This is a genomic window from Arthrobacter sp. FW306-06-A, from assembly GCF_021870055.1.
In the GTDB taxonomy this organism is placed as follows: Bacteria; Actinomycetota; Actinomycetes; order Actinomycetales; family Micrococcaceae; genus Arthrobacter.
Genome location: NZ_CP084552.1, coordinates 1,707,319 through 1,938,004, shown reverse-complemented (window position 1 = coordinate 1,938,004; position 230,686 = coordinate 1,707,319). Strand labels below are relative to the sequence as shown.

At 66.3% G+C, this 230,686-nt stretch carries 199 protein-coding genes, 1 tRNA gene, 3 rRNA genes and 2 pseudogenes (2 of these 205 running past the window's edge); 56 read left to right on the top strand and 149 right to left on the bottom strand.

Going from position 1 to position 230,686, the window contains the following annotated elements; genetic code table 11:
- The 4 genes in view from LFT49_RS08830 to LFT49_RS08815 are tightly spaced (at most 41 nt apart) and all read right to left on the bottom strand, a layout consistent with a single transcriptional unit that may run on beyond the window.
- Nucleotides 1-267, bottom strand: partial view of a thymidine kinase gene (locus LFT49_RS08830; protein WP_236802071.1) — the start only. Its footprint begins 462 nt before the window's first position; only the first 267 of its 729 coding nucleotides appear in the window; it begins with the start codon at nt 265-267; its stop codon lies beyond the left edge, outside the window.
- A complete protein-coding gene (locus LFT49_RS08825) occupies nt 260-1,474 on the bottom strand; it encodes an alkaline phosphatase family protein (protein ID WP_236802070.1) in 1,215 nt (404 codons plus the stop codon). The genes LFT49_RS08830 and LFT49_RS08825 overlap by 8 nt, the downstream gene beginning before the upstream one ends.
- A gap of 1 nt (nt 1,475) precedes the next feature.
- Nucleotides 1,476-2,219, bottom strand: a complete 744-nt coding sequence (locus tag LFT49_RS08820; RefSeq protein WP_236802069.1) for a DUF5998 family protein — start codon at nt 2,217-2,219, stop codon at nt 1,476-1,478.
- Nucleotides 2,220-2,260: 41 nt separating this feature from the next.
- Nucleotides 2,261-4,945 (bottom strand): bifunctional acetate--CoA ligase family protein/GNAT family N-acetyltransferase, encoded by a 2,685-nt coding sequence (locus LFT49_RS08815; protein ID WP_236802068.1) that lies wholly within the window; start codon nt 4,943-4,945, stop codon nt 2,261-2,263.
- 77 nt (nt 4,946-5,022) lie between these two features.
- Here LFT49_RS08815 and LFT49_RS08810 point away from each other — a divergent pair, with 77 nt between their 5' ends.
- A complete protein-coding gene (locus LFT49_RS08810) occupies nt 5,023-7,539 on the top strand; it encodes a DNA gyrase/topoisomerase IV subunit A (RefSeq protein WP_236821812.1) in 2,517 nt (838 codons plus the stop codon).
- A 46-nt stretch (nt 7,540-7,585) separates the two neighbouring features.
- On the opposite strand, the gene LFT49_RS08805 is transcribed toward LFT49_RS08810, so the two are convergent.
- A complete protein-coding gene (locus tag LFT49_RS08805; RefSeq protein WP_237430264.1) occupies nt 7,586-8,386 on the bottom strand; it encodes an ABC transporter permease subunit in 801 nt (266 codons plus the stop codon).
- A complete protein-coding gene (locus LFT49_RS08800) occupies nt 8,376-9,374 on the bottom strand; it encodes an ABC transporter ATP-binding protein (RefSeq protein WP_237430263.1) in 999 nt (332 codons plus the stop codon). The genes LFT49_RS08805 and LFT49_RS08800 overlap by 11 nt, the downstream gene beginning before the upstream one ends.
- Before the next feature lie 69 nt (nt 9,375-9,443).
- Here LFT49_RS08800 and LFT49_RS08795 point away from each other — a divergent pair, with 69 nt between their 5' ends.
- Entirely contained in the window at nt 9,444-9,962 is a 519-nt protein-coding gene (locus LFT49_RS08795) for a DinB family protein (RefSeq protein ID WP_236802064.1), read from the top strand.
- 45 nt (nt 9,963-10,007) lie between these two features.
- Here the strand turns inward: LFT49_RS08795 and cydD are convergent, their stop codons facing one another.
- Genes cydD through LFT49_RS08780 form a run of 3 tightly spaced genes read right to left on the bottom strand, consistent with a single transcriptional unit; the run spans nt 10,008 to nt 16,137 of the window.
- The gene (gene cydD / locus LFT49_RS08790) at nt 10,008-13,466 is read right to left on the bottom strand and encodes a thiol reductant ABC exporter subunit CydD (RefSeq protein WP_236802063.1); all 3,459 of its coding nucleotides are present in this window, start codon (nt 13,464-13,466) and stop codon (nt 10,008-10,010) included.
- Nucleotide 13,467: 1 nt separating this feature from the next.
- Nucleotides 13,468-14,517 carry a cytochrome d ubiquinol oxidase subunit II gene (gene cydB / locus LFT49_RS08785; protein WP_236802062.1) on the bottom strand — a complete coding sequence of 350 codons (1,050 nt, stop codon included), beginning with the start codon at nt 14,515-14,517 and terminating at the stop codon, nt 13,468-13,470.
- Between the two features lie 15 nt (nt 14,518-14,532).
- Nucleotides 14,533-16,137, bottom strand: coding sequence for a cytochrome ubiquinol oxidase subunit I (locus LFT49_RS08780; RefSeq protein ID WP_236821807.1), 1,605 nt, complete (start codon nt 16,135-16,137; stop codon nt 14,533-14,535).
- A gap of 260 nt (nt 16,138-16,397) precedes the next feature.
- Here LFT49_RS08780 and LFT49_RS08775 point away from each other — a divergent pair, with 260 nt between their 5' ends.
- A complete protein-coding gene (locus LFT49_RS08775) occupies nt 16,398-16,781 on the top strand; it encodes a BlaI/MecI/CopY family transcriptional regulator (RefSeq protein ID WP_142134261.1) in 384 nt (127 codons plus the stop codon).
- Nucleotides 16,782-16,787: 6 nt separating this feature from the next.
- Entirely contained in the window at nt 16,788-17,777 is a 990-nt protein-coding gene (locus LFT49_RS08770) for a M56 family metallopeptidase (protein ID WP_237430262.1), read from the top strand.
- A 103-nt stretch (nt 17,778-17,880) separates the two neighbouring features.
- Here LFT49_RS08770 and LFT49_RS08765 read toward each other — a convergent pair whose 3' ends face one another.
- A complete protein-coding gene (locus tag LFT49_RS08765) occupies nt 17,881-19,989 on the bottom strand; it encodes a DNA gyrase/topoisomerase IV subunit B (protein ID WP_236802059.1) in 2,109 nt (702 codons plus the stop codon).
- A gap of 256 nt (nt 19,990-20,245) precedes the next feature.
- Here LFT49_RS08765 and LFT49_RS08760 point away from each other — a divergent pair, with 256 nt between their 5' ends.
- Nucleotides 20,246-20,467 carry a DUF7455 domain-containing protein gene (locus tag LFT49_RS08760; protein WP_013600696.1) on the top strand — a complete coding sequence of 74 codons (222 nt, stop codon included), beginning with the start codon at nt 20,246-20,248 and terminating at the stop codon, nt 20,465-20,467.
- Nucleotides 20,468-20,656: 189 nt separating this feature from the next.
- Here LFT49_RS08760 and LFT49_RS08755 read toward each other — a convergent pair whose 3' ends face one another.
- From LFT49_RS08755 to LFT49_RS08740, 4 genes are all read right to left on the bottom strand, one after another.
- Nucleotides 20,657-21,964, bottom strand: coding sequence for an RNA polymerase sigma factor (locus LFT49_RS08755; RefSeq protein ID WP_142134267.1), 1,308 nt, complete (start codon nt 21,962-21,964; stop codon nt 20,657-20,659).
- 329 nt (nt 21,965-22,293) lie between these two features.
- Complete coding sequence (locus tag LFT49_RS08750; protein ID WP_237430261.1) at nt 22,294-23,646, bottom strand: DUF4192 family protein; 1,353 nt, start codon at nt 23,644-23,646, stop codon at nt 22,294-22,296.
- A 106-nt stretch (nt 23,647-23,752) separates the two neighbouring features.
- On the bottom strand, nt 23,753-25,099 hold the full coding sequence (locus LFT49_RS08745; protein WP_236802057.1) for an MFS transporter: 1,347 nt from the start codon (nt 25,097-25,099) through the stop codon (nt 23,753-23,755).
- Between the two features lie 51 nt (nt 25,100-25,150).
- On the bottom strand, nt 25,151-26,089 hold the full coding sequence (locus LFT49_RS08740) for a proteasome assembly chaperone family protein (protein WP_237430260.1): 939 nt from the start codon (nt 26,087-26,089) through the stop codon (nt 25,151-25,153).
- Nucleotides 26,090-26,345: 256 nt separating this feature from the next.
- Here LFT49_RS08740 and LFT49_RS08735 point away from each other — a divergent pair, with 256 nt between their 5' ends.
- The 5 genes from LFT49_RS08735 (at nt 26,346) to LFT49_RS08715 (ending at nt 32,481) form a co-directional block, all read left to right on the top strand.
- A complete protein-coding gene (locus tag LFT49_RS08735) occupies nt 26,346-27,869 on the top strand; it encodes a leucyl aminopeptidase (protein WP_237430259.1) in 1,524 nt (507 codons plus the stop codon).
- Nucleotides 27,870-28,129: 260 nt separating this feature from the next.
- Nucleotides 28,130-29,515 carry a dihydrolipoyl dehydrogenase gene (gene lpdA, locus LFT49_RS08730; RefSeq protein WP_236802054.1) on the top strand — a complete coding sequence of 462 codons (1,386 nt, stop codon included), beginning with the start codon at nt 28,130-28,132 and terminating at the stop codon, nt 29,513-29,515.
- 114 nt (nt 29,516-29,629) lie between these two features.
- Nucleotides 29,630-31,402, top strand: a complete 1,773-nt coding sequence (gene sucB, locus LFT49_RS08725; protein ID WP_236821800.1) for a 2-oxoglutarate dehydrogenase, E2 component, dihydrolipoamide succinyltransferase — start codon at nt 29,630-29,632, stop codon at nt 31,400-31,402.
- Nucleotides 31,403-31,562: 160 nt separating this feature from the next.
- A complete protein-coding gene (locus tag LFT49_RS08720) occupies nt 31,563-31,916 on the top strand; it encodes a hypothetical protein (protein ID WP_236802052.1) in 354 nt (117 codons plus the stop codon).
- Nucleotides 31,917-32,052: 136 nt separating this feature from the next.
- Nucleotides 32,053-32,481 (top strand): OsmC family protein, encoded by a 429-nt coding sequence (locus tag LFT49_RS08715; RefSeq protein ID WP_236802051.1) that lies wholly within the window; start codon nt 32,053-32,055, stop codon nt 32,479-32,481.
- 82 nt (nt 32,482-32,563) lie between these two features.
- On the opposite strand, the gene LFT49_RS08710 is transcribed toward LFT49_RS08715, so the two are convergent.
- The gene (locus LFT49_RS08710) at nt 32,564-36,085 is read right to left on the bottom strand and encodes a S41 family peptidase (protein ID WP_237430258.1); all 3,522 of its coding nucleotides are present in this window, start codon (nt 36,083-36,085) and stop codon (nt 32,564-32,566) included.
- A 73-nt stretch (nt 36,086-36,158) separates the two neighbouring features.
- Between LFT49_RS08710 and LFT49_RS08705 the strand changes: the two genes are divergently transcribed.
- A complete protein-coding gene (locus LFT49_RS08705; protein WP_236802049.1) occupies nt 36,159-37,061 on the top strand; it encodes a TIGR01777 family oxidoreductase in 903 nt (300 codons plus the stop codon).
- A 79-nt stretch (nt 37,062-37,140) separates the two neighbouring features.
- On the opposite strand, the gene LFT49_RS08700 is transcribed toward LFT49_RS08705, so the two are convergent.
- Nucleotides 37,141-38,868: a serine/threonine-protein kinase gene (locus LFT49_RS08700; protein ID WP_236802048.1), complete on the bottom strand. Its 1,728-nt coding sequence runs from the start codon at nt 38,866-38,868 to the stop codon at nt 37,141-37,143.
- A gap of 135 nt (nt 38,869-39,003) precedes the next feature.
- On the opposite strand from LFT49_RS08700, the gene lipB reads away from it, so the two are divergent.
- From lipB to LFT49_RS08675, 5 genes are all read left to right on the top strand, one after another.
- Nucleotides 39,004-39,672 carry a lipoyl(octanoyl) transferase LipB gene (lipB, locus tag LFT49_RS08695; protein WP_236802047.1) on the top strand — a complete coding sequence of 223 codons (669 nt, stop codon included), beginning with the start codon at nt 39,004-39,006 and terminating at the stop codon, nt 39,670-39,672.
- Nucleotides 39,669-40,688 (top strand): lipoyl synthase, encoded by a 1,020-nt coding sequence (lipA, locus tag LFT49_RS08690; RefSeq protein ID WP_236821796.1) that lies wholly within the window; start codon nt 39,669-39,671, stop codon nt 40,686-40,688. The genes lipB and lipA overlap by 4 nt, the downstream gene beginning before the upstream one ends.
- 88 nt (nt 40,689-40,776) lie before the next feature.
- The gene (locus tag LFT49_RS08685) at nt 40,777-41,529 is read left to right on the top strand and encodes a DUF4191 domain-containing protein (protein ID WP_236802045.1); all 753 of its coding nucleotides are present in this window, start codon (nt 40,777-40,779) and stop codon (nt 41,527-41,529) included.
- A gap of 97 nt (nt 41,530-41,626) precedes the next feature.
- Nucleotides 41,627-41,980, top strand: a complete 354-nt coding sequence (locus LFT49_RS08680; protein WP_236802044.1) for a DUF3817 domain-containing protein — start codon at nt 41,627-41,629, stop codon at nt 41,978-41,980.
- Nucleotides 41,981-41,999: 19 nt separating this feature from the next.
- Nucleotides 42,000-42,956 (top strand): DMT family transporter, encoded by a 957-nt coding sequence (locus LFT49_RS08675; protein WP_237430257.1) that lies wholly within the window; start codon nt 42,000-42,002, stop codon nt 42,954-42,956.
- Between the two features lie 10 nt (nt 42,957-42,966).
- Here LFT49_RS08675 and LFT49_RS08670 read toward each other — a convergent pair whose 3' ends face one another.
- Nucleotides 42,967-43,404: an RDD family protein gene (locus LFT49_RS08670; RefSeq protein ID WP_236802042.1), complete on the bottom strand. Its 438-nt coding sequence runs from the start codon at nt 43,402-43,404 to the stop codon at nt 42,967-42,969.
- A gap of 285 nt (nt 43,405-43,689) precedes the next feature.
- On the opposite strand from LFT49_RS08670, the gene glnA (LFT49_RS08665) reads away from it, so the two are divergent.
- The gene (gene glnA / locus LFT49_RS08665) at nt 43,690-45,114 is read left to right on the top strand and encodes a type I glutamate--ammonia ligase (RefSeq protein WP_142134301.1); all 1,425 of its coding nucleotides are present in this window, start codon (nt 43,690-43,692) and stop codon (nt 45,112-45,114) included.
- A gap of 286 nt (nt 45,115-45,400) precedes the next feature.
- Here glnA (LFT49_RS08665) and LFT49_RS08660 read toward each other — a convergent pair whose 3' ends face one another.
- Genes LFT49_RS08660 through glnA (LFT49_RS08650) form a run of 3 tightly spaced genes read right to left on the bottom strand, consistent with a single transcriptional unit; the run spans nt 45,401 to nt 50,288 of the window.
- Nucleotides 45,401-45,937 carry a GNAT family N-acetyltransferase gene (locus tag LFT49_RS08660; protein ID WP_236802041.1) on the bottom strand — a complete coding sequence of 179 codons (537 nt, stop codon included), beginning with the start codon at nt 45,935-45,937 and terminating at the stop codon, nt 45,401-45,403.
- The gene (locus tag LFT49_RS08655; protein WP_236802040.1) at nt 45,927-48,938 is read right to left on the bottom strand and encodes a bifunctional [glutamine synthetase] adenylyltransferase/[glutamine synthetase]-adenylyl-L-tyrosine phosphorylase; all 3,012 of its coding nucleotides are present in this window, start codon (nt 48,936-48,938) and stop codon (nt 45,927-45,929) included. The genes LFT49_RS08660 and LFT49_RS08655 overlap by 11 nt, the downstream gene beginning before the upstream one ends.
- A 9-nt stretch (nt 48,939-48,947) precedes the next feature.
- On the bottom strand, nt 48,948-50,288 hold the full coding sequence (gene glnA / locus LFT49_RS08650) for a type I glutamate--ammonia ligase (protein ID WP_141160830.1): 1,341 nt from the start codon (nt 50,286-50,288) through the stop codon (nt 48,948-48,950).
- A gap of 284 nt (nt 50,289-50,572) precedes the next feature.
- Here glnA (LFT49_RS08650) and panB point away from each other — a divergent pair, with 284 nt between their 5' ends.
- Nucleotides 50,573-51,460 (top strand): 3-methyl-2-oxobutanoate hydroxymethyltransferase, encoded by an 888-nt coding sequence (gene panB / locus LFT49_RS08645; protein WP_237430256.1) that lies wholly within the window; start codon nt 50,573-50,575, stop codon nt 51,458-51,460.
- A gap of 16 nt (nt 51,461-51,476) precedes the next feature.
- On the opposite strand, the gene LFT49_RS08640 is transcribed toward panB, so the two are convergent.
- Nucleotides 51,477-51,641 carry an SPOR domain-containing protein gene (locus LFT49_RS08640; protein WP_110544584.1) on the bottom strand — a complete coding sequence of 55 codons (165 nt, stop codon included), beginning with the start codon at nt 51,639-51,641 and terminating at the stop codon, nt 51,477-51,479.
- Between the two features lie 121 nt (nt 51,642-51,762).
- Here LFT49_RS08640 and map point away from each other — a divergent pair, with 121 nt between their 5' ends.
- Both map and ppgK read left to right on the top strand, forming a co-directional pair.
- Nucleotides 51,763-52,641, top strand: coding sequence for a type I methionyl aminopeptidase (gene map / locus LFT49_RS08635; RefSeq protein WP_236821790.1), 879 nt, complete (start codon nt 51,763-51,765; stop codon nt 52,639-52,641).
- A gap of 103 nt (nt 52,642-52,744) precedes the next feature.
- On the top strand, nt 52,745-53,548 hold the full coding sequence (gene ppgK / locus LFT49_RS08630) for a polyphosphate--glucose phosphotransferase (RefSeq protein WP_236802037.1): 804 nt from the start codon (nt 52,745-52,747) through the stop codon (nt 53,546-53,548).
- 51 nt (nt 53,549-53,599) lie between these two features.
- Here the strand turns inward: ppgK and nrdR are convergent, their stop codons facing one another.
- From nrdR to LFT49_RS08615, 3 genes are all read right to left on the bottom strand, one after another.
- The gene (nrdR, locus tag LFT49_RS08625; protein WP_236802036.1) at nt 53,600-54,100 is read right to left on the bottom strand and encodes a transcriptional regulator NrdR; all 501 of its coding nucleotides are present in this window, start codon (nt 54,098-54,100) and stop codon (nt 53,600-53,602) included.
- Between the two features lie 138 nt (nt 54,101-54,238).
- Nucleotides 54,239-55,612, bottom strand: coding sequence for a histidinol dehydrogenase (gene hisD, locus LFT49_RS08620; RefSeq protein ID WP_237430255.1), 1,374 nt, complete (start codon nt 55,610-55,612; stop codon nt 54,239-54,241).
- Between the two features lie 4 nt (nt 55,613-55,616).
- A complete protein-coding gene (locus LFT49_RS08615) occupies nt 55,617-56,150 on the bottom strand; it encodes a hypothetical protein (protein WP_237430254.1) in 534 nt (177 codons plus the stop codon).
- A 127-nt stretch (nt 56,151-56,277) separates the two neighbouring features.
- Between LFT49_RS08615 and LFT49_RS08610 the strand changes: the two genes are divergently transcribed.
- Nucleotides 56,278-56,778 (top strand): flavin reductase family protein, encoded by a 501-nt coding sequence (locus tag LFT49_RS08610; RefSeq protein ID WP_237430253.1) that lies wholly within the window; start codon nt 56,278-56,280, stop codon nt 56,776-56,778.
- A gap of 108 nt (nt 56,779-56,886) precedes the next feature.
- Here the strand turns inward: LFT49_RS08610 and dnaE are convergent, their stop codons facing one another.
- The 23 genes from dnaE to dinB form a co-directional block, all read right to left on the bottom strand.
- Nucleotides 56,887-60,444 (bottom strand): DNA polymerase III subunit alpha, encoded by a 3,558-nt coding sequence (gene dnaE / locus LFT49_RS08605; protein WP_237430252.1) that lies wholly within the window; start codon nt 60,442-60,444, stop codon nt 56,887-56,889.
- A gap of 50 nt (nt 60,445-60,494) precedes the next feature.
- Nucleotides 60,495-61,421 carry an RluA family pseudouridine synthase gene (locus LFT49_RS08600; RefSeq protein ID WP_237430251.1) on the bottom strand — a complete coding sequence of 309 codons (927 nt, stop codon included), beginning with the start codon at nt 61,419-61,421 and terminating at the stop codon, nt 60,495-60,497.
- A complete protein-coding gene (lspA, locus tag LFT49_RS08595) occupies nt 61,414-61,986 on the bottom strand; it encodes a signal peptidase II (RefSeq protein WP_236821784.1) in 573 nt (190 codons plus the stop codon). The genes LFT49_RS08600 and lspA overlap by 8 nt, the downstream gene beginning before the upstream one ends.
- 97 nt (nt 61,987-62,083) lie before the next feature.
- Nucleotides 62,084-62,767 carry a DivIVA domain-containing protein gene (locus LFT49_RS08590; protein WP_236821783.1) on the bottom strand — a complete coding sequence of 228 codons (684 nt, stop codon included), beginning with the start codon at nt 62,765-62,767 and terminating at the stop codon, nt 62,084-62,086.
- A gap of 174 nt (nt 62,768-62,941) precedes the next feature.
- Nucleotides 62,942-63,229, bottom strand: a complete 288-nt coding sequence (locus tag LFT49_RS08585; protein WP_142134322.1) for a YggT family protein — start codon at nt 63,227-63,229, stop codon at nt 62,942-62,944.
- Between the two features lie 132 nt (nt 63,230-63,361).
- Complete coding sequence (locus LFT49_RS08580) at nt 63,362-63,892, bottom strand: cell division protein SepF (protein WP_141160844.1); 531 nt, start codon at nt 63,890-63,892, stop codon at nt 63,362-63,364.
- 90 nt (nt 63,893-63,982) lie between these two features.
- The gene (locus tag LFT49_RS08575; RefSeq protein WP_236821782.1) at nt 63,983-64,744 is read right to left on the bottom strand and encodes a YggS family pyridoxal phosphate-dependent enzyme; all 762 of its coding nucleotides are present in this window, start codon (nt 64,742-64,744) and stop codon (nt 63,983-63,985) included.
- Complete coding sequence (locus LFT49_RS08570; RefSeq protein WP_236821781.1) at nt 64,737-65,426, bottom strand: polyphenol oxidase family protein; 690 nt, start codon at nt 65,424-65,426, stop codon at nt 64,737-64,739. Before LFT49_RS08570 ends, LFT49_RS08575 begins: the two co-directional genes overlap by 8 nt.
- Before the next feature lie 8 nt (nt 65,427-65,434).
- Nucleotides 65,435-66,688: a cell division protein FtsZ gene (gene ftsZ / locus LFT49_RS08565; protein ID WP_236821780.1), complete on the bottom strand. Its 1,254-nt coding sequence runs from the start codon at nt 66,686-66,688 to the stop codon at nt 65,435-65,437.
- Nucleotides 66,689-66,872: 184 nt separating this feature from the next.
- A complete protein-coding gene (locus LFT49_RS08560) occupies nt 66,873-67,802 on the bottom strand; it encodes a cell division protein FtsQ/DivIB (protein WP_237430250.1) in 930 nt (309 codons plus the stop codon).
- Entirely contained in the window at nt 67,795-69,171 is a 1,377-nt protein-coding gene (gene murC / locus LFT49_RS08555; RefSeq protein ID WP_237430249.1) for a UDP-N-acetylmuramate--L-alanine ligase, read from the bottom strand. The genes LFT49_RS08560 and murC overlap by 8 nt, the downstream gene beginning before the upstream one ends.
- Nucleotides 69,168-70,268, bottom strand: coding sequence for an undecaprenyldiphospho-muramoylpentapeptide beta-N-acetylglucosaminyltransferase (gene murG / locus LFT49_RS08550; RefSeq protein ID WP_237430248.1), 1,101 nt, complete (start codon nt 70,266-70,268; stop codon nt 69,168-69,170). The genes murC and murG overlap by 4 nt, the downstream gene beginning before the upstream one ends.
- A gap of 6 nt (nt 70,269-70,274) precedes the next feature.
- A complete protein-coding gene (ftsW, locus tag LFT49_RS08545; RefSeq protein WP_237430247.1) occupies nt 70,275-71,600 on the bottom strand; it encodes a putative lipid II flippase FtsW in 1,326 nt (441 codons plus the stop codon).
- Between the two features lie 2 nt (nt 71,601-71,602).
- On the bottom strand, nt 71,603-73,180 hold the full coding sequence (murD, locus tag LFT49_RS08540; RefSeq protein WP_237430246.1) for a UDP-N-acetylmuramoyl-L-alanine--D-glutamate ligase: 1,578 nt from the start codon (nt 73,178-73,180) through the stop codon (nt 71,603-71,605).
- Complete coding sequence (gene mraY / locus LFT49_RS08535) at nt 73,162-74,271, bottom strand: phospho-N-acetylmuramoyl-pentapeptide-transferase (protein ID WP_236802020.1); 1,110 nt, start codon at nt 74,269-74,271, stop codon at nt 73,162-73,164. Before mraY ends, murD begins: the two co-directional genes overlap by 19 nt.
- Nucleotides 74,268-75,731 (bottom strand): UDP-N-acetylmuramoyl-tripeptide--D-alanyl-D-alanine ligase, encoded by a 1,464-nt coding sequence (locus LFT49_RS08530; RefSeq protein ID WP_237430245.1) that lies wholly within the window; start codon nt 75,729-75,731, stop codon nt 74,268-74,270. The genes mraY and LFT49_RS08530 overlap by 4 nt, the downstream gene beginning before the upstream one ends.
- A gap of 6 nt (nt 75,732-75,737) precedes the next feature.
- Nucleotides 75,738-77,381 (bottom strand): UDP-N-acetylmuramoyl-L-alanyl-D-glutamate--2,6-diaminopimelate ligase, encoded by a 1,644-nt coding sequence (locus LFT49_RS08525; RefSeq protein ID WP_236802018.1) that lies wholly within the window; start codon nt 77,379-77,381, stop codon nt 75,738-75,740.
- Between the two features lie 96 nt (nt 77,382-77,477).
- Nucleotides 77,478-79,280 (bottom strand): peptidoglycan D,D-transpeptidase FtsI family protein, encoded by a 1,803-nt coding sequence (locus LFT49_RS08520; RefSeq protein WP_236802017.1) that lies wholly within the window; start codon nt 79,278-79,280, stop codon nt 77,478-77,480.
- Between the two features lie 48 nt (nt 79,281-79,328).
- Nucleotides 79,329-80,033, bottom strand: a complete 705-nt coding sequence (locus LFT49_RS08515; protein ID WP_236802016.1) for a hypothetical protein — start codon at nt 80,031-80,033, stop codon at nt 79,329-79,331.
- Nucleotides 80,030-81,022, bottom strand: coding sequence for a 16S rRNA (cytosine(1402)-N(4))-methyltransferase RsmH (gene rsmH, locus LFT49_RS08510; RefSeq protein WP_237430244.1), 993 nt, complete (start codon nt 81,020-81,022; stop codon nt 80,030-80,032). The genes LFT49_RS08515 and rsmH overlap by 4 nt, the downstream gene beginning before the upstream one ends.
- 166 nt (nt 81,023-81,188) lie before the next feature.
- Nucleotides 81,189-81,617 carry a division/cell wall cluster transcriptional repressor MraZ gene (gene mraZ / locus LFT49_RS08505; protein ID WP_018763545.1) on the bottom strand — a complete coding sequence of 143 codons (429 nt, stop codon included), beginning with the start codon at nt 81,615-81,617 and terminating at the stop codon, nt 81,189-81,191.
- A 354-nt stretch (nt 81,618-81,971) separates the two neighbouring features.
- Nucleotides 81,972-82,343 (bottom strand): DUF3040 domain-containing protein, encoded by a 372-nt coding sequence (locus tag LFT49_RS08500; protein WP_236802015.1) that lies wholly within the window; start codon nt 82,341-82,343, stop codon nt 81,972-81,974.
- Nucleotides 82,344-82,595: 252 nt separating this feature from the next.
- Complete coding sequence (gene dinB, locus LFT49_RS08495) at nt 82,596-83,777, bottom strand: DNA polymerase IV (RefSeq protein ID WP_237430243.1); 1,182 nt, start codon at nt 83,775-83,777, stop codon at nt 82,596-82,598.
- Between the two features lie 173 nt (nt 83,778-83,950).
- On the opposite strand from dinB, the gene LFT49_RS08490 reads away from it, so the two are divergent.
- Nucleotides 83,951-84,475, top strand: coding sequence for a hypothetical protein (locus LFT49_RS08490; RefSeq protein WP_236802013.1), 525 nt, complete (start codon nt 83,951-83,953; stop codon nt 84,473-84,475).
- Complete coding sequence (locus tag LFT49_RS08485; RefSeq protein WP_236802012.1) at nt 84,472-85,566, top strand: polyprenyl synthetase family protein; 1,095 nt, start codon at nt 84,472-84,474, stop codon at nt 85,564-85,566. Before LFT49_RS08490 ends, LFT49_RS08485 begins: the two co-directional genes overlap by 4 nt.
- Before the next feature lie 9 nt (nt 85,567-85,575).
- Here the strand turns inward: LFT49_RS08485 and LFT49_RS08480 are convergent, their stop codons facing one another.
- Nucleotides 85,576-85,929, bottom strand: coding sequence for an Rv2175c family DNA-binding protein (locus LFT49_RS08480; RefSeq protein ID WP_236802011.1), 354 nt, complete (start codon nt 85,927-85,929; stop codon nt 85,576-85,578).
- Between the two features lie 33 nt (nt 85,930-85,962).
- Entirely contained in the window at nt 85,963-86,931 is a 969-nt protein-coding gene (locus LFT49_RS08475; protein WP_237430242.1) for an IS481 family transposase, read from the bottom strand.
- 325 nt (nt 86,932-87,256) lie between these two features.
- On the opposite strand from LFT49_RS08475, the gene LFT49_RS08470 reads away from it, so the two are divergent.
- Together LFT49_RS08470 and pknB are read left to right on the top strand one after the other, a co-directional pair.
- Complete coding sequence (locus LFT49_RS08470; protein WP_236802010.1) at nt 87,257-88,636, top strand: lytic transglycosylase domain-containing protein; 1,380 nt, start codon at nt 87,257-87,259, stop codon at nt 88,634-88,636.
- A 95-nt stretch (nt 88,637-88,731) separates the two neighbouring features.
- Nucleotides 88,732-90,828: a Stk1 family PASTA domain-containing Ser/Thr kinase gene (gene pknB / locus LFT49_RS08465; RefSeq protein ID WP_236802009.1), complete on the top strand. Its 2,097-nt coding sequence runs from the start codon at nt 88,732-88,734 to the stop codon at nt 90,826-90,828.
- Between the two features lie 79 nt (nt 90,829-90,907).
- Here pknB and LFT49_RS08460 read toward each other — a convergent pair whose 3' ends face one another.
- A complete protein-coding gene (locus LFT49_RS08460; protein WP_236802008.1) occupies nt 90,908-92,299 on the bottom strand; it encodes a class II 3-deoxy-7-phosphoheptulonate synthase in 1,392 nt (463 codons plus the stop codon).
- Nucleotides 92,300-92,396: 97 nt separating this feature from the next.
- A complete protein-coding gene (locus LFT49_RS08455; RefSeq protein WP_236802007.1) occupies nt 92,397-93,221 on the bottom strand; it encodes a lysophospholipid acyltransferase family protein in 825 nt (274 codons plus the stop codon).
- Nucleotides 93,222-93,332: 111 nt separating this feature from the next.
- Between LFT49_RS08455 and LFT49_RS08450 the strand changes: the two genes are divergently transcribed.
- Genes LFT49_RS08450 through LFT49_RS08440 form a run of 3 tightly spaced genes read left to right on the top strand, consistent with a single transcriptional unit; the run spans nt 93,333 to nt 95,477 of the window.
- Complete coding sequence (locus tag LFT49_RS08450) at nt 93,333-94,121, top strand: alpha/beta hydrolase (RefSeq protein ID WP_237430241.1); 789 nt, start codon at nt 93,333-93,335, stop codon at nt 94,119-94,121.
- Entirely contained in the window at nt 94,118-94,924 is an 807-nt protein-coding gene (locus LFT49_RS08445; protein ID WP_236802006.1) for an alpha/beta hydrolase, read from the top strand. The genes LFT49_RS08450 and LFT49_RS08445 overlap by 4 nt, the downstream gene beginning before the upstream one ends.
- Nucleotides 94,911-95,477, top strand: coding sequence for a hypothetical protein (locus LFT49_RS08440; RefSeq protein ID WP_236802005.1), 567 nt, complete (start codon nt 94,911-94,913; stop codon nt 95,475-95,477). Before LFT49_RS08445 ends, LFT49_RS08440 begins: the two co-directional genes overlap by 14 nt.
- A gap of 76 nt (nt 95,478-95,553) precedes the next feature.
- Here the strand turns inward: LFT49_RS08440 and LFT49_RS08435 are convergent, their stop codons facing one another.
- Complete coding sequence (locus tag LFT49_RS08435) at nt 95,554-96,642, bottom strand: ROK family glucokinase (protein ID WP_236821769.1); 1,089 nt, start codon at nt 96,640-96,642, stop codon at nt 95,554-95,556.
- Between the two features lie 170 nt (nt 96,643-96,812).
- Between LFT49_RS08435 and LFT49_RS08430 the strand changes: the two genes are divergently transcribed.
- Nucleotides 96,813-98,621, top strand: coding sequence for an AMP-dependent synthetase/ligase (locus LFT49_RS08430; RefSeq protein ID WP_236802003.1), 1,809 nt, complete (start codon nt 96,813-96,815; stop codon nt 98,619-98,621).
- Between the two features lie 60 nt (nt 98,622-98,681).
- Here the strand turns inward: LFT49_RS08430 and LFT49_RS08425 are convergent, their stop codons facing one another.
- Nucleotides 98,682-102,080, bottom strand: a complete 3,399-nt coding sequence (locus tag LFT49_RS08425) for a pyruvate carboxylase (protein ID WP_237430240.1) — start codon at nt 102,078-102,080, stop codon at nt 98,682-98,684.
- A gap of 302 nt (nt 102,081-102,382) precedes the next feature.
- Here LFT49_RS08425 and LFT49_RS08420 point away from each other — a divergent pair, with 302 nt between their 5' ends.
- A complete protein-coding gene (locus tag LFT49_RS08420) occupies nt 102,383-103,201 on the top strand; it encodes a ParA family protein (RefSeq protein WP_236802001.1) in 819 nt (272 codons plus the stop codon).
- A 97-nt stretch (nt 103,202-103,298) separates the two neighbouring features.
- Here LFT49_RS08420 and LFT49_RS08415 read toward each other — a convergent pair whose 3' ends face one another.
- From LFT49_RS08415 to gcvH, 5 genes are all read right to left on the bottom strand, one after another.
- Nucleotides 103,299-103,892 carry a MerR family transcriptional regulator gene (locus tag LFT49_RS08415; RefSeq protein ID WP_142134380.1) on the bottom strand — a complete coding sequence of 198 codons (594 nt, stop codon included), beginning with the start codon at nt 103,890-103,892 and terminating at the stop codon, nt 103,299-103,301.
- A gap of 233 nt (nt 103,893-104,125) precedes the next feature.
- A complete protein-coding gene (locus LFT49_RS08410) occupies nt 104,126-104,629 on the bottom strand; it encodes a bifunctional nuclease family protein (protein ID WP_056331728.1) in 504 nt (167 codons plus the stop codon).
- Entirely contained in the window at nt 104,629-105,345 is a 717-nt protein-coding gene (gene ftsR, locus LFT49_RS08405; protein WP_018763526.1) for a transcriptional regulator FtsR, read from the bottom strand. The genes LFT49_RS08410 and ftsR overlap by 1 nt, the downstream gene beginning before the upstream one ends.
- 23 nt (nt 105,346-105,368) lie before the next feature.
- Entirely contained in the window at nt 105,369-105,845 is a 477-nt protein-coding gene (locus LFT49_RS08400; protein WP_236802000.1) for an FHA domain-containing protein, read from the bottom strand.
- A 156-nt stretch (nt 105,846-106,001) separates the two neighbouring features.
- Nucleotides 106,002-106,388 (bottom strand): glycine cleavage system protein GcvH, encoded by a 387-nt coding sequence (gene gcvH / locus LFT49_RS08395; RefSeq protein ID WP_018763524.1) that lies wholly within the window; start codon nt 106,386-106,388, stop codon nt 106,002-106,004.
- 167 nt (nt 106,389-106,555) lie between these two features.
- Here gcvH and LFT49_RS08390 point away from each other — a divergent pair, with 167 nt between their 5' ends.
- The gene (locus tag LFT49_RS08390; RefSeq protein WP_237430239.1) at nt 106,556-107,425 is read left to right on the top strand and encodes an Fpg/Nei family DNA glycosylase; all 870 of its coding nucleotides are present in this window, start codon (nt 106,556-106,558) and stop codon (nt 107,423-107,425) included.
- 115 nt (nt 107,426-107,540) lie between these two features.
- Nucleotides 107,541-109,322, top strand: coding sequence for a polysaccharide deacetylase family protein (locus tag LFT49_RS08385; protein WP_237430238.1), 1,782 nt, complete (start codon nt 107,541-107,543; stop codon nt 109,320-109,322).
- Nucleotides 109,323-109,527: 205 nt separating this feature from the next.
- Here the strand turns inward: LFT49_RS08385 and LFT49_RS08380 are convergent.
- From LFT49_RS08380 to LFT49_RS08335, 10 genes and pseudogenes are all read right to left on the bottom strand, one after another.
- Nucleotides 109,528-109,601: transfer RNA gene (locus tag LFT49_RS08380), tRNA-Pro, on the bottom strand.
- A gap of 136 nt (nt 109,602-109,737) precedes the next feature.
- A complete protein-coding gene (gene der, locus LFT49_RS08375; protein WP_236801997.1) occupies nt 109,738-111,285 on the bottom strand; it encodes a ribosome biogenesis GTPase Der in 1,548 nt (515 codons plus the stop codon).
- A gap of 12 nt (nt 111,286-111,297) precedes the next feature.
- Nucleotides 111,298-111,973: pseudogene (locus LFT49_RS08370) on the bottom strand (lysophospholipid acyltransferase family protein); the annotation flags it as partial.
- Nucleotides 111,974-112,004: 31 nt separating this feature from the next.
- Nucleotides 112,005-112,718 carry a (d)CMP kinase gene (gene cmk, locus LFT49_RS08365; RefSeq protein WP_236801996.1) on the bottom strand — a complete coding sequence of 238 codons (714 nt, stop codon included), beginning with the start codon at nt 112,716-112,718 and terminating at the stop codon, nt 112,005-112,007.
- Nucleotides 112,718-113,827 (bottom strand): prephenate dehydrogenase, encoded by a 1,110-nt coding sequence (locus tag LFT49_RS08360; protein WP_236801995.1) that lies wholly within the window; start codon nt 113,825-113,827, stop codon nt 112,718-112,720. Before LFT49_RS08360 ends, cmk begins: the two co-directional genes overlap by 1 nt.
- Before the next feature lie 3 nt (nt 113,828-113,830).
- Nucleotides 113,831-115,039 (bottom strand): pseudouridine synthase, encoded by a 1,209-nt coding sequence (locus tag LFT49_RS08355; RefSeq protein ID WP_236801994.1) that lies wholly within the window; start codon nt 115,037-115,039, stop codon nt 113,831-113,833.
- A 123-nt stretch (nt 115,040-115,162) separates the two neighbouring features.
- A complete protein-coding gene (gene scpB / locus LFT49_RS08350) occupies nt 115,163-115,816 on the bottom strand; it encodes an SMC-Scp complex subunit ScpB (RefSeq protein WP_237430492.1) in 654 nt (217 codons plus the stop codon).
- A gap of 32 nt (nt 115,817-115,848) precedes the next feature.
- Complete coding sequence (locus LFT49_RS08345) at nt 115,849-116,664, bottom strand: segregation and condensation protein A (RefSeq protein WP_237430237.1); 816 nt, start codon at nt 116,662-116,664, stop codon at nt 115,849-115,851.
- Nucleotides 116,665-116,671: 7 nt separating this feature from the next.
- A complete protein-coding gene (locus LFT49_RS08340) occupies nt 116,672-117,571 on the bottom strand; it encodes a ParA family protein (protein WP_026266195.1) in 900 nt (299 codons plus the stop codon).
- A 231-nt stretch (nt 117,572-117,802) separates the two neighbouring features.
- Complete coding sequence (locus LFT49_RS08335; RefSeq protein ID WP_236801992.1) at nt 117,803-119,146, bottom strand: cation:dicarboxylate symporter family transporter; 1,344 nt, start codon at nt 119,144-119,146, stop codon at nt 117,803-117,805.
- A 157-nt stretch (nt 119,147-119,303) separates the two neighbouring features.
- Here LFT49_RS08335 and LFT49_RS08330 point away from each other — a divergent pair, with 157 nt between their 5' ends.
- Together LFT49_RS08330 and LFT49_RS08325 are read left to right on the top strand one after the other, a co-directional pair.
- The gene (locus LFT49_RS08330) at nt 119,304-120,938 is read left to right on the top strand and encodes a sensor histidine kinase (protein ID WP_237430236.1); all 1,635 of its coding nucleotides are present in this window, start codon (nt 119,304-119,306) and stop codon (nt 120,936-120,938) included.
- Nucleotides 120,935-121,648 carry a response regulator gene (locus LFT49_RS08325; RefSeq protein WP_236801990.1) on the top strand — a complete coding sequence of 238 codons (714 nt, stop codon included), beginning with the start codon at nt 120,935-120,937 and terminating at the stop codon, nt 121,646-121,648. Before LFT49_RS08330 ends, LFT49_RS08325 begins: the two co-directional genes overlap by 4 nt.
- Nucleotides 121,649-121,681: 33 nt before the next feature.
- On the opposite strand, the gene LFT49_RS08320 is transcribed toward LFT49_RS08325, so the two are convergent.
- Complete coding sequence (locus tag LFT49_RS08320; protein WP_236821764.1) at nt 121,682-123,586, bottom strand: propionyl-CoA synthetase; 1,905 nt, start codon at nt 123,584-123,586, stop codon at nt 121,682-121,684.
- Between the two features lie 172 nt (nt 123,587-123,758).
- On the opposite strand from LFT49_RS08320, the gene LFT49_RS08315 reads away from it, so the two are divergent.
- The 4 genes from LFT49_RS08315 to LFT49_RS08300 all read left to right on the top strand — a co-directional run bounded on the left by LFT49_RS08315 (nt 123,759) and on the right by LFT49_RS08300 (nt 128,054).
- On the top strand, nt 123,759-124,415 hold the full coding sequence (locus LFT49_RS08315; protein WP_236801988.1) for a GntR family transcriptional regulator: 657 nt from the start codon (nt 123,759-123,761) through the stop codon (nt 124,413-124,415).
- The gene (locus LFT49_RS08310; protein ID WP_237430235.1) at nt 124,408-125,928 is read left to right on the top strand and encodes an MmgE/PrpD family protein; all 1,521 of its coding nucleotides are present in this window, start codon (nt 124,408-124,410) and stop codon (nt 125,926-125,928) included. The genes LFT49_RS08315 and LFT49_RS08310 overlap by 8 nt, the downstream gene beginning before the upstream one ends.
- A complete protein-coding gene (gene prpB / locus LFT49_RS08305) occupies nt 125,928-126,830 on the top strand; it encodes a methylisocitrate lyase (protein WP_237430234.1) in 903 nt (300 codons plus the stop codon). Before LFT49_RS08310 ends, prpB begins: the two co-directional genes overlap by 1 nt.
- 84 nt (nt 126,831-126,914) lie before the next feature.
- The gene (locus LFT49_RS08300) at nt 126,915-128,054 is read left to right on the top strand and encodes a bifunctional 2-methylcitrate synthase/citrate synthase (protein ID WP_237430233.1); all 1,140 of its coding nucleotides are present in this window, start codon (nt 126,915-126,917) and stop codon (nt 128,052-128,054) included.
- 85 nt (nt 128,055-128,139) lie between these two features.
- Here LFT49_RS08300 and LFT49_RS08295 read toward each other — a convergent pair whose 3' ends face one another.
- The 18 genes from LFT49_RS08295 to LFT49_RS08210 form a co-directional block, all read right to left on the bottom strand.
- Nucleotides 128,140-128,622: an 8-oxo-dGTP diphosphatase gene (locus LFT49_RS08295; protein ID WP_237430232.1), complete on the bottom strand. Its 483-nt coding sequence runs from the start codon at nt 128,620-128,622 to the stop codon at nt 128,140-128,142.
- Between the two features lie 35 nt (nt 128,623-128,657).
- A complete protein-coding gene (locus LFT49_RS08290) occupies nt 128,658-129,449 on the bottom strand; it encodes a hypothetical protein (RefSeq protein ID WP_237430231.1) in 792 nt (263 codons plus the stop codon).
- A 2-nt stretch (nt 129,450-129,451) separates the two neighbouring features.
- Nucleotides 129,452-129,955, bottom strand: a complete 504-nt coding sequence (locus LFT49_RS08285; protein WP_237430230.1) for an RNA polymerase sigma factor — start codon at nt 129,953-129,955, stop codon at nt 129,452-129,454.
- Between the two features lie 123 nt (nt 129,956-130,078).
- Entirely contained in the window at nt 130,079-131,101 is a 1,023-nt protein-coding gene (gene xerD, locus LFT49_RS08280) for a site-specific tyrosine recombinase XerD (protein WP_236801981.1), read from the bottom strand.
- Nucleotides 131,101-131,760 (bottom strand): NUDIX domain-containing protein, encoded by a 660-nt coding sequence (locus LFT49_RS08275; protein ID WP_237430229.1) that lies wholly within the window; start codon nt 131,758-131,760, stop codon nt 131,101-131,103. The genes xerD and LFT49_RS08275 overlap by 1 nt, the downstream gene beginning before the upstream one ends.
- Before the next feature lie 25 nt (nt 131,761-131,785).
- On the bottom strand, nt 131,786-133,573 hold the full coding sequence (locus LFT49_RS08270; protein WP_237430491.1) for a CTP synthase: 1,788 nt from the start codon (nt 133,571-133,573) through the stop codon (nt 131,786-131,788).
- A 38-nt stretch (nt 133,574-133,611) separates the two neighbouring features.
- Complete coding sequence (recN, locus tag LFT49_RS08265) at nt 133,612-135,351, bottom strand: DNA repair protein RecN (protein WP_237430228.1); 1,740 nt, start codon at nt 135,349-135,351, stop codon at nt 133,612-133,614.
- 4 nt (nt 135,352-135,355) lie between these two features.
- Nucleotides 135,356-136,381: an NAD kinase gene (locus tag LFT49_RS08260; RefSeq protein WP_236801978.1), complete on the bottom strand. Its 1,026-nt coding sequence runs from the start codon at nt 136,379-136,381 to the stop codon at nt 135,356-135,358.
- A 13-nt stretch (nt 136,382-136,394) separates the two neighbouring features.
- Complete coding sequence (locus LFT49_RS08255; RefSeq protein WP_237430227.1) at nt 136,395-137,210, bottom strand: TlyA family RNA methyltransferase; 816 nt, start codon at nt 137,208-137,210, stop codon at nt 136,395-136,397.
- Complete coding sequence (locus LFT49_RS08250; RefSeq protein WP_237430226.1) at nt 137,210-137,473, bottom strand: hypothetical protein; 264 nt, start codon at nt 137,471-137,473, stop codon at nt 137,210-137,212. Before LFT49_RS08250 ends, LFT49_RS08255 begins: the two co-directional genes overlap by 1 nt.
- A 9-nt stretch (nt 137,474-137,482) precedes the next feature.
- On the bottom strand, nt 137,483-138,472 hold the full coding sequence (locus tag LFT49_RS08245; protein WP_237430225.1) for an HAD-IIA family hydrolase: 990 nt from the start codon (nt 138,470-138,472) through the stop codon (nt 137,483-137,485).
- Nucleotides 138,473-138,478: 6 nt separating this feature from the next.
- Nucleotides 138,479-140,335, bottom strand: a complete 1,857-nt coding sequence (locus LFT49_RS08240) for a tetratricopeptide repeat protein (protein WP_237430224.1) — start codon at nt 140,333-140,335, stop codon at nt 138,479-138,481.
- A 546-nt stretch (nt 140,336-140,881) separates the two neighbouring features.
- Nucleotides 140,882-140,998: ribosomal RNA gene (gene rrf, locus LFT49_RS08235) — 5S ribosomal RNA — on the bottom strand.
- A gap of 170 nt (nt 140,999-141,168) precedes the next feature.
- Nucleotides 141,169-144,298 (bottom strand): 23S ribosomal RNA (locus tag LFT49_RS08230).
- Nucleotides 144,299-144,795: 497 nt separating this feature from the next.
- Nucleotides 144,796-146,318, bottom strand: a 16S ribosomal RNA gene (locus LFT49_RS08225).
- The 16S, 23S and 5S rRNA genes sit together here, the layout of an rRNA operon.
- A gap of 489 nt (nt 146,319-146,807) precedes the next feature.
- A complete protein-coding gene (gene tyrS / locus LFT49_RS08220) occupies nt 146,808-148,121 on the bottom strand; it encodes a tyrosine--tRNA ligase (protein WP_236801973.1) in 1,314 nt (437 codons plus the stop codon).
- Between the two features lie 34 nt (nt 148,122-148,155).
- On the bottom strand, nt 148,156-150,384 hold the full coding sequence (locus LFT49_RS08215; RefSeq protein WP_236801972.1) for a HelD family protein: 2,229 nt from the start codon (nt 150,382-150,384) through the stop codon (nt 148,156-148,158).
- A gap of 51 nt (nt 150,385-150,435) precedes the next feature.
- Nucleotides 150,436-151,125, bottom strand: a complete 690-nt coding sequence (locus LFT49_RS08210) for a DNA-3-methyladenine glycosylase (protein ID WP_236821759.1) — start codon at nt 151,123-151,125, stop codon at nt 150,436-150,438.
- A gap of 128 nt (nt 151,126-151,253) precedes the next feature.
- Between LFT49_RS08210 and LFT49_RS08205 the strand changes: the two genes are divergently transcribed.
- Nucleotides 151,254-152,762, top strand: a complete 1,509-nt coding sequence (locus LFT49_RS08205; protein ID WP_236801970.1) for an AlkA N-terminal domain-containing protein — start codon at nt 151,254-151,256, stop codon at nt 152,760-152,762.
- Nucleotides 152,759-153,253: a methylated-DNA--[protein]-cysteine S-methyltransferase gene (locus LFT49_RS08200; protein WP_237430223.1), complete on the top strand. Its 495-nt coding sequence runs from the start codon at nt 152,759-152,761 to the stop codon at nt 153,251-153,253. Before LFT49_RS08205 ends, LFT49_RS08200 begins: the two co-directional genes overlap by 4 nt.
- Before the next feature lie 101 nt (nt 153,254-153,354).
- Here the strand turns inward: LFT49_RS08200 and LFT49_RS08195 are convergent, their stop codons facing one another.
- The 11 genes from LFT49_RS08195 to argC form a co-directional block, all read right to left on the bottom strand.
- Complete coding sequence (locus LFT49_RS08195; protein ID WP_236801968.1) at nt 153,355-154,092, bottom strand: maleylpyruvate isomerase family mycothiol-dependent enzyme; 738 nt, start codon at nt 154,090-154,092, stop codon at nt 153,355-153,357.
- A gap of 21 nt (nt 154,093-154,113) precedes the next feature.
- On the bottom strand, nt 154,114-154,692 hold the full coding sequence (locus LFT49_RS08190) for a pyridoxine/pyridoxamine 5'-phosphate oxidase (RefSeq protein WP_237430222.1): 579 nt from the start codon (nt 154,690-154,692) through the stop codon (nt 154,114-154,116).
- The gene (locus LFT49_RS08185; RefSeq protein WP_237428630.1) at nt 154,689-155,978 is read right to left on the bottom strand and encodes an ISL3 family transposase; all 1,290 of its coding nucleotides are present in this window, start codon (nt 155,976-155,978) and stop codon (nt 154,689-154,691) included. The genes LFT49_RS08190 and LFT49_RS08185 overlap by 4 nt, the downstream gene beginning before the upstream one ends.
- Before the next feature lie 225 nt (nt 155,979-156,203).
- Nucleotides 156,204-157,631, bottom strand: coding sequence for an argininosuccinate lyase (argH, locus tag LFT49_RS08180; RefSeq protein ID WP_236801966.1), 1,428 nt, complete (start codon nt 157,629-157,631; stop codon nt 156,204-156,206).
- A 5-nt stretch (nt 157,632-157,636) separates the two neighbouring features.
- Nucleotides 157,637-158,842, bottom strand: coding sequence for an argininosuccinate synthase (locus LFT49_RS08175; protein WP_236801965.1), 1,206 nt, complete (start codon nt 158,840-158,842; stop codon nt 157,637-157,639).
- A 46-nt stretch (nt 158,843-158,888) separates the two neighbouring features.
- Nucleotides 158,889-159,419, bottom strand: a complete 531-nt coding sequence (locus LFT49_RS08170; protein WP_236801964.1) for an arginine repressor — start codon at nt 159,417-159,419, stop codon at nt 158,889-158,891.
- Nucleotides 159,419-160,420, bottom strand: coding sequence for an ornithine carbamoyltransferase (gene argF / locus LFT49_RS08165; protein WP_236801963.1), 1,002 nt, complete (start codon nt 160,418-160,420; stop codon nt 159,419-159,421). Before argF ends, LFT49_RS08170 begins: the two co-directional genes overlap by 1 nt.
- Nucleotides 160,417-161,670, bottom strand: coding sequence for an acetylornithine transaminase (locus tag LFT49_RS08160; protein ID WP_236801962.1), 1,254 nt, complete (start codon nt 161,668-161,670; stop codon nt 160,417-160,419). The genes argF and LFT49_RS08160 overlap by 4 nt, the downstream gene beginning before the upstream one ends.
- On the bottom strand, nt 161,667-162,626 hold the full coding sequence (argB, locus tag LFT49_RS08155) for an acetylglutamate kinase (protein ID WP_236801961.1): 960 nt from the start codon (nt 162,624-162,626) through the stop codon (nt 161,667-161,669). Before argB ends, LFT49_RS08160 begins: the two co-directional genes overlap by 4 nt.
- 54 nt (nt 162,627-162,680) lie before the next feature.
- The gene (gene argJ, locus LFT49_RS08150) at nt 162,681-163,847 is read right to left on the bottom strand and encodes a bifunctional glutamate N-acetyltransferase/amino-acid acetyltransferase ArgJ (protein WP_236801960.1); all 1,167 of its coding nucleotides are present in this window, start codon (nt 163,845-163,847) and stop codon (nt 162,681-162,683) included.
- Nucleotides 163,844-164,875: an N-acetyl-gamma-glutamyl-phosphate reductase gene (gene argC / locus LFT49_RS08145; protein ID WP_237430221.1), complete on the bottom strand. Its 1,032-nt coding sequence runs from the start codon at nt 164,873-164,875 to the stop codon at nt 163,844-163,846. The genes argJ and argC overlap by 4 nt, the downstream gene beginning before the upstream one ends.
- Nucleotides 164,876-165,030: 155 nt before the next feature.
- Between argC and LFT49_RS08140 the strand changes: the two genes are divergently transcribed.
- Nucleotides 165,031-165,996: a quinone oxidoreductase family protein gene (locus LFT49_RS08140; RefSeq protein WP_236801958.1), complete on the top strand. Its 966-nt coding sequence runs from the start codon at nt 165,031-165,033 to the stop codon at nt 165,994-165,996.
- An 89-nt stretch (nt 165,997-166,085) separates the two neighbouring features.
- On the opposite strand, the gene pheT is transcribed toward LFT49_RS08140, so the two are convergent.
- Complete coding sequence (gene pheT / locus LFT49_RS08135) at nt 166,086-168,629, bottom strand: phenylalanine--tRNA ligase subunit beta (protein WP_237430220.1); 2,544 nt, start codon at nt 168,627-168,629, stop codon at nt 166,086-166,088.
- 2 nt (nt 168,630-168,631) lie between these two features.
- Nucleotides 168,632-169,693, bottom strand: coding sequence for a phenylalanine--tRNA ligase subunit alpha (gene pheS, locus LFT49_RS08130; RefSeq protein ID WP_236801956.1), 1,062 nt, complete (start codon nt 169,691-169,693; stop codon nt 168,632-168,634).
- Nucleotides 169,694-169,893: 200 nt separating this feature from the next.
- On the opposite strand from pheS, the gene LFT49_RS08125 reads away from it, so the two are divergent.
- The 3 genes from LFT49_RS08125 (at nt 169,894) to LFT49_RS08115 (ending at nt 172,196) form a co-directional block, all read left to right on the top strand.
- Complete coding sequence (locus LFT49_RS08125) at nt 169,894-170,343, top strand: hypothetical protein (RefSeq protein ID WP_236801955.1); 450 nt, start codon at nt 169,894-169,896, stop codon at nt 170,341-170,343.
- On the top strand, nt 170,343-170,999 hold the full coding sequence (locus tag LFT49_RS08120) for an SIMPL domain-containing protein (protein ID WP_236801954.1): 657 nt from the start codon (nt 170,343-170,345) through the stop codon (nt 170,997-170,999). The genes LFT49_RS08125 and LFT49_RS08120 overlap by 1 nt, the downstream gene beginning before the upstream one ends.
- 78 nt (nt 171,000-171,077) lie before the next feature.
- Nucleotides 171,078-172,196: an Rv2578c family radical SAM protein gene (locus LFT49_RS08115; RefSeq protein WP_236821757.1), complete on the top strand. Its 1,119-nt coding sequence runs from the start codon at nt 171,078-171,080 to the stop codon at nt 172,194-172,196.
- 64 nt (nt 172,197-172,260) lie between these two features.
- On the opposite strand, the gene LFT49_RS08110 is transcribed toward LFT49_RS08115, so the two are convergent.
- Nucleotides 172,261-172,716, bottom strand: coding sequence for a (deoxy)nucleoside triphosphate pyrophosphohydrolase (locus LFT49_RS08110; protein ID WP_272910882.1), 456 nt, complete (start codon nt 172,714-172,716; stop codon nt 172,261-172,263).
- 168 nt (nt 172,717-172,884) lie between these two features.
- Here LFT49_RS08110 and LFT49_RS08105 point away from each other — a divergent pair, with 168 nt between their 5' ends.
- Both LFT49_RS08105 and LFT49_RS08100 read left to right on the top strand, forming a co-directional pair.
- Nucleotides 172,885-174,093, top strand: coding sequence for an MFS transporter (locus LFT49_RS08105; protein ID WP_237430219.1), 1,209 nt, complete (start codon nt 172,885-172,887; stop codon nt 174,091-174,093).
- Between the two features lie 151 nt (nt 174,094-174,244).
- Complete coding sequence (locus LFT49_RS08100) at nt 174,245-174,520, top strand: GlsB/YeaQ/YmgE family stress response membrane protein (protein ID WP_159632311.1); 276 nt, start codon at nt 174,245-174,247, stop codon at nt 174,518-174,520.
- A 125-nt stretch (nt 174,521-174,645) separates the two neighbouring features.
- Here LFT49_RS08100 and LFT49_RS08095 read toward each other — a convergent pair whose 3' ends face one another.
- The 4 genes from LFT49_RS08095 to infC form a co-directional block, all read right to left on the bottom strand.
- Nucleotides 174,646-175,572: a TrmH family RNA methyltransferase gene (locus LFT49_RS08095; RefSeq protein WP_237430218.1), complete on the bottom strand. Its 927-nt coding sequence runs from the start codon at nt 175,570-175,572 to the stop codon at nt 174,646-174,648.
- 69 nt (nt 175,573-175,641) lie between these two features.
- Nucleotides 175,642-176,031 (bottom strand): 50S ribosomal protein L20, encoded by a 390-nt coding sequence (rplT, locus tag LFT49_RS08090; RefSeq protein WP_018763610.1) that lies wholly within the window; start codon nt 176,029-176,031, stop codon nt 175,642-175,644.
- 122 nt (nt 176,032-176,153) lie between these two features.
- A complete protein-coding gene (rpmI, locus tag LFT49_RS08085; RefSeq protein ID WP_009358635.1) occupies nt 176,154-176,348 on the bottom strand; it encodes a 50S ribosomal protein L35 in 195 nt (64 codons plus the stop codon).
- A gap of 119 nt (nt 176,349-176,467) precedes the next feature.
- A complete protein-coding gene (gene infC, locus LFT49_RS08080; protein ID WP_237430217.1) occupies nt 176,468-177,478 on the bottom strand; it encodes a translation initiation factor IF-3 in 1,011 nt (336 codons plus the stop codon).
- A 401-nt stretch (nt 177,479-177,879) separates the two neighbouring features.
- Here infC and LFT49_RS08075 point away from each other — a divergent pair, with 401 nt between their 5' ends.
- Nucleotides 177,880-178,266 (top strand): DUF1844 domain-containing protein, encoded by a 387-nt coding sequence (locus LFT49_RS08075; protein WP_236801948.1) that lies wholly within the window; start codon nt 177,880-177,882, stop codon nt 178,264-178,266.
- A 148-nt stretch (nt 178,267-178,414) separates the two neighbouring features.
- Here LFT49_RS08075 and LFT49_RS08070 read toward each other — a convergent pair whose 3' ends face one another.
- From LFT49_RS08070 to LFT49_RS08035, 8 genes are all read right to left on the bottom strand, one after another.
- Nucleotides 178,415-179,710, bottom strand: coding sequence for an MFS transporter (locus LFT49_RS08070; protein ID WP_236821754.1), 1,296 nt, complete (start codon nt 179,708-179,710; stop codon nt 178,415-178,417).
- Nucleotides 179,711-179,769: 59 nt separating this feature from the next.
- A complete protein-coding gene (locus LFT49_RS08065; RefSeq protein WP_236801946.1) occupies nt 179,770-180,654 on the bottom strand; it encodes an SseB family protein in 885 nt (294 codons plus the stop codon).
- Nucleotides 180,655-180,674: 20 nt separating this feature from the next.
- A complete protein-coding gene (gene priA / locus LFT49_RS08060; RefSeq protein WP_236801945.1) occupies nt 180,675-181,421 on the bottom strand; it encodes a bifunctional 1-(5-phosphoribosyl)-5-((5-phosphoribosylamino)methylideneamino)imidazole-4-carboxamide isomerase/phosphoribosylanthranilate isomerase PriA in 747 nt (248 codons plus the stop codon).
- Between the two features lie 122 nt (nt 181,422-181,543).
- Nucleotides 181,544-181,702, bottom strand: coding sequence for a hypothetical protein (locus LFT49_RS08055; protein ID WP_167562184.1), 159 nt, complete (start codon nt 181,700-181,702; stop codon nt 181,544-181,546).
- Nucleotides 181,703-182,470 (bottom strand): imidazole glycerol phosphate synthase subunit HisH, encoded by a 768-nt coding sequence (gene hisH, locus LFT49_RS08050; protein WP_236801944.1) that lies wholly within the window; start codon nt 182,468-182,470, stop codon nt 181,703-181,705.
- Nucleotides 182,467-183,093, bottom strand: coding sequence for an imidazoleglycerol-phosphate dehydratase HisB (gene hisB / locus LFT49_RS08045; protein ID WP_236801943.1), 627 nt, complete (start codon nt 183,091-183,093; stop codon nt 182,467-182,469). The genes hisH and hisB overlap by 4 nt, the downstream gene beginning before the upstream one ends.
- A 60-nt stretch (nt 183,094-183,153) precedes the next feature.
- Nucleotides 183,154-184,272: a histidinol-phosphate transaminase gene (locus tag LFT49_RS08040; RefSeq protein WP_236821753.1), complete on the bottom strand. Its 1,119-nt coding sequence runs from the start codon at nt 184,270-184,272 to the stop codon at nt 183,154-183,156.
- 111 nt (nt 184,273-184,383) lie between these two features.
- Nucleotides 184,384-184,734, bottom strand: a complete 351-nt coding sequence (locus LFT49_RS08035) for a LysM peptidoglycan-binding domain-containing protein (RefSeq protein WP_237430216.1) — start codon at nt 184,732-184,734, stop codon at nt 184,384-184,386.
- A gap of 359 nt (nt 184,735-185,093) precedes the next feature.
- On the opposite strand from LFT49_RS08035, the gene lexA reads away from it, so the two are divergent.
- Nucleotides 185,094-185,831, top strand: a complete 738-nt coding sequence (lexA, locus tag LFT49_RS08030; protein ID WP_236801940.1) for a transcriptional repressor LexA — start codon at nt 185,094-185,096, stop codon at nt 185,829-185,831.
- 125 nt (nt 185,832-185,956) lie between these two features.
- Here the strand turns inward: lexA and LFT49_RS08025 are convergent, their stop codons facing one another.
- Both LFT49_RS08025 and hflX read right to left on the bottom strand, forming a co-directional pair.
- On the bottom strand, nt 185,957-188,017 hold the full coding sequence (locus tag LFT49_RS08025; protein WP_237430215.1) for an ATP-dependent DNA helicase: 2,061 nt from the start codon (nt 188,015-188,017) through the stop codon (nt 185,957-185,959).
- Nucleotides 188,010-189,590: a GTPase HflX gene (gene hflX / locus LFT49_RS08020; protein WP_236821751.1), complete on the bottom strand. Its 1,581-nt coding sequence runs from the start codon at nt 189,588-189,590 to the stop codon at nt 188,010-188,012. The genes LFT49_RS08025 and hflX overlap by 8 nt, the downstream gene beginning before the upstream one ends.
- Nucleotides 189,591-190,017: 427 nt before the next feature.
- On the opposite strand from hflX, the gene LFT49_RS08015 reads away from it, so the two are divergent.
- Nucleotides 190,018-190,641, top strand: coding sequence for a class I SAM-dependent methyltransferase (locus LFT49_RS08015; protein WP_236821750.1), 624 nt, complete (start codon nt 190,018-190,020; stop codon nt 190,639-190,641).
- Here LFT49_RS08015 and dapF read toward each other — a convergent pair.
- The 6 genes from dapF to LFT49_RS07985 all read right to left on the bottom strand — a co-directional run bounded on the left by dapF (nt 190,613) and on the right by LFT49_RS07985 (nt 196,232).
- Complete coding sequence (dapF, locus tag LFT49_RS08010; RefSeq protein WP_236821749.1) at nt 190,613-191,557, bottom strand: diaminopimelate epimerase; 945 nt, start codon at nt 191,555-191,557, stop codon at nt 190,613-190,615. The two genes, LFT49_RS08015 and dapF, sit on opposite strands and share 29 nt — an antisense overlap.
- Before the next feature lie 114 nt (nt 191,558-191,671).
- Nucleotides 191,672-192,568: a tRNA (adenosine(37)-N6)-dimethylallyltransferase MiaA gene (miaA, locus tag LFT49_RS08005; protein WP_236821748.1), complete on the bottom strand. Its 897-nt coding sequence runs from the start codon at nt 192,566-192,568 to the stop codon at nt 191,672-191,674.
- Nucleotides 192,569-192,571: 3 nt separating this feature from the next.
- Nucleotides 192,572-194,131: a tRNA (N6-isopentenyl adenosine(37)-C2)-methylthiotransferase MiaB gene (miaB, locus tag LFT49_RS08000; RefSeq protein ID WP_442863730.1), complete on the bottom strand. Its 1,560-nt coding sequence runs from the start codon at nt 194,129-194,131 to the stop codon at nt 192,572-192,574.
- 3 nt (nt 194,132-194,134) lie between these two features.
- Nucleotides 194,135-194,662 carry a regulatory protein RecX gene (locus LFT49_RS07995; protein ID WP_237430489.1) on the bottom strand — a complete coding sequence of 176 codons (528 nt, stop codon included), beginning with the start codon at nt 194,660-194,662 and terminating at the stop codon, nt 194,135-194,137.
- 93 nt (nt 194,663-194,755) lie between these two features.
- Complete coding sequence (gene recA / locus LFT49_RS07990; RefSeq protein WP_236802823.1) at nt 194,756-195,811, bottom strand: recombinase RecA; 1,056 nt, start codon at nt 195,809-195,811, stop codon at nt 194,756-194,758.
- A gap of 196 nt (nt 195,812-196,007) precedes the next feature.
- Complete coding sequence (locus tag LFT49_RS07985; RefSeq protein ID WP_141940786.1) at nt 196,008-196,232, bottom strand: DUF3046 domain-containing protein; 225 nt, start codon at nt 196,230-196,232, stop codon at nt 196,008-196,010.
- 41 nt (nt 196,233-196,273) lie between these two features.
- Between LFT49_RS07985 and LFT49_RS07980 the strand changes: the two genes are divergently transcribed.
- Nucleotides 196,274-196,804, top strand: a complete 531-nt coding sequence (locus LFT49_RS07980; RefSeq protein ID WP_236821747.1) for a MarR family winged helix-turn-helix transcriptional regulator — start codon at nt 196,274-196,276, stop codon at nt 196,802-196,804.
- Between the two features lie 93 nt (nt 196,805-196,897).
- On the opposite strand, the gene LFT49_RS07975 is transcribed toward LFT49_RS07980, so the two are convergent.
- The 7 genes from LFT49_RS07975 to LFT49_RS07945 all read right to left on the bottom strand — a co-directional run bounded on the left by LFT49_RS07975 (nt 196,898) and on the right by LFT49_RS07945 (nt 204,863).
- The gene (locus LFT49_RS07975) at nt 196,898-197,350 is read right to left on the bottom strand and encodes a helix-turn-helix domain-containing protein (protein WP_237430214.1); all 453 of its coding nucleotides are present in this window, start codon (nt 197,348-197,350) and stop codon (nt 196,898-196,900) included.
- 167 nt (nt 197,351-197,517) lie between these two features.
- Nucleotides 197,518-197,997: a CinA family protein gene (locus LFT49_RS07970; RefSeq protein WP_237430213.1), complete on the bottom strand. Its 480-nt coding sequence runs from the start codon at nt 197,995-197,997 to the stop codon at nt 197,518-197,520.
- Nucleotides 197,994-198,638 carry a CDP-diacylglycerol--glycerol-3-phosphate 3-phosphatidyltransferase gene (pgsA, locus tag LFT49_RS07965; RefSeq protein ID WP_236801931.1) on the bottom strand — a complete coding sequence of 215 codons (645 nt, stop codon included), beginning with the start codon at nt 198,636-198,638 and terminating at the stop codon, nt 197,994-197,996. The genes LFT49_RS07970 and pgsA overlap by 4 nt, the downstream gene beginning before the upstream one ends.
- A 17-nt stretch (nt 198,639-198,655) precedes the next feature.
- Nucleotides 198,656-201,556, bottom strand: coding sequence for an FtsK/SpoIIIE family DNA translocase (locus LFT49_RS07960; RefSeq protein ID WP_237430212.1), 2,901 nt, complete (start codon nt 201,554-201,556; stop codon nt 198,656-198,658).
- Between the two features lie 140 nt (nt 201,557-201,696).
- Nucleotides 201,697-203,388, bottom strand: coding sequence for a ribonuclease J (locus tag LFT49_RS07955; protein ID WP_236801929.1), 1,692 nt, complete (start codon nt 203,386-203,388; stop codon nt 201,697-201,699).
- Between the two features lie 40 nt (nt 203,389-203,428).
- On the bottom strand, nt 203,429-204,337 hold the full coding sequence (dapA, locus tag LFT49_RS07950; protein WP_237430211.1) for a 4-hydroxy-tetrahydrodipicolinate synthase: 909 nt from the start codon (nt 204,335-204,337) through the stop codon (nt 203,429-203,431).
- 58 nt (nt 204,338-204,395) lie between these two features.
- Nucleotides 204,396-204,863: a hypothetical protein gene (locus tag LFT49_RS07945; protein WP_236801927.1), complete on the bottom strand. Its 468-nt coding sequence runs from the start codon at nt 204,861-204,863 to the stop codon at nt 204,396-204,398.
- Between the two features lie 121 nt (nt 204,864-204,984).
- Here LFT49_RS07945 and LFT49_RS07940 point away from each other — a divergent pair, with 121 nt between their 5' ends.
- A complete protein-coding gene (locus LFT49_RS07940; RefSeq protein WP_237430210.1) occupies nt 204,985-206,220 on the top strand; it encodes a heparan-alpha-glucosaminide N-acetyltransferase domain-containing protein in 1,236 nt (411 codons plus the stop codon).
- Between the two features lie 126 nt (nt 206,221-206,346).
- On the opposite strand, the gene LFT49_RS07935 is transcribed toward LFT49_RS07940, so the two are convergent.
- The 8 genes and pseudogenes from LFT49_RS07935 to LFT49_RS07900 all read right to left on the bottom strand — a co-directional run bounded on the left by LFT49_RS07935 (nt 206,347) and on the right by LFT49_RS07900 (nt 213,219).
- A complete protein-coding gene (locus LFT49_RS07935) occupies nt 206,347-207,312 on the bottom strand; it encodes a TM2 domain-containing protein (protein WP_236801925.1) in 966 nt (321 codons plus the stop codon).
- A 333-nt stretch (nt 207,313-207,645) separates the two neighbouring features.
- Nucleotides 207,646-208,119, bottom strand: a complete 474-nt coding sequence (locus tag LFT49_RS07930) for a hypothetical protein (RefSeq protein ID WP_236801924.1) — start codon at nt 208,117-208,119, stop codon at nt 207,646-207,648.
- A 3-nt stretch (nt 208,120-208,122) separates the two neighbouring features.
- A complete protein-coding gene (gene dapB, locus LFT49_RS07925; protein ID WP_236801923.1) occupies nt 208,123-208,893 on the bottom strand; it encodes a 4-hydroxy-tetrahydrodipicolinate reductase in 771 nt (256 codons plus the stop codon).
- Between the two features lie 67 nt (nt 208,894-208,960).
- Entirely contained in the window at nt 208,961-209,425 is a 465-nt protein-coding gene (locus LFT49_RS07920) for a molybdenum cofactor biosynthesis protein MoaE (RefSeq protein WP_236801922.1), read from the bottom strand.
- Nucleotides 209,415-209,939 carry a MogA/MoaB family molybdenum cofactor biosynthesis protein gene (locus tag LFT49_RS07915; RefSeq protein ID WP_236801921.1) on the bottom strand — a complete coding sequence of 175 codons (525 nt, stop codon included), beginning with the start codon at nt 209,937-209,939 and terminating at the stop codon, nt 209,415-209,417. The genes LFT49_RS07920 and LFT49_RS07915 overlap by 11 nt, the downstream gene beginning before the upstream one ends.
- Nucleotides 209,936-210,427 (bottom strand): cyclic pyranopterin monophosphate synthase MoaC, encoded by a 492-nt coding sequence (gene moaC, locus LFT49_RS07910; RefSeq protein WP_236821739.1) that lies wholly within the window; start codon nt 210,425-210,427, stop codon nt 209,936-209,938. Before moaC ends, LFT49_RS07915 begins: the two co-directional genes overlap by 4 nt.
- Nucleotides 210,415-211,674, bottom strand: coding sequence for a molybdopterin molybdotransferase MoeA (locus tag LFT49_RS07905; RefSeq protein ID WP_237430209.1), 1,260 nt, complete (start codon nt 211,672-211,674; stop codon nt 210,415-210,417). Before LFT49_RS07905 ends, moaC begins: the two co-directional genes overlap by 13 nt.
- Before the next feature lie 23 nt (nt 211,675-211,697).
- Nucleotides 211,698-213,219 (bottom strand): annotated as a pseudogene (locus LFT49_RS07900) (molybdopterin-dependent oxidoreductase).
- Nucleotides 213,220-213,446: 227 nt separating this feature from the next.
- Here LFT49_RS07900 and moaA point away from each other — a divergent pair.
- The 3 genes from moaA to LFT49_RS07885 all read left to right on the top strand — a co-directional run bounded on the left by moaA (nt 213,447) and on the right by LFT49_RS07885 (nt 216,611).
- A complete protein-coding gene (gene moaA, locus LFT49_RS07895; RefSeq protein ID WP_237430208.1) occupies nt 213,447-214,574 on the top strand; it encodes a GTP 3',8-cyclase MoaA in 1,128 nt (375 codons plus the stop codon).
- 5 nt (nt 214,575-214,579) lie between these two features.
- Nucleotides 214,580-214,846 carry a MoaD/ThiS family protein gene (locus tag LFT49_RS07890; RefSeq protein ID WP_236801917.1) on the top strand — a complete coding sequence of 89 codons (267 nt, stop codon included), beginning with the start codon at nt 214,580-214,582 and terminating at the stop codon, nt 214,844-214,846.
- A gap of 91 nt (nt 214,847-214,937) precedes the next feature.
- Nucleotides 214,938-216,611 (top strand): HNH endonuclease signature motif containing protein, encoded by a 1,674-nt coding sequence (locus tag LFT49_RS07885; RefSeq protein WP_237430207.1) that lies wholly within the window; start codon nt 214,938-214,940, stop codon nt 216,609-216,611.
- A 42-nt stretch (nt 216,612-216,653) separates the two neighbouring features.
- Here the strand turns inward: LFT49_RS07885 and LFT49_RS07880 are convergent, their stop codons facing one another.
- The 10 genes from LFT49_RS07880 to truB all read right to left on the bottom strand — a co-directional run bounded on the left by LFT49_RS07880 (nt 216,654) and on the right by truB (nt 226,826).
- Entirely contained in the window at nt 216,654-217,214 is a 561-nt protein-coding gene (locus LFT49_RS07880; protein ID WP_336886859.1) for a DUF1579 domain-containing protein, read from the bottom strand.
- A 122-nt stretch (nt 217,215-217,336) separates the two neighbouring features.
- Nucleotides 217,337-218,680 carry a M16 family metallopeptidase gene (locus LFT49_RS07875; protein WP_236801915.1) on the bottom strand — a complete coding sequence of 448 codons (1,344 nt, stop codon included), beginning with the start codon at nt 218,678-218,680 and terminating at the stop codon, nt 217,337-217,339.
- Between the two features lie 112 nt (nt 218,681-218,792).
- Nucleotides 218,793-221,051: a polyribonucleotide nucleotidyltransferase gene (locus tag LFT49_RS07870; protein WP_236802821.1), complete on the bottom strand. Its 2,259-nt coding sequence runs from the start codon at nt 221,049-221,051 to the stop codon at nt 218,793-218,795.
- A gap of 243 nt (nt 221,052-221,294) precedes the next feature.
- Complete coding sequence (gene rpsO, locus LFT49_RS07865; RefSeq protein WP_236801914.1) at nt 221,295-221,564, bottom strand: 30S ribosomal protein S15; 270 nt, start codon at nt 221,562-221,564, stop codon at nt 221,295-221,297.
- A 227-nt stretch (nt 221,565-221,791) separates the two neighbouring features.
- Nucleotides 221,792-223,051: a kynureninase gene (locus LFT49_RS07860; RefSeq protein WP_236821733.1), complete on the bottom strand. Its 1,260-nt coding sequence runs from the start codon at nt 223,049-223,051 to the stop codon at nt 221,792-221,794.
- Nucleotides 223,048-223,902 carry a tryptophan 2,3-dioxygenase gene (gene kynA / locus LFT49_RS07855; RefSeq protein WP_236801912.1) on the bottom strand — a complete coding sequence of 285 codons (855 nt, stop codon included), beginning with the start codon at nt 223,900-223,902 and terminating at the stop codon, nt 223,048-223,050. The genes LFT49_RS07860 and kynA overlap by 4 nt, the downstream gene beginning before the upstream one ends.
- Before the next feature lie 44 nt (nt 223,903-223,946).
- The gene (locus LFT49_RS07850) at nt 223,947-224,930 is read right to left on the bottom strand and encodes a bifunctional riboflavin kinase/FAD synthetase (RefSeq protein WP_236821732.1); all 984 of its coding nucleotides are present in this window, start codon (nt 224,928-224,930) and stop codon (nt 223,947-223,949) included.
- Nucleotides 224,931-225,029: 99 nt separating this feature from the next.
- A complete protein-coding gene (locus tag LFT49_RS07845; RefSeq protein WP_236801910.1) occupies nt 225,030-225,497 on the bottom strand; it encodes a hypothetical protein in 468 nt (155 codons plus the stop codon).
- Between the two features lie 19 nt (nt 225,498-225,516).
- On the bottom strand, nt 225,517-225,870 hold the full coding sequence (locus LFT49_RS07840; RefSeq protein ID WP_237430206.1) for a hypothetical protein: 354 nt from the start codon (nt 225,868-225,870) through the stop codon (nt 225,517-225,519).
- 2 nt (nt 225,871-225,872) lie between these two features.
- Nucleotides 225,873-226,826 carry a tRNA pseudouridine(55) synthase TruB gene (truB, locus tag LFT49_RS07835; RefSeq protein WP_236821731.1) on the bottom strand — a complete coding sequence of 318 codons (954 nt, stop codon included), beginning with the start codon at nt 226,824-226,826 and terminating at the stop codon, nt 225,873-225,875.
- A gap of 67 nt (nt 226,827-226,893) precedes the next feature.
- On the opposite strand from truB, the gene LFT49_RS07830 reads away from it, so the two are divergent.
- Nucleotides 226,894-228,051, top strand: coding sequence for a pyridoxal phosphate-dependent aminotransferase (locus tag LFT49_RS07830; protein ID WP_236821730.1), 1,158 nt, complete (start codon nt 226,894-226,896; stop codon nt 228,049-228,051).
- A 46-nt stretch (nt 228,052-228,097) separates the two neighbouring features.
- Here the strand turns inward: LFT49_RS07830 and trxA are convergent, their stop codons facing one another.
- Nucleotides 228,098-228,535 (bottom strand): thioredoxin, encoded by a 438-nt coding sequence (trxA, locus tag LFT49_RS07825; RefSeq protein WP_236821729.1) that lies wholly within the window; start codon nt 228,533-228,535, stop codon nt 228,098-228,100.
- A 2-nt stretch (nt 228,536-228,537) separates the two neighbouring features.
- Nucleotides 228,538-229,077 (bottom strand): nucleoside deaminase, encoded by a 540-nt coding sequence (locus LFT49_RS07820; protein ID WP_236821728.1) that lies wholly within the window; start codon nt 229,075-229,077, stop codon nt 228,538-228,540.
- Nucleotides 229,078-229,253: 176 nt separating this feature from the next.
- Here LFT49_RS07820 and LFT49_RS07815 point away from each other — a divergent pair, with 176 nt between their 5' ends.
- Nucleotides 229,254-230,381, top strand: a complete 1,128-nt coding sequence (locus tag LFT49_RS07815) for a ScyD/ScyE family protein (protein ID WP_236821727.1) — start codon at nt 229,254-229,256, stop codon at nt 230,379-230,381.
- Between the two features lie 88 nt (nt 230,382-230,469).
- Here LFT49_RS07815 and rbfA read toward each other — a convergent pair whose 3' ends face one another.
- Nucleotides 230,470-230,686 carry the 3' end of a 30S ribosome-binding factor RbfA gene (gene rbfA / locus LFT49_RS07810; RefSeq protein ID WP_236801905.1) on the bottom strand. It continues 293 nt past the right edge of the window, so 217 of the gene's 510 nt are visible here — the last part of the coding sequence; its start codon lies off the right edge, out of view — the gene reads right to left on this strand; the stop codon is at nt 230,470-230,472.

The following is a 230,686-nucleotide window of genomic DNA, read 5'->3' as shown; positions in this document are numbered from 1 at the left end:
CTGGGCTTCGTCGCAGATCAGGTAGTCAACCCGCTGGCCTTGCGTGCGCCGGACCATGACTTCCTCCCAGAAGTCCGTGCTGTCCAGCACCTCCACGGCATCCGTCTCCAGGCCGAGGCGGCTTGAGATCCGGGACTCGCCGGCGCGGTCGTTGCGGCTGAACCGTACGCCGCCGCGCCCGCGGGCCCGGTGGTTGTAGTCCATCTGCAGGGCCAGGGTGGATTTGCCGCAATCCATGGTGCCGGAGAAGAAGATCAGCTCAGCCACGACGGTTCCTTCCCTGGGCGGTAAAGCAGAGCAGCGGAACCTCCCGCTCGGCCTTCGTCAGCGAGCCGTGCTGGCCCACCACTTCCATAGCCGTGGGTCGCATGCGCCGGCCGTCGTAAAGCGCGACGGCGTCACGCGCCGCGATCATGACGTCACCGATCCTGCCTTCAACAGCAGGCCGCACGTCGCCAAAGAGCCCACCGGCAACGGCCTCCTCCTTGGTGAAGGCCCACACCCGGTCACCGAACCGGGCTTTCCACGCGGCCAGGAGCCGGTCGCGGGCACCGGCGGCGGACTCCACGTACCCCTCGTCGAGGTACAGGTGCACCATGCGCGGTTCACCGGCCGTGTGGCGGACTCCGTCCACCAAATCCGGATCCTTGGAGAAATCAATACGCTGCGACTCGGGGACGTCCAGCATCCCGTGGTCCGCAGTCAGCAGGATGGTGGTGCCGGCTGGCAGGGAGGAGCTAAGCCGCTTGACGGTGGCGTCGAGCTCTTCCAGCTGGTGTTCCCACTGTTCGGACTTGCAGCCGTAGCGGTGCCCTGCCTTGTCGAGTTCATTGACGTAGAAATACATCAGGGACCGGCCGGAGCCGGCCATGGCCTCTGCCGCTGCGGCGGTACGCGCGTGGGAGGTTGTCCCGGAGATGAACCTGCCGCCCCGAAGCGCTGCCCGTGTCATGGGCGAACTGTCGAACTGGGCAAGGCTGACCGTGCTGACATCCACCTCTTCGGCGATCCGTTCAAAGACCGTGGGGAAAGGCTGCCACGTCGACGGATCGACACCCGGATCCCAGTTTCCCAGCAGGTTGACCACCTTGTCCTGGTCCGGGTCCAGCACGTCATAGCCCACCATGCCGTGCTGGCCGGCCGGAAGACCGGTCCCAAAGCTCGACAATGCCGCGGCGGTGGTGGAGGGAAAGGCGGAGTCCAGCCACACCGGAACCTCGCCCTGTCCCGCCTGCACCACCGAGCGCAGGAAGGGTGTGTGCGCGGCCTTTTGCTTCAGGAGGTTCCGGCCCAGGCCATCCGCGAGCACAACGCAGATTTTGGCGGCGGAGGGGAGGCCGAGGGTGTTGGCGAAGCTGTCCACGCCAAGGCTGGCTGCCGCGCTGGTGAGCACTTCGGCGATGGAGCGGTGCCCATAGGCGGGAGCGGGCGGAAGGTCGGGGGCTTGTACTGAGTGGTTGGGGTCTTCCGGCATCTCAGCGCTGCTGGTGCCCGCGGCTGAGCCGGTTGCCAAACACTCCGGAGCGCGTCCGGGGGCCCATGGACTGCACATGCGGGACCGGCGCGGCGGAGCCGGTATTGACTGCCCGCAGGGCCCGGGCAAACAGCTTGGCGTCCTGCACGGCCTGAAGGCCATCCGCCTCGGCGCTGATGCGGAGCACGATGTCTTCCTGCGCGATGGTTCCTGTGTAGCCGTGGTCCGCTTCGCACTGCGGATCGCCGCAGCTGGCCGGCCCCATGTCCAGCCGTTGGCCGCCGGACCACGCGATGGACAGGGTCAGTTCGCGGACGGGGTCCGACGGCTTGTAGTTCTGCGGCTGGGCGTACATGTAGCTCAGGACCACGGACCGGATTTGGGCCACGGGAACGGACTCGGTGGAGATCTGGGCGACGATCTGCTCCCCCGCCTCGTCCAGTTGCTGGTCGTCCACGTGGGTGATCACCAGCATGTCCGCAGTGAGGACCAGCACGGTGATGTGGCGGCGGACCTCGGCCCGGTCGAAGTGGGTCTCCAGGTGCACCAGGTGGGCCACGCAGTCCCGGCCGTCCAGTGCGTCGTCGACGACGTCCGAGACAAGGCGCGGGTAGAACCCTGCCTTCTGCAGTGCGTCTTCCAGGCTCTGGCCCTGCACTCCGTGGTTGTGTGAGCTGTGGTGGCGGACGGCCTGGTTTTCATTGCCGGGCGTTTCGGGCGCCGACGCGGGAGGCTGGAAGCTCATGCCCCCATTTTCACAGATCGCCCGGTCACTTGCTAACCGCGTCAGCCCAGCATGGCCCGTCGCGCGCTGTCCGTGCGCTGCGCGGCGTTGCCGATCCGCACGTCGGCGGCGAGAATGGTCACCCCGGTGGTGCCGCACAAAACCGGGTTAAACTCCACCAGCGCGATCTCCGGATGGTTGTCCTTCATCCAGGCCAGCCGCCCGGCAAGGTCCTCCAGGGCAGCGACATCAACGGGCGGCAGGCCCTGGTAGCCGAAGAGCTTTCGGGACGCCCGGGGGGAACGGATGAAGTCGTGCACGTCGGCGGCGGAGAGCGGCGGGACGCGGTGCGCCCAGTCGTCGAGCAGGTTGACGGCGTCACCGGCAAGGCCGAACGAGATGACGGGGCCCAGCAGCGGATCCTCGATGGCACGGAAGGTGCACGCCTGCCCCACCGGCGCCATCGCCTGCACTTCGAGCGCAGGGTCTCCGTAGGCTGCGAGCGCCCGCCGCATCTGCACCACGTTTTGGCGCAGCGACTGTTCATCCTCGATGCCCAGGCGCACCCCGCCAAGATCCAGGCGGTGGCGGAGGGCCGGGGCGGTGGTCTTCAGCACCACCGGCCAGCCCAGTGCGTCAGCGGCCGCCACGGCCTCATCAGGGGTGCTGAAGGGCAGGGAGGGCAGGACCGAGATGCCGTAGTGCCCCAGCAGGGAAGCAGTCGCCGCCGGTTCCAGCTGCTTGAGCTGGTCACCGGTGACGTCCCGCAGCAGTTCGTCGAGCTCAGCCTCGGCCTGCCGCGGGTCGCAGCCTGCGGGTTCCACAAACTGCCCCTGGTCGCGGGCGGCCCACTCCGCGTACCGCACCACGGCGGCGAGCGCGGCGACGGCGGCTCCGGGGTTGGAATAGCAGGGGACGGTGCAGCCGTCCGCCCCCAACAGGCCTTCCACATTGATGGCCGGGTCCAGGATGCCGGTGAAAGCGGCCACCACCGGTTTGCGGGCGCTGGCCGAACATTCGGCCAGGACCTGCGCCACGGCATCGGGTGTCAGTCCGCGGGCCGGCAGCAGGGCAGCGACGGCGGCATGCACGGCATCGGAGGCCAGGGCATCGAGGAGGGCCTTCCGCAGTGCGGGAAGTGCCACCGACTGGCCGGCGTCGAGGTCCAGTCCGGAGACCACCTGCGCCACCCCCAGCCCGTGGGCCACAGCACTGTCCGCCACCACATTGCCCAGCGCCTGGGAGTTGCTGAAGATGGCAACATCCGGTCCCGCGGGAAGCGGCCGGCCGGAGACCACCTGCGCCACGTCCACCAGCTGCTCCACGGTTTCCACCCGGATCACGCCCGATTGCCGGAGCATGGCATCCAGCGCCCCGGCCGGTGCCTGGGTGGTCCGGACGGCATGGCCGGGCGGCAGCCGCAGGCCCATGGTGTCCGACTTCGCCACGATCACGGGCTTGGTGCGGGCCAGCCGGCGGGCGATGCGGGAGAACTTGCGGGGGTTGCCGATCGACTCAAGGTACAGGCCCACGGCGGAGGTATCGGCGTCGTCCTCCCAGTACTGCATCATGTCATTGCCCGAAACGTCCGCCCGGTTGCCTGCCGAGAGCAGGCTGGACACTCCCACCCGGCGCCGGCTGGAGGCGGCGTAAAGCGAGACGCCGATGGCCGCGGACTGGCTGAACAGGCCCAGGCCGCCGCGCAGCGGCATGGTGGGGGCCATGGAGGCGTTCAACGCCACGTCGGGGTGGGTGTTGGCGATGCCGAGCGACGCCGGCCCGATCACCCGCATGCCGTTCGCCCTGGCCTGGCGCACCAGGGCGCGCTGCCGCAGCAGGCCGCGTTCGCCGTCGTCCGCGAAGCCTGCCGAGGCGATCACGACGCCCTTAACGCCCGCAGCGGCGCACTCCGCCACAACCCCGGCCACCTCCTCGTAGGGGACGGCGATGATGGCCAGCTGGACGGGTTCGGGGACCTCTGAGAGCTTGCCGTAGGACATCATGCCCGCGAGCTCCAGCGCTTCCGGGTTGATGGCGTAGACGGAGCCGTGGAAGCCGCCCTCGATGATGTGTTCCAGCAGCTGGTACCCCACGGTCCCCCACCTGCGGCTGGCACCGATTACAGCAACGGACGACGGCGCCAGCAGCTCCCGGACGCTTCTCGCCTCTGCGCGGTGCTCGCGGGATTCCATGACGGCCCGCGATTTTTCGGTGGGGTCGATGTTGAACTCGAGGCTCACGACGCCGTCGTCGAAGTGGCGCTTGACGTCGTAGCCGGCGTCGGAGAAGACCATCAGCATCTTCCGGTTTTCCGGCAGCACCTCTGCGGTGAACTTCCGGATCCCGTTTTCGTGCGCAGCTGCGGCCAGGTGTTCGAGCAGGATGGAGCCGATGCCCCTTCCCTGGTGGGCGTCGGCGATGTTGAAGGCGACCTCGGCCTCAGTGGGGTTGGGGAGGCGGTCGTAGCGTCCGATGCCGATGATTTCCCCGTGGATGGTGATGACGAACGCCACGCGGTCCTTGTAGTCCACCTCGGTGAAGCGCTTGAGCTCCTTGGCGGACAGCCTGGCCTTGAAGGCGAAGAAGCGCATGTAGATTGAATTCTGCGACTGCCCGGTATGGAAGGCCTGGACAGCATCCTCGTCCGACGGGTGGATGGGCCGCAAATGCGCTGTTCCGCCGTCCCGCAGGACGACATCGGCTTCCCAATGTTCCGGATATTCGCCGTCCCCGGGCTGATCCACCATAGGCTTAGCCTAGCCAAAAACTCCCGCAGCACACCCCAACGGCTGCGCAGTAACCCCAGAAGGATTCACCACACCCCATGGCCCGCCGCCAAAGTCCAGCCCCGATCGCAGACGAGAACTACACGGAAAACATCGTCGATATCGATGTCACCTCCGAGATGCAGGGCTCGTTCCTGGAGTACGCGTACTCAGTGATCTACTCGCGCGCGCTCCCGGACGCCCGTGACGGGCTCAAGCCAGTGCAGCGGCGGATCCTCTACATGATGAGCGACATGGGCCTGCGCCCCGACCGCGGCCACGTCAAGAGCGCCCGGGTGGTGGGCGAGGTCATGGGAAAGCTGCACCCGCACGGCGACGCCGCCATTTACGACGCCATGGTGCGCATGGCGCAGGACTTCTCGCTGCGCCTCCCCCTGATTGACGGGCACGGCAACTTCGGCTCGCTCGACGACGGCCCCGCAGCACCGCGGTACACGGAAGCGAGGCTGGCGGCGGCCGCCCTCACGCTCACCAACCACCTCGACGAAGACGTGGTGGACTTCGTCCCGAACTACGACAACCAGCTCACCCAGCCGGACGTCCTGCCTGCCGCTTTCCCCAACCTGCTGGTCAACGGCGCCACCGGCATCGCCGTCGGCATGGCCACCAACATGGCCCCGCACAACCTGGTGGAAGTCATCTCCGCCGCCCGGCACCTGATCGCCAACCCGGACGCCACCCTGGATGACCTCATGCGGTTCGTTCCGGGCCCGGACCTGCCCAGCGGCGGCCGGATCGTCGGCCTGGACGGCATCCGCGACGCCTACGCCACCGGCCGTGGATCCTTCAAGACCCGCGCCAAGGTGGAGATCGAACAACTTTCCGCGCGCCGCACCGGCCTGGTGGTCACGGAACTGCCGTACATGGTGGGCCCGGAAAAGGTGATCGAAAAGATCAAGGACGCGGTCAACGCCAAGAAGCTGACCGGCATCAGCGACATCGTGGACCTGACCGACCGCAAGCACGGGCTCCGGCTGGTCATCGAGCTCAAGAACGGCTTCAACCCCAACGCCGTGCTGCAGCAGCTTTACCGGTACACGCCGATGGAGGACTCCTTCGGCATCAACAACGTCACCCTGGTGGACGGCCAGCCGCAGACTCTGGGCTTGGTGGACCTCTTGTCCGTCTACGTCAACCACCGCATCAACGTGGTCCGCCGCCGGACCGTGTTCCGCCTGGGGAAGAAGAAGGACCGGCTGCACCTGGTGGAGGGCCTCCTCATCGCCATCGTGGACATCGACGAGGTCATCCAGATCATCCGGTCCTCGGACGAGGCTGCTGCGGCCCGTGAACGGCTGATGTCCATCTACGACCTCACCGAGGTCCAGGCCAACTACATCCTGGAACTGCGCCTGCGCCAGCTCACCAAGTACTCCCGGATCGAGCTGGAAAAGGAACAGGACGAACTGCGCCGCGAGATCGCCGAGCTGCAGGCAATCCTGGACTCCGAGGAACTGCTGCGCACGGTGGTCTCCGACGAACTCGGCGCCATCGCCGAGGAGCACGGTACGCCCCGCAGGACCGTCCTGCTGGAATCCGAGGCCGTCTCCCCCACCGTGGCCGCCGAACTTGCCGGGGCCAACGGGAAGAAGGGCAAGCCCACTCCACTGTCCCTGGAGATTGCGGACGACCCCTGCTGGGCCATCCTCACAGCCTCCGGGCAGGTGGCCCGCACCAGCAACCAGGAACCGCTGGCCGAGGCCGGTCCCCGCAGCAAGCACGACGTCTACACCTCGGTGGTGAAGACGTCGGCCCGGGGCGAGATTGCGGCCGTCACCTCGCTGGGCCGCATGCTCCGGCTGCAGGTCATGGACATGCCCGTGCTCGCGCCCATGGCCGGGCTGCCCAACCTCGCCGGCGGCGTTCCGGCCAAGGAGTTCCTCACCCTGGTGAAGGGCGAGTCCCTGGTGGCGTTCGTGCGCCTGGACGAGGTCCTGGCCATCGGCACCGCCCAGGGCGTGGTGAAACGCGTCCAGCCGGACTATCCGCTGAACCGCGAGGACTGGGAAGTCATCACCCTCAAGGACAAGGACTTCGTGGTGGGCGTGGCTCCGGCCAGCGCAGACGACGTCGACCTGGTGTTCCTCACCCGGGAGGCCCAGCTGCTGAAGTTCCCCGCATCCGCCGTCCGTCCCCAGGGGCGTACCGCCGGCGGCGTGGCGGGAATCAAACTGGCCGCGGGTGACCAGGTGATCTTCTTCGGTGCCGTGCAGCCCAAGGACGAGGCCGCCGTCGTGGTAACCATCGCCGGGACCAACGGCGCCCTCCCTGGCACGGCTCCAGGCACGGCGAAGGTCACCGCCTTCTCCGAATACCCGGCCAAGGGACGCGCCACCGCCGGGGTTCGGTCACACCGTTTCCTGAAAGGCGAGGACATGCTGCTGCTCGCCTGGGCAGGACACGGCCCGGCGAAGGCGTCATCCGCCGCCGGCGTGGCAAGGTCCCTGCCCCAGGAGCACGGCCGCCGTGACGGATCGGGCGTCCCGCTCTCCCAGGCCGTGGAAGCGGTGGGCCCGGCCATGGCCTGGCCGGACGGAGCATCCGAGGACGACTAGTGCGGGCGGGACTGAGGCGCGGCCGCCTCCAACAGTGCAGCTGCGCTCAACCCGCCACGTCCCTGCGCCGAAAGCCCGCGACGGCGAGCGCCAACAGCACCGCAATGGTGAGGGCGGACACCAGCACGCTGTCCCACGCGGGCCCCTGCCGCAACGGGTCCTGGCCAACGTACTGGTAGAACGGTGAGGCCTTTTGGATCCGGCGGAAGGCTTCCACCAGCGGTGCAAGCGCGTTGACGATGTAGGCAAGAACCGCCAGCACCGCGGGGATTCCGCGGCTGAGGCCGGTCCGCCCTGTGGACGCCGACAAGGCGAGGGCCAGGGATCCGAAAACCACGCCCAGCAGTGCCAGGTGCAGCATGGCGGCAGCCACCTTGTCCGGCGGCAGGACAAGGTCCGCCATGTTGCCCTCAATCACCAGCGACAGCCCCATGACGGCGGCCAGCAGGAAGGTGCCCAGCACCATGGCGAAGAACTTGTCCACCACCACCCTGCCCCGGCCCACCGGGTTGGCAAGCAGCAGGTCCATGGTGTCCCGGTCCTCTTCCCCGCCAATCGACCCGGCCCCGGCGCTGATGGCGTAGATCAGCACGGCGATCGGCCCCATGAAGGACAGCAGCTCCACCTGGATATAGCCCGTGGGAGTGGACATGTCGGCGCTGGATGTGGCGAACAGCGACCGGAACGCCTCCGGCATTTGGTCGATGAAGTCACTCATGGACGGCTGCGACTTCACGGACGGCCAGATGGCTGCGTACGTGGCCACAATCAGCGCCAGGGAGACGGCCCATGCCAGCAGCACCCTCCCCTGGTCCCGGAGCGTCTTCAGCAGGACGTTAACCAGCATGGCCCACCGCCGTTCCGGACACGCTTTCCGTCTCGGCGGCGGACGTATGGCCGGGTTGCTGGTCAATCCCGTAGTAGCTCAGGAACATCTCCTCCAGCGGGGCTTCGGAACATTCGAAGTCCTCCACTTCCCTGGCGCTGACCAGCTTGAGCAGTGCATCCAGGGCAGCCTGCGGGGCGTTGCAGCTCAACGTGCGGCCGTCAACCTGCAGATCCCGCACCCCGGGAACACCGGCAAACTCCGCCGCAGAGACCCCGTCGGTGAAACGGGCCCTCACCCGGTGCAGGGAGCGGGCGGCAAGGTCCTGCAACCGTTCCACCGCCACCAGTTTTCCACCGCGCACCACTCCGATTCGGTCCGCCACACGCTCCGCCTCGCCCAGGACGTGGGAGGAGAACAAGGCTGAACCGCCGTCGGCAGTGTGCTCACGCAGGATGGAATGGAAAACCTGCTGCACCAGCGGATCGATTCCGCTCGTTGGTTCGTCCAGCACCAGCAGCCGTGGCCGCGACATCACGGCCAGGACCACGGCGAGCTTCTGGCGGTTCCCGCGCGACAACGTGCGGGCCGGCCGGTCCAGGTCCAGGTCCAGCCGGACCGCGACCTCCGCTGCCCGTTTCCGGTCATCGCGGTGCCGCAGGTGGGAGCAGTAGGCGACGTGCTGGTTGCCGGTGAGGCGGTCGTACAGCGCCGGCTCGCCGGGCACGTAGCCCACCAGGCGGTGGACGTCCCGCGACTGCCGCCAGGCATCCAGTCCCAGTACGGCCGCTGTTCCCGCAGAAGGCCGCAGCATCCCCACCAGGAGCCGGATGGTGGTGGTTTTGCCTGCCCCGTTCGGGCCCAGGTAGCCAAACACCTCGCCTGGCCCGATGGTGAGGCTGACGTCGTCGAGCGCTGCGTTCCGGCCAAACCGCTTGGTCAGGCCGGCCAGCCGCACCATGCTTTCCCCGTCCGTGCTTTGCGCGCCCATGCTCGTTTCCGGGCTCATGCTGCGACGCTAGCCGGGCCGCTGCGTCCATCCCAGAGTCTTTTGGCCCGCACCGCTTAGACTGCTCCCATGCCTATCGTTCCCGATGCCAAGGACTGGACCTGGGTCCTGTCCCGCCCCTGCCCGGAATGCTCCTTCAACGCCTCCTCAGCCACACCGGCAACGGTCCCGGGCAGCATCGAAAGCATGATTCCGCGATGGCTGGCCGTCCTGCGCCGGCCGGACGCGACCCAGCGCCCCAACGACGACACCTGGTCCGCGGTTGAGTACGCCTGCCACGTGCGGGACGTCTTCACCCTGTTCGTCCAGCGGCTGAACCTGATGCTCACGGCGGATGATGCCCGCTTCGCGGACTGGGACCAGGACCGGACAGCGGTCGAAAAGGACTACGCCAACGCCGACCCGTCGGAAGTGGGCCCGGAACTGGCGGCAGAAGGACACGAGGCGGCCGAGTCGTTCGCCGGCGTCCCCGAAGAGGACTGGGGACGCAAGGGGCTGCGCAGCAACGGCTCGGAGTTCACCGTCCTGACGCTCTCCCAATACTTCCTGCACGACGTCTTCCATCACCTGCACGACGTCAACGGCTAGGGATACAGGCTTCCCGGCCCCTTTCCGGCTTTAACGGGAGGGGCGTCAGCGCAAACGCGCCAGCGGTGCCCGCGCCTGTCCCGAGAATTCCGACAGGTCAAGGCGCCCGTCACCGGCCTGGATGTCCGCCGGGTTGTGGGTGACCAGCACCACCGTGCGGTCCCGCAGCCCGGAACGCAGGTCCGCGAGCATGGCGGCGGCGGACTCCGCGTCCAGGTGGGCGGTGGGCTCATCCAGCAGGATCACCTCCGCACCGGTCAGCAGGGTCCGGGCCACAGCCAGGCGCTGGCGCTCGCCGCCGCTCAGGAAAGCACCCCCCGGGCCGATCCGCGTGTCCAGCCCCGCCGGCAGCCGGCCAACCAGCCCGGCCAGTCCGACGGCGGCCAGGACGGCGTCCAGCTCTTCGTCACGTCCCGCAGAGGCGCCGCCGGTGGACGGCCTGCCCAGCAGCAGGTTGCCGCGGATGGTGGAGTCGAACAGGTGTGCATCCTGCGGGCACCACGCCGCCCGGCCGGTCACCCTCACCTGGCCGGAAGCGGGCGGCAGGAAACCCAGCAGCACCGAGAGCAGCGTGGATTTGCCGGAGCCTGAGGGTCCGGTGACCGCCAGCCAGCGCCCGGGTGCTGCCTCCGCATCCACGCCCGAGAAGACCGGGGAGCCACCCGGCCAGGCCGCAGCCAGGTCCACCAGTTCGATGCCTGGCGCACCGCCGGCCCTGGCGGGAACGGGCTGCAACCCGTCGGACGCGTCGCCGCCTTCTTCAAGCGCCCCCGACTCCCCCACCCGGCGCATGACGGCACGGAGCGCCGGGAACTGGCGCACCGCCGTCGTCATTGCTGCGAAGGGTTCCACCAGCGCCAGCAGCAGGAGGACCACCACGGCCGCGATGGCCGGGGCAACCCTGGCTGCAAGGACTTCGGGCCCGGCCAGCCAGGCTGCAGCCAACGCGGCAGCACCGCAGGCGGCCGTGGCGACGGCGTGTCCCAGCCCGTCGGCCCAGGCGGACCGTTGGGAGGCGCGGGTGGCGTCCCGGTCCTCGGCCAGCAATGCGTCAAGGACGCGGGGCGCCACACCGTTGGCGTGCAGTTCGGCCCGTGCGTCCAGGGCTGCCGTGACGCGGCGCAGGACGCCGGAGCGCAGGGCCTGCTCGGCACTGGCGGACTTCCGGTCACCCCACAGGGCGGCTGCGGGCGCCAGCAGCAGGCCACTGACCGCTGCCCCAACCACTGCGGGAAGGGCGGCCGGCACCAAGGTTCCGGTGGCGGCCACGGCAAGGACGGACACCGCAAGCGCCGTGACCGGCGGCAGGACCACGCGCGGCAGGAGGTCGCGGACGGTGTCGACGTCGTCGATCACCGTACCCAGCACGTTGCCGCCCTGCAGGAGCCGGCGCAGCGACAGCGCCCTGCGGCTCAGGGACTCCCACAGCCGTCCGCGCAGGCGGGTCAGGGCGGCGAACACGGCATCGTGCAGCAGCAGCCGCTCCCAATAGCGGAACACGGCGCGGCCGATGCCAAAGAACCGGACGCCGACAATGGCCGTCAGGAGGTAGAGGATGGGCGGCTGCTCGCTGGCGCGGATGATGAGCCAGCCAGACAGGCCGGAAAGCGCGACGGCGAAGACGGCCGCCAGGGTGCCGACGAAGGCCGCCGCCGCGAACTTGCCCCGGACCGGTGCCAGGAGTGCGGCCAGGAGGCGCGCGGCCCGGGGATCGGCGCCAGGAGCGGCACTGCGGGCGGGGCGGACGGGCCTGGCGCGCCTGGCGTCCGTTCCGCCGTCGGCACCGGTGTCTGTGGCGGGCGTGCCATTCGACCTTGTGCTGCCGGCGGTGCCGGCGTCATCTGCCAGGAGCGCGGAAATGCCGGCACGCGGTACCTCCGGTGTCGTGCCGGCAGGGCCGACCGGCACCAGGACGTCTGCCAACTGCCGGGTGCGCTGGTTGTGGGCCACCAGGATCACGGTGACCTCGCCGCGGAGCCGCCGGATGGCGTTCTCGACGATGACGGCCGAGGCGTCGTCCAGGTGCGCCGTGGGCTCGTCCAGCAGCAGGAGGGTGGCACCCGCGTCGATCCGGGCCAGGCCTCGGGCCAGTGCCACGCGCCGCAGCTCACCCGGGCTCAGCTCCGCCTGGTGCTTCCCGGCGAGGTGGCCGGCTCCTGCGCGTTCCAGGCAGCCGCGGGCGGCGCTTTCGGCCGTGAACCGGTCCGGGCCGTGGCCGGCGTCCGGTGAGAGGTACAGCAGCACCTCGTCCAGGACCTTTCCGGCGACCATGACCGGATGCTGCGGCACCCAGGCCACGGCGCCACGGTCCAGGCCGTTGATGTACCCGGTAATGCTGGTTCCTGCCGCATCCGGTTCGCCGCCGTTGCCGATGGTGCCGGCCAGTACACCCAGGACGGTGCTCTTGCCGGCGCCGCTGGGGCCGTCCAGGGCGGTGATCCTGTCCTGGGGTGCGGTGAAGGAGAGGGGTCCTACGGCGGCTCCGGACCGCCCGGGATAGGTCACCGTGAGGGCGGTGACCTCCAGCGGGGCGCCCGGCCTGCCGGCCTTGGCGGCCGGCAACGGCGCCGGTTCAGGCGCATCCGTCACGGCGGCTGTTTCCGCGAGCGCCACCCGGCCGTCGTCGCTGGCGTGGTGGGCGGTGCCCAGTTCCCGCAGCGGAAGGTAGCAGTCCGGGGCCAGGAGGAGTGCCAGCAGGCCCGCCTCCAGCGGCATGCCGCCGTGGACCAGCCGGACGCCAATGAAGACCGCCACCACGGCCACCGAGATGGTGGCGATGAGTTCCAGGGCCAGGGCGGACAGGAACGCGGTCCGGAGGGTGCCCATGGTGCGCGAGCGGTATTCCTCGGAGATCTCCTCCAGGGCCTTGCGCTGCGCGGTGGCCCTGCCCAGTCCCACCAGGACCGGCAGGCCCTTGGCGAGCTCCAGCATGTGGCCGGACAGCCGCGCCAGCGAGGCCTGGGCCTGCCGCACGTTGTCTTCGGTGTAGCGGCCGATCAGCACCATGAACACCGGGATCAACGGGACCGTCAGCACGATGACCAGCGCGCTGACCCAGTCTGCGAAGAGGATCCGGGCCCCGAGCAACAGCGGAACGGCGGCGCAGTTGACCAGCGCCGGGAGGAACTGGGTGTAGTAGCTGTCCAGCGCATCCAGGCCGCGGGTGGCCAGGACGGCCAGGCCGCCGTCGCCGGGACCGGTTCCCCGCACCCCGCTTCGCAAGGCCCGCTCCAACAGTTCGGCGCGAAGCTCCTCCTTGACCCCCAGGGCTGCGCGGCGGGCGGCGACGGCCTGCCCCCAGACGGTCAGGGAGCGGAGGACGACGCCGACGGCACCTGGAGTGAGCTGCTGTGCCCAGGCCTCGTTCCCCTCGGCGAGGCCGGCCAGGACGGAGGCCACCGCCTGGCCGATGAGGATCAGGGACAGGGCCTTGAGCGCGGCCAGCAGTCCCAGCCAGTAGATGGCGGACCGGGTGGCCGGGCCTGTGGGGAAGGTTGGCCGCACGTCAGCCCTTGGTGGTGAAGGCTTTGGCGGCGATGGCAGGGAGGAAGCTGTGGGCTTCGGGAATGTGCGCAGCGCTGACGCGGCGGCGGAACACCCAGTAGGTCCAGGCCTGGTAGGCGATCACCAGGGGAAGCCCAAAGGCCGCCACAATGCTCATCAGCCCCAGGGTGTAGTCCGAGGATGAAGCGTTGGAGATGGTGAGGTCAAAGGCGCTGTCCAGCGTGGAGGGCAGCACCACCGGGAACACGGCCCCGAAGATGGATGCGGTGCCCAGGATCAGGAAGGCGCCAAGGGCCAGGAAGGCCCTGCCTTCGGAGCCGTTCCGGGCCAGCAGCCAGGCGGTGGCGGCAGCGCCAACGGCCAGCACGACGGCGGCCCAGGTCCACGGCTTGCCGTCCAGGAACTGGATGGCCGAGGCCCATGCGGCGATGGGCAGGAGCAGGACCGGCAGCAGCCGCACGAACCACTGGCGGGCACGGTGGCGGACGTCGCCGTCGGTCTTGAGGGCCAGGAAGGCCAGGGCGTGGAGGAGTGAGAAGCCCACGACGGCAAGGCCGCCCAGCAGGGCGTAGCCGCTGAACCAGGCCATGGGGCCGCCTTCCCGGTCGCCGTTGGCATTCAGCGGAAGCCCGGTGGTGGTGAGGGCCAGGGCGGCGCCCACGCCGAACGCCGCGAAGAAGGAGCCCAGCGCGATGGCCCAGTCCCAGCGGTTCCGCCAGCTGTCCGTGTCCACTTTGCCCCGGTATTCGAATGCGACCGCCCGGAAGATCAGGGCCAGCAGGACCACCAGGAGGGGGAGGTAGAGCGCGGAGAACAGCGAGGCGTACCAGAGGGGAAAGGCGGCGAAGGTGGCGCCGCCGGCGGTCAGCAGCCACACCTCGTTGCCGTCCCACACAGGCCCGATGGTGTTCAGCAGTACCCGGCGCTCGGTGTTGTTGCGGGCGAAGAGCTTCATCAGCATCCCGACCCCCAGGTCGAAGCCTTCCAGGAAGAGGTAGCCGGTCCACAGCACCGCGATGGCGATGAACCATATGGTGGGAAGCAGTTCCATTGTTTGTTTCCTCTGCTAGTAGGCGAAGGCCAGGACGTCGTCGGCAGGTTTGGGCCCGGTGTTGCCGCCGGAACCGGGTGTTTCGTCCTCGTTCTCGTCCGCCGGTGCGTGGCCGAGTTCCGGCATCGCGGACACCACACCCCCGCGGATGTACTTGACCAGCAGCTTGACTTCCACCACCAGCAGGACGGCGTACACGGCGGTCAGTGCCACCAGCGAGGCAATGAGTTCCCCTGCGGAGACACCCGGGGATACGGCGGCGGCGGTGAACATGAACACCTGGTCGATTCCGCTGGGGTCCGGGTTGGGCGCCACGACGAAGGGCTGGCGGCCCATCTCGGTGAAGATCCAGCCGGCGGCATTGGCGCCGAAGGGGGCCAGGATGCCGAAGACTGCCAGACGCATGAGCCACCGGGATTCCGGCACGGTCCCCTTGCGGGTGAGCCAGAGGGCCACCAGTGCTGCCAGGGCGGCGAGGCCGCCAAAGCCGATCATCATCCGGAAGCCCCAGTAGGTGACTTCCATGACAGGGACGTACTGGATTTCCTGGCCTGCGCGCTCGCCGTAGATCGGGTTGTCCGGCAGGTGGGTTCCGTAATTGGCCTGGTACTCCGGCAGCAGGGTGTTGACGCCCTTGACCTCGGTGGTGAAGTCGCCCTTGGCTAGGAAGGACAGGATGCCCGGAACCTCGATTACGGCCACCACGTCGTCGCAGTTCCTGGAGCCGACGTTCCCGACGCTCAGGACGGAGAAGCCGGTACCGTCGTGGCAGGCGGCCTCCGCCGCGGCCATCTTCATGGGCTGCTGCTGGAACATCAGCTTGCCCTGGAGGTCGCCGGTGACGGCGGTGCCGGCGAACGAGATCATGGCGACCACGGCACCGATGCGCAGGGAACGGATCCAGACGTTGTGATCGGCGCGGTCGCGGCCGGGAATGCGGACGTCTTCACCGGGGATCACCCGGCCGTCTGCACCCACGGTGTCAACGCCGTCGTGCCGCCGCCGCCACAGGTGGTACCAGGCGATGCCCAGGAGGAAGCCGCCTGCCACGGCGAGGGCGCCGAACAGGGTGTGCGGAACGGCCACAAGCGCGGTGTTGTTGGTGAAGACGGCCCAGGCGTCGGTCATGACGGGCCGGCCGTTGATCATTTCCACCCCTACCGGGTGCTGCATCCAGCTGTTCGCCACGATGATGAAGTAGGCGGAGAGTGCTGATCCGATGACGGCCACCCAGAGGCAGGCCAGGTGGATGGCCGGCTTGAGCTGCTTCCAGCCGAAGATCCACAGGCCGAGGAATGTGGACTCCACGAAGAAGGCCAGGAGCGCTTCCAGGGCCAGGGGCGCCCCGAACACATCCCCCACGAAGCGGCTGTACTCGCTCCAGGCCATACCGAACTGGAACTCCTGCACGATGCCCGTGGCCACGCCCATGATGAAGTTGATGAGGAACAGCTTTCCCCAGAACTTGGTCATGCGCAGGTATTCGGGCTTGCCGGTGCGGTACCAGGCTGTCTGGATGACGGCCACCACGAGGCCCAGGCCGATGGTCAGCGGCACCATCATGAAGTGGTAGACGGTGGTGATTCCGAATTGCCAGCGTGCGATTTCCAAGGCGTCCATGGCGGTCCCTACTGTTAGCCGATGTAGTTTTCTACGCTTCGTAGAACTTCAACTTCTACAAAGTGTAGAACATCCTTGACGGCGGATGAAAACCCTCCCGCCCTCACCTAGCATCCCGCGGCGGGCCACGCCGCGCCAGATGTTCTACTCCATGTAGAACGTTGGCCGGTTTCGGGGTAAATTAGTTCTGTAGTTGAACAACAGTGGGACGTAACCGTGCACCGAAAGTGCGCGGCGCGGGGAAATAAAGGAAAAGTGAAATGGCTAGTCTTGGTGAACTGGAACGGGCGGTCATGGACCTGCTCTGGGCGGGCCAGGAAGCGGCTACGGCCAATACCCTGAGGGACCAGTTGGCGCGCACGTCGGCGGCACAGGGCGGGCCGGGCCATGAAGGCAAGGAACTGGCCGTCACAACGGTACTGACCGTACTTTCACGCCTGGAGAAGAAGGGGCTGGTGGAACGCGAACGCGGCACCCGTCCCCACCGCTACCAGGCGGTGTCCAGCCGCGCAGACCACACCGCGGAACTCATGCATGAGGTCCTCGGGTCAGCACCGGACCGCGAGGCCGTCCTGGCCCGCTTCATCGGGTCGGTGTCCGAAGGTGAAGCCGAGACGCTGCGCAAACTGCTGGGCCGCGTCTAGCACACCATGTTCTGGGCCTCATACCTGCTGGCGGTCCTTGCGATAATCCTGGCGTGGCCGGTGCCGATCCTCCTGTCCCGGGCCCAGTGGCCGGCCAGGTCGCCGTTCACGGCCATGCTGCTGTGGCAGGCGATCGCGCTTGCAGGTGGGTTGTCAATGATCGGCGCCATGCTGGTCTACGGCCTGGAACCTATTGGAGACAACCTGATTGCAGGCCTCCGCGGCCTCGCCGGCATGGTATTTTTCAACGCGCCCACCACCGCGCTGGGGTTCTGGCACATCTTTGCCCTGTCCGCTGCTGCCCTGCTCACCGTCCATCTGGTGTTCACCCTGCTGCTGACGTACTACAAAATCCAGCGCCAGCGGCGGCGGCACCGGGAAATGCTGGCCCTGCTGGCGTCACCCTCCGGCCAGGATGCCGGAACCCTGGTCATCAGCCACGACTCACCCGTGGCGTACTGCCTTCCGGGCGGCGCGCGTTCGGTGACGGTGCTGTCGGACGGCCTGATGGCGGCGCTCGAACCGGCAGAGCTTCGGGCGGTGCTGATTCACGAGAACGCCCACCTCAACCAGCGGCACCACCTCCTGCTCTGGGCCTTCGCCGCGTGGCGGCAGGCCCTTCCGTGGCTGCCCACCACCCGGCTTGCCCAGGAGTCCGTGAACTCCCTCATCGAGATGCTGGCCGATGACGTGGCCCTGCGGACCGAGAGCAAAGCCACCCTCATCAAGGCCATCGCCATCGTGGCCAGCGGTTCAGCCGCGGAGGCCGGCGCCGGTGTCCGGCCCTCCTCGCCAACGCTGGCCCTGTCCGGGCTTGAGGCAGCATCAGGCGGAGCCGGCTCGGACGCTGTCCGTACCGCAGCTTCCCGCGTCAGCCGCCTGCTGACGCCCCAGCCTCCGCTTCCTTCCGCCGTCCGCAGCGCCGTCATGGCAGGCAGCGTCCTGCTGCTCGCGCTGCCCACCGCACTCCTGCTGGTTCCCGGACTGCTCGGCTGACCAGCCGCCGTCGTGCCCTGTCCAACGAGCCTGCCGTGCCCTCCCGCGCCTTCCCAGCCAGGTGCCAGCCGCCTGCCCCCAATTGCGAGGCCGTACGCCGCTGTCAGGCGTCGATGCGCTCCCGGTCCAGGCTGGAGGCGCCGGCGATGATGAAGTCCTTGCGCGGCGACACGTCCGAACCCATCAGCAGGTCGAAGATTTCCTCCGCCTGCTGCGCGTTCTCGATCCCCACCTTGCGCAGCGTGCGGTGCCGCGGGTCCATGGTGGTTTCGGCCAGCTGCTCGGCGTCCATCTCCCCCAGGCCCTTGTACCGCTGGATCGGTTCCTTGTACCGCTTGCCTTCCTTGGCCAGGCGGGCCAGCAGCACGTGCAGTTCAGCTTCTGAGTAGGTGTAGATCATCTCGTTGGCCTTCTGACCGGCGTTGATGACCTCCACGCGGTGCAGCGGAGGCACCGCAGCGAATACCCTTCCCTCAAGGATCATGGGACGCATGTAGCGGAAGAACAGGGTCAGCAGCAGTGTCCGGATATGGGCTCCGTCCACGTCGGCGTCCGTCATGAGGATGACCTTGCCGTACCGGGCCGCGCTGATGTCGAAGCTGCGGCCGGAGCCTGCGCCCACCACCTGGATGAGGGCCGCGCATTCGGCGTTGGAGAGCATGTCCCCCACCGACGCCTTTTGGACGTTCAGGATCTTGCCCCGGATGGGCAGCAACGCCTGGAAGTCGGAGGATCGCGCCAGCTTGGCAGTGCCAAGTGCGGAGTCACCTTCCACGATGAACAGTTCGGAACGTCCGACGTCGTCCGTCCGGCAGTCGGCGAGCTTGGTGGGCATCGAGGAGGTTTCCAGCGCGTTCTTGCGCCGTTGGGTCTCCTTGTGCACCCGGGCCGAGATGCGGGACTTCATCTCGCTGACGATCTTTTCCAGCAGCAGGGCGGACTGGGCCTTGTCATTCTTGCTGGACGACGACAGCTTGGCGGAGATCTCCTTCTCCACCACCCGGGCCACGATGGCCCGGACGGCGCTGGTGCCGAGGATCTCCTTGGTCTGGCCCTCGAACTGCGGTTCCGCCAGCCGCACGGTCAGCACCGCCGTCAGGCCCGCGAAGATGTCGTCCTTTTCGATCTTGTCGTTGCCGGCCTTGAGCTTGCGGGCGTTTGCCTCCACCGCTTTGCGGAAGGTCTTGACCAGCGCCTGCTCGAAGCCGGACTGGTGGGTGCCGCCCTTCGGGGTGGCGATGATGTTCACGAAGCTGCGCACGGTGCTGTCGTAGCCGATGCCCCAGCGCAGCGCCACGTCCACTTCGCAGTCACGCTCTACCTCTGCCAGCTGGCTGTGCCCGCGTTCGTCCAGGACCGGGACCGTCTCCTTGAACTTCCCCGACCCGTGCAGGCGCCACACGTCGGTGACGGCAGGATCGGCGGCGAGGAACTCGACGAACTCGGAGATGCCGCCGTCGTGGTGGAAGACCTCCTCATGGGGGCCGGCCTCACCAGGCGTCCCGGCGACCCTGCGCTCGTCCCGCACCGTGAGCTTGAGTCCGGGCACCAGGAAGGAGGTCTGGCGGGCGCGGGCCACGAGGTCCTCGTAGGAGAACTTGGCATCGGGGGTGAAGATCTGCCGGTCCGCCCAGTAACGGATGCGGGTTCCGGTGACGCCGCGCTTGGCCTTGCCCACGATGTCCAGCACCGAGTCGTCGACGAACGGTGTGAAGGGCGCTGCGGGGTCCAGGCGGGATCCGGCGTCCTTGAACCGCCCGGGTTCGCCCCGGCGGAAGGACATCCGGTAGGTCTTGCCGCCGCGGTCCACTTCCACGTCAAGGCGTGAGGACAGGGCGTTGACCACCGAGGCGCCAACGCCGTGGAGTCCGCCCGAGGCGGTGTAGGAGCCGCCGCCGAACTTGCCGCCCGCGTGCAGCTTGGTGAAGACCACCTCGACGCCGGTGAGCCCCGTCTTGGGCTCCTTGTCGATGGGGATGCCACGGCCGTCGTCGTGGATCTCCACGGAGTTGTCCGCGTGGAGGATGATGCGGATGTCGTGCCCGAACCCGGCCAGGGCCTCGTCCACGGAGTTGTCGATGATTTCCCAGAGGCAGTGCATGAGGCCGCGCGAGTCGGTTGAGCCGATGTACATGCCCGGGCGCTTGCGGACGGCTTCGAGGCCCTCCAGGACGGAAAGGTGCCGGGCGGTGTAATCAGAGCTAGGTGCCACTGGTGATGAACTCCTTCAGGGACGTGTGCGCGGCGCTGGAACCGCATCTTCTAGGGTAATCGGCTGCGGCGGCTGGAGCCGTCTGCCACACCCGCCCGCGGCTGTGCGGCACGCCACCAGCCCCAGTGATGGGCGGAACTTGCCCATTCTTGATTGAACCTTGCGGCTACGCGCACAGCGAACTTGCCCCATCCTTGCGATGGTTTGGATACGAATGCTGGTTATATAGATGTACTGATCTACTAAGGAGGCCGACATGACAACAGCAGTGGCAGACCGCACGCTCAACGCACTCGACCGGTGCGACCGTTGCGGAGCCCAGGCATATGTGCGGGTTGTACTCGAGTCCTCCGGCGGTGAGCTGCTGTTCTGCGGCCACCACGCCCGTGCAGTCGAGGCGACGCTCAAGCCGTTGAGCTCCGACTGGCACGATGAGACGGGAAAGCTTCACGAGAAAGCTGCCGTGGAAATCGACTAGATGAGGCATCGGTAACAACGAACCCTGCGGGGCCCTTCCACTACGGAAGGGCCCCGCAGGCGTTTAACCACATGCCACCGCGAAGTTCGCGGCGCGAAAAAGCAGCGAAAAACAGGGGCCGTGCCGGAGCCACCCGAAGGTGGGTTCGGCACGGCCCCTGCAGGGTCCCGTAAGTGGAGTCCGGTGGACCTAGTCCAGGTAGTCCCGCAGGACCTGCGACCTGGAGGGGTGGCGGAGCTTGGACATGGTCTTTGATTCGATTTGCCGGATCCGCTCGCGGGTGACGCCGTAGACCTTGCCGATTTCGTCTAAAGTCTTCGGCTGTCCGTCGGTCAGGCCGAACCGCATGGCAACCACGCCGGCCTCGCGTTCGGAGAGGGTGTCCAGCACGGAGTGCAGCTGCTCCTGGAGGAGGGTGAAGCTCACGGCGTCGGCCGGAACAACGGCCTCGGAGTCCTCGATCAGGTCACCAAACTCCGAGTCGCCGTCCTCGCCCAGGGGCGTGTGCAGCGAAATGGGTTCGCGGCCGTACTTCTGGACCTCGACCACCTTTTCGGGTGTCATGTCCAGCTCCAGTGCCAGTTCCTCGGGCGTGGGCTCTCGGCCCAGGTCCTGCAGCATCTGGCGCTGGACGCGGGCCAGCTTGTTGATGACTTCAACCATGTGCACCGGGATGCGGATGGTGCGGGCCTGGTCGGCCATGGCGCGGGTGATGGCCTGGCGGATCCACCAGGTGGCGTAGGTGGAGAACTTGAAGCCCTTGGTGTAGTCGAACTTCTCCACTGCGCGGATCAGGCCCAGGTTGCCTTCCTGGATCAGGTCCAGGAACAGCATGCCGCGGCCGGTGTAGCGCTTGGCCAGGGAGACCACTAGGCGGAGGTTGGCCTCCAGCAGGTGGTTCTTGGCGCGCTTGCCGTCGTGGATGATGAATTCGAGTTCACGCTTGTACTTCGGATCCATGGAGCCGTCGTCCGCGGCGATCTTTTCCTCGGCGAACAGCCCGGCCTCGATCCGCAGCGCAAGGTCGACTTCCTGCTCGGCGTTGAGCAGTGCGACCTTACCAATCTGCTTCAGGTAGTCCTTGACGGGGTCAGCCGTGGCGCCGGCAGACATGACCTGCTGCACGGGGGCATCGTCATCATCTGCGTCGGAGTAGACAAAGCCCTTGCCGCTGCCCACTGCGCCCTTGACGGGATCGGCGTCGGTATCGGCATCCTCTACTGCGTCCGGCCCTTCGAGGACGTCGAGGTCTTCCTCAGCGTCCTCAACCTCGTCCGCGTCAACGGCGGACTTTCCTGCAGCCTCTGCTGCAGCCTTGGCGCCAGGCTTGGGCCCACGCTTCTTGGGCTCGCGCTTGCCGTCCGCTGGAGCCGCGCCGGCCGAAGCCTTGTTGGCTGCCCGCGTAGCTGCCCGCTTGGCATTGGTCGCGGCCTGCTTCTCCTCAGGGGACAAGACATCCTGGGCGGCGGAATCCTTCTTCGTGGAAGACGGGGTCACAGAAAACCTTTCTAGCGGTGGTCTGTGGAATCACCATACGGGCAACACCACTATGACCCTGTCAAGTCCGTGATGAAAACCAAGCGCCACCACGGCCGGCAGAGTCACTTAAGACAACTCCCGGAGCGGCTGTAATGTTCCCTTGCGGGCCCATTCCAAGCACTCGATGCACGGACCCAACCGGGTCTCGGCATCTATTGTCTCATGATTTGCCTGGATCCGGCCTCCCCCGCTTCGATCCGGTCCGGCCACCTGCTGAAGGTCTTGCCCATGCCGGGCGGCGCATCCCGCTCCTTACTCCGGCCGGGCGCCCCTCACAGCTCCCACTTTCACCCGGCAGTGTCCTCCCCGAACTTCTGCCAGGCGGCCTCCTTTCTCGCCGCCCAGCCACAGAGCGTGCCCCTGCCAACGAGGTCCAGCAGGAGTTCCGCAAGCCGGTAATCCGGGTCAAGTTCGAGGGCCTGTCCCAGGTGTTCAGCAGCATAGGAACCCCGGCCGCGGCACCATGCCACCCAGCCACGCATGGTCAACGCCGCCGCGGCAGCCTGCCCACCCAGCACAGCCAGATTTCCCAGGATCCGGTCCAGCGCGTCCAGGCCTTCCCAGTCGGGGACGTTCGGCGCCACGCCCATAAGCACCTCGCCGTACCCGGCAGGAACGGGACCGGGGCCGACCGGGGTGCCACTCCCGGCAGGAACGGAGCGTAAAGGGGCCCCGTTCCCCGTCCGGCGCGGCGGCCCCAGGGCAGGCGCCCTTCCTCCCGCCTCTTCCGCCGCTGCCGCCCCCGGTTTGCCCGCCGCCGAGGCCCGGTGTGGGTTCGGCGGCAGCACCGGCAGGGACACGACGGCCTCATCGGCACCGCCCCCGCCATTTCCGTCAGCAAATACCTTGAACTGTTCAGCCCCGGCTTCCGCAGCGTTCCTGCCCGCCGCAGCCATCACCATCACGGCGTCCCGCCACGTGGGAACCAGCAGCGTGGCCCGAAGAAAGGCATCCCGCTCGATATCAGGCAGCCAGGCAACCGGTGGGGTCCGGTCCAGCAGCGTCTGCCAGAAGCCGAGCACGGCAGAGAACTGCGCGCGGCTTCGGGACAGCCCGCCCAACTCCTCCTCCCAGCCGGCCTGTGCTTCACGGACCGCTGCCAGGTGCATGGCAGGCACCGGCGCTTCCGGCACGCTGCCTGACCTTGGCGCCGGCCCCACGCTGCTGCCGCGGTAGACCATCTCGGCGTTCAGCATGCTGTCCCTGATCTCCTGCACGGGCCGCCCCGGCAGCGGACAACACGAACCGTCGCTGCACAGGGCATCCCGCCAATAGACATCGCCCACGAACCAGGCAGCACGCACCGGCATCCCGGCCTGCTCGAGGGAACACTGCACAGTGGAAATCAGGAGGTCGTAGGCACTCGGCGGGACCATTCCTGCGTCGCTGGTGAAGACGGCCAGCAGCGCGCCGTCGGCATCCTGGTCCGACTCAAGGTAACGGCGGACGGCGTCGGCGAACCCGAAAGGAGCGGCCTGCCCTGCAGGTGTCGGAAGGTCAAGCCGCAGTGTGGCGCCAAGGGTAGTGCCGTGCAGCGTCATGGCCACCAGGCTGGAAGCCGGCCAGTACCCCAGGCTGTGTGGAATGAAGCCAAGAATGTCTTCCGGCCCGCGGACTGTTAATCGTTCTGGAGCTGTCATGGCTCCAGCTTTCTCCGACCACAGCACGGGCTGGCAGGGCTCAGTTCAGCTATGTGGGCAAACAGTCCGGTGGAGGAACAGTGGCAGAGGAAGGAACAGGCATGCCTCAGTCGTCGCTGCGCACTGGCTGGCGGCGGCGCGCCAGGCTTTCCCGGCGCTGCCGGGCCAGGGCACTGCGCAGCGGCGGCACCACAATCCCCTGGGCGGCCATCTGCCGGCGCACCTTCCGCCGCGAGGCCACGATGGCGGCGGCGCCCAGGGCCAGGAGCAGGAACTGGACGCTCAGGGCCAGCCGGAAGGGATCCAAACCGTACAGCACCCCCTGCGAGAATCCGGTGGCGTAGAGGAGGTCCAGCACCAGGCCGATAAGGAAGATGGACACCAGGGCAGCAATGAAGCCGCCAACGTTCACGATCCCGGTGGCGGTGCCGATCCGGTGTGCCGGATTAAACGTCCGGGCGAAATCGAAGCCGATCATCGAACCGGGGCCGCCGATGGCAAGCACCACCACCAGTCCCGCCAGCAGCCACAGCGGAGCCCGCCCGGGCAGGATCAGTACCGCAGCCCAGGCCACTGCGGTGGCGCCGGCAATCAGCAGCACCATGGTGGAGCGGCGCAGTGGGTGGCGCGAGACGAAACGTCCGATGAAGGGGCCCGCCGCCATGGCCGCGGCGACATAGAGCGCCATCAGGGCGGCAACAGTGCCTGCGTCCAGGCCCTGCCCGGAAATCAGGAACGGGTAGCCCCAGGTCATGGCAAAAACGGTGCCGCTGAACTGGATGGTGAAATGGCTCCACATCCCCAGCCGCGTGCCGGGCTGCCGCCAGGCCCGGGCCAGCGATGCCCCCGTTGCCCGGAGCCCCTGGCGGGCCTGCGGCCGCTCGGTGCCAGGGGGAGCGTCCTGGAGCAGCAGGACCACCAGTACGACGGCGAGCGCGGACATCCCTGCCAGCATCAGGAAAGCGGGGGTCCAGCCGGACAGGTGCAGGACCATGGCGAAGGGCAGGACACTGAACAGCTGTCCCAGCTGGCCGGACATACCGGTGAGCTGGGTCACGAGCGGGACGCGGGCGGGGGCGAACCACAGCGGGATCAGCCGGATGACGGAGATGAACGTCATTGCATCGCCGGCACCCACCAGGACACGGCCCAGGACTCCCCCGGGAATACTGTCCGCAAACGCCAGCTGCAGCTGTCCCAGCCCCATCAGGACCGCACCGCCGGCAATCATCACCCGCGAACCAAGCCGGTCCACCAACAGGCCCACGGGAATCTGGAGCCCGGCGTAGACCAGCAGCTGCAGGACAGTGAAAAAGGAGATGGCGGACGCCGTGGCGTGGAAGCGCTCCGTGGCTTCAAGGCCCACCACGCCGAACGAGGTCCGCTGCGCCACGGCCACCAGGTACCCGAAAATTCCAATGGTCCAGATAAGCCAGGCGCGGGGTGCAGTCACCACTACATTATGCCCGGCGGGACGCCGCTTTCCCGGAAGTTGTGACCAGCGCTACTGCCCCGGGTTCTCCCTGGCCAGGTAGGCCTCCACGGCGGCGCCGAGGTCGTCGGCGTCGGGCAGCTCGTCGTTCTCGTTGGCCAAAAGCGACCGGCGCACGATGCCGTCCGATTTTTCGTCGTACCGGGTTTCGAGGCGGGACACCACCTGCTGGACTTCCTCCGACGCTTCGATCTGCTCGGCGATCTGGCGGCTCACTTCGCGGCCCGATTCGCGGAGCCGGTCAGTGGGCAGCATCAGGGACGTGGCGGCGCCCAGGTACTCCAGACCGGCGACGGCGGCAGTGGGGTACTCGGCCTCGGCAAGGTAGTGGGGCACGTGGATGACGTAACCGGCGACGTTGCGTCCGGCTTCCACCAGCCGCAGCTCCAGGATGTGGCCGACGGCGGCGGGAACTTCAACGGTGGGCTTCCACACTGAGATGCCCTCGATGAGTTCGGGCCGGTTCCCGTGCACCGTCACCCCCACGGGGCGGGTATGTGGCACGGGCATGGGGATGGAGTGGATCCAGGTGACGAGGTTGACGTCCAGCTTCTCCACGATGTTTACGACGGCGCGGGCGAAGCGTTCCCACTGCAGGTCGGGCTCGAAGCCGGCCAGGAGCAGGAACGGCTTTCCCAGTCCGTCCACCAGCCGGTAAAGGGCCAGCCGGGGCTCCTGGTAGTCCTGGATGTGGTCCTCGACGAAGCTCAGGTGCGGGCGCCGTGACCTGTAGTCGATCAGCTGGTCGGCATCGAAGACCGCAACGGGCTGGGCGTCGAGGGAGTCCAGCAGCTCGGCATTGATCTGCTTCACCACGTGGCCGGCATCGGCAAATCCGGTGAATCCCATCACCAGGTTCAGCCCCTGGAGTTCCGGGCTGTGGAACAGCTCGATGTTGCTGGCATAAAGCGCGTCGGGGTCCAGCAGGGAGCCGGAAATCCGTTCAAGCACGGCATGTTCCTTTCAGGGGTGCGGGTGGACATAATTCATAACGCTGCAGTGACACCCGGCATTCCATCGGCCGGTGTGGCGCACCTCTCAGGAAATTCTCCCGCGGTGCCGGGGAAGGGCTACGATCGGAACTGGCCTGCCAGGCGGGCTTGCACGCACCCGTGAACCGTCCAGAACGGCCGGATCCGGGCCACCATGGCAGAGCGCCCAACATGCATCCCTGCCCGAACGTTTCGAGAATTGAGGACTCATCCCTGTGGTCAAGAATACTGAAGTCAACCTTAGTACCGTCGCGCGGGACCTTAAGAAGAACCCCAGTGATGCAGTGGTCATCGGGGTGGGCCAGGGAACCGACGGCCCCGTCCTGTTGGAGAATCCCCTGACGGCGAAGTCCGCGGAGGCCCTCGGGGACTCACTCAAGGCGCTGGGTGTCACCGGCGCCGCGGACCAGCTGGTCCGCCTGCCGGGCCTGCCCGAAACCGGGGCAGGCATCCTGGTCCTGGCCGGCGTCGGCAAGGTTCCCGCCACCGGACCGCTCACGGGCGAGTCGCTCCGCCGGGCAGCAGGATCGGCCGTCCGGCAGCTGGCCGGCCTGCCCACGGTCACTTTGGCATTCCCGACGGCGACGGTGCAGGACGTCACGGCCGTCGCCGAGGGCGCCGCGCTGGGCGCCTACTCCTTCACCGAGTTCCGGTCTTCCTCCGACGGACTTAAGGACCCGGTGCGCAATGCCGTCATCTTCACCGAACTGGCCGGCACCCCGGAGCTGGAGGCGGCGCTGAAGCGGGCCGGCCTGGTGGCCAAGGCTGTTAACGCCACCCGGTCCCTGGTCAACACCCCGCCGAGCCACCTATACCCCGAATCGTTCGCCGAGGCCGCCAAGGACCTGGCCAAGGGACTGCCCGTCAAAGTCACGGTCTGGGACGAGAAGCGCCTCGAGAAGGAAGGTTTCGGCGGCATTATGGGCGTGGGCAAGGGATCCACGCGCCAGCCGCGGCTGGTCAAGGTCGAATACTCCCCCGCCAAGGCCACTGCCAAGGTCGCCCTCGTGGGCAAGGGGATCACGTTCGACACCGGCGGAATCTCCCTTAAGCCGGCCCTCAACATGGGCGACATGAAGAGCGACATGGCCGGTGCCGCCGTCGTACTTAACACTGTCCTGGCCATCGCCGGCCTGGGCCTGCCCGTTAAAGCGACCGCCTGGCTCTGCATCGCAGAAAACATGCCCGGCGGCGGCGCCTCACGTCCTGCCGACGTCCTGACCATGTTCGGTGGCAAGACGGTGGAGGTCCTCAATACCGACGCCGAGGGCCGCCTGGTCATGGCGGACGGCATTGTCGCCGCGAGCCGCGAATACCCGGACGCCATCATCGACGTCGCAACCCTCACCGGCGCGCAGCTGATCGCCCTCGGCAACCGCACCGCCGGCGTCATGGGCTCGGACAGCGTCACGGGCGCGCTCAAGGCGGCGGCGGACCGTGCAGGCGAGCTGGTCTGGCCCATGCCCCTGCCGGAGGAACTGCGACCCACCCTGGACTCCCAGGTGGCCGACCTGGCCAACATCGGCGAACGCCACGGCGGAATGATGACCGCCGCCGTGTTCCTGCGCGAGTTCGTGGGTAAGGACAAGGCAGGCGAACAGATCCCCTGGGCGCACATCGATATTGCAGGACCTTCCTTTAATAATGGCAGCCCGTACGGCTACACGCACAAGCAGGGCACCGGCTGCACCGTCCGTACCCTGGTTGCCTACGTGGAGGACATCCTGGCCGCCTCCTAGGTGCCCCTGGGCAGTTACAGCCACTGCCACGCGGCCCTGCGGCGCAGGTGATTCCTGTGCCACAGGGCCGCGTGACACTGGACACAAGCGCTCCACAAACGCAGTGCCAAGGTGGAGCATGGATAGGTGGTTCGCTAAGGTGAACCACGGTAGTCACAAATGCAAGAGAGTTGCCCTGCTGACATAATCACGGCAGTGCAAGTTCCAAGACCAGATGATGCGCGCTGATCGCGTCATCGTTCACGCGAGGGAGCGTTTAAGTGGCCGATCAGGCAACTGCGCAAGAATTCGACATCCTGGTACTCGGTGGCGGCAGCGGCGGATACGCTGCAGCGCTGCGTGCGGTACAGCTCGGCCTCACCGTCGGCCTCGTGGAGAAGGCCAAGCTGGGCGGCACCTGCCTCCACAACGGCTGCATCCCCACCAAGGCCCTGCTGCACTCCGCAGAGCTGGCCGACCACGCCCGTGACTCCGCCAAGTACGGCGTGAACGTCACCCTCGACGGCATCGATATCAACGCCGTCAACGCGTACAAGGACGGCATCATCGCCGGCAAGTACAAGGGCCTGCAGGGCCTGATCAAGTCCAAGAAGGCCATCACCGTCATCGAGGGTGAAGGCAAGCTGCAGGGCACCGACACCATCGTGGTGAACGGCACCGCCTACAAGGGCAAGAACATCGTCCTGGCCACCGGCTCCTACTCGCGCACCCTTCCCGGCCTGGAAATCGGCGGCAAGGTCATCACCTCCGACCAGGCCCTCACCATGGACTTCATTCCGAAGAGCGCCATCATCCTGGGCGGCGGCGTCATCGGCGTCGAGTTCGCCTCGGTGTGGAAGTCGTTCGGCGTGGACGTGACCATCGTCGAAGGCCTGCCCTCCCTCGTTCCCAACGAGGACGCCACGATCGTCAAGAACTTCGAGCGTGCCTTCAAGAAGCGCGGCATCAAGTTCTCCACCGGCGTCTTCTTCCAGGGCGTCGAGCAGAATGACGACGGCGTCAAAGTCACCCTGGTGGACGGCAAGACCTTCGAAGCGGACCTGCTGCTGGTCGCCGTCGGCCGTGGCCCCGTCACGGCCAACCTGGGCTACGAGGAAGCCGGCGTCACCATCGACCGCGGCTTCGTCATCACCAACGAGCGACTGCACACCGGCGTGGGCAACATCTATGCCGTCGGTGACATCGTCCCCGGCGTGCAGCTGGCCCACCGCGGCTACCAGCAGGGCATCTTCGTGGCCGAGGAGATCGCCGGCCTGAAGCCCGTGGTGGTCGAGGACATCAACATCCCCAAGGTCACCTACTCCGAACCCGAGATCGCCACCGTCGGCTACACCGAGAAGGCTGCGAAGGAAAAGTTCGGCGAGGACCAGGTGCAGACCCAGGAATACAACCTGGCCGGCAACGGCAAGAGCTCCATCCTTGGCACCTCGGGCCTGATCAAGCTGGTCCGCCAGAAGGACGGCCCCGTGGTGGGCGTCCACATGATCGGTGCCCGCATGGGCGAGCAGGTGGGCGAGGCCCAGCTGATCGTGAACTGGGAAGCCTACCCGGAGGATGTGGCACAGCTGGTGCACGCCCACCCCACCCAGAACGAAGCCCTCGGCGAAGCCCACCTGGCGCTGGCCGGCAAGCCGCTCCACGGCTGATTTTCGCCAGCATTACCAGGCCCGGTGCACCCGGTCGCGCAGACCGGGTGCACTAGGCTTCCAACAAGGCAGCAACCATTCGCACTAAAGATCAATAAGGAGAACGGGGACGACATGTCTGAATCCGTTAACTTGCCCGCCCTCGGTGAGAGTGTCACCGAAGGAACCGTCACCCGCTGGCTCAAGCAGGTAGGTGACCGGGTAGAGGTGGACGAGCCGCTGCTCGAAGTCTCCACCGACAAAGTAGACACTGAAATCCCCTCTCCTGTAGCTGGCGTGATTGAAGAAATCCTGGTCGCTGAAGATGAGACCGCCGAGGTAGGTGCGCCGCTGGTGCGCATCGGTGACGGCTCCGGCGGCGGTTCCGCACCCGCTGAAGCTCCCGCGGCTGCCCCCGCCGAAGAGGCACCTGCAGCTGCTCCCGCACAGGAAGCACCCGCCGAAGCAGCCCCCGCGCAGGAGGCACCCGCCCAGGAAGCACCCGCTGCAGGCGGCGGCGAAAGCCACGAGGTCACCCTCCCCGCACTCGGCGAAAGCGTCACCGAAGGCACCGTGACCCGCTGGCTGAAGGCCATTGGCGATTCCGTCGACGTTGACGAGCCGCTGCTCGAAGTCTCCACCGACAAGGTGGACACCGAGATCCCCTCCCCCGTTGCCGGCACCCTGCAGGAAATCCGTGTCAACGAGGACGAAACGGCCGAGGTGGGCTCCGTACTCGCCGTCATCGGCTCGGGCGCTCCCGCTGCCGCGGCTCCGGAGGCTGCACCCGCCGCTCCCCAGCAGGAAGCCCCCAAGCCCGCACCGGCAGAGTCCGCTCCCGCGCAGACCGCTCCCGCCCAGGCTGTTCCTGCCCAGCAGGCCCCCGAGCAGGCTGCACCGCAGGCTGCCCCGGCTCCCGCCGCCCAGGCTCCCGCTGCTCCGCCAGCCCAGGAAGCAGCTCCGGCCGGCGGATCCGAGTCCGGCTACGTCACCCCCTTGGTCCGCAAGCTTGCCAACCAGCACGGCGTGGACATCTCCAGCCTCTCCGGCACCGGTGTTGGCGGCCGCATCCGCAAGCAGGATGTCATCGCCGCCGCCGAGGCCAAGGCTGCCCCCGCTCCCGCCGCTGCTCCGGCAGCAGCCCCCGCCGCGTCCGCCCCGGCTGCAGCCGGTGCAGCCTCGTCGCTGCGCGGCACCACCCAGAAGGCTCCCCGCATCCGCCAGGTCATCGCCCGGCGCATGCGCGAGTCGCTGGAAATCTCCACCCAGCTGACCCAGGTCCACGAAGTGGACATGACCAAGGTCGCCAAGCTTCGTGCCCGCGCCAAGAACTCGTTCCAGGCCCAGAACGGCACCAAGCTGACCTTCCTGCCCTTCATCGCCAAGGCAGTTGCCGAGGCCCTCAAGCAGCACCCCAAGCTCAACGCTGCCTACGACGAGGAAAAGCAGGAGATCACCTACCACAACGCCGAGCACCTGGCGATCGCCGTCGACACGGACAAGGGCCTCCTGGTTCCGGTCATCGCGGACGCCGGAAACCTGAACCTCGCCGGCCTGGCCGGCAAGATCGCCGACGTTGCTTCCCGCACCCGCGACGGCAAGATCGGTCCGGATGAACTGTCCGGCGGCACGTTCAGCATCACCAACATCGGTTCGGTTGGAGCGCTGTTCGATACCCCGATCATCAACCAGCCGCAGGTCGGCATCCTGGGCACCGGCGCCATCGTCAAGCGCCCCGTGGTGGTTGCTGACGAAAACGGCGATGACTCGATCGCCATCCGCTCCATGATGTACCTGTCCCTGACGTACGACCACCGCCTGGTGGACGGCGCCGATGCAGGCCGGTTCCTCCAGACCCTGAAGGCACGCCTGGAGGAAGGCGCGTTCGAAGCGGACCTGGGACTGTAACCAACAAAGGGTCCAACGACGGCGGCGCCGGCGCGGGTGGGAAACCTCCCGCAGCCGGGGCCGTCGTCGTGGTTTAACCCAAACTCCCGCCAGCCCGCCGCGGTCCGGGAACCGCGTGGCTTTGCTACAGGCGGTAGAAATGACTGGCTAAGCTGGAGCCATGAACATTCTCTTCAACATCCTGGTCTTCCTGCACGTCGTCGGGGCCGCCATGATCGTGGGCTACTGGATTGCCACGATGCGGACCCCCACCGTGCATCCGCGCCAGCGTGACGGCGCCTTCCTGCAGCTGCTCACCGGCATCGCCATGATGGGCATCCTCCCGTTCCTGCCGGACTCCAATCCGAACTACGCCAAGCTGGGCATCAAGTTCGTCATCGCCATCGTGGTGGCAGTCCTGGCGGTCATCGGCTCACGCAAGGTCAAGAACGGGCAGCCCGTCTCCACCGGACTCGCGCACGGCGTCGGTGGCCTGGCGCTGCTTAACATCGCCATTGCCACCATCTGGCAGTAAGCCCATGACGGGGAGCCGGTCATAATCCTCTGAGAGCGGACAACCCGTGCACCGGGGGTGGCTGGTCCCTAGGATGGGAAACGGTGGGGCCGGCAGCGGCTGCCGGCCCCGGATCGAACCGACGTTGAGGAGAGACATGGCTACAACACGCAACGCCCACACTGTATGGACCGGAAGCCTGACCGAGGGCTCGGGCAACACCACCCTGGACAGCTCGGGCCTGGGCACCTTCGATGTCACGTGGAAGGCCCGCACCGAAGCTGCCGGCGGCAAGACCAGCCCGGAAGAGCTCATCGCCGCAGCCCATTCAGCCTGCTTCTCCATGGCCTTCAGCCACGAACTGAGCCAGGCCGGCTTCACGCCCGAGGAGGTCAACACCAAGTCGGAGGTTGGTTTCCAGCCGGGCACCGGCATCACCGGCAGCCACCTCACCCTCAACGCCCGCATCCCCGGCATCTCGCAGGACGAGTTCCAGCGCATTGCCGAGGCCGCCAAGAAGGGCTGCCCCGTATCCCAGGCCCTGGCCGGCATCGAGATCACCCTCGACGCCACGCTGCAGTCCTAGCAGTCCCGGGCCCACCGGCCCTGCATAACGCGAAGGCCCTGTCCTTCCGGGAAACCGGAAGGACAGGGCCTTTTTGTTGTTCCTAGCGTCCCTGCGGGCGGGCCGGCAGCGGCGCAGGCAACAGCTTGCGGTAGCCGGAGCGGGCCGGCGGCCGGTCCGTGGGCAGCTCCTGGATCATCTCCTTGAGCGCCCCGATGCCGTTTTCCAGCTGGGGATCGCGACCGGCCGCGTAGGCGTGCGGCGGGTAGGTCACTTCGATGTCGGGGTCAACGCCGTAGTTCTCCACGCTCCAGCCAACGCCGCCGCTGAACCAGTTGGCATAGCGGGGCTGGGTGACTCCGGTGCCGTCCGCCAGCGCAAACCGGTTGTCGATGCCCACCACACCGCCCCAGGTGCGCGTGCCGATGACCGGCCCGATGCCCCTGAGCTTTGACACCTGGGTGATGATGTCGCCGTCGGATCCGGCAAACTCGTCAGCCAGGATGATCACCGGCCCCCTCGGCGCGTGGTGCGGGTACGTGCGCGGCTTCTCCCCGCGCGGCATGCTCCACCCGGTCACCTTGCGGCCGATCAGTTCCGCGACGAGCTGCGAGGTGTGACCGCCACGGTTGCGGCGTACGTCCACGATGAGGCCGTCCAATGCTGTTTCCGTGTCGAGGTCACGGTGCAGTTGCGCCCAGCCGTTGGCCATCATGTCCGGGATGTGCAGGTAGCCAAAGGTTCCGTTGGAGGCTTCACGGACGGTCCGCCGGTTGCCGGCGACCCATTCCTGGTAGCGGAGGCGCTCTTCATCCTTGACAGGCACGACGGCGACCCGGCGTTGGGTGCCTTCGGCAGCACCGTGCCCGGAACCGTTGAGGAGGGTCAGCTCCACCGCGCGGCCTGCCGCTCCCACCAGCTGCATGGCCGGGGTGGTGCTTTCGGACAGCGGGACACCGTCAATCGCCAGCAGGATGTCCCCCGCTTTGGCGCCTACACCGGGCCTGGTCAACGGGGAGGTAGCCAGCGGATCGGAGGACTCGCCGGCCAGGATCCGGGTGATTTCCCAGCCCTTGGCCGTGTGCGCGAGGTCGGCACCGAGGCGGCCCTGTCCACGGCTGCCGCGTTCGGTGACGGCGGCCGGACGAACGTAGGCGTGGGACGTCCCCAGTTCGCCGTGCAGTTCCCACAGCAGGTCCACCAGGTCGTCATGCGAACCCAGCCGTTCCACGATGGGGCGGTAACGGGCGTGGATGGAATCCCAGTCCTGCCCGGCCATGTCTTCGGTCCAGAAGAAGTCGCGCTGCAGCCGCCAGGCTTCGTCGAATGCCTGGCCCCAGACGCTGAGCGGGTCCAGCAGGACGCGGATCCGGCCCAGGTCAACCTTGACCAGCTTGCCCGATTCCTCGTCCGCCTTGGCGTCCGAAGGCACCACGGTCACCTGCTTGTCGGAAACCAGCACCACCTTGCTGCGGTCACCGGTCAGCCGGTAGCTGTCCACTGCATCGACCAGCGTGGTCTGCTTCCGCCGGACGATGTCGTAGCGGACCAGGCCTGGGCGGGCGTCCTTGTCCTCCTGGCTGGCCTTTCCGTCGCCGGTCACACCTGCCAGGACGGAATCGAGCCAGAGGAGTGCGCCGTCGACGGCCGCCAGCGAGCTGTAGTTGCCCTGCGGAACCGGAACTCCGATGACGCGGTGCGCCAGGCCCTCCGCATCCACTCGGACGCCAGGAGTGTCCTTCTCCCCTGCCTCGCCCTCGTCCGTGCCCTCCGCGTCCGCTTCCGGCTCCCCGCCGGCGGGGTCAACCGATGGACCGAAGGGCGACGGCGTGTCAGCGGCGAGTGCCACCAGGTACGGCTTGATGGGGCTGGGGAAGGAGAGGTCGAACGAATGCCCGTCGTACACGGGGTCGAAGCTGCGGTTGGACAGGAAGGCGAGGAACTTGCCGTCTGGAGTGAAGGCCGGTGAGGCATCGCGGAAGCGGCCGTCGGTGACGTCCACGGGGTCGGCGTCGAGCCGCTCCACAGTGGCCAGCCGAAGCCGGCTGCGCGAGCCAAAGGACGTGACGGGCTCGGACCACGCCAGCCAGCGGGAGTCCGCAGACCATGCCAATTCGGAAATACTGCCTTCACCGATGCTGGCCACCGGGCTGAGGTGGCCGCTGCGGGTGTCCAGGACGTGCACGTCGCCGAAGGAGGTCCCAAGGGCAATCCACCGGCCATCCGGGCTGGGTTCGAGGGAACTGGCGCGCGAGGGCGTGGGAACAGTGATGCCTGCCTCTACTGCGGGCGGCAGGGCCTCCGCGGCGGTGGCCGTATCCTGTGGCGCAACGTCGGCCTGCTGCTCGTCGTCTGCCGGAGCGTGTGCTGCACTTCCCGCCAGCACCGCAGCCCCGGCTGCAGGAACGGGCTGGGGCAGGCTGACCGTTTCCAGCCCCTGGATGTCCTGCTTTTCCGCGTCCGGGGAATCGGGGGCTACGGCTGGAGCGCCGGACTTGCCGCTCCCTGCCGCCACCTGGGCAGCGGTGTGCGGCACGGGCGCTGCGATGTCCTTGATGTGGATGGCTTCAACACCGCCGTGATCGGCGATGTAGGCGATCCGGCCGTCGCCGAGGGGCCTGGGCAAGCGGCCCCGCACTCCGGGCGTTGCCTCGACGATCCGGGACGGCCCATCCTTGTGCCGCAGCCAGGAAATGGTCCCGTGCGATTCCACCGCGCTGGCGGCCCCTGTTGTGTCCGGGGCAACGGCGCCCAGGTGCTTGACGGCGTCGAGAAGGGCAGGACGCCTGGTCTGCGAGGCCGAGCCGAGGGTGATATCCAGCTTTTCCGCCTCCGAGCCGAGGTCCGGGAGTACCCAGAGTTCACCGGCGGACTCGAAGATGACGCGTTTGCCGTCGGTGGCGGCGTGCCGGACGTAGAAGTCCTGGTGGTCGGTGTGCCGGCGCAGGTCTTTTCCGTCGGGAAGCACCGAGTACAGATTGCCGTAGCCTTCGTGATCGGACAGGAAGGCGATCCGGCCGTCCACCCAGAGGGGGTCGGTGAGGTTGCCGTCAAGGTCGGGAAGGAGGCGCTCGAACTCACCGTTGCCGTCGCGGTCGATCCACAGCTTCCCGGCCGTGCCGCCGCGGTACCGCTTCCACCACGCCGGTTCCCGGGACAGCACGCTCGCCAGCACCACGGGGCGTTCATCGCCTACTTCGGGTCCATACGCCACTGACTCCACCGGGCCATAGGGAAGTTCCTGCGCCCAGCCGCCTTCAAGCGGAACGCTGTAGGCGTGGGTGTGCCGGCTTTCAGCCTGGCGGAAGGCGCTGGTGACCACCACGGCGCCCCCGGCGGTGAATCCCTTGACCTTTGTAGTGCTGTGGCCAAAGTACGTGAGCTGCCTGTACCCGCCGCCGTCGACCTCTGCTGACACCACCTCCGGAGCCGTTCCCTGCACCACGGTCCACACCAGCCGCTTGCCGTCGGGGGTGAATCGCGGGTTGCGGGCAGGCAGCTGGAGCGACGAGACGCGCCAGGCACGGCCGCCGTCCAGGGGCGCAATCCACACGTCGTCCTCGGCCACGAAAGTGACCAGATCGCCGTGCAAATGCGGGAAACGGAAGTAGCTCGAAGAGGTCATCGTTCGATCATAGTCAACCCCTCCCCTGCCCCGCGGGAGGTACACAACCCGCGCTGGCGTGGTGTGATGGACCATGCACATTGTCATGGCCGGCGCCTCCGGGCTCATCGGCACCTCCATGTCCGCAGCCTTTCGCGATGCAGGCCACTCCGTGGTGACCCTGGTCCGGCGGCCACCTGCCGGCGCAAGCGAAGTCCGCTGGGATCCAGCGGCGGGCGTCCTCGACCCCTCGTCACTGGCCGGCGCCGACGCCGTGGTCAACCTTTCCGGCGCCGGCATCGGCGACAGGCCCTGGACGCGGAAGCGGGTGGAGGAGCTGTTCAGCTCCCGGTTGGGCCCCACCAGGACCTTGGTGCAGGCCATGGCGCGCATGGATACGCCGCCGAAAACCTTCATCAGCCAGTCGGCGTCTGGTTACTATGGCGACGCCGGCAATACGGTCCTGCGCGAGGACGCACCTGCACGTTCCGGCACCTTGGCGCAGATCTGCGTCGAGTGGGAGCAGGCGGCGTTGTCGGCGCCGGCAGGTGTGCGCGTGGTGCTGGCACGCACGGGGGTGGTCTTCAGCCGTTCGGGCGGAGCGCTTGGCAAGCTGCTGCCACTGCTGCGGCTGGGCGTTGGCGGGCCCTTTGGCAACGGACGCCAGTTCTGGCCTTGGGTCACCCTTCCGGATGTTTCGGCTGCCTTCCTCTTCCTCCTCGACTCCACGGTCTCCGGTCCGGTCAACGTGACCGCACCTGAGCAGGCTGACGTCAACACGATTGTCGCGGCCCTGGCCCGCGCCCTGCACCGGCCTGCCGTGTTGCGCGTTCCGGCGCCTGTGCTGCGCACAGTGATGCCGGGCCTGGGCGAGGAGCTCCTGCTGTTCAGCCAGCGGATGGAGCCGGCAGCGCTGTCATCCGCCGGTTTCCGGTGGCAGCACGGGAGCCTGGAGGAGGCGGCACGCTGGGTGACGGCCAAGGACGGCCGGGCCTAGCTGAACTGACCCCGGTTGGAGGGTGGCGGCCTTCCGCCGGAAGATGCGCCGTCCGGCAGGAATCACTGCCCGGCAAGAATCACTGCCCGGCAAGGATCTCGCTGACGCGCCACTGGCCGTCCACGGAGACCAGGACCAACCGAAGGGGCTGCGGCCGGCTGGGTTCCCCGGTGGCAAGCACACTGTTCTCCGCGTTGACCGTGCTGTAGCCGGAGGTGGCGGACACCAGCCGGACGACGGCATGGTCCCGGGTGGCACCGCCTTCCGTTGCCACCTCGGCGAGTGTGGTGGTGAAGCCGGCCAGGCGGTGCCCGGTGGGGCGGAGCTGCGAGGCGATGCGCTCATCGGCTGCAGCTGCCGCGGAGTCTGGCGCGTTCACGTCCGCCAGCAGCTCAAGCCGGCCGCTGCTGAATGCGTGGTCCCGCAGCGCCGCCAGGCCCTCCACAGCAACGGCGGGATCAGCCGCAAGGGCCTCCTGCCTGGCGCGATCAACCGGCGCGGCGGCTCCTGTTCCTCCGTCCGAAGCGGTTTCGGTCGGGCGCGCAGCTGCCGGCAGCGAACCCGTTGCGGCAGTTTCTGACCACGGCGGCTGTCCGACGGCTGACAGCCACCACAGTCCGGCAGCCGCTGCGGCGATAGCCGGCAGGAGGGCACGTACCAGAGTCCTGGCCCGGGTCCTCCGCCCGGTTACGTGCCCGTCGGCGTGTTTCCCGTGGGGGACGGCGACGGGTCTTCCAGCATGTTTCCCCTGCGGCACAAGCGCGGCTTTCTTATCGACAGGCGGCAGTTGCTGGCCCATGGGCTGGCGTTTGGACCGGCCCGCGGGCGGCATGCCGGATGACAGGGTAAAGGACAAGGCGCTCCAAGGGGACGTCGCGATGCGGCGGCGCAAAGCCTGCAGTTTGGTCCGGATACCGCCGCCCTTTGTACCAGGGGCAATGCGCCGCCGCGTCAGCAGCTCAGGCAGGACTGTGGGGTGTACGGCATCGGAGAGGTCCACCGGCTCCGGATCTGCACTGCGGTACACAGCCGTAGCCAGTGCCACTGCATTGGGGCGCAGCCGCCGGTCCTCGTTCAGTCCTGCTTCCAGGGCTGCCGCGAGCTCCTTGGGGACGCCGGGAACCAGGAGGGACAGCGGCGGGCGGTCAGCAGTACGGCCGGGTGCAGCACCTGTCAGGCAGAACCAGCCAAGCGCGGCAGCGGAGTAGACGTCGCGTTCAGGCTGCAGTCCGGCGCGGACGGCATCGACCGGGGACGGATCAAGGAAGCCGGCCGTCCCTGCAGTCTCCGGACTGGCAGGATCCCCGAGCATCCGGGCAAAGCCCAGGTCCGACAGCATGGGTTTGCCCTGCCCGGTAAACAGTACGTTCCCTGGGGAGACATCGGAGTGGGTAAACCCCTTGCCGTGAAGGTAGCCCAGGGCCTGTGCGATGGGCGTCAGGACGGTGACGGTCTCGCCCACGGTGAGCCTGCCACGGGCCGCGACCAGCCGCGCCAGGGAGCCTCCGGCAGCGTAGTCCATGGTCAGCGCCGTGCCGCCGCCCGCATCGCCAATGCGCACGGCGTCATGGGCGCTGATCAGGTGCTGGTGGTCCAGGACCGAAAGGATCCGGATCTCCCGCCGCATTTCCTCCTCGGTGATGGCAGCGCTGCCCCTCGTCCTGCTGCCGGCGGTCCGGAAGTACTTGAGCGCTACATCCCTGCCGGTCCGCCGTTCCCTGGCCAGCCACACGTCTGCGCTGCCGCCCCGTCCCAGGAGCCGGCCGACGTCGTAACCGGGGACCTCAGGTGCCTGTGCATCGTCCATGGTCCATGTCTAGCCGAATCCCGGCCCGGCTGCAGAAGTTATCCACAGCCTCGATTGCAGCAGTCACAATGGGGACGGCGGTGAGCTTGGACACTAAACCGGGCCAGCCCGGCTGCGGGGTCTAAGCTGGATGCCATGACTCTTGAGTTTTCACAGCTGGGTCTTGCCCCCAACTTTGTTGATTACATGGAAGGCTGGGATGCCCAGCGCGAACTCCATGACAAAGTTGTCGCCGGAGTTGCCCCCAGCACAGTCCTGCTTTTGGAGCACGCCGCCGTCTACACGGCCGGCAAGCTGACAGAGGACCATGAGCGCCCGTTTGACGGCACACCGGTGGTTCCGGTGGACCGCGGCGGCAAGCTCACCTGGCATGGGCCGGGACAATTGATCGCTTACCCCATCCTGAAGCTGAAGAACCGCTCCGGCATCCGGGATTATGTGGAGCGCCTGGAAGAAATCATGATCACCGTCCTGGCGGATTACGGCATCAAGGCAGAGCGCATCAAGGGGCGGGCCGGCGTGTGGATTAAGGCAGATGCCAAGGGCCCGGACCGCAAGATCGCGGCCATCGGCATCCGCGTGCTCAACGGCGTCACCATGCACGGCGTGGCGATCAACTGCAGCAACGACCTGGCACCCTACGGTCAGATCATTGCCTGCGGCATCACCGACGCCGGGGTGACCACCATGTCCCTGGAAACGGGGCGGGAGATCACGCCGGCGGACATCGTGGACCGGTTCGTAGCGGAATTCCGCAAACATGAAGAAGCATTGGTTTCGAGCCCTGAAGGAGCTCTACTGTGACATTGGCACCTGAAGGCCGGAAGATGCTGCGGATCGAGCAGCGCAATGCTGCGGTCCCGGTGGAGCGCAAACCGGAATGGATCAAGGCCAAGGTCCAAATGGGCCCGGAGTTCGTCGGGCTGAAGAACCTGGTGAAAAAGGAAGGCCTGCACACCGTCTGCGAGGAAGCCGGCTGCCCCAACATCTTCGAATGCTGGGAAGACAAGGAAGCCACCTTCCTGATCGGCGGCTCCGAATGCACCCGCCGCTGCGACTTCTGCCAGATCGACACCGGCAAACCCTCACCCCTGGACCGGTTCGAACCCACCAAGGTGGCCCGCTCCGTCCAGTCCATGCAGCTCCGCTACGCCACCGTCACCGGCGTCGCCCGCGACGACCTCGAAGACGAAGGCGTGTGGCTCTACGCCGAAACCGTCCGCAAGATCCACGAACTGAACCCCGGCACCGGCGTCGAACTGCTCATCCCGGACTTCTCGGGCAACCCCGAGCACATCAAAGCGATCTGCGACTCCAAACCCGAAGTCTTCGCCCACAACGTCGAAACCGTGCCCCGGATCTTCAAGCGCATCCGGCCCGCGTTCCGCTACGACCGCTCCCTGGACGTCATCACCCAGGGCCGGGCCCATGGGATGGTCACCAAATCCAACCTCATCCTGGGCATGGGCGAAACCCGCGAGGAAATCTCCGAAGCCCTCCGCGACCTCCACGCAGCAGGGTGCGACCTGATCACCATCACCCAGTACCTGCGCCCCTCCGAACGGCACCTGCCCGTGGACCGCTGGGTCAAACCCCAGGAATTCGTCGACCTCCAGCACGAAGCCGAAGAAATCGGCTTCCTCGGCGTCATGTCCGGCCCCCTGGTCCGCTCCTCCTACCGCGCCGGCCGCCTCTGGGCCACCGCCATGCGCAAAAAAGGCCGCGACATCCCCGCCGAACTCGCCCACATCGCCGACGGCATCCAGGACTCCGGCACCACCCGCCAGGAAGCCGCCACCCTCCTGGCCGCCCACTCCTGACCTCGGTTTCTTGAACTGGCCAAGGGCCGGACGCTGGAAGATTCCAGCGTCCGGCCCTTGCGTTTAAGTCACGTAGAATTGAGGCACTATGGCGAAATCCCCTGACTCCAGCAACTCCTCCTCCGCGGGCTCAAGCGCGGTGAAGCGCAGCATGTTCACGCGCAAGCCGAAGGAAGCAAAGGCCAAGAAGCCCAGCAGGCTCAAGCAGATCGGCGAGGTCTTCACCATGACCCGCCGCCACGACCCCATGGTTCCGTGGCTGATGCTCCTGGTCTTCCTGGGCGTTGTGGCTGTGAGCTTCCTGGTGGGCTTCTGGCTGGACAACTGGATCACCGGCCTGATCATCGGCATTCCGCTCGGCCTGCTGGCCGCAACCTTCATCCTGTCCCGGCGCGCCGAACGTGCCGCGTTCGCGCAGATCGAGAACCAGCCCGGCGCCTCCGGCGCTGCCCTGGGAACGCTCCGGAGGGGCTGGATCACCGAGGAACAGCCGGTCGCTGTCAACCCGCGCACGCAGGATGCCGTGTTTCGTGCGGTTGGCCGTCCCGGCGTCGTCCTTGTCAGCGAAGGCCCCACCCACCGGGTGAAGCCGCTGCTCGATGCTGAGCGCAAGCGCTTGGCGCGTATCCTCCCCAACGTTCCCGTGCACACGATCCAAACCGGGCGCGGCGAGGGGCAAGTGCCGCTGAGCCAGGTGGCCAAGCAGATGGGCAAGATGAAGAACGAACTGACCAAACTGGAAGTCAGCACCGTGTCCAAGCGCATCGCGTCCATGGGCAACAGGCTTCCCATTCCCAAGGGCATCGATCCCTACAAGGCCCGTCCCAACCGCGGGCGCTAGCCACGAGGACGCCCCGGTACCGGCACAGCCGGCCGCCGGGGCGTTTTTTCTTGCGCCCGGGCCTCATCCGAAATCAAGCTACGACAGGACTTAGACCATGCGCCTCAGGACATCCGTGATCCGCATCTTCCGCATCCTCGCCATCGCCGAGGCTTGCAGCTGGGCCGCGCTTCTGGTGGGAATGTACTTCAAGTGGATTGCCGGCACCACGGAGCTTGGTGTCGAAATCGCCGGGCCTGTCCACGGTGCGCTGTTCATCGGCTACGGGGTCGCCGCGCTCACGCTGTGGCGCCTGCAGCGCTGGCCGTTCCTGGTGGCTGCCCTGGCTGGCCTTTCCGCGGTCTTCCCGTTTGCCACCATCCTTTTTGAACGCTGGTCCGGCCGGCGCGGCCACCTAACAGCTTCACCAGTGGAAACGGCCGACGCTGGCCTTGAGCCCAGCCGGGCGTAGCCGAAAAGGACCCCGTAACTTGGAGTCGGTTAAGACAGGAAAGGATCCGGTGAAGGGCAGCCAGGGCCGCCGTCGGGTGGTGGCAGTCCTCTCCCTGCTCGGGGCCACGCTCTTCTGGGCGGGCAACTACGTGGTGGGCGCCGGCGCGGTCCAAAGCATCGACCCCCTGAGCTTGGTGTTCCTGCGGTGGGCCATTGCGCTGGTGCCGCTGCTGGTAATTGCCCAGGTGGTGGAGCGGCCGTCCTGGCGGTCCGTGCTGGCCGCGTGGCCCTGGCTGCTCGCGTTGAGCGTCTGCGGCCTGCTCGGCTACAACCTCCTCCTGTACTTGGCCCTGGAGCATACGGACGCGTTCAACGCATCGCTGATTAACGCGTTCAATCCGGCGCTGATCACGCTGGCCGCCGCGGTCTTCCTGCGCGAACGGCTCACCCCGCTGGCGGTGGCGGGCGTCCTGATGGCTCTGGCGGGCGTCCTGGTGGTCATCAGCGGAGGGAACGTAGGGCGCTTGATGGACACCGGTTTCGGCACCGGTGAGGTACTCATGGTGGGCGCCATCATTGTTTGGACGGCTTATACCATCACCGGCCGCTTGGCACCGAAGATTCCGCCCATTACCGCGACTGCGGTCCAGGCAGCGGTGGTCGTGGGCATTCTGGGCCCGGTCCGCTTCGCCACGGGCGGCCTGGCGCTTCCCTCGACGGGCAACGCGCTGGCATCACTGCTCTTTATCGCCATCTTCCCGTCAGTGCTGTCCTACCTGCTGTGGAACCGGGCCCTGACGGTCCTGCCTGCGGCCGGTGCGGGCGTCTTCCTCAACCTCATCACCGTCTTCACCGCGATCCTGACAACCCTCGGCGGACAGGTCCACACGATCGCCCAACTGGTGGGCGGCGCCGTCGTCATCGCCGGCGTAGTGGTGACCAACGCTCCGGCCTTCCGGCGGCAGGGACGGGCCAGGGAACGGCCGGAGGCGTAAGCGGGACCGGCTAGCGCCGGATCAGGAGCGTGTTCATGGCTTTGTCGTGCAGGCCGCGCTGGTCCGGGTCGAAGATCACGGCAGGGATCACCAGGCACAGAAGCACTGACCTGACCAGGGCCGCGAGTGGGCCAGGGGCACCGCCGCCGGGTTTGATCACAGCAATGCCCATTACGCGGTGGCCGATGCTGTAACCGAGGGTCCCCACCAGCAGGATCTGTTCAATGGCGAACACCGCCAGGGTGGCCCACGAGTCGCCGCCAAAGGCGAAGTTGCTGATGAGCAGTGCGATGCCCCAGTCGATGCAGAGGGCCACGATGCGCCGACCTGCCCGGGCGATGGACCCGGGACCGGACTCCGGGAGACCCAGCCGCTCCCCCGGATATTTCGAGATGCCGGAGGTGTCCGGTCCGCTGAGCCAGGAGCCAATATCTTTGCGATCTACCACCGTCCAAGTTTACCGATCAGGGAAGTATCGACGCGCCCACACTGTGGATGGGAGTCGACCAAAATGTGGACGGACGATAGCGTGGTCATAGCAGGGCATTCTGTAACCTGCCCGAAACAATGCGGACACGGACGGGAAATGCCGTATCCATAGGCTGTTAGCAGTTTCAAGCAATCCCCCGGCAGGTACGCGCAGCAGGGAAAACCCCGCGTTCTCCCTGCTTTTGGATTGCGCTGGATCATATGGCTTGCATGCCAGATATTTACATATGCGTTAGGAGCATAGATGTTCAAGACTGCGGACGAAGTCCTCAAGTTCATCAAGGACGAAGATGTAAAGTTCGTCGATATTCGCTTCACCGACCTCCCGGGCGTCCAGCAGCACTTCAACGTCCCCGCCAAGAGCGTCGACGCGGACTTCTTCGTCAACGGTCAGCTCTTCGACGGTTCCTCCATTCGCGGCTTCCAGGGCATCGCCGAATCTGACATGCAGCTGATCCCGGACGTCACCACCGCGTTCCTGGACACCTTCCGCATGGAGAAGACCCTCGCGCTGAACTTCTCGATCGTCAACCCGCGCACCGGAGACCCCTACCACCGCGACCCCCGCGGCGTGGCTGAGAAGGCTGAGGCCTACCTGGCCTCCACCGGCATCGCCGACACCGCGTTCTTCGCTCCCGAAGCCGAGTTCTTCGTGTTCGACAACGTCCAGTACCAGTCCTCGCCCCAGGGCAGCTTCTACAAGATCGACTCCGAGGAAGCCCACTGGAACACGGGCCGCGAGGAAGAGGGCGGCAACCTGGGCTACAAGACCCCCGTCAAGGGCGGCTACTTCCCGGTCTCCCCCACTGACAAGCAGGCTGACCTGCGCGACGCCATGTGTGTTGCCCTGGACGAAGCCGGCCTCGAGGTCGAGCGCAGCCACCACGAAGTTGGATCCGCCGGCCAGGCCGAGATCAACTACAAGTTCACCACCCTGACCCACGCTGCGGATGACCTGCAGAAGTTCAAGTACGTCATCAAGAACACCGCTGACGCCTGGGGCAAGTCCGTCACCTTCATGCCCAAGCCGGTCTTCGGCGACAACGGCTCCGGCATGCACTGCCACCAGTCGCTGTGGAACGGTGGCGAGCCGCTGTTCTACGACGAGAAGGGCTACGCCGGCCTATCCGACACCGCCCGCTGGTACATCGGTGGCCTGCTCAAGCACGCTTCCGCCGTCCTGGCCTTCACCAACCCGACGGTGAACTCCTACCGCCGCCTGGTCAAGGGCTTCGAAGCTCCGGTCAACATGGTCTACTCGCAGGGCAACCGCTCCGCCGGTATCCGTATCCCCATCACGGGTTCCAACCCGAAGGCCAAGCGCATCGAATTCCGCGCGCCGGACCCCTCCTCCAACCCGTACCTGGCGTTCGCTGCCCAGCTGATGGCCGGAATCGACGGCATCCGCAACCGCATCGAGCCGCCCGCTCCGATCGACAAGGACCTCTACGAGCTGCCCGCCGAGGAAGCCAAGGACATCCCCAAGGCTCCGGGTTCGCTTGAGGAAGCACTCGAGGCACTGCGCGAGGACAACGAGTTCCTGCAGGCCGGCGGCGTCTTCACCCAGGACCTGATCGACACCTGGATCGAGTACAAGTACGAGAACGAGATCCGCCCGCTGTCCCTGCGCCCGAACCCCTACGAGTTCGAGCTCTACTACGGCGTCTAGTCTGCGGCCTGCCCCGCAGGACTGCTGAGACCGCGAAGGCGGCCACCGGTGCATCCGGTGGCCGCCTTCGTTGTGTCCGGCCGCCGTCGCGGCGAACAGAGGCGTTAAGGTGGGGGCCCGCCTCCAGACGTGCTGAGACCGGGAGCCGGACCCCCTGACGAATGCCCCCCGAGACGAAGACTTATCCAGCCTTCCCCCCAACAAGGTTGGAGAACACCGCCAATCCACATAATCGGGCAAACGCTTGCTGAGCGCAATGCCGGCACGGCGGGTTACGTCAAACGCGTTACTGCTGCGGGGTGGCGGGGAAGCTGTGGAACATGGTTCGCTGCGGTCCCGCCGTGCCGCCCAGGTACCGTCCTGCGTCGAGAAAGCCGGACCGGCGGTAAGCGGAAAGTCCCGCAGGGTTTTCCTCGTTGACGGAGAGTACGACGCCGGTCTCGCGGCTTTGGTCCCGAACGGTGAGTTTGCGGGCTGCCTCCACGGCCGCTGCCGCTGCCAGGGTCCCCAGCCCCTTGCCCTGGTGCCGCCGGTCGATGAGAAAGCCACGCAGCAGCCAGGCCGACTCGTCGTCAGGCCAGCCGGCAAGCCCCGCGGCCCCCGCCTGCAGCGTCAAGAGGCCGACAGCGGCACCCCCGGCCTCCACGACGTAGGGCCGGCGTGATTCTTCTGCCAGTCCTGCCAGGGCCATTCGCAGCGGGTCGCCCACGAAGCGGTCCTGGCCGGGCAGCAAGGACATGTCCGCGATGGCGCCGAGCTGGATGGCGCGGGCATCGGCGTCCAGGTCCCGCAGCGGGATGAGCCAGACCCAGTCAACGCCCATAGAAGACACGCTCGAAAACAGCCCGCGCCCGCCGGCTCACCCGCAGGTAATCCTCCTCCAGCGCGGCTGCATGCCCGGGCTCATACCCGCACCAGCGTGCCACGGCCTCCAGGTCACGGCGGGAGGAAGGAAGAAGGTCGGAGGCCTTTCCGCTCCAGATGACATTGGCGGACCGGATGCGGCTGGCAAGCCGCCAGGCATCCCCCAGCAGCCCGGCGTCGGCAGCATCCAGCAGGCCGAGGTCCGCAGCGGCGGCAAGGGCCTCCAGGGTGGACGTGGTCCGGAGCTCCGGATGCTTTCCGGCGTGCTGGAGCTGGATCAGCTGGACCAGCCACTCGACGTCGCTGAGGCCGCCGCGTCCCAGTTTGAGGTGCCGTGCGGGGTCGGCACCGCGCGGCAGCCGCTCAGACTCCACCCTTGCCTTGATGCGCCTGATCTCGCGTACGTCCTGCTCCGACACCGATTCCGGGTACCGGATTGGGTCGATGAGGGAGAGGAAGTCGGCGGCCAGGGTGTCGTCGCCTGCCATCGGCCGTGCGCGCAGCAGGGCCTGGGCTTCCCAGATGAGGGACCAGCGGCGGTAGTACTCCGCGAAGGAGTCCAGGGAGCGCACCATGGCCCCGTTCTTGCCCTCGGGCCGTAGGTCGGCGTCCATCTGGAGGACGCGTTCAGCCATGATAGCCGGCTTCAGCGGCTGGGTGAGCAGGCTGGACACCTTCGCCACGATGCGCGCGGCCTGTTCCTGGGCTTCGGCGTCGGAGAAGCCGGGAAGGGCACGGTGGACGTACATGACGTCGGCGTCCGATCCGTACCCGATCTCTCGGCCGCCCTGGCGGCCCATGGCCACCACCAGGACCGTGGTCTTGAGCGGCCCGCCGGCGGAGACGATGCCTTCCGCCACCCGCAGGGCTCCCAGGACAGCCGCCCGGTCCGTGTCCGCCAAAGCCCTGCCTACCTGGTCCTGGTCCAGGAGGCCAGCCGAATCAGCGATGGCGATGCGCAGGATTTCCCGCCGGCGGATCAGCCGGATGAGGCGCATGGCGCTTTCCGGGTCCGAGTGCCGGGACATCTTGGCGGTGATTTCCTGCCACTGCGCTTCGAAGCCCAGCGGCAGCAGGTCCTTGTCCTGTCCCAGCCATGCCACGGACTCCGGCGAGACCTCCAGGAGGTCTGCGATCAGCCGGGAATTTGAGAGCATGTGGCACAGGCGCTCTGCGGCGGCATTGGAATCGCGAAGCAGGCCGAGGTACCAGTGCGTGGTGCCCAGCGCCTCGCTGATGCGGCGGAAGGCAAGCAGCCCCGCATCGGGGTCCACGCCTTCGGCCAGCCAGTCGAGCAGGATGGGCAGGAGCTGGCGCTGCAGGGCGGCGCGGCGGCTCACGCCCGCTGTGAGCGCCTCGATATGCCGCATCGCTCCCTGCGGATCGCGGTATCCCAGGGCGGCAAGCCGGCCCTGCGCCGCCTCGGGGGTCAGCCTGGCGTCCTCAGTGCTGAGCTTGGCCGCCGAGTTCAGCAGTGGCCGGTAAAAGATGCGCTCGTGCAGTTCGCGCACCGAGCGCTTGGTGCGCTGCCACGCGGAAAGCAATGAGTCCGGGGTGGGCCGTTCGTTGGAGAACGGCCCCAGCACGGCCTTGGCCAGGGAGCGCAGCGCCGGCTCGGCCACCGGCATGAGGTGGGTGCGGCGCAGCTGGAACAGCTGGATGCGGTGTTCCAGCAGGCGCAGGTAGCGGTAGGCGTTGTCGAAGGCTGCGGCGTCGGAACGGCCGATGTAACCTCCGGCCGACAGCGCGGCGATCGCGGAGGTGGTGTCCCGCCGTCGTAATGACTCGTCTGCCTTGCCGTGCACCAGCTGGAGCAGCTGCACGGTGAATTCGACGTCGCGCAGGCCGCCGCGGCCCAGCTTGATCTGGCGCTGCTCCTCAGCGGCGGGAATGTGCTCGGTCACCCTGCGGCGCATCGCCTGGACGGACTCAACAAATCCCTCCCGGCCCGCGGAATTCCAGATCAGCGGCGCCACGGCATCCTCGTAGGCCCGGCCCAAAGCGGCATCGCCGGCGATGGCACGGGCCTTGAGCAGCGCCTGGAACTCCCAGCTTTCCGCCCATCTGGCGTAGTACGTTTCGTGGGATGCGAGGGTGCGCACCAGCGGCCCGGATTTTCCCTCGGGCCGAAGGTTGGCGTCCACCTCCCACAGGCCGGGTTCCCTGGCAACAGAGGAGATGGCGCGGGAGATGCCGCTGGCCAGGGCGGTGCCGATGGTGTTGGCGTGTGCGTCCTCCAGGCTGCCCGGGTCCACCACGTAGATGACGTCGACGTCGGAGATGTAGTTCAGTTCCCGGGCTCCGCACTTGCCCATCCCGATCACAGCCAGGCCGACATCGGCGACCTCGGCACGGCTGTGCTGCTCCGCCGCTTCGGCCCGGGAGACGGCCAGGGCGGCCTCGATGGCGGCCGCAGCCAGGTCCGCCAGCTCACCGCCCACCGACGGCAGGAAGTCCAGCGGGTCCGCGGCGCACAGGTCCTTGACGGCGAGGTCCACCAGGCCCCGGCGGTAGGCCGTGCGCAGGGCCGCGTAGGCCTCCACCCCTGTGGTGGCGGCAACGGGCCTGCCGGCGCGGGGATCTGCCCCGACGGACTGCAGGAGCGTGGCGCGCAGCCGGTCCGGGTCGGCCGGCAGCGGCTCTGGACTGGCCCGGACCCGGAAGGCCTCCAGGTGCTCCGGGTGCCGGATGAGGAACTCCCCCAGCGCCTCCGAGGCGCCGAGGACCCGGTACATGGGCTCGCTGGCCTCCGGCTCGGCGGCGGCCAGGTCGCGCAGCTGCGGATGCTTCTCGATCAGCCGGACCAGGGACTGCAGGGCAGTATCCGGGCTGGCCGCCAGCTGCAGCCCGGCAAAGAGCCTGTCCTGGTCCAGTCCCTCGAGTTCGCGCGCGGCCAGGAAGCGCTCGCCCTTTTCCAGGTCGCTGAATCCGGCCGCGATGAGGCGGCGCGCCAGGCTCACGCCCGGCACCTAGAGAATGCCGAGGTTGCGCTGCAGCTCGTAGGGCGTCACCTGCAGCCGGTAGTCCTGCCATTCGGCGCGCTTGTTGCGCAGGAAGTGCTCGTAAACCTGTTCACCCAGGATCTGCGGCATCAGCTCCGAGTCCTCCATGGAGCGGATGGCGTCGTGCAGGCTTGCCGGCAGCGGATCGTGGCCCATGGCGCGGCGTTCGGCCGAGCTCAGCGACCAGACGTCGTCCTCGGCAGCGGCCGGCAGGTCGTAACCTTCCTCGATCCCCTTGAGGCCGGCGCCCAGCAGGACGGCGTAGGCCAGGTAAGGGTTGGCGGCCGAATCGATGCCGCGGTACTCGATCCGGGCCGACTGGCCCTTGCCGGGCTTGTACAGCGGCACGCGGACCAGCGCGGAACGGTTGTTGTGGCCCCAGCTCAGGTAGCTGGGCGCCTCGCCGCCGCCCCACAGCCGCTTGTACGAGTTCACGAACTGGTTGGTGACGGCGGTGAACTCCGGGGCGTGCTTGAGAATGCCCGCGATGAACTGCCGCGCGGTCTTGGAGAGCTGGAACTCGGCGCCGGCCTCGAAGAAGGCGTTGCTGTCACCCTCGAACAGGGAGAAGTGCGTGTGCATGCCGGAACCGGGGTGGTCCGTGAACGGCTTGGGCATGAAGGTGGCGTAGGTGCCCTGCTGCAGCGCCACTTCCTTGATGACGGTGCGGAACGTCATGATGTTATCCGCGGTCTGGAGCGCATCGGCGTAGCGGAGGTCGATCTCGTTCTGGCCGGGGCCGGCCTCGTGGTGGCTGAACTCCACCGAGATGCCCACTGATTCCAGCATGGTCACGGCGGTGCGGCGGAAGTCCTGGGCCACGCCGCCCGGGACGTGGTCGAAGTACCCGCCTTCGTCAACCGGCACCGGAGCGCCGTTGGGGCCCGGCTCGTGCGACTTAAGCAGGTAGAACTCGATTTCCGGGTGGGTGTAGCAGGTGAAGCCCATGTCCGCGGCCTTGGCCAGGGTGCGCTTGAGCACGTTGCGCGGGTCCGCCGCGGAGGGTTCGCCGTCAGGGGTGAGGATGTCGCAGAACATCCGCGATGTCTGTTCGGTCTCGCCGCGCCACGGGAGGATCTGGAAAGTGGCGGGATCGGGCTGGGCCAGCATGTCCGATTCAAACACCCGGGCCAGGCCCTCGATGGAGGAGCCGTCGAAGCCCAACCCTTCCTCGAAGGCGCCTTCGACTTCTGCCGGCGCCAGCGCCACGGACTTCAGCGACCCCACGACGTCGGTGAACCACAGGCGTACGAACCGTACGTCGCGCTCTTCGATTGTGCGCAGGACAAACTCTTGCTGGCGGTCCATGATGGCCTCTTCTCCGGTCAACGTCCATGCTCCGGGCCCATGCAAGGGGAAAGCCGGCAGCAGTTCATCAACACTGTACTAATCATTCTGCGCCGATGCCGAAGCCTGCGCCGTGCGTAACACAGCATTAACCTTGCGACGCCTTGATCCTGCCTTTAGTCCACCCCGGGTCCCGCTCCCGGCACCACTGCTGCCGGCAGCCGCCCCGCCCATGACACACATCACTGCTGGCGGGCCGGGGGGCGCGGTAGCTAGGACGGCCGGTATCGCATTACGCTCATCCCATGGCCTCCAACAGCTCCGACTCCAGCGCGTCCGCAGAAGTACCCGCCCCCTACGGCAGCGGCCCCGGCCTGCCCGCCCCGGCCGAACGGAAGCCGGCGAAGGTCCGCGTCCACCACCTCCAGCAGGCCAAGCGCGACGGCACCAGGTTCGCCATGCTTACTGCGTACGAGCAGTACACCGCCGAGATTTTTGATTCCGCAGGCATCGAAGTGCTCCTGGTGGGAGACTCGGCCTCCAACAATGTCTTTGGCAACGAGACCAGCCTTCCGGTGACTGTGGATGAGCTGCTGCCCCTGTGCCGCGCGGTGGCACGGTCCGCCAAACGCGCGCTGGTGGTGGCGGACCTGCCCTTTGGCAGCTACGAGGTCAGCGCCGAACAGGCCGTGGCAAGTGGCGTGCGGTTCCTGAAGGAAGGCCTGGCGCACGCGGTCAAGATGGAGGGCGGGAAGTACTACGCACCGACGGTCCGGGCCATGGTGCAGGCGGGCATTCCCGTCATGGCGCACATCGGCTTCACCCCCCAAAGCGAGCACGCCCTGGGCGGGTACCGCGTGCAGGGCCGCGGCGACGACGCCCAGCGGCTCATTGAGGATGCCCGCGCCCTCGCTGACGCCGGAGCGTTCTGCGTGCTGATGGAAATGGTGCCGGCAGAGACGGCCGCAGCGGTCGATGCGGCCGTGGACGTCCCCACGGTGGGGATCGGCGCAGGCAACGCAACCACCGGGCAGGTCCTGGTCTGGCAGGACATGGCCGGGCTTCGGGGCGGCCGGATGGCCAAGTTCGTGAAACAATACGCGGACCTGCGCAACACACTGCTCGACGCCGCCACCGCCTATGGCGACGACGTCCGGTCAGGCGAGTTCCCCGGCCCGGAACATTCCTTCTAGGCCGGCACTCACCCGTTCAGTCGTCGTCGCCCTTTTCCCAGGCCTCGTTGCGTGCCTTCACCTTCTCCAGCGCGTGTTCGGCTTCTGCCCGGGTCTTGTACGGCCCAATGAGCTGGCTCCAGTCCGACAGCCGGTCCTCTTCCACCTCGTGGGTTTTGATGTTGAACCAGTACTCAGTCATCGTTGCTCCTTGTTCCGGCGACAGGGGAAGCGCGAGGTGATCCACGTAACACAAACACTTACGCGTGCCTCCGCCGCTTGTCGGTTGTTAGGCGTTCTGCAGTGCCTTATATGATCAATCTATGCCTTCCCTTGCCTCGACTGCACCCATTGGCACCCTCACCCCGGGTACCTTGAGTCCGCAGCGTCCCGTCCCGGCGTCCATCCCCCGTCCGGAGTACGTCGGCAAGCCCGCGCCGGCCAAGTTCACCGGCTCCGAGGTCAAGTCGGCCGAGACCATCGAAAAGATCCGGATCGCCGGGAAGATCGCAGCGCAGGCCATCGTGGAAGTGGGCAAGCACATCCAGCCGGGTGTCACCACGGATGAGCTGGACAAAGTGGGCCACGAATTCCTGCTGGACCACCATGCCTACCCGTCCACCCTCGGCTACCGGGGCTTTCCCAAATCCCTGTGCTCCTCGCTGAACGAGGTCATTTGCCACGGCATTCCGGACAGCACGGTGGTCCAGGACGGCGACATCCTCAACATCGACATCACCGCGTTCATCAACGGCGTCCACGGCGACACCAACTACACCTTCCTGGTGGGTGACGTGGATGAGGAATCGCGGCTTCTGGTGGAGCGCACCCAGGAATCGCTGAACCGCGCCATCAAGGCGGTGGCGCCGGGCCGGGAGATCAACGTCATCGGCCGGACCATCCAGTCCTACGCCAAGCGCTTCGGCTACGGCGTGGTGCGTGACTTCACCGGACACGGAGTGGGCGAGGCCTTCCACACCGGGCTGATCATCCCCCACTATGACGCCGCCCCCGCCTACAACACGGTGATCGAAACCGGCATGGTGTTCACCATCGAACCGATGCTCACCCTGGGCACCGTGGAGTGGGACATGTGGAGTGACGACTGGACCGTTGTCACCCGGGACCGCAAGCGCACCGCCCAGTTCGAGCACACCCTGCTGGTCACCGAGACCGGTGCCGAGGTCCTCACCCTGCCGTAACCTGTCCCATGCCCCAGGGCATGGCTGCCGGTGCAGACCGGACAACTGTTTTGGGCCCAGCCGGCCCCTTTTCCTGCCCGCCCCTGTCAAGAACGGAATCCCATTGGCCAACAAGGACGAGAAGTCGCACAAGAACGCACCGCTGATCGGCATCGACATCGGTGGTACGGGCATCAAGGGCGGCATTGTCGACCTGAAGAAGGGCAAGCTCCTGGGCGAACGCTTCCGCGTGCCCACTCCCCAGCCTGCCACCCCGGAGGCGGTCGCGGAGGCCGTGGCCCTGGTGGTGGCCGAACTCTCGGCACGCCCTGAGGCCCCGGAGGCGGGCTCCCCCGTCGGTGTGACCTTCCCCGGGATCATCCAGCACGGCGTGGTCCACTCCGCTGCCAACGTGGACAAGAGCTGGCTGGATACGGACATCGACGCCCTCCTCACCGCCCGGCTGGGCCGCCCCGTGGAGGTCATCAACGACGCCGACGCAGCCGGCCTGGCCGAAGCCCGTTACGGTGCGGGCGCCGGGGTGTCCGGCACCGTCCTGGTGATCACCCTTGGCACCGGCATCGGTTCCGCGTTCATCTTCGACGGAAAACTCGTGCCCAACGCGGAGCTGGGCCACCTGGAAGTTGACGGCTTCGACGCCGAATCCAAGGCGTCCGCCGTGGCACGTGAACGGGACGGGCTGTCGTGGGACGAGTACAGCGTCCTGCTGCAGCGCTACTTCTCGCACGTGGAGTTCCTGTTCTCGCCGGAACTGTTCATCGTGGGCGGCGGCATCTCCAAGCGTGCCGACGAGTACCTTCCCAACCTCAAGCTGCGCACGCCGATTGTTCCGGCCGTCCTGCGCAACGAGGCAGGGATCGTGGGGGCTGCGCTGGAAATCGCGCTGCAGCACAAACTGGCGAAATAGGAGTGGTGCCGGTGGCGGCTGCGGCTTCCCCTCCGCTGCCGCCACCGGAGTCTAGAGGGGGCTCTTCTCGGAGCTCTTGGCGCCGGCCGCGCCCTTGGCGTCTTCCTCGGCCTCGTGGCGCAGCAGGGCAATAGCCGTTTCAAAATCCTCGAGGGACTCGAACGCCTGGTAGACGCTGGCGAAGCGCAGGTAGGCCACCTTGTCCAGCTTCTGCAGCGGTCCGAGGATCACCAGCCCAACCTCGTGCGCGTCGATCTCGGCGGCACCGGAGGCGCGGATTTGCTCTTCCACTTCCTGCGCCAGCATGGCGAGGTCGTCCTCGCTGACGGGGCGGCCCTGGCAGGCCTTGCGGACACCGTTGATCACCTTGCTGCGGCTGAAGGGTTCGCCCACGCCGGACCGCTTGATGACAGACAGGCTGGTGGTTTCCACGGTGGTGAACCGGCGGCCGCATTCGGGGCACTGGCGGCGCCGGCGGATGGCCGAGCCGTCATCGGCCATGCGGCTGTCCACAACACGGGAATCGGGGTTGCGGCAGAACGGGCAGTACATGGCGTTCCCCCTTTTCGGTTGTGGTGTGCAACGTCAGTGAAAGCCAACAGCACCGCCGGGGGGCGATGCCGTGGCAACTTTCAGTTTACGGGCAGATGTGGGGTAATAACAATCCTGTAATTACTACATGTAGTGGTGTCAGCCGAGGCCGGGAAAACGGGCCGTGACGGCGTCACCGTGGGCAGGCAGGTCCTCGGCCCGGGACAGGCTCACGATGTGCCCGCTGACCTCGGCGAGGGCTTCCCGGCTGTAGTTGATTACCTGGATGGCGCGCAGGAAAGTGGTGACGTTCAGCCCGGAAGAGAAGGCTGCGGTACCGCTGGTGGGCAGCACGTGGTTGGAGCCCGCACAGTAGTCACCCAGGCTGACAGGGCTGTAATCGCCCACGAAAATAGCCCCGGCATTGCGGATCCGCGCAGCCACGGCAGCCGCGTCCCGGGTCATGATTTCCAGGTGCTCCGCGGCGTAGGCGTCACAGGCGGCGATCCCCTGCTCCAGGCCGTCCACCAGCACGACGCCGGACTGCGGGCCGGACAGCGCCTCCTGCACCCTGGCCGAATGCTTGGTGGCGGCGGTCTGGAGCGCCAGTTCCGCCCGCACCGCCGCAGCCAACTCCTCGGAATCGGTAATGAGGACCGATGCCGCATTGGGGTCATGCTCGGCCTGGCTGAGCAGGTCCGCGGCAACCAGCGCCGGCTGGGCCGAGTCATCGGCCAGGATGGCGATTTCCGTGGTTCCCGCCTCGGAATCGATGCCCACGACGCCCTTGACGAGTCGCTTCGCGGTGGCCACGAAGATGTTGCCGGGCCCGGTCACCACATCCACGGGTTCCAGAGCCGGACCGGCTTCAGTGGCTTCGACGCCGTAAGCGAAGGCGGCGATGGCTTGGGCACCGCCGATGGCATAGACCTCGGTAATGCCCAGCAGCGCCGCCGCCGCCAGGATGGTGGGGTGCGGAAGTCCCCCGAACTCCTTCTGCGGGGGCGAGGCCAGGGCAATGGATTCCACGCCCGCCGCCAGTGCGGGCACGACGTTCATGATCACCGAGGATGGGTATACGGCAAGGCCACCGGGAACGTACAGTCCCACGCGGGCCACGGGCACCCAGTTCTGGCTCACCACGGCGCCGTCGCCCAGTTCAACGTCCACATTGCGTGGACGCTGCCCGTCGGCGAACTTCCGCGCCCGGCTGATGGATTCCTCCAGCGCAGCCCTGACGGCCGGGTCCAGCTGGTCGAGGGCCTCGACGATGGCCTTGCGGGGTACCAGCGGGTGGTGCTGCGCCACGCCGTCGAACCTCTCGGCAAGCTCGGCCAGGGCAGCAAAACCGCGCTGCCGGACGTCGGAGATGATCTGCAGGACCTTGTCCTCGGCGTCCGCCACGGTCTGGCCCTTGGCGCGGGGAACAGCCGCGCGCAGGGCTGCGAGGGTGAGGTTGCGGCCCCGAAGATCGATGGTGCGGAAGTCGACGGCGGCTGTCACGGGGGCGGGAAAGTCCGGGGAAGTGGTCACCCGTCTATTTTACGGGGCTGATGGTGCCGCCGGTTCCGGGACCGCCGGTTTGGGGCTTCCTGCCCGCCGCGCCCACCAGTTCCAGGACGAAGACCGACACGGCCGTGGCGGCCGGCCACAGCAGCAGCACCGGCCACGCCCGCAGCGAGAAGGCAATGCTCGCGTTGGCGGAGGCATCCACTGCCGGGCCCCACAGCCGGGCTGCCAGGATGCCTGTCCCCCAGCCGACCAGGCTGCCCGCCGCCGCTCCGACCAGGCCGGCCAACAGCGCCGCCTGCGGGTCACGGCGCTTGCCATCTGCCAGGAACACGGCCAGCAGGCAGCCTGCCAGCACCAGGATGCCGGCGAGGGTGAGGTCGCGCGGCAGCCAAACCAGGGGTGCGGTGCCGGAGGCCAGCGCAGGATCCCGCGTAATCAGGTTCAACCCGCCCGGGGCCAGGAGCCACCAGAGGAGGCCGGCCGGAATTCCGGCCGCCGCCGGGACCAGGAGCAGGGACCATGGCAGCGGCCGCCCGGCAGGGCCGGCGAAGTTTGTCATGCAACACACCTTAACAAAGGTTCCTGCAACGCCATCCTGCATGCTGAAGGCGCCGCCGGTTTTCCCGCCATGACCGCTGGCCAATACGCTTGGAGGAAGAGTTAAGCCCCCTAGTCCAGGAGTTTCGGTGACAGAGAAAAGCGAGCCGTTCGAGCAGACCTTCAGGGAGATGTTCCGCCGGCACGCTGCGGGCGTCGCGATCATCACGGTGAACTGCCAGGACGAGCCCTACGGTTTTACTGCCACCTCCGTGGCATCGCTGTCCGCCAAGCCGCCGCGCTTCACCTTCAACATGGCCCGCAGTTCCAGGTCCTGGCCAGCGGTGGCCAACACGCAGTATCTGGGCGTGCACATGCTCGGGCTGGAGAACCAGGAGCTGGCGGCACGCTTCGCCCGCCCGGGCAACCGGTTCGAAGGCAACCACTGGGAGGCCGGCCCGCACGGGGTGCCCATCCTGAAGGATGTCGCCGGGTGGCTGATCGGCGAGGTGCAGATGCGGCTGCCATTCGAGAACAACGCCGTGGTGGTGGTCCAGGTGGTGGACGGCCAGGTAGGCGGCGAAGGGTCCCCCCTGCTGTACCACGGCGGCGCCTATGGGCAGCCGGTGCCGCTCGATTACGAAATCTAGCCCCGGCTGGACCGACCCACAACAAAAGACGCGGACGACGGCGGGAGGTGCCTCCCGCCGTCGTCCGCGTCTTTTTTAGGGGTCCAGGTCTTTCAGGCTTCGAGTGTTTCAGGCGTCCAGGCAGGCCGGGCCCAGCAGGACCTTCAGGTCGCCGAACAGCGACGGGCTGGGGTTGACCCGGAGGTGGACGGGCAGGCCCATGATTTCCGTGCGCGTGTCGCCTTGCAGGTGCAGCCTGACCTCCGAGTTGCCCCGGTGGGTGCGCAGCACGTCGCCCAACTCGGTGACCACGGCTTCCGTGGCCTTGTGGGTGGGCATGGTGATCACCAGGGGCCCGTGCAGCCCCTCACTGAGGTCCGGCACGGACAGCTCCATGCAGTTCAAGGTGATGGCGCCGTCGTCGCGTTTTTGCAGCCGGCCCTTGACCACCACAATCAGGTCCTCGGCAAGCACGGATGCGATCGGTCCGTAGACCTGGCCAAAGAACATGACCTCGATTGAACCGCCCAGGTCCTCCACCTCGGCCCGCGCGTAAGCGTTGCCGCTGGCTTTGGCGATACGCCGGCTCAGGGAGGTGATCATGCCTGCGATGGTGATGATGGCGCCGTCCTGCGGTCCGTCCTCACCCAGGATGGTGGTGATGCTCATTTCGGCATGCTGGCTGAGGAGCCCCTCGAGGCCCTGCAGCGGGTGGTCCGACACATACAGGCCCAGCATGTCCCGTTCGAAGGAGAGCTTGTCCTTTTTCTCCCACTCGGGCAGGTCCGGGATCTCGATGCTCAGCGAAGCCTCCGATTCGGCCTCCTCGAAACCGGCGAAGAGGTCGAACTGGCCGATGGCCTCGTTGCGCTTCAGGGTGATGACGGAATCGATGGCTTCTTCATGGATCATCGCCAGCGCGCGGCGGTGGTGGCCCAGCGAGTCGAAGGCCCCGGACTTGATCAGGGATTCGATGGTCCTTTTGTTGCAGACCACCGCCGGGACCTTCATCAGGTAGTCCTTGAAGGAGGTGTAGGCGCCTTCGCTCTCGCGTGCGCTGACCATGGCCTCGACGGCGTTCGCACCCACGTTGCGGATGGCGCCCATGCCGAAGCGGATGTCGTTGCCCACCGGGGTGAAGTTCAGGGCGGACTCGTTGACGTCCGGCGGGAGCACCGTGATGCCCATGCGGCGGCACTCGTTCAGGTAGATGGCGGACTTGTCCTTGTCATCGCCCACGGACGTGAGCAGCGCCGCCATGTACTCGGGCGCATAGTGCGCCTTCAGGTATGCCGTCCAGTAGGAGATCACGCCGTACGCTGCCGAGTGGGCCTTGTTGAAGGCGTAGTCGGAGAACGGGAGCAGGATGTCCCACAGGGTCTTGACGGCCTCCATGGAGTAGCCGTTGTCCTGCATGCCCTGGGAGAAGCCGGCGAACTGCTTGTCCAGTTCCGACTTCTTCTTCTTGCCCATGGCGCGCCGGAGGATGTCTGCCTGGCCCAGCGAGTAGCCGGCCAGTTTCTGCGCCACGGCCATCACCTGCTCCTGGTACACGATCAGGCCGTACGTTCCGCCGAGGATCTCCTTGAGCGGTTCCTCCAGCTCAGGGTGGATGGGGATGACTTCCTGGATCCCGTTTTTGCGCAGCGCGTAGTCGGTGTGGGCATTGGCTCCCATGGGGCCCGGCCGGTAGAGCGCCAGGACGGCGGAAATGTCTTCGAAGTTGTCAGGCTTCATCAGCTTCAGCAGCGACCGCATGGGCCCGCCGTCGAGCTGGAACACGCCCAAGGTGTCGCCGCGGGCCAGGAGCTCGTACGACGCCGCGTCATCGAGTTCCAGGTTCTCGAGGTCCAGGTCGATCCCCCGGTTCATCTTGATGTTCTCGAGGGCGTCGGAAATGATCGTCAGGTTCCGCAGGCCCAGGAAGTCCATCTTGATCAGGCCAAGGCCCTCGGACGTCGGGTAGTCGAACTGGGTGATCACCTGGCCGTCCTGGAAACGGCGCATGATGGGGATGACGTCGATGATGGGGTCCGAGGACATGATCACGCCGGCGGCGTGCACGCCCCACTGGCGCTTCAGGCCTTCAATGCCCAACGCCGTCTCAAAGACTTTGGCAGCCTCGGGGTCGGTGGCAATCAGTTGCCGGAAGTCCCCCGCTTCGCTGTAGCGCTTGGCCTCCGGGTTCTGGATGTCCGCCAGCGGAATGTCCTTGGCCATGACGGCCGGCGGCAGTGCCTTGGTGAGCTGCTCGCCCATGCTGAAGGGGTAGCCCAGCACGCGGGAGGAGTCCTTGAGGGCCTGCTTGGTCTTGATGGTGCCGTACGTGACGATCATCGCCACACGCTCGTCACCGTATTTGCGGGTCACGTAGTCGATGACCTCGGAGCGGCGCCGGTCATCGAAGTCGACGTCGAAGTCGGGCATGGAGACGCGGTCCGGGTTCAGGAACCGTTCGAAGATCAGGCCGTGGCGCAGGGGGTCCAGGTCGGTAATGCGCATCGCGTACGCCACCATGGAGCCTGCACCGGAGCCACGCCCCGGACCTACGCGGATGCCGTTGTTCTTGGCCCAGTTGATGAAGTCTGCAACCACCAGGAAGTAGCCCGGGAAGCCCATGGAGGTGATGACGCCGAGTTCGTAGTCCGCCTGCTTGCGGACCTCGTCCGGGACACCCCCCGGGTAACGGTACTGCAGGCCCTTGTCCACTTCCTTGACCAGCCAGGAGGTCTCGTCCTCGCCGGGCGGGCAGGGGAACCGCGGCATGAAGTTGGCGTCGGTGTTGAACGACACCTCGCAGCGCTCGGCGATCAGCAGGGTGTTGTCGCAGGCATCGGGGTGGTCGCGGAACAGCTCGCGCATCTCGCGCGGGGACTTGAGGTAGTAGCCGCTGCCGGAGAAGGCGAAGCGGGACCCGCCGTTGTCATAGGTGGGTTCCAGCAGCGTGGAGCCCGACTGAATGGCCAACAGGGCCTCATGGGCCTTGGCGTCGTGCTCGTGCGTGTAGTGGAGGTCGTTCGTTGCCACCAGGGGCAGGTTCAGGTCCTTGGCGAGCCGCAACAGGTCGCCGGTGACCCGCCGTTCAATGTCCAGCCCGTGGTCCATCAGCTCGCAGAAGTAGTTCTCCGCGCCGAAGATGTCCCGGAACTCGGCAGCGGCCTCCAGTGCTTCGCGGTACTGGCCCAACCGGAGCCGGGTCTGGACCTCGCCGGACGGGCAGCCCGTGGTGGCGATGAGGCCCTCGGAGTAGGTGTTCAGCAGTTCCCGGTCCAGCCGCGGCCACTTGCCGAATACTGAGTCCAGGGAGGCGATGGATGAGGCGCGGAAGAGGTTGCGCATTCCCACGTTGTTGTAGCTCAGGAGCGTCATGTGGGTGTAGGAGCCACCGCCGGAGACGTCGTCCTTGCGCTGCGATTCATCGCCCCAGCGCACGCGTTCCTTGTCCGTCCGGGCGGTCCCGGGCGTCACATAGGCTTCGACGCCGATGATCGGCTTGATGCCCTTGGCATTGGCCTTCTGCCAAAAGTCGAAGGCACCGAACAGGTACCCGTGGTCTGTTGTGGCGAGGGCCGGCATGCCGAGCCGCTCGGTTTCGTCGAACAGCTCCCCCAGGCGGGCAGCTCCATCCAGCATGGAATATTCGGTGTGGGTGTGCAGATGGACGAACGAATCATGGCTGGAACTCACCGGACTATTCTAAGCGCTGCCCCGGCCCTGCCAGGGCCAGGCGCGGTGTGTCAGGCGTTGCCGGATTCCAGAACGTCCAGGGCGTAGGCCAGGTCCTGTGGATAGTCGCTGGTGACAGTGACCCGCTCGCCCGTCACCGGGTGCTCGAAGGACAGTTCACGGGCATGCAGCCACTGCCGGGTGAGTCCCAGGTTCGCAGCCAGCCGGGGGTCAGCGCCGTATGTCAGGTCACCGGCGCAGGGGTGGCGGAGCGCGGAAAAGTGGACCCGGATCTGGTGCGTGCGCCCGGTTTCGAGGTGGACTTCCACCAGGCTCGCCTTGCCGAATGCCTCCAGGACCTCGTAATGGGTCACGGAGGCGCGGCCGTCCTCGATGACGGCGAAGCGCCAGTCGTGCCCGGGGTGGCGGCCGATGGGGGCATCGATGGTGCCGGTCAGGGGGTCGGGCAGGCCCTGCACCACCGCGTGGTACACCTTGTCCACGGTGCGCTCCTTGAAGGCCCGTTTGAGGGCGGTGTACGCCCGCTCTGACTTGGCCACCACCATCACACCCGAGGTCCCGACGTCGAGCCGGTGGACGATGCCGGCACGCTCGGGAGCGCCAGAGGTGGAGATACGGTAACCGGCAGCGGCAAGCCCGCCCACGACGGTGGGGCCCACCCAGCCTGGCGAGGGGTGGGCTGCCACGCCGACAGGCTTGTCGACGACGACGAAATCGTCATCGTCGAGCAGTATTTTCAGGCCTTCCACAGCTTCCTCCACGACTTCCAGCGGGTCCCGACGTTCGGGGACGGTGACGTCGAGAACCTCCCCCGCCACGAGTTTTGCCGACTTTGCCAACGCCTTGCCCTTGTTCAGCACGTGGCCTTCCGCCAGCAGGGACGCGGCAACGGAACGGGACACGCCGAGTATGCCGGCCAGTCCGGCGTCGGCCCGTGTTCCGCCAAACTCTTCGGCGACGACGATGCGCTCACTCATGGTCGGGCTTGTCCTTGTGTCCGGTCCCGAGCCGCGTTCCGTCGAGGGCAATCCCCCGCAGGGTGAGGATGCAGATGATGGCTACGGCGGACACCACGGCGGAGTCGGCGATGTTGAAGATGGCGAAGTTGGGAAGCTGGATGAAGTCCACCACGTGTCCCATGCCAAATGACGGCTCACGGAAAAGCCGGTCGGTGAGGTTGCCCAGGGCGCCGCCAAGCAGCAGGCCCAATGCGAGCGACCACCAGGCCGAGCCCAGCCGGCGGACCTGGAACAGGATGGCGATGGCGACACCGGCCATGATGATGGAAAACACCCAGGTGACGTTCTCGCCAATGGAAAACGCCGCACCTGAATTGCGGATGAAATACCAGTGGAGCAGTGGTGGCAGCACCGGGATCCGCTCGCCCTCCACCATGGTGGAGGTTACCCAGAGTTTGGTCAGCTGGTCCAGGACATAGGCGAACACCGCGAAGCCGGCAAACAGGGACAGCAGGAGTGCCCGGCGGGGGCGGGGCGAGGGAGGGACAGGGCGTGCCGCGCCTGCGGCAATTTCGTCAGTCATGGTGCTTTCAAATTTGGGGGGGAACTGGGCGTCAATGCCAAAAGCCGGCGGCCGAGGAATCCCCAGCCACCGGCTTTCAGAATACGTGCTGCCAGGCTTAGTTCGCTTCGCTGACTTCCGGCGTCGCAACGGAGCCACGGGCATCCAGGTCGCGGAGCTGGCCTTCGATGTAGGCCTTCAGGCGTGAACGGTAATCGCGTTCGAAGCCGCGGAGCTGTTCCACCTTGCGTTCCAGGACCGAGCGCTGCTGCTCGAGTGCGCCGAGGATCTTGCGGGACTTTTCCTGGGCGTCGTTGACGAGGCTGCTTGCTTCGATCTGCGCCTCGGCGATGATCTTGTCCTTCTGCGCCTGTCCGTCGGCGACGTGGCGGTCGTGCATCTGCTGTGCCATGGCAAGCAGGCCGGCTGCGGACTCGGCGGAAGTGGAGACGGCAGCTGCGGGCGCGGCCGGTGCGGCGGCAGCCGGTGCAGCGGGCTGGACGTCCTTCTTCTTGGTTTCGGCGGCCTTGGCTTCTGCTTCTGCCTTCTCGCGGGCCTCGTCCTTGTCGGCCTTGACCGGCGCGGGGACCTTCTCCACCACTGGTGCGGCAGCGGAGCTGGCCGGCACGCTGGAACCGGCTTCGGCGAGCTTCTTGCGGAGCTCGTCGTTTTCCTGGTTCAGGCGGCGGAGTTCGACGACGATTTCGTCCAGGAAGTCGTCAACCTCGTCCTGGTCATAGCCCTCGCGGAACTTGGTGGGCTGAAAGCGCTTGTTGACAACGTCTTCTGGCGTCAAAGCCATCTGGTCACCTCACTGGTCTGGTTAGTCAGTAGGCCTTCCGGCCGTCAAAACTACGGTACCTAAATTTGGTCTGCTTACTCTAATTCAACACTGCAGTGTCAAACCGGAGGTTTCTTCGCTTTACAGTAGCCGCTCAGAAGCGGAACAACCTGCATTGCGGGTCTAATTGCCGGCTCAGGCCAGGCTCCTGGTGACGCTCATCGCAATGCTGACGCCGATGAACAGGATCAGGAAGCCCAGGTCCAGCGAAATACCGCCGAGCCGGAGCGGCGGAATGAGCCGCCGCAGTCCCTTGAGCGGAGGATCCGTGATGGAGTACACGGCGTGGGCCACCACCAGGGCCGCGCCCCGTGGACGCCATTCCCTCGCGAACATCTGCACCCAGTCGAACACCAGGCGGATGATGAGGGCAACAAAGAACAGCAGCAGGGCGAGATAGAGAAGTCCGAAAACAATTCCCATGACTTATTTCATATCTCCATATTCGTGCGGCACGTCCATGATGGGCGCCGCTGTTGTACTGCCGGTGTCTTCTCTATTTCAGCACAGATGCCAGACAGGTGTCCCTGCCTGGCATCTGACGAGGCCTGATGTTCAGCTCTGGTTGAAGAAACTGGCCTGCGTATCGCTGGCCTTCTTGTCGTCACCGATCACTTCGACATACGAGGGTGAGAGCAGGAACACCTTGTTGGTCACCCGCTCGATGCTGCCTCGGAGGCCGAAGACGAGTCCGGCGGAGAAGTCCACCAGGCGCTTGGCGTCAGCCTCACCCATGTCCGTGACATTCATGATCACCGGAATGCCGTCCCGGAAGCTTTCACCGATGAGCTTGGCATCGTTGTAGGAGCGCGGGTGGATGGTCGTGATCTGGCGCAGACCGGTATTCTCTTCGCGGCTTGAGGCCGCACGCTTAATAGGGGTCACAGGGGCGCGGTATTCCTCTTCAGGGGCGTAGGACGCCTCGCGGCTGACTTCGCGGACCGGTGCCGGGGCACGGCGTTCCTCGCGGTCAACTTCCATGGGTTCGTCCTCATCCTTACGTGTGGTCTGTTGCTCGGGCTCGTAATGCTCATCGCCATCGGCGAGCCCAAGATAGATCATTGTCTTGCGCAGAGCGCCGGCCATGGTCGACTCCTAATCCTGTCCCGTAAGCGGGCCGCCCAATGACTTGACAGCACTGAAGTCCCCCGCCCATCACTTCCAATAGCTCCGACGCTACCCCACGGCAGGACGGGAACCGAGAATATCGGAACCGATTCGCAGGTGTGTCGCCCCAAACTTGATGGCTGCTTCGAGATCCTGGCTCATGCCTGCGGAAATGGCGGTTGCAGCGGGGTAAGCCGCCACGAGCCGGGCGGAGATCCCGGCAAGCTTTTCGAACGCCGGCTCCGCCGGGACCCCCAGCGGAGCAACCGCCATCACGCCGGCGAGGTTCAGGCCCGCAGAACGGGTGATTCCTTCTGCCAGGAGCGGCACAGCGGCGGGCGCTGCCCCACCGCGGTGCGTGCCGTCGTCGTCCGCTGGATCTTCGAGGTTGACCTGGATGAAGCAGTCCAGCGGGGCGCGGCCGCTGGACTCGATCTCATTCCGCACGGCTTTTGCCAACGCATCCACGAGCTGCGGCCGGTCCACCGAGTGGACAGCGGAGGCATAGCGTGCCACGGACTTGGCCTTCTTGGTCTGCAGCTGGCCAACGAAATGCCAAGTGAGGGCGAGGTCGGCAAGTTCCAGCGCCTTGGCGGCGGCTTCCTGGTCGCGGTTCTCACCGACATCTTTGATTCCCAAGGCTGCAAGCCGCCGGATGTCCTGCGCAGGGTGGAACTTGGTGACCACGATCAGGGCGGGCAGCCGGTTGCTGCGGCCCGCACTTTCAGCCGCCGTGGCGATCCGGGAGCGTACCGCGGCAAGCCGCTGGGCAAGTTCTTCGGTACGCGCGTCTTCAGTTTGGCCCTGCCCGGGAGCCGACAGATCAGTCATGGCACCAGACCAGTCCGGCAAAACGGCCTGTGTCCCGGTCCCGGCGGTATGAATAGAGCGTTTCAGTCTCAAGGGTGCAGTCCCCTGCGTATTCCACGTCCACGCCAACGGACTCAAGCTGGCTCCTAGCGCCGGCAGGGAGGTCAAGGGCTGGTGTACCCCAGGACGTAGTGCTCCAGGTCGCGGGAACCATGTTTGCCACGCCATCGCGCAGGGCGGCTGGAACTTCGTAGCAGGACCCGCAGATTGACGGCCCCAGCCAAGCGCGGATCCGGGTAGCGCCAAGAGACTCCATGCTCTCCACCGCGGCGGGCAGGATACCGTTCGCGACGCCGGGGCGGCCTGCATGCACTGCGGCAAGGACCGGACCGTTCCCGGACTCCCCCGCCAGCAGCACCGGGATGCAGTCCGCCACCATGACCGCCAGGGGCAGTCCGCGGGACACCATGGCGTCGGCCTCAGGGGCCGGTGACTCCGCGTCCATCAGCACAACCGTGGTGCCGTGCACTTGGTTCATGAAGCGCAGCGACTGCGGTCCCACACCGATGGACTGCTCCAGGCGTGCTCGGCGCCCCTGGACCCTGGCGGGATCGTCCCCCACGTGCAGGGCCAGGTTTCCTGCATCCACATTGGTGAATGCGGCCGACACCCCGGGCAGGATGTCGGCACGCCAATGGAACAAGCCGCCGCCTACTTCAGGAAGTCGGGGACATCCAGGTCATCCGGGTGGTTGCCGGTAAGGTCCGGCTCCACCACGGAAGGCAGGTCGACATCGAAGCCCGAATCGGCAGGGACGGCAGAGGGACGCTGCTGGCCCCAGTTGCTGAGTCCCGCAGCGCCGATACCGGCGTGGAGCGGCTGGACGTTCTGCTGGTGGTTTCCGTTGCCCTGGTGGTTTCCGTTTTGCGGGTGGGCCGAGGCCGGAGCGGCTGCAGGGGCAGCGGGCCGCTGCGGGGCGGCCTGCGGCTGGGACTGGTCCATGGAGGGCGAGGTGGCCTTGACGTCGTCGAACCCGGCCGCGATCACTGTCACGCGCGCTTCATCGCCAAGGGCGTCATCGATGACGGCGCCAAAGATGATGTTGGCTTCGGGGTGGGCCACTTCCTGGACCAGCCGCGCGGCCTCGTTGATTTCGAACAGGCCAAGGTCGGAGCCGCCCTGAATGGACAGCAGCACGCCGTGGGCGCCGTCGATGGATGCCTCCAGCAGCGGCGAGGCGATGGCCAGTTCAGCAGCCTTGACGGCACGGTCTTCGCCCCTGGCGGAGCCAATGCCCATGAGGGCTGAGCCGGCGCCCTGCATGACGGACTTAACGTCCGCGAAGTCGAGGTTGATCAGGCCCGGCGTGGTGATGAGGTCCGTGATGCCCTGGACACCGGAAAGCAGCACCTGGTCAGCGGAGCGGAACGCGTCAAGGACGGACACGTTGCGGTCGCTGATGGAGAGCAGGCGGTCGTTGGGGATCACGATCAGGGTGTCCACTTCGTCGCGCAGGGCATCGATGCCCGCCTCCGCAGAACCGGCACGGCGGCGGCCCTCGAAAGTGAAGGGGCGCGTCACCACACCGATGGTCAGGGCACCAAGCGAGCGGGCGATGCGGGCAACGACAGGCGCGCCGCCGGTGCCCGTGCCGCCACCCTCGCCGGCGGTGACGAAGACCATGTCCGCGCCGCGGAGGACTTCCTCGATTTCGTCCGCGTGATCCTCGGCGGCCTGCTTGCCCACCTCGGGGTTGGCGCCGGCGCCCAGGCCGCGGGTCAGCTCGCGTCCGACGTCGAGCTTCACGTCCGCGTCGCTCATCAGCAGGGCCTGGGCGTCGGTGTTGATGGCAATGAATTCAACACCCCTGAGGCCGACCTCGATCATGCGGTTGACTGCGTTCACGCCACCGCCGCCGATGCCGACGACTTTGATGACGGCCAAGTAATTCTGCGGAGCTGCCACGTTACGTGTCCCTTGTTCGTGTCTTATTGCGAAAACTGATGGAGAGCTTGAAGCCTGCAACCTTAACCTTCGAGTTGAAGGTTATAGTTATGTCAAGTAACTCTTGTCTGTGACGGTATTTCCTCTGGTGCACACATTCAATAACCGGGTCCGCGTGTCGGATTAATACCGGGAAAGAAAGCGCTCAGCGCGTCACGGGGTGCCGGGGCACACTGACATCGTAGACCTTGACGGGGTTCTTCGGATCCGCCGGAGCCTTGAGGAGCGCGGCCAGGACCTTGGCCTTGAGTTCCTTCTCCGAGGCGTTGCCCCACACGATGATCTGGCCGTCCACGAGCTTGAGTTCGACGGCATCCACGGACTGCGCGGACGCATTGGACAGCTTGGCCAGCACATCGGCAGGCAGCGCACCCAGGACTGCCGCGGTGGCGCGGAACAGGTCCTGCCCGATCGCCCCGGCGCCGCCGTCGATCACGGGCAGGGACGCTGACGCCGGATCGTCGGTGGTGCCCAATCGCACGCCGTCGACGTCCACCAACTGGTACTGCTCCCCCTGTTTGACCAGGGCCACCGGTACCCGCTCGTGCACGGCGACGGCAAGGGTGGATGGCGGGCGCGCCTCGACGGAGACGGATTTCACCTGGATCAGGGAGCCGAGCAGCCCGCGCACATCATCGTCGCTGATCTGCGGCAGGGGCTTGCCGCGGAGGGGCTCCAGCGCCGCCTGCACCTGCTCCGGGGTGACCAGGCGGGTGCCGGAGACTGAGACGGTCTTCAGGGCCAGGACAGGTGAGTAGATTGCGGCAGCCAGCAGTGCGGCCACCAGCGCAATCACGGTTCCGACGGCGAGCACGACTTTCTTCCGCCGCCGCCGGCCCTTTGGCTCCGGAAATGCCAGGACGGTTGCCCCGGCAGGTTTCTGCTCCTGCGCCGGCTTCTGCGCGGGTTTCTGCGCGGGTTTCGCTGCCGCCTGGTCCGGTATGCTGCGCGACGCGGTGATCACATCCCCGCCGGCGCCGCCGGGCACCTCTTCCGGCCCGCTGTCCCCCAGCCGGGGCGCGGGGCTGCTGTTCCGTTTGGGCGGGGCGTAGGTGGGGCGGCGGGAGCTAGGCATGGAGTGCCTCCACGATTCGGGGCCCGTAGGCAGTGACGTCTCCTGCGCCGACGGTGAGGACGACGTCCCCTTCACCTGCCGCTGCGGCAAGCGTCTCCACCGCCTCATCGGCGCTGACCAGCCGGCCGCCCTGGGTGAGGTGATCGGCAATGAGCTGGCTGGTGACCCCGGGAATGGGGTCTTCCCTGGCGGGGTAGATATCCAGGACCAGGGCGGTGTCGGCCAGGTTGAGGGCCGCGGCAAACTCTGCCGCGAACTCGCGGGTGCGTGAAAACAGGTGTGGCTGGAAAAGGACATGGACCTTGCTGCCGCCCGCCACCGAACGGGCTGCGGTCAGGGCCGCACGGACTTCGGTGGGGTGGTGGGCATAGTCGTCAAAGACCCGCACCCCACGCGCCGTGCCCTTGAGCTCGAAGCGCCGGGACGCGCCGGCGAAGTGGGCCAGGCCCTCGGCCGCGGCTGCCGGGTCCACGCCGAGTTCAAGGGCCACGGCAAAGGCGGCCGCGGCGTTCAGGGCGTTGTGGCGGCCCGGAACCTGCAGCGACAGGCCGTAGCGTGCACCGCCTGTTGCCACCGCAACCTGGCCCGGGCCGCCGTCGTCCAACCTGACGTCCGCCGTCTCGCCGGTGCCGTACAGGACCACCCGGGTGTTGCCCCGCTCCCTGGTCCGTTCGGCCAGGGCCAGCGCTCCCGGATCGTCCGCGCAGGCTACCAGCAGGCCGTCCGACGGCAGCAGCTCAGTGAACCGGTCGAACGACTGGTAGACGGCTTCCGCGGTGCCGTAGTAGTCGAGGTGGTCAGGCTCAACGTTGGTGACGACGGCGATGCGGGGCCGGTAGTTCAGGAAGGAGCCGTCCGATTCGTCTGCCTCGGCGACGAAAATTCCTGAGGTCCCGTGGGCTGCGTTGACCCCAAGCGCGGGAATATTGGCTCCCACGGCGAAGCTGGGATCCAGGCCGGCTGCCCGCAGCAGGACGGTGATCATCGACGTCGTGGTGGACTTGCCGTGCGTTCCGGCCACGGTCACCACGACGTCATCGCCCATGGTGGCCGCCAAAGCCTGCGAACGGTGCAGCACCGGCAGCCCTGCGACCCGTGCCGCCGCCAGTTCAGGATTGTCTTCCCGGATTGCCGATCCGGCCACGACGGTCTGCGCGTCGCCCAGGTTTCCGGCTGCGTAACCCACCGCGATGCGTGCCCCGGCCGCAGCGAGGTCTGCCATGACCGGCAGATCCTTGGCATCGGAGCCGCTGACGGGGACACCGCGGGCCACCATGATGCGGGCCACGGCGGACATGCCTACTCCCCCGATGCCAATGAAGTGCACCTTTCCAAGGGAGTCCAGGCCGGGCAGGTTGTGGGGGCTCATGCTGATACCGCTTCCAGGACAAGACCAGCCATTCGCTGGTCGGCGTTTCGGATGCCGAGCCGGTAGGACTTGGCTTCCATGGCGGCGAGCCGTGCTTTATCAGTGATCAGCGGGATCAGCTCGCGCTTGACCCATGCAGCCGTGAAATCGCGGTCTGCCACCAGCAGCGCGCCGCCGGCGGCCACCAGGCCCTTTGCGTTCAGCGCCTGTTCCCCGTTGCCGATGGGCAGGGGCACCAGGACTGCCGGGACCCCTACCGCTGCGACCTCGGACACCGTGGCCGCCCCGGACCTTGCCAGCAGCAGGTCGGCGGCAGCATAGGCAAGTTCCATTCCGTCGATGTACTCCACCTGCCGGTACCCCTTGGCCGTGAGGGGCCGGCCGGCCTGGTCCAGGACAGTTTTGCCCCGGCCGGTGATGTGCAGGGTCTGGACGCCCGCTTCGGCAAGCAGTCCGACCGCCGCTGCGATGGTCCGGTTGATGCTTTGCGCGCCTGACGAACCGCCGGTGACGATCAAGGTGGGCTGTTGGGGATCAAGCCCCAGCGCCTCCAGCGCGGCAGTACGGGCGGTCTTCCGGTCAAGGCTGGAAATCTCCCTGCGCATAGGCATACCAACATGCGCGGCGTTGCGGAGCGGTGTGCCCTCAAAGGCCACTGCCACCCGTCCGCCCAGGAAGGCTCCCACCCTGTTGGCCAGCCCGGGGCGCGCGTTCGCCTCGTGGATCACGATGGGTGTGCCGCGCTTCCGCGCCGCCAGGTACATCGGGGTGCAGACATATCCGCCCACGCCCACCAGTACGTCGGCCTGCGCCCGGTCGAGGATGGCTCCGGCCTGGCGTACGGCGCCGGCCAGCCTGCCGGGCAGCCGGAGCAGGTCCGCGGACGGCTTCCGCGGAAAAGGTACGCGGTCAATTGTGGCGAGGTCCACGCCTGCGGCGGGAACCAGCCGGGTTTCCATGCCCGCGGGCGTCCCCACGGCCAGGATGGCGGCATCGGGAGCATCGCTGCGGATGGCGGCGGCGATGGCGAGCAGCGGGCTGATATGGCCGGCTGTTCCGCCGCCCGCCAGGACGATGGAGGGTTTTGTCGAAGTCATCTGGGGTTAGGCACGCTTTCTGGAATTCTTTGGTTGGCTCTTGTCCCGCGCTGGCCGGATCCGGAACTTCAGCATCCGCTTGGGCCGAATGGCCGGGGCCATCTGTTCCCGGGCCAGCGAGAGGACCACCCCCACGGCACACAGCGACATCAGCAGGGCCGAGCCGCCGTACGAAATAAACGGCAGCGGCACGCCGATGACGGGCATCAGGCCGGTGACTACAGACATGTTCACCGTGGCCTGGCCCAGCAGCCACACCATGATGGTGCCCGCCAGGACCCGGTGGAACATGTCCTCCTGTGCCACCACCACGCGGTAGATCGCAGCGCCGAGGATCGCGAAAAGAACCAGGACGACGACGGTCCCCACCAGGCCGAGTTCCTCGCCGATGATGGCGAAAATGAAGTCGTTGTGGGCTTCGGGGATCCAGCTGTACTTTTGCCGGCTCTGTCCAAGGCCAACCCCCAGCCAGCCCCCTGAGGCAAGGCCGTACATGCCGTTGGTGGCCTGGTAGTTGGCGTCGATGCCGTCGGCGCAGGATTGGCCGGTCCACCAGGAGGTGATGCGGCACATGCGGTTGGAACTGGTCACGGCCATGACGGTGGTGCCGGCAGCGGCGACAAGGCCTGCAATGCCGAAGAGGTAGAGGGGGACGCCTGCGAAGAACAGCGCGGCCGCCATGATCATCATGATGATCATGGCCGTGCCCAGGTCGTTGCCCACCAGGATCAGCACGACGATGATGGCCGCCATGGGGACGGCGGGGACCAGCACGTGCTGCCAGCGGCTGAGAAGCCTGCCCTTCCTGGCCAGCACCGTGGCCAACCATAGGGCGAGGGCCAGTTTGGCGGCTTCGGACGGCTGGAACGTGATGCCGCCCAGGTCAACCCAGTTCCGGTTGCCGTTGATCTCCGTGCCCACCACCTGCACCAGGGCAAGGAGCGCCACGGCGAACCCGACGGCGGGCCAGGCCAGCCGCTTCAGCCAGGTGACGTTGATGCGCGAGAGCACGAACATGGTAAATATGCCGATGGCAGCGAAGACACCCTGCTTCAGCGCGTCCCCGTAGGGCGACTTTCCGGCGGCGATGGATTCAACGCTGGAGGCGGAGAGGACCATCATGATCCCGATGGCCGTCAACGCGAGGGTGGCGCCAAGGATCAGGTAGTACGTGGAGCCGTTCCGGGACTTGCCGGTTCCCTCCAGCAGGGCCCAGAACCGCCGGTACGCGGTGCGCAGTTTCGCGCCTGCCGCTGCCGGCTGCCGGGAGGCGGCAGCCGTTGAGCCGGGGCGCGTCCTGCCGGCCTGGGGCCGGGTGGGCGTACTGGCCATCGTTACTCCTCGCCGGTCTGGGCCTGCCCTTCCACCAGCTCGCGGACAGCGTCGATGAAAGTACCACCACGGTGAGCGTAGGAAGAGAACTGATCCATGGAAGCAGCTGCCGGAGCCATCAGCACGGTATCGCCCGATTCGGCGATCCGTGCTGCTGACGCAACGGCCCAGGACATCACCCGTTCTCCCTTGCCGGGGGAACCGCCGGACGTGCCATCGGGCGCCGAAGCAGTCTGCACCCCTTCAGTCTCACCTGACTCCGGTTCAATCACCGGGACATCGGGCGCGTGTCGCTGGAGGGCTTCCCGGAGGTGGGCGGTGTCCGTACCGATCAGTACCACTGCCTTGAGCCGTGGGGCGTGGTCCCGGACCAGCTCGTCGTAGCTCACGCCTTTGGACAGGCCACCGGCGATCCAGACGACGTTGCTGAAGGCCGACAGGGATGCGGAGGCCGCGTGGGGGTTGGTGGCCTTGGAGTCATTGACCCAGAGCACGCCGTTCATGCGGGCGACCGGCTGGATGCGGTGGTCGCCCGGAACGTAATCGAGGATGCCCTGGCGGACTGCCTTGGCGTCCACGCCGTACGCGCGGACCAGGCCGGCTGCGGCAAGGGCGTTGGCCACCATGTGGCGCGGGGCCAGCGGTCCAAGGTCTGCCATCGAGGCCAGTTCAGCCGCGCTGTTCCTGCGCTCCTCGATGAAGGCGCGGTCCACCAGCAGCCCTTCCACCACGCCAAGCATGCTGATGGCCGGCGTGACAGTGGTGAAGCCCACGGCTCGGCAGCCCTCCACGACGTCGGCGTTTTCCACCATGCGCTCGGTTTCGATCTGCTCGGCGTTGTAGATGCAGGCCTTCTGGGTCCGCTCGTACACCTTGGCTTTGTCAGCGAGGTATGAATCATAGGAACCGTGCCAGTCGACGTGGTCTTCGGCCACGTTCAGGCAGACGCTCGCCACGGGCGACACGGATTCGGCCCAGTGGAGCTGGAAGCTCGAGAGTTCGACGGCGAAGACGTCGTACTCGACGGGATCGCGGAGGGCATCCAGGATGGGGGTGCCCACATTGCCGACGGCGATGGCTTTGAGGCCGGCGGCGCGCAGCATGGATTCGGTAAGTCCCACCGTGGTGGTCTTGCCGTTGGTTCCGGTGATTGCCAGCCAGTCGGCCGTCTTCCGGCCTTCCCTTACCCGCACCCGCCAGGCAAGTTCGACGTCGCCCCACACCGGAATGTGTGCCCGTGCCGCTGCTGCGAGCAGCGCCTGGTCCGGGCGCCATCCGGGCGAGGTCACGATCAGTTCCGGAAGCTCGCCGTCGATGCGGGGAATGTGCGTGACCGCGTCGGGACCGAGCAGCACGTCGGCGGCACCCACGATCTTCAAAGTGTCCGCGTGGGCGTGGGCCGTCTCGCTGGTGGCGGCGTCGACTACCACGACGCGTGCACCGAGTTCGATGAGGGTGTCCGCAGCGGCGAAACCCGACACCCCGATGCCCGTGACGACGACACGCAGGCCGGCCCAGTCGGAGTCCCAGGAGACGAGGTTTGCCAGGCGTGGGGAAACGGTCACAGCAGTACAACCCATTCAGCGTAGAAAATGCCCAATCCGACGGCAACGAAGAGTCCGCCCAGGATCCAGAACCGGACCACGACGGTCACTTCGGCCCACCCCTTCAGTTCGAAGTGGTGCTGCAGCGGCGCCATCTTGAACACGCGCTTGCCGCCTGTTGCCTTGAAGTAGCCCACCTGGATGATGACGGACAGGGTGATCAGCACGAAGAGACCGCCCACGATGCCCAGCAGGAGTTCGGTGCGGGACAGGATGGCGAAGCCCGCCACCGCGCCGCCGATGGCCAGCGAACCTGTGTCGCCCATGAAGATCTTTGCCGGCGATGTGTTCCACCAGAGGAACCCCACCAGCGCGGCGCTGAGGATGGCGGCCAGGAGCGCCAGGTCCAGGGGGTCCCTGACCAAGTAGCAGCCGCTGCCGGCCTCCCTGGGGGAACCGCAGGCCTGGTTGCTCTGCCATATGCCCATGAGCGTGTAAGCGCCGAAAACCATGATTGATGCGCCGGCCGCCAGGCCGTCGAGGCCGTCAGTAAGGTTCACGCCGTTGGTGGCCGCGGTGACGATAAGGTTCGACCAAATGACGAAGAGGATGGCGCCAAGGACGGTGCCGCCGAAGGCGAGGTCGAGCCAGGGCAGGTCCCGGACCAGGGAGATCTTCGTGGACGCGGGCGTCAGTCCGGCGCTATTGGGGAAGTTCAGCGCAAGGATGGCGAAGATGATGCCTACGGCGGCCTGGAGGATGAGCTTGGCCTTGGCATTGAGGCCAAGGCTGCGCTGCCGGGAGATCTTGATGAAGTCGTCCAGGAAGCCCACCAGGCCCATGCCCACCATGAGGAACAGCAGGATCAGGGCCGAGGCTGATGGTCCCGGTGAGTCTGGGTTCATCATCAGCATGATGAGGTGGGTGAGACCGTAGCTCAGCAGTACGGAGGCCACCACCACGGTTCCGCCCATGGTGGGGGTGCCGCGCTTGGTGTGGTGCGATGTGGGGCCGTCGTCACGGATGAACTGGCCATAGCCGCGGTGCACCAGGAGGCGGATGAAAAGCGGGGTGCCCACCAGGGAGCACAGCAGGGCCAGGCCTGCGCCGATCAACAGAGCAATCACAGCAGAGTGCTCCTTTCGTCGGCAGGGGTGGAGGTTCGGGGTAATGCTATCCGATCGCCCAAATGGCGAAGTCCCACGCTGTTGGAGGACTTGAACAACACCAGGTCGCCGGGCTGGAGTTCGGCGTCCAGGACTTCGTAGGCCTCATCCACCGTTTCGGCGAAGAGGCATTCGTCCCCCCACGACCCTTCCTGCACGGCTGAAACGTAGAGTGCCCGGGCCTCGCGGCCCACCACCAGCAGCCTGGAGATGTTGAGGCGCACCACTTGGGTTCCGACGGCGGTGTGCTCGCGGATGGAGTCGTCGCCCAGTTCCAGCATGGCCCCCAGGACGGCCCAGGTGCGGCGGCCGCGGCCAAGGTCGGCAAGGGTTCGAAGGGCCGCCCGCATGGACTCGGGGTTGGCGTTGTATGCATCGTTGATGACGGTCACGCCGTCCTGCCGCTCGGTGCGTTCCATGCGCCAACGGCTGGCGGCGGCCTGGTTGCTCAGCGAATCCGCGATGTGGTCTCCCGGCACTCCGGCAGCCCATGCGGCTGCAGCGGCTGCGAGCAGGTTTCCCACGTGGTGCGCGCCGATGAGCCGGCTGCTTACGTGCCGGGGAGCAGCGCCATCCGGCAGCTGGAGGTCGAATTCGGGGCCGCCCCCGGCGTTGGTATCCACGTTGAGCGCCTGGACCTGTGCATCCGCGCGTCCGTCTGCGGAAAAGCCGAGGACGGCAGCGGAGGTACGGCTGCGCATGGCTGCCACGCGCTCGTCGTCGAGGTTGATGATCGCGGTGCCCGCGGCGGTCAGGCCTTCGACCATCTCGCCCTTGGCCAGCGCAATGTTCTCCACTCCCCCGAACTCGCCGGCGTGCGCGGTACCTACAGCCAGGACCACCCCGATGTCCGGCTTGACCATCTCTGCGAGGTAGCGGATGTGGCCGATCCCGGTGGCCCCCATCTCGATAACGAGGTAGCGGGTGTCTGTGCCGGCCCGGAAAACCGTGAGCGGGACGCCCACCTCGCCGTTGTAGGAGCCTTGCGGTGCCACCGTGTTGCCTTGCGTGGCCAGGATTCCGGCCAGGAGGTCCTTGGTGGTGGTCTTGCCCGCGGAACCGGTGATTCCAATCACCGTCAGCTGCTCTCCTGCTGCCGCACGTGCGGCACGGATCCGGCGGACGGCTTCGGCGGCAAGTGCGCCCATGGCCAGGACGGCGTCGTCCACCACGATCGAAGGGTACGCCTTGCCGTCCGGTGCGGACACCGGGCGCTCGACGAGTGCCAGTACGGCGCCCGCGCCAAAGGCGGCGTCGATGAAGTCATGGCCGTCGGCATATTCGCCCGGCTTCGCGACGTAAAGCGAACCCGGTGTGGCTTCGCGTGAATCCGTCACCACCGAGAGGGGCGTTAGTCCGGGATCGGCGTCCAGGCGCCCGCTGGTGATTTCGGCGATTTCCGCCGCAGTAAATGCAATCATCTCGGTCTAGGACTCTATCCGGTCGTCATGGAGAACGTTGAATCCCCTGGCTGTCAAGGCGCTGCGCAGTTCCACCCTGTCGTCCAGGGCAAGGTTGACGCCCTTCACTTCCTGCCAGACTTCGTGCCCGCGGCCCGCCACCAGGATGGTGTCCTGTGGGCGGGCAAGGGACACGGCGTGGCGGATGGCTTCGTCGCGGGGGAAGACCTCCAACAGCTCTGCCCCCGATGACCCGCTGGCCAGGGCTTCACGTGCCCCGGCCATCACGTCGGCGCGGATCGCAGCCGCGTCCTCGTCGTGGGGGTCGTCGTCGGTGATGATTACGGTGTCGGCAAGCCGGGCCGCAATGGCACCCATCGCGGGTCGCTTGCCCTGGTCACGTTGTCCGGTGGCACCGAACACCACGATCAGCCGGGAGTCCGGTTGGGGCGCGCGGACGGCTTCCAGGGCCCGGGCCAGGGCGTCGGTGTTGTGGGCGAAGTCCACCACGGCGGCGGGCTGCTCGGCGATCAGCTGCATCCGTCCGGGCACGGCCACGGTGAAGGGGTCGGCGGCGTCCAGGGCGGCCTGCAGATCGGCCAGGTCCACACCGGACGCAAGGACCATCAGCGCAGCCAGGGCCGCGTTGGCAACGTTGAAGCTGCCGGGCAGTCCGGTGTGGATCTGCAGGGTGGCGCCTGAGGGACCCGCAAGCGTGAAGTCGGTACCAAGCCCCCGCGGCGCCGTTGCTGCAACTGTCCAATCCGCCTGGGTGCTGCCGCCCGTGCTGAGCGTGGTGACCGGCACCTGGGTGCTGCCGGCCAGCCGGCGTCCCCACTCGTCGTCGACCGTCACTACCGCCCGGCGGGTGCGCCCGGGCGTGAAGAGTTCCGCCTTGGTGGCAAAGTACTCCTCCATGGTGTTGTGCAGGTCCAAGTGGTCCTGGGTGAGGTTGGTGAAACCCGCGACGTCAAAGAGCAGGCCGTCCACGCGCTGGTAGGAGATGGCGTGGGAGGACACTTCCATGGCGGCAGCGTCGAGCCCGCGTTCGCGCATGAGCGCCAGCAGCCCGTGGACCTCAGGCGATTCGGGCGTGGTCAGGAGGCTGGGGATCGGTTCCCCGCCGGCCAGGATTTCGATGGTTCCGATCAGGCCGGTCTTCTGCCGGAGCGCACGCAGCAGGGAGGTGATGAAGTAGGTGGTAGTGGTCTTCCCGTTGGTTCCTGTCACACCGAACAGCCGCAGTGGCCGGCCGTCAGCGGGCTGGCTGCGGTAGATCATCGCGGAGAGCGGTCCCACCTCGTTGCGGGGATTCCCGACGACGAGCACCGGGACGGGCGTGTCCGCGGACAGGGCGAGCAGCCGCGCACCGGCGTCGTCTGTCAGCACGGCCACTGCCCCAGCACCGATGGCGTCGGAGGCGAAGTCGGCGCCGTGCCTGCTGGCTCCGGGCAGCGCCACGTACAGGTCGCCGGGCTCAACGGTGCGCGAGTTCAGCGATATCCCCGTGATCTCCACGTCAGCGGCGGGTTCGGGCACAGTTACGCCAAGGGACTTCCCGACGGCGGCCAGCGGGACGGCAGCTACGGCTGCGGGCCGGAAGCGGCCTGGACTTTCATCCCGGGCTTCGTCTCGTGCAGCGTCGCTGCCGGGCGTGGTGAACTCTGACAAGGGGATCTCCGATGGTGCTAGTGCGTGCCCGGCATGGTTCGCCCCGGGCACTTTGATGCGCTGGATGCTGCTGGTACTTCCGGCCCCGCGCGGCCGCTATTTGGCGTACTGGGGCATCCTGGCCGGCGTACCGGTTGAAGGCTGGACGTTGTAGGTCCGCAGCGCCTGGCTCATGACGGACCGGAACACCGGCCCGTTGGTGATGCCGTAGATGCTGCCCTTCGGCCGCTGGAGCACCACCTCCACAATAAACCGCGGATCATCCATCGGCGCCATTCCCACGATGGAGGCCGTGTAGCCGCAGTAGCCCGACTTGCCGTCGTCGCACGGTGACTCCGACGTGCCGGTCTTGGCTCCCACCCGGTAGCCGTCGATTCCGGCGTCCTTGATTTCGCCCTCGGTGACGGCGCTTTCCAGGATGTCCTGGACCTGCTGGGCCGTGCTGTCGGAGACAACCTGCCGTGACGGCTGGGCCGGCACCTTCTCCTCCGTGCCGTCAGGCGAGATGTAGGAATCGATCAGCCGTGGCTGCAGCATGACGCCGTTGTTGGCGATGCTCTGGTAGGCACGGACCGTCTGGAGCGTGGACTGGGAAACTCCCTGCCCGAACAATACGGTGTACTGCTGGCGTCCATCCCACTGGTCCGGTGGCGTGAGGATGCCGGCGGCGGTGGCCGGCAGGCCGATATCCGGCGCCTCGCCGATGCCGAACTTCTTCAGCCAGTCATAGCGCTGTTCCTTGCTAAGCCGCTGGCCGGCCATGACGGTTCCGGTGTTCATGGAGTACCCGATGATGCCCGCCAGCGTCCGTTCCTCGGTTCCGTGGGTGAAAGCGTCGCTGAACGTCTGGCCGTCAACCGTGTAGGTGGGCGGGATGGTGAAGGTGTCGAGCGGTTTCGCAAGTCCCTCGTCGATCACAGCTGCTGCCGTCATCATCTTCTCCACGGAACCGGGCTCATAGGCTGCGGTCACGGAGCGGACGCCGCGGTCCTTGGCTGCCACCAGTCCCGGGTTGTTGGGGTCCGGGGAGTTCGTGTCGGCCAGGGCCAGGAGGTTTCCAGTTTTGGCATCCATCACGATGATGACGCCCCACTCGGCGCTGAGCTTGTCCGCCTGGCTTTGAACGGCCTGCTGCGCAAAGTACTGAAGATCGGAGTTCAGCGTGAGCTTGACGTCCTTGCCGTTCTGCGGCGGAGTCAGCTCGTCCAGGCCCACCGGGATGCGCAATCCATCGGCGCCGATCTCGAACAGGCGCTTGCCGTCCTTGCCCTTGAGTTGGTCGTCCTGGGTCTGCTCGATCCCGGCCAGCCCGGTAGTGCCGTCCTGGAGGAAACCCACCACTCCCCCGGCCACAGCGCCGTTCGGGTAGACGCGCTTGCTGACGCCCTCGGCAACGATGCCGGGCACCTGGAGTTTAGAGATGCGGTCCTCGACGTCGGGCTTCACGTCCTTGGCCACGATGTGATACGGCTGCTGGCCGGTGACCGCGTCCCGGACGGCGTTGGTGTCCATGCCGAGGGCGGCGGCAAGCTCGGAAATCGCCTGGTCGCGGCTGACGTCCACCAGTTTTTCGTGGCCGTCGGCCTGGTCCAGCCGCTTGTAGGACTCCGTCTTGGTGTTGACCCGCTGGTCCACCACGATGTTGTAGCGGATCACGCTGTTGGCCAGTACGGTGCCGCGGGAATCAAGGATGCTGCCGCGCTCTGCCGGCAGGATGGCGGAGGTCATCCGGCTGTTCAACGCCGCTTCGGCCATGCCCCCGACGTCGAGCCCCTGGACCAGGAAGAGCTTCCCGCCCACCACCAGCAGGAGCGTGAGCATGACGCCCAGTCCCAGGCGTAAGCGTTTCGTGGCGTTGGGTGCCTTGCTTTGTCCTGCCTTGCCGGTCTTCTCCGCCACCGTGATATTCCTTGCTGCTCGACGCTGCTGCCTGTCCTGCCTTTTGGCCTACTGCCCGGGGACCTTCTGCTGGGGCGCCGGAACGGAGCCGCCGTGAAGCGCGGGTGCCGGAGCCGCTGCAGCCGCCTGGGCAGCAGCGGGGCGCTGGGGAACAGTGGCCTGTGCCGGGTTCGCGGCGGGGGCCGGGCCGGCGGCGGGAGCGGGAGAAGCCTTCCCGGCGTCCGCCGTCGTGGCCTTATCCGCTGCTGCACCCTTGGGAGCCGGCGGGACAATGAGCTGCCCGGCTACGGCCGGTGCCGGGATGACCGCTCCACCCGCTGCACCCTTCACTGCCGGGGTGGCTTTTCCTGTGACTGACAGGGTGGACAGATCGATCTGGCCTTTCACCGTGGACGCCACCATGCCAAGCTCAGTGGCTTTGGCCGCCAGGTTCTGCGGGGCCTCGAAGTTCTGTACCTGCTGGGTCAGGTCCTGGTTGGTCTTGGTCAATGAGCTCTGCTTGGCGCGCAACTCCACCAACTGGTACTGCGCGGTGGAAACCGAGATGTTCAGGACCAGTACCGCAACCAGGGCGACGGCGAGCATGGCAAAGCAGAGCACGACAAAGGGGGCCCGGCGCTTCCGGGGCGCGGTGCGGACGACGGAAAGCGGCGTACGCCCCTTCCGGCCTACGCCCGGTTCACCCGCAGGCCTGGCATCGGCCGCCGAACTGCCGGAAACGATGGGAAAGTTCTTGACGGCGGCGGTGCTCATGCAGCTCTCCTGGCTCTGATTCGTTCTGCCGCGCGAAGCCTGGCGGAGGCAGCGCGCGGGTTTTCAGCAATTTCGACGGCGGTGGGCACCTCAGTGCCTTTGGTCAGGGTCTTGAGTTCAGGCTTGTGCTCTTCCAGCTCCACGGGGAAGCCGAGGGGAGCAGAAGACTTCGAGCGGGCCTGGAGGACGCCTTTGACGATCTTGTCCTCGAGGGAGTGGTAGGACATGATCACGATGCGGCCGCCGAGAGCCAGGGAGTCGACGGCGGCGGGCACAGCCCGTTCCAAAGCATCAAGTTCCTCGTTGACCTCGATCCGCAGGGCCTGGAAGGTCCGCTTGGCAGGGTGTCCGCCGGACTTCGCGGCGGAGGCAGGCACCACGGAACGGATCTGCTCGACGAGTTCGCCGGTGGTGGTGAACTCCTTCACCGCACGTGCTGCAACGATCCGGTTGGCGATCCGGCCGGCGAACTTTTCCTCGCCCCATTTGCGGATGATCCGGACCAAGTCTGCTTCGCTGTAGGTATTGACCACATCCGCTGCCGTTTGGCCGCGGCTGGTGTCCATCCGCATGTCCAGCGGGGCATCGAACGAGTAGGCGAAGCCGCGCTCCCGCTCGTCCAGCTGCAGTGAAGAGACACCAAGGTCCATCAGGATGCCGTGCACTTCGGCCACGCCGAGGTCTGCCAGCACGTCCTGGATTTCGTCGTAGACCGCGTGGACCAGGTCGGTCCTGGCAGCGAAGGGAGCCAGCCGCTCCCCCGCGAGGGCCAGTGCTTCCTCGTCACGGTCAATGCCGATGAGGTGGAGGTCGGGGAACCTCTGGAGCATGGCCTCGGAGTGGCCGCCCATCCCCAGGGTTGCGTCCACGGCGATGGGGGTTTCCCCGCGGAGCCTCGCCGCTTCGAAGCCCGGTGCCAACAAATTGATGCACCGGTCGCGGAGGACCGGCACATGGCGTTCGGACGTGGGCTTGGGTTGATCGGTCATGCCTGGTCCTTTCCCGCCGTCGTTGTCACCTGATGCTTCTGGGACCAGATCCCCATCCGCACCTACCGTTCCGCCCGCCTGGCTCCGGGGAAGGTGAGCCAGGTTGGCAGCCGATGGGCCGGCTGGAGATCTCATCCAAGAAGCCGCCTGCTGCCCCGCTCCGGATTCAGAGAATGCCCGGAATGGGATCGTCAGTTTCGGAAAAGGCTGTCTCCTTCTCCGCGAGGTATTCATTCCAAGCCTGGGCGTCCCAGATCTCGGCGCGGGTACCGGCGCCGATGACGGCAAGTTCCCTTCCGAGTCCTGCGTACTCCCGGAGCGCCGGTGGAATGGTCACGCGCCCCTGCTTGTCAGGTACCTCGTCAGAGGCTCCAGAGAGAAATACGCGGATGTAGTCACGTGCCTGCTTGGAGGAGATTGGCGCCTCCCGCATTTGCTCATGGACCCGTGCAAATTCCTTCTCACTGAAGACGTAGATGCAACGTTCCTGGCCCCTTGTGAGCACCAAGCCGCTGGCAAGCTCCTCGCGGAACTTGGCCGGGAGAATGATCCGCCCCTTTTCATCCAGACGTGGCGAGTGAGTGCCCAGAAACACTGGCCCACCGCCTGTCCGCTGTCAGGAACTGCACATCCCCTATGTTGCAACCACCCTCTTATGTCCTCCACATTACTCCACTTTCCACCACAGTCAACGCGAAACGGGGGCTGCGGCGCTCTAATTGTGGGAAGGAAGGCCCGAAATAGCGGGAATTTTGGGCGGTGGTGGAAAGTGGAGGGCTTTTGTCTTGGCGGGTCCCGGTGAATTCCCTCAAGCGGGCACTGACAGGCGGAATGCCCTGGACCGCGTTTCTTAAACGCGAAAAGACCCGCCGTAGCGGGTCTTCACGGGCGATCCCCTGTGGTCAGGGGAGCAAATTGGAGGGATTCGGCATCCGGGTCTCCAAGGGGTTTAGGGCTCCCCCCTGCGGCGCTCGTCCCAGCGTTCTTCCAGGCTGCTCATGAATGAACTCCGTTGCTTGCCTGGCTTTGCCCCGCCACCCTTGGCGGCTGCACCTCCACGGGAACTTCGCATGGTGGCGAAGTACACCCCACCGCCCATGACGACGAAGCCCAGGACCCCGACGAAGATGTTCTGGAGTGTGACACCGAGCAGCAACAGGAACACGCCGGCCAGTGCGCAGAGGACCCCAATAACAACATGCCTCGTGGACCATGAACGCCCGGGGTCCGAACCCAATGAGTTCGCGAACTTCGGGTCGTCCTCGTGAAGCTGCTTCTCAAGCTGCTCAAGCAGCTTCTGTTCGTGCTCCGACAGCGGCATCACGACCTCCTTTTGTAGGCCAACGTCCGGGCTGATCCCAGCCACTACTTCTACTCCGTTGGAACGCCTGCCATTGCTGGAAAGTTCCCGTTTTCCCAGTCGTGGCAAAACGGGAATTCAGCATGCGGTCGCGGGAGCGGGAGCATGTCCAAGAGGGTCCGGCAGTAAGTCCATTCACTCGAAAACTATGTATCTCTAAGGATAGATTGTTGACGCCTGATCTGAAAGACGGCAATGACTTCGGCAAATCCCTCAAGCAGGCCGTTGCGTGCCGTCCCCGGCCCGGTTTTCCGGCTCCATTAAACGTGCCGGCAGCACGGACTTGCTGCCGAACCTGCGGGTCACCTCGTCAAGGGCCTGCTCGGCCGCCCTCCAGTTCTCGTCCCGGCGGTCGATGCTGAGCTGGAGCGAGGTACGCGCCGCCTCCTCGAGCTGCTCTGCCCGGACGCCCACGAGCCTTACGGCCATCGCCCTGGTTCCGAGCGACTCCAGGAGCTGCAGTGCCACTGCGTAGATCAGCTGGGCGCTGTCCACCGGAGTCTGCACCGTCCTGCTGCGGGTTACGGTGGAAAAATCCGCGAAGCGCAACTTCAGCGCCACGGTCCTGGCCACCATTCCGGAGCCCCGCAACCGCCCTGCCGTCCGGTGCGAGAGCCGCAGGAGTTCCCGGCGGAGGAGCGCGTCGTCGTCGGTATCCGTGGCGAAGGTTTCTTCGGCTCCAATGCTCTTTTCCAGCCGCACCGGGGTAACCGGGCGGGGATCGATGCCCCAGGCAAGCTGGTGCACATGCTCCCCCGTGGCCCCCAGGACCTTCTTAAGGGAGGAGACCGGGGTTGCGGCAACGTCCGCCACCGTCCTGATTCCCATTTTTGCCAGGACCTCCCCGGTTTTCGCCCCTACACCCCACAGGGCACCTACGGGAAGGCTGTGCAGATACGGCACGGTTTCATCCGGCCCGATGAGCAGCAGCCCGTCCGGCTTGCACCGGGTGGAGGCAATTTTCGCTACAAACTTGGTCTCGGCGATTCCCACGGAGGCGGTGATGCCCAGTTCGGCTGCGACCCGGCGGCGGATCAGCTCACCTATTCCCCTCGGCGGCCCCAGCCGGCGGAGCGCGCCGGTGACGTCCAGGAACGCCTCATCCACACTGAGGGGCTCCACGAGCCCGGTGATGGACTCAAAGATCCCCATCAGCTGCCCCGACACCTCGTAGTAGAGCTTGTGCCGCGGTTCAATGACCACCGCCTGCGGACACATGCGCATGGCCACGGCCATGGGCATCGCGGACTTGACGCCGAAGGCGCGGGCTTCGTACGAGCCGGAGAGGACAACTGACCGCTCTCCCGGGAAGCCCACGATCACGGGCTTGCCGCGAAGTTCGGGGCGCGTCCGGAGCTCCACGGAAACAAAGAAAGCATCCATGTCCACGTGCATGATGCATGTGCGCCGGCGCCCCTGGGGGCGCGCGGCCGATGGTCGGTTCGTACCTGCGGGCCCCACGGCTGCAATCCTATCGGCTTATGGGACTCTGCTGTTTGTCGGGAGCGCAGCGGAGGCTGGCTAAACTGGAGGCTGATTTTGCCAACAACACCAGGAGGAAAGTCTCTGTGACGGCTATTGGAAACTTCAAGCCAGCAGGCTTGGCCGCGCTTGCCGCTGCGGCGGTGCTGGCCCTGGCCGCCTGCAGCCAGACCCCCTCCGGACAGGCAGAGCCTTCCCAGTCCGCACCCCCTGCTGCCACCCAGTCCACCCTCACGGCTTCCCCCAGCCCGTCGGCGTCGCCCAATACTTCCGCGACTGTCGGCGCGGTGGTGGCCGGCTTTCCGCAGCAACTCCTCCCCTTGATGACCGGGGCAACAGTCGTGTCCAGCAGCTTCGACAAGGCCTCCACACCCTCCACCGCTGCCCTGGTCGGGACGGTCACGGCCCCTACCGCTTCGGTCCTTGACTTCTATACGAAGGCCTTGGAAGGCCAGGGTTTCAAGGCCGTTCCCGGCGACAAGGTGGGCGGGGTGGCTTCCAAGGATTTCGTCCGCGGTGACAACGAGACCGTCAACCTCTCGGTGGTCGAAGCCGCGGGCGTTTCCACGTTCACCATCGGCGCCAACGTGGCAGCTGAGTCAGCCAAGTGACGGCAGCGGAGCAGCTACGGAATGAACAAGCCGACTTCGTGGCAGGCGTGGCAGGCGAGCTCACGGGATTCCTGACCGCGCGGCAGTCAGTAATGTCCGGCATCTCCCCGGACATCGAACCAATCATGGGTTCCATCTCCAACCTCGTCACCGGCGGCAAGCGCCTCCGCGCCCTGATGTGCTACTGGGGCTGGCGCGGCGCAGGGGGCGAGGCCGGGGCCAGCCAGGTTGTCACAGCCGGCGCTGCGCTTGAGCTGTTCCAGGCCGCCGCACTGATCCATGACGACATCATCGACCGCTCGGACACCCGCCGCGGCGGTCCCAGCGTCCACCGGCGCTTCAGCGAGTTGCACACGTCCCAGGGCTGGGCACTGGACAGCGAACGGTTCGGCCAGGCGGCCGCCATCCTTGCGGGCGATCTTTGCCTGTCCTTCAGCGAGGAGGCGTTTACCGACATCGGTGAACGGGCCGCCTCCGGAAGCAGGGCGAGGCTGATTTTCAACCTGATGCGAGCAGAGGTCATGGCCGGCCAGTACCTGGACATCCTGGAGGAAGTGGCGGGACCTGTCCGGGACCGGGCGGGAGCGGTCGGCAGGGCGCAGTCCATCATCCGGTTCAAGAGCGCCAAATACTCCACCGAGCACCCACTGGCCCTGGGCGGAGCCCTGGCCGGAGCGTCGAATGAACTGCTCCGCGGCTATTCGGCTTTCGCACTTCCGCTCGGCGAGGCCTTCCAACTCCGCGATGACGTCCTTGGCGTGTTTGGGGATCCGCTCACCACCGGCAAGCCGGCCGGCGATGATTTGCGCGAAGGAAAACGTACTGTCCTGGTGGCCCTCGCACTGGATCAGGCGACCCCGGAAGAGTCCGCATTCATTGATGCGAGCCTGGGCAGCCCCGACCTGTCGGACGCTGACATCCTGGAAATCCGGCGCATCATCGAGGATTCCAGAGCGTTGCAGGCCACCGAAGTCCTTATTAGTGAGTTCGGCGCTGCAGCATTCGAGGCACTTGATGGGCTTCCGTTGGAGGAGTTGCCCAAAATTGCGCTTCGGAAGCTGGCTGAAGCTGCTGTCAGCCGAGCCTCCTGAAGCTGCGGTTTACCAGGCCAGGGTCTGGGCCCTGCGCCTGATTTCGGTCTTGCGGCCTTCCCGCAGCGCGTCAATGGGGCGGCCCCGCAATGACTCGTCGGCCGTAAACAGCCAGACAATAAGGTCCTCATCCGAGTAGCCGGCGTCGGCCAGCACCACAATGGTGCCCTTAAGGCTGTCCACTACCTGGCCATCCTGGATGAATTCGGCGGGAACAGACCGGATCTTCCGTTCCCCCACCCGTAGTGCCACCAGGGCACGCTCATCAATGAGGCTATGGACCTTAGTGATGGAAACATCCAATAAACGGGCGACGTCGGGCAGTGGCAACCACTCGCCCACCAGGTTTTCTACATTACTCACGGATCAAGGTTGCCATGCAGCCCGGCCCGGCGCCTAGTTGTATTGACCTGAGAGGTTGGTGACGCGGCTGGCCGGTGGCTGACCGTTGAGTGAGACGTGGCCTCGATGATGATTGTAATGATGGAGCCAGTCGGCGAAAGCGGCAACACGCTCGGCCTCGGAGGCGTAGGGACGGGCGTAGGCCCATTCGTCGAGCATGGTGCGGTTGTAGCGCTCGACTTTGCCGTTTGTCTGAGGCCTGTAGGGGCGGGTGCGTTTGTGCTTGATGTCCGGGCCCAGAGCGTCTTTGAATGCGTAGGAGCGGTAGCAGGATCCGTTATCGGTCAGGACCCGTTTGACAGTGATCCCGTGGGACTCGAAGTAGGCATTGGCGCGTTCCCAGAATCCGGCCGCAGTGTCCTTTTTCTCATCGGTCAGGATCTCCGTGTAGGCGAGCCTGGAGTGATCATCGACGGCGTTGTGCAAGAAGGCGTGACCCGGTCTCCGGTTCGCCGCGGTACCGGTCTTGTTCCGGTTTCCGGCGGCCCTGCCGACACTGCGGTGTCCGCCGCCGTCAGGGATCCGTCCAAGTTTCTTGATGTCGACGTGGACCAGGTCCCCGGGGCTGTGGTGCTCGTACCGGCGAATCACCCGGCCCGTGGCCCGGTCCATCCACGCCAGCCTCGCCAGCCCAAACCGGGACAGCACCCGGTGCACCGTGGAGGGGTGAATGCCCAGCAGATAGCCGATCCGTGCCGGGCCCCAGCGCCGGTTGACTCTGATCGCGACGATCCGCCGCTCCCGCCGCGTGGAGGTCCGACGCGGGGAGTTGATGGGCCGGCTGGAACGATCACCCGTCCCGTGCTCCCCGTGCTCCCGGTAACGGGCCGCCCACCGCGCTGCGGTCGTCACCGACACCTGGAACCGCTCAGCAGCACGGCGCAGCGGCCACCCGTCATCGACGATGCACCGGGCCAGCCGGAGCCGTCCCTTCGGCGTCAGAAGCGCGTTAGCATGGGACATTGAAGACCTCCTTGTGGATCGGACTCTTAGACAAGCCCCACTCCACTTGGAGGTCTTCTTTTTGTCACCTAACCACGCCGCATGTTCCTAACCTCCGTGGTCAATACACCTAGTCGAGGCAATTCATTCCGCTCCTGGCCTGCGGACACTCCCGAAATGAAGGCATTGCACAGAATCAGGAATTTCTTGTGCTAATCGCAAATTCATGAGAGATTCACACTCATCACAGTTGTAACAGGAATAACTTAAGTCACAGTAGTATCAAGATTGACAGCGGCATCCCCGTCCGCGTCCGCACCCGCAGTTGAGAAGAGGATTCTTTCCGATGACGATGTCCCGCTCGCCCAAGCAGCCCCCCAAGCCGAGTCTGCCGATGATTGCCGCCACCACCGCGGCACTGCCAGCGGTCGTCCTGTCATCCCTTGCCCTGGCCCAGCCGGCTGCAGCGCAGCAGCCCGCGCGGAGCATTCCCAGCAGCCTGGCAGCGGCAATGAAGGCCCAGGCCGAGGCGAAGGCCGCGGGCACCGTGATCCCCGCTTCTGTTGTCTCCACCACCATTCCGGCAGCTTTCCAGCCGGCCCGGCCGGCAGCCCCAGCCGAGTACACGATTGTCCGCGGCGACACAGTCAGCGGTATCGCCGGCCGTTTCGGCCTGGACACGGGTGAGATCCTCAAGCTGAACAACCTGCAGGCCAACACCATCATTTACCCCGGCCAGAAGCTCAAGCTGTCCGGCTCACCCGCTCCCGCCGCACCCGCGCCTGCAGCCGCCGCTGCCCCTGCAGCTCCGGCACCCGGCGCCGGGGCAACCTACACAGTGAAATCCGGCGACACCCTGGGCGCCATCGCTGCCAGGCACAACGTGTCGCTGTCGGATGTCTTCACCTGGAACAACCTGTCCATGCGTTCCATCATCTATCCGGGACAGAAGATCAAGGTGGGCGGCGGCTCGGCGCCGGCAGCTCCCGCGCCGGCGGCACCAGCACCTGCACCCGCCCTGGCCAACACATCGGCACCCGCAACGGGGTCCTACACCATCAAAGCCGGTGACACACTCTCGGCCATCGCATCCCGCCACGGCGTAAAGCTGCCGGACCTGCTGTCTGCCAACAAGCTGGGCATGACCAGCATCATTTACCCGGGCAGCAAACTGGTCATCCCCGGCGGTTCCGGGCAGCCGGCCCAGCAGCCCGCGGCGCCGCAGCCGGCCGCGGCTCCCCTGGTGCCCAGCTCGTTCCTCGGATTCAGCTACCCGGCAGCTGTTGTCAGCTCGGCCAATGAGAACAAGGCCCTGCTGAATGCTTCACCCGTGCCCTCGCGGGAGGAAATGAAGAACATCGTTGCCGACACCGCACGGCGCATGGGTGTCGACACTTCCCTGGCCCTTGCCTTTGCCTTCCAGGAGTCCGGTTTCAACCAGCGCGCGGTGTCGCCGGCGAACGCAATCGGCACCATGCAGGTCATTCCCAGCTCCGGACAGTGGGCGTCGGACCTGGTGGGACGGAAGCTGAACCTGCTGGACCCGTACGACAATGCAGCAGCCGGCGTGGCCATCATTCGGCAACTGCTGGCCACCAGCAAGGACCAGGACAGCGCGATCGCGGGTTACTACCAGGGCCAGTACTCGGTGAGCAAGTACGGCATGTACGACGACACCAAGGCGTATGTTGCCGCGATCAAGGCCCACCAGAAGAACTTCAGGTAAGCCACTGACGATTGCAGTAATGCGGGTCCGAACCGTTACCGGTTCGGACCCGCTTTCGTTGCGGACGCGTTTTGCTGCGGGATTAGGATCATAAGGTGCAGGAAGACGTGTCGGACCCCGTTGTAGGGACGCTGGTAGACAACCGCTACGCAGTCACCTCCAGGCTTGCCCGCGGCGGCATGTCCACGGTCTATCTGGCCGTGGACCAGAGGCTGGACCGCGAAGTGGCATTGAAAGTGCTGCACCCCCACCTTGCTGCTGACGAAAACTTCCTGGGCAGGCTGGGCAGGGAAGCAAAGGCCGCTGCCCGGCTGTCGCATCCCCACGTGGTGGGCGTGCTGGACCAGGGCAACGACGGCACCACGGCCTACCTTGTCATGGAATACATCAGGGGCCATACGCTCCGGGATGTCATCCGGGACAGGGGCGCCCTGCCGCCCAGGCTTGCGTTGGCACTTATTGATCCCGTCGTGGAGGGACTGGGTGCTGCGCACGCAGCGGGTTTTATCCACCGCGACGTGAAGCCCGAAAATGTCCTGATTGCCGATGACGGCAGGATCAAGATCGGTGACTTTGGCCTGGCCCGAGCCGTCACCAGCTCAACCAGCACCGGAGCGCTGATCGGCACGGTTGCCTACATTTCACCGGAACTGGTTTTGGGCAAGCCGGCGGACGCACGCAGCGATGTCTATTCCGTGGGGATCATGCTGTATGAAATGCTGACGGGCCGGCAGCCGTTCGAGGGCGAGGTGCCCATCCAGGTGGCCTACCAGCACGTCAACGGGACGGTGGGTCCGCCGTCGGACCAGGTACCCGGACTGGCGGGCGAGGTGGACGAACTGGTGCAGTGGTGCACCGCCAATGATCCCGAGAACCGGCCGGTGGACGGCAACGCGTTGCTTCAGGAACTGCGGCACATCCGGACCCACCTCACGGATGCGGAACTTGACTTGCTGCCGCCCGCAGCCGGTGGTCCCGCGTCCCAGCACCACACCGAGGTCCTGGCACGCGCCAGCAATCCGACAACCGTGCTGCCGCCTTCGCGGCCCGCTGCGCCGCCTTACCCGCCCGCTCACTTCGCGCCGGCCCAGGACAAGGTATCCAACGCCCAGGCTCCAACCGCCCAGGTGGCCTACCACCAGCGGCCCGGACTGGCACTGCCCGACGACGACGATTCCGACAGCGGCTGGTCTCCCCCGCCGCCCCGGCTGGGAAAGCGCGCCCAGCGCCGTGCCGACAAGGAAGACGAAAAGCTCCGGGCCGTGGCCGCTGCCACCCCGGTGCGCACCCTGCGGCAGGGCAATCCCCGGCGCCGCGGCGTCCTCTGGGTCCTGGTCCTGATCATCGCCGCCCTCCTGGCCACTGGTGCCGGATGGTTTTTCGGCATGGGTCCCGGCGCTGCCGCCGCCGTACCTGCAGTAGCTAACAAAACGGTGGCCCAGGCCCAGCAGGTGCTGAGCGGGGTGGGTTTCCGTTCCACCACGAGCGATGTGTTCGACGACGAGGTGCCCACCGGGCTCGTGGTGGGCAGTGAGCCGGCTGCGGGGACCGAGATCCGGAAGTTCCAGCCCGTCTCCCTGCTGGTCTCGAAGGGTCCACAGCTGTTTCCCCTGCCGAACATCACCGGCGGCACGCTGGACGAAGCAAAGAGTTCCCTGAACGCGGCGCAGATGGCGCTGGGGACTGTGTCCGAGAAGTTCGACGAGGATGCGGCGGCCGGGATCGTCCTGTCGCAGGACCCTGCAGCCGGCAGCCCCGCACGCCACGGCACGCCCGTGGCCATTGCGGTTTCCAAGGGCCCTCAGCCGATTGCAGTTCCATCCGTCATCGGAAAGTCCGAGGATGACGCCGTGGCGGCCATCGAGGCCGCAGGCCTTACTGCCCGGGTGGCCCCGGATGAAATTTTCGACCGGAACGTCCCGGAGGGGGATGTGGCCAGCCAGTCCCCGGCCAACGGGACGCTGACCAGGGGCGGAACGGTCACCTTGACCATCTCCAAGGGCCCCAAAATGGTGAATGTTCCCAGTTTCATTGGCAGACAGGTAGAGGATGCCCGTAAGCAACTGAAGGAGTTGGGCTTCGACGTCAAAGTGAACAACATCCTTGGTGGCTTTTTCGGCACGGTCCGGGACCAGAGCCCGGTGAACAAGGAAGTTCCGGAGGGCTCAACCGTGACCCTGACCGTGGTCTAAAGAGCGTTGGGCACACAAAAGGCGCGGCCGGAAGAGTTCCGGCCGCGCCTTTCAGCGCGGTATTCGAATGCTCTTGCTACTAGTGCTTGGCGAGGGCGCCGGCCACGAGGAAGGCCATTTCGAGCGACTGCATGTGGTTCAGCCGCGGATCGCAGACAGACTCGTAACGGTCCAGGAACGCATCCTGGTCGATCGGGTCCGCGCCGCCCAGGCATTCCGCCACATCGTCGCCGGTCATCTCCACGTGGAGGCCACCAGGCACCGTGCCCAGGCCGTGGTGCACCTCGAAGAACCCGCGCACCTCGTCGATGACGTCGTCGAAATTGCGTGTCTTGTAGCCGTTGGGCGAGGTGACAGTGTTTCCGTGCATGGGGTCGGTGACCCACAGGACCTGCGCGCCGGAGGCAGTGACCTTCTCGACGACGGCCGGCAGCTTTTCGCGGATGTTGCCGGCGCCCATGCGGGTGATGAACGTGAGGCGGCCGGGCTCGCGGTCCGGGTCCAGCTTGTCGATCAGGCGCAGGGCGTCATCACCTGTGGTGGACGGGCCGAGCTTGACGCCGATGGGGTTGCGCACGCGCGACAGGAAGTCGACGTGGGCGTGGTCCAGTTCGCGGGTGCGCTCCCCGATCCACAGGAAGTGCGCGGAGGTGTCGTAGGGGAATCCGGTGCGGGAGTCGATGCGGGTCAGGGCCCGTTCGTAATCCAGCAGCAGGGCCTCGTGGCTTGCGAAGAACTCGACGCGCTTGAGGGCCTCGAAGTCGGCGCCGCAGGAGGCCATGAACTTGATGGCACGGTCGATATCCCTGGCCAGCGATTCGTAGCGGGCGTGCGCGGGGTTCTCGGTGAACCCCTTGTTCCACTGGTGTACGGAGCGAAGGTCGGCAAAGCCACCCTGGGTGAAGGCCCGGATGAGGTTCAGCGTGGATGCGGAGGTGTGGTAGGCACGCAGCATCCGGGAGGCGTCGTGGCCGCGGGACTCGGGGGTGAACTCGTACCCGTTGACGATGTCACCGCGGTAGGCGGGCAGGGTTACGCCGTCTCGGGTTTCGTCATTGGAGGAACGGGGCTTGGCGAATTGGCCTGCCATCCGCCCCATTTTGATGACGGGCATAGCCGCACCGTAGGTGAGGACCACGGCCATCTGGAGGATGGTCTTGACACGGGCGCTGATCTTGTCCGCCGTAGCGGCCTCGAAGGTTTCCGCGCAGTCGCCGCCCTGCAGCAGGAACGCCTTGCCCTGGGCAGCAGCGGCCAGCCGCTCCCGAAGCACGTCCACTTCGCCTGCGAATACCAGCGGCGGAAGGACGGACAACTCCTTCACGGACGCATCAAAAACTTCCCGGTCCTGCCAGCTTGGCTGCTGCGAGATGGGAAGGTCCCGCCAGTGGTCCAGTCCGGGATAGTTGGCTGCTCCGCTCTGGGCGGTGCTGGACAGCGAAAATGCGGGTTTTGCAGATAGCTCAGTCACCCTCCAAGACTACCGGCAGGGCGGCGCCGGAGGGCACCGGGCCGTCACGCTGCCGGCTCCCCCCGTCACAACCGGGCTGTGCCCCTGGAAGGTTCCGTTACCCGGCGGCTGTTGTGCCGGCGTCGTCCTCCACGCCATGAGGCCCGGCGGCCGGACTGCCGGCGGCGTTGTCCTGCACGAATTCTCCCTCGGCTGCCACTGGGGCTGCCAAGGGCTCAGCTGCCGCCCGGGGCTCCACAGGCTTGCCGGCGAGCCGAAGCTTCACCACGGCCGCGTATTCGTCCACGTACTCCTGCCCCGAGAGCCGCAGCAGGCTGGACATGATCTCATCGGTGACCTTGCGCTGGACCGTCCTGTCCTCGGCCTGCTCCCGGTACTGGCTGAAGTCCAGGGGTTCGCCGAAGATCATGCCGATCCTGCGGATATTGGGCAGCCGTTTGCCTATGGGCTGGACCTTGTCGGTGCCGATCATGGCAACGGGAATGACGGGGACTCCCGCCTGCAGCGCAAGCCTGGCCACGCCCACCTTGCCGCGGTACAGCCGCCCGTCGGGACTCCGCGTGCCCTCGGGGTAGATACCCAGCAGTCCGCCTGCGCTGAGCACTTCCATTCCCGCGTTCAAGGACGCCGCGGAAGCCGCGCCGCCGGACCTGTCCATGGGCAGCTGATTGGTGAGGCGGAAGAACGCCGCCGTCAGCCTGCCCTTGATTCCCGTCCCCGTGAAGTACTCAGACTTTGCAAGGAAGACCACCGGGCGGCGCACCATGAGCGGCATGAAAATCGAATCGGAGAATGACAGGTGGTTTGAGGCGATGATGGCGGCTCCCTGCGCCGGGATGTTGTCCAGGCCTTTAACCCAGGGCCGAAAAAGCAGCTTGATCACCGGACCGAGGAAGATCCTTTTCATGACCCAATAGAACACGTGGTGAACCTCTCCGGAAGGCAGCTTCCAGTCCCCGCGTCGGGCCTGGCCAGCGATTCAATGCAACCCTACTCTAGTGAGATTTGGGTGGAACAGTGACACGATGGAGTCATGACTGAAAGCAGCATTCCGCCCCGTCCGGCCGCTTTCAGCTATCCAGGCCACGGTGTTAATGCCCGCATCGGGGTGGCCCTGTGCCATGGATTTACGGGCAGCCCGCTGAGCATCATGCCGTGGGCGCAGCACCTTGCGGACTTGGGGTACGCCGTCACCGTCCCCCTTCTCCCGGGGCACGGTACGGACTGGCGCCAGCTCGCCTCGACTGGCTGGAAGGACTGGTACCGCAGCTACGAAAAGGCCTTCCTCGACCTCGCCGGCCGGACGGACGCCTGCTTCACCGCCGGCCTGTCGATGGGCGGGGCCATCGCACTGCTTGCCGCTGCCCGCCATCCAGTGGCCGGGGTCAGCGTGGTGAACCCGGGCTTGAGCTTCTACGACTGGCGGGTGCGGATCATCGGCCTGCTTAAATATGTCCAGCGCACCACCGTTCCCCTCCAGGAGGACCAGACCGGCGCCCCCGCAACCGATGACGGCGACTACTCTCTGACTCCGCTGTCCGCGGTGCACGAGCTGAAGAGACTGTTCCGCGCAGCCGTGCGCGGCCTGCCCAGCGTGAATGCTCCCGTCCAGGTTTTCAAGTCGCGCACCGATGCCGTGGTGCCGCCCACCTCCCTGGCCCTGCTGCGGAAGGGGTTGGGCGCGAACCTCGCGGCGGTGGAAGAGCTTGCCAGCAGCGGACATGTGGCTACTCTGGACGTTGACGCGCCCGCCATCTTCGCGGGGTCGGACGAATTCTTCGCCGCCCATGCCCGCCGCACCACTACTTTGGAGACGCCATGACGTCCGGTCCGGACCACAGCCCGTTCAGCAGCGCCTTCAGCGGAGAAGGGCCGCGAACGGGAGTAGTGCTGTCCCACGGCTTCACGGGAAGCCCGCATGGCCTTCGCGCCTGGGCCCTGGCATTCGCCGCTGCCGGCTTCGCCGTCAGGATGCCTTTGCTGCCCGGGCATGGGACCACGTGGCAGGATCTTGCACGCACCCGGTGGCAGCAATGGCACGGCGCCCTGGATGATGCCTTCCTGGAACTGGATGCTGAATGCGACCAGGTTTTCGCGGCCGGCCTGAGCATGGGCGGCGCCCTCGCCCTGCGCCTTGCCGCCACCCGCCCCGTGGCCGGTGTGCTGCTGGTGAACCCAGGCCTGGTGATTGACGATCCCAGGGCACCGTTGGCCGGACTGCTCAAACTGGTGCTGAAGAGTACCCCGTCCATCGGCAACGACATCCTGAAAGCGGGCATGGATGAAGGCGCCTACGCCCGTACGCCCGTGGCCGCGGCCCATGAACTGAACAAAATGTTCAAGGACACCGTCCGGCTCCTTCCCCGGGTCACGGCGCCCGTCCAGGTTTACCGGTCCACCGTGGACCATGTCGTGTCCGACTCCAGCATGGACGTCCTGCGGCGCGGGCTGGTACACGCTCCCCTGGAGGTGGTCCGGCTCGAGAACAGCTACCACGTGGCCACCCTGGACAACGACGCCGACCGCATCTTCGAGGGTTCGGTGGACTTTATCCGGCGCGTGCTGAAGCAAACGACGGCCAGCCCTGCAGGATCAGGACAGGAGGTGCGCGGTGAACAGGCCTGACTCGGAACAGCCTGACCAGGGGGCCAACCAGGACGACGCCGTATGGCTGGACCTGGTGGCACGGCTTGAGTCAGACACGGTGGCAATACGCCCCGACACCCCGGGCGCCGGGGAAAAGCCGGCCACCGGGACGGAAGCTGGCCCGGAAACACCGGGGGCTCCCTCCTTCCGCGACTTCGATCCGTTGGGTCTGGCGGGGACTGCCCCTGCCGAGCCGTCCCCGGCGGAACGCCAGGCGGGGGCAGGAGGGGAGGACGGCCAGGGTGCAGGCGGGGCCCCGGAGGGTCCCCGGGACTATGAGGTGGACGATGGCGACGAAGAGTTCGTGCCGGAGGAACCGCCCAGCCTGGCCGGCACCGAGCCGCTGACCATGCTGGCCTGGCTCGGTGCCGTGGGCGGCCCCGTGGCGCTGCTGTTGTCGGCGATGTTCTGGCGCACGGCGCCCCTGCTGGCCATCGTCGGCATCGTTGCCGCGTTCGTCCTTGGGACGGTGTACCTGATCATGAAGCTGCCGCAGGAAAAGAACGGGGACGACGACGGCGCCAGGGTGTAGCGCCCCCGGGCCCGCCGTCGTCGTCGACTAAGTCGTGGTCAACGAAGTCGTCGCCCGCCGTGTCAGCAGGCGGTGGTCAGCTGCGGACGCGGCTGCTGACCCGCGAAAGGTCCGCCGCCCCAATGAGCCCCGCGCTAGGGCCCAGTGCAGCAAGCTCGATTCCGGCAGCCGGGCGGAAGCCACGGCCCGTCAGGTTCCGGGCGAAGGCTTTGCGGGCGGGTTCCACCAGCAGGTCGCCAGCTGAGCAGAGGCCGCCGCCGATCACGAAGAGGCCCGGATCCAGGGCTGCCGCCAGATTGGCGAGCCCAAGTCCAAGCCATTCGCCGACTTCCTCGATCAGCTCGCGGGAGGCGCGGTCGCCGGCCAGTGCCAGCTCGGTGACGATGGCGCCGGTAATGGCTTCCGGATGTCCATGCACCGCTGCCAGCAGGTCCTGCGCCACCGGGGAGTTGGACCGGGCCAGCAGCCTCGCTTCGCGGCCCAGGGCATTGCCCGACGCATACTGTTCCCAACATCCGCGGTTGCCGCATTCGCACCTGTGGCCGCCCGGCATGATGATTTGGTGGCCGAACTCCCCTGCCACGCCGAACCGGCCGCGCTCCACCCTGCCGTCCATCACCATTGCACCGCCAATACCGGTGCCCAGCGTGATGCAGACCAGACGGTCCTCTCCTTGGCCGGCGCCGAAGCGCCACTCAGCCCAGGCTGCCGCATCGGCGTCGTTGGTCAGGAGTACCGGCCGGCGGAGGAGCCGCTGGAGGTTTGCACGCAGCGGCTCGTTGCGCCAGGCCAGGTGCGGGCTGAAGAGGACGGTGCCGCCGGCCAGGTCCATCCACCCGGCGGCGCCGATGCCCACCGACCAGATGCGGTGCCCCTGGCTGAGCTCCTCCACCAGTTCCACGATGACCTGTTCGACAGCACGGGGATCCGTCCCGGGGGTGGAGCGGCGGGCTTCATTAAGGATCCGGCCTTCGGCGTCCACCACGCCCGCGGCTACCTTCGTTCCCCCAATATCTATCCCGATGGCCAATCCCTTGCGGCCCAGGCGAAGATGTCCACCGGTCCCGCCATGGAGCTGTCCGGCACGGTAGCTGGCGGGACGGCGGCGCCAGGGGGCGGGTCTTTTCAGGGGGCCGGCCTGATCGCCGGGCAACGGTCCGTACATAGTCCACCATTCTAAGGGGGCGGCAAGATTGTCTTGACATATAGCGCACACAGGACGTGCATTGACGGCTAAGTTACTCGCCAGTAGGTTTATATACTGCACTGTTCCGTCCGGGGTATTAGTCTTTAGGCAACCCCCTGCGCGGGACTTCAGATATCAAAGGAGCTATAGTGCGCGAATTCAGTGTTCCGCCCCTGGTTGTTGTCCCGCCGGAAACCAACATCACCGACCTGGTGTTGCGGCAGGCGGCCAAGCCCAGCAACCCGGCACTGTTTTCCCGCCTCGACCCGGCGGGTTCTTGGCGCAACGTCCCCGCCACGGAGTTCCTTGCTGACGTCAGGGCGCTTGCCAAGGGCCTGATCGCCAGCGGAGTGGGCGCCGGGGACCGGGTGGGCATCATGTCCCGCACCCGCTACGAGTGGTCCCTGGTGGACTTCTCCATCTGGTTCGCCGGTGCGGTTTCTGTTCCCATCTATGAGACCTCATCCCCCTCCCAGGTCGCCTGGAACCTTGGGGACTCCGGTGCCGTTGCCGCTTTCGGCGAATCCGCCCACCACGAGAACGTCATCCGCCAGGCCGTCACCGCCGAGGGCCTCACAGCGGTGCAGCACGTGTGGCAGCTCGAGGGGACGGGCCTGGACAGCCTCCGCGAAGCAGGCCGCGATGTCAGCGACGAAGAGCTCGAGTCCCGCCGCAGCGGAGCAGGACTCCACGACGTGGCCACCATCATCTACACCTCCGGAACCACGGGACGGCCCAAGGGCTGCGAGCTCACGCACGGCAACTTCGTGGAACTGTCGGACAACGCCTTGGCCATCATCGGCGAAATTGTCCACGAGAACGCCAAAACCATCATGTTCCTGCCCCTGGCCCATGTGTTCGCCCGATTCATCTCGGTCCTGGCCATGGCAGCCGGAACCACGGTGGCCCACACCCCGGATATCAAAAACCTCCTGGCCGACCTGCAGAGCTACGAACCGACATTCATCCTGGCCGTGCCCCGGGTCTTCGAGAAGGTTTACAATTCCGCGCTGACCAAAGCCGAGGACGGCGGCAAGGGCGCCATCTTCCACCGCGCCGCCGAAACCGCCATCGCCTTCTCCAAGGCGCGGCAGGACGGACGGGTGGGGCTGGGCCTGAAGCTGCGGCATGCGCTGTTTGACAAGCTGGTTTACGGCAAGCTGCGTGCCGCCATGGGTGGACACGTGGCACACGCGGTGTCCGGCGGCGGCCCCCTGGGCGAGCGGCTGGGGCACTTCTTCCAGGGCATCGGCCTGCAGGTGCTGGAAGGCTACGGCCTCACCGAAACCACCGCCCCCATCACCGTGAACACCCCATCGCGGATCAAGATCGGCTCGGTGGGCAAGCCGCTGCCGGGTAACGCAGTGAAGATTGCCGACGACGGCGAAATCCTGGCCAAGGGAGTCTGCGTCATGCGGGGCTACTACCAGCGGGATGACCTTACCGCGGAAGCCTTCACTGACGGCTGGTTCCATACCGGGGACATCGGCCGGCTGGATGACGAGGGTTTCGTCTGGATCACCGGCCGCAAGAAGGAAATCATCGTCACGGCCGGCGGCAAGAACGTCATTCCCGCCCTGCTCGAAGACCAGATCCGGGCTGACGCCTTGGTGTCGCAGGTGCTGGTGGTAGGGGATAACAGGCCCTTCATCGGGGCCCTGGTCACCCTGGACCAGGAAGCCCTGCCGGGCTGGCTCCAGCGCCACAGCCTTCCCGCAGACACCACGCTGGAGCAGGCAGCACAAAACCCCGTGGTTAAGGCTGCAGTCCAGGACCTGATCACCGCAGCCAACACGTCAGTTTCCCAGGCTGAGGCCATCAAGTCCTTCCGCATCGTCCCCGCCGACTTCACCGAAGCCTCCGGCCACCTGACCCCATCCATGAAGGTGAAGAGGGCCCAGGTAATGAAGGACTTCGAAACGGTCATCGAAGAGATGTACTCCGCCCCGCGTCCCTGATCACAACAACGAAAGGGTCCTCCCGCCTTGGGAGGACCCTTTCGTTGTGTCTGGAACTTCTTACTGCTCGATGACGAGGAGCAGGTCTCCACCCTGGACCTGCTCGACGGCGGAGATGGCGAGGCGGGAAACCTTGCCGCCTACCGGCGTCGTGATGGATGCTTCCATCTTCATGGCCTCGATGGTCGCCACGGTGTCACCTGCGTTGACCGTGTCCCCGGGCTTGACCGTGACGGTAACGGCGCCGGCGAACGGTGCGGCCACCTGGCCGGGCTGGGCGGGGTCGGCCTTTTCGGCGGCCTTGACGTTGCTCACCACGGACCGGTCACGCACCACCACGGGGCGGGACTGGCCGTTGAGGGTGCACATGACGGTGCGCATCCCCTTTTCGTCCGGCTCCGAGACGGCTTCCAGGGAGGCGATGAGGCGGACACCGCGCTCCAGCTGGATCTCGTGCTCGGTGCCGCGCTGGAGGCCGTACAGGTAGTCACGGGTATCCAGGACGGAGATGTTGCCGTACGTCTCCACGCTCTTCAGGTAGTCCTTGGTGGGGCCGTCGAAGAGCAGCCGGTTCAGCGTGTGCTGGCGGGTCTTCGAATCGGACTTCAACGCGGCGCTGTCCTCGGCGCTCAGCTCGACGTCGCGCACCTTCACGCTCCTGCCCTGCAGGGCCTTGGTGCGGAAGGGCTCGGGCCAGCCTCCGGGAGGATCACCGAGCTCGCCGGAGAGGAAGCCGATGACTGAGTCGGGAATGTCGTAGTTCTGCGGGTTCGCTTCAAAGTCCGCAGGATCGGCGTTGAGGCCCACCAGGTGCAGGGCGAGGTCACCCACCACCTTGGAGGACGGCGTGACCTTCACCAGGTGGCCCAGGATGCGGTCGGCGGCGGTGTACATGTCCTCGATCGCTTCAAACCGCTCCCCCAGGCCCAGGGCCATGGCCTGCTGGCGCAGGTTGGACAGCTGGCCGCCCGGGATCTCGTGCTTGTACACCCGGCCAGTGGGGCCGGGCAGGCCCGACTCGAAGGGGGCATAGACGCGTCGGACCGCTTCCCAGTACGGCTCGAGCGAGCTGACGGCGTCCAGGTTGAGGCCGGTATCGCGCGGCGTGTGGGCCAGGGCAGCAACAAGGGCCGACGCCGACACTTGGCTGGTGGTGCCGGCCAGCGATGCGGAGGCCACGTCCACGGCATCCACGCCGGCGTCGACAGCAGCCAGCAGGGTGGCCAGCTGGCCGCCCGCGGTGTCGTGGGTGTGCAGGTGGACCGGCAGGTCGAAGCGCTCACGGAGCGCCGCAACGAGCTTCGCAGCGGCAGCGGGGCGCAGCAGCCCGGCCATGTCCTTGATGGCCAGGATGTGGGCCCCGGCGTCGACGATCTTCTGCGCCAGCCCAAGGTAGTAGTCCAGATTGTAGAGCTTCGCTTCCGGGTCCAGCAGGTTGCCCGTGTAGCACAGCGCCACTTCCGCCACGGCGGTGCCGGTGGCACGGACTGCGCGGATGGCTGGAGCCATCTGGTTGACGTCGTTCAGGGCGTCGAAGATGCGGAAGATGTCGATGCCGGTGGCGGCGGCCTCGTTGACGAAGGCCTCCGTGACTTCTTCCGGGTACGGCGTGTAGCCCACCGTGTTGCGGCCGCGCAGCAGCATCTGGATGCAGACGTTGGGCATGGCCTGGCGCAGGGCTGCCAGCCGGTCCCAGGGGTCCTCGCCCAGGAAGCGCAGCGCCACATCATAGGTGGCACCGCCCCACGCCTCGACGGACAGCAGCTGCGGCATGAGCGCCGTAACAGCGGGGCCCGCGGCTACGAGGTCGCGGGTGCGGACGCGGGTGGCCAGAAGGGACTGGTGCGCGTCGCGGAAAGTGGTATCGGTGACGGCGACGGCATTCTGCTCACGCAATGCCTTGGCGAAGCCTTCCGGCCCCAGTTCAAGGAGCTTCTGCCGTGAACCGGGTCCTGCCTCCCTGTCCTTGACGTCGGGCAGCTTGTGCGCGGGATCCGAATGCACGGTCAGGTCGCCGTTGGGCTTGTTCACGGTGACGTCGGCCAGCCAGGTGAGGAGCTTGGTGCCGCGGTCGGCGGATACCCGGGCCTTGAGCAGCTCCGGGCGCTGGTCGATGAAGTTGGTGGCCACATCTCCGGCGATGAAGTCGGGATCGTCCAGCACAGCCTGGAGGAAGGGGATGTTCGTGGAGACGCCACGGATGCGGAACTCGGCCAGGGCACGGCGGGCGCGGGCAACGGCAGTGGGGTAATCCCTGCCGCGGCAGGTGAGCTTCACCAGCATGGAGTCGAAGTGCGGGCTGATCTCGGCCCCGGAGTACACCGTGCCGCCGTCAAGCCGGACACCCGCGCCGCCGGCCGAGCGGTACCCGGTGATCTTTCCGACGTCGGGGCGGAAGCCGTTGGCGGGATCCTCCGTGGTGATGCGGCTCTGGAGGGCTGCGCCGCGAAGCCTGACCGTGTCCTGGGAGAGGCCAAGATCGGCGAGGGTCTCGCCGGAGGCGATCCGCATCTGGGCCTGGACCAGGTCCACGTCCGTGACTTCCTCGGTTACCGTATGCTCCACCTGGATGCGCGGGTTCATTTCGATGAAGACGTGCTGGCCGGCCCGCTCACCCTCGGTGTCGACGAGGAACTCGACCGTACCGGCGTTGACATACTTCAATGCCTGGGCGAACTTCACGGCGTCCCGGTAGAGGGCCTGCCGGATGTTGTCGTCCAGGTTGGGGGCGGGAGCGATCTCGATGACCTTCTGGTGCCGCCGCTGGATGGAACAGTCACGCTCGAACAGGTGCATGACGTTGCCTTCGGCGTCCGCCAGGATCTGCACTTCGATGTGCCTCGGCCGGAGGACTGCCTGCTCAAGAAACATGGTGGGGTCACCGAAGGCGGCGTCGGCTTCGCGCATGGCTGACTGCAGGGCTTCGGGCAGGGCCTCGCGGGTATCCACCCGGCGCATGCCCCGGCCACCGCCGCCGGCAACGGCCTTGGCGAAGATTGGGAAGCCGATCTCATCGGCCGCAGCAAGGAGCTCATCCAAGTCCTTGGACGGCTCGCTGGACTTCAGGACCGGCACGCCGGCCTCGCGGGCGGCCTTCAGCGCTGCCACCTTGTTGCCCGCAAGCTCCAGCACTTCGGCGGGCGGCCCCACGAACGTGATGCCGGCCTCCTTTGCCGCGCGTGCCAGCTCCGGGTTTTCCGAGAGGAAGCCGTAGCCCGGGTAGATGGCGTCAGCTCCGGACTCCTTGGCGACCCGTACCACCTCCGCCACGTCAAGGTATGCCCGGACGGGGTGTCCCTCCTGGCCAATCAGGTAGGCCTCGTCCGCTTTCTGGCGGTGAATTGAGTTTCGGTCCTCTTGGGGAAAAACGGCAACGGTCTTGGCGCCCAGCTCGTAGCCGGCGCGGAAGGCCCTGATCGCGATTTCACCGCGGTTGGCCACCAGAACTTTGGAAAACATACTTCTCCTGCATCATTGCTGGGTGGATCGATGAGTGGTCACAGTGTCTAGGACCTACAAGGACAAACACAAATCTTTGTGGTCACGGTCACAGAATTTCCCGTCATGTCCCGAACGCTTTCAGCCTGGCTGGCGGAAACCGCCCCGGCAGCACAGTCGGTGGCATGCCGACGCCCGTTAAAGCAGGATTCGCCGACGCATCAACATATGATGAGTAGGGCGGCAGGACCGCCCGGCTTCGGCTCTGCCGAGGCAAACATTACTCCCAACACGGCATCCGGCGTTAGGTTTTGGTCTCTCAAGTGCAAGTAGTCAGCATCAGCAGCCTCAAGGGTGGAGTCGGTAAGACTTCCGTCACCACAGGATTGGCGTCTGCGGCGCTGGCCGCGGGAGTACGCACGCTGGTGGTGGACCTCGATCCGCATGCCGACGCCACCACCGCCCTGGGCGTCCAGCCGGGCGACCAGTTGGATATTGGCAGGATGCTCAAGAGCCCCCGCAGGGCAAAACTGGCGGAGAACGTGGTCCGCAGCAGCTGGGCTGACCGAACCCCCACGAACGGTTCCGGGCCCGCCGTCCTGGATGTCGCCGTCGGCTCCGCCTACACCGGGATTTACGACCGGCCGGACCTGGGCCGCCGCGACCTCCGCCGGCTTTCCGCCGTGCTTGCCGGCGCCAACGACTACCAGCTGGTGCTGATCGACTGCCCGCCGTCCCTCAACGGCCTGACGCGCATGGCCTGGGCCGCCAGCGACAAGGTTGCCCTGGTTGCCGAACCCGGCCTGTTCTCGGTGGCCGGCACGGAACGCACCATGCGGGCAATCCAGCTCTTCAGGCAGGAGTTCGCCCCGAACCTGTCGCCGGCCGGGATCGTGGCAAACCGCGTCCGGAGCGGCTCGTCGGAGCACACCTACCGGCTTGCCGAAATGGAATCCATGTTTGGCGAACTCCTCCTGAGCCCGCGCATTCCGGAACAGGCCAACTGGCAGCAGATCCAAGGCGCCGCCCATCCCGTCCACCACTGGCCCGGGGATTCGGCCAAGTCCGCCGCCGGCCTGTTTGACGACCTTTTATCCAACCTGATGGCCTCCCGCAGCGGCCTGCGGAGCCGGGCCCGCTGAACCGCAGGCCGGCACAACCTCCCAGCGCACCCGACGCTTAAACGTCCAGGGGCCGTCCTCCAAATGGAGGACGGCCCCTGGTTCGTTGATCTACGGGTCAGCTGATCTTCCGCGCGGCCCTGCGCTTGCTGAGTTCATCGTCGGGAAAGGATTGCTCCGCGGCGTGTTCGCTGGGCAGCGAAGCCAGGCTGCCCTCCACCTCGCGCCATACGCGCCCAACCGCGATGCCGAAAACGCCCTGGCCGCCCTGGACCAGGTCTATGACCTCATCTGCAGACGTGCATTCGTAGACGCTGGCGCCGTCGCTCATGAGCGTGATCTGCGCAAGGTCCTCCACCCCGCGCTCGCGCAGGTGTTCCACGGCCGTACGGATCTGCTGCAGGGACACGCCAGTGTCGAGGAGCCGCTTGACCACCTTGAGCACCAGGATGTCGCGGAAGCCGTACAGCCGCTGGGATCCGGATCCTGCAGCGCCACGGACGGCCGGCTCCACCAGGCCGGTACGGGCCCAGTAATCGAGCTGGCGGTAGGTGATGCCTGCAGCCTTACAGGCAGTAGGCCCGCGGTAGCCTGCGTCTTCATCCAGTACCGGAAGGTCCTCGGTGAACAGGAGGCCCTGGGCACCACTTACGGGTACAGCAACGCCAGCCTTGGGCTGCTTTAGCCCGCCTGCTTCGCCTTTGGGACTCACCTGGATCCTCCTTGTCGTACGCTCCCTTGGTACTGATACGGCTGCATTGGCATGAAGACCATGCGTGTAATTTTTCCGCGGGGCGCACTTTCCAGTGTGACCTGCGCGGCTGCCGTAAGCAAGGAAACTTGATACTTCGACGTTAGGCCCGGCGGGTCCCGAGGTCAAAGACCTTCGGGGCTTGGAAGAGGCGTGTCGAAAGTTTCAGCCTTAACTTTAACCTTAACGTGACCTTAGCCGTCGAAATCCTCGGGTTCCACGTCGTCCAGGAACTCCCGGAAACGGCGCAGTTCGCGCTCCTCATCGACGGTGGGGCCGGGCTCGGCGTCCTCCCCCTCGTCATGTTCGGTGATGCGGACTCCCGCCTCATCCATCACCGAATCGGCGCACCAGATCCGGCACTTGGCGCGCAGTGCCACCGCAAGGGCGTCCGATGCGCGCGAGCTGACCGTGGTTCCATTTTCGAACTGCAACTGCCCATAGAAGATGTTGTCCTCCACGGCCACGATGTTGACGCTGACCACAGAGTGGCCCAGGGACTCCACGACGTCCACGAGCAGGTCATGGGTCATCGGCCGGGGCGGGACCACGCCCTGCTGGGCAAGGGCGATGGCGCTGGCTTCCGGCGTGCCGATCCAGATGGGCACGTGGCGTTCGCCGTGCATCTCCTTGAGCAGGACCAGCGGCTGGTTGGAAGGCAGTTCGATGCGAACGCCAACAATCTCGACTTCGATCATCAGATGTCCATGCGTGAGATGTGGTCCTGCACCAGGGCCCTGTGCAGGGTGAGGCAGAGGTCGCTGATTTCGCGGGCAGCCTCCGCTGCCCGCGCCTGGGATGCCGAGTCCTTGCGGGAGGCAAGCGGCGCGACCGCACGTTCCACCAGGCCGAATTCCCGTTCGGCCGCCGCCTGGAACGGCCGCAAGTGCCGGGGTTCCAGGCCGTGGCTTTCCAGCTGGACACAGGCGCGGGCAACCTGGAGGGCGTGCTCGTCGAACTGGCCGTTGCTGTGGCTGATGAGGCCGAAACTCAAGAGTGACTGCAGCAGGGGAACGCTGGCTCCGGATTCGGTGCGGAGCTGCTCCTCGCTGAGCTTCCGGCCGCGGTTCTGCAGTTCGGCGGCCAGTTCGTCGGAGACGATGCGTGGCGAAACCACGACGCCGGGCGGCAGGTTCTCCGGGCGCTCTCCCCTGTCGATGGCATCAAGGTAGTCCTTGATGACTTTCAGGGGCAGGTACTGGTCCCGCTGCAGGGCCAGCACAAAGCGCAGCCGCTCCACGTCGCCATCCGAATACTGGCGGTAGCCGGCAGGAGTGCGCCGCGGGTTGATGAGTCCCTTTTCTTCAAGGAACCGGATCTTCGACGCGGTCATGCCCGGGAAGTCGGCGCTCAGCTGGGCGAGGACTTCGCCAATGTTGAGGACCTGGGGGCCCCGGCGTTCCGGTTGTGCCATTGCCACAGGCAGCGGTCCCCGGGTCAGCTGCGGCCTGCAGCCGTGGCAGGGCTCAGGTAGAAGGTGAGGCGGAACTTGCCGATCTGGACTTCGCTGCCGGACTTCAGCTCGACGCGGTCCACCCGGTCATGGTTGACGTAGGTGCCGTTGAGGCTGTTCTTGTCCACCACTTCGAAGCTGCGCGCGGTGCGCCGGAATTCGACGTGGCGGCGCGACACCGTGACGTCGTCCAGAAAGATGTCCGCATCCGGGTGGCGTCCTGCGGTGGTCACATCCGAGTCCAGCAGGAACCGGGCACCTGCGTTCGGACCGCTGTGGGCCACGAGCAGCGCCGAACCTGCGGGCAGGGCCTCAACGGAGTTGCGCTCGTCCGAGGACAGCCTGGGAGTGATGGTGGGTTCGTCGGTGACCGGGGTGAGATGGATCGAGGTGGTCTCCGACGCCCTAGCCGCACCCGTGCCGTAATCCCCATCGGCAGGGTTGTGTCTGTGGCCAGCCATGGATTCCTCCTCTTAGACGTTGCGGGCACCAAACCCGCAACCAACGTTTGCTCTGCCGGCCCTGCCAGCAGGTCCGGCCCCGGCTCCCGTTCCCGGCTTTGACGTGCGGAGACGCATTGCTGCGGCGCGGGGCCGGACCGGAATTACCGGTTAGCTTTAGCCTACCTGCTGTTCGTACTCGGATGCACTGAGCAAAGACTCAACGGCGTCAGGTTCGGCGAGTTTGACCTCGATGAGCCAGCCATCACCGTAGGGATCAGTGTTGATCAGTGCAGAATCGCTGTCCAGCGAGTCGTTCCGGGCCACGACTTCCCCGGAAACGGGCGCGTAAATATCGCTCACGCTCTTGGTGGACTCCACTTCGCCCACCACTTCGTTTGCCGTAATCTTTGTGCCCACTTCGGGCATCTGGGCGTAAACGACATCTCCAAGGGCGTCCTGGGCAAAGTCGGTGATTCCCACGCGGACCACGCCGTCGGCATTGGGGGCCGTGACCCACTCATGTTCCGCGGTGTAGGACAGGTCTTCGGGAATGTTGCTCATGGGGGGCCTTTCATCGGGGTACGCGCCAATGTCAAAAGGGGCCCGCAAAACGGGCCGCCGCTGAAAGTATAGGCATAACTGCCGGGGCCGGCACGGGGGCTTTCTGACAAGATGGGGCCATGAATGCAAGCATCGGTGCAGCACCCATGGAACCGGGCGGGTAGGCCATGCCGGAACTGCCTGAAGTCGCCGGCCTCGCCGGGTTCCTGGATGAACAACTGCGGGGCTGCGTGGTCACCAAACTGCAGATCGTCTCCTTTGCCGTGCTTAAGACGGCGGATCCGCCCTTCAACGCGATCGAGGGACGTACCGTGTCAGGCGTGCGGAGGTTCGGCAAGTTCATCAGCATCGACACGGATGGCATATCGCTGGTGTTCCACCTGGCGCGGGCAGGCTGGGTGCGTTTCACGGACTCCCCTGCCGACAGCCAGCTCCGAATGGGCAAGGGCCTCATAGCGGTGCGGTGTGCCTTCTCGGGCCCCGAGGGGCCCCGTGGGCTGGACCTGACCGAGGCGGGCACCAAGAAGAGCCTGGCCGTCTATGTGGTGCGGGATCCGCAGGAGGTGCCCGGCATCGCCACGCTGGGGCCCGATCCTTTTACCGAGGCGTTTGACGCCGACATGCTGGCTGAGATCCTGGCCGGCAGTTCACAACAGATCAAGGGCCTCCTGCGCAGCCAGAGCGTCATTGCCGGCATCGGCAACGCCTACAGCGACGAAATCCTGCATGCCGCACGGATCTCGCCCTTTGCCACCGCAAAGTCCCTGGACCGGGACACCGTGCAAGTGCTGTACGACGCCATCCACAGCGTGTTGGGCGAAGCGCTGGCAGAGGCCAGCGGCAAGCCTCCCAAGGACCTTAAGGACGTCAAGCGCAGCCACATGCGCGTGCACGCCCGTGCCGGCCAGCCCTGCCCTGTCTGCGGGGACACCGTCCGGGAGGTGTCGTTCGCGGACACGGCCCTGCAGTACTGCCCCACGTGCCAGACCAAAGGCAAGATTCTGGCTGACCGCAGGACATCGAAGTTCCTGAAATAGGAAGATCCGGCGCCCGAAGTTGCGATTCGGGACTTCCGGTCCTGCCCGGGTGCGCCCCTGGTGTGTAGCGTCTTGATCAAGGCTCAGAAGTCTCGATCAGCTCAAAGGGGCCACAATGCGCCGGTCTCGATTCGCCGTCCCCGGAATGGCCTTGGCCCTCGCCCTCGGCGGTGGTCTTGGGGGCACCGCATTGGCGCCGCCCGTTGCCGCCACGCCGGCAGTAGCTGCGCACCGGAGCCTTCCGGCTTCGATAGTCGCTGAGCAGGCCGGCGACGACGCGATCGCCCAGCACTATGAGCAGCTCGGCGGCAGCGCATCATTCCTCGGCGCGGCAATCGGCGGCACGTATGACATCGCTGGAGGTCGCGCCCAGGACTACACCGCCGGCACGATCTATTGGAGCCCCGCCACCGGAGCACACGAGGTGCACGGGGCCATCCGCGGACGTTATCTCGCATTCGGCGGACCGGGCGGCTACCTGGGCTTCCCGCTCACCGACGAGACCGCCAGTCCCGGCGGCAGTGGCCAGTACAACGACTTCGAGCGCGGCACGGTCTACTGGAGCCCCGGCACCGGAGCACACGAGGTGCACGGGGCCATCCGCGGTGAATACCTCGCATTCGGCGGACCGGGCGGCTACCTGGGCTTCCCGCTCATCGACGAGACCGCCACTCCCGGCGGCGGTGGCCAATACAACGACTTCGAGCGCGGCACGGTCTACTGGAGCCCCGGCACGGGAGCACGCGAGGTGCACGGGGCCATCCGCGGTGAATACCTCGCATTCGGCGGACCGGGCGGCTACCTGGGCTTCCCGCTCATCGACGAGACCGCCACTCCCGGCGGCGGTGGCCAATACAACGACTTCGAGCGCGGCACGGTCTACTGGAGCCCCGGCACGGGAGCACACGAGGTGCACGGGGCCATCCGCGGACGCTACTTCGAGCTCGGCGGGCCGTCTGGTGTTCTTGGATTCCCCGTGACGGACGAGACCGGCACCTCCGATGGGGTGGGCCGGTACAACCACTTCAGCGGCACGAACGCCGGCTCGTCGATCTTCTGGTCGCCCGCCGCCGGAGCCCACGAGGTGTACGGGGCTATCCGGGCCCAGTGGGCAGTCCTGGGTTGGGAGCGCAGCCGGCTCGGCTACCCGACCAGCGGCGAGTATGGCATCACGGGCGGGCGCCGCAACGACTTCCAGCAGGGATCGATCCTGTGGCACGCGGCCAGTGGCAGGACCGAGGTCGTCTACACCAGCTTCCCGTCAGCGCTCCGGGGCGTGGACCTCGAGCGCATTCCGACCACGCAGAGGATTGCCGCGCTCACGTTCGACGCCGGGGCCAACGACGCCGCCCTCCGATCGATCCTCGCCACCCTCGCAGCCAATGGCGTCCCAGGTACGTTCTTCCTCACCGGAGACTGGGTCAACCAGTTCCCCTCCGACCCGGCGCTGATCTACAACGCGGGACATCGGATTGGAAATCACTCCATGACCCACCCAGACTTCACCACCCTGAACGACGCCCAGATCGCTGCCGAGATCAACAGCGCGCAGGGGACCATCGAGGCTGCCGGAGGCGACCCCCTCCCGTTCTTCCGCTTCCCGTATGGGGCCCGTGATGGCCGCACGATCACAGACGTCAACGCCGCAGGCTACGCGGCGATCCGGTGGACCGTCGATACCCTGGGCTGGCAAGGCACCATGAATGGAACGCGCGGTCCGGACTTCGTCGTGCAGCGTGTCATGGCATCCGCGCAGCCCGGGGAGATCATCCTGATGCACCTCGGCTCGAACCCCGACGACGGCTCCACACTCGACGCCGCGGCCCTCCCCCAGGTGATCTCCCAGCTCCGGGCGGCAGGCTACGGCTTCGTCACCCTGGATGCCGCCCTCGGCTAGCTGGCCCTGTGCCCGCCACGTCCGGCAAAGAACACCCCCACCCGGACAGATCACCCCCGGGTTCCAAGGTGCTTTGTCCGGTGGAGGGGTGCTTTGTCCGGTGGAGGGGTGCTTTGTCCGGCGGAAGGTGCGCGGCCAAAAATGATTTCGAAGCCAAAAAAGCGGAAAGCGCCGGAGAAATTCTCCGGCGCTTTCCGCTCTTCGGTCGGGCTGACAGGATTTGAACCTGCGACCCCTTGACCCCCAGTCAAGTGCGCTACCAAGCTGCGCTACAGCCCGCTGGTTCCGCCGTTCTCCGCTGATCCCAACCCGAAGGTTTTCATCAGCAGTCCGGCCGAACCACCTAGAAGAGCTTACACGATCCGGAGGGGTGCCTGTGACACTTTCCGGTGATCAGCCCCAAGGTGTGTCGCAATTAACGCTTCCGGCTGCGCTTTTCACGCACGCGCATGCTGACCTCGATGGGCGTGCCTTCGAACCCGAAGGTTTCGCGCAGCCGGCGCGTGATGAACCGGCGGTACCCGGGGTCCAGGAATCCGGTGGTGAACAGCACAAACTTCGGCGGCCGGCTGGAGGCCTGGGTACCGAAGAGGATGCGCGGCTGCTTGCCGCCGCGGACCGGGTGCGGGTGCGCGGCCACCAGCTCGCCGAGGAAGGCATTCAGGCGCCCGGTGGCAATGCGCCGGTCCCAGTTCTCCAGGGCCAGGTCCAGGGCAGGAACCAGTCGGTCCTTGTGCCAGCCGGTCTTTGCCGAGATGTTGACGCGCGGAGCCCAGTCAACGTGCGCCAGGTCCTGCTCGATCTCGCGCTCCAAGTAGCGGCGGCGTTCGTCGTCGAGCAGATCCCACTTATTGAAGGCCAAAACCAGTGCGCGCCCGGACTCGATGGCCAGCTGGAGGATGCGGACGTCCTGTTCGCTGAGGACCTCGTCCACGGCCAGGAGCACGACGGCGACCTCCGCCTTCTCGAGCGCGGACTGCGTCCGGAGGGAGGCGTAGTAGTCCGCGCCCTGGGCCATGTGCTGTCGGCGGCGGATGCCGGCCGTATCCACGAAGCGCCAGGTGCGGCCGCCGAGCTCGATGAATTCGTCCACGGGGTCCCGGGTGGTGCCGGCCGTGTTGTCCACCACCACGCGTTCGGATCCGGCGAGCTTGTTCAGCAGGGAGGACTTGCCCACGTTGGGGCGTCCGATGAGGGCCACGCGGCGGGGGCCGCCGGAGCGCTCCACGCCTTCGATGGTGGAGAACTCGGGCAGCACGTCCATGACGTGGTCCAGGAGGTCGGCAACCCCGCGGCCGTGCAGGGCCGAAACCGGGTAGGGCTCGCCGAAACCCAAGCCCCACAGCGCGGCGCTGTCGGCTTCCTGGGCAAAGTCGTCCACCTTGTTGGCCACCATGATGACCGGCTTCTTGCTCCGGCGGAGCATCTTCATGACGCCTTCGTCCGTGGCGGTGGCACCCACCGCGGAGTCAACCACGAACAGCACGGCGTCGGCGAGTTCCACTGCCATCTCGGCCTGTTCGGCAACCCGGGCGTGGATGCCGCGGGCGTCATGCTCCCACCCGCCGGTGTCCACCAGGGTGAAGTTGCGGCCGTTCCACTGCGCGGAGTACATCACGCGGTCGCGGGTGACGCCGGGGGTGTCCTCCACTACCGCCTCCCGGCGGCCCAGGATGCGGTTCACCAAGGTGGACTTGCCGACGTTCGGCCGGCCGATGATGGCCAGGACGGGATCCAGCTTGAGGGGGCCCTCAAAGTCCTCGTCGCCATACTCGCCGCTCAGCAGGGCGGCGTCGTCCTCGTCAAGCTCGTAGTCCTCCAGGCCGGCCCGGAGGGAAGCGGCACGCAGCTCCGCTTCGTCGTCGTCAATCGCTGCCAGCCGTTCGGCAACTTGGTCGGTGCCCGTGGGCCTGTAGTCGTCGTCGGCGCTGGAAGGCCCGGAAGTCTGGGTGGTGTCGCTCATTGCAAGTCCTTTGTGGTCATCTGCCGGCGTCCCCGGCTACTGCTGTCAAGTCTTTAGGGTCAGCATCGGGCAGTGGCTGCCCGCTGAGTTGGATGGTGTCCTGGACGTGCCCTGCCAGCGCTGCACGGATCTCCTGCGCCGCCCTGTCCATTGAAGCACGCCCGGTTTCGCCGGCCCGGCGGGCCAGGGTGAGGGCGGAGCCGAAGCTGACGTGGAAGCGGCGCCCGGGCCGCGGAACGAAGTCCAGGTGCTCGTTGCCCTGGCGGGTCCCCAAGATGGCGACCGGTACCACTGGCGCCCCGCTGTTCAATGCCAGCCAGGCCACGCCGCCGTTGATGTCCGCGGCTGCCCCGCTCCCCCGCGTCCCTTCAGGAAGGATCCCAACACATCGCCCGGCGTCGAGCACGTCCTTGCAGCGCTGCAGCGCGGCACGGTCCCCGCGCCGGTCCACCGGAAGCTGCCCGGAGGCGGTGAGCACCCGGCCCAGGAATCCTTTGAACATCTCCTGCTTAACCAGGATGTGCATGGGCCGGGGCGCCGCGCCGAACATCACCGGCCCGTCAAGGAAGCTGATGTGGTTGGCCGCGAAGATCACCGGCCCGCCGGTGGGGACGTTGCTCCTGCCGGTCACGGTGGTCCGGTAGACCAGATGGTCGAGGATCCAGCCCACCGGCCTGCTCCACGCCATGGTCAGGCCGGACGGCACGGCGGCCATTGGCTCAGTCACGGTTGAGGACCTTGGTGACGATCACCAGGGCGGCATCCACGGTCTGCTCGAAGTCCAGGTCCGAGGAGTCCAAGGTGACCACACCGTCTGCCGCCTTGGTGAAGTTCACCACCGCTGAGTCCTTGGCGTCCCGGTGGGTCACCTGGGCCGCCAGTTGCTCGGCGTCCTGCGTGCCGCCCAGCTGGATGCCGCGCCGGCGCAGCCGGGCTTCCTCGCTGGCCGTCAGGAGCATGCGCACTTCAGCCCCGGGCGCGACGACGGTGGTAATGTCCCTGCCTTCCACCACCATGCGGCGGTGGTGCTTTTCGATGAGGTCGCGCTGCCGGCGGATCAGTTCAGTCCGGGCGCCGAGGGTGGTGGCCACGGCACTGACGGCGGACGAGATGGCCGGCTCACGGATGGCGTCCGTGACGTCCACGCCGCCCACCCGGACGTACTCCTCCTGCGGGCTGGTGCTCACTTCCAGGACGAAGTCCCTGGATGCCTGCTCTACAGCGGGCGAGTCATCAAGGTCGATGCCTTCGGTCACGCAATACCAGGTCAGGGCCCGGTACATCGCGCCGGTGTCCAGGTATGCCAGTCGGAGCCGACGGGCAACTTCCTTGCTCACGCTTGATTTGCCTGAGCCGGAGGGACCGTCGATGGCGACCACCAGGGGCCGGCCAATGCGCAGCGCGCGCATGGTTTCGAGGAGTTCCTGTGTCATTACTGAAGTACCCGCCATCCGCGGTCGTTGAGAGCTTCGATCAGGTGGTCGTGCTTGTTCGGCAACACAGACAATTCCACCATGCCCACGTTCTGTCCCGAGGAATGGTCCAGCCGAAGGTCTTCGACGTTAACGCCGATTTCGCCGATTTCGGTGAGCAGCTGCGCAATCTGGCCGGGCTTGTCGTCCACCAGGACGGTGAGCCAGGAGTATGCCTGCGGCGGCCCGCCGTGTTTGCCGGGGATCCGGGCCTGGCCTGCGTTGCCCTCGCTGATCAGCTGGGCCAGGTCCAGCCTCGCACCCGGGGCTGCCGGGTCTTCCAAGGTGCCGATCAGGCGGTTCAGGTCGTCGCGGACGCCGTAGAGGATCTCCACTACCTTGGCCGCGTTGCCGCCCAGGATCTGCACCCACAGGGTGGGGTCGCTGGCGGCAATCCTGGTGACATCGCGAAGTCCATTACCGGCCAGCGACAACGCATGCAGTGGCGTCCCCTGCAGGCGGCTGGCCACCAGGGAGGACATGACCTGCGGCAGGTGCGACACCAGTGCCACGGCTTCATCGTGTTCGTCCGCGCTGAACTGCGACACCACCGCGCCTAAATCGGAGGCGAGTGAGCGGGCCACCTGCAGGGCACTCCCGGACGTCTTCTCCGACGGGCAGAGCACCCACGGCATGGAGGTGAACAGCTCGCCGCGCGCAGCTACCGGACCCGACTTTTCCCGTCCGGCCATGGGGTGGGTGCCCACGTACCGCGAAAGGTCGGCGCCGAGGGTGCGAAGCCGCGACTGGATATCCGCCTTGACGCTGGCAATATCCACCACGACGGATTCGGGGTAGTCAGCCAGTGCCCGGCAGACGACGTCGGCCGTCACGTCCGGCGGGGCAGCGACCACCACCAGCTGGGGCGTGCCACTGCCCAACTCTGCCAAGGGGCGGCCCGCACCGATGTCCACCGCCACGGCCTGGTTGGTGGGCGACGGGTCGGAAAGGAACACGGGCACGCCGCGGCCCCGCAGTCCCAGCCCGATGCTGGTGCCCAGCAGTCCGGTACCAATGACCACCACGGGGCCATCCAGGTGGCCGCGGCCCTGGCTTTTGAAGGCGGACATGCGTCAGAGTCCTACGGATGCCAGCAGGTGGCCGACTTCCTGCTTGCCCAGGTTGCGGATGCTGCCCTGGCGCTGGTCTCCAAGCCCGATCGGGCCCACCTTGACGCGCACCAGCCGCTGGACCGGGAAACCCACCGCATCGAACATGCGGCGCACGATGCGGTTCTTGCCGGAGTGGAGCACAACTTCGATCAGCACGTGCCCGGGTGTGGAATCCACCAGGCGGAAGGAGTCGACGGCGGCCATGCCGTCCTCCAGCTCCACGCCGGCCTTCAGCTGGGCGCCGACGCCCTGCGGGAACGGTCCGCGAACCTGCACCAGGTAGGTCTTGGGCACCTCGTACGACGGGTGGGTCAGCCGGTTGGCCAGTTCGCCGTCGTTGGTCAGCAGCAGCAGCCCCTCGGTGGCGACGTCGAGCCGGCCTACGTGGAAGAGGCGCTCGCCGGTGTTCTTGTTGTTCTTGAGGAAATCGCTGATGCAGGGCCGGCCTTCGGGGTCCTCCATGGTGGACACCACGCCCTTGGGCTTGTTGAACACCATGTACACCAGGTTCTCGTCCAGCTGGATCCGCAGGCCGTCGACGTGGATCACGGCAGTCTTGGGATCGACGCGGACGCCCAGCTCGGTGACCACCTGGCCGTCCACCTCAACACGGCCCTCGGCAATCATCTCCTCGCAGACGCGCCGGGAAGCGACGCCTGCGGACGCCATGACCTTCTGGAGCCGTACGCCGTCGGCGTCGTGGAGCTCGGACTGGGGAACATTGCCGCGGGGGTGCTTCTTCCGGCCTGGTTTGCGGACCGGGCCCAGGTTCTGGCCAAAGCGTTCGCTGCCGAACGCGCGGGAAGCTGCCGCCCCGGGTGCGCCGGTGCGGGGCTTGGGCTTGAGTGCGCCGGGAGTTCCCGGGGCCTTTTTAGCGCCGGGCTTCCTGGCAGCGGGCTTGCGCGACGACGGCTTGGCTCCCCTGGCGCCTTCCGCACCCCGTTCGGGCTGGTTGCCCGCGAGGTCGGGGTCGACGAAGCGTTCCTCGCGCGGTTTGGGAGCGCGGTGCGGACGATCGCCGCCGAACCCGGCAGCGCGTTTTCCGGTCCCGCCGCGGGAGCCCCCGCTGAAGCTGCCGCCCTGTGAACTGCGCTGCTGGGAATTGTTGCGTTCGTTCCCGCCGCGTCCCGAACCGTTACGTGGTGAACCCTGGCGTCCCGCCTGTGTCATGACCCGTCCTTCAATGTGTTTTGGCCGGCAGCGATGTCCAAGGACAACCCTAGCCAGCCGCGCAGACTTCGTCTGCCCTGATAACTAAACTCGGTAAATATGTGCTGCAGGCACCGTGCGTGCCTACATGGTTTCGGCGTCGTAGAACTCTGCGATCCCGTCAAGCCCCGGAAGGTGCGGCGACAGCTGGGGCAAGTCCTCAACTGAACTGATTCCCATCCGCTCGAGGAAATAGGAGGTAGTCCTGTAGAGGATTGCGCCGGACTCAGGATCCGTTCCCGCGTCCTCGATCAGCCCGCGCTGGGTGAGCGTCCGTACGACGGAATCAACATTGACACCGCGAATCGCAGCCACACGGGCGCGGGAAACCGGCTGCCGGTAAGCAATGACTGCCAATGTCTCCAACGCCGCCTGGGTGAGCCTGGCAGTCTGTCCTTCCAGCACATATTTGCCAACAATTTCGGCAAATTCAGTGCGGGAGTAGATCCGCCACCCACCGGCGATGTTCCGCAATTCAAAACCCCGGGGGCTGGAACCGATACCAGCGTGGCTGGCACTGTCCATCTCCGGGGCTTTAACAGTATAGCCGTTATACTCACGCTGCAGTTCGGCCAGCAGGGAACGCACCCGTTGGACCGTCAAGCCCAGCCCTGCGGCCAGCTCCTCCTCGGTGGCAGGTTGGTCCAGGACCATGAGCACCGCCTCAAGGGCGGCCTTGGCGCCGCCGGGGAGATGATCAAAGTCCGTGGCAGGGCCGGCGTCCTCCTGCGGCTGCATATCAAGCGGCTGGGTTTCCGGAGACTGGGGGGTCACGGTTGCTCCTCATACTCTTCGCTCAGGTTTTCCGCTGACCAGTCCCGGTCTACCGCCGTCCAGTGGATGGCAAGCTCCGCCAGCGGGGAGAGCTGGTCGAATGCAACTGCCCGGTCCCGGAACAGTTCCAGGAGTGCCAGGAACCGGGCAACCACCACCAGGGTGGAGCCGGCGTCGGCAATCAACGAACGGAACGACAACGGTGACTCCTGCTGGAGCCTAAGCCCCAGCAATTCTGCCTGCTCCTTGACGCTGACGTTGCTGCCGTGCAGATGGGCAAGTCCCACTTGGGGCGGCTGCGCAGGCACCTTGGGCCGGAGCGCAGCTTCTGCCAATGCTGCGAACTGCTGGGGCGTGTGTTTCCAGACCAGCTCGGGCAGCATCGCCGCGAAGTGTTCCTCCAAGGCCACTTGCCGCGGAAAGCGCCGGCCTTCCTGGTCCAGGGTTTCACCGAGGATGCCTGCCACCTGTTTGAAGGCCTTGTACTGGAGCAGCCGGGCGAAAAGAAGGTCCCGGGCCTCCAGCAGGGCAATATCCTCATCGTCCTCGACTTCACCGGCTGGAAGCAGCCGCGCCGCCTTGAGGTCAAGCAAGGTGGCGGCAATCACCAGGAACTCGCTCGCCTCGTCCAGCGCCCATTCTTCGCCAAGCTGCTGCAGCTTGCGGATGTACTTGATGAACTCATCGGTGACGGTGGCGATGGCCACTTCGGTGATGTCCAGCTGGTGCTTGGCGATCAGCCCCAGAAGTAGGTCGAACGGACCGGTGAAGTTGGCCAGCCGCACCTCGAAACCGGGTTTGGGTTCGGCCACGGCGTGGCTAGGGTGCGCCGCCGCGGGAAATCAGCTCCTTGGCGAGCCTGCGGTAGGCGTCGGCGCCCACATGGTTCCCCGCGTAACTGGTGATGGGTTCAGCGGCCACGGTGGCGTCCGCGAACTTGATGGAGCGCTTGATGACGGTTTCGAAGACCTTGTCTCCGAACGCTTCCACCAGCCGGGTGATGACCTCGCGGCTGTGCAGCGTCCGTGCGTCGTACATGGTGGCCAGCACACCGTCCACCTGCAGTCGCGGGTTCAGCCGGTCCTGGACCTTGTCGATGGTCTCGACCAGGAGCGCCACGGCGCGGAGGGCAAAGAATTCACAGATGAGCGGGATGATGACGCCGTGGGCGGCCGTAAGGGCGTTCACCGTCAGGAGACCCAGCGACGGCTGGCAGTCGATCAGGACAACGTCATAATCGTCTTCGACCTTCTTCAGCGCGCGGTCCAGGACCTGTTCACGTGCCACTTCATTAACCAACTGCACTTCGGCGGCGGAGAGGTCGATGTTGGCCGGCAGCAGGTCGACATTTTCGACGCCGGTGTGGTGGATGGCGTCGCGGATGTCCACTTTGCGGTCCATCAGGACGTTGTACACGGTGAGGTCCAACTCGTGCGGGTTGACGCCCAGGCCGGCGGACAGAGCGCCCTGGGGGTCGAAGTCCACCAGCAGGACGCGGCGGCCGTATTCAGCGAGCGCGGCGGCAAGGTTGATGGTGGAGGTGGTCTTCCCCACGCCGCCCTTTTGGTTGACCATGGCAATCACCCTGGCCGGACCGTGGGAGGACAGCGGCGCGGGTTCCGGGAACTCACGGTATGGGCGCCCAGTAGGCCCCATCACCGCGTTTTCGAGGTCGAATTCCGTGCCCTCCAGAGTTGCTGAACCCTGTTCGCTGCTCACGTATCTGTCCACACTTTCGATGACGGTGATTTCCTGCCGCCGGCTTCCCGGCGGCGTTCGTTCTGCTCCCTAGGTTACAGCGCCCGACACGGTATTCGAGGGAACTTGACTTTCCGCGGATGTTGAGCCTTGACCCTCTAGCTGAGGTCGAAGGTTGAACCGCCTACCATAGGAAAAACGCCCCCGCAGCCAGGCTGCGGGGGCGTTTCCGTTTCGGTTTTGGGGCGGGAGCTAGGCCTTCGCAGCCTCGAGCGCGCCTTCTTCCTTAGGCGCCATTTCGCCGTGCCCAACCATCATGGTCTGCTCGTCGAAGGGCAGTTCGCCGGAAAGGACGCGGCCAACCTGGCCGCCGTCGATCTCCTTGACCCACGTGCCGATCAGGACCGTGGCGACAGCGTTGCCGGTGAAGTTGGTCAGGGCGCGGGCCTCGGACATGAAGCGGTCGATGCCAACGATGATGCCGACGCCGCCCAGCAGTTCAGGCCGGTGTGCCTGCAGGCCTGCCGCGAGGGTGGCCAGGCCGGCGCCGGTCACGCCGGCGGCGCCCTTGGAGGCGATGATCATGAAGACCAGCAGGGAGATCTGGGCGCCGAGGTCCAGCGGGGTTCCCATGGCGTTGGCCACGAAGAGGGAAGCCATGGTCAGGTAGATCGCCGTGCCGTCAAGGTTGAAGGAGTAGCCGGTGGGAACGGTGACGCCGACAACCGGCTTGGAGACGCCGAGGTGTTCCATCTTGGCGATAAGCCGGGGCAGCGCAGCCTCGGAGGACGAGGTGGAGAAGATGATGAGGTACTCACGGGCCAGGTACTTCATCAGCTTGAAGATGTTTACGCCGGCGACTACCTGGAGCAGGCCACCGAGGATGACCACGATGAACAGTGCGCAGGTGATGTAGAAGGCAACCATCAGGGTGAACATGCTCACGATGGCCTGGACGCCGGTTGCGCCGACGACTGCGGCGATCGCGCCAAAGGCACCGACGGGAGCGAGCCACATGATCATGATGAGGATGCGGAACACGAGCGCCTGGCCATAGCCGACGGCCCTCAGGATAGGAGCGCCCTGGGCGCCCATCTTCTGCAGTGCGAAGCCAACCAGGATGGCTGCCAGCAGTGTGGGCAGGACAGGTACGTCGCCGGGGATGATTCCCAGGAGAAAGTCCACGGTGCTGTCCGTGGCGGCCTTCTTGCTGGGGTCGTAAGGCGTAAGCTTCAGGCCCTCACCCGGGTGGATGAGGTTGCCCACCACCAGGCCAATGGCCAAGGCGAACGTGGACATGACGATGAAGTAGCCCAGCGCCAGCCCACCAACCTTGCCGACGGTCGCAGCCTTCGCAATAGAGCCGATGCCAAGGACGATGGTGCAGAAGATAACCGGCGCGATCATCATCTTGATGAGCTTGACGAAGCCGTCGCCCAGGGGCTTGAGGGACTTGCCAAACTCGGGGAAGATCAGGCCAACAAGCGCGCCGAGAATGACGGCGGCGATAACGGCGATGTAAAGGTAGTGGGACTTGTCCAGTCCCTTGCGCCGCGGCGTCGCGGTCTTGAGCGACTCTCCTCGTTGAGAAGCCATGTGTGTCTCCTTGTGGATATTCTGATAGACGCTGCGGCGCAGTCTCTGGGCTCAACACGTCCTTGCAATGTGATACCCATCATTCGGCACCCCGTGATCCAGCTCACCGTTGCGTTCATATTGGTCGCAGCGACCGCAGGGTCAGATGGAGGTACGGATGATCCACCGCTGGAGCATTGCCCGCCGGCTCTTCCTGGCGAACCTGCTCATTGTCATATCCTTTATCGCCATAGTGGGCACGGCCGCCTACGTGGATGCCCGGGACCGGACGTACGACGAAGCAGGCCGGCGCATGGAAGGAGTGGCCGCTTCCATCGCTGCCAATCCCCTGGTGCTGCAGGCTGCGGCTATGCCGGACCCATCAGTCCTCCTGCAGCCCTATGCCAAGGATGTCACTGCCGCGGCCCGCGTTGACTTCATCACCATCATGGCTCCGGACCGGACCCGCTGGACGCATCCGCGGGACGAGGAGCTGGGCCGGCCCTACATCGGCTCGATCGACGCCGCACTGCGGGGCCAGGCGTTTACGGAAGTCACGGCGGGCACGCTTGGACCGTCCGTCCGGACAATTGTTCCGGTCAAGGACTCCACGGGTGCGGTCAAGGCCCTCGTCGCAGCCGGCGTTACCGTTCGGAGCGTTGATGTTGCCCTCGCCGGGCGCCTGCCCGCCCTGCTTGGCCTTGGGATCGCGCTGCTGGTGGGCGGTTCCCTGGCGTCATGGCTGCTTGGGCGGTACCTGCGCGGCGTAACCCGGGGCTGGGGCCCCGAGCAGTTGGCGCAGCTCTTCGCCTACTACGAATCGGTGCTGCACTCGGTTCGCGAAGGCCTCATCCTGGTAGATCCCAGAAAGCGCGTTGTGATGTACAACGACCACGCTGCCGAACTGCTGGGGCTGCCCGCACCCGGCAGCAATGATCCCACCCGGCCGCCGTCGCTGGCGGAACTCCCCCTGGAAAGTGAACTGCGCAACCTGTTCGATTCCGGACGCACCACCAAGGACGAGATGGTGCTGGCCGGTACGCGCGTGCTGGTGGTTAACCAGGGACCGGCACGTGGGCCCGACTCCGCCGGGACGCGCGGGAAGGTTCCCGTCTATGGAACAGTGGCAACCCTCCGGGACAGGACGGAAATCGAAGCGCTGGGCAACGAACTCCAGACGATGCGGACCCTTTCCGACGCACTGCGGGCCCAGACCCACGAACACGCCAACCGGTTGCACACCATGGTTTCACTCCTGGAACTTGGCCGGACTGGGGAAGCCCTGGACTTCGCCACCCAGGACCTGGCCCTGAGCCAGCAGCTGACGGATGACATGGTCAGCTCAATCGATGAACCCGTGCTGGGCGCACTGGTCATGGGAAAAGTGGCCGAGGCCCACGAACGGGGCGTGCAACTGGATGTAGCCACGCTTGGATCGGGGGCAGCACCTGGGCTGGCCGTGCAGGACCTGGTGACAATCCTGGGCAACCTGCTGGACAATGCCATCGATGCCGCCGCAGATGCGCCGCCGCCGCGGCGCGTGATCCTGACCCTGGAGGCGGATGACGAGGGGCTGGACATCGCCGTCAATGATTCCGGGACGCCCATCAGCGCTGGGGATACGGAGAGGATCTTCCGGCACGGATTCAGCACGAAGCCGGCGGGAGCCGGTGGCCGGGGCATTGGCCTTGCACTGGTCCGGCAGGCGGTGCAGCGTTTGGGCGGTACGCTGGCCATCAACGGCCGGCGTGGCGCCAAGTTCGAAGTATTCCTGCCCGCAGCGGTTCCCGCGGAGAAGGAGCATACACAGTGAGCAACATCCGGGTCCTCGTCGTCGAAGACGAGGCCATTGCTTCGGCAGCGCATGCGGCTTATGTGGGACGGCTTGAAGGATTCGAGCTCGCCGGAACGGCCCCGGACGGCCAGTCCGCCCTGCGGCTGCTGAGTGAATTCGTGGCGGCGGGCGAGCCGGTGGAACTGGTCCTGCTGGACATGAACCTGCCCGATCTTCACGGCCTGGACATTGCTCGGCGGATGCGTTCAGCGGGAATCCTGGCGGACATTATCGCCATCACCGCTGTCCGCGAGCTGGCCATCGTTCGCAGCGCCGTGGCCATCGGCGTAGTCCAGTACCTGATCAAGCCCTTCACGTTCGCCGCGTTCTCCGACAAGCTGGAGAACTACCGCCAGTTCCGCCTGCAGCTGGCCGGTTCCAGTGCCGGCCCCGGCAAGGGCGGCGCCTCGCAAGGCGAAGTTGACCGGGCTTTTGCCAGCCTTCGGGCTCCGTCCGAGCTGCCGCTTCCCAAGGGCCTCTCCACCGCGACGCTCGGCTCGGTGCAAGAGTTCCTCCGCCAACAGCCGGAGGCGGTGTCCGCCACCGAAGTCATGGATGCCCTGGGAATGTCCCGCGTAACGGCCCGGCGCTACCTTGAGTACCTGGCCGACGCCGGCACGGTTTCCCGGACCGCCCGCTACGGAACGCCGGGCAGGCCGGAAAACGAATACCGCTGGAACGCCCGCTGACGCGCTTCGCGCCCGGCCGTTCCAGCCATCCCATCAGCCGGCCTGTGCCCTGTCCACCCGGAGCGCTCCCACCAACTGGTCGATGACCCCGGGATCTTCGATGGTGGAGGGCACCGTGTAGTCCTCGCCGTCGGCTATCTGGCGCATGGTCTTGCGCAGGATCTTTCCCGACCGCGTCTTGGGCAGGGCGTCCACCACCGTCACGTGCTTAAAGTCAGCGACGGCGCCAATATCCCTGCGGACCAGTGCCACGAGGTCCTTGGCCAGGACGTCTTCAGGGATGTCGACCCCGGATTTGAGCACCACATAGCCGCTGGGACGCTGTCCTTTGAGGGGGTCCGCGAGGCCGATCACGGCACACTCGGCAACTGCGGGGTGCTGCCCGATGACCTGTTCCATGGCGCCGGTGGAGAGCCGGTGGCCGGCGACGTTGATGATGTCGTCAGTGCGGCCCATGACGAACAGGTAGCCGTCCTCATCCCGGTAGCCGGAGTCGCCGGTGGCGTAGCAGCCCTCAAAGGCCTGCAGGTAGGACGAGATGAAGCGTTCGTCGTTTCCCCACAGCGTGGTGAGCGTGCCCGGTGGCAGCGGCAGCCCCAGCACGATGTTGCCCTCGGTTCCGGGCTCCACTTCCCCGCCCGCGCCGTCGAGGATCCGCAGCTGGAATCCGGGCATCGGAACACTTGGGGAGCCGGCCTTGATGGGCAGCCGCTCCAGCCCGCGCGGGTTGGCGCAGATGGCCCAGCCGGTTTCGGTTTGCCACCAGTGGTCCACCACCGGCACGCCGAGGACCCGGGAAGCCCAGTGGAAGGTGTCCGTGTCCAGCCGCTCACCGGCAGTGAATAGCGTCCGCAGGCTGGAGACGTCGTAGTCCGCCAGCAGCAATGCTTCCGGATCGGCTTTGCGGATGGCCCTCAGCGCCGTGGGGGCGGTAAAGAGGACGTTGACCTTGTGGTCCTGGACCACGCGCCAGAATGCCCCGGCGTCCGGCGTTCCCACCGGTTTGCCTTCGTACATCACGGTGGTGGCTCCGGCCAGCAGCGGACCGTACACGATGTAGGAGTGCCCCACCACCCAGCCGACGTCCGAGGCGGTCCACATCACGTCGCCGGGTCCGACGTCGTAGATATTTTCCAGTGTCCAGCGGAGGGCGACGGCGTGGCCACCGTTGTCCCGCACCACACCCTTGGGCGTACCCGTGGTGCCGGACGTGTAAAGGATGTAGAGGGGGTCGGTGGCTTTCACGCCCACCGGACCGGCCGGCTGGGCGGACGCCATGGCCTCATCCCAGTCCAGCCAGCCGGCGTGGTCCGCCGCCGTTGCTGCAAATCCGTCCCGCGCTTTGACCAGCACCGGAAGGCCGCCCGCGCCCGCCAGCTCAAGTGCCTCGGCGACGGCAGGGAGGTACTCAATGCGGCGGGAAGGTTCGATCCCGCCCGAGGCGGTAACCACGGCGGCAGGGGCGGCATCCCTGATCCGGGCCGCGAGCTCCTTGGGCGCAAAGCCGCCGAACACCACGGAGTGGACCGCGCCCAGCCTGGCAGTGGCCAGCATGGCAATGGCCGCTTCCGGGATCATCGGCATGTAGATCACCACCCGGTCCCCCTTGCCCACGCCATTGCTGCGCAGCACACCCGCAAAGCGGGCCACGAGGTCTGTGAGTTCTGCATAGGTGTAGCGCTGCTGCGTCCCCAGCATGGCGGAGTCATGGATCAGGGCGTCCTGCCCTCCGCGGCCCTCGGCGACGTGCCGGTCCAGCGCGTTGTAGCACGTGTTTACGATGCCGTCCGGAAACCAGCCGTACAGAGGCGCCCGGCTGCTGTCCAGGGCCTGGGTGGGCGGAGAAGCCCACGAGATCTTTTGCGCTGCCTCCAGCCAGAAATCTTCGGGCTGTTCAACGCTGCGCTTGTAGGTGTCCCGGTAGCTGTTGGTGACCATGAGGTAATCCCATCCACGACATTGTGATGCAGCTCATGCTAGAGGTAAAGCCGGGACGCTGGCAAGAGGTATGTATACATCTCACCCCATATTCGGTTCGAATTCTGCAAGGTGCTGTAATTCCAGCGCGTCTCTGTATACACTGAACGGGTTATCGAGGAAGGAGGACGCCATGCGCGCCAGCGACAAGGCGTATGCCGCCCTGCGCGACGACATCATCGAGTGGCGCCTGGCGCCCGGAACGGTCCTTGCCGAAGTTGAACAGTCTGAACGCCTGGGCGTCTCACGCACACCGCTGCGGGAAGCGCTGGGTCGCCTCACAGCGGAGGGACTGACGACGGCGGGCGGCCGCGGCGTCGTCGTTACCGACATTTCCCTTGAGGACATCGACGAACTCTTCGAACTGCGCGAAACGCTTGAGGGCAGGGCCGCGGCACTGGCCGCCCGGCGCGGTGACGCCGCAACGTTCCAGCGCCTGCAGCACGAGTTGCTCCGGGCTCCCGATCTGATCAGCGGCGGTGAGCCCGGCCTCCATGACTACTACGACCTGGTCGGGCGGCTGGACACCGCCATCGACGCAGCCATTTCCAATTCCTACCTGGCGCAGGCCATGCGCAGCCTGCGCGTCCACCTGGTCCGGATCCGGCGCCTGGCAGCCGACGATGCGCACCGCCTGACCGCCGCGGCCGCCGAACACGCCGCCATCGCGGAGGCGATCGCTGCCGGCAACCCGAAGCTGGCAGAAGCAGCCACCATCGTCCACCTGCACCGAAGCCTCTCCCACGTCAAAGCAACCCACGCATCCCACCCAAAGGAGCATCATGGTTAAGGAACACCACGTCCGCGTCTACAAGAGCGAAGAAAACCTCCCCCGCGAGGACCAGCTCGCGTACAAGATCGCCCAAGTGGCAGCGGACCCCGTCGCCGTCTCCGATGAGGTGACCGACATGGTGATCAACCGCATCATCGACAACGCTTCGGTGGCCATCGCCTCCCTGAACCGGGCGCCCATCGTCGCGGCCCGTGCCCAGGCACTCACCCATGGGCCCACCACCGGCGGCCAGGGCTCCAAGGTGTTCGGCATCGAGGAGCGGGTGGCGCCGGAATGGGCGGCCTGGGCCAACGGCGTGGCCGTGCGCGAACTGGACTACCACGACACCTTCCTCGCGGCCGAGTACTCCCACCCCGGGGACAACATTCCGCCGATCCTGGCCGTCGCCCAGCACGTTGGCTCCAGCGGCCACGACTTGATCCGCGGCATTGCCACCGGCTATGAAATTCAGGTCAACCTGGTCAAGGCCATCTGCCTGCACAAGCACAAGATCGACCACGTGGCGCACCTGGGCCCCTCCGCCGCAGCAGGCATCGGGACCCTGCTGGGCCTCGACGTCGAAACCATCTTCCAGTCGGTGGGGCAGGCGCTGCACACCACCACCGCCACCCGGCAGTCCCGCAAGGGCGAGATCTCCACCTGGAAGGCCCACGCCCCTGCGTTTGCCGGCAAGATGGCCATCGAGTCCGCGGACCGGGCCATGCGCGGCCAGACCTCCCCTGTGCCCATCTACGAGGGCGAAGACGGCGTCATCGCGTGGATGCTGGACGGGCCGGACGCATCCTACATGGTCCCGCTCCCCACCCCCGGGGAAGCCAAGCGCGCCATCATGGACACCTACACCAAGGAACACTCCGCCGAGTACCAGGCCCAGGCCTGGATCGACCTGGCACGCAAGCTCCACCGCGAGCACCCGGAGGTCACCGACCCCACCAACGTGGAGTCCGTCCTGATCAAGACCAGCCACCACACGCACTACGTGATCGGCTCCGGCGCCAACGACCCCCAGAAGTACAGCCCCACCGCGAGCCGGGAAACCCTGGACCACTCCATCCCCTACATCTTCACCGTCGCCCTGCAGGATGGCGCCTGGCACCACGTGGATTCCTACGCGCCGGCACGCGCTGCCCGCCCGGACACCGTGGAGTTGTGGCACAAGGTGACCACCGTGGAAGACCCGGAATGGACCCGCCGCTACCACTCCCTGGACATCTCCGAGAAGGCTTTCGGCGGCTCCGTGGAGATCACGCTCAAGGACGGCACCGTCATCACGGACCAGATAGCCGTCGCGGACGCCCACCCGCTGGGTGCCCGCCCGTTCGCCCGGGAACAGTACGTCAACAAGTTCCGTACCCTCGCCACGGGCCTGGTGGAGGAGGCGGAGATCGAAAGGTTCCTCGCCGCCGTCGAACGCCTCCCCCAACTCGCCGCCGGCGAACTGGACCAGCTCAACATCACTGCCGCCCCGGGCGTCATCGACCTGGCCGCGGCACCGAAGGGACTCTTCTGATGCTGTACTCCAAAACCACCCCGGAACAGAAGCGGATCCGGTTCCGGGAACTGCTCTCCTCCGGCACCATCCAGCAGTTCCCGGGCGCGTTCAACCCGCTCTCCGCCCGCTTGATCGAGGAAAAGGGCTTCGCCGGCGTCTACATTTCCGGTGCCGTCCTGGCCAACGACCTGGGCCTGCCGGACATCGGGCTGACCACCCTCACGGAGGTGGCCACCCGTGCCGGGCAGATTGCGCGCATGACCGACCTGCCCTCGATCGTGGACGCGGACACCGGTTTCGGCGAGCCCATGAACGTGGCCCGCACCGTGCAGGAACTCGAAAACGCCGGCCTGGCCGGCTGCCACATCGAGGACCAGTTCAACCCCAAGCGCTGCGGCCACCTGGACGGCAAGAACGTGGTGGACCTGGACACCGCCACCAAGCGGATCCGGGCCGCCGCGGACGCCCGCCGGGACCCGAACTTCCTTATCATGGCCCGCACCGACATCCGGGCCACCGACGGCCTGGAAGCGGCCCAGCAGCGGGCAAAGGCCCTGGTTGAAGCCGGAGCCGACGCCATCTTCCCCGAAGCCATGAAGGACCTCAGCGAGTTCCAGGCCATCCGGGAGGCCGTGGACGTGCCGATCCTGGCCAACATGACCGAGTTCGGCAAGAGCGACCTGTTCACCGTGGACCAGCTGGCCGGCGTCGGGGTCAATATGATCATCTATCCGGTCACCCTGCTCCGTAGTGCCATGGGTGCTGCTGAGCGTACTCTGGAATCGATCAAGTCCGACGGCACCCAGGAGGCACAGGTCCCAAGCATGCTGACCCGTGCCCGGCTCTACGAACTCGTCGACTATGAGGCCTACAACCGCTTTGACACCGGGGTGTTCAACTTCCAGATCCCCGGCATCTGACACCCAGACCTGAACGCCGGAATGCCGGCAGCAGCCGGACAACGGCTCAAGGAAAACAGGCTTTAGGAACAAAGGAGTTTCAGCATGGCTGAAAATGAGATCAAAAAGGGCCTTGCCGGCGTCGTGGTGGACTACACCGCAGTCTCCAAGGTCAACCCGGACACCAACTCCCTGCTGTACCGGGGTTATCCCGTCCAGGAGCTGGCCGCCCGCTGCAGCTTCGAGGAAGTGGCCTACCTGCTTTGGAACGGCGAGCTGCCCACCCAGGAGCAGCTGGCGGAATTCACGGCGAAGGAACGCGAGGGCCGCGCCCTGGACCCGGTGGTCAAGCAGGTCATTGATGCTTTGCCCACCAGCTCCCACCCGATGGATGTCTGCCGGACGGCAGCATCGGTCATGGGCGCCCGGCATCCGCTGGCCGAGGACTCCTCCCGGGAAGCCAACATGGCAAAGGCCGTAGACCTGTTCGCGGCCATGCCTGCGGTGGTGGCCTACGACCAGCGCCGCCGCCACGGCCAGGACGTCGTGGAACCCAGGGATGACCTGGGCTACTCCGCGAACTTCCTGTGGATGGCCTTCGGCGAGGAACAGGTCCCCGAAGTGGTGGAGGCCTTCAACGTCTCGATGATCCTGTACGCCGAGCACTCCTTCAACGCATCCACCTTCACGGCCCGGGTCATCACCTCAACGCTCTCCGACCTGCACTCGGCAGTAACTGGAGCGATCGGCGCCCTGAAGGGTCCGCTGCACGGCGGTGCCAACGAGGCCGTGATGCACACCTTTGATGAGATCGGCATCCGGCAGGAGGAGTCGCTCGAGGAGGCTGCGGCCCGGGCGAAGGCCTGGATGGAAGACGCCCTTGCACAGAAGAAGAAGGTCATGGGCTTCGGCCACCGCGTCTACAAGCACGGCGATTCCCGGGTTCCCACCATGAAGGCGGCCCTGGACAAGATGATTGCCCACTACGGCCGCCCCGAACTGCTGGGCCTGTACAACGGGCTGGAAACGGCGATGGACGAGGCCAAGGCCATCAAGCCGAACCTCGACTACCCCGCCGGGCCCACGTACCACCTGATGGGCTTCGACACCCCCACGTTCACTCCCCTGTTCGTGGCCAGCCGGATCACGGGCTGGACCGCGCACATCATGGAGCAGCTGGACGCCAACTCGCTGATCAGGCCGCTGAGCGAATACAACGGCGTGGAGGAACGGCACCTTCCGTAGCTCTTGGCAGGAAGGTTACGACGGCGGGCGGGCACTTAGGTGGCCACCCGCCGTCGAACGTTAAACGGCGGGGACGCTGCCGGACTTACTCCAGGCGGCTTTCGGACGAGGCAACCGACTCGTTGTCGGTGTGCATGGTGACCACCACGTTGACCCGGCCGCCTTCCAGCACCACGGGCAGCCAATGGTCGGCGTCCTGCCACATGCGCTCCACGGGCAGGGCCGCCACGCTGAACCATTCAGGCAGGATCTCGTCACTGGGGGCCGGCTCCCCCTGCCAGGTGCGCGCCGTGAAGAGCCGGGTGGCCATGTTCCATTCCGGCCGCGCCGGAAAGACAAAGCGGACGGTTCCGGCGTCGGCGAGATCCTCGTGACGGAGCACTACAGCAGTTTCTTCGAGTACCTCACGGATCACCGCCTGGGCGTCTGTCTCCCCCGGTTCCACGTGGCCGCCGATGCCCACGATCTTGCCCTTGCCGAAGCCCTTCTGCTTCAGCCCGAGCAGGACTTCAGCCCCGTCCGGGCCTTCCCGCAGGAGGAAACAGAGTGTGACCTGGGAGAAGTTCATGTGCACAACCCTATAGATGCCGCGAGGCCCTGACGCTATCGGGCCGCCGGGCCTTCACCAACCAGTTGCGGCCGGAGCTCCACCGGCAGGCCTTTGGCGGCAAAGTCACGGTCCATCGCTTCCTGAGGCGTGAGGCCTTGGTTGTTCAGCGCTTGGAAGTCCCAATTTAAAACGGTGGCCCAGGGTTGGCGGACGTCCCAGAGGAAGCGGTCGTTCTGTAGTTTGGCGATCCGGAACCAGGCGTTGCCGCCGTCGAGCTGCAGGGCCCGCGCCCCCTCATCGGAGATCGTGTAGGAGAGCCAACCGCCCGCGCAGCCGAGCACGGTGTAATAGCGCTGCTCCGCCGCCGGGATCGGCAGGATCGCGCGCTGTTGGTCATTGCGCAGCTGGTCGATGTTCGCCGGCGTACAGGGCACGCCGCCGGTGCTCAAGCCGCCAGCCGCAGGGTTTCCAGGTTGGGCGGTGGAGGGTGGCGCGGTGGCATGGGCTTGCTCACTGGCCGGCGGCGTGGCCGACTGGCTGGGCGCTGCAGCGCTTCCGGACGGCTCCGAGGGAACCCCGGCGGGGCCGGGCATGGGCCTCTGTGCCATAGTTCCACCCAGGTACACCGCGCCGGCCACAGCTGCAGCCGCGAGCACGGTCGCAGCAGCCGTGCGGACGGCTGTCCGTCCGCGCGGGGTGCCGCGTTCCGGTGCCCGCGCGGCCAGGTGGATGACTTCCATGTCCCCGATGGGTCCCAACCCATGGGCCGCATCGCCTCCGGCCACCCCATTCGGTGCCGTGGGCCGGGGCTTGGCTGCCTTCATCAACTGCTCGATCCGATCCATGGCTAGTCCTTCCGTTCGGTCATGAGCTGAGCTGGTGCTGCTTTGGCGAACGCCCGGCGTGCACGGTGAAGCCGTACGGCGGCGGTTGAGGCGGAACATTCAAGGGCTTGGCCAAGTTCGGTGATGGTCAGGTCATCCCAGTAACAGAGCATGAGGATCTCCCGGTCCCGTTCCCGGAGGCGGCCGAGTACCTCCGCCACCGCCGCCTGTTCCCCGGTATTCTCCTGCGGGAGATTGCTGCGTGCCTCGTCATGCAACCGATCAAGAAGTTCCTGGCGGCGGCGACGGCCCTTGTATTCGTTGCCGACCACGTGGCGGGCCGTGGCGAGGAGCCAGCCGATGCCGGGTGGCTCCGGAAGTTGCTTCTGCCAGGCGATCCGGAACACATCGGCCGCCAACTCCTCGGCCCGGCCCGTGTCACTGATGCGGCAGGCGATGTACCGGTAGACCCGACCCGAATGCCGGGAATGCAGATCGATGAATGCCTGCTCGTCCGCTGCCAACATAGTTTTCCCCCCGGACACGTCATGACTTCTTCCTGAAGACTAAGTGTCGCGGGCAGCGCTGATTCTTACAGCAGCGGGAAAATTATCGTGGGAATCAATCCAAGGCTCGCGTCAGGACCCTGTTCAGCCCAACGCCCGCGGATGCGCCGCGGCGTAGACCTCGCGCAGGGTGTCGGCCGTGACCAGCGTATAAACCTGGGTGGTGGTCACGGAGGCGTGGCCCAGCAGTTCCTGCACCACGCGTACGTCCGCGCCGCCTTCGAGCAGGTGGGTGGCGAACGAGTGCCTCAGGGTGTGCGGCGAGACATCCCGGGTGATGTTGGCTTTCTCCGCCGCCGCCTTCAGGATGGTCCAGGCGCTTTGCCGGCTGATCCTGCCGCCGCGGGCATTCAGGAACAGTGCCGGGGTGCCCTTTCCCTTCGCTGCGAGCAGGGGCCGGCCGCGGACCAGGTAGGCATCCAGTGCCCGGGCGCCGTAGGATCCCAGCGGCACCAGCCGTTCCTTCGATCCCTTGCCGAACAGGCGGACAACAGCCGGCCCGGATCCGGGCTCGGCCAGGGAGATATCGTCCACGTCCAGTCCCACAGCTTCGCTGATCCTGGCGCCGGTGGAGTAAAGGAATTCCAGGAGGGCCCGGTCCCGCAGTCCCGTTGCGGTGTCCGTTCCCGCGGCCTCGAGGATGCGGGTCACCTCGTCGACGCTGATGGCTTTGGGTAGCCGCTTGCCGGCCATCGGCGGGTGGACTTCGCTGGCCGGGTCCGCGGGCGTGTAGCCCTCCAGGGCCCAAAACTTGTGCAGCCCCCGGACGGCCACCACCGTGCGGGCTGCCGAGCGCACGCCAAGGGTGGACCCGCCGTCGGATCCGTCGGCGAGGGCGCGGACGTAGCCGGTGACATGGTGTCGGGTGATGTCTTCCGGCCGGGTGCAGCCCGAGGTTGCGAGGTAGCGGGCGTACCGGGCCAGGTCGCGGCGGTAGGCCGCCAGCGTGTTCGCCGCCAGCCCCCGTTCCACGCCCATGTGCTGGAGGTAATCCGTGATTCCCCGGTCGATGGCGGCCGGGATTTCCGTCGGGGCAGCACCGGGAGCTTTTGCATCCGGAGCCGGTTCGAGGGACGGTACTGCTTCAGCCGAGGGACCCGGGACCATCAGCGCTGGCTGGGGTGGGCGGGCCAGGGGGCGTCAGCGGGGCGGAGGTCCTGGTAGTTGCCGGCCCGGGCGGCAGCGGCGGCAAGGATCCCGACGACGGCCGACGGGTTGTGGAGGCGGCCGGCCAGTACGGAGGCCACGGCGTCGTCCAGGCTGATCCAGTGGAACTCAATCTCCGCTTCCTCGTCCGTCCGCTCGTGCCGTTCGTGGTGCGGCACCTCGGTGAGGTCCCGGGCCAGGTAGATGCGGATGGCTTCGCTGGAGGATCCCGGGGAGTTGAAGACGTCGGCCAGGACGTTCCAGGTCCCGGCCGCCAGGTCCGCTTCTTCGGCAAGTTCCCGTGCCGCCCCCACCACGAAGTCTTCGCCTTCGACGTCCAGCAGGCCGGCGGGGACTTCCCATAAGTCCATGCCCACCGGGTGCCGGTACTGCTTCAGGAGGAGGATCTGGCCTTCGTCGTTCATGGGCAGGATCGCGACCGCCCCGGGGTGGTCGATGTAGTCGCGGGTGAGGGCGTCCCCGGACTCGGAGAGCTGGAAGGTGTCGCTGACGACGTCCCAGATCCGGCCCTCATAGACCTTCTCGGACGACAAAAGACGGCGCGGGCTTGGTGCATCCGAAACCTGTTTGGCAGGGGTGGCTTCAGGTGTACCAGGCATCGCGCCGTCCTTTGTGTTCTTTTGACTACTTGGCGGTAACGCTACCCGATGCTGCAGGCTCGCCGTCCGTGGCCGCCCCCGTGTCGGCTGCGGCCTGGCCTGCACCCTGGTGGTTGGCGTTCTGGTGGTCAAGGGCAGCCTTGACCAGGCCGGCGAACAGCGGGTGCGGGCGCGTGGGCCGCGAGCTCAGCTCGGGGTGCGCCTGCGTGGCCACGTAGTACGGGTGGACGTCGGCGGGCAGCTCGACAAATTCCACCAGTTTGCCGTCAGGGGAAGTGCCGGAGAAGACCAGGCCCTTATCCGCGATCTGCTGGCGGTACTTGTTGTTCACCTCGTAGCGGTGCCGGTGGCGTTCGCTGACGGTGGTCTTGCCGTACGTTCCGGCGATGACCGATCCTGCGTCGAGCTTGGCTTCGTACAGGCCCAGGCGCATGGTGCCGCCAAGGTCGCCGCGGCCCTCGACGTACTCCAGCTGCTCCTCCATGGTGGCGATGACGGGGTACTTTGAATCCGGCTCGAACTCGCTGGAGGAGGCGCCTTCCAGCCCCACCACATTGCGGGCGTACTCGATCACTATGCACTGCAGGCCAAGGCAGAGGCCCAGGACCGGCAGCTTGGTTTCGCGGGCGAACTTCAGCGCGCCCAGCTTGCCTTCGAGGCCACGGATGCCGAAACCGCCCGGAACGCAGATGGCGTCAACGCCGTCGAGGGCCTTGATGGCCCCTTCGCGGGTCTCGCACTCATCCGACGGGACCCAGCGGATCTTGACCTTGGCCTCGTTGGCGAAGCCGCCGGCCCGCAGCGCCTCGGTGACCGAAAGGTAGGCGTCCGGCAGGTCGATGTACTTGCCTACCAGGGCGATCTCGACCTGGTGCTTGGGGTTGTGCACGGCCTCGAGGAGGCGGTCCCAGCTGGTCCAGTCGACGTCTTTGAACGGCAGGTCCAGGGCGCGGACGATGTAGGAGTCCAGTCCCTGGCCGTGCAGGGTCTTGGGGATGTCGTAGATGCTGGGGGCATCGGCGGCGTTCACCACGGCGTCGATGTCGACGTCGCACATGCGGCCGATCTTTTCCCGCATGGCCTCAGGCACTTCGCGGTCCGACCGGATCACGATGGCCTCGGGCTGGATGCCGATGGAGCGCAGCGCGGCCACGGAGTGCTGCGTGGGCTTGGTCTTCAGTTCCTGGGAAGGCCCGATGTAGGGCACCAAGGAGACGTGGAGGAAGAACACGTTGTTCCGGCCGATGTCCTGGCGGACCTGGCGGGCGGATTCCAGGAAGGGCTGGGACTCGATATCGCCAACGGTGCCGCCGATTTCGGTGATGATCACGTCCGGGGCGTTCTTGCCCTCGGCGGGCAGCCGCATGCGGCGCTTGATCTCATCGGTGATGTGCGGGATGACCTGAACGGTGTCCCCGAGGTATTCGCCCCGGCGTTCCTTGGCGATAACGGTGGAGTACACCTGCCCCGTGGTCACGTTCGCAGAACCTTCGAGGTTCTCGTCGAGGAAGCGTTCGTAGTGCCCGATGTCCAGGTCCGTCTCGGCGCCGTCGTCCGTGACGAAGACCTCACCGTGCTGGAAGGGGTTCATCGTGCCCGGATCCACGTTCAGATAGGGATCGAGCTTCTGCATCGTGACCGACAGGCCGCGTGCCCGCAGTAGATGACCAAGGCTGGAGGCCGTCAGTCCCTTACCGAGCGAGGACGCCACACCGCCAGTGACGAAAATATGCTTGGTCGTCTTGGAGGAGCCCGGGAACCGGGAATTTACACGGGAATTTGATCGCTGCACCACGGAATTCGAGCCTATCATCATTTGCGCCTTCCCGTGGGTGGCCAGAGCCGTCCCGCTCAGGCCCGCTGCGGCAGGAGTTTGGCGTCGTCCAGCAGTTCCTGGGCGTGCGCCTGCGCCGATTCCGAGTCCTCCTGGCCCGCCAGCATGCGCGCAAGCTCACGCACCCGCTCCGGTCCGTCAAGCAGGCGGACGTCACTGGAGGTGAACCCGGTGGCGGTGCCGCCGTCGGCTCCCCTGACCGATGTCTTGGTCACGGTGATGTGCTGGTCCGCGAAGGCGGCCACCTGCGGAAGGTGCGTGACCACCAGCACCTGCACGTGGCGTGCCAGCATGGCCAGCCGCCGGCCGATCTCGACGGCGGCGCGCCCACCCACGCCCGCGTCCACTTCGTCGAAGACGAATGTGGGGACGGGATCGACGGCGGCCAGCACCACTTCGATGGCCAGCATCACCCGGGAGAGCTCGCCACCGGAGGCACCCTTGCCCAGCGGCCGGGCCGGGGCGCCCGAGTGCGGCTGCAGCAGGAAGCTGATCTCGTCCGCGCCGTAAGGGCCCAGCTGCGCGGCGGAGTCGAGGTTGATCACCAGGGTGGCGTCGGCCATGGCCAGGGCCTTCAATTCGGCGCTGACCCGGGCGGAAAGGTCCTCGGCGGCCTTGGCCCGGATCTTGCTGACGGCCGCCGACTGCTTCTTCAGGTCCGCTTCGGCGCGGACCACTTCCCCGTCCAGGGCCTCGATGCGGGAGGAATCGTCCTGCAGCTCGTCGAACCGGACGCGTGCCTTCTCCGCCCACTCCAGCACCTCATCGATGGTGGGGGCGTATTTGCGGACCAGCTTGGCCAGGGCGGCACGCCGGTCTTCGATCTCGGCGAGCCGTTCCGGGCCCTCGGAGTCCAGGCCCGCCTGGTAGCTGGCCAGCTCGGTGGCGATGTCGTTGAGCAGAAAGCCCACCTCGGCCAGGCGCGCGGCCGCAGACCCCAGCTCGGCGTCGTGCTCGGCCACGTGTTCAAGGGTCCGTTTGGCCGAGTCCACCAGGGTGGTGGCGTCACCCGCCTCGCCGAAGTCCTCGGCAATGAGGGCCTGGTGCGCAGTGCTGGCGGCAATTCGCAGTTCCTCAACATTGGCAAGCTTCACGGCCTCGGCCTTGAGCAGCTCGTCCTCCCCCGGCTGTGGGTCCACGTCATCGATCTCCGCCAGGGCCGCCTCCAGGGATTCAGCTTCGCGGAGCCTGTCACGGGCGGCGCTGCGCAGGGCATGCAGCTCCGCCTGGCTGGCCTTCCACCGGCTGTACAGGTCCTGATATGCGGCCAGCGGTTTGGCCAGTGCCTCGCCGGCGAACTTGTCCAGGGCTTCGCGCTGGGCCGTGGCGCCCTTGAGCCGGATCTGGTCCGTCTGGCCATGCACCACCACCAGCGATTCGCCGATCTCGGCCAGGACGCCCACGGGTGCGGCGCGGCCGCCAAGGAACGCGCGGCTCCGTCCGTCCGCACCCAGCCGGCGGGCCAGGATCAGTTCAGTGCCGCCGTCGAACTCCTCAGCGTCGGCGCCGGCTTCGAGGGCACGGGCGACGGCGGGATGTCCGGTCTCAAGCTTGAGCACGGCTTCGGCGGTGGCGCTCTTCGCACCGCTGCGGACGGCCCCTGCGTCCGAGCGGGCGCCCAGCAGCAGTCCGACGGCGGTGACCACCATGGTCTTTCCGGCGCCGGTTTCACCGGTCACCACGCTCAGTCCCGGGCCGAGCGGAAGCGTTGCGTCGGTGATGACGCCCAGATCGCGGATTCTCAGTTCTTCAAGCATGGATTCACTTTGCAGTCGACGGATCGGGATCGCTGTCCGGGTTCTCAACGTGCGGTACGGGCAGCGGCGGCATGGGCCGGGGCGTGCGCACCACGGGGATGGGGCCGGTGTGTACGGCGTCGGACTTGGGCAGTGGCCCGCGCCAGCCGTGGATGGGCAGCTCGAACTTGCGGACCAGGCGTGCCGAGAACGGGGTCTGGTGGGTGCGGGCCAGCCGGACCGGGGTGGCTGACTTGGTCACTTCCACGCGGGCGCCGGGCGGCAGGTCCACCGAGCGCCGCCCGTCGCACCACAGGACCCCCTGGGCGTCGGTCCGGCCCAGCACCTCAACCGCCAGCCTGGACCGGGGCGACACGACGAGCGGCTTGGCGAAGAGCGCATGGGCACTGATGGGCACGATCACCAGCGCCTCCACTTCCGGCCACACGACGGGTCCGCCGGCGGAGAACGCGTACGCCGTGGATCCGGTGGGAGTGGCCAGGACAATGCCGTCGGAGCCAAAGGACGTCAGCGGACGTTCGTCCACCTCGGTCACCACTTCCAGCATCCGTTCACGGTTGGCTTTCTCGATGGCGGCCTCGTTTAAAGCCCAGGTGTGCCAAATCTTTTGGCCACGGACCCAGACCTGAACGTCGATGGTCATGCGCTCTTCCACCGTGTACTCGCGGCTGGCGATCCACTCGACGGTTTGGGCCAGGTCCGCCCGTTCACTTTCGGCCAGGAACCCCACGTGGCCCAGGTTAACGCCCAGCAGCGGGACATCCACCTCGCGGACCAGTTCGGCGGCCCGCAGGATGGTCCCGTCGCCGCCGAGGACCATGACTAGTTCAACATCGGGCAGCTGCACGTGGTCGTGGAGCACTTCCACCGGCTGGGCCAGGTGCCCGAAGAACCGCTCCATGTCCCCCAGCTCGGACTCCTGCATCACGGGGACCATGCCCGAGGCGTGCAGCAGGGCGCAGGCTTCCCAGGCGGCTTTCAGTGACTCCTCGCGGCCGGTGTGGGCAAGGACCAGTACACGCCTGCTCATCAGGTTCCGCTCTCTAGTGGTTCGGCCAGATTTGTCCGAGCAACGCAGCGGCTGCTGCCTCTCGCTCTTCGATCTTAGGCAAGTCTTTGCTGATCCTGCGTTTTATCCACAGGAAGTATTCGACGTTTCCGTCCTGTCCGGGCAGCGGACTGGCCGCCAGGCCGCAGAGGTCCAGCCCGGCGTCGAGCGCTGCCTTGGCAACCTTTTCGACTGCCATCCGCCGCTCACGCTCCGAGGTGACCACCCCGGTGCGGCCCAGCCGGTCCTTGCCGATCTCGAACTGTGGCTTGACCATCAGCACCAGGTCGCCGCCCGGTTCGGTGCAGTCCGCCAGCGGCTGCACCACCAGGGTGAGGGAGATGAAGGACAAGTCCGCCACGGTCAGGGCGGCGGGGCCGCCAATGTCGGTCGGGGCCATGTACCTGACGTTCATCCCCTCGTGGACGTCCACGCGGGGATCGTTGCGGAGGTGTGGCACTAACTGGCCGTGCCCGACGTCGACCGCCACCACGTGCGCGGCGCCGCGCCGCAGCAGGACGTCGGTGAAACCTCCGGTAGAGGCACCCGCGTCGAGGCACCTTTTGCCCTGCGGCAACACCTCGGGGAAGGCGTCCAGGGCGCCGGCCAGCTTGTGGGCGGCGCGGCTGGCGTAGGTGTCCTGGTCATCAAGCTCGACAGCGAGGTCCCGGCCTTCGTCAACCTGCAGCGAGGCTTTGGCGAGGACGTGGCCGCCCGAGGTGACCTTGCCTTCGGCGATGAGCGACGCTGCGTGCGTGCGCGACCGTGCCAGGCCGCGGGCCACCAGGGCCTGATCGAGGCGGACCGGCATCAGGCTGCCCCGCCGGCGCGGCCGGTTGCCGCCCTGACCTGGTCGATGGGATCGCTGTTCAGGGCTGCCAGCAGTTCGTCGTGGAGCCCGTTGTAGACAGCTTCATGGTCAGCCGCAGGGAGGCCGGGGATCCCGGAAAGCCTTGCCACGGCCCGTGCCACCTGCGGATCGCTGATGCGCTGCCCATTGTCCCCGGCGACGGGTTGCGGCCACTCCGGGGCAGGCTGGGCTGTCGAGTCGTCCGGTTCGGTCAGCTCAGTCATGGAACCAGTCTAGTGATTGAGCCACACCAGCTTGGGCGCCTGCGGGGTTGCAGCCTCTGGCGTCTCCGCCCACCAGGCAGCGCAGGCCGCCCGCCAGGAGTCCAGGTTGTCCTGGCTGCCGATGATGCCCACCGCTCCGTTGGCCACGCGTGCCGTCGCTTCGCCGCACACGTAGGTGCCGTCGTCGTGCGTCACGTCCGGGTACGGGCGGTGCAGGTCCGTCAGGTTCCCGATGATGTAGTTGGGGCGTTCCGCGGAACGCGCCGCAAGGATCGTTTCGCGGGTGTCGACGCCGGTCAGCACCGCCACAGTGGCGAAGCCGGCGTTGTTGCCGCCCAGGATGTCCGTGTCCAGCCGGTCCCCCACCACCAGCGGACGCTCGGCCCCAAGACGTTTGGCAGCGGAGTGGAACAAAGGCGCCTCCGGCTTACCTGCGACCTTGGGCTGCTGCGCAGTAGCGGCGGCGACAGCAGCAACCAGGGTGCCGTTCCCCGGGGCGATCCCCCGAGCCTGTGGAATCGTCATGTCCGTGTTGGTCGCCACCCAGAGGGCGCCGGCGTTCACCACATAGGTGGCTTCCGCCAGCTCCTTCCACCCAATGCCGGGGCTGAAGCCCTGCACCACCGCCACCGGTTCCTCGTCCTGGCTGCCCACTGGCACCAGACCGGCCAGCTCGATTTCCCGGGCCAGCGCCGGGCTGCCAGTGATGAGGACCCGTGACCCCGGAGCCAGCAGCGACGCCAGCAGGTCCGCCGCCGCCTGCGAGGAACTGACCACCTGGTTGTCCTCGGCGGGCGCACCCAGCTCGCGCAGGTGGGCTGCAACCTCCGCAGGTGAACGGGAGGCGTTGTTCGTCACGTAGCCCAAACCGATGCCCAGCCCGGAGAGCTGCTTCAGCGATTCCACTGCTCCGGGGATTGCATGCGGTCCCGCATACACCACGCCATCCAGGTCGGCCAGCAGGGCATCGAAGCGGGAAACCAGGGAAACGTCAGTCATGGGTGGTCAGTCCCGCCGTTCTTCATTCGCAAAGGTGTCCGCGCCGTCGTGGTGGTGTTCCGCGGCGTCCTGGTCTTCCACCTGGTTGCCGTTGCCGGGCTCGTGCGCAGCTGCGGGGTCAAGCTCGTCGTGTTCCACCGAGTCCTGGTCCGATTCGGCGTCGTCAGAGACGAAGTAGTCGGCCTCCTGGTCATCGATGCCGCCGTCCTCGGCAGCCTTCGCTTCGGCGGCGCGTGGGCTCTTAGTAGCTGTGACCTCGTGGTCGGCTGCCGTTGTATCGGTGCCGGTATCGCCGCCGTTTTCAGCTCCGGAAGCCTTGGAAGCACGGTCCAGCATCCGGCGGCGTTCAGCCTCTTCCCGGGCCTCTTCTTCCTCGTCCCAGCCGAGGTCGATGATGTCAGGTTCCTCATCCGCACCCTGGCCCAGAGCATTTTCCGCCACTACAGCCTGCCGGCCCCACTTCTGCGACTCGTCGTCGCGCCCCACCGCAGCAAGTGCCTCGGAGTAGGCACGGAACAGACGCGGGCTGTAGGAGAATGCACGGTTGATATCCAGCTGCGGGATCTCGAGCTCCGCCACTGCCGCGTCCAGCTGTCCCAGGTCGGTCCGGGCGCCGGCGGCAACAATGGCCAGTTCAACCTTCCCGGGAGCATCCAGATCCTGGGCTTCCTCCGAGCGGGCAACGTCCAGGGCGCGGTCGGGCCGGCCCAGGCCACGTTCACAGTCGGCCATCACGGGCAGATGCACGTTGGAGCCGCTGATGCGCCGGAAGGTGCGGAACTCGCGGAGCGCTTCACCGTAGTGGCCGGCAGCGTAAGCAGTCAGTCCCACGGCTTCACGCACGGCAGCCAGCCGTCCGCCGCGACGGCTGGCTGCAAGGGCGTGCTGGAAGGCCAGCTCGGGCTCGTCATCAATCAGGCGGCCGGCCATGACCAGGTGGCGGGCCACCCATTCCGCGCTCTTGGACTCAAGCGTCTTGATCTGGTGCTGCGTGGCGCGGTCGAGCTCCTTGCCCGTGACGTCCTCGTCGATTTCGGGTGAGCGTTCCCGGTCCGGGCGGTTGGCGCTGCGAAGGTCCGCGGCGTTGGGCACGCGCGCGGGGCGTTCCTCCTGGCGGTCGCGGCCGAAGCTGCGGGAGCCGGAGTCGCGGGGGCCTGCGCCGCGGCCGGACTCGGCACGTGAGTCTCGGCGGTCAAAGCTGCGGGGCGCACGTTCCTGCCGGTCGCCAAACGGTTTGCGGTTGTCCCCACCGAAACCACGGCGCTCACCCTCACCATCACGGCGCGGACGATCACCAAAGGGCTTACGATCGCGGTCACCGCCGCCACCGAAACCACGACGGTCACCCTCACCATCACGGCGCGGACGATCACCATAAGGCTTACGATCGCGGTCACCGCCGCCACCGAAACCACGGCGCTCACCCTCACCATCACGGCGCGGACGATCACCAAAGGGCTTACGATCGCGGTCACCGAACTGGCGGCGCTCACCCTCGCCATCACGGCGCGGACGATCACCATAAGGCTTCCGGTCACGGTCACCGCCGCCACCGAAACCACGGCGCTCACCCTCACCATCACGGCGCGGACGATCACCATAAGGCTTCCGGTCACGGTCACCGCCGCCACTGAACCCACGGCGCTCACCCTCGCCATCACGGCGCGGACGATCACCATAAGGCTTCCGGTCACGATCCTCGTAGGATTTACGCTCCCCGCCTCCGGTAGCTCCACCGCGGGAGAAATTGTTGCCGTCCCGGTCAGACCGCGACCTAAAGCCGCGGGGCTCACCGCCGGAGTTGTTGTTGCCGCGGAACGCGCCGCGGTCGTTGCCGCGGTTGCCACCGTTGTGCTCGGCCATATGGATTCCTCCTGTTGTGAGCCGACCACTGGCGCAACTGCAGCCGCTCGTTTCGTTTCCTACGCAACCCGAAATCAAGCGCTTCGAAGTCCGTACATCTTCATCAATTCTAGTGGAGCCGCAAAATCCCCTGGGACGATGGGAGCCCTGGCGGCGGTATCGTGGCCATCTTCACACCAACCAGGGACTGTGGTTCTCCCCAACAACGCCCGCTCACGTGTGGCGGGTCCTCCCCCGGCGCCCGCTCACGTCTGGCAGGTTTTCGCTGAACGCCCGCTCACATCTGGCAGGGTTTCGCTGAACGCCCGCTCTCAAGGCATCGTTACCAGGTGAGCGGGGGTCGATGGTTCACCCGCCAGAAGTGAGCGGGGGTTGATCGCTTACCCGCCAGAAGTGAGCGGGGGTTGATCGTTTACCCGTCGCAGGTGAGCGGGGGTTGATGGTTTACCCGTCAGAGGTGAGCTGGGGATTCTGGGTGGTGGTGGGTGGTGGTTAAAGTGGTAGGGCCCTGACGTTTCGTTGTCAGGGCCCTACTTATAATAGTTGTTCCGGCGGTGACCTACTCTCCCACACCCTCCCGGGTGCAGTACCATCGGCGCTGTGGGTCTTAGCTTCCGGGTTCGGAATGGGACCGGGCGTTTCCCCCACGCTATGACCGCCGTAACCCTTGTACCCGTCCGCCCGGGTCTGATGCCGGGGGTGGGAAGTCTTTGTGGTTACAACATTGTGGTGTTGTTGTATGTAGTTGTTGGTTCCGTGCCATTAACCCGTGGTGTTGGGGGTTGTTGGTTGGGAACCACATAGTGGACGCAAGCAGAGTTTGTATGTTCTGTGTGGTGTAAGTTGTTGGCCTATTAGTACCGGTCAGCTTCACGAGTCGTTAGTCCTCGCTTCCACATCCGGCCTATCAACCCAGTGGTCTGGCTGGGGGCCTCTCACACCCGAGGGTGTATGGAAATCTCATCTTGAAGCGAGCTTCCCGCTTAGATGCTTTCAGCGGTTATCCCATCCGAACGTAGCTAATCAGCGGTGCACTTGGCAGTACAACTGACACACCAGAGGTTCGTCCGTCCCGGTCCTCTCGTACTAAGGACAGCCCTTCTCAAATTTCCTGCGCGCGCAGCGGATAGGGACCGAACTGTCTCACGACGTTCTAAACCCAGCTCGCGTACCGCTTTAATGGGCGAACAGCCCAACCCTTGGGACCTACTCCAGCCCCAGGATGCGACGAGCCGACATCGAGGTGCCAAACCATGCCGTCGATATGGACTCTTGGGCAAGATCAGCCTGTTATCCCCGAGGTACCTTTTATCCGTTGAGCGACGGCCATTCCACAATGTACCGCCGGATCACTAGTCCCGACTTTCGTCCCTGCTCGAGATGTCTCTCTCACAGTCAAGCTCCCTTGTGCACTTACACTCGACACCTGATTGCCAACCAGGCTGAGGGAACCTTTGGGCGCCTCCGTTACTTTTTAGGAGGCAACCGCCCCAGTTAAACTACCCATCAGGCACTGTCCCTGACCCGGATTACGGGCCGAAGTTAGATGTCCAAAGTGACCAGAGTGGTATTTCAACGATGACTCCACCCGAACTGGCGTCCGGGCTTCAACGTCTCCCACCTATCCTACACAAGCCACTCCGAACACCAATACCAAACTATAGTAAAGGTCTCGGGGTCTTTCCGTCCTGCTGCGCGTAACGAGCATCTTTACTCGTACTGCAATTTCGCCGAGTTTATGGTTGAGACAGCGGGGAAGTCGTTACTCCATTCGTGCAGGTCGGAACTTACCCGACAAGGAATTTCGCTACCTTAGGATGGTTATAGTTACCACCGCCGTTTACTGGGGCTTAAATTCTCAGCTTCGCCTTACGGCTAACCGGTCCTCTTAACCTTCCAGCACCGGGCAGGAGTCAGTCCGTATACATCGTCTTGCGACTTCGCACGGACCTGTGTTTTTAGTAAACAGTCGCTTCCCCCTGGTCTCTGCGGCCCCGATCCCCTCCCACCAGCAATGTGGTGTTCAAGGTTGGGGCCCCCCTTCTCCCGAAGTTACGGGGGCATTTTGCCGAGTTCCTTAACCATAATTCTCTCGATCGCCTTGGTATTCTCTACCTGATCACCTGTGTCGGTTTGGGGTACGGGCGGCTAAAACCTCGCGTCGATGCTTTTCTCGGCAGCATAGGATCACCAAATCCCCCCATACGGGGGTCCCATCAGATCTCAGGCCATATGAATGGCGGATTTGCCTACCATTCGCCCTACATCCTTAGACCGGGACAACCATCGCCCGGCTCGGCTACCTTCCTGCGTCACACCTGTTAATACGCTTGCCTCCCGGGATCAGGTCCTGCGCTCCACCAAAACCCTTCACCCACAAGGGGTGTCAGGCAGGTTTCGGGCAGTTAGTATCCCCCGCTCAGCATGGGCGGTTTTTCGCCGGTACGGGAATATCAACCCGTTGTCCATCGACTACGCCTGTCGGCCTCGCCTTAGGTCCCGACTTACCCAGGGCAGATTAGCTTGACCCTGGAACCCTTGATCATTCGGCGGACGGGTTTCTCACCCGTCTTTCGCTACTCATGCCTGCATTCTCACTCGTGTAGGCTCCACCACTGGTTTACACCGCAGCTTCACCGCCCACACGACGCTCCCCTACCCATCCACACTCCTGAACCACGAAGGCTAGGACAACATGTGAATGCCACAACTTCGGCGGTGTACTTGAGCCCCGCTACATTGTCGGCGCGGAATCACTTGACCAGTGAGCTATTACGCACTCTTTTAAGGGTGGCTGCTTCTAAGCCAACCTCCTGGTTGTCTGGGCAACTCCACATCCTTTCCCACTTAGCACACGCTTAGGGGCCTTAGTTGGTGGTCTGGGCTGTTTCCCTCTCGACTATGAAGCTTATCCCCCACAGTCTCACTGCTGCGCTCTCACTTACCGGCATTCGGAGTTTGGCTGACGTCAGTAACCTTGTAGGGCCCATTAGCCATCCAGTAGCTCTACCTCCAGCAAGAAACACGCAACGCTGCACCTAAATGCATTTCGGGGAGAACCAGCTATCACGAAGTTTGATTGGCCTTTCACCCCTACCCACAGCTCATCCCCTCCATTTTCAACTGAAGTGGGTTCGGTCCTCCACGACGTCTTACCGTCGCTTCAACCTGGCCATGGGTAGATCACTTCGCTTCGGGTCTAGATCACGCCACTCACACGCCCTATTCAGACTCGCTTTCGCTACGGCTGCCCCACACGGGTTAACCTCGCGACGTAACACTAACTCGCAGGCTCATTCTTCAAAAGGCACGCCGTCACCAGAATCAGACTGGCTCCGACGGATTGTAAGCACACGGTTTCAGGTACTGTTTCACTCCCCTCCCGGGGTACTTTTCACCTTTCCCTCACGGTACTGGTCCGCTATCGGTCATTAGGTAGTATTTAGGCTTATCAGGTGGTCCTGACAGATTCGCACGGGATTTCTCGGGCCCCGTACTACTTGGGATACTCTCACAGGCGGTACAAACACATTACGGTTACGGGACTAACACCCTCTCTGGCCGGCCTTTCAAAACCGTTCACCTATGCGCGCACATCACACCCCACCAGCCCGGCAGAACTGGTATGGAAAGTCCCACAACCCCGACCATGCAACGCCCGCCGGCTATCACACATGGAACGGTTTAGCCTGATCCGCGTTCGCTCGCCACTACTAACGGAATCACTATTGTTTTCTCTTCCTGCGGGTACTGAGATGTTTCACTTCCCCGCGTTCCCCCCACGCACCCTATGTGTTCAGGTACGGGTCACCAGGCAACTCACGCCCCTGGCGGGGTTTCCCCATTCGGACACCCTGGGATCACAGTCCGGTTATCGACTCCCCCAGGCTTATCGCAGATTCCTACGTCCTTCTTCGGCTCCTAATGCCAAGGCATCCACCGTGTGCTCTTAAAAACTTGACCACAAAGATCAAAAACATTTTCGAGAGAACCACAGAAACTGTCCCGCGCACCCAAAGGCACACGAACCAGATCCAGGTTCATAATCTTGGAAATTGCTTCTTATACAAGATGCTCGCGTCCACTATGTAGTTCTCAAACAACAACCCCACACCACACACCCCACACACAAACCCCCAAAAAAAGGAGTCAAACACGTGCAGGAACGTCATGGCAGGGAAACCAGAAACAAACAAACCCGGGAAAACTCCCCGGCCCTGTTGCCTCAGGACCCAACAGTGTGCCAAACACTAAACCACCCGGAAACCCCCCGGCCCACCGTTCCAGAACCACCAGGGTTCGTACTAAAGAAGACCAAAAGACCAGACAGCCGCTATTTGTTGATATTCCACCCTTGAGCACCCGCCACGGAACAGTCGTCCGTGCAACGGGCCTTTACTCCTGACAACACACCCACCACCAACATGCATTGGCGACGGATCATTGTAGGTGCTCCTTAGAAAGGAGGTGATCCAGCCGCACCTTCCGGTACGGCTACCTTGTTACGACTTAGTCCCAATCGCCAGTCCCACCTTCGACAGCTCCCTCCCACAAGGGGTTAGGCCACCGGCTTCGGGTGTTACCAACTTTCGTGACTTGACGGGCGGTGTGTACAAGGCCCGGGAACGTATTCACCGCAGCGTTGCTGATCTGCGATTACTAGCGACTCCGACTTCATGGGGTCGAGTTGCAGACCCCAATCCGAACTGAGACCGGCTTTTTGGGATTAGCTCCACCTCACAGTATCGCAACCCTTTGTACCGGCCATTGTAGCATGCGTGAAGCCCAAGACATAAGGGGCATGATGATTTGACGTCGTCCCCACCTTCCTCCGAGTTGACCCCGGCAGTCTCCCATGAGTCCCCGGCACTACCCGCTGGCAACATGGAACGAGGGTTGCGCTCGTTGCGGGACTTAACCCAACATCTCACGACACGAGCTGACGACAACCATGCACCACCTGTAAACCAACCCCAAAGGGGAAGGACTGTTTCCAGCCCGGTCTGGTTCATGTCAAGCCTTGGTAAGGTTCTTCGCGTTGCATCGAATTAATCCGCATGCTCCGCCGCTTGTGCGGGCCCCCGTCAATTCCTTTGAGTTTTAGCCTTGCGGCCGTACTCCCCAGGCGGGGCACTTAATGCGTTAGCTACGGCGCGGAAAACGTGGAATGTCCCCCACACCTAGTGCCCAACGTTTACGGCATGGACTACCAGGGTATCTAATCCTGTTCGCTCCCCATGCTTTCGCTCCTCAGCGTCAGTTAATGCCCAGAGACCTGCCTTCGCCATCGGTGTTCCTCCTGATATCTGCGCATTTCACCGCTACACCAGGAATTCCAGTCTCCCCTACATCACTCTAGTCTGCCCGTACCCACCGCAGATCCGGAGTTGAGCCCCGGACTTTCACGGCAGACGCGACAAACCGCCTACGAGCTCTTTACGCCCAATAATTCCGGATAACGCTTGCGCCCTACGTATTACCGCGGCTGCTGGCACGTAGTTAGCCGGCGCTTCTTCTGCAGGTACCGTCACTTACGCTTCTTCCCTACTGAAAGAGGTTTACAACCCGAAGGCCGTCATCCCTCACGCGGCGTCGCTGCATCAGGCTTTCGCCCATTGTGCAATATTCCCCACTGCTGCCTCCCGTAGGAGTCTGGGCCGTGTCTCAGTCCCAGTGTGGCCGGTCACCCTCTCAGGCCGGCTACCCGTCGTCGCCTTGGTAGGCCATTACCCCACCAACAAGCTGATAGGCCGCGAGTCCATCCAAAACCACAAAAGCTTTCCACCAACCACCATGCGATGATCAGTCATATCCGGTATTAGACCCAGTTTCCCAGGCTTATCCCAGAGTCAAGGGCAGGTTACTCACGTGTTACTCACCCGTTCGCCACTAATCCACCAGCAAGCTGGCATCATCGTTCGACTTGCATGTGTTAAGCACGCCGCCAGCGTTCATCCTGAGCCAGGATCAAACTCTCCGTTGAAAACAAACAGACACAACCACAACCACCGGAAATAACGGCGACCACGGCTGCACAAAATTTGAAACCAGCCAAAAACACCATGCACACCACGGGGTGGCGGCACAGCACAATCAACCAATCACATTACATAATCGGTATCAACAAACTTGGCACACTATTGAGTTCTCAAACAACAGACACATTCGAATATTCCCGGAAACAATTCAAAGAATTTCTATTCCGTATTTCTTCGCTGCGATGTTTTTATCTTATTTCATTCATATTCACTTTTGCAAATCCGGCTATTTTCCCGGAATCAGCTTGGCGAAATGAATCTGCCCAGCAAAATAAGAAGCAGCTTCTCGGGATCCGCGTATTCGCGGTAAGAATTGCTTCTCATTAGTTGGGGGTTTGTCACCACTCAGCGGCGGCGACTCAGAAAACAATACACGCCCCCCAGCGGCCGTGCAAATCGGCTGCCGAAGGGCGTGCATGCAGGACTCAGAGGTGCTAGGGAACCAGTACCTCAACAGTGGCCAGGTTCTTCTTACCCCTGCGCAGGAGCAGGTACTGGCCGTGCAGAAGTTCAGACTCCGAGATCACGGCCTCGGGATCGGACACCTTCTCGTTGTTCACGTAGGCGCCACCCTCCCCTACCGTTCGTCGAGCGGCAGATTTGCTTTCGGACAGACCGGACGCCACCAGCAGGTCCACAATCCCCATCTCATCCACCTGCACGGTGGTGGTGGGCAATTCGGAAGTGGCGGCCTGGAGGGTTGCCTTGTCCAGGGCAGCCAGGTCACCGTTTCCGAACAATGCCGCGGAAGCATTGATCACCTTTTCGGTGGCCTCCACGCCGTGCACCAGTGAGGTCACTTCGAAGGCGAGCTTCCGCTGTCCTTCACGGGCGAATGGACGTTCAGCCACTGAAACGGCAATTTCTTCGATTTCGGCGCGCGTCAGGAAGGTGAACACCTTGAGCCGGTCCACCACATCTGCGTCGGCGGTGTTGAGCCAGAACTGGTAGAAGGCGTACGGGCTGCACATGCCGGCGTCGAGCCAGATGGCGTTGCCCTCGCTCTTGCCAAACTTGGTTCCATCGGAGTTGGTGATAAGCGGGGTTCCAAGGGCGTGGACGCTCTTGCCCTCGACTTTGCGGATCAGTTCCGTACCGCTGGTGAGGTTGCCCCACTGGTCCGAGCCGCCGGTCTGCAGGACGCAGCCGTAATCGCGGTAGAGCTGCAGGTAGTCCATGCCCTGCAGGATCTGGTAGCTGAACTCGGTGTAGCTAATGCCCTCATCGGAGTTCAGCCGGGATGCCACGGCGTCCTTGCGCAGCATGGTGCCCACGCGGAAATGCTTTCCCACTTCACGCAGGAAGTCGATGGCGCTCAGCGGCGCCGTCCAATCCAGGTTGTTCACCATCCTGGCAGCGTTGTCTCCCTCGAAGCTGAGGAAGCGCTGCACCTGGGCCTGGAGGTAGCCAACCCACTCCGCCACCGTGTCCTTGGTGTTCAAGGTGCGTTCCGCCGTCGGACGCGGGTCACCGATCATGCCGGTGGAACCGCCCACCAGTCCCAGCGGCTTGTGGCCGGCCAACTGAAGCCGCCGCATGACCAGCAACTGGACCAGGTTGCCCAGGTGCAGGCTCGGCGCGGTGGGGTCGAAGCCGCAATAGTAGGTGACCGGCCCGTTGGCGAGGAGCTTTTCCAGCTCTGCTTCGTCAGTGGAGACATGGACCAGCCCACGCCACTTCAGTTCCTGCCAAATATTGGCGAAAGTGGGGTCATTGCGCTGCGGTTCGAGGTTGTTCAGTTCAGGCACGCTTCCTAAGTTAGCAGTAACGCCGAAGGCGCCGTCAGCCGGCAATCCCTGGCGGCACCGGTTCCGCTGCAATCAGCCGCAACCGTTGAGTGGCGCGGGTCATGGCCACGTAAAGGTCCCCCACCTTGCCGTGCTCGTGGTTGAGCATCATCGACGGTTCCAGGACCACTACGCCGTCGAACTCCAGGCCTTTCGCCTCACGGGGGCTGATGACCACGATGTCCTGCTCGTAGCTGCCGGCCCCACTGCCGATCCGGCGCCCGTACACGGCACGCAGTGCTGATGTGGCCTGGGGCAGCAGGTCACCATCGGCAATCACGGCCAGCAGGCCGCCGTCGAGCGCTTCAAGCTCCTCCGGAAGCACCTCGACGAGCCGGTCCACCACGGCACCGGGAGAGACTTCGTCGATGATGGGCTCCCAGCGGCCTTCCCGGACGGCCTTGGGGGCGGAAACAACAAGCCCGGCGGCGTTGGCCATCCGGACAGCTGCCTCGGCGATCTGCGACGGCGTACGGTAGTTGACGGTCAGCTCCTCCAGCTGCCAACGGTCCCCGAACATCGGCGCCAGTGCCCCCTGCCAGGAGTTGGCTCCCGCCACAGAGCTGGTCTGCGCGATGTCACCGACGATGGTGAAGGACTTCAGCGGGCAGCGGCGCACCAGCAGCCGCCACTGCATGGGCGACAGCTCCTGGGCCTCATCGACCACGATGTGCCCAAACGCCCAGGTGCGGTCGCTGGTTGCCCGCTCTGCGGCTGTCTGCCGGACATCCTGCTCCCGGTTCTGCTCGGCCAGCTCTTCGGCCGACATAAGCGGGTCCACCCCGGCGGCCTCCATGTTTACCAGGGTTTGCTTGGCGTTGGCCAGGTCCCGGGCACGGTCGTGCTCCTGCTGGGCCAGCCCGCGCCCGGCCGCCGGATCCAGCTCGCCGAGCAGTTCGGCGGCCTCGTCCAGCAGCGGCACGTCGGACTCGGTCCAGGGGGCATCAGCAGGCCGCTGCAGCAGGGCGCGCTCCGCCGGGGTCAGGTTGGGGGTGCAGAACTCCAGTATTTCCGGCTTGCTGAAGAGATCGGTAATCAGCTTCTCCGGCGTCATGGGCATCCAGCAGAGGTTCAGGGCGATCCGCACGTCCCGGGCAGTGCGGACGTCCTCCGCAAGGTAGGAGCGGTCCGCGTTGTTGCCGATGTTGCCGGCCTCGACGAGCTCGGTCATCTGCTCGGTCAGCTCGCGCAGCAGGATTTTCACAAACGTCACGCGTGCCTCGTTGTACGGCTTTCCGGTGGCGCGTGCACGTTCCCGGGCCCGGCGGACCTGGCGGGGCGTCAGCGTGAGCTTGCGTCCGTCCACTTCGAGGATCCGGTTCTGGGCAGGGACGCGCATGCGGTTGGAGACGGCGTTGGCCACGATGGCAGCCATGTCCAGGCGCCCCTTGATGGCGGCCACGGCCGCGTTTGCTTCGGGCACGGCGTTGATGCCGGGCATCAGGCGGCCGACGCTGGCCATGACCACGCCGGTCTCGCCGAGTGAGGGCAGCACCCGTTCGATGTATTTCATGAACGACGACGACGGGCCCACCAGCAGCACGCCTGCACTCTTGAGGCGGTCGCGGTGGGTGTAGAGCAGGTAGGCGGCGCGGTGCAGGGCCACGGCGGTCTTGCCCGTGCCCGGCCCGCCCTGGACCACCACGGCTCCGGAGATGGAGGAGCGGATGATGCGGTCCTGTTCGGACTGGATGGTGCTGACGATGTCCGACATGCGGCCTGTGCGCTTGGAGTTCAGCGCAGCCAGCAGGGCGCCTTCGCCCTGGAGGGACTCGGCGTCCGTGAGCATGGAGGCGTCCAGGACATCGTCTTCAATGGCCTTGACGTCGCGTCCCTGCAGGATCAGGTGCCGGCGGCGGCGCACGCCCTGCCGGTCAAAGGCTGTGGCCTGGTAGAAGTGCCCGGCCTCGGGGGCGCGCCAGTCCACCATCAGCCGCTGCAGGTCCTCGGTGGTGAGCCCGATGCGGCCGATGTACTGTGCTTCCCCGGAGTCCAGGTCCAGGCGGCCGAAGACCAGCCGGTCATCCACCGCGTCCAGCTGCGCCAGGCGGTCCTCATACAGCGCGGCGAACGCGTCACGTTCTGAAACGTTCTGCATGGTGCCCACGGCTCCGGCACGACGGACCTGCGCCAGCTGTCGGCGCTTTTCCTCCCGGAGTTCCTCCAGCCGGGCGTACAGGCCGGCAACATACTCCCGTTCGTGGGCCAATTCGGCATCGAGCATTAACGTTCCCCTATCGCGAAAGACAGACCGTCCATTCTACTACCATTTCGATTAACGCTTGTGAAACGTTGCGCCGGGCGGCGCATCTGCCATCCGCTTCCGGGCACGGGGCTGCGCCGCCTTGTATTTGGACACCGTGGGGTCGCCGGTGAGCCAGAACCGCCAGGCGTACTCGTCCGAACCTCCCGCTCCTGCCACGCCCACCCGCGGGCCGGAACTGACGGGACCGCTGGCGCCGGAGGGAAGCTCCAGGCCGAAAGGTGGAGCCAGCGCGTCCCGGCCGCTGTCCGCCGTCGTCAATCCCAGCGCCTTGGCGAGACGGGCAGGCCCGCTGGCCAGGTCCGCGGGACTTTTCGACGTCGGCCGGCGCCGCTGCGCCAGTTCCAGCCCGTCCACGATTTCGCCGGCCCGGAGCAGAAGGGCGGAGGCGACGCCGGCGGGACCGCAGACGATGTTGGTGCAGTGGTGCATCCCGTAGGTGAAGTAGACGTAGAGGTGCCCGGCGGGACCGAACATGGGGGCGTTGCGGGGTGTCGGGCCACGGTAGGTGTGCGAGCCGGGATCCGGGTGCAGGGAGTCCTCGGGTCCCATGTAGGCCTCCACCTCGGTGAGCCGGATGGAAACGGCGCCGTCGCGTGACTCATGGGTCAGCACGGCGCCCAGCAGCTGCGGGGCGAGCTCACGGGCGTCGGCGGACAGGAAGTTCCGCAACCCGTCCGCTCCCAAAGTGCTTTCGTTCATTACTTGACCTTACCCAGATGCTGCGGATTTGATCCTCGGTGAAGCCTGGCCTGGCGAAGTTTTGCCCCCTCCACGCCCATGTCCGATTTCCGCTAGTAGCAGCGAACCCGGGCTGGCAGGATGGAGGAATGGACTTCTGGCAGCGCTACCGGGCAATCGATGCCCGCGACCCCCGGTTCGACGGCCAGTTCTTCACCGCCGTCCGCAGCACGGGGATCTACTGCCGCCCCTCCTGCCCGGCCCGGACACCCAAGGCGGCGAATGTGACGTTCTACGAGACGTCCGCGGCGGCCCACGAGGCAGGCTACCGGGCGTGCAAGCGTTGCCTGCCTGAGGCTGTGCCGGGCACCCCGGCGTGGAACGTGCGGCAGGACGTGGCGGGCCGCGCCATGCGGCTGATCAACGACGGGGTGATCAACCGGGACGGGGTGGCAGGCCTTGCCGCCCGGCTGGGTTATTCGCCCCGGCAGCTCAACCGGATCCTGGGCCAGGAACTCGGTGCCGGCCCCCTGTCCCTGGCCCGCGCGGCGAGGGCCCAGACAGCCCGCACCCTGCTGGTGTCCACGTCCATGAAGCTCGCCGACGTGGCGTTTGCCGCCGGCTTCAGCAGCGTCAGGCAGTTCAATGAGACCATCGCCGAGGTGTTCGCCATGACGCCCACGGCCCTTCGTCAAACGTCCCGGCACCCTTCGCGTGACGGCGGCACGACGGCCCTGACCCTGGGCCTGCCCTACCGCCCGCCCTTCGACCCGGGTATCTTCTCCTTCCTTGCAGTCCGGGCCATTCCCGGAATCGAGGAAGGGACGGCCACCTCCTACGCCCGGACCCTGCGGCTCCCCCACGGCGACGCGCGCTTCCGCGTGGAGTACGACGGCGGCACCCGGGAGCGGCAGCTGACACTCACCGTCGGCGCGGTGGACCTGCGCGACCTTCCGGCGCTGCTCAGCCGCGTGCGCAGGCTGTTCGACCTCGACGCCGACCCGGAAGCCATGGATTCCGCCCTCGTCGCCGACCCCAGGCTCGCTGCCTCCGTCGGTGAGGCGCCGGGGATGCGGATGCCCGGCGCGCTGGATCCCCAGGAGCTGCTGGTCCGGGCCATGGTGGGCCAGCAGGTCACTGTGGCGGCGGCCCGTACCGCGTTGACCCAACTGTCCGCGGCCGGCAGTCCCTCCAGTGCTCCCGGCGAGGGCCTGGACCGCTTGTTTCCCACCCCGGCGGAGATCGCGGCGGGGAGTCATTTGCTCCGCGGTCCACGGCGCAGGATCGAATCGCTGGTGCAGGCCGCGGCCGCGATGGCTGAAGGACACCTCGAGTTCGGATACGGGGACGACCTGGCCGGCCTGCGCGCCAAACTGCTGCCCTTGCCCGGCGTGGGCCCATGGACCGTCGGATACGTGGCAATGCGGGTCCTGGGCGCACCGGACGTCTTCCTTGCCAACGACGCCGCGGTCCGGAACGGGATCCGCGCCCTCGATAATGGAGGCAAAGCCAATGGGGACAACACCGATGGGCACAGCGCCCTGAGCCCCGACTTCCGCGAGACCAGCCCGTGGCGTTCCTACGCCACCATGCACCTTTGGCGCGCTGCTGCCCGGCCCGCCCTGACAACCGCCGCTCCTGGGAAAGGGATGCCATGAAAGCCCAACTGCTGCAGCTGTCCACGCCGGACGGACCGTTCACCGTCCTTGCCCGGGACGGCGTGGTCCTTGCCTCGGGCTGGACGGCCGGCCTTGCTGAACTGACCGGGCAGGTCCATCCCGCCCTCCGCCCCGAGACCGTGGAAGAGGTGGCGGACCTCGGGGACATCTCTTCCGCCGTCGAGGCCTTCTACGACGGCGACCCCGCCCCTGCCATGGCCGTGCCAGTCCTTCAGCAGTCGGGCCCGTTCCGCGTCCACGCCTGGGAGGTCCTGCGCCAGGTCGAGCCGGGTTCGCCCGTCACGTATACCGAGTACGCCGCCTTGGCCGGTAACCCGGGCGCTGTCCGGGCCGCCGCCAGCGCCTGCGCCTTCAACGCCGCGGCGCTGTTCGTTCCCTGCCACCGGGTGATCCGGACGGACGGGTCGCTGGGTGGCTTCCGCTGGGGCCTGCGCGTCAAGGAGAGCCTGCTGGCCCGGGAAGCGGGCTAAGCGCTCTTCTCCCCCGAGCGCGAGATGGCATTTAACGGCAGTGTTGCGCCGCGGCATTGCCGTTAAGTGCCATCTCGCGGAGAGGCTGGGGGCTGGGACTGCTACTTCGGTTCCGGCATTGCCGACGGCCACGGCCGCAGGGTGGGAAGATCCGTACTGTCCCCGGCGGCAGTGGCACGGAGGCTGTCCAGGGACGGCTTCCGTCCGGCCAGCCAGGCGGCGATGTCGGTGACCATGCCGCTGACGACGACGGTGCTGCCGCCGGCTCCAAGGGCCAGCGGCGGCAGTGCCACGGGCTGCAGGACCAACCTGGTTTCGGCCGGCACGCGGGCGGCCAGGAAGTCGAACAGGTGGGAGCAGAACTCCCGGTTCCAGGTTTCCGGTCCCGTGCCGCTGTCCAGGTCCGCGGTGTGGATGACCAGTTCCCGCCAGAGCGCCAGCCCCGCGTCGAAGATCACTCCGTCGCGGAACGCGATGCGCGTCTGCCACTCATCCTCGCCGAGGGCGTCGAATGCGGCCAAGGCCCGCTGCAGCGCGGCGTCCACGTCCTGCCGGTGCTGCGCAAGGCTGTGCCCGGCGGCGAGCTCGATGGCCCGGTTGCGGCCTTCCACGCCGCCGTCGTAAAGCTCCACCTTTTCGCCGCGCCGACCGTATTCCACTTGCCGGGCCAAGGCTTCGCAAATGCCGGCGATGTGGGCCAGGAGGTGTCCGCGGCTCCAGCCGGGAAGGGTGGACGGAGCGCGTTCGCCGCCGTCGGGGATCCGGTCCAGTCCGGCTGTCAATGCCGTGGCGGCCTTGTGCAGTTCAGCCAGCAGACCGGCAGGAGAAGGAGAGGTCATGCGGCCAGCCTAGCGGAGCGGTCAGCCCAGCGGCTGTCCGTCTGCGCCGACACGGTGGCGGACGTGGTTGCCGTCGTTACTCGCCTGCCAGAACTCGATCTCGATGGGCTGCAGGGCGTAGAGCTGCCAGTGCGGGTTGTCGCTGCCATCGGCCCGCGGCCGCTCATGCCAATCGACGGCGGATGCTTCGGCGGAGAGTTCGGCCACGGCGCCAGCCACGCGGACCTGCCGCCCCAGGCCGGGCCAGTAGAAGTTCATCGCGGCCCTGGGCGACTCCGCCAGTTCCCGGCCCTTCCGCGAGGTGCGGGACGTGGCGAAGTGCCAGCCGTCGTCGTCAATGTTCTTGAGGATCAGCATGCGGGAGGACGGCTGGGGACCATCATCCGACCGCGCGTCCACCGTGGCGAGGCTGAAGGCGTGCGGCTGCTGCTCCCCCGCATCGAGCGCCTCGTCCAGCCACTGCTTGAAGAGCAGCGCCGGATCCTGCGGCGCGTTCTCCGGGACGAAAGACGGCAGGTCGGACGGAAAATCAGGAAGCGTGCGGAGGAACTTGGGCTCTTCACGGTTCGTGGTGAATGTTCTGCCGTGAAGGATGTTCATGCCGCTGTTCTGGCGGCACTGCGCAACAGGATACGCGTTTTGTAGTTGCGTGCGTTGGTGAATCCCCGGCCGGTCCTCTTTATGTGCTTGATCGCGGTGTTGTTGGCTTCCACTTTCGCGGTTGTCGCACCGGTGACGATGAGCACTTCGATCTCTTTCCACCAGCGGCAGACCGTCCGCCAGAGCCGGTTGGTTTCGGGCTGCGCGGCTTTGACAACCAGTGTCTGAAGCTGGTCTTTCGCGGCGGCCGCGTGGGCGAGGGACCCGGTGGTCAGCAGGGCGCGGAGCTGTTCCTTGACCAGCCACGCGGCCTGCAACTTCCCGGTGGCGTCGTCGGTGTCGAACACGGTGCTGAGCCTGTTCCGTGCCCGGTCCGAGAGTGTGTCCCCGGCCCGCAGGAGCAGTCGCCGATTTGCCCATACCGGGTCGATGGCGCGTCCCCGCCGGCCATGAACCTGCTGCGTGAGGCGCTGCCGGACTTCGGTGAGCATGTCGTTGCCAAGCTTGACCAGGTGAAATGCATCGACTGAGACAGCGGTGCGTGGCAGCCACATCCGCAGGGCTTTGCGGAAAGCGGCGGATGGGTCGATGGCAACGACCTGCACGCCCAGGCGCCATTCGAGCGGACGGGCGAAAAGCCAGTCCCCGACGCCCTCACTGTCGCGGCCGTCAACGATCCCTAGGACTTGTCCGGTGTCAAGATCGACGATGGTGGTCATCCATGGTTCGTAGCGTTTCCAGGCCTTGGTGGCCGGGTCGCGGAAGAACCGCACGGACCGGTAGCGATGTTCATCGATGCCGAGCATCCGCGGTGCAAGGGCGTCGACATCGGGCAGCGTCAGCGCCGCAGAGTCCAGGGCCCGCTGCACGAGCCACCATGAGACTCCGAAAGAAGCGGCGGCCTCGGCGGCTGCCCTGCCGGATCCGATGACGGCGGCAACCAGGGCCTCACGGAGCCGATGGGTGGACCGTGCCCGGCGCGGGACCTGGGTTGTTTCCTCGGTGAATGTCTGGCGCGGGCACAGGTACTCATCGCAGAAGAATCTCCGCTTGGCCCAGACCACTTCGACCGGCCCGGCGACGGGGATGTCACGCAGGCGTTGTGGCCGGCGGGAATGAACGCGGGTGCTGATGACGCCGCAGGATGGGCAGCCGGCCTCGGCGGTGGCCACGACTTGGATCCGGCGCTGCCCGAAAGCGAGGATCTCAGTATCGGTGACGCGGTAGTCGGGCAGGTTGAAAATTGCGGTGGCAGCATCGGGGCGCGGCGAAGTAGGCTCGATCAAGGCTCGTAGCTCCTGACTTGATGAATGCGTAGAGAACATCCATCACAGCAGGGCTACGAGCCCTTCAGCTTTCAAGACACGAACCTGTTTCACCATCAACCACGAAGAGCCCCGTAACGCCCAACGCCCGCTCACTTCTTGCAGCTTAAAGGGCGACGCCCGCTCACGTTCCTGAGGAAAGTGAGCGGGCGTCTGCCAGCAACAGGCCGAAAGTGAGCGGGCGTTTTAGCCTGCGTACTCCCGCACGCCGGCGAGCTCGCCTTCCAGCGCGGCCAGCTGGCGTTCGACGGCGGCTGGTGCCGTACCGCCCTGGGAATTGCGGCTGTTGAGCGAGCCCTCGGTGGAGAGCACGGTCCGGACCTCGGGCGTGAGGTGCTCCGAGATGGCGGCGTACTCTTCGTCCGTCAGGTCCCACAGCTCAACACCGCGGGACTCTGCCTGCCTAACGGCGGCACCGGAGAGCTCATGCGCCTCGCGGAACGGCACACCCTGGCGGACCAACCATTCGGCGATGTCCGTAGCCAGCGCGAAGCCCTGCGGAGCCAGCGATTCCATCCGCTCCGTGTTGAACGTCAGGGTGGCGATCATGCCGGACACGGCAGGGAGCAGCAGCTCCAGGGTGTCCGCGGCGTCGAAGACCGGCTCCTTGTCCTCCTGCAGGTCGCGGTTGTACGCCAGCGGCAGGCCCTTGAGCGTGGCCAGCAGGCCGGTGAGGTTGCCGATAAGGCGCCCCGCCTTGCCGCGGGCCAACTCCGCCACGTCCGGGTTCTTCTTCTGCGGCATGATCGAGGACCCGGTGGAGTAGGAGTCATGCAGCGTGACGAAGGAGAACTCCTTGGTAGCCCAGAAGATGACTTCCTCGGAGATCCGGGACAGATCCACACCGATCATTGAGCAGACCCAGGCGAACTCGGCGAAGACGTCGCGGGACGCGGTGCCGTCGATTGAGTTGTGCACGGCAGAGAAGAAGCCCAGGTCCGCCGCCACCGCCTCCGGATCGAGGCCCAGCGAGGAGCCGGCCAGCGCGCCTGAACCGTAGGGCGAAACACCTGCCCGCTTGTCCCAGTCCTGCAGCCGCTGCACGTCGCGCAGCAGGGCCCAGGCGTGGGCCAGCAGGTGGTGGCTGAGCAGGACGGGCTGCGCGTGCTGCAGGTGGGTGCGGCCGGGCATGGCCACACCATGGTGTACCTTCGCCTGCTCCACCAGCGCGTCCACCGTGGCCAGCACGCCGCCGGCGATGATCCGGGCGTGGTCGCGCAGGAACATCCGGCCCAGGGTGGCCACCTGGTCGTTCCGGGACCGGCCGGCGCGGAGCTTGCCGCCCAGCTGGGCACCGGCCCGCTCGATCAGGCCGCGCTCCAGGGAACCGTGCACGTCCTCATCCGACTCGGCGGGGAGGTACGCGCCGGAGGCCACGTCCTCGTCCAGCTGCGTCAGGGCGGACAGCATGCCTTCCAGCTCGGCGTCGTCCAGCAATCCGGCCTTGTGCAGCACACGGGCGTGCGCCTTGGAGCCGGCAATGTCGTACCGCGCCAGCCGCCAATCGAAGTGCGTGGACTTGCTCAGCGCTGCCAGGGCGTCCGCGGGGCCGCCGGCGAACCGGCCGCCCCACAGCGCGCCGGCGTTTGTCGCCTCCGTTTTTTGCTCAGCCACAGGGGCTACTTCCCTGCGACGCGGATGTCGCGGCGGGCGGCAACCTTGGCGGACATGCCCCACAGTTCGATGAAGCCCTTGGCCTGGGACTGGTCGAAGGTGTCACCGGTGTCGTAGGTGGCCAGCGAGAAGTCGTACAGCGAGGTGTCGGAGCGGCGTCCGTTGACGATCGCCTGGCCGCCGTGCAGGGTCATGCGGATGTCGCCGGAGACGTACTTCTGGGTGTCCTCGATAAAGGCGTCCAGGGAGCGCTTGAGCGGCGAGAACCACTGGCCGTCGTAGACCAGCTCGGCCCAGCGCTGGCCAACGGTGGCCTTGAAGCGGGCCTGCTCGCGTTCAACAGTGATGTCCTCGAGGTGCTTGTGCGCGGTGATCAGCGCCATGGCGCCGGGGGCTTCGTAGATTTCGCGGGACTTGATGCCCACCAGGCGGTCCTCGACGACGTCGATGCGGCCCACGCCCTGGGCGCCGGCGCGGCGGTTGAGTTCCTTGATGGCCTGGAGCGGGGTGACCTTGACGCCGTCGATCGCGACAGGAACGCCGGCTTCGAAGGAGATGATGACCTCATCCGGTGCCGGCGGGAACTCCGGGGTGGCGGTGTAGTCGTAGATGTCCTTGGTGGGGGCGTTCCAGATGTCCTCGAGGTAGCCGGTTTCCACGGCGCGTCCCCAGACGTTCTGGTCGATGGAGTACGGGTTCTTCTTGGTGGTCTCGATGGGCAGTCCCTTTTCCTCGGCGAAGGCGATGGCCTTGTCGCGGGTCAGGGCGAGGTCGCGGACCGGAGCGATACACTTCAGGTCCGGGCCCAGGGTCTGGATGCCCACTTCGAAGCGGACCTGGTCGTTGCCCTTGCCGGTGCAGCCGTGGGCCACGGTGGTGGCGCCGAATTCGCGGGCAGCCTTGACCAGGTGCTTGACGATGACCGGGCGGGAGATGGCGGAGACCAGCGGGTAGTGGCCTTGGTAGAGGGCGTTGGCCTTCAGGGTGGGCACGCAGTATTCGTTGGCGAACTCGTCGGAGGCGTCGGCCACGTAGGCTTCGACGGCGCCGCAGCCCAGGGCGCGCTGACGGATGGTTTCCAGCGATTCGCCGCCCTGTCCGACGTCGACCGCCACGGCGATGACCTCGGCACCGGTGGCTTCACCGATCCAGCCGATGGCGACGGACGTGTCCAGGCCGCCGGAGTAGGCCAGCACAATGCGTTCAGTCACTTTAAATGCTCCTTGTTGGGGGTTGGTTGATTCTTTGTCTTCAAGCTTATTGCCCGGCTTCCTCAGCCATTTGCAGGAAGCGGGCGGCGAGGTCCTGGCCGCCCAACGGGTCGCGGGAGACCAGCAGTACGGTGTCATCACCGGCGATAGTGCCCAGGATGGACGGCATCACCGAGTGGTCGATGGCCAAGGCCAGGAAGTTCGCGGCACCGGGGGGAGTCCGGAGGACTGCGATGTTGCCGGACGCCTCCGCGGTGACCAGCAGCTCGCTGCACAGCCGGGCCAGCCGGGCGTCCAGGATTTCCTGGGTCACACCGCTCTTGGCGCCACGCTCACCGCCTTCGCCAGGCACCGCGTACACCAGCACGCCTTCCTTGCCGCGCACCCGGACAGCGCCCAGCTCGACGAGGTCGCGGGACAGCGTGGCCTGGGTGACCTGGACGCCGTCGTCCGCCAGCAACGCCGCGAGCTCCGCCTGGGAACGCACGGACTGCCCGGTGAGGATGGCGGTGATGCGCGCCTGCCGGGCGGTCTTGGTGGCCGGGCTGGTGCCGGGGGTGGACGGCTGGGCGGACACTAGAACGTGCTCTCTCCGGTGCCTTCGACCGGGGCCAGTCCGTCGACGAACGCCAGGCCCGAGCGGTGCATCAGCCAGGCCATCAGCGCCTTCTGCGCGTGCAGCCTGTTTTCCGCTTCGTCCCACACGATGGACTGCGGGCCGTCGATGACGTCGGCGGAAATTTCGTAGCCGCGGTAGGCGGGAAGGCAGTGAAGCACGACGGCGTCATCCGCAGCCAGCGCCATGGCGTCAGAGTCCACGGAGTAGTCCCGGAACAGCTGCATCCGGGCTTCCTTTTCGGCCTCCTGCCCCATGGAAACCCAGGTATCGGTGGCTACAACGTCGGCCCCCTGCAAAGCTTCCTTTGCGTCGCTGGTGATCAGCACGGAACCACCGGTTTCGGCCGCGCGGTCCTCGGCAGCCGCAACGATGTCCGCGGCCGGGAGGTAGCCCTCCGGTCCGGCGATGCGGACGTGCATCCCGGCCGTGACGCCGGCCAGAAGGTAGGAGTTGGCCATGTTGTTGGCGGCGTCGCCCAGGTAGCTCATGGTCAGTCCCTTGAGCTGGCCCTTGTGTTCCTTGACGGCCAGCAGGTCCGCCAGGAGCTGGCAGGGGTGGTAGTCGTCGCAGAGGGCGTTGATGACGGGCACCCTGGAGTTCTCCGCCATGGCCACCAGGCCGGCGTGGGCGCCGGTGCGCCACACGATGGTGGAGACCATGCGTTCGAGCACCTTGGCGGTGTCCTCCACGGATTCCTTGTGCCCGATCTGCGCCTCGCCGGGGTTGATGATCAGGGCGTTTCCGCCCATGTCGGCAACGCCGGTGGCGAACGAGACGCGGGTCCGGGTGGAAGTCTTGTCGAAGATTACGGCCACGGTTTTGCGGCCGCTGCCTTCGGCGGCGTACGGCTGGACGCTGTAGGGGGCTGCCTTCATTCGGGCAGCGAGCTCCAGGACTTCGGCCTGCTCGGCCGGGGAGAGGTCGGTGTCCTTGAGGAAGTGCCGGGTTGCGGTGGTCACTGGGCGTCCTTAGCTGCTTGGAGGATTGCCGGGAAAGCGGCGAGGAAGGTGTCGGCCTGCGCCGTGGTAAGGATCAGCGGCGGTGCCAGGCGGATGGTGCGCGGGCCGGGGCTGTTGACGATGAATCCGGCGTCAAGGGCGGCCTGCACGACTGCCGGTGCCACGTCGGCGTCGAGGTCGAACCCTATGAGGAGCCCTTCGCCGCGAACCTCGGTGACGCCGGGGATGGCAGCCAGCGCGGAACGCAGGTGTTCCCCCACCGCCGTTGCGTTGGCGAGCACGTTCTGGCTTTCGAGGGCGTGCAGGGTGGCAAGGGCGGCAGCGGTCGCCACCGGGTTGCCGCCAAAGGTGGTGCCGTGCTGGCCGGCGGACAACAACGACGACGTCGCCTCACCGAAGGTGATGAGGGCACCGATGGGGAACCCGCCGCCCAGGCCCTTGGCCAGGGTGATGGCGTCGGGGACGATCCCGGCATCCTCGCTGGCGAGCCATTTGCCTGTGCGGCCGATGCCGGTCTGGACCTCGTCCAGGATCAGCAGGGCGCCGGCGTTGCTGGTGGCTTCCCGCGCGGCCTTGAGGTAGCCCGCGGGAAGCGGCCGGACGCCGGCCTCGCCCTGGATGGGCTCCAGGAAGACGGCAGCCACGGTTTCGTCCACCGCCGCCTCCAGCGCGGCGATATCGCCGAACGGAATGTGCACCACGCCGCCGGGAAGCGGCTCGAAGGGTGCGCGGTAGGCTTCCTTGGCGGTGAGTGCCAGCGCACCCATGGTCCGGCCGTGGAAGGCACCCTCGAGCGCGATGATCCTGGTGCGCTTGGTTCCGTCCGTTCCGGTGTTGCGGCGGGCCAGCTTGAAGGCGGCCTCGTTTGCCTCGGTGCCGGAGTTGCTGAAGAAAACCTTGGAGCCGGCAGGAGCGTGGGCGAGTTCCAGGAGCTTCTCGGCCAGTGCCACCTGGGTGGGGCTGGTGAAGAAGTTGGAGACGTGGCCCAAGGTGGCCAGTTGGCTGGCGATGACCGATGTCACGAAGGGGTGGGCGTGGCCCAGCGCGTTGACGGCGATGCCGCCCAGCAGGTCCAGGTACTCCTTGCCGTCCGCGTCCCACACCAGGCAGCCGGCGCCGCGGACCAGGACGCGCTGGGGCGTGCCGAACACGTTCATGAGCGAAGAGGAGTAGCGGGACAGCCACTCGGAGCCGGCGTGGCCCGTGGTTTCCACTAACTCGGTCACTGTGGATTTTTCCATCGTGTTCATCCGTTGATCTCCTCGTCCGGGACTACCTGGGTGCCGATGCCCGCCGTCGTAAATGTTTCAAGAAGCATGGAGTGGGCCAGGCGCCCGTCCACGATGTGTGCCCTTTCCACGCCCTCGTCGACGGCCTTCAAGCAGGCTGCCATCTTGGGGATCATGCCCGACTGGAGGCCCGGCAGCATCTCCCGCAGCTCGGAAGCCGTAAGGGACGAGATCAGGGAGGACTTATCCGGCCAGTTGGCATAGAGGCCTTCAACGTCGGTCAGGATCACCAGCTTGGAGGCGCCCAGGGCGGAGGCGACGGCGGCCGCAGCCGTATCCGCGTTGACGTTCAGGACCTGCCCGGTGGGCTGGAACCGGACGGGCCCCACGATGCCCTCCCCGGCGTCGACAATTTCCGGGGCCACCGTGGAGATCACGGGGATGCGGCCGGCGTCGAGGATGTCCACGATGCCGGCGGGGTCGACGCCCACCACCTCGCCCACCAGGCCAAGGTCCACCTCTTCGCCGTCCACCACGGTGCCGGTGCGGACGGCGCGGAGCAGGCCGCCGTCTTCGCCGGACATGCCGACGGCGTAGGGCCCGTGGGAGTTGATGAGCCCCACGAGTTCACGGCCCACCTGGCCAGTGAGGACCATGCGGACCACCTCCATGGCCTCGGGGGTGGTGACGCGCAGGCCGCCCTTGAACTCAGATTCGATGCCCAGCCGGCCCAGCATCGAGTTGATCTGGGGGCCGCCGCCGTGGACCACCACGGGGTGGATGCCCACATGGTGGAGGAAGACGATGTCCTCGGCAAAGGCGCGGCGGAGTTCATCGTTGACCATGGCGTTGCCGCCGTATTTGACCACCATGATGCTGCCGGCGAAGCGCTGGATCCAGGGCAGGGCCTCGATCAGGGTTTCAGCCTTGTCCTGCGCGGCGGACATGGTGGTGTTTTCACGCGTCTGGGTGTTCATGGTGTCACTTTCCACAGCGGTTTGGGCTTGGCGGGTTTTGCCCGGGCGGTGCTCCTAGCTGGAGTAGGCGCTGTTTTCGTGGACGTAGTCGTGGGTGAGGTCGTTGGTCCAGATGGTTGCCTCGGCATCGCCTGCCTGCAGGTCAATCTCCACCAGGACCTCGCGGGGCTCCAGGTCCACCAGGCTACGGTCATCGCCGATGCTGCCGTTGCGGCAGATCTGGACCCCATTCATGGCGACGTTGAGCTTGTCCGGCTCGAAGGCGGCGTCCGTGGTGCCGACAGCCGAGAGCACGCGGCCCCAGTTGGGGTCCTTGCCGAAGATGGCGGTCTTGAACAGGTTGGAGCGGGCCACGGAGCGGCTGACGGTCTCGGCGTCGGCTTCGCTGGCGGCGTTGAATGTGCGGATGGCGATGTCGTGGCTGGCTCCTTCCGCGTCGGCGATCAGCTTCCGGGCCAGCTCCGCGCATACCTGCGTGAGCCCTGCACCGAAGTCCTCGGCGGACGGGACGGCTCCGGAAGCGCCGGAGGCAAGCAGGACAACCGTGTCGTTGGTGGACATGCAGCCGTCCGAGTCGGCGCGGTCGAAGGTGACACGCGTGGCGTCGCGGAGGACGACGTCGAGCATTTCCGGCTGCACCATGGCATCGGTGGTGAGGACCACCAGCATGGTGGCCAGGCCGGGGGCCAGCATGCCGGCGCCCTTGGCGATTCCCCCGATGCTGAATTCCTGGCCGTCCGCGTCGGTGCCGATGAAGAGGGCCGACTTGGGCACGCTGTCAGTGGTCATGATTGCGGTGCCGGCATCCGCTCCGCCATCAGTGCTGAGGGCCGCGGCGGCAGCCTCCACCCCCGGCAGGATCTTGTCCATGGGCAGCTGCTCGCCGATCAGGCCGGTGGAGCAGACGAAAACGTCCGTGGCGGAGATGCCCAGCACCTCGGCTACTTTTTCCGCTGTGCTGTGGGTGTTCTGGAAGCCGGTGGGTCCGGTGCAGGCATTGGCTCCGCCGGAGTTGAGGATGACGGCGTCCACGCGGCCGTCGGAGACCACCTGGCGGGACCAGTGCACGGGCGCTGCTGCGACGCGGTTGCTGGTGAAGACGGCGGCGGCGGCCTTGGAGGGTCCGTCGTTGACGACCAGGGCGAGGTCCGGGTTGCCCGACGCCTTGAGTCCGGCGGTAACGCCGGCTGCCCGGAATCCCTGGGGTGTGGTGATGGTCACGGGGCTACTCCCTGCAGGTTGAGGCCGGCGGTTTCAGGCAGGCCGAGTGCGATGTTCATGGACTGTACGGCGCCGCCAGCCGTGCCCTTGGTGAGATTGTCGATCACGCAGGTGACAATGACCCGTCCCGTGTGGGCATCGAAGGCCAGCTGCATGGCTGCATGGTTGGAGCCCTGGACCGACTTGGTTGTCGGCCACTGGCCTTCCGGCAACAGGTGGACGAAGGGCTCGTCTTCATATGCCTCGGCCCAGGCCAGGCGCAGTTGCGCCGCCGTGGTGCCGGCCTTGACCTTTGCGGTGGCGGTGGTGAGGATGCCGCGGCTCATCGGAGCCAGCGTGGGCGTGAAGGAGACCGTAACCTTTTCCCCCGCCGCGTTGGACAGGCCCTGCTCGATTTCCGGGGTGTGCCGGTGTCCGCCGCCCACTCCATAGGGGCTCATCGAGCCCATGACCTCGGAACCGATCAAGTTGACCTTGGCGGCCTTGCCCGCACCCGAGGTGCCGGACGCGGAAACAATGACGACGTCGTTGGGCTCCAGCACGTGGCCAGCGAACCCGGGAGCCAGCGCCAGGAGGGCTGAGGTTGGGTAGCATCCGGGAACGGCGATGCGGGTGGCGCCCTTGAGGGCTTCGCGCTGGCCGGGCAGCTCGGGAAGCCCGTAGGGCCAGGTTCCGGCGTGGGCGGAGCCGTAGAACTTTTCCCAGGCGGCCGGATCCTCGAGGCGATGGTCTGCGCCGGCGTCGATCACCACCGTCCCCTTCGGCAGCCGGGCCGCGATCTCAGCAGAGGCCCCGTGCGGCAGCGCAAGGAAGACGACATCATGGCCGGAGAGGTTCTCCACCGTGGTGTCCTCAAGGAGGCGGCTGGCAAGTCCATGCAGGTGCGGCTGCAGCTCACCCAGGCGGGAACCTGCGTTGCTGTGGGCCGTGATGGCGCCGATGGTTACCCCGGGATGTCCGGCCAGGAGGCGCAGGACCTCTCCCCCGGCATAGCCGCTGGCTCCCGAAACCGCAACAGAAATAGTCATGCTCCGACTATACAGCAATAGTTATGCACTGGTATCGATAATTATGCATACGCTTTCCTGTGATGAGGACAGCAGTTGTCGGGCAGGCGTTCCCTGTCCCTAGGATGGTTTCGGCAGCCGGGGCCGGAGACGCCGGGCCCCGCGAAAGGAGAGCCATGACGCACGCAATCGTCGCACGGGAAGCAGGCGGACCGGAAGTCCTCGACTACATGGAAGTGGAGCCGCCCGTCCCAGGTCCCGGACAGTTGCTCTTCAAGGTCGGGGCGGCCGGCGTCAACTTCATCGATACCTATAAGCGCAGCGGCACCTACAAAGTGCCCTACCCCTTTACGCCCGGGTCGGAGGCAGCCGGCACGGTCGAAGCGGTGGGCGAAGGTGTTACCGGCTTTGCCGTGGGTGACCGGGTGGCCACAGCGGAAGGCATTGAGTGCTATGCGGACTACGCACTTGTGGATGAGGACGCAGCCCTTCCGGTCCCCAAAGGACTGGACATCTTCACTGCCGCAGCACTGCCCCTGCAGGGCGTCACTGCCCACTACCTCATGAATTCGACGTTCAAGGTGGAGCCGGGCCACAAGGTGCTGCTGCATGCGGGGGCCGGCGGCGTAGGGCTGCTGCTGATCCAGATGCTGAAGGCACGAGGGGCGGAAGTCCTGACCACTGTCTCCACCGACGAAAAGGAACAGTTGGCGCGCGACGCCGGCGCGGACCACGTGCTGCGTTACGACGGATTTGCGGAGCGGGTCAGGGACATCACCAGCGGGACCGGCGTGGACGTGGTGTACGACGGCGTGGGCAAGGACACCTTCGACGGTTCCTTGGCGTCTTTGCGGGTCCGCGGAATGCTGGTGCTGTTCGGTGCCGCCTCGGGCCCGGTTCCGCCCTTTGACCCGCAACGCCTCAACGCCGGGGGTTCCCTTTTCCTGACGCGCCCCACCATGGGCCACTACCTGCGGGATGCAGCGGAGCGGCGCTGGCGCTCTGACGAGATTTTTGCCGCCGCCGCGGACGGCAGCCTGAAGGTCCGGATCGGCGCCCGCTACCCCTTGAGCCAGGCCGGGCAGGCGCACCGCGACCTCGAGGGCCGGAAGACCACCGGGAAGGTCCTCCTGGTGCCCTGACACATGGTCAGGGGCCACACTGGCCGAACATTGGAAAGTCCCCGCAACCCATCAGGGTTGCGGGGACTTCCGTTTTCGAGGGGGTGCCGCTAGCGCTGGACGGCTCCGAAGCGCTCGGCCGCAAGTGCAACTGCGCTTTCGCGGGCTGCCGAGGCTTCGTCTGCGGTCAGCGTGCGATCGGCGGCCCGGAAACGGAGCCCGAAGGCCAGCGATTTCTTGCCTTCCTCGATACCCTTCCCTGCGTAGATGTCGAACAGCGCCACGTCTTCCAGCAGCTCACCGGCACCTTCGCGGAGTGCGGCGAGAACCGCGTCCGCCGGCACGTCGGCCGGGACCACGAGCGCCACGTCCTGGGTGGCCACCGGGAACGTCGAGATGTGGCGCGCCACAATCACGTCGGGTGCGGCCTCGAACAGCGCGTCGGCGTTGATCTCAACGGCAACCGAACGGGCGGGCATGTCCGAGGCTGCCAGCAGCTTGGGGTGCAGTTCGCCGGCGTACCCCACGGTCTCACCCGTCCGCAGTGCAAGCCTGGCGGTGCGGCCGGGATGGAATGCCTGGTGGCTGCCTTGGCTGACCACCAGGTCCACGCCGAGGACGTCGCCGGCAAGGCGGGCAACGTCCAGCGCATCGGCCCAGTCCCATACGCGGGGTGTGTGTGACGCGGCGGCCGGGGAATCGTGGCCGGTGAGGACAGCAGCCACGTGGAACGGCTGGTCCGGGACGCCGTCGAACAGGTCGTCCAGCACCTCATCGGAGGGCTTGACTCCCAGCGGCGGGATGGAGGCTGTGCCCACGCGTTCGCCGGGGAGGAACACCAGGCCCGATTCGAAGAGGGCCAGGTCCCGGAAGCCGCGCGAATGGTTCCGCTTGGCCACCTCGATCAGTCCGGGCAGGATGGACGTGCGCAGGTAGCCGTGCTCCTCGCTGATGGGGTTGGCGAGCTTGACGGCGGTCCGCTCCGCGCCCTGCTCCGCCACCCCAAAGGTGTCGTTGGCGGTCTTGGACACGAACGGGTACGCCAGGACCTCGGTGAGGCCGAAATCCGCCAAGGCCTGGATCAGGCGCCGGCGCTGCTGCTGGACCCTGGTGAGGCCGCGGCCGGGAGGGGCAACCGGAAGCGTGGCGGGGATCTTGTCGTAACCCACCAGCCGGGCGATCTCCTCGGTGAGGTCTTCCTTGGTCTCCAAGTCGCTGCGCCAGCTGGGCGGCGTAACGGTCCAGCCGCCGTCGTGCTTTACCACCACGGCGCCCAGGTCTTCAAGGGACGTGACGATCTGTTCCTCGGTGAAGTCGATGCCGATGCGTGCGGCAGCGAAGCCTGCGGGCAGATCGATCGTGATGGTTTCCGGAGCAGTGCCGACGTCGGTGCCGGCTTCGTCCGCCGTGCCACCGGCCAGTTCCACCAGGAGGTCCACCACGCGCTGCGCCGCTACGCCGGCCACCTGCCAGTCCACGCCGCGTTCGAAGCGCTTGGATGCCTCGGACGGCAGCTTGTGCCGGCGGCGCGAGCGCCCGATGGAGACCTCGTCGAAGTGCGCGGACTCTACGAGGATGTTGGACGTCGAGTCCCCCACCTCGGTTGCCGCGCCGCCCATGACGCCGGCGATGCCGATGGCACCGGAGTCGTCGGTGATGAGCAGGTCCTCGGCGTCAAGGGTGCGCTCCTTGCCGTCCAGCGTGGTGATCTTCTCGCCCGCCGCGGCCCGGCGCACCACGATGTCCCCGGACAGCTTGTCCAGGTCGTAGCAGTGCGTGGGCTGGCCCAGTTCCAGCATCACGTAGTTGGATATGTCCACAGGCAACGAGATGGAGCGGATGCCTGCCAGCCGGAGCCGGGACACCATCCACTGCGGGGTGGGCTTCGTGGCGTCCACGCCACGAACCGTGCGTGCCACGAAACGGTCGCAGCCGGGCTTGCCGTAGATGGGGGCATCGTCATTGAGCTTGATGCCGTAGCCGCCGGAAAGCTCCGCCGGAGCCTGCACCCTGGATGCGGGATCCGTGAAGGCGGTTCCGGTGGCGTGCGCATATTCACGGGCCACACCGCGGATGGAGAAGGCGTAGCCGCGGTCCGGGGTGACGTTGATTTCCGCGGCCTGGTCGTAGAGGCCCAGCAGCTCCATGGCGTCGGTACCCACTTCGGGGTCCAGCCCGATGCGGGACAGCACCAGGATGCCGTCGTGGTCCTCGCCGATACCCAACTCGCGGACGGAGGCGATCATCCCGGCCGAGAGGTGCCCATAGGTCTTGCGGGCCGCGATGTGGAAGTCGCCGGGCAGCACGGCACCCGGAAGGGTGACCACTACCTTGTCGCCCTCAACGAAGTTGTGGGCGCCGCACACGATGCCCTGCACACCGGAGGGGTCAATGCCCTTGCCGGTGAGCGTCTGCTCCTGCCCCTCCGGGACCACACGGACCTGGCACCAGTTAATGGTCTTGCCGTTGCTCTGCGGTTCCTTGACAATGCTCAGGACCTGGCCCACCACGATGGGACCCTGCAGGGTATCCGTGGGGCGGTGGACCGCCTCCTCCTCGAAGCCGACCTTGACCAGCTCTGCCATGACGTCTTCGGCCGTTGCTTCGGCCGGTAATGCCGCGAATTCACGCAGCCAGGAAAGTGGGATACGCACTGTTAGATCTCCATCCCGAAGTGCTCGCTGAACCGTACATCGCCTTCGATCATGTCGCGCATGTCCCCCACCTCGTTGCGGAACATGAGGGTGCGCTCGATGCCCATGCCGAAGGCAAAACCTGAATAGACGTCGGGGTCGATGCCGGCGGCGCGCAGGACGTTGGGGTTGACCATGCCGCAGCCGCCCCACTCGATCCAGGCCGGCCCGCCCTTGGCACCCGGGTGGAAGATGTCCAGCTCGGCCGAAGGCTCGGTGAAGGGGAAGTAGTTGGGGCGCAGCCGGATCTGGGCTTCGTCGCCGAACATCTGCCGGGCGAAGTGTTCCAGGGTGCCGCGCAGGTCCGCCATGCTGAGGTTCTTGTCGATGGCCAGGCCTTCGAACTGGTGGAACACCGGGGTGTGGGTTGCGTCCAGCTCATCGGTACGGAACACCTTGCCGGGGCACAGCACGTAGATGGGCACCTCGCGCTCCAGCATGGAGCGTACCTGCACCGGGGAGGTGTGGGTACGCATCAGCAGGTGGGCTTCGGGCGGCTCCACGAAAAACGTGTCCTGCATTTCGCGCGCGGGGTGGTCCGGCTTGAAGTTCAGGGCGTCGAAGTTGAACCACTCGGATTCGACCTCCGGGCCTTCGGCGATTTCCCAGCCCATGCCTACGAAGATGTCCGCCACGCGGTCCTGCAGCGTGGAGAGCGGGTGGCGGGCTCCGGCACGGCGGCGGCGCGGAGCGGCGGTGACGTCCACGGTCTCCTCCACGAGGATCCGGGCGTCATTTTCGGCTTCCAGCACTTCCGCGCGCTCGGCGAGCGCCTTGTTGACCTTCCCGCGGGAGGCACCCATCAGCTTTCCGGCGAGCGCCTTCTGGTCCTTGGGCAGCCGGCCGATCTCACGGTTGGCAAGGCTGAGCGGAGACTTCTCGCCACTGTGGGCAAGGCGCACCGCCTTCAGCTCGTCAAGGGTGGCCGCACCGGCGATGGCGGTGATGGCCTGGTCTACAGCGGCGTTGATGGCGGCCTCATCCGTGGGGTTCGGGATGGCGGCGCCCGGCAAAGTTTCAGTCATCTACTGTTCTTAGCTACGAGTCGTGGCTGCCGGCGGGCGGGACAGCCGCACGCGGTTTCCCGCCCGGTGCCGTCCGCCGCTGGCAGGTCATGGATGAATGCTGTACATCAGGGGCATTCAATGACCAGGTCAGGGCTCGCCGGCAGGACCGGCGGCCACTGCCCTCCAGTCTAGTTGAACCCTCCGGCTACCATGGCCTCATGACTTCGCGGCAGCGCACGGGCTCCCTTGACGGCCCGACGACGGCCCAGCGGCTCAGGTGGGCAGCGAACCTCCTCAACGGGAGCACCCTGGCCGGGCTCGCCGTCGCGCTTGCCGCCCGGACACGCATCAGCCGCGGTCCCCGCGGCATGGTTATTGCCGCGGGTTACCGCTGGCGGTTGCCCTTCGCGCACGCCTACACCCTGGGCAACGTGGTCCTGTGCCGCAGCACAGCCGAGGAGCTGGTCTCCCGTCCGGCGCTCCTGGGCCATGAGGAACGGCACTGCAGCCAGTACGCGTGGTGCCTGGGACTGCCGTTTGTCCCGCTGTACCTGGCAGCTGCCGCCTGGTCCGTGCTGCGCACCGGAAATCCGGGGACGGCGAACATCTTTGAACGACGGGCGGGGCTTGCCGCGGGCGGCTACCCCCTTACGGGAAGGCGGACGTGATGGGTCCGGACCCGCACGTACAGGTTGGAGCAGGAACGGTCACCGTGACGGGAACAGGGTCCGCCGAGGCGGCCCCGGACCTGGTGCTGGTTTCGGTGGGTGCGGAGTGCCGCGCCGAGTCGGTCCAGGAAGCGTATGCGGCAGCCGGCGAGGCCCTCGCTGCAGTGGGTTCGGTGCTCCGCGGCCGCGGCGTTGCCCCCGCCGACCTCCGCACCGCAGGGCTGAGCGTCCGGGCCGACCTTGCCTGGCGGGACGGGGAAGGACAGAAACTCGTGGGCTACGTGGCAGCCGGCAGCCTTCTGGTGAAGCTTCGCGACATGGGCAGCGCATCGGGCACGGTTTCGGAAGCCGTCCACGCGGCGGGGGACGCTGCCCGGCTCAACAGCCTGCAGCTGGTCCTGTCCGACGACTCCGCCATCCGGGCCGAGGCCCGGGACGCCGCGTGGGCGGACGCGCTCCGCATCGCCGGGCAGTACGCCGCCCTGGCCTCGGGCACCTTGGGACGGGTGTTGTCCGTGGCAGACCAGCGGCCGGTTTCAGGGCCCGTACCGCTTGCCGGCCTGCAGCGGGCCTCCGCCACGGAGTCCGTGGCCCTTGAGCCCGGCGAGAACCGGGTGGAGGCTGCCGTGACCGTCACGTGGGAGCTGCAGCACTGACACTCCTCGGGCAGGGGTGAGGCGGAGGGCCCGCGTTGCAGCCTTGACTTCTATTCGAACATGTTTTCGAATGGAGGCATGAGATGGGAAGCGCAAGCACTGGTGCCCACACCCAACCCCGCAGGCGCGGCCGCTCCGGCACTGCTTCCGCTGGCGGGCCTGGTCCGCTCCGTCACCACGCCTGAGTTCGCCGGCATCACGTTCCACGAGGTCACTGCCAAATCGGTGCTCAACAGGGTGCCGGCGGGGTCCAAGATGCCCTTCGAATGGACCGTCAATCCCTATCGCGGCTGCAGCCACGCCTGCGTCTACTGCTTTGCCCGCAAGACCCACACGTACCTGGATTTCGACGCCGGCATGGACTTCGACAACCAGGTGGTGGTCAAGGTGAACGCAGCGGAAGTCCTGCGCAAGGAGCTGAACAAGGCCTCCTGGACGCGCCAGCAAGTGGCGCTGGGCACCAACACCGATCCCTACCAGCGGGCCGAGGGCCGGTACCGGCTCATGCCGGGAATCATCACGGCGCTTGCCGAGTCCGGCACTCCCCTGTCCATCCTCACCAAGGGAACCCTCCTGGCGCGGGACATCCCGCTGCTCAAGAGCGCCGCCACGCAGGTCCCGGTAGGGCTCGGCATTTCCCTGGCCATGACGAACGAAGCACTGTCCGAGGCGATCGAGCCCGGAACCCCCGGACCCAGGGCCCGGCTCCGGCTGGTGTCCCGGCTCCGCGAAGCGGGACTTCCGTGCGGTGTGATGGCCATGCCCATTCTGCCGTGGCTGTCCGACAGCGATGAGGCACTCGATGCGCTGTTCGGCTCGCTGGCGGCGGCGGGCGCCACCGGAGTCACCGCGGGCGCCCTGTACCTGAAGCCAGGCACCAAGGAGTGGTTCATGAAGTGGATCGCGGCCAACCACCCCGAACTGGCGGGCCGCTACCGGCGGCTGTACGGCACCGGCTCCTACGCGTCCAAGGAATACCGGACGTGGCTCGCCGGCAGGGTCCGGTACTTCAAGGCGCGCCACGGCTTTTCGCATTCGTCAGGCTTCAGCCACCGCGACCTGGACAAGCCGAATTTGGACGATCCACGCGTCGAAGAGGCGCAGTACCCGGCGGGCATCATCCCCGCTGCCGTTCCGGGTGGCTCCACTGCCGTGCCTTCGGTGTCGCGGTCCGGAGTGCAGGACTCCCTGTTCTGACTTTTTGCGTGTCAGTCGCAGGGCTCAGTCCCGGGGCCGGCCTTTGGGGCTCAGTCCTGTCCGGTCAGTCCTGGGTGAGGGGCTCCTCTACCGGCAACGCCACAGAGTCCAGGAGGGCGCTGACAATCGGATAATCCGCCGGGATCCAGGGCAGGCCAAGGACGGCCTCCCGATTTCGCAGGTCCACCCAGCGCAGTTCGTCATGGTCTTCCAGGGGCATGGCCTCGCCGCTGGTCACTTCGGCGAACCAGACCCGCATGCTGGCGCGTTCATTGAGGGGCCAGCCCTGAGGTTCTTCCGCGGGCAGCTCCGGCCCCAGGCGGACATCGATGCCCAGTTCCTCGGCCAGTTCGCGCGCCAGCGCTGATTCGGGTTCCTCGCCGGGCTCCACCTTGCCGCCTGGAAACTCCCACAACCCGGCCAGATGCTCCGGCGCGCTCCGCCGCGCCACCAGCATTGCCGCCGGCCGGGCCAGGTTGTCCACCACGGCTCCGCCCACTACCTGTATCAGTCCAGTCACCGGCTCATTCTATGGGCCACAATGGGAATGTCCGGAACAACATCCGGCAGCCCGTCGACGCAACAGGAATAGCTCCTGTCCGCGCGGGGTTTGCCACATTGTCCGGATCTTCCTGCCCCATTGCCGTGGCACCGTCCATTCCATGTTCCACCTTCGAAAAGCAGGCATATGAGCAGCGTTCTTTCCCCGTCCACGGCAGCCGGCACCAAGGCCCCCAATATCGGAATGGCCATCTTTGCGCTGGCCATGGGCGGCGTGGGCATCGGCGTCACCGAGTTCACCATGATGGGCCTGCTGAAGGAAGTGGAACAGGGCCTGGGGATCAGCACGCCCGAGGCCGGCCACCTTATCTCCGCGTATGCGCTGGGAGTGGTGGTCGGCGCTCCCCTACTGGCCGCCGTCGGTGCCAAGCTCCCCCGCAAGAAACTGGCGCTGGGGCTCCTGCTGTTCTTCATTGTGGCCAACCTGAGTTCCTTCATCGCCCCGGACTACGGGTCGATGCTCGTGTCCCGCTTTGCCGCCGGCCTCCCGCACGGGGCCTTCTTTGGCGTTGCTGCCGTCATAGCCGCCTCCCTGGTCCCGGCCAGTCGGCGGGGCTGGGCCATCTCGATGGTCATGGCCGGGCTCAGCGTCTCCAACGTGGTGGGAGTACCGTTTGCCACGTGGTTGGGCCAGACCTTCGGATGGCGGCTGCTGTTTGTCCTGGTGGGCGCAATCGGGCTGCTGGCGTTGGCCATGGTGTGGAAGTTCGTGCCCTTCCAGGCCGCCCACCCCGATGCGAGCATCCGGCGTGAACTTGGTGCCCTCAAGCGGCTGCAGGTGTGGCTGGCACTCCTGGTGGGCATCGTGGGTTTCGGCGGCTTCTTCGCCACCTATACCTACATCGCCCACACCATGACCGCGGTGGCCGGCATCCCGTCCGCACTGATCCCCCTGGTGGTGGCGCTGTACGGGCTGGGCATGGTGGCCGGGAACATCGTGGGCGGCCGGCTGGCCGACAAGTCCGTCATGGGCACCCTGTACCGGGTCCTCCCGGGCGTTGCCGTGGCCCTTGTGGTCTACGCTGTGGCCGCGCATTGGCCGTGGAGCGCCATGGTCATGGTGTTCGTGGTGGGCGCCTCGGGCTCCATGCTTATTCCCGCCCTCCAGACCCGGCTGCTGGACGCCTCGCCGGACGCGCCGTCACTGGCATCCTCGCTGAACCATGCCGCGCTGAACGTCGCCAATGCCTTGGGAGCGTTCCTCGGCGGCCTGGTCATTGCCCTCGGCTGGGGCTTCACCGCCCCGGCACTCGTCGGCGCCGTCCTGGCGCTCCTCGGTTTGGGCGTGGCCCTCTTCAGCGGCCTGATGGAACGCAAACGGCCGCTCGCTGCGTAGGCTGCGACGGGCACGCCCTTCGCTGCATGGCCTGCCGCCAGGGGCCTAACGATGCTGCAACGCCGCCCCCGGGGCTACTGACTTTAGGGGGGGCTTATGTTAGCTTGAGCCTCATCGGGACTATTAATCCCGGTCATAATGAGGAGGAGACATGGGTTTTCTTGCTTGGATTATTTTGGGCCTGATTGTTGGGGCCATCGTTAAAGCCGTGATGCCCGGACGGGTTGGCGGCGGCTGGGTGACCAGCCTCATCCTGGGTGTCGTCGGGGCCATTGTTGGCGGCTGGATTGGCAGCCTGCTGTTCAACAAGGGCGATCTTGCCTTCTTCGACCTCGGCACCTGGATTCTCGCTATCGTCGGTGGCCTGGTTGTCGCCGGCATCTACGGAGCAGTCACCGGACGCGGAAAAGCCAGCCGCGCACCCTGATCGCTCTGTCAATCAATAACCGACGGGCCCCGGAATTCCGGGGCCTTTCTTTGTGCCCCGCATTGCCGCCGTCGTTCCTTTCTTATGCCCCGATCCTTCTTTTTGCCATCCTGCCGCCGAGTGCCTTACCCCACCTCTCCGGTGTACGCCGCAGCTTCAACCCTGCGCTGGGACCGGGCACTGGCGTAGAGGCACACCGTAGCCGCGGTCCCAAGGTTGAGGCTTTCGGCGGCACCGTACACGGGGACAGCTACACGGTGGTCCGCCAGCGCCAACTCCTCGTCGGAGAGTCCTTGGGCTTCGTTACCGAAGAACCAGGCAGTCGGTTCAGCGAGGTCGTAAGCGGACCCGGGGCCAGTTCCGGTGAGCCTTCGCCGGGCGCTCTCGTCCTGCAGTACGTCCAGGTCCAGCTGTCCGTATCCGTCAGCGGCGAGGACGCCGATGCCACGGGCCTTGCATGCCGCAGCCAGCTCCGCAGGGTCCGCGGCCAGGACGACCGGAAGGTGGAACAACGAGCCGGCGGTGGACCGGACCGCTTTGGGGTTGTAGATATCCACGCTGGAGGCGGTGAAGACCACCGCGTCTGCGCCGGCCGAGTCCGCCGCGCGCAGTACAGTTCCGGCGTTGCCCGGGTCCCTGACCTGGCACAGGACGGCAATCAGGCGGGGGCCGGCATCCAGCACATCCGCCAGGGACACATCAACGAAGCGGCAGACGGCGACGATCCCCTGCGGATTGACCGTGTCTGCCATGGCCGCCAGGACGTCGTCGGTTGCCAGCCTTGCCGTGGTGCCATGGGCGAGCTCTTCGAACTCGGGATAACGGTCAAGGCAGCTTTCGCTGGCAAAAACTTCCGTGACCACGCCGGGAGCACCTGCTGCAAGGCGCTGCTGGTGGAGCTTGAGTGCCTCCCGGACGGCTTGCGGCCCTTCGGCCAGGAACTGGCCGCGCTTTAAACGGGCCGGGCGCCCTGCAAGTTTTGCCACGTCCCTGACCCGATCGGCTCGGGGGTTGGACAGTGGAAGATCTTGCGGGCGCCCGGTTTCGTTCATACAAGAACTGTAGTAGCTGCTGCCACCTGTTCCTGAATGGGCCCCTCAAAGGAGGGGCGGCAGCACTGGCTAGGCTGCGGCAACCTTCTTGGCGGAGGTGTCTGCCGGCAGGGAGTCCTTGGCCACCTGGACCAGTGCGGCGAAGGCGTTGGCGTCGGAGACGGCAAGCTCGGCCAGCATGCGGCGGTCAACCTCGACCTCGGCGGCCTTCAGGCCCTGGATGAGGCGGTTGTAGGTGAGGCCGTTGGCGCGGGAAGCAGCGTTGATGCGCTGGATCCACAGGCGGCGGAAGTCACCCTTCTTCTTCTTGCGGTCGCCGTAGCTGTACACAAACGAGTGCAGCAGCTGCTCTTTGGCCTTGCGGTACAGGCGCGAACGCTGTCCGCGGTAACCCTTTGCCCGTTCAAGGACAACCCGGCGCTTCTTGTGGGCGTTAACCGCCCTCTTCACACGTGCCACGTGCGTACTCCTTCGAAAATCTGATCCCAAGCATCTGTTGCCGGAAATCCGGCGGCGGCCTGAGAAGGCTGTTTGGCAGGTGACCGGCCACCAGGGGGCGGCCCGTCAATAAAACTTGGGAACTAGATGCCGAGCATCTTCCGGATGACCTTGGCATCGCCCTTGAAGACGATCTTGTCGCCGGCAAGGCGACGGGTCAGGCGGGAGGACTTGTGCTCCAGGTAGTGGCGGCGGTTGGCCTGCTGGCGGCGCAGCTTGCCGCTGCCGGTCAGCTTGAAGCGCTTCTTGGCACCACTGTGGGTCTTCATCTTCGGCATGGGAACCGATCTCCTTACGTTTCTGCTGGCCCGGAGGCCGCAGTTCTATCGCGCAGCCGCCCCTGCGGGCAGCATGCTGGTTGCTGACTGCCGGAGGGCGTACCCCCGGCAGCTGTGAACTAGTTGGTCTTCTTGCCGGCCGGCTTCGGCACTGCCTTGGGGGCAGGGCGCGCAGCAGGCTTGGGCGCGGCAGGCCTGGCCACCGGCTTCGGCGGAGCAGGCACAGCAGCAGGCTTGGGCGCCGCCGGGGCAGCAGCTTCCGGGCTGGCAGCCGCTGCAGGCTTCGGCGCCGGAGCGGCCTTCGGCGCAGCCGCTTTGGGAGCTTCCTGCTTCGGCGCGGCCTTCGGAGCGGCAGCCTTGGGAGCTTCCTGCTTCGGAGCGGCAGCCTTAGGAGCTTCCTGCTTCGGAGCGGCAGCCTTAGGAGCTTCCTGCTCCGGGGCGGCAGCCTCAGGGGCTTCCTGCTTCGGTGCTTCCTGCTCCGGAGCGGCAGCCTCGGGCTCGGTGGACACAGTGAAGCCTTCCGGCAGGAGGTCCGCCAGTGACTGCGTCATGGGGGCCTGGTCCTCGCCGGAGGTGTCAACGCGTCCGGAAGCCTTGGCTTCGTTCTGTGCCTTGGCCTCGGCGCGCTGCGTGGCACGCCGTGCTTCAGCCTTAGCCTCGGCCTTGTTCTTCAGCGGGCCAACCACCATGACCATGTTGCGGCCGTCGATGCGGGGGCTGGACTCCACCACGCCAACTTCGGCGACGTCGTCTGCGAAGCGCTGGAGCAGGCGAATGCCCATCTCCGGACGCTGCTGCTCACGGCCGCGGAACTGGATCATGGCCTTGACCTTGTCCCCGGCACCGAGGAAGCGAAGGGCGTGCCCGCGCTTGGTCTCGTAGTCGTGGGTGTCGATCTTCAGGCGGAAGCGGATTTCCTTCAGAACGGTGTTCGTCTGGTTCTTCCGGGCCTCACGTGCCTTGACCGCGGCCTCGTACTTGTACTTGCCGAAGTCCATCAGCTTGCACACCGGAGGCTTCGCCTGAGGTGCAACTTCAACGAGATCAAGGTCGGATTCGGCAGCCAGGCGCAAGGCATCCTCAATACGGACGATTCCTACCTGTTCACCTGCAGGTCCGACCAGCCGCACCTCGGGGACGCGGATACGCTCATTGATTCTTGGCTCGCTAATGTTAAAGCTCCTGTGTTTGTTGTTGTTTCCGGCAAATAGAGAAGGCCCCCAATTGCCGGAGCAATCGAAGGCCTCAAAGAGGTTGGCTAAGCAACCCCGTGAAGGGGCCGCACATGCACAGTCCCGGCAAATGCCGGCCCATGCCCAACCAGGTACCCGGCAACCTTGCGTCCCCTGCACGTTCCAATGGAACGCCTGGGACAGCGGCTGACGCGGGTGGGAGAGAACTCCGCTTGCAAACTGCATGCCATTCTACAGAAAAAATTCCCGCCAACGCCCGAAAACGCTGTGGGAACCTGATTGTTTGGGACAATCCCTGAAATAACGACATCCAGTCGGTCTGTGTCAAGCTTACCAGTATGAGCACCTCAGACAGTAATTCGTACGTCTTCGAACCCGGCGACGCAGGCGCAGACGTTTCCCAACAGATCCGGGACATCTCGGAAGTTCCCGCCATCGAGGTCATCACCACGGCCGCAGTTCACCTGATGAGCGCCGCCGCGGTAAAGCTTGGCCTGGCCGAGGAAGACAACGCAGCCGAGTTGAAGGACCTGGACGAGGCCCGGAAATTGATCACGGCACTGGCCGGCCTTGTCACCGCCGCCGCCCCCGAAATCGGCTCCCAGCACGCCGGTCCCTTGCGCGACGGCCTGCGTTCCCTCCAGCTGGCCTTCCGCGAAGAGTCGCTGATTCCGGACGCTCCGGGCAAGGGCCCCGGTGAAAAGTACACCGGGGCAGTGAACTAAGGAAGAACTCCCCCAAGCAACGCCCGACGGCGGGACGGCCTCTTGAAGGTCGTCCCGCCGTCGCGCTTTAACACCACCCATTGCTCCGTAACTGCCGTTTGGAGGGGCCAAAAGGACAACTACGCAGCAATCGATGAAAGGGCACTGCTTAGGCAGCAGCCCTGCGACGGCGCTGTTGGAGCGCCAGGCCCACCAGGCACAGCACCACGCCCGCGGCGCCGACGGACACGAAACCTCCGGAGGGCCCCATGGCATCGATGAACACTCCGGCCAGCGGGGAACCCAGGGCAACGCCGGCGGTCAGGGCCGACCCGTACCAGCCCATGGCCTCCCCGCGCCGCTCCTCCGACACCAGGTCCGCCACCTTTTCGGAGGCTGCGGAGAGCACGGGGGCGCACAGCAGGCCCGGCAGGACGGAGACGAAGGCCAGCGTCCAGGTGTCGTGCGCGAAAGCCATGGGCAGGGTCAGGGCGGCCATGCCCAGCAGCAGGAAGATCGGCGGGATGGGCCGGTGCATGGCGCCGTAAATCAAGCCGCCCACCACCGAAGCGGCGCACCAGAAGACGAACACGATGCCGATTTCACGTTGGTGTCCGCCGATTTCCAGCGCTGCGACGATGCCGACGTCGGTGCCGCTGAGGACCATTCCGGCGCCGGCGGCCACGGCGAAGAGTGCCGCGACCGTGGCGGTGAACCATGAGAAGCCACCCGCCAGCCTTCTCCTCAGGCCCTGTGCGGCGCTGGTGGCAGCTCCGGCGGGGGCCAGCTCCGCGGCGGCTTCCTGTACATGGGCCGGAGCCGTGGACACGACCGCTACTTCGGCGGCGTGCTGCTCATCCTCCGCGCATTCGACTGTCAGTCCCTGGCTGCGGGTGGGCGGGTTGAACCACATGAGGAACAGCCCGGCAAGGGACGTTGCCACGCCCACGACCGTGAGGCCGGCAGTGGTGAAGCCGCTGGTGGCTACAACCGCGCCGGCGGCCGGGCCGATCATGAACACCATTTCGGTGGTGATGGCATCGAGGGCGAAGGCGGTGCGGCGCTGGTCGCCCTCGGCCAGGACACCAAGGGACTGCCGGACCACGCTGAAGATGGGCAGCGTGAGCAGGCCGCCCACGAAGACCAGCGGAAGGAGCCATTGGTAGGACACGTGCGGCACCACAGCCCAGATCACAGTTTCTGAGATCACCGAGGGGATGAGCGCGGTGCGCAGCCCCACCGTGTCCACACGCCGCCCACGCCAGGGCGCTCCGAGGGCGATGCCGATGGTCATGACGGCCGCGGCAGCGCCGGCCGCGGCATAGCCTTGGCCCAGGGTGAGGACGATGTGCAGGGTGAGCAGGACGCCGGCGGCCGAGTGCGGGATCCGGGCAACCATGCCCACCAGCAGCAGCCGGCGGATAGGCCGGATGGCGAGCAACTCCCGGTAGAGAGCGAAATTCACGAAAGCGGTCCTTCAGGGTGCGCCGCAATCCCGGCGGGGATCACCCATCCGGCTGGCGGCTAGTCGGAAGCGCGCCTTAGTTTGATCTCAAGCGAATCGACGCGCTCCCCAAACAATACATTCCGCGACCACTCCGCCTGCAGGCCGGCTACCAGTTGCTGGACACCGGCGGCGTCCAGGCCGTCCTCGAGGTACAGCACCACCTGCAGTTCCGGCCCCGTACCGCCGCCCGGGAGTACTGATCCGTCGGCGGCCCTTGCGGCCACTCCCCCGCCGGGCAGGAGCTCGAGCCGGCGGATGGCGGCAAAGCCGGAGGCCGCGCGGCCCATTTCGGCTGCGAGCTCCTCGTCGCTGTAGGAGGGGATCCAGTCATGCTGCTTGGCGAGGGCCCAAACGCCGGGCCTGCGCACCACGAACGTCACGTCGGCGCCCGGGTCCAGGACCAGGAGTTCGGCTCCTTCCGCGACTGCCGAGAGCGCCGCCCGGGCGGCGTAGACGGCTACCGGCCTGGCCTCCGGATGCCATGCCGACAGCGCGGCGGCCGAGGTGAATGCCGGCAGCGCGGTCCTCCCGTCGGCTGCCTTGAGCGTCACCAGGGCCATGTCCGCCTGCTTGTCGGCGTGCAGGCCGTGAGCGGTCTCTTGCTCCTCAGCCAACTGCGCCACGATCGGGATGAAGACCCGCGCAGTTGCCAGCGAGGAAACGACTGCTTCTTCACCGCCCCGTCCCTCACGGAGCGCCGCGACCGCGGCGACGTAGCCGGCGTCGGCCGTGCCGTCGTCGTCCTCGAAGTTATGGATTTTGGCGTCGTCGCCGGCGAGGCTCCGCCCCGCCCATGGCTGGCCCGCAGAATCCGTGGCGCCGCCGGCACCGGCCAGCGCGGCAGCAATATGTCCGGGCAGCCGGCGGACTGCAGGGCGTTCCGGTTCCTCGACGTTGGACATGGCTTTAGTGCGCCCCGGACCTAGCGCCGGCCGGCGACGTCGAGGGCCTCCGGAAGCGTGAAGGCTCCCGAGTACAGGGCCTTGCCCACGATGGCGCCTTCCACGCCCAGGGGGACCAGCGAGCGGAGGACCTTGAGGTCGTCCAGGCTGGAGATTCCGCCGGAGGCCACCACCGGCTTTCCGGTCTTCTCCACCATCTGGCGCAGGAGTTCCACGTTCGGTCCCTGCAGCGTGCCGTCCTTGGTCACGTCGGTCACCACGTACCGGGCGCAGCCGGCCTCTTCGAGGCGGCCCAGGACGTCCCACAGGTCCCCGCCTTCCTTGGTCCAGCCGCGGCCCGCAAGGGTCGTGCCGCGGACATCGAGCCCCACGGCAATCCTGTCGCCGAAGCGCTCGATGGCCCGGGCGGTCCACTCCGGGTTCTCCAGTGCTGCGGTGCCAAGGTTGACCCGTGCGACCCCCAGGTCAAGGGCTGCTTCGAGCGTCTCGTCGTCACGGAGGCCGCCGGAGAGTTCCACCTTGATGTCCAGCCGGCCCACCACCTCCCGGAGGAGGTCGGCGTTGGATCCGCGCCCGAAAGCGGCATCCAGGTCCACCAGGTGGACCCACTCGGCACCCTGCTGCTGCCAGTTGAGTGCCGCTTCAAGGGGGGTGCCGTAGCTGGTCTCGCTCCCGGCCTCGCCCTGGACCAGCCGCACGGCCTGGCCGTTGACGACGTCGACGGCGGGCAGCAGTTCAAGTACCGGCAGGTCATGTGCGGTGGTCATACTCATCCTCGGTGTTGGTTCTCGGGCTCAGGGCGATTGGCTGAAAATTGGGCGGGCTTGGGGCGTGCCGTTGCTGATGTGCCGGGCGGACTCCCCAGGGCGGCCCACCCTCCGGTGGGTACTCAGCTGGCCGGCAGTGTGAGCAGGTAGGCGGCGAGCAGCGCCATGGCGGCCAGGACATAGAACGCCACCTGGGTCCACAGCGGCTTGCGCTGCTGCCGGAAGGAGATGCCGCCACCGATCAGGATGCCGGCGAGCCCCATCAGTAGTACGGACCACATCTATGCGCCGCTGCCGGGGTCGGCTGATGCTGCTCCGGAACTGGATTCGTCATTGGCTGGTTTGCGCAGGCCTTCCACCCAGTTACGCAGCAGACGCGCACCGGCGTCTCCTGATTTTTCGGGGTGGAACTGGGTGGCGCAGAGCGGGCCGTTTTCCACGGCCGCAATGAAGGGAGCGCCGTGCTCGGACCAGGTGACCATCGGCGGAGCCATCCGGGGCTGGATCACGTCGAAGTTCCATTCCTGCACGCCGTAGGAGTGCACGAAGTAGAAGCGCTCGTTTTCGACGCCGGCAAAGAGCTTGGAGCCTTCGGGGACCTGGACGGTGTTCCAGCCCATATGGGGGACGACTTCCGCGGGAAGGGCCTCCACCTTTCCGGGCCACTCGCCGATGCCTTCGGCTTCGGTGCCGTGCTCCACGCCGGCCTCGAACAGGACTTGGAGGCCTACGCAAATGCCCAGCACCGGGCGGCCGCCGGCAACGCGCCTGCCGATGAGCCGAATGCCGTCCACGGCCTTGAGTTCGCGCATCACCGTCTCGAAAGCGCCGACGCCGGGCACCACCAGTCCGTCCGCGTTCAGCACGTCCTCCGGCTTGGAACTCAGGATCACTTCCGCGCCGGCACGTTCCAGTGCGCGGACCGCTGACCGAACGTTCCCGGAACCGTAGTCCAGAACCGTGACAGTTGGCTTGCCCTCGGGGGAAGGCAGCTTGCGTGAGGCGGAGGGGTCGATGATGGCCCCGTCCTTAAGGACCTGGCCGCTCACAGTGCGCCCTTGGTGGACGGGATGCCCTCGACGCGGGGATCCGGTTCGACGGCGGCGCGCAGGGCACGGGCGAAGGCTTTGAACTGCGCCTCGACGATGTGGTGCGGGTCCCGGCCGGCCAATACGGTCATGTGCAGGCAGATGCCGGCGTGCAGCGTGATGGCTTCGAAGACGTGGCGGGTCAGGGAGCCAGTGAAGTGGCCGCCGATCAGGTGGTACTCCTGGCCTGCCGGCTCGCCGCCGTGCACCAGGTAGGGGCGGCCGGAGACATCCACTACCGCGTTGGCAAGCGCTTCATCAAGCGGCACAGTGGCCTCACCGAAACGTCGGATTCCCGCCTTGTTGCCAAGGGCAGTGCGCAGGACCTCGCCGAAGGTGATGGCAACGTCCTCCACGGTGTGGTGGACGTCGATGTGGGTGTCGCCGGTGGCCTTGACCGTCATGTCGATCAGGGAGTGCTTGCACAGGGCAGTCAGCATGTGGTCGTAAAACGGCACCGAGGTATCGATATCCGACACTCCGGTTCCGTCGAGGTTGATCTCCACGAGGACGGAGGACTCGCTGGTGGCACGCTCCATGCGGGCGGTCCTGGCCGCAGCCGTATTCAATCCGGTTGGACTCATGGTGAAAGGATCCTTTGTGGGAGAAGAAGTGGTTCAAGGCGCCGACGCCGCACTATAAGTCTAGGCGGGAAGCGCGGCCTGGCCCGCAAGGATGCGTTCCAGGGACGTGAGGAAGGCTGTGGTTTCCGCCTCAGTGCCCGCAGTAACCCGAAGGTGGCCGGGGATGCCGACGTCACGGATCAGCACACCGGCGTCCAGCAGTTCCTGCCAGACCTGGTGGGGGTTTTCCAGGCCGCCGAAGAACACGTAATTGGAGTCGGAGGCCGCGGGCGTCAGGCCCATCCGTGTCAGTTCCGCCACGATCCGGTCCCGCTGGGCCTTGATGTCCTGGACGTCCGCCATAAGGGCCTCGCGGTGTTCGAGGGCGGCAAGCGCAGTGGCCTGGGTGATGGCCGAGAGGTGGTACGGAAGGCGCACCAACCGCAGGGCGTCGGTGACCTCCGGCGCGGCGGCCATGTAACCAAGCCGGGCGCCGGCCAGGGCAAATGCCTTGCTCATGGTGCGGGACACGATCAGCCGCTCCCGGCCGGGAAGCAGGGTCAGCGCGCTGGGCGTTCCGTCGTGCGCGAACTCGTGGTAAGCCTCGTCCACGATCACGATCGCCTGGCTGTCCTCCCCGGCCTCGTAGACAGCCTCCACGACATCCAGACCGAGCCCGGTTCCCGTGGGATTGTTGGGCGAGCAGAGGAACACGATGTTCGGCTGCAGTTCCTTGACCTGCCGTGCGGCCGACTCTGCGCTCAGGTCGTAGCCCTCGGAGCGCTCCCCGGTGATGTACTGCGTGTCGGTCCCGCTGGCCAGCAGGGGGTACATGGAGTACGTGGGTGGAAAGCCCAGGGCGGTGCGGCCCGGGCCTCCGAAAGCCTGGAGGATCTGCTGCAGGACCTCATTGGAGCCATTGGCTGCCCATACGTTGTTTTCGTCAAGCCCATGCCCGAGGTACTCCGCCAAGGCTTTCCGGAGTGCAGTGAACTCCCGGTCAGGGTAGCGGTTCAGGCCTGCGGCAGCCTCCGTGACTGCGGCGGAAATGGCGGCGCGCACATCGGCGGGGACGCCATGGGTGTTCTCATTGACGTTCAGGAGAATGGGGACGTCCAGTTGGGGCGCCCCATAAGGGGTGAGCCCGCGAAGGTTGCTGCGGAGGGGAAGCCGGTTCAGACGCTCTAGCTGGTCGTTCACCTGAACAGTTTAGTTGCCGCAGCAACGACCGGAAAATGTGACGGTTCCTGTTCGCCCTCAGCGTGCCACATCCCGCTTCTCCGGCGCCATGCCTGGAGTGGACAGCGGGCTTCAGTGTGTTGGGACAAACAGTTGCTGCCCGGGCAGGACTGAGCCGGCGCTGAGGTTGTTGAGCTGGACGATGTCTGCCACCACGTCCCGGGCGTCCCGGTTCGGATCAACAGCACCGGCGATGGTCCACAGTGACTGGCCCGGCTGCACGGTAACCGTGACAGTCGGTGTCACCGCCAAATCCGCGGCGGAGTCTGAGGCCTTGGCGGGCGAGTTGAAGAACCCCGACAGCGACAGCAGGAAGACAGCGACGAGTACCAGCGGAACGCCGATCAGGACGATCCACCCCCGCCGGGTAAGCCGCAGGGGCGCGGACGAAGGTGAAACGTGGTGACGAGATGAAGCTGACATGAACTGAGCCCTCCTGGACCTGCCGTGCTGCCCGGGTGTTCCCCCGAGGCCGCCCCGACCATTCAGACGACGGTCCGGAACTTCCTCCGGCCACGTTTTCGAATAGGGCGTGCGCTGGTTAGAACACATGTTCGAACTTGGCTTGTTAAGTTTTAGCACCTATCAACGAACAATGTCGAGACTCGCTAGAACAAATGTTTGAAAAAGCAATGTGGCTGGCCTAGCTTTGAAACCAAAGAACAACCACCCCTGAAGTTGAACAGCAGGGTCTGACAATGACAGTGGGAGTCCTTCCGGCGGTGCGTGCAAGCCAGCACCGGGGCGGAAGATCCGCCGGCAAGCGAAAGGCATTGGCGAATATGGCAGCAGCAGCCGCCGGGGGCAGGACCGCCCCGCAAACCAAGAGGACCGCCAAAGGCTTGACGCCCCGGCAAAAGAAAATCCTCGAAACCATACAGCGCTCCGTCAATGAGAACGGGTACCCGCCCTCCATGCGCGAGATCGGCGACACCGTCGGACTGGCAAGCCTGTCCAGCGTGACCCACCAGCTCTCCCAGCTGGAAAAACTCGGTTACCTGCGTCGCGATCCCAAGCGGCCCCGCGCCATGGAAGTGCTGATGCCCCTCACGCTGGACGGGGGTACAGGCAAGGCCGCAGGCGACTCCCCTGCGACGCAACCCGCCGGCGGAGGCGCCTCAGTGACCGAGCTGCCCACCGCGCTCGATACCGCAATGGTTCCCCTGGTGGGCCGGATCGCTGCCGGCGGTCCCATCCTCGCGGAGCAGCTTGTTGAGGATGTCATGCCGCTCCCCCGCCAGTTGGTGGGCCAGGGCGAACTCTTCATGCTGCGGGTGGCCGGCGACTCCATGGTGGACGCCGCCATTTGTGACGGTGACTGGGTGGTGGTCCGGCGCCAGGCTGACGCAGCCAACGGGGACATCGTTGCTGCGCTGCTCGACGACGAAGCGACCGTCAAGACCTTCCGCCAGCGAGACGGCCATACCTGGCTGCTCCCCCAGAACACGCAGTACGAACCCATCCTGGGCGACCATGCCACCATCATGGGCAAAGTCGTCTCGGTCCTGCGTTCGCTCTAGCGCGCTCCCTCCCGCCACAAGCACCGGCCCGCGCTGCAGGAATCCGTCCGGGCCGTCCTGGGCCCGGCGGAGGCACTCCAGGGGCGCGCTGTGCCCCTGGAGCTCCGCGGTGCGTCGTCAGGAGGCTACCGGACTGCGTCCGCCCCCAGCCTGGTGAGGGCTGCCAGCGCCTTGCTGCGGTCCGTGGTGGCCCAAAACGGCGGCAGGGCAGCCCGCAGGAACCCGGCGTAGCGCTCGGTTGCCAACCGGGAGTCCAGCACGGCCACAACGCCCTTATCCCCGGTTGACCTGATCAACCGCCCGGCGCCCTGGGCCAGGCGGATGGCCGCGTGGGTGGCTGATACGGACATGAATCCGTTGCCGCCGGCCTGTGCCACGGCCCGGGAACGCGCCGTCATCAGTGGATCGTCCGGCCGCGGGAACGGAATACGGTCAATCACCACCAGCCGGCAGGAGCCGCCCGGCACGTCGACTCCCTGCCACAGGGACATGGTTCCGAAAAGGCAGGTGTCCGGCTCATCGGCGAACTGTTTGACCAGGCCGGTCATGGTCGACTCCCCTTGGCACAGGACGGTCACGTCCAGTTTGGGCCGCAGGGCGTCTGCGGCCTCCTCGGCAGCCCGGCGTGAGGAAAACAGGCAAAGGGCTCCCCCGCCGGACGCCTTAATCAGGGCTTCCAGTTCCTCCAGAGCCTCCGGAGACACCCCGCGGCCGGGCTTGGGCAGGTGCCCGGCCACATAGAGGATGCCCTGCTTGGGGTAGTCGAAGGGCGAGCCGACGTCCACGCCGGTCCAGCTGGGGGCGCCGTCGCCAAGAAGGCCCAGTCCTCCTGCAGCAGGTTCAAAAGCGGAACCGATGGCCAGGGTGGCGGAAGTCAGCACGACAGTGTGGTCGGCAAAGAGCCCTTCCCGCAGCCGCCCGGCGACGGACAATGGGGCGATGTTGATCAGCACCGGCGCAGTCTCGTCCGGCGGCGAGTAGCCCTGGCCGGGGTCAAAGGTGCTGGCGCGGGAGAACCACACGACTTCCCGGTTTTCCCTGGCGGCGACCAGACGCTCGCACAGTTCCAGGATGAGCATGAGGCGGGACCTGGCCAGCTGCCGGCCGCCGTCGGCAGTGGTGTTGCTGTCCCCTTTGGAATCGGTCAGTGCAGCCCGGCAGGCCTCACGGAGCTGGTCCACGCAGTCCAGCTGTTCATCGTTCAGGCCGTTAGGAAGCAGGCCGCTGGGTGCGCCGGCGAGGGCCAGCTCAAGGTTGGCCGCTGCGGCATTGAGGGCATCAACGGTGATGGCGGTGTGTTTCCGGGCACCGGCAGCGGCGGCGTGGACCATCGCGACGGACAGCTGGCCGGACACTGCTCCGGTGACCCGGTCCTGGAGTTCGTGCGCTTCGTCCACCACCACGACGTCGTACTCGGGCAGGACGGCAAGTCCTTCGAATGCGCTGACGGCGAGCATGGCGTGGTTGGTCACCACCACGTCCGCTTCGGCAGCGTCCTGCCGGGCGAGCTCGCTGAAGCACTCGGCAGCCATGGGGCACTTCTGGGCACCCAGGCACTCCATGGACGTCACGGAGACCTGCCGCCAGGCGCGGTCGGTCACGCCCGGGAGCAGTTCATCCCGGTCACCCGTGGCCGTTTTCTCCGCCCACTCCCGGAGACGGACCATTTCCTTACCAAGCTGGGACGAGGGGCCGCCCACGGACGCTGCGAAGTGCGGCACGCTGGTGTCCTCGCCAAGCGAGAAAAGCTGGCCTTCGGAGGGCTCTTCGGAGGGGAAACCGCCTTCGAGCTTGTGGCGGCAGACGTAGTTGGAGCGGCCCTTGACCAAGGCAACCTTGACGGGCCGTTCCAGTGCCGGGGTGATGTTCTTCAGCAGACGGGGCAGGTCCCTGCCGACGATCTGGGTTTGCAGGGCAAGCGTGGCTGTGGAGACCAAAGCAGGCTTGTTGCTTTCCAGGGCATGGGCGATCAGCGGCACCAGGTAGGCAAGCGACTTACCGGTGCCGGTGCCGGCCTGGACCAGCAGGTGGTTGCCGGTTTCGATGGCGCGGGCCACCTGCAGGGCCATTTGATGCTGTCCGGTGCGGCTTTGACCGCCCATGCCTGCGACGGCCCGGTCAAGCAGTTCGATGACGAACTGCTCACCGGCCGTCTGCGCGGCTTCGTCCGCCGCGGGGTCACCCATTGACGGTGAAGGGTTCCAGTTCGGACGCCAGGCCCTCCCGGACCATGACGGCAGCCCTGGTGCCGGCCTCCACGTGGTCCAGGCTGAGGATCTCGGCGTCGGACTCGTGAAGCTTGCTGATCAGGTCGCCGCGCTCGTACGGGATGAGCAATTCCATCTTGACCGAAGGCCGGGGAATGGATTCGCTGATGACCTTCAGCAGTTCCGGGATCCCCTCGCCCGTGCGGGCAGAGACCACCACATGGCGCGGTTCGCGCTGCCTCAGCCGCTCCACTACGAAGGGGTCGGCGGCGTCAGCCTTGTTCAGCACGATGATCTCCGGCACCTTCCGGGCGTCAACTTCGCTGAAGACCTTCCGGACGGCAGCAATCTGGCCTTCCGGGTCAGGGTGCGAGGCGTCCACCACGTGCAGGATCAGGTCGGCGTCCGCCACTTCCTCGAGCGTGGAGCGGAAGGCCTCGACCAGCTGGGTTGGCAGCGAACGGACGAATCCCACGGTATCCGCCAAGGTGTAGCCCAGGCCATCGGCCGTTTCCGCCTTGCGCACGGTGGGATCCAGGGTGGCGAACAGGGCGTTCTCCACGAGGACGCCGGCGTCGGTGAGCCGGTTGAGCAGGGACGACTTGCCGGCGTTGGTGTACCCGGCGATGGCAACGGAGGGCACTTCATTACGACGGCGGTTGGCCCGCTTGGTCTCCCGCGCGGGCTTCATCGCGGCGATTTCGCGCCGCAGCTTGGCCATGCGGGTACGGATGCGTCGCCGGTCCAGTTCGATCTTGGTTTCACCGGGGCCACGGGAGCCCATGCCGGCGGCGGCGCCACCCACCTGGCCACCGGCCTGGCGGGACATCGACTCGCCCCAGCCACGCAGGCGGGGAAGCAGGTATTCCAGCTGTGCGAGCTCCACCTGCGCCTTGCCCTCGCGGCTCTTGGCATGCTGGGCGAAGATATCCAGGATCAGGGCGGTCCGGTCGATGACCTTGACCTTGACGATGTCCTCCAGGGCGCGCCGCTGCGAAGGTGCCAGTTCGGCGTCCACCACCACGGTATCCGCGCCTGTGGATATCACAATGTCCTTCAGCTCCTGCGCCTTGCCCGAGCCCAGGAAGGTTCCGGGGTCCGGCTTGTCGCGGCGCTGGACCAGCCCGTCGAGGACCTCCGAGCCCGCAGTCTCGGCAAGGGCGGCCAGCTCGCGCAGGGAGTTTTCGGCGTCGGCAAGGGTGCCCTCGGACCAGAGCCCGGCCAGGACCACGCGCTCCAGGCGCAGCTGGCGGTACTCAACCTCGGTGACGTCCTCAAGCTCGGTGGACAGACCTGCGCGCCGGCGCAGGGCGCGCCGCTCCTCAAGGTCCTGCTGGTCGCCGTCGTAGGTTGAATGCTCTTCGTCCAGGCGGGAAATGGCCTGTGCCCTGCCGAGCACCGCTTTTCCATCTCCGCTGCCCTCACCGCGGGGCGTGCTGACATTTTTGGCCGGTACGTCCTTGGCGAGGATCCGGTCGATGACAGCCTGGATCTCCTGCGGACTCATGTCCTGGGCGGCTGGATCGGAACCGGTATTGGGCTGGCTGGTCATGGTCTCCTTTGAAGATTCGGCAATTCCAGAATAGTGCTGATTGGGCGGAAGTTGGAAAGTATTCGCGCTGGGCTGACGGCCTGCGGTCATGGTTCTCCTGGTGGTCTGCACCGGCTGCGATGCCGGGCTGGGAATGCCGCGTTGACACGGCGGCAGGGCGGAAAAGGCCGGAGAGTGGCGGGACGTGCGCGGGATGCTGACGTTCGGTATCGTCCGGCGGCCGGGCAGACCCAGTGGTCTGGCCGGCGCGCAAGCGGAAGGCGTGGAGCCTGCGTCGCTGCGGAACGGACTGTCGCTGGAGGACAGGGGTCGGGACGGGCATGGCCCATGCCGGCTACTCGAAGATCAGGAACATGCGTTCAAGCGTAGCAGAGGGGCCGCAGCACAGTTTCCCTTTACGCTGCCAGGGGAACTACTCTGGCGAGTTATGGAGTCAGCACACTATTTCAGCACGTCCCCCGCCGGTCCCTTCACCCGCAAGCCGCTCACGGTTGAGCTGGCCGGGAGGCCGCGCAGGCTCCACACGTCCACAGGCATCTTCAGTCCGGATGGGGTCGACAAGGGCACTGCCGTGCTCCTGGCCGAGGTTCCTGATCCGAACCCCCAGGGCAACCTCCTGGACATCGGCTGCGGTTGGGGTCCCGTTGCACTGACCATGGCCCTGCTGGCTCCCCAGTCCAAGGTCTACGCGGTGGACGTCAACGAACGCTGCATCGCCCTGACCAACGAAAATGCCGCCGCGTTGGGACTGGCCAACGTCGTCGCCAGCACGCCGCAGGAGGTGGACCCCAGCGTCCGCTTCGACACCATCTGGTCCAATCCGCCGATCAGGATTGGCAAGGACGAGCTGCACGCCCTGCTCAAGCTCTGGCTGCCCCGCCTGGCTGACGGCGGGACGGCATGGCTGGTGGTGCAGAAGAACCTGGGTTCGGATTCGCTCCAGCGCTGGCTGGCGGCGGAGCTGGACGATTCTTTCACCGTGACGCGGGAGTCAACGTCCAAGTCCTTCCGGATCCTCAAGGTTACGAAAGTGTCCCGCTCGCCACAATAACGGCGGGACCGCTGAGTTCCACATGCTCGTGGCCGCCGGGGCCGGCAAAGAACTTCACGCCCACCACACCCCCGGGAACGTGGACGCGCCAAGCATCGGGAGCTTCAGCCCCGGCCCAATGCCGGATGGCGACGGCCGCAGCACAGGCGCCCGTCCCGCAGGACTGGGTCTCCCCCACCCCGCGCTCATGCACCCGCATGGTCACCGAACCTACTCCCTCATGGACCAGCGGCTCCGCGGGAACCACGAACTCCACGTTGGTCCCGTTCGGCGGTACGGGGTCCACCTTCGGCGCGGTGAAGAGCCTGGTGCCGGCCAGTTCGGAAAGTTCCGCGAGGGCAACCACCGTGTGCGGATTCCCCATGCTCACGGACAACGCGGGCCGCGCAACTTCCAGCCCGTCGGCGGTGACCAGCGAATCCATGGCCTTGGCAGTGGCCTCCCCGGGGAAAATGAACTCCCACGGCCCCATGTCCACTGCGTACCCGTCCCCGGTGCGGACCACCGTCTTCACGCCGCCGCGCGTGCCAATGGCGAGCGATCCGCCGTCGGGCAGGTCGATCAGGCCCTCGGTGCGCAGGAAGTGGACGAACACCCGGACCCCGTTACCGCACATTTCGGACAACGAACCGTCCGCGTTGCGGTAGTCCATGAACCATTCCGCGTTCGGGGAATCGGTTAGCAGTTCACGGCCTTCGGGCAGGAACCGGGACGGCACCGCCCTGATCAGCCCATCCGCCCCAATGCCGCGGTGGCGGTCGCAGAGCGCGGCGGACTGGTCCGCGCTGATGGCGTGCGTCCCGTCGGGATCGGCGACCAGGACGAAGTCATTACCGGTGCCATGCCCCTTGGAGAAGCGGAGCCCGCTCAGTGTGCGCAGGGCGGGTCCGAAGGTTTCTGCGGGGGTTGCATTCATGGTCCCAAGCGTAGCGGCGCACACGTCTGGTGCTGAAACCACGGTCCTAAAAGCACAGTGCTTAAACGGCAGCAGCGGGGAGGTACCGTCAGCGCAAGGCTCGCCCCGCCTTTTCTAGCGGCTCAGCTCCGCAGCCTTGCCCACGAGCTCCGGATCCTGCCAGTCCAGCCACGTGATCCGGGGATCGGCGCGGAACCAAGTCAATTGCCGCCGGGCGAACTGGCGGGTGGCCACGATGGTTTCCTCCGCGGCATCCTCGACGGCGGAGGTGCCATCAATGACCCGCAAAAACTGCGAATAGCCCAGTGCACGGGAAGCGGTCTTGCCCTGGCGCAGGCCCAAAGGGTCGAGCCGCCGAACCTCCTCGAGCAGGCCGGCGTCCACCATTCGGTGCACCCGTTCTGCCAGGCGCTCACGAAGTACCGCCCGGTCTACGCCAAGGCCCACCTGGACGGCCGGCTGGTAGTACTCCCGGCGGGGCATGAAGGAACTGAAAGGGCGCCCGGTGAGCTCGTGGACCTCCAGCGCACGAATGATCCGCCGGGCATCCGAGACCCTGTCGGCGGAGACCGGATCCACGCTCTTCAGTCGGGCCAGGAGCTCCTGCGTTCCGACCTGGGTATGCTCCGCTTCCAGGCGGGCGCGCACAGCTGGGTCTGTGCCCGGGAACTCCAGGACGTCCAGGGCGGCGCGGACGTACAGCCCGGAGCCGCCGGCCAGGATCGCGCGCTTGCCGCGGGCGTGGACGTCCGCGATGGCCGCCCGGGCCTGCTGCTGGAAGTCGGAGACGCTGGCCTCCTGGGTCACGTCCAGGATATCCAGGAGATGGTGCGGAACGCCTTTGCGTTCATCCGCCGTGATCTTTGCCGTGCCGATGTCCATGCCGCGGTAGAACTGCATGGCGTCGGCGTTGATGACCTCGCCATCCAGTTCCAGGGCAAGGCTGACAGCAAGGTCGGACTTGCCGGAGCCGGTGGGACCGACGACGGCGATAACGGGCGGGGCAGCCACCTGTCAGCGGGTGCGCAGCGGCAGCGAGGGCATACCGAGGGAGACGCCCTTCCGTCCCTGCGGGGAACCGAGAGCCGGCGCTCCGCAGGAGTCTGCCTGCGACCTGTCCCAGGCATCCCCTGCCCGGGACCGGCGCAGGCTGTAGTCCTCGAGCGTGGGATCGGCCACCAGGTGGAACGCCGCGGCCTCGGTGATGGTAACGGTGACCAGGTCTCCCGGTCGGGGAGCGGGTGCACCCTCGGGAACCGAGAAATGCACCAGCCGCTGGTCCTGGGAGCGGCCGGACAATCTGTGGGTCTCCTCCGACTTGCGGCCGGACTGCGCCGTGACCATGACCTCGAGCCTCCGGCCCAGCTGTTTCCGGTTCTCCTCTGCGGCGATGCGGTCCTGCAGGGCGGTGAGCCGTTCGAAGCGCTCCTGGACCACAGCCTTGGGCAACTGGTCGGGGAGGTCGGCTGCGGGGGTTCCCGGGCGCTTTGAATACTGGAACGTGAAGGCAGTGGCGAAGCGCGACTGCTCCACGACGTCCAGCGTTGCCTGGAAGTCCTCTTCAGTCTCGCCGGGGAACCCCACGATGATGTCCGTGGAGATGGCTGCGTGCGGAATCCTTTCCCGGACCTTGTCCAGGATGCCCAGGAACTTGGTGGACCGGTAGGAGCGCTTCATGGCTTTGAGGATGCGGTCCGAGCCGGACTGCAGCGGCATGTGCAGCTGCGGCATCACGTTGTGCGTCTCCGCCATGGCGTCGATGACATCGTCGGTGAAGGCTGCCGGGTGCGGGCTGGTGAAGCGGACCCGTTCAAGGCCCTCGATCTCACCGCAGGCACGCAGCAGCTTGGAGAAGGCCTGGCGGTCGCCGAACTCCACTCCGTAGGAGTTGACGTTCTGGCCGAGCAGGGTCACCTCGATGGCGCCATCGTCCACCAATGCCTGGATTTCAGCGAGGATGTCCCCGGGCCGCCGGTCTTTCTCCTTGCCGCGGAGCGCCGGCACGATGCAAAAGGTGCAGGTGTTGTTGCATCCCACGGAGATGGACACCCAGCCGGAGTAAACGGAGTCGCGTTTGGTGGGCAGTGTGGACGGGAAGACGTCCAAGGATTCGAGAATCTCCAGCTGCGCCTCATTATTGTGCCGCGCGCGGTCCAGGAGGGCGGGCAGGGCGCCGACGTTGTGCGTGCCAAAGACGGCATCCACCCATGGCGCCTTCTTGAGGATGGTCTCGCGGTCCTTCTGGGCCAGGCATCCGCCGACGGCGATCTGCATGCCGGGGTTGGCTGCCTTGACCGGGGCGAGAATACCCAGGTTCCCGTAAAGCTTGTTGTCAGCGTTTTCCCTGACCGCGCACGTGTTGAACACCACGACGTCGGCCTGGTCACCCTCCGCCGGGACGTAGCCCGCGTCCTCGAGCATGCCGGCCATGCGCTCCGAATCGTGGACGTTCATTTGGCAGCCGAAGGTGCGGACCTGGTAGGTGCGTGGCTGCAGGGCTGCGGCCTGCGGAACGGCCCCGGCGTCGACGGAAGGGGCGGCGCCGGGCTGGGGGGAAGGAATGGTCAAACTCACCCGTTAAGGGTACCGGCTTTGGACCGGACCTTCGTCGGCTTCCTTCCGCGCATCGAGGACCTCGTTGACGATCCGGAACGCCTGGGACGGCTGGTATCCCTTTCTGGCCAGCATGGAGGCCAGCCGCCGGACCGCCTTGTCCCGCTCCCCCGGGCCGGAGGCGTCCGTTCCGGGCCGGAGCTTGCGCTCAACCAAGGCACGGGCCGCGGCTTCCTCGTCATCGTCAGTCAGTTGTTCCAGGGCCGAGGCCGCGGTTTCCTGGTCGATGCCTTTCTCCGCGAGTTCGCGCCGCAGCGCACCCTTGGCCAGCTTGCGGGACTGGGATCGGCTCCTGACCCACATGTCCGCAAATTCGGCATCGTTGATCAGGCGCACTTCCTGGAACTTGTCCAGCACCGCTTCGGCAATATGCTCGGGGATATTGCGTTCTGCCAGTTTCCGGGCGAGCTGCAGCCTGCTCTTGGGCGCCGCAGTGAGCTGCCGGTACACGATGGCCTGTGCGACAGAGAAGGGGTCCGGTTCGGCGTCAATGGACTGCGGGTCCTCAGGGACCTCGAAGTCGTCCGGCGGCCCAGGCAACGGGCCGCCGGACGAGGACCGCCGTGAGCGTGATCCACCCAAGGGCTAGAACCCGTCGACGGCTTTCAGCTTCGGTGCATCCTTGGAGTCGTCTTCGGCGGGCTTGACCCCGACACCGAGCTTCTCCTTGATGAGGCGTTCGAGCTCGGCGGCGAGCTCAGGATTATCGCGCAGGAACCGGCGCGAGTTCTCCATGCCCTGGCCCAGCTGGTCGCCGTCATAGGTGAACCAGGAGCCGGACTTCTTGATGATGCCGTGCTCCACGCCCATGTCGATGATGCCGCCCTCGCGGGAGATGCCCTGGCCGTAGATGATGTCGAACTCCGCAACCTTGAACGGCGGGGCCATCTTGTTCTTGACGATCTTGGCCTTGGTCCGGTTGCCGACGGAATCGGCGCCTTCCTTGAGGGTCTGGATCCGGCGGACGTCGATACGGATCGAAGCGTAGAACTTCAGGGCTTTACCACCGGTAGTGGTTTCGGGGGAACCGAAGAAGACGCCGATCTTTTCACGCAACTGGTTGATGAAGATGGCGGTGGTCTTGGTCTGGCTCAGGCGGCCGGTGATCTTACGCAGGGCCTGGCTCATGAGGCGTGCCTGGAGGCCTACGTGGCTGTCGCCCATGTCGCCTTCGATTTCGGCGCGCGGCACCAGGGCGGCAACGGAGTCGATGACGATGACGTCCAGCGATCCGGAGCCCACCAGCATGTCCATGATTTCCAGGGCCTGTTCACCGGTGTCCGGCTGGGAGACGAGGAGGGCGTCCGTGTCCACTCCGAGTTTGGCGGCGTAGTCAGGATCCAGGGCGTGTTCGGCGTCGATGAAGGCCGCGATGCCGCCGGCGCGCTGCGCATTTGCCACGGCGTGCAGGGCGACGGTGGTCTTACCGGAAGACTCAGGTCCGTAGATCTCGATGACGCGGCCGCGCGGGAGCCCGCCAATGCCAAGGGCGACGTCCAGTGCGATGGAGCCGGTGGGGATGACTTCGATCGGGGCACGGACTTCGTCGCCCAGGCGCATGACCGAGCCCTTGCCGAACTGCTTGTCAATCTGGGCAAGCGCTGCTTCCAGCGCTTTTGCACGATCCGGGGCTGCCGCCATGGTTGACACCTCTAATGCTTTCTCGATGGTGGCCTTCGCGGCCGATTTATTGGTCATCTCTGACGCTAAGGGGAACCACTGACATTCCGGCCGGAGGACGACGGCTATGTGGATAAACCCAATAGAAAAAGCATAGCGTTATCCGAACAGGTATTCGAAGAGTGCAACCTCTGCGGCGTGTCCGGCCGGACTGGGGCTAGTCCCGGCGCGGGGCGATGTCCCGTCCCAGCCGGCGTTCTGCCGGTACGTCCTGGACGTCGCAGACGGCAAGCCAGACCTTCCGGGGCTCCACGCCGGCAGCGAGGGCTTGGTCGGCGGTGCGCCCGCCTACCCCGGCAAGGACCAGGGTGCTGCTCAGCACGCGGGAGTAGCCCGCGCCGAACTCGTCATCCATGAGACGCCAGTACTCGCTGATTCGCATCGGTAAATCCTCTCATGATTGTGGACCATAGAATTATTGGCATGAGCACCTCCCCGGATGTCCCGCCACGGCACGACGAAGGCGAAGAAGCCGCCGACACCGCGCTGCAGAATGTTGAGCACCAGATCAGCCTGTTTTGGCGGCGTGCCCGGGCCATTTCCAACCAGCTTTCACGCGAAGTACATCCGGATATGGAGCCTGCCGCCTACGGGCTGCTGACGGTGATTCGGAGGGAGGGACCCATCCGGCTCACCGAGCTTGCCATGAACATCGGGGTGGGCAAGCCTTCAGTCAGCCGGCAGATCGCGTTCCTGGAAAGCCTGGGGCTGGTGTCCAAGGAGGCTGACCCGCTGGACCGCAGGGCACAATCCATCCGCCTGACGCCAAAGGGCGAGGAGAAAATGCACCAGGTCCAGGACGCCCGGCGCCAGGTCTTCCAGGAGCGGCTGCGCGAGTGGCCGGTGGAGGACCTGCAGGAACTCGGCCGCTACATGGCCAAGTTGAACTCCACATATGAGCGTGATGGGTTTCCCGGGGAAGCCGCTGGCGCAGCATCGGCCCAGGACCAATAGCCGAAGATGACAACCAAAAGAGACAGCAGGAAGCCCCCGGCCTGGCCGGGGGCTTCCTGCTGTTCGTCGGACCCTTGCGGGCGCCGGCTGCCTTTAGCGGGCGCCGGAGAAGAGGCCCGTGGAGAGTTCGTCGTTCAGTTCAGTGCTGAGGTCGCGCTCGAGGTCACGGCCGTAACGCTGGGAGAATTCCTGTGGGACGGTGTCCGGAACGGCGACGCCTTCGGCTACTGCCACACGGTCACTGACCTCGCGGAGCATGCTCGACAGCGGAACATCCAGCGCCGAACAAATCGAGGACAGGAGCTCTGACGATGCTTCCTTCTGGCCGCGCTCCACTTCACTGAGGTATCCCAGGGAGACGCGGGCGCTGTGCGAAACTTCACGGAGCGTACGCCCCTGACGCTGGCGGACATCGCGCAGGACATCACCGATTTCGTGACGAAGTACTACCATCTTGCGCTCCTTCTGTTCGCTCTTAGCCTGTTCGGCGAGGCCCACATCCTTCCAGCGGACAACGCCGTTTACGGATACGGGCTGCTTTACCATCTGTATCGCCTTGCTCCCTCATTGGTCAGGTCCACCGCCTGGCGGACCGTCTTGGTCATTTCATCCTAGGCGCCTCCGCTCTCCGGAAGCGACACAATGTAATAACTAATCGGTACCGGCTTTTGTTCCCGGCAACTTTACGCCCGGTAACTTAGGCGGCCAGGCCCTCAGTCGGACAGTGTCTCCAGAAGCCTTTCCAGGGCGGCGGCGCATGCAGCGGCGCGGATGTCCGGCCTGCTGCCGGTGAAGGAATACTCGAAGGCCGAGGTTCCAGCCGCGGTGGAGATCCCGATGTAAACCCGCCCCACCGGCTTGCCGTCGTGGGCATCGGGGCCTGCCACCCCTGTGGTGGAAAGTCCGACGTCGGCGCCGAGTTCGGTGCGTGCCCCGGCTGCCATGGCGCGGGCGACATCCGGGTCAACGGACCCTACGCGGGCCAGCAGATCGGCGGGGACATGCAGCACCTTGTCCTTCACGGAGTTTTGGTAGGCAACCACCCCGCCCTGCAACATTCCGGATGCTCCGGGCGTGTCGGCGAGAACCGCTGACACCATGCCCGCCGTCAGCGATTCGGCCGTAGCGACGGTCCGCCCGGACTCAAGCGCCTGGCGGACGGCCTCCCCGGCCAGATGGTGAAGATTGCTCATGCCTGCTCCTGCCCCTGCACGGTCCCGGCCTGGCGTTTGCCCTTCGCACGGAGGCGCAGGGCCTCCACGACATATTCGACGCCGGTCCACAGTGTGATGGCTACGGCCGCCATCATGACCGCGAACGCAACCCACGACATCCACGGTGCGAACGGTCCGAACGGCAGGAGGTACAGGAAGATCGCCGCCGTCTGCACCACGGTCTTGAGCTTGCCGCCGCGGGAGGCAGGGATGACGCCGTACCGGATCACGAAGAAACGCAGCGCTGTGATGCCCCATTCCCGGACCAGGATCACAAGGGTGGCCCACCAGGGCAACTCCCCCAGCAGGGACAGCATCACCAGCGCGGAACCGGTGAGGAGCTTGTCGGCGATGGGGTCGGCGATCTTGCCGAAGTCGGTGACCAGGTTACGGCTCCTGGCGATGTCGCCGTCGAGCTTGTCCGTGTAGATGGCGACGGCGAACGCTGCGACCGCCGCCCAGCGCCACGGCCCGGATTCGCTGTGCAGCCCGGGGGCGTCCGCTATGAGGAACCACACGAAAAACGGGACCAGCGCGATGCGGATCATGGTCAGGACGTTGGGTAGGTTCCAGACCCCGGCACGGCCTGGGCCGGCGGCGGTTGCATCGGTGCTAGTCACGTTTCTAGGCTACCGGGCTAACGCCCGGTGAGGGACCATGCGTCTTCGGACCCGTCCTCGTCATCGCCGTACCCGCCTGGCGCGGAGTCGGAGCCGTCGTAATATTCGACGCTCTGTTTCCTGTTGTCCAGGTCCGCAGCCACCAGGTCTTCGGCGTAGCCGCCCTGGGCAATGTTGGCGTTGGCGTTGTCGCTCAGCGCGGCGGTCTGGGAGTCCGCCGTGGCCGGCGCCTCCTGGCCCTTCATGGCGGCCAGGACGGCAGCGAGGTCGTCCGGTTTGACCAGCACGTCGCGTGCCTTGGACCCCTCGGAGGGACCCACCACGCCCCTGGATTCGAGCAGGTCCATGAGGCGGCCGGCCTTGGCGAAGCCGACACGCAGCTTGCGCTGCAGCATGGAGGTGGAGCCGAACTGCGTGGTGACTACGAGTTCGGTGGCCTGCAGCAGCACCTCGAGGTCGTCCCCGATGTCGTCGTCGATCTGCTTCTTTTCCGCCTCGGGGGCGACGTCGTCCCGGTAGACGGCCTGGAGCTGTCCCTTGACGTGCTCCACCACCTTGTGGATCTCCGACTCGGTGACCCAGGCGCCCTGGACGCGCATTGCCTTGGAGGCGCCCATGGGCAGGAAGAGCGCGTCACCCTGGCCGATGAGCTTCTCGGCGCCCGGCTGGTCAAGGACCACGCGGGAGTCCGTTACGGAGGACGTAGCGAACGCCATGCGGGACGGCACGTTGGCCTTGATGAGGCCGGTGACCACGTCCACGGACGGACGCTGGGTCGCCAGCACCAGGTGGATGCCGGCGGCACGGGCCAGCTGGGTGATGCGGACGATCGAGTCCTCGACGTCGCGCGGGGCCACCATCATGAGGTCCGCGAGTTCGTCCACGATGACCAGCAGGTACGGGTACGGCCGAATGACGCGCTTGGAGTCCACCGGCGGCTGGACCTTCCCGGCACGCACCGCCTTGTTGAAGTCGTCGATGTGCTTGAAGCCATAGTTGGCGAGGTCGTCGTAGCGGGCGTCCATCTCCCGGACCACCCACTGCAGTGCCTCGGCAGCCTTCTTGGGATTGGTGATGATGGGCGTGATCAGGTGCGGGACGCCTTCGTAGGCAGTCAGTTCCACGCGCTTGGGGTCCACCATGACCATGCGGACCTCATCCGGCGTGGCCCGCATGAGGATGGAGGTGATCATCGAGTTCACGAAGGAAGACTTACCGGCACCGGTGGCACCGGCCACCAGGAGGTGCGGCATCTTGGCCAGGTTGGCCACCACGTAGCCGCCCTCCACGTCCTTGCCCACGCCCATCACCATCGGGTGGTCCGTGCGGCGGGCGTTCTGGCTGCGGAGCACATCGCCGAGCGAGACGGTTTCGCGGTCCGTGTTGGGGATCTCGATGCCGATGGCCGATTTGCCGGGAATCGGGCTGAGGATCCGGACATCGCTGGACGCCACGGCGTAGGAGATGTTCTTGGATAGCGCCGTGACGCGCTCCACCTTGGTGCCGGGCGAGAGCTCGATCTCGTACCGGGTGACGGTGGGGCCGCGGCTGAATCCCGTGACCGTAGCGTCGACGTTGAACTGCGTCAGGGTGTCGGTCAGGGCAGCAACGACGGCGTCGTTGGCTTCGGTGCGCTCCTTGGGGATGGAACCTGGCGTCAGGAAGTCCGAGGCCGGGAGGGTGTACGTGACGTCGCCCGCGAGGGAGAGCTGCTCGGTGCGCTGCGGGATCGGCACGGGCGGCGGCGCCGGCGCAACAGGGTTGGAAGGCACGGTGGGCGCGGCGGCAGCCTTGCCGGGGGCAGCGGCGCCGGGGATGACCAGCGGGATGGCCTCCGTGGCGTTCTCCGCCGGAGAAGCGGGCGCCGCCGGCGCCCCGGCGCCCAGGCCCTGGGCTGCCTTGATCTTCTCGACGGCGATTTCCGCCTGGGTGGGCCGCCGCACGCCGGGCGCCGGGCGGGCAGTTTCCGGCTCGTCGTCGTCAATGACGGCATGTTCAAAGGCCTCGTCGCCCACGTAGCCCTCAAGGCCGGCGTCGGACTCCTCATCCTTGCCAAAAAGCCTGCGCTTCTTTTTCTTCGGGGCCGGAGGCCGCGTCCGTTCCAGGTAGCTGCGGTCGTGCGTGTCGCCGGGGTTTTCCTGGTCCATCAGGTCGATGCCCATGAGGTGTTCGTACGCTCCCCGAAGGCGCCGCGGGATGGCCGTGAACGGGGTTGCGGTGAGGATCAGCAGCGAAATGAAGGCCAGCAGGCCGTAGAGGAGCACGGGCACGGCCGGATGGATGGCGGCCAGCGGCGCGGCAGCCAGGAAGCCGAGCATGCCGCCGGCTCTGCGCAGGCCGTCGAAGCCGTCGGCGACGGTGGGCTGGCCGCCCAGGATGTGCGCCAGGCCGCAGCCCGCGAACGCCATGATCAGGAAGCCGATGCCTACCCGGTTGTTGCCCCGTCCGTCGGAGGGCTGGCGGAACAGCCGGAACGCGCACACGAAAAGCATGAGCGGAAGCAGCAGGGAGATCCAGCCGAACGTGCCATTCACCACGGCGTACACTGCGTCCGGAAACCAGCCCGTCAGGCCCCACCAGGCGAAGGTGGCAATGAAGATGCCCAATGCCAGGTTGAACAGGGCGGCGCCGTCGCGGCGTTCCTCGGCAGGGAGGTCGCTGACGTCATGGCCGATGCGGCGCACTCCCCCGCCCACCAGATGCCCAACTCCCAGCCAGGCTCCACCCACCACCCGCAGCAGCCAGGGCTGGTGGTGTTCGACGGCGGGAAGCTGGCGGGTGCGTGCGGTGCTGGATGAGCCGCCGCGCCCAGCCTTGCCGGCGGTGGAGCCGGTTCCGCGGCCGGTGGAGCTCCCGGATTTGCTGCCGGAGCTGCCCCTGCCGGTACCTTTGGGCGCGGAAGTAGTACGTGTGGCCATAGTAGCCACGGTACCGGAAGCATGCTGTGATTCCGGGGATATCGGGGCCGGGCAGGTGCCCGGACCCTGTCGTCAAACAGCTCCGGCCCGTACTCCCGCTTGCAGCGGGAGTACGGGCCGGAGCCAGTGTGCGGGTGCTCTCAGGCTTCGAGCACCACGGGGATGATCATGGGCTTGCGGCGGAGCTTCCGGTTGACCCACGTGCCGACGACCCTGCGGACCACCTGCTGGAGCTGGTGGCTGGTGTGGTCGGCGTGGTTCTGTACTGCTTCCTCCAGGGCCGCGTTGATCTTGGGGATGATGTCGTCGAAGACGGAATCATCCTCGGCCACGCCGCGGGCGTGGATTTCCGGGCCGGACACCACCTTGCCGGTAGCGCGGTGGATAACCGTGATGATGGAGATGAACCCTTCGTCACCCAGGATGCGGCGGTCCTTGAGGTCGGCATCGGTGATCTCGCCCACGCTGGAGCCGTCCACATAGACGAAGCCCACCTCCACCTGGCCCACGATGTCTGCCTGGTGGTCGCGCAGGTCGATGACGCTGCCGTTGTCCGCGAGGATGACGCTGGCCTCGGGCACCCCGGACTCGATGGCAATCTTGCCGTTGGCGATCAGGTGGCGCGTTTCACCGTGTACGGGCATGGCGTTCAGCGGCTCGAGGATGTTGTAGCAGTACAGCAGTTCGCCGGCCGCAGCGTGGCCGGAGACGTGCACCTTGGCGTTGCCCTTATGGATCACGTCGGCGCCGAGCTTAAGCAGGCCGTTGATGATCCGGAACACTGCGTTCTCATTGCCCGGGATGAGGCTGGAGGCCAGGATGACGGTATCGCCGTCGCCCACCACCACCCGGTGGTCGCCGTTTGCCATGCGGGACAGGGCAGCCATCGGCTCACCCTGGGAACCGGTGGACATGAGTACTACACGGTTGTCGGGAAGGTTGTCGATGTTCTTGATGTCGACAATCAGTCCGGCGGGAACGTCGAGGTAGCCCAGTTTTTCGGCGATGGCCATGTTGCGGACCATGGACCGGCCCACGAAGGCCACCTTGCGGTTGTGCTTGGCGGCCGCGTCCAGGACCTGCTGCACGCGGTGGACGTGGGAGGAAAAGGAGGCCACGATGATGCGCTTGGTGGCTTGGCCGAAAAGCCGCTCCAGGGTCGGGCCGATTTCCTTCTCAGCCGTGGTGAATCCGGGGACGTCCGCGTTGGTGGAGTCGGACATGAAAAGGTCCACGCCTTCTTCGCCGAGCTTGGCGAAGTGCCGGAGGTCGGTGATGCGGCCATCCAGCGGCAGCTGGTCCATCTTGAAGTCGCCGGTGTGCAGGACGGTGCCGCCCGCGGTGCGGATGAACACGGCCAAAGCGTCCGGGATGGAGTGGTTGACGGCCACGAACTCGCATTCGAAGGGCCCGAACTTTTCCACCTGGCCCTCTTCGACGGTCAGCGTGTAGGGCCTGATGCGGTGCTCCTGCAGCTTGGCTTCGATGAGGGCAAGGGTCAGCTGCGATCCCACCAACGGGATGTCGTTGCGCAGCTTCAGCAGGTAGGGCACCGCGCCGATGTGGTCTTCGTGGCCGTGGGTGAGGACCACCGCCACCACGTCGTTTAGCCGGTCCTCAATGTAGGAGAAGTCCGGCAGGATCAGGTCAACGCCGGGCTGGGTTTCCTCGGGAAAGAGGACGCCGCAGTCCACGATCAGCAGTTTGCCGTCGATTTCGAACACGGCCATGTTCCGGCCGATTTCCCCCAGCCCGCCAAGCGGGACGATTCGCAGCGTGCCCTGGGGCAGGCGCGGAGGGGTGACAAGGCCGGTAAGGGCAGTTTGGGTCATAGTGCACTTCTTTCCAGGCGGAAGGGTGCCGGTCTTAGCCTCAGGAGAAGACCAGCCCCGCTTCCGCCAAATCCCCGCGGATGGTTTCGATCTCGGTTTCGTCCGGCTCCACGAGGGGCAAACGGACAATCGAGTTGGGCAGGACTCCCTGCCATTTAAGAATCTGTTTGGCCGCCACAGCGCCCTGGACGCGGGTCATGGTGGCGCGGACCACGGGCTGCAGCTCGAAGTTGATCTTGCGGGCGGTCCCGAGGTCGTTGGCGTTGACGGCGTCGATCAGTTCGCGGAAGCGGCGGGTGGCGACATGGGTGGTGACGCCCACCAGGCCGACGGCGCCCAGGGCCATCCAAGGAAGTGTCAGTCCGTCATCGCCCGAGTAGAACAGGAGGTCCGTTTCCGCCATGACGCGGGTGGCGGCAACAAAATCCGCCTTGGCGTCCTTCACAGCGACGATGTTGGGGTGCTGCGCCAGCCGGATCACGGTGTCCGGTTCGATGGGGATGGAGGACCGGCCGGGGATGTCGTAGAGCATGACGGGTACGTCCACGGCGGACGCGATGGTCTCGAAGTGGGCGCGGACACCTGCCTGGCTGGGCTTGTTGTAGTAAGGGGTCACCAGGAGGAGGCCGTCGACGCCGAGGGCTGCCGCCTGCTGGGAAAGGTGGACCGAGTGCGCGGTGTCGTTGGTGCCGGTACCGGCAATGATTGCCGCCCGGCCGCCTACGGCGTCTTTGACGGCGCGGAACATGCCGAGGTTCTCTTCGTCCGTCAGTGTGGAGGTTTCCCCCGTGGTTCCCGTGACTACCAGCCCGTCGCAGCCGTCGTCGACCAGCTTGCTGGCCAGCGCTGCCGCCTGGTCGTAATCCACTGCGCCGTCCTTGGTGAACGGCGTGACCATGGCGGTCAGGAGGGTACCGAGGGCAGGGATGTGCGCGGAAGAGTCAGCCATGGAAAAAACGTTACCCTGTCCCCGGCTGGTTAGGACAATGCCACGGGCGTGACGAGCGTCAAATACGGTGCCCGCCGGGCCGGGGCGCGTTTGTTCCGGCGTGGCAATAGCGTCCGACGGCGGCCTGCCGAAGGTCCTCAGCCCAGGACTCGAGCCGTTGCGCAGCGCGTACATAGTGGAACAGCTCCGTTGGCGTCAGCGCATCGATGTCGGTTTCCGCCAGCCGCCGGGCCAGCTCGGCCCCCTCTGGCTGGGCCGCGAGGCTGATGCCCTCCCGCTCCCATTGGACGTCCTCGGCGGGACGACCTGAGACGAGCTGGCGGAAGAGATAGTCCACCACTCCGGGGCTCATTGCCCTCAGCAGCCCGCCGTCCGCTCCAGTGCCGTCCACCGAAGGGCCCGCAGGGCGGAAATCTGCCGGTAATTGACCGGCCCGAAAGTTCCCTGACTGCAGCTTTCCGGAGTGCAGGTTTCCCGGCTGGTCGGATCCCCGTGGCGAAGGGGTTCCGGTAGATGGCGTCTTCATGCAGCCATGCTATTCGAACATATATTCGAAAACAAGAGGGTCACTGCACTGCCGCGCTCCCCTTCCCCCGTGGTTGCCTGCTTGACAGCAACGCCGCCAGTGCATGTGAGACGATCTGGTCATGACGTCCCGAACCCCGGCCACCCGGTCCCGGAAGACCCCAGGCGGGCAACAACCGGGGCGCCTTCGGGGCATCGACGCCGCCCGCGGCCTGGCCCTGTTGGGCATGATGGCCACGCACCTGCTGCCGACGTTCGAATCGAACGCCAGCCTCACCCCAACCTGGATCGGCCTCACGTTCTCGGGGCGGGCCGCGGCGCTCTTCGCCGTCCTGGCCGGCGTCGGGCTTGCCCTCTCCACGGGCAGGGACAAGCCCCTGGAGGGCGCCGAACTCTCCGGCGCCCGGCGTGGAGTGGCGCTGCGCGCCCTGGTGATTGCCGCCGTCGGGCTTACCCTGGGCAGCCTGGAAGTGAACGTGGCCATCATCCTGGTCCATTACGCCGCCCTTTTCCTGTGCATCCTGCCTTTCCTGGGACTCGGCGTGAAGCGACTGTGTGCGTGGGCCGCCGGCTGGATCCTGGCGTCGCCGATGCTGGCCTATCTGCTGCGGCCCTGGCTCCTTGCCCCCGAGCCGCCCCTGAAGCTGGGCCACAACCCGAACTGGGAGGACCTGGGGACGCCTTCCAGGCTGCTCGCGGACGTGTTCTTCACCGGGTACTACCCGGTGGTGCAGTGGCTGTCCTACCTGCTGGTGGGGCTGGCCATCGGCCGCCTGGTCCTCAGTAAGGCACTGGTTCCCGTCCTGCTGCTGGTGGGCGGGACGGTGGTGGCCGTGGCCGCCAAGACCCTGGGCACAGCCGCGATGGAGGATTGGGGTGGCCGGGCCGCCCTGGAGAAAGTCCTGAACTCACCGGGATACCCGCTGGGGAGCGTGCTGCAGGTCAACCTGGCAGGACTGCCGCAGGAGGGCTCGTGGTGGTGGCTCGCGTCGGCCGCACCGCACTCCGGTACCACGCTTGACCTGCTGCACACCTCAGCGGTGGCGGCGGCGGCTATCGGGGCATGCCTGCTTCTGGGGCGGCTGGCCGAGTGGGTGGACCTGGACCTGCTGCTGCCGTTGCGGGGAGCAGGCGCCATGACGCTGACCTTGTACACGGTGCACGTCTGGGTGATATCCGGCTTCTACCTCCAGCCCCTGCCCGTGGGCTGGACCGAGGACGGCATGTACTTTGCCCATGCAGCGGCCGCCGTCATCATCGGCATGGTGTTCGCCGTGCTGGGGTGGCGCGGTCCGCTGGAATGGGTGGCCCACGCGGCGAGCCGGGTGGGCCGGGGCGGCCTCAAAGCCCTGTACTGACCGGCAGCCATCGAAAGACTGGCTTCCACATATCGGCCGGGTTTTCCAGTTAACTCCAAGGAACCCGCGCCCATTCGGTGATGGGGTCGCGGGTTCCTTTTTCAACCCCTAACGGGGGTTGTCCGGCTACTGGGCAGTCAGGGTGAAGGTGGCCGCTTTGTCGCCGTAGTCATCGAATACCACAACCTGGACCGGACCCTTTTTGACGTCGAAGGCAATGATCCCCTGGCGGGCATCACCGGCGCTTACCTCATCGCTGGGCAAGGGCCCCAGCTTCTCATCCAGGTACACCTGCTCGCCCTCTTTGCCGTCGGCATCAAGGACCGTGAAGTTGGAGGGGCTGGAGAAGCTGGTGCCGGTTTGCGTCTCCCAGGAAACCTCCACCGCAAGGAAACCGCCGTTCTTTGGCTCCATGTAGTCCATGCCGGGAATCTTGTCCGTGTAAATGGAGTCGAGAACGCTGACTTTCGCGGTGTTGCCTTCGGACACGGTGGCCACCATGGAGTTCGCTCCGGCCGCGCTGCCGCCGGTCGGGCTTCCGCCGGAGGGGGCAGGCGCGGCCTGGGAGGCCGAAGGAAGTTCAGGTGCCACGGGAACCTTCCGGGCGTCGATGGCCGCACCAACCATGGCGATGGACGTGATAGTCAACAAAATCCCGGTGATAATGCTGATCAGCCAGACGACGGCAGTGATGATCCACGCCTTCTTCTTGTTTTCCTGGTAGCCCTCCAGTGGACGGCCGTCCTTGTCCCGGGTGTTTCCCGTCAGGGTCATGATCAGGTCCACAATCGCCCAGATACCCGCACCGCCGGCCGTGAGCAGCTTCGCCACGCCGGAGCCGATCTTGCCCAGGTAGAAGCGGTCCACACCAAACGTGCCCAGCAGGAGGGAAAGGAGCCACGTGACCATGAAGGACTTCCGCGGCGCATCCGGGTAGGGCCCTTGGCCGTAGGACCCGGGCTGGTATTCCCCCTGCGGACCTGCCGGATGCTGCCCCTCGAAAGCGGGCTGCGCGCCAAAGGATGACGGCGGCGGAATGGGCGGCGCCGCCGGCCCGTTCTGCTGCGGGTGGGGGTAATTCGGGTGGCTCATTGGTGGTCCTTCTGTGCGGTGACGAGGGGGCGGTGATCAGGGTGCGGTGATGAGGCATGCGGTGGTAAGGGTGCAGCGCTGCGCCGGCATCCGGGCACGCGGAATGACGGCGTGTGGAGTACAGGGGTGGGGATGTTGGGGGCCGGGCCGGAGATGCTGCAGCCCAGTGGCGCGGACAGTGCCAACGGCAGCGGCCAACCTCATGCTTTCCCCCAAAGCTAAAGAGTGTTTACTAAGTCAACCTACCGTGGACGGCAAAAGACCGCGATGGGCAGAAATGCCCATCGCGGCGGCAATGCCGATTACGGCAGTTGGGCAGGGCTGCCCTGCGAGCTAGGACGCGGCGGTGAAAAGCTTCACGGCGTCGCGCATGGACGCCCGGGCACGCTTGCGGTCTCCGGCGGCATCGTAGGCGCAGCTCAGCCGGAACCATGAACGCCAGTCGTCGGGAGCGGCCTCAGCCTCGGCCCGGTACTTTTCGAATTCGGCATCTGCAGCCGCCCGGACAATCCGGCCGCCGGGCGTGCGCGGGAGCTCGTCCACCGGCAGGCCGCCTTCGGCCTCCAGGACCTTGGCCATTTGCTCCGTGCGGGCACCGAACATCAGCTCGCGGATCAGGGCCCAGGCGCCAACAATGGGCAGCACCAGGTAGGCGGCGCCGATGGCCTTGGCGGTCAGGTTGCTGTCCGACAGGAGCAGGAGTGAGCGCTGGAAGGACACCACCAGGTAGAACACCAGCAACAGCGTTACCGCTGCCACCCAGATCTTGGTGCGGTTCTTCCGGAAGCCGGCTGCCAGCCCGTTCACGGCCTAAAGCCCCAGGTCCAGGTAACCGTCCAGGCCAACGGTGAGGCCGGGGTGTGCAGCAACGTTGCGCACACCCAGGAGCACGCCCGGCATGAAGGAAGCACGGTCAAAGGAGTCGTGGCGGAGGGTCAGCTGCTCACCGGGACCTCCCAGGAGCACTTCCTGGTGTGCCACGAGCCCGCGGAGCCGGACGCTGTGCACGCGGACGCCATCCACTTCGCAGCCGCGTGCGCCGGCGCGTTCACTGGTGGTGGCATCGGGGCTGGGCGGCACCTGTGCAGCAGCACGTTCCGCAGCGATGAGCTGTGCGGTGCGGACGGCGGTGCCGGAAGGGGCATCCACCTTGTCCGGGTGGTGCAGTTCGATGATCTCCACCGATTCGAAGTACTTGGACGCCTTCGCGGCGAACGCGGAGGCCAGCACGGAGCCGAGGGCGAAGTTCGGCGCGATCAGGACGCCCGTCTCCGGGTGCTCGGCCAGCAGGGATTCCAGTGCGGACAGGCGTTCCGCGTCCCAACCGGTGGTGCCCACCACGGCGTGGATTCCGTGCTCGACGGCGAAGCGGACGTTCGCTTCGGTGCTTTCGGGGACCGTGAGGTCCACCAGGTACTGGGCACCAGAGGTGGTCAGCTGTTCCAGCGAGTCACCCCGTCCGAGGGCTGCGACGAGCTTCATGTCGGGAGCGGCGTCGATAGCCTTGACGGCCTCGGCGCCCATGCGTCCAGTGGCGCCGAGGACGGCCACCAGCTTGGGAACGGAGTGTTGTTCGGTCATGGCATTAACCCTACCGGCGGCGGTGGTTGGTGCAGGAACCGGGCGGCATGCGTTACCTCGCGGTGGGTCAGCCGCCTGCGCCTACCCATTCCACGGTGCCGTCGGAGAAGAACTGTTCCTTCCAAATGGGCACCTGTTCCTTGATGCGGTCCACGAGTTCGGAGCAGACGGCGAAGGCCTGGCCGCGGTGCGCGGCGGACACGGCGCACACCAGCGCGGGGTCGCCGATTTCCAGCATGCCGATGCGATGTGCTGCCCAGATGCGGACAGGCTGTTCAGCCCCGGCATCCCCTTCCGGGTCCTGTTCGGCAACAAGGCGGGCGACGACGTCGGCCATCACCTGGTGTGCCGTGGGATGCGCGCTGTAGCTGAGGCGCTGGACAGCCTTGCCGCCGTCGTGGTTGCGCACCACGCCGCTGAAGCTGACCACCGCGCCCGCGGTGTCGCTTTCCACCGCCGCTATGGCCTGGTCCACAGAGATGGGGTCCGGGCTCAGGACTGCCCTTACTACTTCGAATGCTTCAGTGCCCATGTCCGCCTTCCAACTGGTCGCAGAGGTGCCCGATCAGCGGGTCCAGGACGGTGAGCCCGTCCATGACGCCCTTGGGTGAACCGGGCAGGTTCACGATGAACGTGTGCCCTGCGGCGCCGGCGTAACCCCGGCTCAGGGACGCGAGCGGGGTTTTGGCAGCGCCCGCCCTCCTGATCGCCTCCATGATCCCGGGGATCTCCCGGTCCAGGAGCGGCAGGGTGACATCCGGCGTGCGGTCGTCGGGGCTTAGCCCGGTGCCGCCGCTGGTGATGATGACGGCGGGGTGCTGGGTGAGGAGCGCCCTGATGGCGGCACCTGCCGGGTCACCGTCGGGGACCACCATGGCCGGGAACACGTCAAAGCCATGCTCGGCGAGCCAGTCTGTAATCACGGGGCCGGTTTCGTCTTCGTAAATGCCGGCGGCCGCACGGGTGGAGGCAACGACGACGCCGGCCTTCCGCCCCTGTACCTCGCCGTGCACATGTGGGGCGGCCGCGCTGAAAGGTGTGGTCACAGTGCCCAGTCTCCGCTCTTGCCGCCGCTCTTGGCCAGCACCTTGATATCCGTCAGGACCGCGTGCTTGTCCACGGCCTTGATCATGTCGTAAACGCTCAGCGCCGCCACGGAGGCCGCCGTCAGGGCCTCCATTTCCACCCCGGTGACGCCGCGGGTTTTCACCGTGGAGCTGATGGTGACGGCCGCCGGACCAAGGTCGAAGTCGACCGTCACCTTGGACAGCGGCAGCGGATGGCAGAGCGGAATCAGGTCCGGGGTCTTCTTGGCGGCCATGATGCCGGCCACGCGGGCAACGGCCAGTGCATCCCCCTTCGGGAGCCCGCCGGTGCCCAGGAGCTGCATCACTTCGGCGGTGGTCCGGACCGTGGCGGTGGCCGTCGCCTCCCGGGTGGTCTCTGCCTTGGCGGAAACATCCACCATCTGGGCGCTGCCGTCCTGGCGCAGGTGCGTCAGGGCGGGGGTCTGTTCTGCGTTCACAGCATCCATACTTCCACCTCGTCCCCGGCAGCGAGTTCCGTTACGCCGGCAGGAACGTGGACCAGGACGTTCGAACCTGCCAGCGCGTGCATCAGGTGCGAGCTCTCGCCGCCTTCCAGCCGTACCGTCCCGTCCGGCTGCAGGCTGCCCCGCCGGACCTGGTGTTTGGGCCCGGGGGACCTGAGTTGCTGGGCTTGCCCTTCAAGGTCAAGGCGGGCGCGCAGGGGCAGCCGGGCCGCCGGTGCCCCGAGCAAGGTCGACAGGGCGGGCCGGAGGAACATCTCGAAGGACACCAGGCAGCTGACAGGATTGCCGGGAAACCCAAGGAAGGGGACGCCGTCGAACGTTCCGATTCCCTGGGGGCCACCGGGCTGCATTGCGACGTGAAGGAAGTCGACCGGTTGTTCCGCCATGGCCTGCCGCACCACCTCGTAGGCTCCCTTGCTGACCCCGCCGGTCGTGACGATCAGGTCCGCGTCCCGGCCTTCCGTCCGCAGTAGCGCCTGGAGTTCCGCAGGGTTGTCGTTGGAGATCCCGGCGCGGCGGACGCGAAGCCCTGCCTGCGTCATTGCCGCTTCCAGGAGGGTTCCGTTGGAGTCGTAGATCTTGCCCTCCGGCAGGGGCCGGCCCGGTTCAACTACCTCGTCCCCGGTGGTGACGAGCAGGACGGTCACCGCCCGGTACACCTCCACCTCCGTTATGCCAAGGGCGGCGAGCAGTCCCAGTTGCGCCGGCCCCAGGCAGGTTCTGGCGGCGAGCGCCCGCTCCCCTGCCGCAATGTCGCTGCCGGCGGCGCGCACGTACGTTCCCGGGGCGGTGGCAGGCAGCGTCACAACAGTGCCGTCCTGCTCCGGAAGGAAGTGGTCAGGCACCGATTTTTCAATAGGTACGACGGCGTCAGCCCCCGCCGGGATCATCGCACCTGTCATGATGGGCGCCGCAGCCCCCGGCCCAAGCGGCTGCGGGCTCGACCCGGCGGGAATGGGAGGCATGATGCGCAGCTCAGCGCCGCCGTCGGGGATGTCCGCGGAACGGACGGCATACCCGTCCATCTGGGAGTTGGCGAAGGGGGGAAGGCTGAGCGGAGCAAGGAGTCCGTGCACCAGCGCCCGGCCCAGGGCATCAGGCAGGGGAACAACTTCAGTGCGGGATTCTACCGCCAGCGGGGCGAGGAGGTCAGTGACTGCGGCCAGATGCGCGGCGACGGAGCGGGCGTTGTGGGCCTTGCCCGCAGGGGCGTGATGCGCAGTGGTCATGGGTACGCCTTTGGTCGCGGCCGTCAGGATTTCACGTCCACTCTAACCGTGTGGAATCCGGTGGCCCCGTCAGGCGCGGGCGGCCGTGATGTTTCATCCTGGGGCCGGCCGTTCATGTCGGTCGCGCGGACCTGGATTTCGTACTGCCCCGGTGTGAGGTCGACGGTCAGCTTCCACTGGTACCAAGTGTCGGCGGAGATGCCGGGCGCCAGCTCGGCTTCCCGCCAGGGCCCCCGGTTGAGCCGCACTTCCACCTTCCCGATGCCGGTGTGCTGGGCCCAGGCGACGCCGGCAAATACAACGGTTCCCGGGCTGACCGGGCGCCCGCTGCGCGGCACGTCGATCCGCGACGACGTCTTGATGGGTCCGCGCTCGGACCAGCCCCGCGGGGTCCAGTACCCGGCGTCGTCGGCAAACCTGGTGACCTTGAGTTCCGTCAGCCACTTGGTTGCCGAAACATAACCGTAAAGGCCGGGGACAACCAACCGGACGGGGAAGCCGTGCTCCAGCGGCAGTGGTTCACCGTTCATGCCGACGGCCAGCAGGGCATCCCGGTTATCCGTCAGCACCTCCAGGGGCGTTCCGGCGGTCCAGCCGTCGGTGCTGCGCGAGAGCACCATGTCGGATCCCGGCTGCGGTCCTGCCAGTGCCAGCAGGTCCCTGACCGGCCAGCCCAGCCAGCGGGCGTTGCCGATCAGGTCGCCGCCCACGTTGTTGGAGACGCAGGCGATGGTGATGTGGCGTTCGGTCAGGGGTTTGGCCATCAGGTCCGCGAAGGAGAGCTGGACCTCCCGGGGCCACCATGCCGGTGACTTTGAGCAGCCAGGTATCCGGGTTGACCGCCGGGACGGTGAGGGCTGTATCGATCCGGTAGAAGTCACGGTTTGGCGTGACCAGCGGCGGCATTCCCGCCACGCCGGACTCCGCGGCCGCCGGGATTGGCGGCGCCGGAGATGCCGGCGTTGGAAGGGTGATGCGGGCCCTGGCTTCGCTGACCGCGTTGGCGGCACCGCGCCAGATACCCGCCACGGCCCCGGCAACGGCGGCCAAAGCCGCGGTGCCGGCGAGGGCCTGGAGGAAGCTGCGGCGGGACCGGGATGGTGTGGGATCTGCTGTCCTTTCGCCGTCGCGGGTTGAGGCCGCTGACTGCCACGCCGCGAGCTTGCCCACCAGGAGCCGCAACAGCACGACGGCGGCACCCGCGGCCAGAAGCGGAAGCAGGAGTGCGACCGGGGCCGCTTGGGAACGCGTCAGGACTGCGGCAGCCCCGGCGAGGCCGAAGATGCCCGCCAGGACGGCCCCAGTGAACCGCCTCCGGAACTCAAGCACTCCGGCCAGTGCCGCCAGCCCGGCGATGACCAGCGCCATGCCCGTCAGCAGGGCAGCCTTATCGGCCGTACCGAAAAGGGAGATGGCCCAGTCCTTCACACCGGGAGGAACGGCATCGATCACCACTCCGCCGACGCCGGTCAACGGGGACAGGGACGGGCTGGCGAATCCTGCCAGCAACTCCCCCGCGGCGACCCCGCCGGCGACGGCCACCATCCCGGCGGCAGCGGCCCAACGCCCCCTTGTGTCCCGCACCCTAGCGCGCGGGACTCCCGGTTGCCGGACGGAACGTTCCGGCCGCCCCTGAAGGCCGCCGCCGTCGTCGTCCGCCCCGTACCTGTGCCCGGAACTGTTCACAACTCCCAGCATAGGTTCGTGGCACCCGGGTGACGCCGGGCCGGTCAGGGTGTGATGTGCCGCTCAAGGTGGCGTAGCCTGAATTCATGAGTGTCCAGCTAGGCATGCCCCAGCCGCGGGAGGAAGCAGCATCGGCCCTGCCGGGCGTTCCCCGTGCCAGGCCCGCGGATGCACCGGCCGGCCTGGCGGACCGATACGGCCGCCGCGCCACGGACATGAGGCTGTCCCTGACCGACAAATGCAACCTCCGCTGCACCTACTGCATGCCTGCCGAAGGCCTCGAGTGGTTGGCCAAGCAGGCAGTCATGTCCGCTGAAGAGATCGTGCGGATCGTCAAGGTGGGCGTGGATCAGCTGGGCGTCCGGGAGCTGCGGCTGACGGGCGGCGAGCCGCTGGTCCGGCACGACCTGGTGGACATCATCGCAGCCCTGCGGCGCAACCATCCGGACCTTCCGATCTCCATGACCACCAACGCCGTTGGCCTGGCGAAAAAGGCGGCCGCGCTCAAGGATGCCGGGCTGACGCGCATCAACGTCTCACTTGATTCCCTGCACGAGGAAACGTTCACCAAGCTGACCCGCCGTCCCTTCCTGAACCAGGTCCTCGCCGGTGTTGACGCCGCGTGGGCTGCCGGGCTGGGACCGGTCAAGCTGAACGCTGTCCTGATGCGCGGGATCAACGATGCCGAGTCGCCGCAACTGCTGGCCTGGGCCCTGGAGCGCGGGTACGAATTGCGGTTCATCGAGCAGATGCCCCTCGACGCCGACCACGGCTGGACGCGCCGCAACATGATGACCGCCGCCGAGATCCGCGGGCTGCTGTCCCGGGACTTCGTCCTCAGTCCCGATCCGCGGGAACGCGACGGCGCCCCTGCGGAGCGCTTTGAAGTACGACGGCGGGCGGCAGGTTCTCCTGATCCGGAGGGTCCCGTGCTGGGAACGGTGGGGATTATCGCCTCCGTCACCGAGCCCTTCTGCTCCGACTGCCGGCGCACCAGGATCACCGCCGAAGGCAAGATCATGAGTTGCCTGTTCTCGCGCGAGGAATACGACCTCCTGGGCCTGCTGCGCGCGGGTGCGAGCGACGCCGAGCTGGCGCACCGGTGGCAGGACGCCATGTGGATCAAACCCAAAGCCCACGGCATGGACCACGTGGGACTGGACGCCCCGGACTTCGTCCAGCCGGACCGCAGCATGAGTGCCATCGGGGGCTGACCGGAATGCTTGTACGCTACTTTGCTGCCGCACGCGCCGCCGCCGGTTTCGAGGAGGAGAAGTTCGACCTGCCCGGCGGCGCCACGGTGGCGGATCTGTTGGAGGCTGTTGCGGCCGTGGAGCGGCCGGAGCCTCCGTCGGGGACTCCCCCGCTGCCCAGTATCCTTTCCCGCAGCAGTTTCCTGCTCAATGAGGTGGCCGTGCGGGACCAGGCAACCGTGCTGGGTCCCGACGACGTCGTCGACGTGCTGCCGCCGTTCGCTGGGGGCTAGGCAGCAGGCTTTCCGGCCCTTGGGGTCCTGCCTGCTTGACGTTGCTCTCGCCCCCACTCTAAATGTCAGAGCCTCATTGGATGATTCTTTTATGGCAGTCATCAGTGGTGTTGGGGCAGGTGTGGAAGGTGTTCATGCCTCTGTGGCCGCCCTGGATGCGCTGGACGCCATGAGTGTGCTGGAGCGGGAGGATTCTTACCTGGCGTCCGGGGTTGGTGTTGGTTCGGGTGTTGATGTCCTGCGGCGGCGGTACGAGATCCGGCTGGAACGGCTGGAACTCGCGGCCCGGTTGGAGGCGCAGCTCGCGGCGATGAAGGCACGGGATGCAGCCGAGGCGGTCGGCTTCCAGCAGGCCATGACCCCGCCGGACGCGTCTGTCCGGGACCGCACCTACGCCGAGATGTCCGTCGTGGAGGAGATCGCCGGGGTCCTGACCATCAGCTCCGCCGCCGCAGGTGCTCTGGTGGAGCAGTCCCGGAAGATCTGCTCCCTGCCACCGGTGTTCCAGGCCCTGGCCACCGGGGCCATGTCCTGGCAGCACGCAAGGGTTATCGCCGATGAAACCGAGGGCCTTGATCCGGCCGGTGCTGCTGCGCTGGTGGCGCACTTCTTCGACCCCGACGCACCCCACCCCGCCCGCGGCGCAGCCCCTGGCGAACTCGTCCCCTCCCGCTTCCGGGCCAAAGTCCGCGCCTGGCGCGAACGCCACCACCCCGAGACACTGCAGAAACGCCACGCCAAAGGGGTGGCGGACCGGCGGATGGAATACACCCCGGACCGGGACGGCATGGCCTGGGTCTCGCTCTACCTCCCCGGCGACACCGCCTGCGCCATCTGGAACCGCACCACCGCCACCGCCCGCGGCCTCCAAGGCCCCAACGAACCACGCACCATCACCCAACTCCGCCCCGACATCGCAGCATCCCTGCTCCTTGGATCAGCAAGCGAACCCGGCAAGGTCCCCACCCCGCGGGCCGACGTCCTGGTCACGGTGCCGGTGTTCTCCCTCCTCGGACTCACGGATGAGCCCGCAACGCTGGACGGGTTAGGGCCCATCCCGGCATCCATGGCCCGGAAACTGGTCGCCGACGGGGCGGACTCCTTCTACCGGGTCCTGGTGGACCCGAGAGACGGGGCACCCTTGGAGATCGGCCGGAAGAACTACCGGCTCACCGAAACCATCAAACGCTGGATCAGGATGCGCGACGGCAAATGCACCTTCCCCGGCTGCACCAACGGCACCCCGGACAACGACACCGACCACCTTCAGGCCTGGGAACACGGCGGAACCACCGGGGCCAGCAATCTGGCACAGCTCTGCCCGAAACACCACCGGCTCAAACACCACACCCAATGGACACCAGAGCCGGCAACAGAAGACAGATCACCCGGCTGGACCTCACCCACCGGCCGCCACTACAAACCCGAACACCCCCACCCAGAACCCACCCACTGGCCACCGGGAATCCTGCCGGCGGAAGCTATCGTGGCTGCCATGTCGGTGGACGCTCCACAGTGGCAGCAACTGCTCGCGGGCATGCCTGATTGGGCCGATCCACCACCCGAAGATCCACCCGGCCAAAACCTGCTCGAGCCGGGCGAACTATGCCCGACAGATCCACTGTGGGAGGACTTCTACGCGCAGCCCTTCATCCTGCCACCCGACCCGTTGCAGGAACTGGGAATGGGAAGCGCTGGAATCACAAACGTATTGCCAGCGCCGGACCGGCTAGCCGCCCGACCGGTGTCAAACGATCAGTATTGATGGGTCGGCAAGGCGCGCGGCCCGCAGGCAAGTACCGGGCACTCAGACACGGTGGAAGACAGACCGCATGAATGGCCTGTAGCTTGTGCCCTTTCCGTTCCTGGTGACTGGCGCTTTAGCGTCCGGCACCCCTTCACGCGCGGCCTCACGGGTTGCCCGCAATTCGCTGATATGCTGCAGCACGCCGGCCTCGACACTGATGGCGTGGCGCGTCCAGCCCGCACTGCTTGGCCGCTCAAGCCGGATGACGCCGTCGTGCCAAGTACAGCGCACGGCGGCAGCGGGCGGCACCCCAGTACTGTCGACGTAGTACCACAGGACGTCATTATGGTCTGGATCGACCGTGAAGATGCCGTGGCCCTCGAAGTGCGTACCGTCAGCCTCGACATGCCGATAGCTCTGGACGACCCCGATGCCGCCGGCCATCGGGCTGTAAGAAACCTCAGCGTCCACGGTGCGCTCGGGTCCCCAGGGACCGGCGGCGAGTATGGTGCTTCCCCGCCAATGGCCAAGCAGCCCGGAAAGGGCGGGGTGGGCACCCGGCGCGGGCCCGTCGTCGTCATTGTGGAGCCCGTAGCCGGGTCCACGCGCGGATCCCTCCACGACATTCCCCTTACCCCGGCGGCCAGGGAGCGGCACCGGATGGGGTTATCTTAAGCCCCCGCCCGGCCGTGTCCGTGCAAAGTGAGCGCGAGCAGCTGGACAGAAGCCGGGCCGCCAGCGTCCTACAGCCCGAAGGTTTCCGTCTCCTCGAAGGGGCCCACGACGGTGATGGTCCGCGGCGCGGCGGCGAGTTCGGCGGCCAGTTCCTGGACCTGTTCGGCGGTGACAGCCTTGATCAGGCGGAGGGTCTCGTCGATGTCCTGGTATTCCCCGGAGACCAGCTCGGCCCGGCCCAGACGGGACATCCGGGAGCCGGTGTCCTCCAGTGCCAAAACGATCCCACCGCCGAGCTGCCCCACTGCCTTGCGGAGTTCGTCGTCGGATATTCCGTGTTCGGCGAGTTTGTCCAGCTCTACGCCCAGCAGGTCCACCACCTGGCGGACCTTGGACGGCGTGCAGCCGGCATACATGCCGAAGTAGCCGGCGTCGGCGTAGGACGAGGCAAAGGAGTAGGTGGAGTACACCAGGCCGCGCTTCTCGCGGACTTCCTGGAACAGCCTGGAGGACATGCCGCCGCCCAGGACCGCGTTCAGTACGCTCATCACGTAGCGGCGTTCGTCGGTGGCGACGATCGTGGGGCATCCCATGATGATGTTTGCCTGCTCCACGGCACGCTTGACCACGTGCAGACCGGCCGTCCCGGTAATCAGCGCGCGTTCGGTGGAACGGCGCTGCACGGGTGCCGCGTCGGACTGCAGCGACCAGCCGGCAGACTCGAGGGCATCCACCACAAGTCCGCATACGACGTCGTGGTCCAGGCCGCCTGCCGCGGTGATGACCAGTTCCTCCGGCTTGTAGTACCGGCGGTAGTGCTCCCACACCGAGTCCCGGGCCACGGCCCTGATCGCGGCGGGCGTGCCGCCGATGGGACGGCCCAGCGGGTGGCTGCCAAGGACCGCGGCGACAAAATGCTCGTGGGCAACGTCGGTGGGGTCATCGCTGTCCATGGCGATTTCTTCCAGGATGACGTCGCGTTCCTGCTCCATCTCATCCGGGTCCAGTACGGCCCCGGTGATCATGTCCGCAATGACGTCGATGGCCATGGGCAGGTCGGTGTCCAGGACCCGGGCAAAGTAGCAGGTGCTTTCCTTGGCTGTTGCCGCGTTGGATTCCCCGCCCACCTCATCGAACGCCGAAGCGATCTCCAGGGCGGTGCGCCGCTTGGTGCCCTTGAACAGCAGGTGCTCGAGGAAGTGGGTGGACCCGTGCTGGCCGGGGGCCTCATCCCGGGACCCGACGCCCACCCAGAACCCGATGGTGGCTGACCGCTGGCCCGGCATCGCCTCCGTCAGTACCCGCACGCCTCCTGGCAGCACTGAACGGCGGACCTCGGACCCGCCGTCGGAGCCGTGGACCAGGGTGTCGCCGGCGTGGTTCTGCTCAAGCGGCAGGGGTACAACAGTCATTGATGCCTTTCAGGAGGGGCAGCCGGATCTGGCTGCCATCGTAACAGCGGCGGGACCGGTGGATCATCCACCGGTCCCGCCGATTCATGCTTGTGCCGGGAAGCCCGGGCTGTTAGACCTCGGCGCCCTCAGCAGGCTCCGTGGCGTGAACGCGCTCGGTCTCGTCGGCGCCTTCCTCTTCGGCCACGACGGGCGACAGGGACAGCTTTCCACGGTCATCGATCTTGGTGATTTCCACCTGGATCTTCTGGCCCACGGAAACAACATCGTCGACATTGTCCACGCGCTTGCCGCCTGCGATCTTGCGGAGCTCGGAGATGTGCAGGAGGCCGTCCTTGCCCGGGGTCAGCGACACGAAGGCACCGAAGGTGGTGGTCTTGACGACCGTGCCCAGGTAGCGTTCGCCGATCTCGGGGACCTGCGGGTTGGCGATGGCGTTGATGGCGGAGCGTGCTGCGTCGGCAGACGGGCCGTTGGTGGCGCCAATGTAGACGGTGCCGTCGTCCTCGATGGAGATGTCGGCGCCGGTGTCCTCCTGGATCTGGTTGATCATCTTGCCCTTGGGGCCAATGACCTCGCCGATCTTGTCCACGGGGATCTTGACGGCGATGACGCGCGGTGCGAACTCGGAGAGCTCGTCCGGGGTGTCGATGGCCGAGTTGATGACCTCGAGGATGTGCAGGCGGGCTTCGCGGGCCTGCTTCAGTGCTGCTGCCAGCACGGAAGCGGGGATGCCGTCGAGCTTGGTGTCCAGCTGGATGGCCGTGACGAACTCGGAGGTACCGGCAACCTTGAAGTCCATGTCACCGAAGGCATCTTCGGCGCCGAGGATGTCAGTCAGGGCTGCGTAGCGGGTCTGGCCGTCCACTTGGTCGGAAACCAGGCCCATGGCGATGCCGGCGACGGCGGCCTTCAGGGGCACACCGGCGTTCAGCAGGGACAGGGTGGAGGCGCAGACGGAACCCATCGACGTCGAACCGTTGGAGCCGAGCGCCTCGGACACCTGGCGGATGGCGTACGGGAATTCCTCGCGGGACGGCAGTACAGGCACGATGGCGCGTTCGGCCAGGGCGCCGTGGCCGATTTCGCGGCGCTTGGGCGAGCCCACGCGGCCGGTTTCACCGGTGGAGTACGGCGGGAAGTTGTAGTTGTGCATGTAGCGCTTGCGCGTCACCGGCGACAGCGAGTCGATCTGCTGTTCCATCTTGAGCATGTTCAGCGTGGTGACACCCATGATCTGGGTCTCGCCGCGCTCGAAGATGGCGGAACCGTGGACGCGGGGCAGGACCTCAACCTCGGCGGTGAGCTGGCGGATGTCCGTCAGGCCGCGGCCGTCGATGCGGACCTGGTCCTTCAGGATGCGCTGGCGCACCACGTGCTTGGTGACCGAGCGGAAAGCTGCGGAGAGTTCCTTCTCGCGGCCTTCGAACTGGCCTGCCAGGCTGGCAAGGACCTCGTCCTTGAGTGCGTCGGAAGCGTTGTCGCGTTCCTGCTTGTCCGCGATCTGGAAGACGGCGGCAAGCTTGTCGGCGGCAGCGGACTCGACGGCGGCGTAAGCGTCATCCTCGTAGTCCAGGAAGACCGGGAACTCGACCGTCGGCTTGGCAGCGCGTGCGGCGAGGTCGGCCTGGGCGTCGCAAAGTGCCTTGATGAAGGGCTTTGCAGCCTCCAGGCCCTCGGCCACAACCTCTTCGGTGGGGGCGGTGGCGCCCTGTTCCTTGATGAGGTTCCAGGAGTTGTCCGTGGCTTCGGCCTCGACCATCATGATGGCGACGTCATCACCGGCAACGCGGCCGGCAACCACCATGTTGAACACGGAGTTTTCCAGCTGGGAGTGCTTGGGGAAGGCAACCCACTGGGATCCGTTTTCGTCGTTCACCAGGGCAACGCGGACACCGCCGATGGGGCCGGAGAACGGCAGGCCGGACAGCTGGGTGGACATCGAGGAAGCATTGATGGCCACGACGTCGTACAGCTCGTCGGGGTTGATGGCCAGGACGGTCACTACGATCTGGACCTCGTTGCGCAGGCCCTTGATGAAGGCGGGGCGCAGCGGGCGGTCCATCAAGCGGCAGGCCAGGATGGCTTCGGTGGAGGGGCGGCCTTCGCGGCGGAAGAACGAGCCCGGGATGCGGCCCGCAGCGTACATGCGCTCTTCGACGTCGACGGTAAGGGGGAAGAAGTCGAAGCCTTCACGCGGGTGCTTGCCGGCGGTGGTGGCGGACAGCAGCGCAGTGTCATCGTCGATGTACACCATGGCTGCGCCGGCGGCCTGCTTGGCGAGGCGGCCGGTTTCGAAGCGGATTACACGCTTGCCGAAGCGGCCATTGTCAATGACTGCTTCTGAGAACTGGATTTCGGGACCCTCCAAGAGAGTCACCTCCGTTTCTGTTTGACGGAAGTCCAGCCGCATCAACCCAGCCCAGCATCTGTCTACTGGCCCTGCACCCGGTCATCGATCGAGACCCACGGGCCGCCGGCTTCTGTCGACGAAGCCGTTCCCGGGGATCACTACCGAGGACCGCGAATGCGTGATGCGGTTGATCCTCCTGTTTAGTTTTTCATTTGAAGAGGGCGGCCCGTTCCGGATGGGAAGGGCCGCCCCAAAGCCAGACTAGCGGCGCAGGCCGAGGCGCTCGATGAGCGAACGGTAGCGGGCGATGTCAGTCTTCTTGAGGTAGCCCAGCATGCGCTTGCGGCGACCAACCATGGCCAGCAGACCGCGCTGGGTGTGGTAGTCGTGCTTGTGCTCCTTCATGTGCTCAGTCAGATCCTTGATCCGCTGGGTCAGGACCGCAACCTGGACCTCCGGTGAACCGGTGTCGCCTTCGGCGGTTGCGTATTCCTTGATGATGGACTGCTTTACAGCGGCGTCAAGTGCCACAATTACTCCTTGGGAATGTGCCGTGAGGGCCCAGGTCAGTAACTCACTGCCGGGTCTGCCGCCAACGTCCTGAACCGGAAAACCGGAGGAGGCGCCAACAACAGGAGCCAGCCGCCACGGACTGCAGCCGGATCCATCGTCCAGTTTACCGGCCCCGGCCTAACCTTGTCGAAACAGTGCGGTCGCGGCAGTGTTGGCAGAACAGTCCAATCCGAACAGCGGGGCACTCAGCCCTGCAGCCGGTCCCGGATGGCCGCCATGCCCTGCAGCACTTCGGCGAAGCTGGTGCTCATCGGGGACAACCCCACCCGGATGCCGTGCGGCGAGCGGAAATCCGGAATAACGTCTCCGTCCCAGAGCGCTTCGACGGTGGCCTTGGTGAAGTCGGGGTGGTCCACGGTGATGTGGCCGCCCCGCTCCCCCGGCTCCCGGGGCGATGCCAGCTGCGCCCCCAGCGGGGCCAGCCATGCGTCGAAGACTTCCACGGCGAAATCGGTCAGTGCCACGGACTTTTCCCGGATGGCGGCCATGGACGCTTCCTCGATGAGGTCCAGGGTGCCCTGCATGGCAATCATGCCGAAGACGGCGGGAGTGCCGCTGAGGAAACCCCGGATGCCCTGGGCTGGTTCATAGCCGGCCCCCATTTCGAACGCGTCCTTGCGCCCCATCCAGCCCCAGATGGGCTGGTTCAGTGCGGGCAGGTGGCGGGCGTTGACGTAGGCAAAGGCCGGCGACCCCGGGCCTCCGTTCAGGTACTTGTACGTGCACCCGGCGGCAAAATCCACGTCCGCGCCGTCAAGGCCGATCTCCACCGACCCCGCGGAATGGCAAAGGTCCCACACCACCACGGCGCCGGCGTCGTGCACTGCCGCGGTGATGCCCGGCAGGTCGGCGAGGTGGCCGGAGCGGTAGGCGATCTGGCTGAGGAGTACGACGGCGGTGCGTGGCCCGGTGGCCTGGCGCACCTGCTCAAGGGTCACCCCGGCGGCGGGGTCCGGCTGGATCCACCGGAGGGTCAGGCCCTCCTCGAGGGCGATGCCCTCCACCAGGTACCGGTCGGTGGGAAAGTTTTCGGTGTCCAGCACGAGCTCGTTGCGGTCCGGGTCCTGCACCGCGGCAAGGGCTGCCCGGATCAGCTTGTACAGCACCACGGTGGTGGAGTCGGCGATGATGGTCTGCCCCGGAGCGGCGCCAAGGACCGCGCGGCCCAGCTGGTCGCCGATGGCCTGGGGCAGGGCAAGCCACTTCTCGTCCCAGCCCCTGATGAGCCGGCCTCCCCATTCATCCCGGATAAACGCGGCAACATCGTCGGCAGTGCGCTTCAGGGGCCGGCCCAGGGAGTTGCCGTCCAGGTAGGACAGCGGCGTGTCCGTGCCGATGAACAGGTCCCGGAAGCGAGCCAGGGAATCACGGCGGTCCAGCTCTTCGGCCCGCTGCCGGAGTTCGCCCAAGGCCACGTCGGTGCTGTTTTCCTGGTGGATGCTCATTGTCCAATCTCCGTCCTGACAGCGAATAGTTCCGGGAAGAACGTCAGTTCCAGGGCCTTCTGCAGGAAGGTCACACCGCTGGATCCACCCGTGCCGGTCTTCATGCCGATGGTCCGCTGCACGGTGCGCAGGTGCCGGAACCGCCAGAGCTGGAAGTTGTCCTCCAGGTCCACCAGTTCCTCGCACGCTTCGTAGGCGGCCCAGTTGTCCGCGGCGTTTTCGTAGATGTGCTTGAAGAGCGGGACCAGTTCCGGGGCGAACTCGTGGGCCAGCGTCACGTCCCGGTCCAGGACGGAACGGGGCACGTCGAACCCCTGCCGGGACAGGTAGGCCAGGAACTCGTCGTAGATGCTGGGTGCGGCCAGCAGCTCCGCCAGCATCCCGTGGGCCTCCGGGTCGGATTCGAAGATGGGCAACATCTTGCTGTTCTTGTTGCCAAGGACAAACTCCACCGCGCGGTACTGGGCGGACTGGAATCCGGACGAGTTGCCCAGGAAGCCGCGGAACTGCGAGTACTCGGTGGGCGTAAGGGTGGCCAGGACGGACCACTGCTCGGTGAGGGTCTTCTGGATGTGCTTGACCCGGGCAATGCCCTTGAGGGCCGAGCCCAGGTCGTCCTCCCGGAGCCAGGCGGCCGCGCTGCGCAGTTCGTGCAGGACCAGTTTCAGCCACAGCTCCGTGGTCTGGTGCTGGATGATGAACAGCAGCTCGTCGTGGTGCTCAGGCTGGCTGACCGGCTGCTGGGCACTGAGCAGGGTGGGAAGCTGCAGGTAGGAGGCGTAGCTCATCCGCGAGCTGAAGTCGCGGACAATCCCCTGGTCCAGGTTGCGGGTGTTCTTCTCGACGGACACGCACTGCCTTTCGTTGTTCTCATCCCTGGCGGATGAGGCTGGGGTCAGCGGCCGGCCAGGATCTGGTGGGCCTGGGCGACGTCCAGACGCATTTGCTCCACCAGGGCCTCAGGGCCACGATAGGCCACCATGCCGCGGAGCCGCTGCACGAATTCGACGATGACTGTCTGGTCATACAGATCGAAGTCCTCCACGGCTTCCTCCGGCCTGTCGATCACATGCGCCTCCACCTGCCGGCTGACGCCGTCGAATGTGGGGTTGGAGCCTACCGAGATCGCTGCCGGCCAGCGCTTGCCGGCCTGGTCCACCAGCCAGCCCGCGTATATGCCGTCCGCGGGGATCAGGCCGGTGGCATTTGAGGAAAGGTTTGCCGTGGGGAAGCCAAGCGCCCTGCCCCTGGCGGCGCCGTGGACCACTTCGCCGCGCATCCGGTGCGGGCGGCCCAGGACGGACGCGGCGGTGGCGACGTCACCCTCCTGCAGCGCCTCCCGCACCCAGGTGGAGGAACAGCGGCGGTCCGTGCCGTCGTCGTCATGCAGGGGGTAGCCCTCGGAGCCGAACTCGCTGATGACCTGGACGTCGAAACCGAATTTGTCGCCCAGGGCCTTCATGGTCTCAAGGTCGCCGGAGTTGCCGCGTCCGAAGCGTGCATCATGGCCGATGACCACCTGGCTGGCGTGCAGGCAATCAACCAAGTACTGCTCCACGAACTCTTCGGCCGTGAGGCTGGCAAGGTCCAGTGAGTACTTGACCACCAGGATGGCGTCCAGGCCCAACTCGCCGAGCGCCTCCAGCTTGTCATCCAGGCCCATGATGAGCTCCGGCGCCGCCTCGGGCCGGTGGATGACCGCCGGGTGGGGGTCGAAGGTGATGGCCACGGCCTTGGCCTGGGAGAGCCGGGCAGAACGGATCAGCTGGGACAGCACCTGCTGGTGGCCGCGGTGAACGCCGTCGAAGTTGCCGAAAGTGACAACAGATGGGCCGAAGTCCGCCGGGACATCGGACGGATCGTTCCAGATGTAGACCATCACCCTCGCCTTAAGCTGCGTGCAAGCATCAACGTTCCACCGGCCGTGCGGCCGGTGAACTCTTCAAGGTTACCCGGATTCTCTGCGCGGCTTTTGCCGTCACTCCGCAGCCTTGGCGGAACCCGCCGCGACCTTCGAGGGGCGGCGGCGGTACAGCCATACCAGGCCCAGGATGGGCAGCAGCAGGGGGATGAAGCCATAGCCGCGGCCGAACAGGGACCAGACGGTTTCATGCGGGAACTGCACGGAGTCCAGGATGCTCAGCGTCCCCACCACCAGGACCCCGGCGAGCTCAACCAGAACGGCCGCAACGGAGACCTTGAACCAGGTGGTTCCTGCCTTGGCCAGCGATACCGTCGCCAGGATATACACCACGGCGGCGAACGCGGAGAGCAGGTAGGCCAGCGGAGCCTCGGAGAATTTGGTAAGGATCTGGTATCCGGCACGGGCGGTGGCCGAGATGGCGAACACCCCGTATACCGCGATCAAAAGGCGGCCGGGACCGGTGTTGCGGGTATTGCGGACGGGTGCGTCGCCGGCGGCCGCGCGGGCCTGCTGCTCTTTCATTTCTGCTGCTTCTTCCACTTCAGTACCAGATCTGGTTCATTCGGGCAGCCATCACCAGCGCAGTGACACCGACCGCGGCCAGGACAAAGTTGCTCCATCGCGTCCGCTCCAGGATGGCCCAGTAGATCGCCGCGGGCGGCAGGAGCATGGCGGTGGCCATGTAGCCCCAAAACTCCCACGCTTCGCCGGCGATGGGTTCCCCGGCGATGACGCGGACGATCGAACCCACCAGGTAGACCACCAGGGCTGCTTCCACTGCCACGACGGACAGGAGGGTGACGTCGTTGGGCGCCTTCCTCAGGATCCCCGCCCCCAGGCAGAGCACCGTGGACACCAGGCCGACGACGAGGATGATCCAAAAGTATGCGTCCACGCCTACGCCTCCGCGGCTGCTGTGGCGGCCGCCCCGTTCCCATGTCCGGTCCCGGTTCCGGGCGCGAAGACAAGGACCGGTTTGGCGTAGCTGCCCGCATCGGCGAGGAGCGCCACCAGGCTGCCGTCGGGGGCGAAGCCCGCCGCAGGGTGCTCAGCGGTGGCGGCGCCCGGGGTACCGGCAGCCGTGCCGGCAGCGATCCGGCGGCCGAAGGAGATTTCGGCGGTTTCCTGGGCCGTGAGCTCACGGTTGGGCATCAGGGAACGCGCGGCCAGGGACATGTCCAGGACGTTGAGGTCTTCCGCGAGCTGTTCCAGGGTACGCGCCTGGTCAAGGGTGTACGGACCCACCTGGGTCCGTCGGAGGGCGGTGAGGTGTCCGCCGACGCCAAGGGCGTTGCCGAGGTCCCGGGCCAGGGCGCGGATATACGTGCCGGAAGAGCATTCGACGGTGACATCCAGGTCCACGACGCCGGCCGTGGGGTCCCTGCGGATGGCATGGACGTCGAACCGGTGGATGGTGACGGGGCGCGCGGCGAGCTTGACGTCCTCGCCGGACCGCACCCGTGCGTAGGCGCGTTCGCCGTTTACCTTGATGGCGCTGACGCTGCTGGGCACCTGCTGGAGCTCCCCCGTGAGTGCCGCGACGCCGTCGTATATCTCCTCGTCAGTGACGTCTGCGGCACTGGTGGTGGTCGTGACCTCGCCCTCCGCGTCATCCGTCACCGTGGACTGACCCAGCCGGATGGTGGCGGTGTAGGTCTTGGAAGTGCCCACGATGTAGGTCAGCAGGCGGGTTGCTTTGTTGATGCCGAGCACCAGCACGCCGGTGGCCATGGGATCGAGTGTTCCAGCGTGCCCTACTTTCCGGGTCCCTGCGAGGCGCCGCATCCGGCCAACCACATCATGGCTGGTCCATCCCTGCGGCTTGTCCACTATCACCAGTCCAGAAAGCACGCCTCCCAGTATATCGGCGCAGGTTGGAGCCGCCGTACGGACCACCGCGACGGCTAGGATGGCTGGCATGCCTGAGCTTGCCGCCCATGTCCGCGACGTGCCCGTGAACCAGATCCGGGAGATCACCGAGGCCGCCTGGCGGACCCCGGGCGCCATCGTGTTGAGCATCGGCGAGCCCGGCTTCCCGCTCCCCCGGCACGTCCTGGACGCAGGTATCGCCTGCCTGGACCGCGACGAAACCAACTACACCCCCAACGCCGGAATCCCGGCCCTCCGCGAGGCGTTCGCCGCCAGGTTCCGGGAGGAACAGGGCGTGGACGTCGGCGCCGACCGGGTGTACGTGGTCTCCGGTGCGCAGCAGGGCCTGCACTTCGCCATGAGCCTGCTGCTCTCCCCCGGCGACGAGATCCTCATCCCCAATCCCGGCTACCCCACCTTCGCCATGACCAGCCGGCTGCTGAACGCCGTTCCCGTGGGGTATCCGCTGCATCCGGAACACGGCTTCCAGCCACGTGTTGCCGACGTGGAAGCACTCATCACCAGCCGCACCCGGGTGCTGGTGCTCAACTCACCCTCCAACCCGCTCGGTGCCGTGCTCAACGGGGAACTGGTGCGGGAACTGGTGGAGCTGGCCCGACGGCACGACATCTGGGTCATCTCCGACGAATGCTACGAGGCGTTCACCTACGACGTCCCGCATGTCAGCCCGGCCAGGTTCGACGGCGGCACGGAGGCGGATGCGCGCGTGTTCACTTCGCTGACACTGTCCAAGACCTACGGACTGACCGGGCTGCGGATCGGCGCACTGGTCTGCCCGCCGGGGCTGGAACAGAAGATGGACAACGTCATGGAATCGATCGTCTCCTGCGTGGCCTCCGCCCCGCAGTACGCGGCGCTGGCGGCGCTGACCGGCCCCCAGGACTACGTCCGGCACGCGCATCAGCACTACCGCGGGAACCGGGACGCTGCTTCGGCAGTCCTTGCCGCAAAGGGCATCCGCTACCTGCCGGCACAGGGCGCGTTTTACCTGTGGGCCGATATGTCCCACGTATCCGGCGGCGACGTGCGGGGATGGGTCCGGCGCTTCCTTGCTGACTCCGGCGTGGCGTTGGCTCCGGGGACGGCGTTCGGCTCCATCGGCGAGGGCTGGGTGCGGATCGCGCTGTGCGGGCGGAAAGAGGACCTGCTGGCGGGACTTTCCCGGCTGCCGGACGCCCGGTCCTAGGTCCGGCAGGCCTCACCTCCGGCGCGGGCGGGCGCGGGCAGGCGCGTCAGCTGCGGGCGCCGGCGAGGGCCCTGTCCAGCCAAGACCGAAGGACTTCTGCGGGTGCGGCGCCTGCCTGGCGGGCGGCGACCTTCCCGTCAACGAGCACCATCAGCGTGGGAATGGCCTGGACGTCGAACCGCCGCGACAACCCGGGCGATTTGTCCACATCCACCTTCACCAGCTTGATCTTGCCGGGCCGTTCCCGCGCCAGCTTGTCCAGGACCGGGCTGACCATCCGGCAGGGTCCGCACCAGGCCGCCCAAAAATCGACCAGCACCGGTACTGGGGATTGCTCCGCCACGGCAGCGAAGTCGCCGTCACCCGCCGCCACGATCCAGGGCAGGTCCGCCTTGCAGTTGCCGCAACGGGGGTGGCCTGACGCCTGGGCGGGCACGCGGTTGGTCTTTCCGCAGGAGGGGCAGGCAAGCAGCGTGGGTTCCATGGTCAGTATTCCTTCCTGCTGTCAAAGGCGCGCCAGGCCTGGAAGGGGGCGTCCGACGTCGGGATGTCACCCCGGGTGACCGGCATCAGTTCCGGTGCGGCGCCGCTGAAATAGTCGTAGAAGAGGGCGTCGTCGAAGCCCGCGGCTGCGGCGCCATGGCGGTCCGCGGCGAAATAGACGTGCCCGATTCGAGCCCACAAAGCTGACGCCAGGCACATGGGGCAGGGCTCGCAGCTGGCGTAGAGGACCGATCCCGTGAGGTCGAAGTCCGCTGTTGCTGCCGCTGCCGCCCGGATGGCAACCACCTCGGCATGGGCGGTGGGGTCGTTGTCCCGGGTCACCCTGTTGACGCCGGAGTGGACCCGTCCGTCGGGCGTCACCACCACGGCCCCGAACGGTCCGCCGCCCTGGCCCACGTTCGCCGTGGCGAGATCCACTGCCTGTTCGAGGTATGGGGCCCCTTCGACGTGTCGGGTCCGGTCGAGGCGCTGGGCCCGTTCGACGTGTTCCGGGGAGCTGTTTCCGTGGTCTGCGGCGGTCATAGCACGATCCTAGCCACCGGTGACCCGTTGGGGGATGGAAAGGGGGCCAGGAAGGGGGGACGCCCGCAAACACTACCCGCCGGTACGGGCCTACTCTTGCGCCGGGGGATACATATTTTGCCTCTGCCGAGGCTTCCATATCCGGCCCGCAAGGGCCCCGCACCCCGGAGTACCCAATGAAGAGAAGACTCGCAGTCTTAGCCTGTATCACCGCCTCGGCCGCTGCCATAGCGTCCGGAGGCCCGGCCGCAGCTTCCACCAAAGCGCCGGATTACCAGGTACTTGCAGGCGGCCTGGTCTCGCCGCTGCACGTCGCTGCAGGAAACGGCAAGGCGGTCCTGGTGTCCCAGGATTTTGCCGGGAAACTAACGCGCATCAACCGGGACGGATCAACCGGGGACCTGGCGACCGGCACGCCGGAGGGCTGGGAAGTAGCCGGTTCCGATACCCGCGGCAGCACAACGTACTACCTGGAAAGCGTCGGCGCCGGTCAGGGTGACCCGGCCGGACTGCACGGATTCCTGAAGTCGATCGACGCCAAGGGCGGCGTGGACACCATCGCAAACTTTGCCGATTACGAGCGGCGCCACAACCCGGACGGCGACCAGCGCTACGGATTCGGCAATGACGTGAGCGCAGCGTGCCTTGCAGGGTGGCCGGCCTTCGCGCCTGCCAAGTACAAAGGCCTGGTGGACTCGCATCCGTATGCCCTGGCAGTGAAGGACGACACCGCGTATGTCGCCGATGCCGGGATGAACGCTGTCCTCAAGGTCAACCTGAAAGACGGTGACATCGACACCCTCGCTGTCCTGCCTCCACGGCCGGCGGTCATTCCCAAGGGATTGGTCATTCCCACCGACATGCAGGGCGGGACCTTCAAGGTGCCCGACTGCGTGGCCGGCCATAAGTATGCCTTCGAACCCGTCCCGACGGACGTCGCGATGGGACCGGACGGCATGCTCTATGTGACGTCGCTGCCCGGCGGACCGGAAGGACCGGAACTGGGCGCCCGTGGTGCCATTTTCAAGGTGAATCCGTGGAACGGGGACGTGGACCTCTGGGCCGACCATATCCTCAGCCCCACGGGTGTGGCTGTGGCCGGCAACGGTGACGTGTATGTTGCGTCGCTGTTCGGTGGCGAGATCCTGAAGTTCACCTGCGACGGCGACCGTTCGACGTTCCTGAAGGTGAACATGCCGGCTGACGTCGACATCAGGGGGAACAACCTCTACGCCACGGTCGACGCGCTGGGCGACCCGATGCAGCCGCCCGCCGGAAAGGTCATCAAGGCCGATCTCGGGTAGCAGGCCGTGACAACGCCCCGGCTTAAAGGACGGGGTGGGTTAAAAGCAGCCAGGGCCCGGGATAAGCTCCCGGGCCCTGGTGTGCGTCTTACTTGTTGCCGTCCTCGTTGAGGTCTTCATCGTCGCTGAGGTCCAGGTCCTCTTCGTCGAAGTCGTCCTCATCGATGTCCACGTCGCCGGACGCGTCGGACTTGTACGGGTCCGCGTCGCCTGCGTGCCGGGCGTTGGCGGCAAGGGCTGCCACCTCGGCATCCCGCTTGCGGGCCTCCCGCAGCAGCTCCTCCAGGTTGGAAGCATTGACCGGG

Excerpts from the sequence above, each read along its gene's own strand:
- LFT49_RS08825 (WP_236802070.1), bottom strand. The coding sequence starts at position 1,474 with ATGCCGGAAGACCCCAACCACTCAGTACAAGCCCCCGACCTTCCGCCC.
- LFT49_RS08820 (WP_236802069.1), bottom strand. The coding sequence starts at position 2,219 with ATGAGCTTCCAGCCTCCCGCGTCGGCGCCCGAAACGCCCGGCAATGAA.
- LFT49_RS08815 (WP_236802068.1), bottom strand. The coding sequence starts at position 4,945 with ATGGTGGATCAGCCCGGGGACGGCGAATATCCGGAACATTGGGAAGCC.
- LFT49_RS08810 (WP_236821812.1), top strand. The coding sequence starts at position 5,023 with ATGGCCCGCCGCCAAAGTCCAGCCCCGATCGCAGACGAGAACTACACG.
- LFT49_RS08805 (WP_237430264.1), bottom strand. The coding sequence starts at position 8,386 with ATGCTGGTTAACGTCCTGCTGAAGACGCTCCGGGACCAGGGGAGGGTG.
- LFT49_RS08800 (WP_237430263.1), bottom strand. The coding sequence starts at position 9,374 with ATGAGCCCGGAAACGAGCATGGGCGCGCAAAGCACGGACGGGGAAAGC.
- LFT49_RS08795 (WP_236802064.1), top strand. The coding sequence starts at position 9,444 with ATGCCTATCGTTCCCGATGCCAAGGACTGGACCTGGGTCCTGTCCCGC.
- cydB (WP_236802062.1), bottom strand. The coding sequence starts at position 14,517 with ATGGAACTGCTTCCCACCATATGGTTCATCGCCATCGCGGTGCTGTGG.
- LFT49_RS08780 (WP_236821807.1), bottom strand. The coding sequence starts at position 16,137 with ATGGACGCCTTGGAAATCGCACGCTGGCAATTCGGAATCACCACCGTC.
- LFT49_RS08775 (WP_142134261.1), top strand. The coding sequence starts at position 16,398 with ATGGCTAGTCTTGGTGAACTGGAACGGGCGGTCATGGACCTGCTCTGG.
- LFT49_RS08770 (WP_237430262.1), top strand. The coding sequence starts at position 16,788 with ATGTTCTGGGCCTCATACCTGCTGGCGGTCCTTGCGATAATCCTGGCG.
- LFT49_RS08760 (WP_013600696.1), top strand. The coding sequence starts at position 20,246 with ATGACAACAGCAGTGGCAGACCGCACGCTCAACGCACTCGACCGGTGC.
- LFT49_RS08750 (WP_237430261.1), bottom strand. The coding sequence starts at position 23,646 with ATGACAGCTCCAGAACGATTAACAGTCCGCGGGCCGGAAGACATTCTT.
- sucB (WP_236821800.1), top strand. The coding sequence starts at position 29,630 with ATGTCTGAATCCGTTAACTTGCCCGCCCTCGGTGAGAGTGTCACCGAA.
- LFT49_RS08720 (WP_236802052.1), top strand. The coding sequence starts at position 31,563 with ATGAACATTCTCTTCAACATCCTGGTCTTCCTGCACGTCGTCGGGGCC.
- LFT49_RS08715 (WP_236802051.1), top strand. The coding sequence starts at position 32,053 with ATGGCTACAACACGCAACGCCCACACTGTATGGACCGGAAGCCTGACC.
- LFT49_RS08710 (WP_237430258.1), bottom strand. The coding sequence starts at position 36,085 with ATGACCTCTTCGAGCTACTTCCGTTTCCCGCATTTGCACGGCGATCTG.
- LFT49_RS08705 (WP_236802049.1), top strand. The coding sequence starts at position 36,159 with ATGCACATTGTCATGGCCGGCGCCTCCGGGCTCATCGGCACCTCCATG.
- LFT49_RS08700 (WP_236802048.1), bottom strand. The coding sequence starts at position 38,868 with ATGGACGATGCACAGGCACCTGAGGTCCCCGGTTACGACGTCGGCCGG.
- lipB (WP_236802047.1), top strand. The coding sequence starts at position 39,004 with ATGACTCTTGAGTTTTCACAGCTGGGTCTTGCCCCCAACTTTGTTGAT.
- LFT49_RS08685 (WP_236802045.1), top strand. The coding sequence starts at position 40,777 with ATGGCGAAATCCCCTGACTCCAGCAACTCCTCCTCCGCGGGCTCAAGC.
- LFT49_RS08680 (WP_236802044.1), top strand. The coding sequence starts at position 41,627 with ATGCGCCTCAGGACATCCGTGATCCGCATCTTCCGCATCCTCGCCATC.
- glnA (WP_142134301.1), top strand. The coding sequence starts at position 43,690 with ATGTTCAAGACTGCGGACGAAGTCCTCAAGTTCATCAAGGACGAAGAT.
- LFT49_RS08660 (WP_236802041.1), bottom strand. The coding sequence starts at position 45,937 with ATGGGCGTTGACTGGGTCTGGCTCATCCCGCTGCGGGACCTGGACGCC.
- glnA (WP_141160830.1), bottom strand. The coding sequence starts at position 50,288 with ATGGACCGCCAGCAAGAGTTTGTCCTGCGCACAATCGAAGAGCGCGAC.
- panB (WP_237430256.1), top strand. The coding sequence starts at position 50,573 with ATGGCCTCCAACAGCTCCGACTCCAGCGCGTCCGCAGAAGTACCCGCC.
- LFT49_RS08640 (WP_110544584.1), bottom strand. The coding sequence starts at position 51,641 with ATGACTGAGTACTGGTTCAACATCAAAACCCACGAGGTGGAAGAGGAC.
- map (WP_236821790.1), top strand. The coding sequence starts at position 51,763 with ATGCCTTCCCTTGCCTCGACTGCACCCATTGGCACCCTCACCCCGGGT.
- nrdR (WP_236802036.1), bottom strand. The coding sequence starts at position 54,100 with ATGTACTGCCCGTTCTGCCGCAACCCCGATTCCCGTGTTGTGGACAGC.
- LFT49_RS08615 (WP_237430254.1), bottom strand. The coding sequence starts at position 56,150 with ATGACAAACTTCGCCGGCCCTGCCGGGCGGCCGCTGCCATGGTCCCTG.
- LFT49_RS08600 (WP_237430251.1), bottom strand. The coding sequence starts at position 61,421 with ATGAGTGAGCGCATCGTCGTCGCCGAAGAGTTTGGCGGAACACGGGCC.
- lspA (WP_236821784.1), bottom strand. The coding sequence starts at position 61,986 with ATGACTGACGAAATTGCCGCAGGCGCGGCACGCCCTGTCCCTCCCTCG.
- LFT49_RS08590 (WP_236821783.1), bottom strand. The coding sequence starts at position 62,767 with ATGGCTTTGACGCCAGAAGACGTTGTCAACAAGCGCTTTCAGCCCACC.
- LFT49_RS08585 (WP_142134322.1), bottom strand. The coding sequence starts at position 63,229 with ATGGGAATTGTTTTCGGACTTCTCTATCTCGCCCTGCTGCTGTTCTTT.
- LFT49_RS08580 (WP_141160844.1), bottom strand. The coding sequence starts at position 63,892 with ATGGCCGGCGCTCTGCGCAAGACAATGATCTATCTTGGGCTCGCCGAT.
- LFT49_RS08575 (WP_236821782.1), bottom strand. The coding sequence starts at position 64,744 with ATGACTGATCTGTCGGCTCCCGGGCAGGGCCAAACTGAAGACGCGCGT.
- LFT49_RS08560 (WP_237430250.1), bottom strand. The coding sequence starts at position 67,802 with ATGCCTAGCTCCCGCCGCCCCACCTACGCCCCGCCCAAACGGAACAGC.
- murC (WP_237430249.1), bottom strand. The coding sequence starts at position 69,171 with ATGAGCCCCCACAACCTGCCCGGCCTGGACTCCCTTGGAAAGGTGCAC.
- murG (WP_237430248.1), bottom strand. The coding sequence starts at position 70,268 with ATGACTTCGACAAAACCCTCCATCGTCCTGGCGGGCGGCGGAACAGCC.
- ftsW (WP_237430247.1), bottom strand. The coding sequence starts at position 71,600 with ATGGCCAGTACGCCCACCCGGCCCCAGGCCGGCAGGACGCGCCCCGGC.
- murD (WP_237430246.1), bottom strand. The coding sequence starts at position 73,180 with ATGGGTTGTACTGCTGTGACCGTTTCCCCACGCCTGGCAAACCTCGTC.
- LFT49_RS08530 (WP_237430245.1), bottom strand. The coding sequence starts at position 75,731 with ATGATTGCATTTACTGCGGCGGAAATCGCCGAAATCACCAGCGGGCGC.
- LFT49_RS08515 (WP_236802016.1), bottom strand. The coding sequence starts at position 80,033 with ATGAGCACCGCCGCCGTCAAGAACTTTCCCATCGTTTCCGGCAGTTCG.
- rsmH (WP_237430244.1), bottom strand. The coding sequence starts at position 81,022 with ATGACCGATCAACCCAAGCCCACGTCCGAACGCCATGTGCCGGTCCTC.
- LFT49_RS08500 (WP_236802015.1), bottom strand. The coding sequence starts at position 82,343 with ATGCCGCTGTCGGAGCACGAACAGAAGCTGCTTGAGCAGCTTGAGAAG.
- dinB (WP_237430243.1), bottom strand. The coding sequence starts at position 83,777 with ATGCACGTGGACATGGATGCTTTCTTTGTTTCCGTGGAGCTCCGGACG.
- LFT49_RS08475 (WP_237430242.1), bottom strand. The coding sequence starts at position 86,931 with ATGTCCCATGCTAACGCGCTTCTGACGCCGAAGGGACGGCTCCGGCTG.
- LFT49_RS08470 (WP_236802010.1), top strand. The coding sequence starts at position 87,257 with ATGACGATGTCCCGCTCGCCCAAGCAGCCCCCCAAGCCGAGTCTGCCG.
- LFT49_RS08450 (WP_237430241.1), top strand. The coding sequence starts at position 93,333 with ATGACTGAAAGCAGCATTCCGCCCCGTCCGGCCGCTTTCAGCTATCCA.
- LFT49_RS08445 (WP_236802006.1), top strand. The coding sequence starts at position 94,118 with ATGACGTCCGGTCCGGACCACAGCCCGTTCAGCAGCGCCTTCAGCGGA.
- LFT49_RS08435 (WP_236821769.1), bottom strand. The coding sequence starts at position 96,642 with ATGTACGGACCGTTGCCCGGCGATCAGGCCGGCCCCCTGAAAAGACCC.
- LFT49_RS08425 (WP_237430240.1), bottom strand. The coding sequence starts at position 102,080 with ATGTTTTCCAAAGTTCTGGTGGCCAACCGCGGTGAAATCGCGATCAGG.
- LFT49_RS08410 (WP_056331728.1), bottom strand. The coding sequence starts at position 104,629 with ATGATCGAAGTCGAGATTGTTGGCGTTCGCATCGAACTGCCTTCCAAC.
- ftsR (WP_018763526.1), bottom strand. The coding sequence starts at position 105,345 with ATGGCACAACCGGAACGCCGGGGCCCCCAGGTCCTCAACATTGGCGAA.
- LFT49_RS08400 (WP_236802000.1), bottom strand. The coding sequence starts at position 105,845 with ATGGCTGGCCACAGACACAACCCTGCCGATGGGGATTACGGCACGGGT.
- gcvH (WP_018763524.1), bottom strand. The coding sequence starts at position 106,388 with ATGAGCAACATTCCCGAAGACCTGTCCTACACCGCGGAACATGAGTGG.
- LFT49_RS08390 (WP_237430239.1), top strand. The coding sequence starts at position 106,556 with ATGCCGGAACTGCCTGAAGTCGCCGGCCTCGCCGGGTTCCTGGATGAA.
- LFT49_RS08385 (WP_237430238.1), top strand. The coding sequence starts at position 107,541 with ATGCGCCGGTCTCGATTCGCCGTCCCCGGAATGGCCTTGGCCCTCGCC.
- der (WP_236801997.1), bottom strand. The coding sequence starts at position 111,285 with ATGAGCGACACCACCCAGACTTCCGGGCCTTCCAGCGCCGACGACGAC.
- cmk (WP_236801996.1), bottom strand. The coding sequence starts at position 112,718 with ATGACACAGGAACTCCTCGAAACCATGCGCGCGCTGCGCATTGGCCGG.
- LFT49_RS08360 (WP_236801995.1), bottom strand. The coding sequence starts at position 113,827 with ATGTCCGCCTTCAAAAGCCAGGGCCGCGGCCACCTGGATGGCCCCGTG.
- LFT49_RS08355 (WP_236801994.1), bottom strand. The coding sequence starts at position 115,039 with ATGACACAGGCGGGACGCCAGGGTTCACCACGTAACGGTTCGGGACGC.
- scpB (WP_237430492.1), bottom strand. The coding sequence starts at position 115,816 with ATGCAGCCGCAGGAGGACGCCGGCCCTGCCACGGACTTTGATCATCTC.
- LFT49_RS08335 (WP_236801992.1), bottom strand. The coding sequence starts at position 119,146 with ATGGCTTCTCAACGAGGAGAGTCGCTCAAGACCGCGACGCCGCGGCGC.
- LFT49_RS08330 (WP_237430236.1), top strand. The coding sequence starts at position 119,304 with ATGATCCACCGCTGGAGCATTGCCCGCCGGCTCTTCCTGGCGAACCTG.
- LFT49_RS08320 (WP_236821764.1), bottom strand. The coding sequence starts at position 123,586 with ATGGTCACCAACAGCTACCGGGACACCTACAAGCGCAGCGTTGAACAG.
- LFT49_RS08315 (WP_236801988.1), top strand. The coding sequence starts at position 123,759 with ATGCGCGCCAGCGACAAGGCGTATGCCGCCCTGCGCGACGACATCATC.
- LFT49_RS08310 (WP_237430235.1), top strand. The coding sequence starts at position 124,408 with ATGGTTAAGGAACACCACGTCCGCGTCTACAAGAGCGAAGAAAACCTC.
- prpB (WP_237430234.1), top strand. The coding sequence starts at position 125,928 with ATGCTGTACTCCAAAACCACCCCGGAACAGAAGCGGATCCGGTTCCGG.
- LFT49_RS08300 (WP_237430233.1), top strand. The coding sequence starts at position 126,915 with ATGGCTGAAAATGAGATCAAAAAGGGCCTTGCCGGCGTCGTGGTGGAC.
- LFT49_RS08295 (WP_237430232.1), bottom strand. The coding sequence starts at position 128,622 with ATGAACTTCTCCCAGGTCACACTCTGTTTCCTCCTGCGGGAAGGCCCG.
- LFT49_RS08290 (WP_237430231.1), bottom strand. The coding sequence starts at position 129,449 with ATGGATCGGATCGAGCAGTTGATGAAGGCAGCCAAGCCCCGGCCCACG.
- LFT49_RS08285 (WP_237430230.1), bottom strand. The coding sequence starts at position 129,955 with ATGTTGGCAGCGGACGAGCAGGCATTCATCGATCTGCATTCCCGGCAT.
- xerD (WP_236801981.1), bottom strand. The coding sequence starts at position 131,101 with ATGGTCCCGGGTCCCTCGGCTGAAGCAGTACCGTCCCTCGAACCGGCT.
- LFT49_RS08275 (WP_237430229.1), bottom strand. The coding sequence starts at position 131,760 with ATGCCTGGTACACCTGAAGCCACCCCTGCCAAACAGGTTTCGGATGCA.
- LFT49_RS08270 (WP_237430491.1), bottom strand. The coding sequence starts at position 133,573 with ATGATAGGCTCGAATTCCGTGGTGCAGCGATCAAATTCCCGTGTAAAT.
- recN (WP_237430228.1), bottom strand. The coding sequence starts at position 135,351 with ATGCTTGAAGAACTGAGAATCCGCGATCTGGGCGTCATCACCGACGCA.
- LFT49_RS08260 (WP_236801978.1), bottom strand. The coding sequence starts at position 136,381 with ATGAGCAGGCGTGTACTGGTCCTTGCCCACACCGGCCGCGAGGAGTCA.
- LFT49_RS08255 (WP_237430227.1), bottom strand. The coding sequence starts at position 137,210 with ATGCCGGTCCGCCTCGATCAGGCCCTGGTGGCCCGCGGCCTGGCACGG.
- LFT49_RS08250 (WP_237430226.1), bottom strand. The coding sequence starts at position 137,473 with ATGACTGAGCTGACCGAACCGGACGACTCGACAGCCCAGCCTGCCCCG.
- LFT49_RS08245 (WP_237430225.1), bottom strand. The coding sequence starts at position 138,472 with ATGACTGACGTTTCCCTGGTTTCCCGCTTCGATGCCCTGCTGGCCGAC.
- LFT49_RS08240 (WP_237430224.1), bottom strand. The coding sequence starts at position 140,335 with ATGGCCGAGCACAACGGTGGCAACCGCGGCAACGACCGCGGCGCGTTC.
- LFT49_RS08215 (WP_236801972.1), bottom strand. The coding sequence starts at position 150,384 with ATGCTCGATGCCGAATTGGCCCACGAACGGGAGTATGTTGCCGGCCTG.
- LFT49_RS08210 (WP_236821759.1), bottom strand. The coding sequence starts at position 151,125 with ATGAACGAAAGCACTTTGGGAGCGGACGGGTTGCGGAACTTCCTGTCC.
- LFT49_RS08205 (WP_236801970.1), top strand. The coding sequence starts at position 151,254 with ATGGACTTCTGGCAGCGCTACCGGGCAATCGATGCCCGCGACCCCCGG.
- LFT49_RS08200 (WP_237430223.1), top strand. The coding sequence starts at position 152,759 with ATGAAAGCCCAACTGCTGCAGCTGTCCACGCCGGACGGACCGTTCACC.
- LFT49_RS08195 (WP_236801968.1), bottom strand. The coding sequence starts at position 154,092 with ATGACCTCTCCTTCTCCTGCCGGTCTGCTGGCTGAACTGCACAAGGCC.
- LFT49_RS08190 (WP_237430222.1), bottom strand. The coding sequence starts at position 154,692 with ATGAACATCCTTCACGGCAGAACATTCACCACGAACCGTGAAGAGCCC.
- LFT49_RS08160 (WP_236801962.1), bottom strand. The coding sequence starts at position 161,670 with ATGAACACGATGGAAAAATCCACAGTGACCGAGTTAGTGGAAACCACG.
- argB (WP_236801961.1), bottom strand. The coding sequence starts at position 162,626 with ATGAACACCCAGACGCGTGAAAACACCACCATGTCCGCCGCGCAGGAC.
- argC (WP_237430221.1), bottom strand. The coding sequence starts at position 164,875 with ATGACTATTTCTGTTGCGGTTTCGGGAGCCAGCGGCTATGCCGGGGGA.
- LFT49_RS08140 (WP_236801958.1), top strand. The coding sequence starts at position 165,031 with ATGACGCACGCAATCGTCGCACGGGAAGCAGGCGGACCGGAAGTCCTC.
- pheS (WP_236801956.1), bottom strand. The coding sequence starts at position 169,693 with ATGACTGAAACTTTGCCGGGCGCCGCCATCCCGAACCCCACGGATGAG.
- LFT49_RS08125 (WP_236801955.1), top strand. The coding sequence starts at position 169,894 with ATGACTTCGCGGCAGCGCACGGGCTCCCTTGACGGCCCGACGACGGCC.
- LFT49_RS08120 (WP_236801954.1), top strand. The coding sequence starts at position 170,343 with ATGGGTCCGGACCCGCACGTACAGGTTGGAGCAGGAACGGTCACCGTG.
- LFT49_RS08115 (WP_236821757.1), top strand. The coding sequence starts at position 171,078 with ATGAGATGGGAAGCGCAAGCACTGGTGCCCACACCCAACCCCGCAGGC.
- LFT49_RS08105 (WP_237430219.1), top strand. The coding sequence starts at position 172,885 with ATGAGCAGCGTTCTTTCCCCGTCCACGGCAGCCGGCACCAAGGCCCCC.
- LFT49_RS08100 (WP_159632311.1), top strand. The coding sequence starts at position 174,245 with ATGGGTTTTCTTGCTTGGATTATTTTGGGCCTGATTGTTGGGGCCATC.
- LFT49_RS08095 (WP_237430218.1), bottom strand. The coding sequence starts at position 175,572 with ATGAACGAAACCGGGCGCCCGCAAGATCTTCCACTGTCCAACCCCCGA.
- rpmI (WP_009358635.1), bottom strand. The coding sequence starts at position 176,348 with ATGCCGAAGATGAAGACCCACAGTGGTGCCAAGAAGCGCTTCAAGCTG.
- LFT49_RS08075 (WP_236801948.1), top strand. The coding sequence starts at position 177,880 with ATGAGCACCTCAGACAGTAATTCGTACGTCTTCGAACCCGGCGACGCA.
- LFT49_RS08065 (WP_236801946.1), bottom strand. The coding sequence starts at position 180,654 with ATGTCCAACGTCGAGGAACCGGAACGCCCTGCAGTCCGCCGGCTGCCC.
- priA (WP_236801945.1), bottom strand. The coding sequence starts at position 181,421 with ATGACCACCGCACATGACCTGCCGGTACTTGAACTGCTGCCCGCCGTC.
- LFT49_RS08055 (WP_167562184.1), bottom strand. The coding sequence starts at position 181,702 with ATGTGGTCCGTACTACTGATGGGGCTCGCCGGCATCCTGATCGGTGGC.
- hisB (WP_236801943.1), bottom strand. The coding sequence starts at position 183,093 with ATGAGTCCAACCGGATTGAATACGGCTGCGGCCAGGACCGCCCGCATG.
- LFT49_RS08035 (WP_237430216.1), bottom strand. The coding sequence starts at position 184,734 with ATGTCAGCTTCATCTCGTCACCACGTTTCACCTTCGTCCGCGCCCCTG.
- lexA (WP_236801940.1), top strand. The coding sequence starts at position 185,094 with ATGGCAGCAGCAGCCGCCGGGGGCAGGACCGCCCCGCAAACCAAGAGG.
- LFT49_RS08025 (WP_237430215.1), bottom strand. The coding sequence starts at position 188,017 with ATGGGTGACCCCGCGGCGGACGAAGCCGCGCAGACGGCCGGTGAGCAG.
- hflX (WP_236821751.1), bottom strand. The coding sequence starts at position 189,590 with ATGACCAGCCAGCCCAATACCGGTTCCGATCCAGCCGCCCAGGACATG.
- LFT49_RS08015 (WP_236821750.1), top strand. The coding sequence starts at position 190,018 with ATGGAGTCAGCACACTATTTCAGCACGTCCCCCGCCGGTCCCTTCACC.
- dapF (WP_236821749.1), bottom strand. The coding sequence starts at position 191,557 with ATGAATGCAACCCCCGCAGAAACCTTCGGACCCGCCCTGCGCACACTG.
- recA (WP_236802823.1), bottom strand. The coding sequence starts at position 195,811 with ATGGCGGCAGCCCCGGATCGTGCAAAAGCGCTGGAAGCAGCGCTTGCC.
- LFT49_RS07985 (WP_141940786.1), bottom strand. The coding sequence starts at position 196,232 with ATGCGAATCAGCGAGTACTGGCGTCTCATGGATGACGAGTTCGGCGCG.
- LFT49_RS07980 (WP_236821747.1), top strand. The coding sequence starts at position 196,274 with ATGAGCACCTCCCCGGATGTCCCGCCACGGCACGACGAAGGCGAAGAA.
- LFT49_RS07975 (WP_237430214.1), bottom strand. The coding sequence starts at position 197,350 with ATGGTAAAGCAGCCCGTATCCGTAAACGGCGTTGTCCGCTGGAAGGAT.
- LFT49_RS07970 (WP_237430213.1), bottom strand. The coding sequence starts at position 197,997 with ATGAGCAATCTTCACCATCTGGCCGGGGAGGCCGTCCGCCAGGCGCTT.
- LFT49_RS07960 (WP_237430212.1), bottom strand. The coding sequence starts at position 201,556 with ATGGCCACACGTACTACTTCCGCGCCCAAAGGTACCGGCAGGGGCAGC.
- LFT49_RS07955 (WP_236801929.1), bottom strand. The coding sequence starts at position 203,388 with ATGACCCAAACTGCCCTTACCGGCCTTGTCACCCCTCCGCGCCTGCCC.
- dapA (WP_237430211.1), bottom strand. The coding sequence starts at position 204,337 with ATGGCTGACTCTTCCGCGCACATCCCTGCCCTCGGTACCCTCCTGACC.
- LFT49_RS07945 (WP_236801927.1), bottom strand. The coding sequence starts at position 204,863 with ATGAAGACGCCATCTACCGGAACCCCTTCGCCACGGGGATCCGACCAG.
- LFT49_RS07940 (WP_237430210.1), top strand. The coding sequence starts at position 204,985 with ATGACGTCCCGAACCCCGGCCACCCGGTCCCGGAAGACCCCAGGCGGG.
- LFT49_RS07935 (WP_236801925.1), bottom strand. The coding sequence starts at position 207,312 with ATGAGCCACCCGAATTACCCCCACCCGCAGCAGAACGGGCCGGCGGCG.
- dapB (WP_236801923.1), bottom strand. The coding sequence starts at position 208,893 with ATGACCGAACAACACTCCGTTCCCAAGCTGGTGGCCGTCCTCGGCGCC.
- LFT49_RS07920 (WP_236801922.1), bottom strand. The coding sequence starts at position 209,425 with ATGGGCACTGAAGCATTCGAAGTAGTAAGGGCAGTCCTGAGCCCGGAC.
- moaC (WP_236821739.1), bottom strand. The coding sequence starts at position 210,427 with ATGGATGCTGTGAACGCAGAACAGACCCCCGCCCTGACGCACCTGCGC.
- LFT49_RS07905 (WP_237430209.1), bottom strand. The coding sequence starts at position 211,674 with ATGACCACTGCGCATCACGCCCCTGCGGGCAAGGCCCACAACGCCCGC.
- moaA (WP_237430208.1), top strand. The coding sequence starts at position 213,447 with ATGAGTGTCCAGCTAGGCATGCCCCAGCCGCGGGAGGAAGCAGCATCG.
- LFT49_RS07890 (WP_236801917.1), top strand. The coding sequence starts at position 214,580 with ATGCTTGTACGCTACTTTGCTGCCGCACGCGCCGCCGCCGGTTTCGAG.
- LFT49_RS07885 (WP_237430207.1), top strand. The coding sequence starts at position 214,938 with ATGGCAGTCATCAGTGGTGTTGGGGCAGGTGTGGAAGGTGTTCATGCC.
- LFT49_RS07875 (WP_236801915.1), bottom strand. The coding sequence starts at position 218,680 with ATGACTGTTGTACCCCTGCCGCTTGAGCAGAACCACGCCGGCGACACC.
- LFT49_RS07860 (WP_236821733.1), bottom strand. The coding sequence starts at position 223,051 with ATGAGCATCCACCAGGAAAACAGCACCGACGTGGCCTTGGGCGAACTC.
- LFT49_RS07850 (WP_236821732.1), bottom strand. The coding sequence starts at position 224,930 with ATGGTCTACATCTGGAACGATCCGTCCGATGTCCCGGCGGACTTCGGC.
- LFT49_RS07845 (WP_236801910.1), bottom strand. The coding sequence starts at position 225,497 with ATGAAAGAGCAGCAGGCCCGCGCGGCCGCCGGCGACGCACCCGTCCGC.
- LFT49_RS07830 (WP_236821730.1), top strand. The coding sequence starts at position 226,894 with ATGCCTGAGCTTGCCGCCCATGTCCGCGACGTGCCCGTGAACCAGATC.
- trxA (WP_236821729.1), bottom strand. The coding sequence starts at position 228,535 with ATGGAACCCACGCTGCTTGCCTGCCCCTCCTGCGGAAAGACCAACCGC.
- LFT49_RS07820 (WP_236821728.1), bottom strand. The coding sequence starts at position 229,077 with ATGACCGCCGCAGACCACGGAAACAGCTCCCCGGAACACGTCGAACGG.
- LFT49_RS07815 (WP_236821727.1), top strand. The coding sequence starts at position 229,254 with ATGAAGAGAAGACTCGCAGTCTTAGCCTGTATCACCGCCTCGGCCGCT.